The sequence below is a fragment of the Nocardiopsis sp. CNR-923 genome (assembly GCF_001942255.1).
In the GTDB taxonomy this organism is placed as follows: domain Bacteria; phylum Actinomycetota; class Actinomycetes; order Streptosporangiales; family Streptosporangiaceae; genus Nocardiopsis.
In genome coordinates this window covers 1-214,037 of record NZ_MKKC01000087.1, presented here as the reverse complement: position 1 = coordinate 214,037, position 214,037 = coordinate 1, and the positions used below count along the sequence as shown (strand labels likewise).

Annotated in this window: 139 protein-coding genes, 2 tRNA genes, 57 pseudogenes and 1 riboswitch; of the genes and pseudogenes, 117 read left to right on the top strand and 81 right to left on the bottom strand. The window is 71.6% G+C overall.

Annotated elements, in window-relative coordinates; translation table 11 throughout:
- Positions 1–25: 25 nt before the first annotated feature.
- Both BJF83_RS14910 and BJF83_RS14905 read right to left on the bottom strand, forming a co-directional pair.
- On the bottom strand, positions 26–922 hold the full coding sequence (locus tag BJF83_RS14910; protein WP_075926752.1) for an IS982 family transposase: 897 nt from the start codon (positions 920–922) through the stop codon (positions 26–28).
- A 194-nt stretch (positions 923–1,116) separates the two neighbouring features.
- A complete protein-coding gene (locus tag BJF83_RS14905; protein WP_075926751.1) occupies positions 1,117–1,830 on the bottom strand; it encodes a metal-dependent hydrolase in 714 nt (237 codons plus the stop codon).
- 195 nt (positions 1,831–2,025) lie between these two features.
- On the opposite strand from BJF83_RS14905, the pseudogene BJF83_RS14900 reads away from it, so the two are divergent.
- The 10 genes and pseudogenes from BJF83_RS14900 (at position 2,026) to egtD (ending at position 12,998) form a co-directional block, all read left to right on the top strand.
- Positions 2,026–3,895 (top strand): annotated as a pseudogene (locus tag BJF83_RS14900) (ABC transporter substrate-binding protein).
- A pseudogene (locus BJF83_RS14895) lies at positions 3,892–4,961 on the top strand (ABC transporter permease). The pseudogenes BJF83_RS14900 and BJF83_RS14895 overlap by 4 nt, the downstream one beginning before the upstream one ends.
- A pseudogene (locus BJF83_RS14890) lies at positions 4,958–5,964 on the top strand (ABC transporter permease). The pseudogenes BJF83_RS14895 and BJF83_RS14890 overlap by 4 nt, the downstream one beginning before the upstream one ends.
- Positions 5,961–6,974, top strand: coding sequence for an ABC transporter ATP-binding protein (locus BJF83_RS14885; RefSeq protein ID WP_075926750.1), 1,014 nt, complete (start codon positions 5,961–5,963; stop codon positions 6,972–6,974). The pseudogene BJF83_RS14890 and the gene BJF83_RS14885 overlap by 4 nt, the downstream one beginning before the upstream one ends.
- Entirely contained in the window at positions 6,971–8,089 is a 1,119-nt protein-coding gene (locus BJF83_RS14880; protein ID WP_083678541.1) for an ABC transporter ATP-binding protein, read from the top strand. Before BJF83_RS14885 ends, BJF83_RS14880 begins: the two co-directional genes overlap by 4 nt.
- 42 nt (positions 8,090–8,131) lie before the next feature.
- Positions 8,132–8,338 carry a hypothetical protein gene (locus BJF83_RS14875; protein ID WP_075926749.1) on the top strand — a complete coding sequence of 69 codons (207 nt, stop codon included), beginning with the start codon at positions 8,132–8,134 and terminating at the stop codon, positions 8,336–8,338.
- Between the two features lie 208 nt (positions 8,339–8,546).
- Positions 8,547–9,809: pseudogene (gene egtA, locus BJF83_RS14870) on the top strand (ergothioneine biosynthesis glutamate--cysteine ligase EgtA); the annotation flags it as partial.
- A 34-nt stretch (positions 9,810–9,843) separates the two neighbouring features.
- Positions 9,844–11,196, top strand: a complete 1,353-nt coding sequence (egtB, locus tag BJF83_RS14865) for an ergothioneine biosynthesis protein EgtB (RefSeq protein WP_075926748.1) — start codon at positions 9,844–9,846, stop codon at positions 11,194–11,196.
- Positions 11,196–11,951, top strand: a complete 756-nt coding sequence (gene egtC, locus BJF83_RS14860; protein ID WP_075926747.1) for an ergothioneine biosynthesis protein EgtC — start codon at positions 11,196–11,198, stop codon at positions 11,949–11,951. The genes egtB and egtC overlap by 1 nt, the downstream gene beginning before the upstream one ends.
- Before the next feature lie 75 nt (positions 11,952–12,026).
- Positions 12,027–12,998: pseudogene (egtD, locus tag BJF83_RS14855) on the top strand (L-histidine N(alpha)-methyltransferase).
- Between the two features lie 5 nt (positions 12,999–13,003).
- Here egtD and BJF83_RS14850 read toward each other — a convergent pair.
- A complete protein-coding gene (locus BJF83_RS14850; RefSeq protein ID WP_075926746.1) occupies positions 13,004–13,732 on the bottom strand; it encodes a VIT family protein in 729 nt (242 codons plus the stop codon).
- A gap of 96 nt (positions 13,733–13,828) precedes the next feature.
- On the opposite strand from BJF83_RS14850, the pseudogene dapB reads away from it, so the two are divergent.
- Positions 13,829–14,534 (top strand): annotated as a pseudogene (gene dapB, locus BJF83_RS14845) (4-hydroxy-tetrahydrodipicolinate reductase).
- Between the two features lie 48 nt (positions 14,535–14,582).
- Here the strand turns inward: dapB and BJF83_RS14840 are convergent.
- The 3 genes and pseudogenes from BJF83_RS14840 to BJF83_RS14830 form a co-directional block, all read right to left on the bottom strand.
- Positions 14,583–15,068 carry an NUDIX hydrolase gene (locus BJF83_RS14840; RefSeq protein WP_075926745.1) on the bottom strand — a complete coding sequence of 162 codons (486 nt, stop codon included), beginning with the start codon at positions 15,066–15,068 and terminating at the stop codon, positions 14,583–14,585.
- A 57-nt stretch (positions 15,069–15,125) separates the two neighbouring features.
- A complete protein-coding gene (locus BJF83_RS14835; protein WP_075926744.1) occupies positions 15,126–15,998 on the bottom strand; it encodes a 1,4-dihydroxy-2-naphthoate polyprenyltransferase in 873 nt (290 codons plus the stop codon).
- Positions 15,999–16,181: 183 nt separating this feature from the next.
- A pseudogene (locus tag BJF83_RS14830) lies at positions 16,182–16,735 on the bottom strand (GNAT family N-acetyltransferase).
- Between the two features lie 77 nt (positions 16,736–16,812).
- On the opposite strand from BJF83_RS14830, the gene BJF83_RS14825 reads away from it, so the two are divergent.
- The 9 genes and pseudogenes from BJF83_RS14825 to BJF83_RS14785 all read left to right on the top strand — a co-directional run bounded on the left by BJF83_RS14825 (position 16,813) and on the right by BJF83_RS14785 (position 27,472).
- Positions 16,813–17,193, top strand: coding sequence for a phage holin family protein (locus BJF83_RS14825; protein WP_075926743.1), 381 nt, complete (start codon positions 16,813–16,815; stop codon positions 17,191–17,193).
- Positions 17,194–17,538: 345 nt separating this feature from the next.
- Positions 17,539–18,510, top strand: coding sequence for a 4-hydroxy-tetrahydrodipicolinate synthase (gene dapA, locus BJF83_RS14820; protein ID WP_075926742.1), 972 nt, complete (start codon positions 17,539–17,541; stop codon positions 18,508–18,510).
- Positions 18,507–20,192 (top strand): ribonuclease J, encoded by a 1,686-nt coding sequence (locus tag BJF83_RS14815; protein WP_075926741.1) that lies wholly within the window; start codon positions 18,507–18,509, stop codon positions 20,190–20,192. Before dapA ends, BJF83_RS14815 begins: the two co-directional genes overlap by 4 nt.
- 189 nt (positions 20,193–20,381) lie before the next feature.
- Positions 20,382–22,892: pseudogene (locus BJF83_RS14810) on the top strand (DNA translocase FtsK).
- Positions 22,893–23,050: 158 nt separating this feature from the next.
- A complete protein-coding gene (locus tag BJF83_RS14805; RefSeq protein WP_187347154.1) occupies positions 23,051–24,112 on the top strand; it encodes a helix-turn-helix domain-containing protein in 1,062 nt (353 codons plus the stop codon).
- Positions 24,113–24,383: 271 nt separating this feature from the next.
- Positions 24,384–25,824 (top strand): annotated as a pseudogene (gene rimO, locus BJF83_RS14800) (30S ribosomal protein S12 methylthiotransferase RimO).
- Entirely contained in the window at positions 25,821–26,426 is a 606-nt protein-coding gene (gene pgsA / locus BJF83_RS14795; protein ID WP_075926739.1) for a CDP-diacylglycerol--glycerol-3-phosphate 3-phosphatidyltransferase, read from the top strand. Before rimO ends, pgsA (BJF83_RS14795) begins: the two are co-directional and overlap by 4 nt.
- A pseudogene (locus tag BJF83_RS14790) lies at positions 26,423–26,958 on the top strand (CinA family protein). Before pgsA (BJF83_RS14795) ends, BJF83_RS14790 begins: the two are co-directional and overlap by 4 nt.
- A 160-nt stretch (positions 26,959–27,118) precedes the next feature.
- Positions 27,119–27,472, top strand: a complete 354-nt coding sequence (locus tag BJF83_RS14785; RefSeq protein ID WP_394329343.1) for a helix-turn-helix domain-containing protein — start codon at positions 27,119–27,121, stop codon at positions 27,470–27,472.
- Positions 27,473–27,570: 98 nt separating this feature from the next.
- Here BJF83_RS14785 and BJF83_RS14780 read toward each other — a convergent pair whose 3' ends face one another.
- Both BJF83_RS14780 and BJF83_RS31130 read right to left on the bottom strand, forming a co-directional pair.
- Complete coding sequence (locus BJF83_RS14780; RefSeq protein WP_075926737.1) at positions 27,571–28,035, bottom strand: Rrf2 family transcriptional regulator; 465 nt, start codon at positions 28,033–28,035, stop codon at positions 27,571–27,573.
- Positions 27,960–28,736 (bottom strand): extracellular solute-binding protein, encoded by a 777-nt coding sequence (locus BJF83_RS31130; RefSeq protein ID WP_143831897.1) that lies wholly within the window; start codon positions 28,734–28,736, stop codon positions 27,960–27,962. The genes BJF83_RS14780 and BJF83_RS31130 overlap by 76 nt, the downstream gene beginning before the upstream one ends.
- A gap of 239 nt (positions 28,737–28,975) precedes the next feature.
- Between BJF83_RS31130 and BJF83_RS14770 the strand changes: the two are divergent.
- Positions 28,976–30,198 (top strand): annotated as a pseudogene (locus BJF83_RS14770) (ROK family transcriptional regulator).
- 135 nt (positions 30,199–30,333) lie between these two features.
- Here the strand turns inward: BJF83_RS14770 and BJF83_RS14765 are convergent.
- Complete coding sequence (locus BJF83_RS14765; protein WP_187347158.1) at positions 30,334–30,801, bottom strand: GNAT family N-acetyltransferase; 468 nt, start codon at positions 30,799–30,801, stop codon at positions 30,334–30,336.
- A gap of 23 nt (positions 30,802–30,824) precedes the next feature.
- Positions 30,825–35,390 (bottom strand): annotated as a pseudogene (locus BJF83_RS14760) (ATP-dependent helicase).
- A gap of 171 nt (positions 35,391–35,561) precedes the next feature.
- On the opposite strand from BJF83_RS14760, the gene BJF83_RS14755 reads away from it, so the two are divergent.
- The 3 genes from BJF83_RS14755 to recX all read left to right on the top strand — a co-directional run bounded on the left by BJF83_RS14755 (position 35,562) and on the right by recX (position 38,754).
- Positions 35,562–35,756, top strand: coding sequence for a DUF3046 domain-containing protein (locus BJF83_RS14755; protein ID WP_075926735.1), 195 nt, complete (start codon positions 35,562–35,564; stop codon positions 35,754–35,756).
- Positions 35,757–35,927: 171 nt separating this feature from the next.
- Complete coding sequence (gene recA / locus BJF83_RS14750; RefSeq protein WP_075926734.1) at positions 35,928–38,183, top strand: recombinase RecA; 2,256 nt, start codon at positions 35,928–35,930, stop codon at positions 38,181–38,183.
- Entirely contained in the window at positions 38,176–38,754 is a 579-nt protein-coding gene (recX, locus tag BJF83_RS14745) for a recombination regulator RecX (protein WP_075926733.1), read from the top strand. The genes recA and recX overlap by 8 nt, the downstream gene beginning before the upstream one ends.
- Positions 38,755–39,073: 319 nt before the next feature.
- Here recX and BJF83_RS14740 read toward each other — a convergent pair whose 3' ends face one another.
- The gene (locus tag BJF83_RS14740; RefSeq protein WP_075926732.1) at positions 39,074–41,218 is read right to left on the bottom strand and encodes a prolyl oligopeptidase family serine peptidase; all 2,145 of its coding nucleotides are present in this window, start codon (positions 41,216–41,218) and stop codon (positions 39,074–39,076) included.
- Between the two features lie 311 nt (positions 41,219–41,529).
- Between BJF83_RS14740 and BJF83_RS14735 the strand changes: the two genes are divergently transcribed.
- The 4 genes from BJF83_RS14735 to miaB all read left to right on the top strand — a co-directional run bounded on the left by BJF83_RS14735 (position 41,530) and on the right by miaB (position 47,827).
- The gene (locus BJF83_RS14735) at positions 41,530–42,570 is read left to right on the top strand and encodes a TAXI family TRAP transporter solute-binding subunit (protein WP_083678540.1); all 1,041 of its coding nucleotides are present in this window, start codon (positions 41,530–41,532) and stop codon (positions 42,568–42,570) included.
- Positions 42,570–43,106, top strand: a complete 537-nt coding sequence (locus BJF83_RS14730) for a DUF1850 domain-containing protein (RefSeq protein WP_187347153.1) — start codon at positions 42,570–42,572, stop codon at positions 43,104–43,106. The genes BJF83_RS14735 and BJF83_RS14730 overlap by 1 nt, the downstream gene beginning before the upstream one ends.
- A gap of 10 nt (positions 43,107–43,116) precedes the next feature.
- Positions 43,117–46,209 (top strand): TRAP transporter permease, encoded by a 3,093-nt coding sequence (locus tag BJF83_RS14725; protein ID WP_394329342.1) that lies wholly within the window; start codon positions 43,117–43,119, stop codon positions 46,207–46,209.
- Positions 46,210–46,357: 148 nt separating this feature from the next.
- Positions 46,358–47,827 (top strand): tRNA (N6-isopentenyl adenosine(37)-C2)-methylthiotransferase MiaB, encoded by a 1,470-nt coding sequence (gene miaB, locus BJF83_RS14720; RefSeq protein WP_262391558.1) that lies wholly within the window; start codon positions 46,358–46,360, stop codon positions 47,825–47,827.
- A 53-nt stretch (positions 47,828–47,880) separates the two neighbouring features.
- Here the strand turns inward: miaB and BJF83_RS14715 are convergent.
- The 4 genes and pseudogenes from BJF83_RS14715 to miaA all read right to left on the bottom strand — a co-directional run bounded on the left by BJF83_RS14715 (position 47,881) and on the right by miaA (position 51,204).
- Positions 47,881–49,157, bottom strand: a pseudogene (locus tag BJF83_RS14715) (cytochrome P450).
- Positions 49,158–49,170: 13 nt separating this feature from the next.
- Positions 49,171–49,614: a hypothetical protein gene (locus BJF83_RS26100; protein WP_143831896.1), complete on the bottom strand. Its 444-nt coding sequence runs from the start codon at positions 49,612–49,614 to the stop codon at positions 49,171–49,173.
- Positions 49,581–49,940, bottom strand: coding sequence for a TetR/AcrR family transcriptional regulator (locus tag BJF83_RS26095; protein WP_083678538.1), 360 nt, complete (start codon positions 49,938–49,940; stop codon positions 49,581–49,583). Before BJF83_RS26095 ends, BJF83_RS26100 begins: the two co-directional genes overlap by 34 nt.
- Positions 49,941–50,196: 256 nt before the next feature.
- Entirely contained in the window at positions 50,197–51,204 is a 1,008-nt protein-coding gene (gene miaA / locus BJF83_RS14705) for a tRNA (adenosine(37)-N6)-dimethylallyltransferase MiaA (protein WP_075926730.1), read from the bottom strand.
- Between the two features lie 95 nt (positions 51,205–51,299).
- On the opposite strand from miaA, the pseudogene dapF reads away from it, so the two are divergent.
- Positions 51,300–52,114 (top strand): annotated as a pseudogene (dapF, locus tag BJF83_RS14700) (diaminopimelate epimerase).
- A 92-nt stretch (positions 52,115–52,206) separates the two neighbouring features.
- Here the strand turns inward: dapF and BJF83_RS14695 are convergent.
- The 3 genes from BJF83_RS14695 to aceB form a co-directional block, all read right to left on the bottom strand.
- Positions 52,207–53,460 (bottom strand): FAD-binding oxidoreductase, encoded by a 1,254-nt coding sequence (locus BJF83_RS14695; protein ID WP_394329341.1) that lies wholly within the window; start codon positions 53,458–53,460, stop codon positions 52,207–52,209.
- Positions 53,461–53,482: 22 nt separating this feature from the next.
- The gene (locus BJF83_RS14690) at positions 53,483–54,946 is read right to left on the bottom strand and encodes an FAD-binding oxidoreductase (protein WP_075926729.1); all 1,464 of its coding nucleotides are present in this window, start codon (positions 54,944–54,946) and stop codon (positions 53,483–53,485) included.
- 117 nt (positions 54,947–55,063) lie between these two features.
- The gene (gene aceB, locus BJF83_RS14685) at positions 55,064–56,668 is read right to left on the bottom strand and encodes a malate synthase A (protein WP_075926728.1); all 1,605 of its coding nucleotides are present in this window, start codon (positions 56,666–56,668) and stop codon (positions 55,064–55,066) included.
- Positions 56,669–57,009: 341 nt separating this feature from the next.
- Here aceB and hflX point away from each other — a divergent pair, with 341 nt between their 5' ends.
- Together hflX and BJF83_RS14675 are read left to right on the top strand one after the other, a co-directional pair.
- Positions 57,010–58,536: a GTPase HflX gene (hflX, locus tag BJF83_RS14680; RefSeq protein ID WP_075926727.1), complete on the top strand. Its 1,527-nt coding sequence runs from the start codon at positions 57,010–57,012 to the stop codon at positions 58,534–58,536.
- 375 nt (positions 58,537–58,911) lie between these two features.
- Positions 58,912–60,119, top strand: a pseudogene (locus BJF83_RS14675) (amidohydrolase family protein).
- A gap of 128 nt (positions 60,120–60,247) precedes the next feature.
- On the opposite strand, the gene holA reads toward BJF83_RS14675, so the two are convergent.
- From holA to BJF83_RS14650, 5 genes and pseudogenes are all read right to left on the bottom strand, one after another.
- A complete protein-coding gene (gene holA, locus BJF83_RS14670) occupies positions 60,248–61,210 on the bottom strand; it encodes a DNA polymerase III subunit delta (RefSeq protein ID WP_075926726.1) in 963 nt (320 codons plus the stop codon).
- Positions 61,211–61,310: 100 nt separating this feature from the next.
- Entirely contained in the window at positions 61,311–63,653 is a 2,343-nt protein-coding gene (locus BJF83_RS14665) for a ComEC/Rec2 family competence protein (protein ID WP_075926761.1), read from the bottom strand.
- Between the two features lie 5 nt (positions 63,654–63,658).
- Entirely contained in the window at positions 63,659–64,822 is a 1,164-nt protein-coding gene (locus tag BJF83_RS26090) for a ComEA family DNA-binding protein (RefSeq protein ID WP_083678537.1), read from the bottom strand.
- Between the two features lie 138 nt (positions 64,823–64,960).
- Positions 64,961–65,230 (bottom strand): 30S ribosomal protein S20, encoded by a 270-nt coding sequence (gene rpsT, locus BJF83_RS14655; RefSeq protein ID WP_075926725.1) that lies wholly within the window; start codon positions 65,228–65,230, stop codon positions 64,961–64,963.
- Between the two features lie 219 nt (positions 65,231–65,449).
- Positions 65,450–66,423: pseudogene (locus BJF83_RS14650) on the bottom strand (hypothetical protein).
- A gap of 252 nt (positions 66,424–66,675) precedes the next feature.
- On the opposite strand from BJF83_RS14650, the pseudogene lepA reads away from it, so the two are divergent.
- Positions 66,676–68,509 (top strand): annotated as a pseudogene (gene lepA, locus BJF83_RS14645) (translation elongation factor 4).
- 45 nt (positions 68,510–68,554) lie between these two features.
- On the opposite strand, the gene BJF83_RS14640 reads toward lepA, so the two are convergent.
- From BJF83_RS14640 to BJF83_RS14625, 4 genes and pseudogenes are all read right to left on the bottom strand, one after another.
- Entirely contained in the window at positions 68,555–69,460 is a 906-nt protein-coding gene (locus BJF83_RS14640; RefSeq protein ID WP_075926724.1) for a sugar ABC transporter permease, read from the bottom strand.
- Positions 69,457–71,072: pseudogene (locus BJF83_RS14635) on the bottom strand (ABC transporter permease subunit). Before BJF83_RS14635 ends, BJF83_RS14640 begins: the two are co-directional and overlap by 4 nt.
- A gap of 2 nt (positions 71,073–71,074) precedes the next feature.
- Positions 71,075–72,317, bottom strand: a pseudogene (locus BJF83_RS14630) (extracellular solute-binding protein).
- Positions 72,318–72,637: 320 nt separating this feature from the next.
- Positions 72,638–74,235: pseudogene (locus BJF83_RS14625) on the bottom strand (glycoside hydrolase family 13 protein).
- Positions 74,236–74,331: 96 nt separating this feature from the next.
- Here BJF83_RS14625 and BJF83_RS14620 point away from each other — a divergent pair.
- The gene (locus BJF83_RS14620; RefSeq protein ID WP_075926723.1) at positions 74,332–75,411 is read left to right on the top strand and encodes a LacI family DNA-binding transcriptional regulator; all 1,080 of its coding nucleotides are present in this window, start codon (positions 74,332–74,334) and stop codon (positions 75,409–75,411) included.
- A gap of 71 nt (positions 75,412–75,482) precedes the next feature.
- Positions 75,483–76,714: pseudogene (gene hemW / locus BJF83_RS14615) on the top strand (radical SAM family heme chaperone HemW).
- A 41-nt stretch (positions 76,715–76,755) separates the two neighbouring features.
- Here hemW and BJF83_RS29250 read toward each other — a convergent pair.
- Entirely contained in the window at positions 76,756–77,262 is a 507-nt protein-coding gene (locus tag BJF83_RS29250; protein WP_075926722.1) for a DUF4870 domain-containing protein, read from the bottom strand.
- Between the two features lie 45 nt (positions 77,263–77,307).
- On the bottom strand, positions 77,308–77,637 hold the full coding sequence (locus BJF83_RS14605; protein WP_075926760.1) for a DUF4870 domain-containing protein: 330 nt from the start codon (positions 77,635–77,637) through the stop codon (positions 77,308–77,310).
- On the opposite strand from BJF83_RS14605, the gene BJF83_RS26805 reads away from it, so the two are divergent.
- Positions 77,626–78,438, top strand: a complete 813-nt coding sequence (locus BJF83_RS26805) for a hypothetical protein (RefSeq protein ID WP_143831895.1) — start codon at positions 77,626–77,628, stop codon at positions 78,436–78,438. The genes BJF83_RS14605 and BJF83_RS26805 overlap by 12 nt on opposite strands.
- Here BJF83_RS26805 and BJF83_RS14595 read toward each other — a convergent pair.
- Positions 78,435–79,273 (bottom strand): annotated as a pseudogene (locus tag BJF83_RS14595) (DUF3097 domain-containing protein). The gene BJF83_RS26805 and the pseudogene BJF83_RS14595 sit on opposite strands and share 4 nt — an antisense overlap.
- A 216-nt stretch (positions 79,274–79,489) precedes the next feature.
- Here BJF83_RS14595 and hrcA point away from each other — a divergent pair.
- The 3 genes and pseudogenes from hrcA (at position 79,490) to BJF83_RS14580 (ending at position 82,378) form a co-directional block, all read left to right on the top strand.
- Positions 79,490–80,502, top strand: a pseudogene (hrcA, locus tag BJF83_RS14590) (heat-inducible transcriptional repressor HrcA).
- 4 nt (positions 80,503–80,506) lie between these two features.
- Positions 80,507–81,644: pseudogene (gene dnaJ, locus BJF83_RS14585) on the top strand (molecular chaperone DnaJ).
- Entirely contained in the window at positions 81,641–82,378 is a 738-nt protein-coding gene (locus BJF83_RS14580; RefSeq protein ID WP_075926720.1) for a 16S rRNA (uracil(1498)-N(3))-methyltransferase, read from the top strand. The pseudogene dnaJ and the gene BJF83_RS14580 overlap by 4 nt, the downstream one beginning before the upstream one ends.
- 142 nt (positions 82,379–82,520) lie before the next feature.
- On the opposite strand, the gene BJF83_RS14575 is transcribed toward BJF83_RS14580, so the two are convergent.
- Positions 82,521–83,240, bottom strand: coding sequence for a hypothetical protein (locus tag BJF83_RS14575; protein WP_075926719.1), 720 nt, complete (start codon positions 83,238–83,240; stop codon positions 82,521–82,523).
- Positions 83,237–83,766 (bottom strand): annotated as a pseudogene (locus BJF83_RS14570) (SigE family RNA polymerase sigma factor). Before BJF83_RS14570 ends, BJF83_RS14575 begins: the two are co-directional and overlap by 4 nt.
- A 344-nt stretch (positions 83,767–84,110) precedes the next feature.
- Here BJF83_RS14570 and BJF83_RS14565 point away from each other — a divergent pair.
- The 7 genes and pseudogenes from BJF83_RS14565 (at position 84,111) to era (ending at position 90,116) form a co-directional block, all read left to right on the top strand.
- Positions 84,111–84,461 carry a histidine triad nucleotide-binding protein gene (locus BJF83_RS14565; RefSeq protein WP_075926718.1) on the top strand — a complete coding sequence of 117 codons (351 nt, stop codon included), beginning with the start codon at positions 84,111–84,113 and terminating at the stop codon, positions 84,459–84,461.
- 210 nt (positions 84,462–84,671) lie between these two features.
- Complete coding sequence (locus BJF83_RS29245; RefSeq protein ID WP_262391553.1) at positions 84,672–85,835, top strand: PhoH family protein; 1,164 nt, start codon at positions 84,672–84,674, stop codon at positions 85,833–85,835.
- A complete protein-coding gene (locus BJF83_RS29240; protein WP_262391557.1) occupies positions 85,724–86,914 on the top strand; it encodes a PhoH family protein in 1,191 nt (396 codons plus the stop codon). The genes BJF83_RS29245 and BJF83_RS29240 overlap by 112 nt, the downstream gene beginning before the upstream one ends.
- 14 nt (positions 86,915–86,928) lie before the next feature.
- A pseudogene (gene ybeY / locus BJF83_RS14555) lies at positions 86,929–87,416 on the top strand (rRNA maturation RNase YbeY).
- A pseudogene (locus BJF83_RS14550) lies at positions 87,413–88,797 on the top strand (hemolysin family protein). The pseudogenes ybeY and BJF83_RS14550 overlap by 4 nt, the downstream one beginning before the upstream one ends.
- Positions 88,794–89,138 (top strand): cytidine deaminase, encoded by a 345-nt coding sequence (locus tag BJF83_RS14545; protein WP_075926717.1) that lies wholly within the window; start codon positions 88,794–88,796, stop codon positions 89,136–89,138. The pseudogene BJF83_RS14550 and the gene BJF83_RS14545 overlap by 4 nt, the downstream one beginning before the upstream one ends.
- A gap of 9 nt (positions 89,139–89,147) precedes the next feature.
- Positions 89,148–90,116, top strand: coding sequence for a GTPase Era (era, locus tag BJF83_RS14540; protein ID WP_075926716.1), 969 nt, complete (start codon positions 89,148–89,150; stop codon positions 90,114–90,116).
- Positions 90,117–90,259: 143 nt separating this feature from the next.
- On the opposite strand, the gene BJF83_RS14535 is transcribed toward era, so the two are convergent.
- The gene (locus BJF83_RS14535; RefSeq protein WP_075926715.1) at positions 90,260–90,994 is read right to left on the bottom strand and encodes an IclR family transcriptional regulator; all 735 of its coding nucleotides are present in this window, start codon (positions 90,992–90,994) and stop codon (positions 90,260–90,262) included.
- Between the two features lie 338 nt (positions 90,995–91,332).
- On the opposite strand from BJF83_RS14535, the gene BJF83_RS14530 reads away from it, so the two are divergent.
- Both BJF83_RS14530 and allB read left to right on the top strand, forming a co-directional pair.
- Positions 91,333–92,613, top strand: a complete 1,281-nt coding sequence (locus tag BJF83_RS14530; protein ID WP_075926714.1) for a DUF6986 family protein — start codon at positions 91,333–91,335, stop codon at positions 92,611–92,613.
- A complete protein-coding gene (allB, locus tag BJF83_RS14525) occupies positions 92,613–93,956 on the top strand; it encodes an allantoinase AllB (protein WP_075926713.1) in 1,344 nt (447 codons plus the stop codon). Before BJF83_RS14530 ends, allB begins: the two co-directional genes overlap by 1 nt.
- Before the next feature lie 63 nt (positions 93,957–94,019).
- Here the strand turns inward: allB and BJF83_RS14520 are convergent.
- From BJF83_RS14520 to uraD, 5 genes and pseudogenes are all read right to left on the bottom strand, one after another.
- Positions 94,020–95,281, bottom strand: a pseudogene (locus BJF83_RS14520) (M14 family metallopeptidase).
- A 255-nt stretch (positions 95,282–95,536) separates the two neighbouring features.
- Positions 95,537–95,701 (bottom strand): annotated as a pseudogene (locus tag BJF83_RS14515) (solute carrier family 23 protein); the annotation flags it as partial.
- 84 nt (positions 95,702–95,785) lie between these two features.
- Positions 95,786–96,682 carry a factor-independent urate hydroxylase gene (gene pucL / locus BJF83_RS14510; RefSeq protein WP_075926759.1) on the bottom strand — a complete coding sequence of 299 codons (897 nt, stop codon included), beginning with the start codon at positions 96,680–96,682 and terminating at the stop codon, positions 95,786–95,788.
- Between the two features lie 195 nt (positions 96,683–96,877).
- Positions 96,878–97,222, bottom strand: coding sequence for a hydroxyisourate hydrolase (uraH, locus tag BJF83_RS14505; RefSeq protein WP_075926712.1), 345 nt, complete (start codon positions 97,220–97,222; stop codon positions 96,878–96,880).
- The gene (uraD, locus tag BJF83_RS14500) at positions 97,219–97,773 is read right to left on the bottom strand and encodes a 2-oxo-4-hydroxy-4-carboxy-5-ureidoimidazoline decarboxylase (RefSeq protein WP_075926711.1); all 555 of its coding nucleotides are present in this window, start codon (positions 97,771–97,773) and stop codon (positions 97,219–97,221) included. Before uraD ends, uraH begins: the two co-directional genes overlap by 4 nt.
- 416 nt (positions 97,774–98,189) lie before the next feature.
- On the opposite strand from uraD, the gene BJF83_RS14495 reads away from it, so the two are divergent.
- The 4 genes and pseudogenes from BJF83_RS14495 (at position 98,190) to leuA (ending at position 103,940) form a co-directional block, all read left to right on the top strand.
- Positions 98,190–98,990, top strand: a complete 801-nt coding sequence (locus BJF83_RS14495) for a hydroxypyruvate isomerase family protein (RefSeq protein WP_075926710.1) — start codon at positions 98,190–98,192, stop codon at positions 98,988–98,990.
- Between the two features lie 139 nt (positions 98,991–99,129).
- A pseudogene (locus tag BJF83_RS14490) lies at positions 99,130–100,019 on the top strand (2-hydroxy-3-oxopropionate reductase).
- 160 nt (positions 100,020–100,179) lie between these two features.
- A pseudogene (gene gcl, locus BJF83_RS14485) lies at positions 100,180–101,894 on the top strand (glyoxylate carboligase).
- Positions 101,895–102,239: 345 nt separating this feature from the next.
- A complete protein-coding gene (gene leuA, locus BJF83_RS14480) occupies positions 102,240–103,940 on the top strand; it encodes a 2-isopropylmalate synthase (protein ID WP_075926709.1) in 1,701 nt (566 codons plus the stop codon).
- Positions 103,941–104,006: 66 nt separating this feature from the next.
- Here leuA and BJF83_RS14475 read toward each other — a convergent pair whose 3' ends face one another.
- On the bottom strand, positions 104,007–104,756 hold the full coding sequence (locus BJF83_RS14475; RefSeq protein WP_262391556.1) for a CAP domain-containing protein: 750 nt from the start codon (positions 104,754–104,756) through the stop codon (positions 104,007–104,009).
- A 399-nt stretch (positions 104,757–105,155) separates the two neighbouring features.
- Here BJF83_RS14475 and recO point away from each other — a divergent pair, with 399 nt between their 5' ends.
- From recO to BJF83_RS14460, 3 genes and pseudogenes are all read left to right on the top strand, one after another.
- Positions 105,156–105,887, top strand: coding sequence for a DNA repair protein RecO (gene recO / locus BJF83_RS14470; protein ID WP_075926707.1), 732 nt, complete (start codon positions 105,156–105,158; stop codon positions 105,885–105,887).
- Complete coding sequence (locus BJF83_RS14465) at positions 105,884–106,705, top strand: isoprenyl transferase (protein ID WP_075926706.1); 822 nt, start codon at positions 105,884–105,886, stop codon at positions 106,703–106,705. The genes recO and BJF83_RS14465 overlap by 4 nt, the downstream gene beginning before the upstream one ends.
- A gap of 44 nt (positions 106,706–106,749) precedes the next feature.
- Positions 106,750–107,512, top strand: a pseudogene (locus BJF83_RS14460) (SGNH/GDSL hydrolase family protein).
- A gap of 239 nt (positions 107,513–107,751) precedes the next feature.
- Here BJF83_RS14460 and BJF83_RS14455 read toward each other — a convergent pair.
- The 4 genes and pseudogenes from BJF83_RS14455 to BJF83_RS14440 form a co-directional block, all read right to left on the bottom strand.
- Positions 107,752–108,129: a Fur family transcriptional regulator gene (locus tag BJF83_RS14455; protein ID WP_075926705.1), complete on the bottom strand. Its 378-nt coding sequence runs from the start codon at positions 108,127–108,129 to the stop codon at positions 107,752–107,754.
- Positions 108,126–109,028 carry a metal ABC transporter permease gene (locus tag BJF83_RS14450; protein WP_075926704.1) on the bottom strand — a complete coding sequence of 301 codons (903 nt, stop codon included), beginning with the start codon at positions 109,026–109,028 and terminating at the stop codon, positions 108,126–108,128. Before BJF83_RS14450 ends, BJF83_RS14455 begins: the two co-directional genes overlap by 4 nt.
- A pseudogene (locus tag BJF83_RS14445) lies at positions 109,021–109,880 on the bottom strand (metal ABC transporter ATP-binding protein). The gene BJF83_RS14450 and the pseudogene BJF83_RS14445 overlap by 8 nt, the downstream one beginning before the upstream one ends.
- Before the next feature lie 85 nt (positions 109,881–109,965).
- Entirely contained in the window at positions 109,966–110,334 is a 369-nt protein-coding gene (locus tag BJF83_RS14440; protein ID WP_075926702.1) for a DUF6703 family protein, read from the bottom strand.
- A 336-nt stretch (positions 110,335–110,670) separates the two neighbouring features.
- Between BJF83_RS14440 and BJF83_RS14435 the strand changes: the two are divergent.
- The 3 genes and pseudogenes from BJF83_RS14435 (at position 110,671) to BJF83_RS14425 (ending at position 116,306) form a co-directional block, all read left to right on the top strand.
- Positions 110,671–114,359: pseudogene (locus BJF83_RS14435) on the top strand (CDP-glycerol glycerophosphotransferase family protein).
- An 84-nt stretch (positions 114,360–114,443) separates the two neighbouring features.
- Positions 114,444–114,734 carry an antibiotic biosynthesis monooxygenase gene (locus BJF83_RS14430; RefSeq protein ID WP_075926701.1) on the top strand — a complete coding sequence of 97 codons (291 nt, stop codon included), beginning with the start codon at positions 114,444–114,446 and terminating at the stop codon, positions 114,732–114,734.
- Positions 114,735–114,917: 183 nt separating this feature from the next.
- The gene (locus BJF83_RS14425) at positions 114,918–116,306 is read left to right on the top strand and encodes a glycine--tRNA ligase (RefSeq protein ID WP_187347152.1); all 1,389 of its coding nucleotides are present in this window, start codon (positions 114,918–114,920) and stop codon (positions 116,304–116,306) included.
- Between the two features lie 86 nt (positions 116,307–116,392).
- Here the strand turns inward: BJF83_RS14425 and BJF83_RS14420 are convergent, their stop codons facing one another.
- Positions 116,393–116,638 (bottom strand): hypothetical protein, encoded by a 246-nt coding sequence (locus tag BJF83_RS14420; RefSeq protein WP_075926699.1) that lies wholly within the window; start codon positions 116,636–116,638, stop codon positions 116,393–116,395.
- Between the two features lie 11 nt (positions 116,639–116,649).
- Between BJF83_RS14420 and BJF83_RS29235 the strand changes: the two genes are divergently transcribed.
- The 7 genes and pseudogenes from BJF83_RS29235 (at position 116,650) to BJF83_RS14390 (ending at position 121,315) form a co-directional block, all read left to right on the top strand.
- The gene (locus BJF83_RS29235) at positions 116,650–117,033 is read left to right on the top strand and encodes an amidase family protein (RefSeq protein ID WP_262391552.1); all 384 of its coding nucleotides are present in this window, start codon (positions 116,650–116,652) and stop codon (positions 117,031–117,033) included.
- A gap of 117 nt (positions 117,034–117,150) precedes the next feature.
- Positions 117,151–117,710, top strand: a pseudogene (locus BJF83_RS14410) (pyridoxamine 5'-phosphate oxidase family protein).
- Between the two features lie 346 nt (positions 117,711–118,056).
- A pseudogene (locus tag BJF83_RS30565) lies at positions 118,057–118,430 on the top strand (PadR family transcriptional regulator).
- Positions 118,430–119,812, top strand: coding sequence for a permease prefix domain 1-containing protein (locus BJF83_RS14400; RefSeq protein ID WP_075926698.1), 1,383 nt, complete (start codon positions 118,430–118,432; stop codon positions 119,810–119,812). Before BJF83_RS30565 ends, BJF83_RS14400 begins: the two are co-directional and overlap by 1 nt.
- A gap of 477 nt (positions 119,813–120,289) precedes the next feature.
- Positions 120,290–120,511 carry a helix-turn-helix transcriptional regulator gene (locus BJF83_RS29225; RefSeq protein ID WP_262391555.1) on the top strand — a complete coding sequence of 74 codons (222 nt, stop codon included), beginning with the start codon at positions 120,290–120,292 and terminating at the stop codon, positions 120,509–120,511.
- A 100-nt stretch (positions 120,512–120,611) separates the two neighbouring features.
- The gene (locus BJF83_RS29220; protein ID WP_262391550.1) at positions 120,612–121,061 is read left to right on the top strand and encodes a DUF5753 domain-containing protein; all 450 of its coding nucleotides are present in this window, start codon (positions 120,612–120,614) and stop codon (positions 121,059–121,061) included.
- A complete protein-coding gene (locus BJF83_RS14390; RefSeq protein WP_075926697.1) occupies positions 121,058–121,315 on the top strand; it encodes a DUF397 domain-containing protein in 258 nt (85 codons plus the stop codon). The genes BJF83_RS29220 and BJF83_RS14390 overlap by 4 nt, the downstream gene beginning before the upstream one ends.
- A gap of 73 nt (positions 121,316–121,388) precedes the next feature.
- On the opposite strand, the gene BJF83_RS14385 is transcribed toward BJF83_RS14390, so the two are convergent.
- From BJF83_RS14385 to BJF83_RS14355, 6 genes and pseudogenes are all read right to left on the bottom strand, one after another.
- Positions 121,389–122,273: a phosphotransferase gene (locus BJF83_RS14385; protein WP_075926696.1), complete on the bottom strand. Its 885-nt coding sequence runs from the start codon at positions 122,271–122,273 to the stop codon at positions 121,389–121,391.
- 11 nt (positions 122,274–122,284) lie between these two features.
- Positions 122,285–122,764, bottom strand: coding sequence for a hypothetical protein (locus BJF83_RS26795; protein ID WP_075926695.1), 480 nt, complete (start codon positions 122,762–122,764; stop codon positions 122,285–122,287).
- A 174-nt stretch (positions 122,765–122,938) separates the two neighbouring features.
- A pseudogene (locus BJF83_RS14375) lies at positions 122,939–123,783 on the bottom strand (helix-turn-helix domain-containing protein).
- A gap of 11 nt (positions 123,784–123,794) precedes the next feature.
- The gene (locus tag BJF83_RS14370) at positions 123,795–124,316 is read right to left on the bottom strand and encodes a DUF6879 family protein (protein WP_075926694.1); all 522 of its coding nucleotides are present in this window, start codon (positions 124,314–124,316) and stop codon (positions 123,795–123,797) included.
- Positions 124,313–124,792, bottom strand: a complete 480-nt coding sequence (locus BJF83_RS27920) for a hypothetical protein (protein ID WP_187347159.1) — start codon at positions 124,790–124,792, stop codon at positions 124,313–124,315. The genes BJF83_RS14370 and BJF83_RS27920 overlap by 4 nt, the downstream gene beginning before the upstream one ends.
- A 463-nt stretch (positions 124,793–125,255) precedes the next feature.
- A complete protein-coding gene (locus tag BJF83_RS14355) occupies positions 125,256–125,969 on the bottom strand; it encodes a helix-turn-helix domain-containing protein (RefSeq protein ID WP_143831894.1) in 714 nt (237 codons plus the stop codon).
- 114 nt (positions 125,970–126,083) lie between these two features.
- Between BJF83_RS14355 and BJF83_RS14350 the strand changes: the two genes are divergently transcribed.
- Positions 126,084–126,713, top strand: a complete 630-nt coding sequence (locus BJF83_RS14350; RefSeq protein ID WP_158070373.1) for a GDSL-type esterase/lipase family protein — start codon at positions 126,084–126,086, stop codon at positions 126,711–126,713.
- Positions 126,714–126,975: 262 nt separating this feature from the next.
- Here BJF83_RS14350 and BJF83_RS14345 read toward each other — a convergent pair whose 3' ends face one another.
- Positions 126,976–127,551 carry a snapalysin family zinc-dependent metalloprotease gene (locus tag BJF83_RS14345; protein WP_075926692.1) on the bottom strand — a complete coding sequence of 192 codons (576 nt, stop codon included), beginning with the start codon at positions 127,549–127,551 and terminating at the stop codon, positions 126,976–126,978.
- Between the two features lie 144 nt (positions 127,552–127,695).
- Positions 127,696–128,399: pseudogene (locus BJF83_RS14340) on the bottom strand (hemolysin III family protein).
- Between the two features lie 448 nt (positions 128,400–128,847).
- Here BJF83_RS14340 and ppdK point away from each other — a divergent pair.
- The 9 genes and pseudogenes from ppdK (at position 128,848) to BJF83_RS14295 (ending at position 143,665) form a co-directional block, all read left to right on the top strand.
- Positions 128,848–131,541 carry a pyruvate, phosphate dikinase gene (ppdK, locus tag BJF83_RS14335; RefSeq protein ID WP_075926691.1) on the top strand — a complete coding sequence of 898 codons (2,694 nt, stop codon included), beginning with the start codon at positions 128,848–128,850 and terminating at the stop codon, positions 131,539–131,541.
- A 971-nt stretch (positions 131,542–132,512) separates the two neighbouring features.
- A complete protein-coding gene (locus tag BJF83_RS31125; RefSeq protein WP_187347151.1) occupies positions 132,513–133,097 on the top strand; it encodes an ElyC/SanA/YdcF family protein in 585 nt (194 codons plus the stop codon).
- A gap of 51 nt (positions 133,098–133,148) precedes the next feature.
- Positions 133,149–134,401: pseudogene (locus BJF83_RS14325) on the top strand (deoxyguanosinetriphosphate triphosphohydrolase).
- 189 nt (positions 134,402–134,590) lie between these two features.
- Positions 134,591–134,881 (top strand): LacI family DNA-binding transcriptional regulator, encoded by a 291-nt coding sequence (locus BJF83_RS30560; RefSeq protein ID WP_316042281.1) that lies wholly within the window; start codon positions 134,591–134,593, stop codon positions 134,879–134,881.
- 11 nt (positions 134,882–134,892) lie between these two features.
- Positions 134,893–135,597 carry a substrate-binding domain-containing protein gene (locus BJF83_RS14320; protein WP_316042280.1) on the top strand — a complete coding sequence of 235 codons (705 nt, stop codon included), beginning with the start codon at positions 134,893–134,895 and terminating at the stop codon, positions 135,595–135,597.
- Between the two features lie 222 nt (positions 135,598–135,819).
- Positions 135,820–137,699, top strand: a pseudogene (dnaG, locus tag BJF83_RS14310) (DNA primase).
- Between the two features lie 109 nt (positions 137,700–137,808).
- A complete protein-coding gene (gene rpoD, locus BJF83_RS14305) occupies positions 137,809–138,894 on the top strand; it encodes an RNA polymerase sigma factor RpoD (RefSeq protein ID WP_075926689.1) in 1,086 nt (361 codons plus the stop codon).
- A gap of 114 nt (positions 138,895–139,008) precedes the next feature.
- A complete protein-coding gene (locus BJF83_RS14300) occupies positions 139,009–140,334 on the top strand; it encodes a glycoside hydrolase family 18 protein (protein WP_083678534.1) in 1,326 nt (441 codons plus the stop codon).
- A 366-nt stretch (positions 140,335–140,700) separates the two neighbouring features.
- Positions 140,701–143,665, top strand: a pseudogene (locus BJF83_RS14295) (FAD-binding and (Fe-S)-binding domain-containing protein).
- 63 nt (positions 143,666–143,728) lie between these two features.
- On the opposite strand, the gene BJF83_RS14290 reads toward BJF83_RS14295, so the two are convergent.
- Positions 143,729–144,247, bottom strand: a complete 519-nt coding sequence (locus BJF83_RS14290) for a hypothetical protein (RefSeq protein ID WP_075926688.1) — start codon at positions 144,245–144,247, stop codon at positions 143,729–143,731.
- Positions 144,247–144,585 (bottom strand): hypothetical protein, encoded by a 339-nt coding sequence (locus BJF83_RS14285; protein ID WP_075926687.1) that lies wholly within the window; start codon positions 144,583–144,585, stop codon positions 144,247–144,249. Before BJF83_RS14285 ends, BJF83_RS14290 begins: the two co-directional genes overlap by 1 nt.
- Positions 144,586–144,748: 163 nt before the next feature.
- Here BJF83_RS14285 and BJF83_RS14280 point away from each other — a divergent pair.
- Positions 144,749–144,821: transfer RNA gene (locus tag BJF83_RS14280), tRNA-Asn, on the top strand.
- A gap of 120 nt (positions 144,822–144,941) precedes the next feature.
- On the opposite strand, the gene BJF83_RS14275 is transcribed toward BJF83_RS14280, so the two are convergent.
- On the bottom strand, positions 144,942–145,829 hold the full coding sequence (locus BJF83_RS14275; protein ID WP_075926686.1) for an SAM-dependent methyltransferase: 888 nt from the start codon (positions 145,827–145,829) through the stop codon (positions 144,942–144,944).
- A 578-nt stretch (positions 145,830–146,407) separates the two neighbouring features.
- Between BJF83_RS14275 and BJF83_RS14270 the strand changes: the two genes are divergently transcribed.
- Together BJF83_RS14270 and BJF83_RS14265 are read left to right on the top strand one after the other, a co-directional pair.
- The gene (locus tag BJF83_RS14270) at positions 146,408–147,106 is read left to right on the top strand and encodes a dihydrofolate reductase family protein (protein WP_075926685.1); all 699 of its coding nucleotides are present in this window, start codon (positions 146,408–146,410) and stop codon (positions 147,104–147,106) included.
- Positions 147,103–147,585, top strand: coding sequence for a deaminase (locus BJF83_RS14265; RefSeq protein WP_075926684.1), 483 nt, complete (start codon positions 147,103–147,105; stop codon positions 147,583–147,585). The genes BJF83_RS14270 and BJF83_RS14265 overlap by 4 nt, the downstream gene beginning before the upstream one ends.
- Before the next feature lie 36 nt (positions 147,586–147,621).
- On the opposite strand, the gene BJF83_RS14260 is transcribed toward BJF83_RS14265, so the two are convergent.
- Together BJF83_RS14260 and BJF83_RS14255 are read right to left on the bottom strand one after the other, a co-directional pair.
- Complete coding sequence (locus BJF83_RS14260) at positions 147,622–150,114, bottom strand: RNA helicase (RefSeq protein WP_075926756.1); 2,493 nt, start codon at positions 150,112–150,114, stop codon at positions 147,622–147,624.
- Between the two features lie 144 nt (positions 150,115–150,258).
- Positions 150,259–151,247: pseudogene (locus tag BJF83_RS14255) on the bottom strand (malate dehydrogenase).
- A 261-nt stretch (positions 151,248–151,508) separates the two neighbouring features.
- On the opposite strand from BJF83_RS14255, the gene BJF83_RS14250 reads away from it, so the two are divergent.
- Positions 151,509–151,582 (top strand) — tRNA-Ile (locus tag BJF83_RS14250).
- Between the two features lie 683 nt (positions 151,583–152,265).
- Here the strand turns inward: BJF83_RS14250 and BJF83_RS14245 are convergent.
- A complete protein-coding gene (locus tag BJF83_RS14245; protein WP_075926683.1) occupies positions 152,266–152,751 on the bottom strand; it encodes a DUF4870 domain-containing protein in 486 nt (161 codons plus the stop codon).
- Between the two features lie 486 nt (positions 152,752–153,237).
- Between BJF83_RS14245 and BJF83_RS31120 the strand changes: the two are divergent.
- A pseudogene (locus BJF83_RS31120) lies at positions 153,238–155,129 on the top strand (GDSL-type esterase/lipase family protein).
- Between the two features lie 25 nt (positions 155,130–155,154).
- On the opposite strand, the pseudogene BJF83_RS14235 reads toward BJF83_RS31120, so the two are convergent.
- Positions 155,155–155,773 (bottom strand): annotated as a pseudogene (locus tag BJF83_RS14235) (TetR/AcrR family transcriptional regulator).
- Positions 155,774–156,034: 261 nt separating this feature from the next.
- On the bottom strand, positions 156,035–156,757 hold the full coding sequence (locus BJF83_RS14230; protein WP_075926682.1) for a glycerophosphodiester phosphodiesterase: 723 nt from the start codon (positions 156,755–156,757) through the stop codon (positions 156,035–156,037).
- A gap of 251 nt (positions 156,758–157,008) precedes the next feature.
- Between BJF83_RS14230 and BJF83_RS14225 the strand changes: the two genes are divergently transcribed.
- Complete coding sequence (locus BJF83_RS14225; RefSeq protein ID WP_075926681.1) at positions 157,009–157,779, top strand: DeoR/GlpR family DNA-binding transcription regulator; 771 nt, start codon at positions 157,009–157,011, stop codon at positions 157,777–157,779.
- A 48-nt stretch (positions 157,780–157,827) separates the two neighbouring features.
- Here the strand turns inward: BJF83_RS14225 and BJF83_RS14220 are convergent, their stop codons facing one another.
- Positions 157,828–158,304 carry a VOC family protein gene (locus BJF83_RS14220; protein ID WP_075926680.1) on the bottom strand — a complete coding sequence of 159 codons (477 nt, stop codon included), beginning with the start codon at positions 158,302–158,304 and terminating at the stop codon, positions 157,828–157,830.
- A 133-nt stretch (positions 158,305–158,437) separates the two neighbouring features.
- Positions 158,438–159,712 carry an MFS transporter gene (locus tag BJF83_RS14215; protein WP_075926679.1) on the bottom strand — a complete coding sequence of 425 codons (1,275 nt, stop codon included), beginning with the start codon at positions 159,710–159,712 and terminating at the stop codon, positions 158,438–158,440.
- Positions 159,713–159,935: 223 nt separating this feature from the next.
- Here BJF83_RS14215 and BJF83_RS14210 point away from each other — a divergent pair, with 223 nt between their 5' ends.
- The 4 genes from BJF83_RS14210 (at position 159,936) to BJF83_RS14195 (ending at position 163,029) form a co-directional block, all read left to right on the top strand.
- On the top strand, positions 159,936–161,396 hold the full coding sequence (locus BJF83_RS14210; RefSeq protein WP_075926678.1) for a histidine kinase: 1,461 nt from the start codon (positions 159,936–159,938) through the stop codon (positions 161,394–161,396).
- The gene (locus BJF83_RS14205; RefSeq protein ID WP_262391548.1) at positions 161,393–161,551 is read left to right on the top strand and encodes a hypothetical protein; all 159 of its coding nucleotides are present in this window, start codon (positions 161,393–161,395) and stop codon (positions 161,549–161,551) included. Before BJF83_RS14210 ends, BJF83_RS14205 begins: the two co-directional genes overlap by 4 nt.
- A 75-nt stretch (positions 161,552–161,626) precedes the next feature.
- On the top strand, positions 161,627–162,289 hold the full coding sequence (locus BJF83_RS14200; RefSeq protein WP_075926676.1) for a response regulator transcription factor: 663 nt from the start codon (positions 161,627–161,629) through the stop codon (positions 162,287–162,289).
- Positions 162,290–162,378: 89 nt separating this feature from the next.
- Positions 162,379–163,029: a metal-dependent phosphohydrolase gene (locus BJF83_RS14195; RefSeq protein ID WP_075926675.1), complete on the top strand. Its 651-nt coding sequence runs from the start codon at positions 162,379–162,381 to the stop codon at positions 163,027–163,029.
- Here BJF83_RS14195 and BJF83_RS14190 read toward each other — a convergent pair.
- Complete coding sequence (locus BJF83_RS14190) at positions 162,983–163,303, bottom strand: DUF4031 domain-containing protein (RefSeq protein WP_075926674.1); 321 nt, start codon at positions 163,301–163,303, stop codon at positions 162,983–162,985. The genes BJF83_RS14195 and BJF83_RS14190 overlap by 47 nt on opposite strands.
- Complete coding sequence (locus tag BJF83_RS14185) at positions 163,300–163,767, bottom strand: Lrp/AsnC family transcriptional regulator (protein WP_075926673.1); 468 nt, start codon at positions 163,765–163,767, stop codon at positions 163,300–163,302. Before BJF83_RS14185 ends, BJF83_RS14190 begins: the two co-directional genes overlap by 4 nt.
- 189 nt (positions 163,768–163,956) lie before the next feature.
- On the opposite strand from BJF83_RS14185, the pseudogene BJF83_RS14180 reads away from it, so the two are divergent.
- The 3 genes and pseudogenes from BJF83_RS14180 to BJF83_RS14170 all read left to right on the top strand — a co-directional run bounded on the left by BJF83_RS14180 (position 163,957) and on the right by BJF83_RS14170 (position 167,729).
- Positions 163,957–164,836, top strand: a pseudogene (locus BJF83_RS14180) (tryptophan 2,3-dioxygenase).
- 39 nt (positions 164,837–164,875) lie between these two features.
- Positions 164,876–166,114, top strand: coding sequence for a kynureninase (gene kynU / locus BJF83_RS14175; protein ID WP_075926672.1), 1,239 nt, complete (start codon positions 164,876–164,878; stop codon positions 166,112–166,114).
- Positions 166,115–166,833: 719 nt separating this feature from the next.
- A pseudogene (locus BJF83_RS14170) lies at positions 166,834–167,729 on the top strand (hypothetical protein).
- 228 nt (positions 167,730–167,957) lie between these two features.
- Here the strand turns inward: BJF83_RS14170 and BJF83_RS14165 are convergent.
- The 3 genes and pseudogenes from BJF83_RS14165 to BJF83_RS14155 form a co-directional block, all read right to left on the bottom strand.
- Positions 167,958–169,297 (bottom strand): annotated as a pseudogene (locus BJF83_RS14165) (dihydrolipoamide acetyltransferase family protein).
- On the bottom strand, positions 169,258–170,310 hold the full coding sequence (locus tag BJF83_RS14160) for an alpha-ketoacid dehydrogenase subunit beta (protein WP_075926671.1): 1,053 nt from the start codon (positions 170,308–170,310) through the stop codon (positions 169,258–169,260). Before BJF83_RS14160 ends, BJF83_RS14165 begins: the two are co-directional and overlap by 40 nt.
- A complete protein-coding gene (locus BJF83_RS14155; protein WP_075926670.1) occupies positions 170,311–171,423 on the bottom strand; it encodes a thiamine pyrophosphate-dependent enzyme in 1,113 nt (370 codons plus the stop codon).
- A gap of 134 nt (positions 171,424–171,557) precedes the next feature.
- Between BJF83_RS14155 and BJF83_RS14150 the strand changes: the two genes are divergently transcribed.
- From BJF83_RS14150 to BJF83_RS14130, 5 genes and pseudogenes are all read left to right on the top strand, one after another.
- On the top strand, positions 171,558–171,995 hold the full coding sequence (locus BJF83_RS14150) for an Lrp/AsnC family transcriptional regulator (protein ID WP_075926669.1): 438 nt from the start codon (positions 171,558–171,560) through the stop codon (positions 171,993–171,995).
- A 64-nt stretch (positions 171,996–172,059) separates the two neighbouring features.
- Positions 172,060–172,893: a PhzF family phenazine biosynthesis protein gene (locus BJF83_RS14145; protein ID WP_075926668.1), complete on the top strand. Its 834-nt coding sequence runs from the start codon at positions 172,060–172,062 to the stop codon at positions 172,891–172,893.
- A 327-nt stretch (positions 172,894–173,220) separates the two neighbouring features.
- Positions 173,221–174,962 (top strand): annotated as a pseudogene (locus tag BJF83_RS14140) (ABC-ATPase domain-containing protein).
- A 231-nt stretch (positions 174,963–175,193) separates the two neighbouring features.
- Positions 175,194–176,120: a proteasome assembly chaperone family protein gene (locus BJF83_RS14135; RefSeq protein ID WP_075926667.1), complete on the top strand. Its 927-nt coding sequence runs from the start codon at positions 175,194–175,196 to the stop codon at positions 176,118–176,120.
- Positions 176,117–177,264: pseudogene (locus BJF83_RS14130) on the top strand (quinone-dependent dihydroorotate dehydrogenase). The gene BJF83_RS14135 and the pseudogene BJF83_RS14130 overlap by 4 nt, the downstream one beginning before the upstream one ends.
- A 79-nt stretch (positions 177,265–177,343) precedes the next feature.
- Here the strand turns inward: BJF83_RS14130 and BJF83_RS14125 are convergent.
- Together BJF83_RS14125 and BJF83_RS14120 are read right to left on the bottom strand one after the other, a co-directional pair.
- Positions 177,344–178,849: a polysaccharide deacetylase family protein gene (locus BJF83_RS14125; RefSeq protein ID WP_262391547.1), complete on the bottom strand. Its 1,506-nt coding sequence runs from the start codon at positions 178,847–178,849 to the stop codon at positions 177,344–177,346.
- 172 nt (positions 178,850–179,021) lie between these two features.
- Positions 179,022–180,587 carry a polysaccharide deacetylase family protein gene (locus tag BJF83_RS14120; RefSeq protein WP_075926666.1) on the bottom strand — a complete coding sequence of 522 codons (1,566 nt, stop codon included), beginning with the start codon at positions 180,585–180,587 and terminating at the stop codon, positions 179,022–179,024.
- 226 nt (positions 180,588–180,813) lie between these two features.
- Positions 180,814–181,045: riboswitch (cobalamin riboswitch) on the top strand.
- Between the two features lie 144 nt (positions 181,046–181,189).
- Between BJF83_RS14120 and metE the strand changes: the two genes are divergently transcribed.
- Positions 181,190–183,472 carry a 5-methyltetrahydropteroyltriglutamate--homocysteine S-methyltransferase gene (gene metE, locus BJF83_RS14115; protein WP_075926665.1) on the top strand — a complete coding sequence of 761 codons (2,283 nt, stop codon included), beginning with the start codon at positions 181,190–181,192 and terminating at the stop codon, positions 183,470–183,472.
- 56 nt (positions 183,473–183,528) lie between these two features.
- Here metE and BJF83_RS14110 read toward each other — a convergent pair whose 3' ends face one another.
- The 3 genes from BJF83_RS14110 to BJF83_RS14105 all read right to left on the bottom strand — a co-directional run bounded on the left by BJF83_RS14110 (position 183,529) and on the right by BJF83_RS14105 (position 185,870).
- The gene (locus BJF83_RS14110; protein ID WP_262391546.1) at positions 183,529–184,236 is read right to left on the bottom strand and encodes a hypothetical protein; all 708 of its coding nucleotides are present in this window, start codon (positions 184,234–184,236) and stop codon (positions 183,529–183,531) included.
- Positions 184,197–184,400: a hypothetical protein gene (locus BJF83_RS29210; protein ID WP_262391545.1), complete on the bottom strand. Its 204-nt coding sequence runs from the start codon at positions 184,398–184,400 to the stop codon at positions 184,197–184,199. The genes BJF83_RS14110 and BJF83_RS29210 overlap by 40 nt, the downstream gene beginning before the upstream one ends.
- 396 nt (positions 184,401–184,796) lie before the next feature.
- Entirely contained in the window at positions 184,797–185,870 is a 1,074-nt protein-coding gene (locus BJF83_RS14105) for a hypothetical protein (protein ID WP_075926664.1), read from the bottom strand.
- Between the two features lie 448 nt (positions 185,871–186,318).
- Between BJF83_RS14105 and BJF83_RS14100 the strand changes: the two are divergent.
- The 6 genes and pseudogenes from BJF83_RS14100 to BJF83_RS14075 all read left to right on the top strand — a co-directional run bounded on the left by BJF83_RS14100 (position 186,319) and on the right by BJF83_RS14075 (position 190,334).
- A pseudogene (locus BJF83_RS14100) lies at positions 186,319–187,274 on the top strand (methionine ABC transporter ATP-binding protein).
- Positions 187,271–188,002, top strand: coding sequence for a methionine ABC transporter permease (locus BJF83_RS14095; protein WP_075926663.1), 732 nt, complete (start codon positions 187,271–187,273; stop codon positions 188,000–188,002). Before BJF83_RS14100 ends, BJF83_RS14095 begins: the two are co-directional and overlap by 4 nt.
- 55 nt (positions 188,003–188,057) lie before the next feature.
- Positions 188,058–188,915: a MetQ/NlpA family ABC transporter substrate-binding protein gene (locus tag BJF83_RS14090; protein ID WP_075926662.1), complete on the top strand. Its 858-nt coding sequence runs from the start codon at positions 188,058–188,060 to the stop codon at positions 188,913–188,915.
- A 28-nt stretch (positions 188,916–188,943) separates the two neighbouring features.
- A pseudogene (locus tag BJF83_RS14085) lies at positions 188,944–189,274 on the top strand (substrate-binding domain-containing protein); the annotation flags it as partial.
- A gap of 124 nt (positions 189,275–189,398) precedes the next feature.
- Positions 189,399–189,623, top strand: a complete 225-nt coding sequence (locus tag BJF83_RS29205) for a hypothetical protein (RefSeq protein ID WP_075926660.1) — start codon at positions 189,399–189,401, stop codon at positions 189,621–189,623.
- 30 nt (positions 189,624–189,653) lie between these two features.
- On the top strand, positions 189,654–190,334 hold the full coding sequence (locus tag BJF83_RS14075; protein ID WP_075926659.1) for a hypothetical protein: 681 nt from the start codon (positions 189,654–189,656) through the stop codon (positions 190,332–190,334).
- A gap of 42 nt (positions 190,335–190,376) precedes the next feature.
- On the opposite strand, the gene BJF83_RS14070 is transcribed toward BJF83_RS14075, so the two are convergent.
- Complete coding sequence (locus BJF83_RS14070) at positions 190,377–191,219, bottom strand: D-alanyl-D-alanine carboxypeptidase family protein (protein WP_262391544.1); 843 nt, start codon at positions 191,217–191,219, stop codon at positions 190,377–190,379.
- Positions 191,220–192,228: 1,009 nt separating this feature from the next.
- On the opposite strand from BJF83_RS14070, the gene BJF83_RS14065 reads away from it, so the two are divergent.
- The 14 genes and pseudogenes from BJF83_RS14065 (at position 192,229) to BJF83_RS14005 (ending at position 206,226) form a co-directional block, all read left to right on the top strand.
- Complete coding sequence (locus BJF83_RS14065; RefSeq protein ID WP_262391543.1) at positions 192,229–194,454, top strand: nitrate- and nitrite sensing domain-containing protein; 2,226 nt, start codon at positions 192,229–192,231, stop codon at positions 194,452–194,454.
- A gap of 8 nt (positions 194,455–194,462) precedes the next feature.
- Positions 194,463–195,536: a hypothetical protein gene (locus BJF83_RS29200; protein WP_262391542.1), complete on the top strand. Its 1,074-nt coding sequence runs from the start codon at positions 194,463–194,465 to the stop codon at positions 195,534–195,536.
- A 235-nt stretch (positions 195,537–195,771) separates the two neighbouring features.
- Positions 195,772–196,173, top strand: coding sequence for a roadblock/LC7 domain-containing protein (locus BJF83_RS14060; RefSeq protein WP_075926658.1), 402 nt, complete (start codon positions 195,772–195,774; stop codon positions 196,171–196,173).
- 98 nt (positions 196,174–196,271) lie between these two features.
- Positions 196,272–196,688: a DUF742 domain-containing protein gene (locus BJF83_RS14055; protein WP_369974511.1), complete on the top strand. Its 417-nt coding sequence runs from the start codon at positions 196,272–196,274 to the stop codon at positions 196,686–196,688.
- A 34-nt stretch (positions 196,689–196,722) separates the two neighbouring features.
- Positions 196,723–197,315, top strand: a pseudogene (locus BJF83_RS14050) (ATP/GTP-binding protein).
- An 81-nt stretch (positions 197,316–197,396) separates the two neighbouring features.
- Entirely contained in the window at positions 197,397–199,112 is a 1,716-nt protein-coding gene (locus BJF83_RS14045; RefSeq protein ID WP_075926657.1) for a DUF885 domain-containing protein, read from the top strand.
- A gap of 533 nt (positions 199,113–199,645) precedes the next feature.
- Positions 199,646–200,220, top strand: a pseudogene (locus tag BJF83_RS14040) (HIT family protein).
- A 129-nt stretch (positions 200,221–200,349) separates the two neighbouring features.
- Positions 200,350–200,979 (top strand): phosphatidylinositol phosphate synthase, encoded by a 630-nt coding sequence (gene pgsA / locus BJF83_RS14035; RefSeq protein WP_075926656.1) that lies wholly within the window; start codon positions 200,350–200,352, stop codon positions 200,977–200,979.
- A gap of 31 nt (positions 200,980–201,010) precedes the next feature.
- Positions 201,011–201,955 carry a phosphatidylinositol mannoside acyltransferase gene (locus BJF83_RS14030; RefSeq protein WP_075926655.1) on the top strand — a complete coding sequence of 315 codons (945 nt, stop codon included), beginning with the start codon at positions 201,011–201,013 and terminating at the stop codon, positions 201,953–201,955.
- 8 nt (positions 201,956–201,963) lie between these two features.
- Complete coding sequence (locus tag BJF83_RS14025) at positions 201,964–203,151, top strand: glycosyltransferase family 4 protein (RefSeq protein WP_187347150.1); 1,188 nt, start codon at positions 201,964–201,966, stop codon at positions 203,149–203,151.
- A 60-nt stretch (positions 203,152–203,211) separates the two neighbouring features.
- Entirely contained in the window at positions 203,212–203,703 is a 492-nt protein-coding gene (locus BJF83_RS14020; RefSeq protein ID WP_075926754.1) for a hypothetical protein, read from the top strand.
- Between the two features lie 185 nt (positions 203,704–203,888).
- Positions 203,889–204,800, top strand: coding sequence for a pyridoxal 5'-phosphate synthase lyase subunit PdxS (pdxS, locus tag BJF83_RS14015; protein ID WP_075926653.1), 912 nt, complete (start codon positions 203,889–203,891; stop codon positions 204,798–204,800).
- Positions 204,801–204,874: 74 nt separating this feature from the next.
- Positions 204,875–205,483 (top strand): pyridoxal 5'-phosphate synthase glutaminase subunit PdxT, encoded by a 609-nt coding sequence (gene pdxT / locus BJF83_RS14010; protein ID WP_075926652.1) that lies wholly within the window; start codon positions 204,875–204,877, stop codon positions 205,481–205,483.
- A pseudogene (locus tag BJF83_RS14005) lies at positions 205,480–206,226 on the top strand (YebC/PmpR family DNA-binding transcriptional regulator). Before pdxT ends, BJF83_RS14005 begins: the two are co-directional and overlap by 4 nt.
- Before the next feature lie 63 nt (positions 206,227–206,289).
- On the opposite strand, the gene BJF83_RS14000 reads toward BJF83_RS14005, so the two are convergent.
- Positions 206,290–206,499, bottom strand: coding sequence for a DUF397 domain-containing protein (locus BJF83_RS14000; protein ID WP_075926651.1), 210 nt, complete (start codon positions 206,497–206,499; stop codon positions 206,290–206,292).
- Positions 206,496–207,542: a helix-turn-helix transcriptional regulator gene (locus BJF83_RS13995; RefSeq protein ID WP_083678531.1), complete on the bottom strand. Its 1,047-nt coding sequence runs from the start codon at positions 207,540–207,542 to the stop codon at positions 206,496–206,498. The genes BJF83_RS14000 and BJF83_RS13995 overlap by 4 nt, the downstream gene beginning before the upstream one ends.
- 42 nt (positions 207,543–207,584) lie before the next feature.
- Between BJF83_RS13995 and BJF83_RS13990 the strand changes: the two genes are divergently transcribed.
- Together BJF83_RS13990 and BJF83_RS31115 are read left to right on the top strand one after the other, a co-directional pair.
- On the top strand, positions 207,585–207,941 hold the full coding sequence (locus tag BJF83_RS13990) for a hypothetical protein (RefSeq protein WP_075926650.1): 357 nt from the start codon (positions 207,585–207,587) through the stop codon (positions 207,939–207,941).
- A 138-nt stretch (positions 207,942–208,079) separates the two neighbouring features.
- A pseudogene (locus BJF83_RS31115) lies at positions 208,080–208,408 on the top strand (DUF6247 family protein).
- A gap of 721 nt (positions 208,409–209,129) precedes the next feature.
- Here BJF83_RS31115 and BJF83_RS30545 read toward each other — a convergent pair.
- From BJF83_RS30545 to BJF83_RS13970, 5 genes and pseudogenes are all read right to left on the bottom strand, one after another.
- Positions 209,130–209,534, bottom strand: coding sequence for an amidase family protein (locus BJF83_RS30545; protein WP_316042284.1), 405 nt, complete (start codon positions 209,532–209,534; stop codon positions 209,130–209,132).
- 12 nt (positions 209,535–209,546) lie between these two features.
- A pseudogene (locus BJF83_RS30540) lies at positions 209,547–209,963 on the bottom strand (amidase family protein); the annotation flags it as partial.
- A 152-nt stretch (positions 209,964–210,115) separates the two neighbouring features.
- A pseudogene (locus tag BJF83_RS30535) lies at positions 210,116–210,253 on the bottom strand (amidase); the annotation flags it as partial.
- 263 nt (positions 210,254–210,516) lie between these two features.
- Positions 210,517–211,521, bottom strand: a complete 1,005-nt coding sequence (locus BJF83_RS13975; RefSeq protein ID WP_158070372.1) for a tetrahydrofolate dehydrogenase/cyclohydrolase catalytic domain-containing protein — start codon at positions 211,519–211,521, stop codon at positions 210,517–210,519.
- A gap of 183 nt (positions 211,522–211,704) precedes the next feature.
- Positions 211,705–212,133: a hypothetical protein gene (locus BJF83_RS13970; protein ID WP_075926648.1), complete on the bottom strand. Its 429-nt coding sequence runs from the start codon at positions 212,131–212,133 to the stop codon at positions 211,705–211,707.
- On the opposite strand from BJF83_RS13970, the gene BJF83_RS13965 reads away from it, so the two are divergent.
- Together BJF83_RS13965 and BJF83_RS13960 are read left to right on the top strand one after the other, a co-directional pair.
- Positions 212,120–212,434 carry a hypothetical protein gene (locus tag BJF83_RS13965; RefSeq protein WP_075926647.1) on the top strand — a complete coding sequence of 105 codons (315 nt, stop codon included), beginning with the start codon at positions 212,120–212,122 and terminating at the stop codon, positions 212,432–212,434. The genes BJF83_RS13970 and BJF83_RS13965 overlap by 14 nt on opposite strands.
- Before the next feature lie 12 nt (positions 212,435–212,446).
- Positions 212,447–213,640 (top strand): IS701 family transposase, encoded by a 1,194-nt coding sequence (locus BJF83_RS13960; RefSeq protein ID WP_143831891.1) that lies wholly within the window; start codon positions 212,447–212,449, stop codon positions 213,638–213,640.
- A gap of 121 nt (positions 213,641–213,761) precedes the next feature.
- On the opposite strand, the gene BJF83_RS26785 is transcribed toward BJF83_RS13960, so the two are convergent.
- The gene (locus BJF83_RS26785) at positions 213,762–213,908 is read right to left on the bottom strand and encodes a DUF397 domain-containing protein (protein ID WP_143831890.1); all 147 of its coding nucleotides are present in this window, start codon (positions 213,906–213,908) and stop codon (positions 213,762–213,764) included.
- Positions 213,909–214,037: the final 129 nt, after the last annotated feature.

Genomic DNA, 214,037 nt, shown 5'->3' with positions numbered 1-214,037 from the left:
CCTAGACGAGTCTTTCCGAACACGTTCAGTGGTCGTAGGCGGTCAGTGAACGGCTGACCGCCTGGCCGGTCTGGAAGTTGCGCCAGATCGCGGCCGCCAGCGCGAGCACCCGCTGGGCCACCCGCACACTGACGCCCTCGATCGTGCGAGCGCCGTGTTGTTCCAGGTCAAGCTGTCCTTTGAAGGTGTCGTTGACCGACTCGACCAACTGGCGGACCTTCTTGAGCATCGGCTCCCCGGGACGCATGACCTCCCGCTTGCGCGAGGGCCGCAGCAGGGTGATGCCCTGCTCGGACAGTGACCGCTCCAAGGGCTTGGAGGCGAAACCCTTGTCGGTGACCAGCAGCAACCCCTTCCGGTCGGCCACCAGATCGGCGTCGACCTCCAGCATCGCGGCCAGTACCTCGCGCTCGCCGATCTTCGGGTCGGCCAGGGCCCACAGGATCGGCATCCCCGAGGGCGTGCACACCAGGTACAGCCGAAGCCCCCAGAAGAACCGGGAGTGCGACGCGCAGTAGCCGTAGTTGGCCCAGCCCGCCAGAGCCGAGCGTTTGACCGTGGTCCGTGACATCCCGCACGGCACCGGGGTGGAGTCGCAGATCCACACGGTCTCGTTCCAGAAGTCGGTGTCGGCGGCCAGGATCCGGATCCATCGTTTGATCTGGGGCAGCGCGGCTCGGAGCCGTTTGTTGTATCCCGGGTCCAGGGGGATGTGGGGAAAGGCCTCGGACAGGTGCTTGCGGGCGTAGCGCAGCCACCGGGCCTCGTTGTGGTGGCCGAGCAGGGCCTGCATGACGGCCAGGCACAGCAACTCCGAGTGACTGAGTTTCGGGGGACGTCCGGGGAGCCGGGCCAAACCAGCGCGGTCGTCGTCGATCTTGACGTAGAGTGCTGTCACGAGGGTGTCTATGTCTTGGCTCACACCAGATCATGGACACCCTCTCTTCGTGCGCGCAGGCTTTTGGAAAGACTCGTCTAGTCGGCGGTGCCGGGATGGACTACCCGGCGGTGCGGTCGTCCGCTGATCGCGCCGATCCGCTCGTGTGCCTCGGCGCGGTGCGACCCGGTCGGCGGGATCGGTCCGGGCGGGCGCGTCGTCGTCGGGAGCGCCCGGCGTCAGTAGGCGGGGAGCAGTTCGGGCCAGTCGAAGAGGTAGACCGAGTAGACGATCACGCCGACGGTCAGCAGCGGCGTGACGACCTTCTTCTCCACGGGGCCGTCGGTCACGAACCCCTGGCCCTGGCCGATCTTCTTCTTGCTGATCGGCCAGAAGAGCGGAACGCCCATCTTGGTGATCATGTCGCCGACGAAGTGCAGGACGCAGCCGAAGGCCACCGCCAGCCCGAGCCACGTGTAGTTCACGCCCGAGGTGAAGAGGGCGATGGTGATCGCCGCCGTGCCCAGGGCGTTGATGATCCCGGACGCGGCCCGGTTCTTGTCCAGTCCGAAACCCAGGCCCTGGAGCGCGATGCCGATGAGCAGGAAGACGAACACCTGCACGGCCAGTTCCGACCACAGGGCCAGCAGTTGGACCAGGACCCCCATGAGGACCGCGAACAGGAACGAGTGCGTGCCCACGCGGTGCCCGCCGAACGCCCACGAGAGGATCCCGCTCAGGGTCTCGGTGACCTTCCCGTAGGTCTTGGTCACCGTGGCGCTGCGGTGGTCGAGGTCGGGCAGGAGCGCCGCTCCCGCGCACACGAGCGATCCGGCGACGATCTCACCCGCGCCCAGGTCGAAGCTGAGCCCGAGGAACTCCGTCCCCTGCACGAGCGGAACGACCGCCATCCAACCGACCACGCCGCTCATGGCGTGAGAGTGCCCCATCATGGCCGGAACCGTAGCGGAGTACCGCATTCACCGCGAATCAGAGGGGAATTCCGGGCCGCCACATTCGACGCACGACGCCCGTCAGGCTCGTTCACGCCATTCTCGCGCGGTGATCGCGGTCCGATATCCACAGCTCGCCTTGGAGGTCATTGACGCTGATCTCCTCCGGTTGGTAAACAACCAACCAACCCCCCGGTGGCACGCCACCGAGCCCACGATCCCGACAGGGGCCGCCATGCACACCCACCCCCGCACTCCCGGCATCCTCCTCCGCGCGCGGGCGCCACCGTCGTCGCGCTCCTCCTCGTCGGGGGCACGGCGCGCCCGCCGCGGCCGGGGTCCCCGACCGTGACACGCTCACGGTCGCCGTCTCCCAACAGGTCGACACGTTCAACCCCTTCGTCGCCCAGCTGGCGGTTACCACCACGTCCTCGGCCACGTCTACGACACCCTGGTCACCGTCGACCCCGAGACCAACGAGCCCGCCCCCGCCCTCGCCCAGGAGTGGGAGGCCGGCGAGGACGGTCTCACGTGGACCTTCCGCCTGCGCGACGACGCCGTCTTCACCGACGGGGAGCCGCTCACCGCCGACGACGTGGTGTGGACGCTCACCACGATCATGGAGGAGAGCGCCGCCGCCGTCGCCTCGGGCAGCTACGTCGCCGGGTTCGAGTCGGTCACAGCGGACGGCGACCACACCGTCGTCGTCGAACTCGCCGAACCCCAGGCCACCATGGAGTCCCTCGCCGTCCCCATCGTCCCCAGACACGTGTGGGAACCGATCCTGGAGCAGGAGGGCGAGGCCTTCTCCGACTACGCCAACGAGGAGTTCCCCGTCGTCGGCAGCGGGCCGTTCACCCTGGTCGGCCATGAACCGGGCGAGTCCATCACCCTGGCGGCCAACCCGGACCACTGGCGGGGCGCCCCGGGCTTCGACGAGATCGTCCTGCGGTACTACTCCGAGAAGGACGCCGCGGTCGAGGCGTTGCGCGGCGGCGAGGTCTCGTTCGTCTACGAACTGACCGAGGCCCAGGCCACCTCCCTGGAGGGCGTCGACGGCATCACGGTCAACCGGGCCGAGGGCAAGCGCTTCCAGGCCTTCACCGTCAACCCCGGCGCCCGTACCCAGGACGGCGAGGAGTTCGGCGACGGCCACCCCGCCCTCGCCGACCGCACCCTGCGCCGGGCCATCGCCACGGCCGTGGACAACGACGAGATCGTCGAACTCGCGCACGGCGGCCAGGCCGTCGCCGCGGGAGGCTACATCCCCGCCCGCTACGACGATTTCCACTGGTCGCCGGAGGGGGAGGAGGATGTCCTCGCCTTCGACCCCGACGCCGCCAACGCGATGCTCGACGAGGCCGGGTACGAGCGCGGGGAGGACGGCGTACGGGTCTCTCCCGACGGCGACCGGCTCGACCTGCGCCTGCACGTGCACCGCGACCGGCCCGCCAACGTCAACGCCGGACTCATCCTCGTCGAGCGCCTGGCCGACATCGGCATCGAGGTCGAGAACCTGACCGTGGACCCGGGTGTGCTCAGCGACGCCCTGTACGCGGGCGAGTACGACCTCATCTTCACCGGGTGGACGGTCAACCCCGACCCCGACTACGTGCTCGGCATCCACACCTGCGACGCCCTGCCCGAGGAGCCGGGCACCATGCAGGGCGACGCCTACTTCTGCGACGAGCGCTACGACGAGCTCTACGCGGCCCAGCTCGCCGAGTACGACCGCCCCGCGCGCGCCGCGATCATCCACGATCTCCAGGAAGTCCTCTACCGCGAGGCGGTCGTCAACGTCCTCGCCTACCCCGACATCATGGAGGCCTACCGCAGCGACCAGGTCGGCGGCATCCAGATCCAGCCGGACCCGGGCGGCAACATCTGGGGCCAGGACGGCTACTGGGCGTTCTGGTCGGCCCAGCCCGTCGCCTCCGCGGACTCCGGGCTGTCCGGCGCGGGCCTGTCCTTCCTGGTCGTCGCCGGGGCGGTCGTGGCCGTCGCGGTGGCCGCCGGCGCCTTCGTCCTCGTTCGCCGCCGCGCCACCGTGGAGGACCGCGAGTGACCTCGAACCCCACCACGACGGGCGGTCCGCGCGCCCAGGAGGCGCCGGACGCCCCCGCCCCGCACGCCGGCGCGGGCCCCGAGCGCGCCTGGCGCGTCCTCGTCCACGTGGCGGGGAAGCTGGTGACCGCGGCGGTCTCCCTGCTCGCGGTGGTCGTCGCCGGATTCTTCCTCTTCCGGATCCTGCCCGGCGACCCGGTCCGGGCGATGACCGAGGGGCGCGAGGTCACCGCCGAGCAGCGCGAGGAACTGCGCCGCCAGTTCGGGCTGGACCAGCCGCTGTGGCAGCAGTTCCTCGACTACTGCGCGGGGCTGGCCCGCTTCGACCTCGGCACCTCCTTCCAGTACCGGGAGCCGGTGGCCGACCTCATCCTCGAACGGCTGGGTCCCACGGTCCTGCTCGCCGGGACCGGCACGGTCGTGGCGGCGCTGCTCGGCCTGTCCCTCGCGCCCGCGCGGGGTGGCGGCCGGGCGGACGCGCCGACCGCGCGCATACCGCCGTGGCCCTGTTCCTGTGGTCGGTGCCCACGTTCTGGCTGGGGCTGTTGCTCATCGTCGTGCTCGCCTCGGGGCGCGGGTTCGTGCCCGGACTGTTCCCCACCGGGGGCATGGCCGACCCGGGAGTGACCGGAACACTGGACACCGCGCTGAGCGTCGCGTGGCACATGGTGCTGCCCGTCGCCACCATGGTCGCGGTGATCTACGCCCAGTACCTGATGATCATGCGCTCCTCCCTGATGGACGAGCGGGGCGCCGACTACCTCACCACCGCCCGTGCCAAGGGCCTGCGCGACGGTCTCGTCCGCCGCAGGCACGCCGTGCCCAACGCCCTGCTGCCCACCGTGACACTGGTCTTCCTCAACCTCGGCCAGGTGGTCTCCGGCGTCATCCTGGTCGAGACCGTCTTCTCCTGGCCAGGACTCGGCCAGCTCTTCTACTCCGGCCTGCGCGTGCCCGACCTCGGGCTCGTCCAGGGATTGTTCGTCGTCTTCGCGGCCTCGGTGATCCTCATGAACCTCCTCGCCGACCTGGTCTATCCGCTGCTCGACCCCCGGGTACGGCCGTGAGCGCCCCGAACGGGCCGGGCGCCCGGCCCGACCCGCGCCCGGCCGACCCGGGCACCGGGCCCGTGTCGGGCGCCGCGGCGGGCCCGCTCCCGGCTCCACCCGGGCCCGCCGCATTGGCCTGGCGCCGCCGCCGGGCGGCCCTGGCCGCGTTCGCCCGTGACTACGCCCGACACCGCTCGGGCCTGGTCGGGCTGGCGATCCTGCTCGCCATCGGCGCGGCGGCCCTGACCGCCCCCCTCTTCGTGGACGAGAGCGGACTGTCCATCACCCAGCGCCCGGAAGTCCCTACGAGCCGCCCAGCCGCCGTTACCCGCTCGGCACCGACAACTTCGGCCGGTCGGTCCTCGACCTCGTCGTCTGGGGCGCCCGGGTCTCGCTCTCGGTCGGGTTCCTCGCCACGTTCGTCTCGGTCGCGCTGGGCACCCTCGTCGGGGTGAGCGCGGGGCACTTCGGCTCCCACGGCGGCCTGGGCGCAAGGGCGGTGTCCGCGGCCCTGATGCGCGTCACCGACTGGTTCCTCGTGCTGCCCACCCTCGTGCTGGCCGTCGCGCTCGCCGCAGTCCTGCCACGCGGCCTCGGCACCGTCGTCCTGGCCATCGGACTCACCGTGTGGCCGCCCACCGCCCGGTTGGTCCGTGCCCAGACCCTCGCCGTGGAGGCCAGACCCTACGTCGAGCGCGCCCGCGCGCTCGGCGGCGGCCATGCCCACGTCATGCTCTGGCACGTTCTGCCGAACGTGATGCCGGTGGTACTGGCCCAGACCACGCTGTTGGTGGCCACCTCCATCATCGCCGAGTCCACCCTGTCCTTCCTCGGCATGGGCGACCCCGCCACGGTGTCGTGGGGCGGCGTGCTGGAGGCCGCCCGCAACGCGGGGGCGATCAGCGCGGGGATCTGGTGGTACATGCTCCCGCCGGGGTTGGCGATCGCCGTGGTCGCCCTGTCGTTCACCCTGTGCGGGCGCGCGGTCGAGTCCGTCCTCAACCCGCGGGAGGCGCGTTGACCACCCTCCTCGACGTGCGCGACCTGCACGTCGCCTACCGTTCCGTGCGCGGTGACGTCCCGGCCGTGCGCGGCGTGGACCTGACCCTCGACGCGGGGAGCACGCTCGGGGTGGCGGGGGAGTCCGGCAGCGGCAAGTCCACCGTCGCACTGGCGCTGCTGCGGCTGCTCCCGGGGACCGCCCGCACCACTGGGCGGATCCTGCTGGAGGGCGAGGACGTCCTGGGGATGCGGTGGGGCCGGCTGCGCGCGGTGCGGTGGACGGGCGCGGCCATCGTCTTCCAGGGCGCGTCGCACTCGCTGAACCCGGTGCGCAGGGTCGGCGACCAGATCGCCGAGCCCATGCTCATCCACCGCACGGTCCCCTCGGGCCGGGTGCGGGGCAGGGTCGCCGGACTGCTGGAGCGGGTGGGTCTGCCCGCGACGCGGGCGGGCGACTACCCGCACCAGCTCTCCGGAGGCCAACGGCAGCGGGTCATGATCGCCATGGCGCTGGCGTGCGAGCCGCGCCTGGTCATCGCCGACGAGGCCACCACCGCCCTGGACGTGATGATCCAGGCGCAGGTCCTGGCCCTGCTCGGGGGACTCACCGCAGACCAGGGCATCGGCATGATCATGATCAGCCACGACCTGGCCGTGCTCGCGGCGCACTGCGACCGGTTGGCCGTGATGTACGCGGGCCGGATCGTCGAGCAGGGACCCGCGGCCGAGGTCGTGGACAGCCCGGCGCACCCCTACGCGGGCGCGCTGAGCGCCGCGTTCCCGAGGATCGGGGACCCCGCCTCGCGTCTGGCCCCCCGGGGCCTGCCGGGCGAGCCGCCCGACCCCGCCGCCCCGCCCCCGGGGTGCGTGTTCCGGCCGCGTTGCGCCGTGGCGGAGGCCGTCTGCACCACCGTCGACCCGCCGCTGTGGCCGGTCGCCCCCGACCGCGAGGGCCGTTCCTCCCGTCACGCGGCGTGCGTGCACGTCGGTCCGGCCGGACGGGGGTCCGTGCCCGTGGAGCGCCCATGACCCGTGTCCCCGTCGAGGAGGGCCGCCGCCTGAACACCGCGCGCACCGACGCCCGCACACCTTCGCCACCCGAGCACGATCCCGCCGGGGTCCCGGGCACCCGCCCGGTGCTGAGCGCGCGGGGGGTGGAGGTCGCCTTCAGAGCGGGCATCGCCCCCGGCGGCGGCGGGGGGACTTCCCGCGCGGTCGACGGCGTCGACCTCGACGTCGGCGCGGGGGAGATCGTGGCGCTGGTGGGGGAGTCCGGGTGCGGCAAGACCACCCTGGGGCGGGTCCTGCTCGGCCTGGAGCGTCCCACCCGGGGCCACGTGACCTTCGAGGGCGAGCCCTTGCGCTACGGCAGCCGCCACCTGCGCGACTTCCGCCGCAGGGTGCAGTTGGTGCAGCAGGACCCCGCGGGGTCGCTCAACCCGCGCCGCACCGTCTACGAGTCGGTGGCCGAGGGGCTGCGCGTCCACGAGGGGACCACGGCCGACGAGGCTGAGACGGTGGCTCGGGCACTGGCCCGCGCCGGTCTGCGTCCGCCCGGACGGTTCCTGGCACGGTACCCGCACGAACTGTCCGGCGGGCAGCGCCAGCGCGTGGTGATCGCGGGCGCGCTGGTGCTGGATCCGGAGGTGCTCGTGGCCGACGAGCCGGTGGCCTCCCTGGACGCGTCGGTCCGCGGCGAGATCCTGCGCCTGCTGCTGGACCTGCGCGCCGACCTGGGGCTGTCGGCCCTGGTGGCCACGCACGATCTGGGCCTGGCGTGGAACATCGCCGACCGCGTCGCCGTGATGTACCTGGGGCGGGTGGTGGAGGTCGGCCCGGTGGAGGAGGTGCTCGCGGCGCCCGCGCACCCCTACACCCGCGCTCTGCTGTCGGTGCTGCCCGAGACCGGGGAAGAGCCGATGGTGCTGTCGGGGGAGCCACCGGACCCGCGTCACGTCCCCCCGGGATGCCGCTTCCACCCGCGCTGCCCGGTGCTGGCCTCGGGCGAGGCGGAGCGCGCGGGCGTGGCCGACCGCTGCCGGACGGTTGACCCGGGGAGCCTGATGGGTGGCGGAGGGCGCCAGTACGCGTGCCACGTGAGCGCGGACGAAGGTGGTCGGATACGGCCACGGTCCGGTGTGTGAGGCGATGGAACAGCATTCCGCGGGGGCGGGGTTCGGGTGGCCATGACATCAGCGCGCACCGTCCCGGACAGCACCGACACCACCGGATCCGCCGCCGCGACGCCCGCTCCCGGGCCGGTGGTCACCGAACGGGACGTCTGGCACGGCCGGGAGCTCGACCTCGACGCCTACCTGGAGCGCGTCGGACTGGCGGGCGCCCAGGAGCGCGCCGTGGTCGAGGAGCGCCTCAGGGAGTCCAGCCAGGGGTGATGCAGCTCACAGCAGGGGATGTGCGCTGTCCGCATGCGCCACGCCACTCGGAGTCATCAGGAGTGTCGTCGGTGGGCCTGCCGGGCGTGACACGGCGCATGCGGATTGTTCATCCGATTTCTGGTCATTTCCCATGTTCGACCTCACTGACTCATGGGCAGGACCTTTGAGGTGCCACCGAGGCTCGGTGCACCGAGAGGGGCGTCCCATGGCACGCATCACCACGGACGACGTACACGACTACATCAACGGGGTCTGCTTCAAGACCGGACCTCCCGGCAAGGTCGGGGTCGAGACCGAATGGCTCGTCACGGACCCGGCCCGGCCGACCGAACGCGTCCGCCTCGACCGCCTCGCGGAGGCGCTGGACACCACGACGACCCTGCCCGGGGGAAGCAGGGTCACCTTCGAACCCGGCGGACAGCTCGAACTCAGCTCTCCAGCCCTACCCGGCCCCGCCCGGGTCCACGAGGCCCTGGCCGCGGACCTGGACCACGTCGCCAAGAACCTCGCCGAGGCCGGACTCCGACTCTCCGGCGCGGCCCTCGACCCGGTCCATCCGCCCCGCCGGCAACTCCGTTCGCCCCGTTACGCGGCGATGGAGCGCTTCTTCGCCAATCACCGCCAGCCCAGCGGCCGCACCATGATGTGCAGCACCGCCTCCGTCCAGGTCTGCCTGGACACCGGCTCCGACACCGCAGACCTGCGCGCCCGCTGGGAACTCGCGCACCGCCTCGGCCCGCCGCTGGTCGCCGTGTTCGCCAACTCCGCCCACTGGCGGGGCCGCCCGACGGGATGGAAGTCCACCAGGTGGGTCATCTGGGCCGCCACCGACTCCTCCCGTACCCGGCCGGTCCTGGACGGAGCCCACCGGGCCGACCCCGCGACCGCCTGGGGCCAGTACGCGCTGGCCGCCCGGGTGATGGCGATCCCCGAGACCCCCGACGGGGACGGCCGATGGGCCCCCGACCCCGGGATCACCTTCGCCGAGTGGCTCGGGGGCCGAGGGCCCCGAGCGGCCACCCTGGCCGACCTGGAGTTCCACCTCAGCACGCTCTTCCCGCCCGTCCGTCCGCGCGGCTGGTGGGAGCTGCGCATGATCGACGCCCTGCCCCACCGCTGGTGGCCGGTCCCCCTGGCCCTGACCGCCGCCCTGCTCGACGACCCCGTGGCCCGCTCCACCGCGGAGGAGGTCGCGGAACGGCTGTGCGGACCAGGTGTACCCGATCCCCGCCTGTGGCTTCGGTCCGCCCAGCGGGGCATGGCCGACCCCGACGTCGCGAAGTGCGCCATCGCCTGCGTCGACGCGGCCGTTCGCGCCCTGCCCCGGATGGGCGCCGCCCATCTGGCCTCCCTTGTCGACGACTACGCGGACCGGTACACGCGGCGGGGGCTGTCCCCGGCCGACGACGGTCCGCGCGTCCCCGGTCCCCGGGGCGCGCAGACCAGGCGTCCGGGACGGGTCCGGACCCGACACACCACCCCGAGTCCAGTGGAGGAGCGCGGTGAACCACGAACAGGATCGCGCCAAGGAGCGCATCGCCGTCGAACTCGAACGCAGCCGCCGGCGCAGCAACGGTCTGACACTCGACGCCCTCAACGACGAGGGGCTGCTCGCCCAGCACTCCAAGCTCATGTCGCCGCTGGTCTGGGATCTGGCGCACATCGGCAACTACGAGGAGCAGTGGTTGCTGCGGGCCGCTGGCGGACGGGAGTCCCTGCGCCCCGACATCGACCGCCTCTACGACGCCTTCGAGAACCCGCGCGCCGAACGCGTCACCCTGCCGCTGCTCACCCCGGAGGAGGCCGCCGAGTACAACGACCGGGTCCGCGGCCAGGTGCTGGACGTCCTGGACGAGGTCGACATCTCCCCGGCCGTGCCCGGTCAGCGCGAGGGCTGCGACCCCCACCGGGCCCTGCTCGACTCCGGGTTCGTCTTCCACATGGTCATCCAGCACGAACACCAGCACGACGAGACCATGCTCGCCACGCATCAGCTCCGCAAGGGCGAACCGGTGCTCCTGGACACGTCCGGTGACGTCGCCCCGCTGAGCCCGCCCGCCGCGACCGAGGTGCTCGTGCCCGCGGGGCCGTTCACCATGGGCGCCTCCGACGATCCCTGGGCCTACGACAACGAGCACCCCGCGCACACCGTCGACCTGCCCGCGTTCTGGATCGACACCCGACTCGTCACCAACGCCGAGTACCTGCGGTTCATGGACGACGGCGGCTACCGGACCCGGCACTGGTGGAGCCGTGAGGGCTGGGAGTGGCTGAACCGGCGCAACGCTATCGCCCCGGCGTTCTGGAGCCGCGAGGGACAGGAGTGGTCCCGCCGCAGGTTCGGCCGCAACGAGATGGTGCCGTCGGAGGAACCCGTCCAGCACGTCAGCTTCCACGAGGCGCAGGCGTACGCGCGCTGGGCGGGCAAGCGCCTGCCCACCGAGGCCGAGTGGGAGAAGGCCGCCCGCTTCGACCCCGACACCGGGCGGTCGACCCGCTATCCGTGGGGCGACGGCGAGCCCGAACCCCGCCACGCCAACCTGGGCCAGCGCCGCCTGGGCCCCTCGCCGGCCGGGCGCCACCCCGACGGGGCCTCCCCGCTGGGCGTGCAGCAGCTGATCGGCGACGTGTGGGAGTGGACGTCCACGACCTTCGACGGCTACACGGGGTTCCACGCCTTCCCCTACCGGGAGTACTCGGAGGTGTTCTTCGACGAGGGGTACAAGGTGCTGCGCGGGGGTTCGTGGGCGACCCACCCCACCGCGGTCCGCTCGACGTTCCGGAACTGGGACCATCCGATCCGCCGGCAGATCTTCAGCGGTGTGCGCTGCGCGCGCGACGCGGAGCCCGTCTGATGTGCCGCCATCTCGCCTACCTGGGGCCGCCGCGCACGCTGCACGATCTGCTGTACGCGGCGCCCCACTCGTTGCACACGCAGTCCTGGGCGCCGCGCCGCCAACGGTACGGCACGGTCAACGCCGACGGGTTCGGGGTCGGGTGGTACCCACGGGGGGACTCCGCCGAGGGACTTCCTCCCGAACCCCTCCGCTACCGGCGCGCCATGCCGATCTGGGGTGACGCCTCGTTCGCCGACGCCGCCCGGGCGATCACCGCCGGATGCGTGGTGGCGGCCGTCCGGGACGCCACCGCCGGGTTCGGTTCGGAGGAGTCGGGGGCCCAACCGTTCCGCGGCGACCGGCTGCTGTTCAGTCACAACGGCGCGGTCAAGGACGACGAGGCGCTCACCGCGGCCCTCGCCGCGCCCCCGCCCGCCGGAGCCCTGGACGCGCGCTCGCCGGTCGATTCCGCGCCGCTGTTCGCGCACACCGTTCGGCTGTGGCGCTCCTCGGGCGACCTGCCGGGCACGCTCGCGGCCGTGGTCGTCCACGCCCGCGAGCACTCCGAGGGCCGGTACAACCTGTTGGCCAGCGACGGCCGGTCGATCGTCGGCACCGCTGCGGGCGACACCCTGTTCACCCTGCGCGAACCCGACGGAGGGGTCTTCCTGGCCTCCGAACCCTTCGACGACCGGCCGCGATGGCGGCCGATCCCCGACGACGCACTGGTCGTGGCCACCCCTGAGGGCACCGAGATCACACCGCTCCGCTGAGCAGACGCCTACGGCACTACACCCCCACCGTTACCTCGCGCCCTGGGTACATCACTTAGGGACACAGGAGGCATCATGTTCCGGATTGACCGAAACTTGACCGCTGAGGACCTTGACAAGGCACTCCGCAGGGATGTTGCCGAGGGGCTCACCGCGCGTCCCAAGCAGCTCCCGCCCAAGTGGTTCTACGACGAACACGGCAGCGCCCTCTTCGAGGAGATCACCGGGCTGGCCGAGTACTACCCCACGCGCGCCGAACGTTCGATCCTCCAGGAACGCGCCGACGACATCGCCGACGCCGCGGGCGCGAGGCACTCATCGAACTCGGATCCGGATCCGGTGTGAAGACCAGGCTCCTGCTCGACGCGATGCGTCGCCACGGCGGCCTCACGCGGTTCGTGCCGGTGGACGTGAGCGGTGACTTCCTCGCCGCCTCCGCCTCCGGGCTCGCCAGGGACTACCCGAGTCTGGACGTCCACGCCGTGGTCGGAGACTTCGAGGAACACCTCGGTCTGCTGCCCGTCAGCGAGGAACACGGCCGCCAGATCCTCGCCGTCCTCGGCTCCACCATCGGCAACCAGGAACCCCTCGCCCGCGCCACCTTCCTCCGGGACGTCCGGGGCGTCCTGCGCTCCGGCGACTCCCTCCTCCTGGGCGCCGACCTCGTCAAGGACCCTGGACGCCTCGTCACCGCCTACGACGACGCCCGGGGCGTCACCGCCGCCTTCAACCGCAACGTCCTCTCCGTCATCAACCACCAGCTCGGCGCGGACTTCGATCCCGGCTCCTTCGGCCACGTCGCCCTGTGGGACGCCGAACAGGAGTGGGTCGAGATGCGCCTGCGCTCCCTCGTCGACCAGCGGGTCCATGTCGCCGACCTGGACCTGACCGTCGACTTCTCCGCCGGTGAGGAGATGCGCACCGAGATCTCCGCCAAGTTCCGCCGCGAGCGCCTGGGAGGGGAGCTCGTGCGCCGGGTTCACCCCCACGCGCTGGTGGACCGACCCGGCCGACGACTTCGCCCTCGCCCTGGCCACCGTCCACTGAACGGGTCACAGCGCCGTGGCCATCCCCAGGAGGGTCCCCACCAGGTACGTCACCAGCATCGCGAACGCCCCGCCCGCCACGGACCGCGCCGCCGCACGCGAGGCCGCTGCACGGCCCAGCCGGGCGCTCACCGCGCCCAGCGCCCCGGTGGCCGCCAGGACCGCCACCACCGTGACCGCCAACCGCCACGCGTCCGGGCTGAGCAGCATCGCCGACAGCGGCACCAGGGCCCCCAGCACGAAGGCGATCAGACTCGACCCGGCCGCCTGCCACGGGTTGACCCGGTAGCGGGTCAGGCCCAGCTCAACCTCGGCGTGGGCACTGAGCGCGTCGTGCGCGGTCAGCGCCCGCGCCACCTCGTGCGCGAGCCGTGCGTCCAGGCCCCGGGCGCGGTAGAGGTCGGTCAGCTCCCGCAGCTCACCGGCCGGATCGGTCGCCAACTCCCACCGCTCGCGCGCGATCGCCGCCCGTTCGGCGTCCCGCTGCGTGCTGACCGACACGTACTCCCCGGCGGCCATCGACAGGGCCCCCGCCATGGTGCCGGCCACCCCCGCGATCAGCAGTGCCCCGCGGTTGGGCGTCGCTCCGGCCACGCCGACGACCAGGCCCGCCATGGACACGATGCCGTCGTTGGCGCCGAGCACCGCCGCGCGCAGCCGGTTCAGCAGTGACCCCAGCCGCTTCTGCTTCCCGTCCGCCCCGTCGGGCCCCGGTTCGGGTCCTGGCCGTGCCATGGCGTCATCGTCGCACGTGGCCGGGCCGGGGACGGGCAGCGACTCCGGTACCGTTGTGCCGTGTTCAAGGTAGGAGTTTTCGGCGCCGATGGGCGCATGGGGTCAGAGGTCGTCAGGGCGGTTCAGGGCGCCACGACATGGAACTCGTCGCGGGGATCGACCGCGCCGCCGACCGCGACGCGGTCCTGGGGGCGGACTGCGTCGTCGACTTCACCCACCCCGACGCGGTGATGGACAACCTGGAGTGGCTGATCGGCCACGGCGTCCACGCCGTCGTGGGCACCAGCGGATTCGACGAGGCCAAGCTCGCGCGGGTGCGGGCCGCGCTGGCGGCCAAACCGGGCGCGAAGGTCCTGATCGCGCCGAACTTCGGTGTGGCCGCCGTGCTGATGATGCATTTCGCGCGCAGGGCCGCCCCGTACTTCGACTCGACCGAGATCATCGAGCTGCACCACCCCGACAAGGCCGACGCTCCCAGCGGCACCGCCTACCGGACCGCCGAACTGGTCGCGGAGGCCCGGCGCGAGGCGGGCCTCGCCCCGATGCCCGACGCCACCACCTCCGAGATCCCGGGCGCCGGGGCGCCGACGTCGACGGCGTCCGCGTACACGCCCTGCGCGTCCGCGGGCTCATCGCCCACCAGGAGGTCGTGTTCGGCGCAGACGGAGAGACCCTCACGATCCGGCACGACTCGATGAACCGCACGTCCTTCATGCCGGGCGTCCTCCTGGGCATCCGGAGGGTTGCCGACCTACCCGAGCCGCTCACCCTGGGCCTGGAGCCCCTGCTCGGCCTGGAGTAGCGCCCGGCGTCCCGGGCCGCGTCGGACGAGGCGCGGCCCGGACCCCGGTCACCCGGTCGGCGGCAGAACCTGCTCGCCGTCCTCCAGGTAGAGCGGCCCCCCGCCGTCCGCCACGGTGAGCGCCGCGAGCATCCTCCGGGCCACGTTCGGGGACAGGACCCGGCACAGGCCGTCCGGGTCGTGCCACGCCCACCCCGAGAGCTCGTCCTCGGGGAGCCGCAGTTCGGCCCGCTCGGGCAGCTCCGCGGTGAACAGCCAGTGGAGCGCCGCCGTGCGCGGTGGGCGCGCCGGGACCCAGTCCACGACCGCCAGGCGCGCGACGCTGGCCTCGACGCCCAACTCCTCGCGCAGCTCGCGCCGGCACGCGGCCAGCGGGGACTCACCCGCCTCGATGATCCCGCCGGGGATCCCCCAGGGGCGCTCGGGGGCGTACGTGCGCTCGACCAGCAGCACCCCGCCGCTCGCGGAGCGGATCACGGCCCCCGCGGCGCCCCGGGTCGCGGGCAGGCTCGCGTAGAACTCCTCCTCGGTCACGCCCCCGACCCTAGGGCATGCGGGGGCACGCGCCCCGGCGGCCGGGGACCCCGCTCCTCAGCCCAGAGCCAGACCGATCGAGAACAGCACGCCGAAGGCCAACTGGAGCTTGCCGGTCTCGCCCAGCCCCAGCACCAGTTCGCGGCCGACCTGACCGCCCAGGACGCGGCGGATCGGCGGCACGGCCAGCGGCGCGGACAGCACCACCAGCGGGACCCACCAGAACACCGGGGTCAGCACCAGCGCCACGGCGTAGACCGCGGCGATCGCCGCCGCGAACAGACGGCGCGTGCCGGTCTCGCCCAGCCGCACGGCCAGCGTGATCTTGCCCGTCTCCCGGTCGGTCGGGATGTCCCGCAAGTTGTTGATCACCAGCACCGAGCACGACAGCAGGCCCACCGGCACCGCCGCCACCCACGCCTGCCACGGCGCGGCGCCCACCTGGACGAACACGGTGCCCACGACGGCCACGAGCCCGAAGAACACGAACACCGACACCTCGCCCAGGCCCCGGTACCCGTACGGCGATCGTCCGCCCGTGTAGTACCACGCGGCGGCGATCGCGGCGGCGCCCACCAGCAGCAGCCACCACGAGGAGGTCGCCACCAGCACCAGGCCCACCGCGGCCGCGAGACCAAAACACGCCAGCGCCGCCGTCAGCACCTGCCCGGCCGGGGCCAGCCCGCTCGCGGTCAGCCGCACCGGGCCCGTCCGTTCGGCGGTGTCGGTCCCCTTGACGCCGTCGCTGTAGTCGTTGGCGAAGTTCACGCCCACCTGGAGCGCCAGCGACACCGCCATCGCCAGCAGTGCCTTCCACCACACGAACCCGCCCAGGGCGAACGCCAGTGCGGTGCCGACGGCCACCGGCACGATCGAGTTCGCCAGCGTACGGGGGCGCGTCCCCGAGACCCATTCCCTGACCGTGGCCACGCGCGGTCCCTCCACCCTCGACGCGCCCGCCCGCCGGGCGCACCGCCTCCCCACGGTAGTCCCCGCCCGAGGCGGGTCGCGCCGGCCCTCCGGGTTCGGCGATCGCGGCGATCACCGCCCGGGGTCGCGCCCGCACGCCCCGATGGTGGCGGGCCACGGGCCGACCGGAGCGCGGACCTGACATCACACGGCGATCGCGGCGTGCAGGCGCACCAACGCCAACGGCCGTCCCAGGTCGATCTCCCGGCGGGCCCCGTCCGGACGCCACCCGGCGGACTCGAAGAAGGCCCGCAACGCGTTGTCGGACTCGGGCACCCACACGTACACGGTCCCGAAACCCGCCTCGACCAGCTGCTCCACGCACGCGTTCAGCAACCGGCTCCCGTGCCCGCACCGGGTGCGCTCCGGGGCCACGTGCAGGGCGAACACCTCCGCGTCCCCGCCGGGCCACAGATCCGGGTCCCCGGCGGGACCGAACGCGGCGAAGCCACCACCCTGCGAACCCCGGACTCCTCGTCCGTGGCCACGACCAACCGGTGCCGGGAGGTGGGCGGCGACGCCAGCGCCGCCGTCCACCTCTCCCGGAACCGGTCGCGCGCCTCCTCGCCCGCCATCTCCGCGAGCACGTCGTCGGGCAGCATCGTCCCGTACACCGCCCGCCACGAGTCCACCTGGACGGCCACCACGGCGTCCACATCGGCGGCGCGGGCGGGGCGGACGAACTGGGCTCGGGACACGGTCGGGCCTCCTCGATCGGCAAGATGACCAACACCGGAGTTTCCGGACCTTGCCATGGCATGGGAACATCTACGTCGTGAGCCTCATTATCAGAGTTATCGTGAACGCGCTCGCCCTTTGGGCGGCTGTCTTCCTGATCGACGGAATCGAGGTCGCCACCCGGGACACCACCGAGCAGATCCTCGTCTACCTTGGTGTCGGCGCGATCTTCGGCCTCGTCAACGCGGTCATCAAACCGATCGTCACGACGGTGGGATGCCTGTTCTACGTCCTGACCCTGGGACTGATCGGGCTCGTCGTCAACGCGCTGCTGCTCCTGCTCACGAACTGGATCGCCGGACTCTTCGACCTTCCGTTCAGCATCGACGGGTTCTGGCCCGCGTTCTGGGGCGCGATCGTCATCTCGATCGTGAGCTGGCTGGCCAGCCTGTTCCTTCCCGACGGCGCCGACGACTGACCCTTCACCCCCCGTCCCGCCGCGCTGACCTGCGAGCGGACCCCGGACCCGCCCGCGTGGCGCGGGTCCGGGGAGGGTAGGTTCACCATCCGGGCCATCCACCTCGACCCACGAGGACGGCGGCCCGCGCAGGCTCGACCCCGTGCCCCACGCGGGGCACACCAGATCTTTCCCGCGACCGGAACGGTTTCCGCCGGTCGCGGCGGCGGACGCGAAGCGCCGCCCGCCCGCGCCCGGACGCGTCCGGACCGCGGGCACGTCCAGCTGTTGACGCACACCGAGAGGAGGAGGGGCACACCCGGGCCCATCCGCCCCGCAGCGGCGGCCCGAACGCCTTTCACAGCGATGGTGGACACCAAGAACCGCCCATTCGGCAAGATGCTGACCGCGATGGTCACGCCCATGATCGAGGACGGCGAACTCGACTACGAGGGCGCGGCCCGACTCGCCACCTATCTGGTGGACGAGCAGCACAACGACGGTCTCGTGATCAGCGGCACGACCGGTGAGTCGCCCACGACGAGCGACGACGAGAAGGACCGCCTGCTTCGCGCGGTCCTGGAGGCCGTCGGCGACCGCGCCACCATCGTGGCCGGGGTCGGGACCAACGACACCCGCCACAGCATCCGCCTGGCCCAGGCAGCGGAGAAGGCGGGCGCGCACGGGCTGCTGGCCGTCACGCCCTACTACAACAAGCCGCCGCAGGAGGGCCTGATCCGGCACTTCACCTCGATCGCCGACGCGACCGAACTGCCGGTCATGCTCTACGACATCCCGCACCGCACCGGGACGCCGATCGCCTCCGAGACCCTGGTCCGGTTGGCCGAGCACCCGCGCATCGTCGCGAACAAGGACGCCAAGGACAACGTCGGCGCCAGCTCCTGGGTCATGGAGCGCACCGACCTGGCCTACTACTGCGGCACCGACATCCTCAACCTGCCGCTGCTGTCGGTGGGCGCCGCCGGGTTCGTCAGCGTCGTCGGCCACATCGTCGGCGCCGACCTGCGCGAGATGATCGACGTCTACGAGGCGGGTGAGGTCCAGCAGGCGCTGGCCATCCACCGCCGGCTCACGCCCGTGTACACGGGGATGTTCCGCACCCAGGGCGTCATCACCACCAAGGCCGTGCTCAACCTGTTCGGCCTGCCGTCCGGTCCGGTGCGCACGCCGCTGGCCGACGCCTCAGCCGAGCTCCAGGCCCTCCTGCGCGAGGACCTCGCCGCGGCCGGCGTCAAGGGCCCGATCGGCCTCGCGCCCCACCAGGCCGTCCCGGCCAGCGCCGTCAACGTCGAGCGTCTGGCGGAGGGGTCCGTATGAGCCACCCCCACCCCGAACTGGGGCCGCCGCCCCCGCTCGGCGAGGGCGCGCTGCGCGTCGTCGCCCTGGGAGGGCTCGGCGAGATCGGCCGCAACATGACGGTCTTCGAGTACGGCGGCCGACTGCTCGTCGTCGACTGCGGCGTCCTCTTTCCCGAGGAGGAGCAGCCCGGCGTCGACCTGATCCTGCCCGACTTCGACTACATCCGGGACCGGCTCGACGACGTCGAGGCGATCGTGCTCACCCACGGACACGAGGACCACATCGGCGGTGTGCCCTTCCTGCTGCGCGAGCGCGAGGACATCCCGCTCGTCGGCTCCAAGCTCACCCTGGCGCTGATCACCGCCAAGCTGGGCGAGCATCGCATCAAGCCGGAGACGGTCCTGGTCGAGGAGGGGGAGCGGCATGACTTCGGCCCCTTCGACCTGGAGTTCTTCGCCGTCAACCACTCCATCCCCGACGCTCTGGCGATCGGCATCCGCACCCCGGGCGGGACGGTGCTGCACACCGGCGACTTCAAGATGGACCAGCTGCCGCTGGACGGGCGCCTCACCGACCTGGGAGGGTTCGCCCGGTTCGGCGACGAGGGTGTCGATCTGCTGCTGTCGGACTCCACCAATGCCGAGCAGCCGGGTTTCGTGGTCAGCGAGCGCGACCTGAACGAGGCCATCGACAAGGTGTTCCGCACCTCCGACAAGCGCATCGTCGTGGCCTGCTTCGCCTCCCACGTGCACCGCGTCCAACAGGTGATCGACGCCGCCGTCAAACACGGCCGCAAGATCGCGTTCGTGGGCCGCTCCATGGTCCGCAACATGAACATCGCGCGCGACCTCGGCTACCTGAGCGTGCCCGGGGACACCGTCATCGACGCCAAGCAGCTCGACCAGATGCCGCCGCACGAGGTGCTGATGGTGTGCACGGGGTCGCAGGGCGAACCGATGGCCGCGCTGAGCCGCATGGCCAACCGCGACCACCAGATCCGGATCGAGGAGGGCGACACCGTCCTGCTCGCGTCCTCGCTGATCCCGGGCAACGAGAACTCCGTCAACCGGGTGATCAACGGCCTGACCCGCTGGGGCGCCAGGGTCGTGCACAAGGGCAACGCGCTGGTGCACGTGTCGGGACACTCGTCCGCGGGAGAACTGCTGTACGTGCTCAACATGGTGCGACCGCGCAACTTCATGCCGGTGCACGGCGAGTGGCGGCACCTGCGCGCCCACGCCGACCTGGCCAAGGCCACCGGGATCCCGCAGGACCGGATCGCCATCGCCGAGGACGGCGTCGTCGTCGACCTGTACAAGAACCGGGCCAAGATCGTCGGCGCGGTCCAGGCCGGGTACGTGTACGTGGACGGCTCGTCGGTCGGCGACGTCTCCGAGGCCTCACTGAAGGACCGCCGCATCCTCGGCGAGGAGGGGTTCATCTCCGTCGTCGTGGCCGTGGACTCCACCACCGGCAAGATGCTCGGCGAACCCGAGATCCACACCCGCGGCGCCGGGATCGCCCCGGACGCCTACGACGACGTCGTGGACAAGCTCCAGGCCGCCCTGGACAAGGCCGCCGCCGACGGCGTCAACGACCCGCACCAGCTGCGGCAGCTCATCCGCCGCAGCGCGGGCCGGTGGGTGAACGAGACCTACCGCCGCCGTCCCATGATCATCCCCGTCCTGGTCGAGGTCTGACCCACACCCGACGCACGGCCCGAGGCGCGACCCGCGCACTCGGGCCGTGCGTGTTCCCGGCGGGCCACTTTCGCGACACGCCGACTCGGGATCCGCTCCGGGCCTGGACTTCCTAGTAGGCTGCGCGCCGTGGCGTGCGTCCTGCCCGCCGAACCGAACGATCCGCCGCCCCCTGGAGGTGCACCCCCGATGGCCGCGCGTGCCAAGTCCTCCGGAGGCTCCGGGCGTTCCGGCCGGAAGAGACCCCACGCGCGCAGGTCGGCCCCCGCACGCATGCCAGACGGCCCCATCGCGTTCGTCTTCACCCTGTTCGGACAGTTCCTGTTGGTGCTGTGGAAGATCCTCGCGCATACCGTGGGCGGCGCGGCGCGCGCCGTGGGCCGCAGCGCCCGCGACCTCGACCCCGACCTGCGCCGGGACGGCGCCGGACTGATCCTGCTGGCGGCGGGCGTCCTCATCGCCGGGGCGGTGTGGTGGCAGAGCGATGGGCTGCTGCTGCGGGCCACCCGCACGGTCGTCGTCGGCGGCTTCGGGACCTTCTCACCGATCCTGCCCCTGCTGTTCCTGCCCGTCGCCGTCCGACTGATGCGCACCCCCTCCACCGCGCGGGAGGGCGACGCCGGACGCCTGTTCATCGGCTTCAGCGCGATCATGCTCGGCCTGCTCGGACTCGTCCACATCGGTCACGGCGTCCCCCAACCCGCCGAGGGGCTGGAGGCGCTCATGGACTCCGGCGGGCTCATCGGCTACGTCGCTGCCGGGCCGCTCAGCGCCATCGTCACCCCGTGGCTGACCGGCCTGCTCCTGGCGCTCATCCTCGTCTTCGGCGTCCTCGTCGTCACCGCCACCCCCATCCGACGCGTCCCTGAACGGCTCCAGACGCTCCTCGGAGCCCTCATGGAGCGCGACACCGGCCCTGACTCGGGCCTGGGAATCCTGGGCGCCGACCCCGGACCGGACCGGACCCGGCGCCGCCCCGGGCCGAGGAGGAAGCAGAGCGGGCAGACCGTCGCGGGCGACCGCGAACGCCCCTACGACAGCCCCGTCCTGCCCGGCGACCCCGACACCGCACCCCTGGCCCCCGCCCTCACAGACGAGGAGGAGACGGAGACGGCACGGGATCGGCCCCGAACCAAGCGCAGGGGCAAGCCCGCCCCGGCCGACGGGGAACCGGCCCCCGACCACTCGCCGCAGCCCGTCACCAGCGAGCAGCTGTCCATCCCCTCCCGGGTGGTCGACGGCGACTACCACCTGCCGACCCCGGGGATGCTCAGGCCCGGAAGCCCGTCCAAGCCCCGTACCAGGGCCAACGACGAGGTCGTCGACGCCCTGTCGGGCGTGCTCACCCAGTTCGCCGTCGACGCCGAGGTCACCGGCTTCACGCGCGGCCCCACGGTGACCCGCTACGAGATCGAACTGGGCCCGGCGGTCAAGGTGGAGAAGGTCACCGCGTTGGCCAAGAACATCTCCCTGGCGGTCAAGAGCGCGACGTGCGCATCCAGTCGCCGATCCCCGGCAAGTCCGCGATCGGCGTGGAGATCCCCAACACCGACAAGGACGTCGTCAGCCTGGGCGACGTGCTGCGCTCACCGGCGGCGACCTCCGACGACCACCCCATGCTCGTGGGCCTGGGCAAGGACGTCGAGGGATCCAACGTGGTGGCCAACCTCGCCAAGATGCCGCACGTGCTGGTCGCGGGAGCCACCGGCGCCGGCAAGTCCACGTGCATCAACGGGCTGATCACCTCGCTGATGATGCGCGCCACCCCCGAGGAGGTGCGCATGATCCTCGTCGACCCCAAGCGGGTCGAACTGACGATGTACGAGGGCATCCCCCACCTGATCACCCCCATCATCACCAACCCCAAGCGGGCCGCCGAGGCGCTCCAGTGGGTCGTGGGCGAGATGGACCGGCGCTACGACGACCTGGCCGCGTCCGGCTACCGGCACGTCGACGACTTCAACGCCGCCGTCCGCACGGGCGAGTTGAAGGCTCCCCCCGGCAGCGAACGCGAGTACCGGCCCTACCCCTACCTCCTGGTGATCGTGGACGAGCTCGCCGACCTGATGATGGTCGCCCCGCGCGACGTCGAGGACGCGGTCGTGCGCATCACCCAACTGCGCGCGCGGCGGGAATCCACCTGGTGCTGGCCACCCAGCGGCCCAGCGTCGACGTCGTCACCGGGCTGATCAAGGCCAACGTGCCCTCCCGCCTGGCCTTCGCCACCTCCAGCCTGTCCGACAGCCGCGTCATCCTCGACCAGCCCGGCGCGGAGAAGCTGGTCGGCAAGGGCGACGCGCTCTTCCTCCCCATGGGCGCGGGCAAGCCCATCCGGCTCCAGAACGCGTGGGTGTCGGAGAAGGAGATCCGCGCGATCGTCGAGCACTGCAAGAAGCAGTCCGAGCCCGACTACCGGGAGGACGTCGCCGCGGGGGAGACCAAGCGCAAGGAGATCGACGAGGAGATCGGCGACGACCTCGACCTGCTGCTCCAGGCGGTCGAACTGGTGGTCACCACCCAGTTCGGGTCCACCTCCATGCTCCAGCGCAAACTCCGGGTGGCTTCGCCAAGGCCGGCCGCCTCATGGACCTGATGGAGAGCCGCGACGTCGTCGGACCCAGCGAGGGCTCCAAGGCCCGCGACGTCCTCGTCACCCCCGACGACCTGCCCGGCGTCCTGGCTGACATCCGCGGCGGATGAGGGTGGACGGCTGACGGTTCCCGGCGTGGACCAATACTCGGGCATCTGTCCGATTTGGTGTGATCTTTGGGGCGGCCTTGGGCGTGGTGGCCTGCGCGTGCGCGCACGGAAGAGCAGAGTGGTTCCGTGTGAGCGCAGAGAGTAGCGGGGGAGTGCGCATGGCGACGATCGGTCAGACCCTGTCGGCGGCCAGAGTGGCGTCTGGACTCACGATCACGGATCTCAGCACCCGTACACGCATCAGGACGCAGGTGCTGCGCGGTATCGAGCAGGAGGACTTCGTCCCGTGCGGGGGAAACTTCTACGCCCGGGGGCACATCCGGGGCATCTGCCGGGCCCTGGGGCTGGACGCGGTCCCGCTCATCGAGGAGTTCGACCGTGAACACGCCCACCTCGACGACAGCGCCTTCGTCCCCCTGACCCGGCATCCCGCCGCCGGGCCCTCCGCAGCCCGCGCGGCGACCGAGGCCGCGCGCGGTCAGGGCTGGGACGACGGCCTGGCCGAGGCCCACACGGTGCCCCGGCGGATCGGCGGCGACCACGACCCCGCCGACGGATCGCCTGGCCGGGGCCGTTCCGAACGCCGCCAGCGGACGCGTTCCCGCGTCCGCGCCGGTCGGCGGGCGCGCGGACGGGCCGCCGCCGTGCCCGGCCCGCGAGGCGGCTCCGAGGGCGACCGGCGCGGTCTCGACACGGTCCCCCGTCCCCGTTCCGCGGTCGGCGACGCCCGCGCGGGTCGGGACGGCGGGGTTCGCCGCCACTGGCCCTGGGCCGTCGTGGGGATCATCCTGCTCCTGGGCGTCCTGGTGGGGGCGCACGCCTGGCTGGAGTGGGAGGGCGCCAACCCGTTGCGCGCCGCCTTCGACACGCGGTCGGACACCGTCGGCTCCGCCGTCGCCGGGGCCGGCGACGCGCGGGTGCCCGCGGAGCGCCCCTCGCTCGACGAACCCGTGCCGGCGGAACCCGAGGAGTTCACCGTCGCCCTCACCGCCTCCGACCGCAGCTGGGTCAAGGTCACCGGAGGCGATGGGGAGGACCTGTTCACGGGCTTCCTTCTGGACGGAGAGACCGAGGAGTACACGACCGGGGACACCGTGGACCTGTGGCTCGGCAACGCGGGCGTGGTCAACGTCGCCGTCGACGGCGAGGACCTCGGGGCGCTCGGGCTCGCCGGAGAGGTCAAGTCCGTGACCATCGGTGCCGACGGCGTCGAGGGATAGCGCTTCCTCCGCCGACCGCACTCCGGGGGGTCGCGCGTCCTGGCGCCGGCGGGGTTCTCGGGAATGGGGCCGCGCCGCAGGCGTCCGACGAGGATGGCGGAGGGCGACGGGCGGGACGAGGCGAGTAGGGTACGGGCGGGTGGGCCGTCCACGGTAGTGTGGTGGGTCGTGGGCGGCGCCACCAGGCGCCGAGCCGCGCGCCTGGCCGGACCGGATCCGCCGTGGCGCGCCCCGCACACCACGTCGAAGCTCTCCCACACGCTTGGAAGCCATGTCATCGCGCCGTACTGTCTCGCTCGTCACCCTGGGGTGCGCGCGTAACGAGGTCGACTCCGAAGAGCTGGCCGGCCGCCTCTCCCAAGGCGGATGGGAGCTCGTGGACGGTGACGCCGACGTGACCGTCGTCAACACCTGCGGGTTCATCGACGCCGCCAAGCAGGACTCCATCCAGACGATCCTGGACGCCGCGGAGAACGGCGGCAGGGTCGTCGCCGCGGGCTGCATGGCCGAGCGCTACGGCTCCGAACTCGCCGAGTCCCTGCCCGAGGCGCAGGTCATCGGTTTCGACGACTACGCGTCCATCTCCGACCGCCTCGACGACGTCGTCGCCGGACGCACGCTCGTCCCGCACGACCCCCGGGACCGGCGCACCCTGCTGCCGATCAGCCCGGTCGACCGCGACGCCGCCGACGTCCACGTGCCCGGCCACGCCGCGTTCGCCGGGTCCCAGGCGCCGAGGGCACGGCGCTGCCCTACCGCGCGGCGGTCCCCCGGAGACGACTGACCGGCGGACCGGTCGCCAACCTCAAGATCGCCTCCGGCTGCGACCGCCGGTGCACCTTCTGCGCGATCCCCGCCTTCCGCGGAGCCTACATCTCCCGCCACCCCGACGAGATCGTCCGCGAGGCCGCGTGGCTCGCCAGCGAGGGCGTGCGCGAGGTCTTCCTGGTCAGCGAGAACTCCACGTCCTTCGGCAAGGACCTCGGCGACGTGCGCGCGCTGGAGGGGCTCCTGCCGCGCCTGGCCGCCGTCGAGGGGCTCGACCGGGTGCGCGTCAGCTACCTCCAGCCCGCCGAGGTGCGTCCCGGCCTGGTGGACGTGCTCACCTCCACTCCGGGCGTCGTGCCCTACTTCGACCTGTCCTTCCAGCACGCCAGCGGAACGCTGCTGCGGCGCATGCGTCGCTTCGGCGACCGCGAGCGCTTCCTGGAGCTGCTGCGCACGGTGCGCGAGCGCGCCCCCGAGGCCGGGGCCCGGTCCAACTTCATCGTGGGCTTCCCCGGCGAGACCGAGGCGGAGTTCGAGGACCTGGTCGCCTTCCTCGGTGAGGCCCGCCTGGACGCCATCGGCGTCTTCGGGTACTCCGACGAGGACGGCACCGAGGCCGTCGGCCACGGGGGCAAGCTGCCCGCCGAGGTGATCGACGAGCGCGTGGACCGGCTCAACCGGCTCGCCGAGGAACTCATGGCCCAGCGCGCCGAGGAGCGGATCGGCTCCGAGGTCACCGTCCTGGTCGAATCGGTCCTGGAGGACGGCGCCTACGAGGGCCGCGCCGAGCACCAGCGCCCGAGGTCGACGGCAGCACCATCCTGTACGGCGAGGGTCTGGCCGTGGGCGACCTCGTCAGGGCCACCGTGATCCAGGCGGCGGGCGCCGACCTCGTCGCGGAGCAGGACGGCCACGCGCCGGACGGGGAAACCGGAGACAGATGAACACCCACGATTCCGCGGCGTCGCCCGCCCCCCACGTCCCGCTGTGGAACATCGCGAACATCCTCACGATGAGCCGCCTGGTCATGGTGCCGTTGTTCGTGTGGTTCATGCTCCTGGACGGCCCGTGGTGGCGCCTGGCCGCGTTCGCGGTGTTCGTGCTGGCCGCCGTCACCGACCGGATCGACGGCGAGATCGCCCGCCGCCGCAACCTCGTCACCGACTTCGGCAAGATCGCCGACCCGATCGCAGACAAGGCCCTCACCGGGGCGGCGCTGGTCGTGCTCTCGTTCCAGGGCGAGCTGTGGTGGTGGGTGACGATCGCCATCCTCGTGCGCGAGTGGGGCATCACCGCGCTGCGCTTCGCCGTCCTGCGCTACGGCGTCATGCCCGCCAGCAAGGGCGGCAAGCTCAAGACCGTCCTCCAGATCGTGGCGATCAGCCTCTACCTGTTCCCGGCGGCGCTGCTGCCGTTCGGGGCGGTGTTCAACTGGGCCGCCCACGTCGTGATGGGCGCGGCCCTGGCGGTCACCCTCTGGACCGGGATCGCCTACGTGGTCGACGCCGTCCGCCTCATCCGCGCCAAGGGCCAGAGCCCCCGGTGAGCGCGGCGGACCCGACCCCGGTACCCGGCGGGGACGCGCGCGCCGCGGCCGAGGCGGTCCACCGGGCCCTGCTGGACGCGACGCCACCTGCGCCACCGCGGAGTCCCTCACCGGGGGGCTCGTCGGCGCCCACCTGACCTCGGTCCCCGGCGCCTCCACCACCTACCGGGGCGGTGTCGTGACCTACGCCACCGACACCAAGGCCGGCCTGCTGGGCGTCCCCGGGGATCTGCTGGCCGCCCACGGCGCCGTCCACCCCGACGTGGCCGCCCACATGGCCCGCGGCGTCCGGCGCCTGCTGGGCGCCGACTACGGGGTCGCGGTGACCGGCGTCGCCGGACCCGACCCCCAGGAAGGCAGGCCCGTCGGCACCGTCTTCGCGGCCGTCGCCGCACCCGCGGGGACCTGCGAGGTCAGGGAGTTCCGTTTCACCGGGGATCGTTCGGGTATCCGCTACCACACGGTCCGGGGCGCCCTGGCGCTCCTGGACTCGGTCGTCCGCGGAAGGGGAGCGGGAGACTCCCGGAACTGACCCCGCGGTCGGCTCCGGTCCTCCGCTCCGAGGGAACAAAACCATGTGACGAGGCCGTTCCCCCTCCAGCGAACAGCATGGCAAGAGGTGCCCGAATCGGGCGTGGGGCAGGTACGGTGTTGTATATGAAGGTCGCTACCGGTGGGAGGGAGCGCGAATGATGGTCCTGCTTCGTCACCTACTTGGTGACGTGCTCAGGCGGCTGCGACAGCGCCAGGGCCGCACTCTCCGCGAGGTGTCGGCCGATGCTCGTGTGTCCCTAGGTTACCTGTCGGAGGTCGAACGGGGGCAGAAGGAAGCCTCTTCCGAACTGCTCTCCTCGATCTGCGGGGCACTCGGTGTCCCGCTTTCTCAGGTCCTGCGCGAGGTCTCCGACCAGCTCGCCCTCGCGGAGCTCCAGGAGGCCGCGCTCCTGGGGGACGCGGTCCCGACCGACCCCGTCCCCGCCCAGGAACTCGGCATCGAACCGGTGCCGGATCGCGTTTCCCACGTCGCCGACATGGTGGGGGTCTGACCCCCTCGGGTCCATCCGTTCGACACCGTGACCGCGTGAAGGAGCGACCACCCTCGGGTGGTCGGCTCCTTCACGCGGTCACGGGCGGTGCCGGGGGTTCAGGGGTGGGTGTGGTTCACCCAGGCGTCGGGGTCCTCGGCCAGGGCGCGCACGCTCTCGGGCAGCTCGTTGGTCACCAGGTGCCGGAGGTTGACGCCCTCCAGGATGGCGCGCTCGCTGGCGCGCAGGGCGATCCACACCTGCTGCAGGCTGCGTGCGGCGCCGTCGTAGTCGACGTGCTCCGGGCGCTCCCCGCGCACGTTGGCCAGGGGGCCGTCCACGGCGCGGATGATGTCGGCGAGGGAGATCTCCTCGGCCGGGCGGGCGAGCCAGTAGCCTCCGACCGGTCCCCGCTGGCTGCGGACCAGACCCGCGCGGCGCAGCTGGGTGAGGATGTTCTCCAAGAATTTTCCGGGGATGTCCTGGGCGCGTGCGAGCTGCTCGGCCGTCACCGGCCCCTCACTGGCGACAGCGAGTTCTGCGGCCGCGCGTAGCGCGTAGTCGACCCGGGCTGAAAGGCGCATGCTGTGATTATGCCGTGGTTAGAAGGGCGAATGGGGCACCGGGAGCCGACGGGACTGTCCGCGCCCGGGGTGCTACAGGATAAGAATACTTCTCCGACCGGCTTTCGGGGACATGCCCGAGGCCGGTCCCACCGCGCGGGTGAGGGGTGGCGCGCGGCACTGCTGCCCAGTTCCAGGTGCGACGCCGGAGCCGGGCCGGAGGCGGCCCGGTGGCACGGGCGGCCACGGGTGGACCGGCCCCTCACACGCCGTCGGAGGGAGCGGGGTCCATCAGGCCGCTCGCGCCCAGCAGTTCGGCGGCACTCCACCCGTTGAGGATGTCCCCGCGGTCCTCCCAGCTCGGCGAGTTCGGCGACGTCGTAGAGGGCTCCGGCGTCGGTCCAGGTGGACACCTGGTCGTTGCCGATCTCCACGACGTCCGGGCCGCCGCTGACCAGGGCGGTCTGGAACCGCTGGGAGAACTCGCCCCACGGGATCCACTGGACCTCTACCCCGGTGTCGGGGTACTGCTCCTGGTACTGGGCGGTGACCGTGTCCACGAACGCGGTCTGGGCCTCGGTGGCGTCGCCCATCCGCCAGACGGTGAGGGTCCGCGGTGCGTCGCCCGCGCCGCCGTCGCCGTCCGCGCCGTCGGATGCGGCGGAGCACGCGGCCGCGAGCAGCACCGCGGCCGTGGCCGCGGCGATCTTCGGGAACTTCATGTGTACCTGTCTCCCTTCGCACGACGGGCCGGGTACGACGCCTGTGCTTGAGCAGGCCTGGGACCATGGACTGATCCCGCCGCCTCGACGACTGACCGGGGGATGTGCTCGGATAGCACGTCGGACGCCCCGCCGGCGCGGGTACCGGGGAGTCCGATCGCAGGGTCGGACCCGCCGGGACGTGACCTCCTGTGAGGTTGTGAGCTAAATTAACAGGAAACTTTCCTAATAAAAACAGGGTGAGGTGTCACGGTTATGTCTCACGCCCGGGGACTCCCCGGCTGCTGCGCCAGCTCAACGACCGCGCGGCACTGGAACTGCTGCTGTCCGTCGGTCCGCTGACCCGGACACAGCTCGGGACGAGGACCGGCCTGTCCAAGGTCACGGCCTCACAACTCCTCGCACGGCTGGAGGAACGCGACCTCGTACGCGTCGTCGGCAGCCAGGCCGGAGGGCGCGGCCCGAACGCGGCCCTGTACGCCGTCGTGCCCGAGAGCGCCTACGTGGCCGCCCTCGACGTCAGCGCGCACCGCGTCACCGCGACCATCGCCGACATCACGGGCGAGGTCGTGGGGGACGTCACCGTCGACCCCAGCACCTCGGACGACCCCGTCTCCCTCGTCCACACGGCCGTCATGCGCCTGGTCGACACCGCCGGCGTGCCCCTCGACCGCGTCCGCGCGTGCGTCATCGGCACCCCCGGCGTGGTGGACCCGCGCACCGGCGACATCCGCTTCTCCTTCGACCTCATCTCCTGGCACAAGGGCGTCCTGGAGGCCCTGAGCGCGACCTGAAGCGCTCGGTGGTGATAGAGAACGACGTCAACCTGGCCGCGCTCGCCGAGCACGCCTCGGGCGCCGCGTCCGGCGTCGACGAGTTCGTGCTGATCTGGCTCAGCGCCGCGGGCGGGGTCGGCATGTCCACCATGATCGACGGCCGGATCCACCGGGGCCGCTCCGGCGGGGCCGGCGAGATCGGCTACCTCCCGGTACCCGGCGCACCCACCCCGATCGAGGTCGGCGTCTCCGGCGGCTACGAGTCACTGGCCCCGGAGGGGGATCTGCCACACGGCTTCCAGGCCCTCATCAAGGCCAAGCGGGTGGTCGCGCTCGCCCGCGAGCACGGAGTCGCGGGAAGCGACGTCACCGAGGTCGTCGCGGCCGCGTCCCGCTCCGGGACCGCCGACGCCGACGCCTTCCTGGACCTGTTCGCCGAACGCCTGGCGCGCGGCGTCGCTTCGGTCAGCGTGATCCTCGACCCCGGACTCGTCGTGCTGGGCGGGGACGTGGCCCGCGCGGGCGGGCAGGAACTCGCCGAGCGGATCCAGACCGCCACCGCGCGCATCGCCCCCAACGAGACCGAGGTCCGCCTGGGCGCCGTCGAGGGCAGCCCCGTGCTGCGCGGCGCAGTCCTGCACGCCCTGGAGCGCGCCCGCGAGGAGGTCTTCTCCTCCACCGTCTGAGCCCTCGCGCCGAGCCCTGCCCCGCCTCCCACCGAAGGGGCGCGGACGCCGGCCCGGCCGGCGACCGTCGCGAACGGGTCCACGGCGCGGCGACCCACGCCCAACCGGAGAAGCCCGCCGGGGGGCACCGCCCGTTCAGCCCACGCGGCGCACCATCGCGATCCGGGGAAGGACCCCGATCCCCGCGCGCGCCTCGGCCTCCCACACCCGTTCCAGGCCCGGGCCCCACTCCCCGCGCGCCAACGGGACGAACCCGCGCCGCGCGTACCAGGGCCCGTTCCACGGCAGATCGCGGAAGGTCGTCAGGGTCAACTCCCGGTCGCCGCGCCCGGCCGCCTCGACGCACACGGCCTCCAACAGGGCCGAGCCGAGCCCGCGCCGACCGTGGTCCGGGTGCACGGCCAACTGCTCCAGGTGCGTGTGGCCGTCCACGGTGATCGTGGCCGCCAGCCCGCGCACCGGCTCGCCCGTGACCAGGATCCGGTCGGCGTGCTCGATCAACTCACGCGGATCGTCCGGCGGCAGTACCACACCGGCGTAGGCGAACACCGTGTCGGCCGCCAGCGACGCCGCCACCACGCCGGGCACGTCCTCCGACCGCATCGAACGGATCTGCACGTCCACGTCTACCTCCCGTACGTCGCACCGCCCTCCTCCGCCAAGGGCCGCTCGGATGCTACCCCAGGGCGCATCCGCAGCCCCTTGGGCGTGACGTGGAACCCGGAGGCCACCAGCGCCGCGTCCAGCGCGGTCCCGAACACCTCCGCGCCGTCCGCCCGCTCCACCGACACCGTGCCCAGCGCACCCCCGCGCACGACCTCCGCCAGCGCGCGCGCCGCCCGCTCCAACGACGCCGGGGAGGAACCGAAGGTCAGCACGGACCGCCCGCCCCGGGCCACGAACAACGTGAGCCGCCCCCCGTCGACCACCACCACGCGCCGGCGGTCCGCCCCGGACGCAGGGCCACGTGCACGTCTTCCGCGCCCCGGGGCCACGGCAGCTCCGAACCGAACGGGTTGGCCGGATCCGTGGCCGCCAGCACCACCGGCGGAAGGGACCCGCCGGGCCCCTCACCGGTCAGCGTCCGCAACCGGTCCACCGCGCCGGGCAGCGCGAACTGGGCGCCGCCCAGACCCTCGACGAAGTACCCCCGCCGCACCCGGCCCGCCGCCTCCATCGACCGCAGCACCCGGTACTCGTCCTGGACCCCCCGGCGCTGGCCCCGCACCCACACCCCCGACCGCTGGAGCCGCGCCTCCACACGCGCCAACACCGCCCGCGTCGGATCCGCCTCGCGTTCCGGCAGCGCCGACCAGCGCCCCGCGGCCGCGGGCGGACCCGAGCGCGCGGGCATGACGGGCCTGCCCGGCCGCCCCGACCGCCGCCGCGTGCGCGACCGGGGAGCGGGGGCCGAGCCCAGCAGCGCCCGCAGCGGCGCCAGGCTGTCGTTGGTCACCAGACCCGACCACACCAGATCCCACAGCGCCGCCACCACGTCCGTGTCCGCCAGCGCCGCACCGCCGGCCGCTCGGGCGGTCCGGTCGGCCAGGTCGCGGAAGAACAAAGCGCCGCCCTCGCGCAGCACGCCCACAACGGTGTCCGCGAGGGTGCCCGGCTCGGGTGGCACCGGGTCGGGCAGGAGCAGCGCGGCCTCGTCCGCGGGCATCACGGCGACCCACCCCTCCCCTCCCGGCAGAACCGGCCCCCGCCCACACGACCTCCCCGGCCTGGGTCAACTCGTCCAAACCCGTCGGCGCGTACCCCTCCACCCGGGCGGGCAGCACCAACGACTCCAGCGCCGACGCCGCCACGGGCACCCCCCGCAGGGCCTCCACCGCCGCGAACACCGCGTCCGGCCCCCGCAACCGCTCACCAGGCGCCGCGTTCTGCCACAACGGAAGGAACCGCGCCAGGGCCGACGGATCCACCGGCTCGACCTCCCGGCGCAACCGGGCCACCGACCCGCGCCGCAGACGGCGCAGCACGTCCGCGTCGCACCACTCGGTCCCCGACCCGCCCGGACGGAAGCCGCCGCGCACCACCCGCCCCGTTGAGGACAGCGCGCGCAACTCGGCCACGACCACGTCCTGGGACAGCCCCAGACGCGCCGCGGCCTCCACCGCGACGAACGGGCCGTGCGTGCGCGCGTACCGCGACACCAGGTCCCGCCTGGGCGCGGCCACCGGCTCCAGGAACGCCTCGGGCACCCCCGCGGGCGGCTCCACCCCGGCCCCGTCCCGCAGCCGCGCCACGTCCTCCACCGCGCACCAGCGTTCCGCGCCCGCCACCCGGGCCCGCACCACGCGCCCGGCGGACTCCAGCCAGCCCAGCCAGCCCGCGTCCACACCGCGCTCCGCGGCCTCGTCCGTGGTCAGCGGCCCCACCTCCCGTAGCAGATCGGCCGCCCCCTCCGCGTCCCCGACCGGGGAGGACAGCCGTTGCAGCCGGGCGTCGACCTCCTCCACCACACGCGGGTCCAACAGCTCCCGCAGGTCCGCCTGACCGAGCAGATCCGCCAACAGGGACGAGTCCAGGGTGAGCGCCCGCGCCCGCGACTCCGCCGCGGGCGCGTCGCCCTCGTGCAGGAACGCCGCCGTGTACTCCATCAGCAGCGACCGCGCGAACGGCGACGGCGACTCCGTGCGCACCTCCACCACCCGCACCCGCCGCGCGCGCACGTCGGCCAACAAGGCCACGAGCGCGGGCACGTCGAACACGTCCCGCAGGCACTCGCGCACCGCCTCCAGCACGATCGGGAACGACCCGTACCGTCCCGCCACCGACAGCAGGTGCGCCGACCGCAGCCGCTGCTGCCACAGCGGCATCCGCCGGTCCGGACGCTGCCGAGGAAGCAGGAGGGCACGCGCCGCACACTCACGGAACCGCGCCGCGAACAGGGCCGACCCCGTCAGCGCCTCCGTCACCTGGGCCTCCACGCCCTCGGGGTCGAGCGACACCAGCTCGGCGAGCCCACGCGCGAACACCGGCGAGTCGTGCTCCACGTCCGGCAGGCGCACCACGATCCCGTCGTCCCCGTGCACCACCTGCGCGTCCAGCCCCAACTCCTCCCGCAACCGCTGGCCGATCGCCAGCGCCCACGGCGCGTGCACCCGCGCGCCCAGCGGAGAGTGCAGCACCACCCGCCAATCGCCCACCTGGTCGCGGAAGTGCTCCAGGACCACCGTCCGGTCGTCGGGCACCCGCCCCGTGGCCTCCCTCTGCTCGGCCACGTACGCCACCAGGTTGTCCGCCGCCCACGCGTCCAGCCCCGCCGCGACGGCGCGTTCGAGGGCCCGCCCGGGGTCGGCCGCGGCCAGCTCCCGGGTCAACGCTCCCACCGCCCGGCCCAACTCCGCGGGGCGGCCGATCGCGTCCGCCTTCCAGAACGGCATCCGGCCCGGCCGCCCCGGCGCCGGACTGACCAGCACCCGGTCGGCCGTGATCGCGTCGATCCGCCAGGACGACGACCCCAGCACGAACACGTCGCCCACCCGCGACTCGTACACCATCTCCTCGTCCAGCTCGCCCACCCGGGTGGGGGCGCGCGACCCCTCCGGCGCGTCGGACAGGTGCACGGTGTACAGGCCCCGGTCGGGGATGGTGCCGCCGCTGACCACCGCCAGCCGCTGGGCGCCCGGCCGGGCCCGGAGCACGTCGGACTCCCGGTCCCACACCACGCGCGGCCGCAGCTCCGCGAACTCGTCCGAGGGGTAGCGGCCGGACAGCATGTCCAGCACCGACTCCAGCACCGGGTCCGCCAGGTCCGCGAACGGGGCCGCCCGGCGGACCAGGGCCGCCAGGTCGGCGACCGGCCACTCGTCCATCGCGACCATGGCCACGATCTGCTGGGCGAGCACGTCCAGCGGGTCGCGCGGCATCTCCAGCGGCTCGATGCCGCCCGCGCGCATCCGTTCGGCCACGACCGCCGAAGCGAGCAGGTCGCCGCGGTGCTGGGGCAGGAACACGCCGCGCGAGACCTCGCCGACCCGGTGCCCCGCCCGGCCCACCCGTTGCAGGCCGCTGGCCACCGACGGGGGAGCGGCCACCTGCACCACCAGGTCGACCGCGCCCATGTCCACCCCCAGCTCCAGGCTGGAGGTGGCCACCACGCACGGCAGGCGCCCCGACTTCAGATCGTCCTCGACCAGCGCCCGCTCCGCCTTGGACATCGACCCGTGGTGGGCGCGCGCGACCACCGGCTCGGCGCCCCGTGACCTCCCGGACTGGGCGATGACCAGGGCGGGGATCTCCTCGGGCGGCAGCCGTGCCCCGACACGCTCCGCGTGCAGGTCGTTGAGGCGGGCGCACAGCCTCTCCGCGGTGCGGCGGCCGTTGGTGAACACGATCGTGGAGGTGTGTCGCTCGACCAGGTCGAGCACCCGGCGCTCCACGTGCGGCCACATCGACCCGCGAGTGAGCCCGCGGGTCTCCGCGCCGGGGGCGGGGCCCGGTTCGTCCATATCGCGGACGGGGACGACCACCCCCAGGTCCATGTGCGGGGTGTCCGGTGGGGCGACGATCGCGGCGCCGCCGAGGAACTCGGCGACCAGTTCGGCGGGGCGCACCGTGGCGGACAGGCCGATGCGCTGCGCCGGCCGGTCCAGCAGCCGTGCCAGCCGTTCCAGGCTCAGCGCCAGGTGGGCGCCGCGCTTGGTGCCCGCCAGTGCGTGCACCTCGTCGACGATGACGGTCTCCACCCCTGCCAGACTCTCGCGGGCGCGCGAGGTGAGGATGAGGAAGAGGGACTCGGGCGTGGTGATGAGCACGTCCGGCGGATGGGTGGCCAGGCGGCGGCGCTCGCTCGCGGGGGTGTCGCCGGTGCGCACGCCCACGGTGACGGGGGTGATCGGCGTGCCCGCCGCCGCGGCCCGCTCCGAGATCCCGGCGAGCGGGACGCGCAGGTTGCGTTCCACGTCCACGGCCAACGCCTTGAGCGGTGACACGTACAGGACCCGGCAGCGCCGGGACCGGTCCTCGGGCGGGGGAGTGGAGGAGAGCCGGTCGAGGGACCACAGGAAGGCGGAGAGGGTCTTGCCGGACCCGGTGGGGGCGACCACGAGCACGTTCCGGCCCTCGGCGACGGCGGACCAGGCCTGGGCCTGGGCGGCGGTCGGCCCCGCGGGGAAGGCCTCTTCGAACCAGGTGCGGGTGGCGGGCGCGAAGCGGTCCAGGGCGCGTGCGGCGTGGCTCATGGAGTCAGTGTGCCCTCCCGTCACCCTCCACCCCTCAGCCCACCCCCCAGCGGCCGCCGCGCGGAGGGGTGGGACACCCTCAATCGGCGCCTTCGGCGCGGTAGTCCCCGTGGCCGAGACGTTCTCCCGGCGGTGGAGCGAAGGAGGCGGCGATCGCCGATACTGGGACCGATGAGACTCACGGTTTTCTGGCGGAACATGCACGAGCAGTTCGGCGAGGCCTACGCGGAGAGCCTGGCCAAGGACTACGTCATCGAGGGGCTCGGTTCGCGCACGGTCCAACAGGCGCTCGCCGACGGGGTGGGCGCCAAGGACGTGTGGCGCGCCGTGTGCGAGGCGTTCGGCCTTCCCCCGTCCGTCCGCTGAGGCCGCCCGGGAGCGGCCGTCGGCGGGTGCGGGACTCGTTCGAACAATCGAACAGAGGTTCGGGTAGTGTGGGTTGTCCACAGACGGAGGTCGGGCGTCGCGTTTGTCGTACCGACCGCGTAGCGTCGTGCGCATCATGAAGAAGAAGGCATCGACCAACAGGGGTACCCCGTGGCATCTGGAGACCGAGACAAGGCTCTCGAAACAGCGCTCGCGCAGATCGAGCGGCAGTTCGGCAAGGGCTCCGTCATGCGCCTGGGTGACGACGACCGCCCGCCGATCGAGTCGATCCCCACCGGGGCGATCGCGCTCGACGTGGCGCTCGGCATCGGGGGCATCCCCAAGGGTCGGATCGTGGAGGTGTACGGACCCGAGTCGAGCGGGAAGACGACCGTCGCGCTGCACGCCGTGGCCAACGCGCAGAAGGCGGGCGGGATCGCCGCCTTCGTCGACGCGGAACACGCGCTCGACCCCGCCTACGCCAAGAAGATCGGCGTGGACACCGACAATCTCCTGCTGTCGCAGCCGGACACCGGTGAACAGGCGCTGGAGATCGTCGACATGCTGATCCGCTCCGGCGCGGTCTCCATCATCGTCATCGACTCCGTGGCCGCGCTGGTGCCCCGCGCGGAGATCGAGGGCGAGATGGGCGACAGCCACGTCGGGCTTCAGGCGCGGCTGATGTCCCAGGCGCTGCGCAAGATCGCCGGCGCGCTGCACCAGACCGGCACCACCGCCATCTTCATCAACCAGCTTCGCGAAAAAGTCGGCGTGATGTTCGGCTGTGCGTCCTGGGACACCCAGGTAACCCTGGGCGATGGTTCTCGTGAGCGAATCGGTGAGATCGTCGATCAGAAGATGGACGTTGAGGTTCTCTCGTACGACCCCGAACTCGGGAAGATCGTCCCTCGCCGTGTGACTCGCTGGTTCGACAATGGTCCTGCCGACGAGTTCCTGCACTTCAGGATTGAGCGTCCCGGAGGGGACGCGGACCGGGGATGCAGTTCGATGGATCTCACGCACAATCACCTGGTTCGAACTCCTGGTGGATGGCGAGAAGCGGGCGATCTCATGGTGGGCGATCGAGTGATGACTGCTCAGCCTTACCTTCTCGGCGAGACCCAGCGTCAGGTCATTCTGGGTGCTTTGCTCGGGGAAGGGAGTCTGTCCGAGCCAGTCGGTGGATCGACTGAAAGCGCGCGATTTCGGATGGAGCATGGGCAGAAGCAAGCCGACTACATGGCTTGGAAGGTGTCCATGCTGGAAAACGTGCAGCACTCGGTCTACCAGAACGAGGAGGGATCGGTTTTCGCTGATTTCACGCCGTTGGCTGAACTTGGCGAGCTGCGCCAAGCGGTCCACCCCGGTGGAGGGAAGAAGCACATCGGGTGGGACTACCTCAAGGAACTCACACCCCTGGCGCTCGCAGTCTGGTACATGGACGACGGCTGCTTCACTGTGCGTTCCCAGGGCGCCCGGGTCCGGACCGAGGGCGGCAGCGGTCGGATCGAGATCTGTGTCGAGGCCATGAGTTCTGGATCTCGCGAACGGATCTTGGGCTACCTGCGGGATCACTGGGGGTTCGACGTGAAGCTCTGGAAGAAGGGGGCGCGTGAGGTCAGCATGATCTCCTTCACCACGGCCGCTTCTGATGAGTTCCAGAAGCTGATCGCTCCGTATGTGCATCTCTCGATGGAGCACAAGTTGCTTCCCAAGCATCGAGGGAAGTTCGAAGTCGCTCCAGAGTTTGTGGAACCGTCCATGCATCCCAGCCCGGCCGTCATCAAGGAGATCTCGACCAAGAGGGATCACCAGAGGATGAACCGGTTCGACATTGAGGTCGAAGGAAGTCATAACTACTTCGCTGACGGCGTGATGGTGCACAACAGCCCCGAGACGACCACCGGTGGTAAGGCGCTGAAGTTCTACGCCTCGGTCCGGCTGGACGTGCGCCGCATCGAGACCCTCAAGGACGGCACGGACGCGGTCGGCAACCGCACCCGCGTCAAGGTGGTCAAGAACAAGGTCGCGCCGCCGTTCAAGCAGGCGGAGTTCGACATCCTGTACGGCGTGGGCGTCTCCCGCGAGGGCAGCCTCATCGACCTGGGCGTGGAGCACGGCATCGTGCGCAAGTCCGGCGCCTGGTACACCTACGAGGGCACCCAGCTGGGGCAGGGCAAGGAGAACGCCCGCCGGTTCATGCGCGAGAACGTCGACGTGGCCAACGAGATCGAGAAGAAGATCAAGGAGAAGCTGGGCGTGCCCGGCGCGGGTGACGACAGCTCCTCCGCCGCCGACCCCGCCGACCCCGCTGACCCCGCCAAGGCCACCGAGGTGAAGGAGACTCCGGCCAAGGAGGTCCCCGCCAAGGCTCCGACCAAGCGCGCCCCGGCCAAGACCACCAAGGCGCCCGCCCCTGATGCGTGACCGGCGCCGGTCCGCGGACCGCTCCGTGTCACCCGAGGACGAGATCTCCCCGGGCGGGTCCCGCCCGCTCGGGGAGGACCCCGAGGCCAGGGCGCGGGCTCTGTGCCTGCGCATGCTCACGCATTCCCCGCGCACCCGGGCCCAACTGGAACGGGCCCTGCTGCGCCGGGAGTTCTCCGAGGAGACCGTCGCGTCGGTGCTCGGCGCCTTCGGCGACGCCGGACTCATCGACGACGCGGCCTTCGCGAACGCGTGGGTGACCTCCCGCCACCACGGGCGGGGCCTGTCCCGGCGGGCCCTGGCCAGGGAACTGCGCACCCGCGGGGTGGAGGAGGACACCGTCCGCGACGCCGTCGCCCACCTGTCGGACGAGGACGAGGTGGAAGCCGCCCGCGATCTCGCCCGCCGACGGCTGGACATGTCCCGGGGCAAGGACCCCGACACCCGGATCCGCCGGGCCCTGGGCGTGCTCGCCCGCAAGGGCTACTCGTCCGGGCTGGCCTACCGGGTGGTGCGGGAGGAGCTCGAACGCGAGGGCGCCGAGGTCGAATGGGACGATCCGGAACTCTGACCGCTGCCAGGCCGGGACGGGCTCGCCACCGACTCTCACGCACGTCTCCGGAGGCCACCACGGGGACCACGGCGAGACCGGGCCACGCGCGGTGCGGGGTCCGGCCCTCCCCGGCCCGGTTGAGGAATCCCGGCACGACGGGACGGCCGCCAGCCCCAGCAGCCGACAGGGCGGGACTCGTTCGGCGGATCGGCGCGCTCCAGGGGGATACTGGATTCGGGGGCGCCCCACGCGCCCACGGGCGACGCGCGTACCCCGATTCGAGCGTGGGCGTGGTCCGCTCGTCCCGCCAGACCGCGTCGCCGCCTGTGGCCGACCGTCAGTCGCCGGTCCCGCCGCCCTCGGCCGGCGACGGCGCGACCGCGTCCCCGACCGGTGCGTCGGCGGTGTCCGGAGCCGCCTCGCCCTCCGAGGTCTGCGCGCCCCCCGCCCCTTCGGCCTCCCCGGTTCCGTTCGCCGCCTCGGCTCCTTCCGCCGCCTCCGGCTCCGGGCGCGGCGCGGGCGGTTCGGTCGCCAGGGTCAGCGGCGCCACGTCCGCGTCGAAGCCGAACACCCGCGCGTAGAAGGCCAGCTCCGCCTCCAGTGCGCGCACGCGCGAGGCCGCCGACCGGAACCCGTGCGCCTCGCCTTCGAACTCCAGCAGCGCGTAGGGCACCCCGCGCTTTCCCAGGGCGGTGGCCATGGTGAACGCCTGGTCGGGCGTGACCACCCGGTCGTCGGTCCCCTGGAGCAGGAGGGCCGGCACGTCGATCTCGTCGATCCGGTTGATCGGCGACCGCTCGCGGTACCGCTCCGTGAACCCCGGCAACGTTCCCACCAGCGAGTCCAGGAACCGCGACTCGAAGTCGTGGGTGGTCTCCGCCAGCCCGAGCAGGTCCGCCACCCCGTAGTAGGACACTCCGCAGGCGAACATGTTCCCGGTCAGCGAGAGCAGGGCGGTGAAGCCGCCGGCGCTCGGTCCCCGGATCGCCAGCCGCTCCGGGTCGGCCACTCCCTGCTCGACGAGGGCGCGCGCCGCGGCCGCCGCGTCCTCCACGTCGACCACGCCCCACTCCTTGTGCACGCGCGTGCGGTAGGAACGGCCGTAGCCCGTGGATCCCCCGTAGTTGACGTCCACGACACCGATGCCGCGGCTCGTGAAGTAGGCCTTGGCCAGGTCGAGCTCCTGTGAGGCGTGCGCGACGGGGCCGCCGTGCACCCACACGACGAACGGTGCGGGACCCTCGGCGGTGATCTCGGGGTGGCTCGGCCGGTACACGTTGGCGTGCACCGGCGAGCCGTACCGTCCGGGCAGCGTCACGTGCTCGGGAAAGGGCAGGTAGGCGGTGTCGGGCAGGGCGTCCAGCGACTCGCGCAGCACCTCGACCCGTCCCGTTTCCGGATGCAGACGTACCAGGCACTGCGGGCGCGTGGGGGAGGCGGCGATCGCGACGACGACGGCCCCGTCCGAGTCCACCTGCGACCAGGCGGTGAGGTCGGTGGCCACGGGGGTCAGTTCCAGGGTGTCGGGGTCGTACACGCTGGGCGACAGGTCGGCGTTTCCGTGCAGCACCACGACCTTCCCGGAGTCCAGCACCGCGTAGGACCGGTGGCCCAGGCGGCCCGGCGGGGCGTGGAACTCCTCCTCCGCCGGGTAGAGCGCCAGCGCCTGCCCGGTCACGCCCGCCTGGTAGAGGTTCCAGAACCCCGGCCAGTCCGAGGCCAGGTACAGGGTGTCGGCGTCCACCCACGTCGGCGAGAGGACGGACTCGTCGACCCCGCCCTTGAGCGTGACCTCCGCGGTGAGTGCCGCGCCCTCCAGTCGACCGAGCCGCAGCTCGGTGCCGTCCCAGGGCATCCTCGGGTGGTTCCACCGCACGTACGCCAGGCGTTGGCCGTCGGGGGAGGGGACGGGCGAGGCGTAGAAGTCGGCGCCGGAGGCCAGGACGCGGATCGCAGCCGGGTCCTCGGCGCCCCGGCCGGACAGGGGAACCGTCACCACGGCCCGGCGCACGCCGTCCGCGACGTGTTCCTCGCGTACGCACAGGATCTGCTTGCCGTCGGCGCTCAGCGTCGGGTCGGCGTAGCGCAGCGCGGCGGGGCGGTCGGGCTCCGGGGTCAGCGGGGTCGGTGTCGAGGAGTCGCGTTCGAGCAGGTAGAGGCGCTGGTCATCGGCGTTGGCGAAGACGATGCCGATGCGGGTGAGGGCTTTGTCGTCACGCCGGGGCACCGGGAGGTAGGACCGTCCCCCGTACTCGTGCACGCGCGTGCACGCGCTCCAGGGCGCGGACAGCAGTTCGACGATCGCGCCGTCGGCGTTCCGGCGCAGGATGGTGGAGCGTCCGCCCTCCGTCGGGCGCTCCTCCTCCCACCAGATCTCGTCTCCGACGACGGAGGGGAACGACATCCGGTGCACACCTCGGGCGACGTCACCGGCGCTGATGGGCGAGGGCCATGAGCCGTGGGGGCTTGACTGTTCAGACATGTCCCGCTCAGGAAGGGTCGTGGATGGAAAACTGATGACATGTCGACCTTAGTCGTCCACGCCCCCGCTTCGGGAGATCAGTTCGTCAGGGCGTGCGTTGTCGCAGGCCATAGCCTGTGACGCGGCGGAGGCGGGGTCGACCGCTGAGTATCGTTCTCCATTCGTGACTGCTCCGACACGGCGAGGATCGATGCGCCGTTCTATGCTTTCGCGGATATCACCAGGTGATGGCTGGCCGGGGACTCCGCGGCGGACCGCCGCGCGCGGCCCGGGCCCTGTCGTCACCCGTACTGCTAGAGAGGAAGCCAGCGATGAGCAAGGGACGCGGGACCATCCGGGCCTCCGTGGCGATCGCCGCGGCCGGTGTGGTCGCCCTGTCGGCCTGCGCGGCCCCCGAGGACGTCGAAGGTCCCGGCGGCGACGATTCGGAGACCACATTCCTCCAGCTCGCCACGGGGTCCACCGGCGGTACCTACTACCCCCTCGGCGGCGAGATCGCGCAGCTGTGGAGCAACAACATCGAGAACGTCCAGGTGGACACGTTCGCCACCGGCGCCTCGGTGCAGAACCTGCGTGCCCTGGAGGGTGAGACCGAGGACGCGGACGCCGGAGAGATCGACCAGAGCGAACTCATCATGGCGGTCAACGGTGTGGCCATGCAGGCCCAGAGCAGCACCGGTCCCTTCGAGGAGGAGCCGCTCGCCAGCCCCGACGGGATCCGCGCGCTCGGCAACATCTACCCCGAGGTCATGCAGATCGTCGTCCGCGCCGACTCCGACATCGAGTCGGTCGCGGACCTGGAGGGCATGAACGTCGAGATCGGTCCGCCCGGCAGCGGCACCGAGGTCGCCGCCCGCCAGATCCTGGAGGCCTACGGTCTGGACCCGGACGCGGACATCAACGCCTATGACAGCACGTTCGGCGACGCGGCCACGGCGCTGGGCGACGGCCAGGTCGACGCCGCCTTCGGCATCCTGTCCGTGCCAGCGGCGGGCATCGTCGAGGTGTCGGCGAGCAACGACGTCCGGCTGCTGCCGCTGGAGGGTGAGGAGGCCGAGACCCTGATGGCCGAAGACCCGAGCTACAGCCCGCTGACCATCGAGGGCGGCACCTACAACGGCCAGGACGAGGACGTCGTCACCCTGACCCAGTGGGCGACCCTGTACACGACCTCGGCCCTGGACGAGCAGCTCGCCTACGACCTGGTCCGCGTGATGTACGAGGACGCTGGCGACATCGGCCACGACGTCGGCGGCCAGGTCCTGCTGGAGACCGCACTGGACGGTCTGGGCTCGATGGAACTGCACCCCGGCGCCCAGCGCTTCTACGAGGAGCAGGGGCTCCTCGACTGATGACCGGTTCGCCCAGGGCCGTCCGGTGGATTCCGGGCGGCCCTGCGCTTGCGGCGGTCCTGCTGGGGTGCGTGTTGCTCCTGACCGGCTCCGCGGACACGGGCTCCTCCTGGTTCGCCGTCCGCGTGTACGGTCGGGAGTCGCCCGTCCTCAGCGTTCCGGTCCAGATCGGGGACCGGATCGAGCTCAGCCACACGCACTCCGTGCACCGGCGTCCGGTGCACGAGGTCTACTCGGTCTCGCCTTCCTCGGGGCTGGCGCTGGAGGAGATCCGCGCCGACGCCCACGGGGCCAACCTCCCCTCGGGGCCGGAGACGGTCGACGGGGTGACCTCGACCTTCGTCCAGGGGGGCGAGGGCTATCGCGTCGACCACCACGGGCGTCCGCTCGGCACGGTGCTGATGGTCGTGGGGACGTCTGACGTCGACCACCGGCTGACGCTGCGGGGCCGGGAGTTTCGGCTCCTGGACGTGGTGGACCCCGGTGCGAGCGTGGAGCTGTACGTGCAGACCCATCCGGGCGCGCACCTGATGTGAAGGCCGTGGGGTGTCCCCCACTGATGATGAGGACGAGGGTGATGACGACCGAACCGAAGGCGCCGGCGAGTCCGGTGCCGCAGTGACCGCGGGCGGAGCCTCCGCCGGCGGTGAGCCCGCCCCCCGGGCGCTGGAGGAGATCGAGCGCGATCTGGAGGCTCTGGAGGAGCACGACTTCACCGAGGACACGGGGGTCGAGGACGTACGCACGGACCTGCGGGCGGTGTGGCGCTGGGGCGTGTTCGCCGTGGCCCTGGCCCTGGCCGTCTTCCACCTGTGGACCGCGTTCACCCAGACGCTGCCACCCCTTCAGCAGCGCTCGTTCCACCTCGCGCTCGGCCTCGGCCTGGTGTTCCTGCTGTACCCGACCAAACCGCGTGCCGAGGGCCCTCACGGCCCCTTCTACGGTGGCGCGATGGCCTTCAGCGCCCTGCTGGTGGGCTACATCGGCGTCGGCGTGTTCTCCGGGTCGGACACGAGCATGTACCTGTACCTGCCTCAGTGGGTGTTCGGCCTGGTCGCGGTCCTGCTGATCGGCGGGGCCGGGGTTCTACTGTGGCGTACCCGAGGGACGGCGGACTCCTCCCGGGCGCAGAGCTCCGCGGGGTGGACGCTGTTGGTCGGCTCGGTGCTGATCGCGCTGGACCTGGTCACGAGTGAGGCGGGCGGCGGTTTCTTCTTCCTGCCGATCCTGGGCCTGGTGCTGGTCGCGGTCGCCGTAGCGGCGGCCGTGGCGCTGACGCGGTTCCCGTCGGTGTTCCCGGTCTGGCTGTGGCCGGTCGTGACCCGGTGGGGGCTGACCGCGGTCGGCGCGGTGACCCTGGCCTACATGTGGCTGGCCGGGATCGCGCAGTGGAACGTGCTCGGTCCGGCGCTCGTCGTGCTGGTCGTGGTCCAGGGCGCGCGGCACGTCCCCTGGAACGTGTGGGGGATGCCCCTGTTCGACATCGCGCTGGCCGGTCTCGGCCTGTTCGCCGGTCTGTACATGTTCGTCAACTACGAGGAGATCACCCGGTCGGTCGGCATCTACAACGCGACCTACGTGACGGTCGGGACGATCGGTCTGCTGTTGATCCTCGTGGCGGCGTCCCGGGTGCTGGGTCCGGCGCTGGTGGTGCTGGCGGGCTCGCTGATCGCGTTCGCCTACTTCGGCCAGTCGATGCCCGGGTTCCTGCGCCACCGCGGGTCCAGCGTCGACCAGATCGTCACCAACCTGTACGTGGGCACGGAGGGCGTGTTCGGGACTCCGCTCGGCATCTCGGCGACGTTCATCTTCCTGTTCATGATCTTCGCGGCGATGCTCCAGCGCACGGGCATGGAGCGGTTCTTCACGGATCTGGCTCTGGGCGCGACGGGGTCGTCCGTCGGCGGTACCGCCAAGGTCGGCATCGTCACCAGTGCCTTCTCCGGGACGATCACGGGGAGTTCGGTGGCCAACACCGTCTCCAACGGCGCGTTCACCATCCCGATGATGAAGAAGTCCGGGTACAAGCCCGAGTACGCGGGCGCGGTGGAGGCGGCCTCCTCCACGGGCGGGCAGATCATGCCGCCGATCATGGGCGCGGGCGCGTTCATCATGATCGAGTTCACGGGCGCCACCTACCAGCAGATCCTGACCGCCGCCGCGATCCCGGCGGTGATGTTCTTCGTCTCGCAGTACGTGGTGGTCCACTACGACGCCAAGCGGATGGGGATCGGCGGCCTGCCCAAGGAGCTGCTGCCCAACCTGCGGCGGCTCATGGTCACCCGCGGCTACCTCATCGCGCCCGTCGTGGCGATCTTCGCGCTGTTGTCGATGGGTTTCTCGCCGATGTTCTCGGCGATGGGCGCGGTCGTGGCCACGGTCGTGGTCAACATCCTCACGCAGTTCCTCGTCATGCCGTTCCGGCGTGTGGAGGGGACGGCCAGGTTCGGGGTCCGGCCGATGGGCGAGGTCCTGGGCGCGGCGATGCGGCTGTCCCTGCCGATCGTCGTCGCGGCGGGCGCCGCGGCGCTCCTGGTGACCGCCGCCCAGGCGCTCATGTCCGGTATGGACCGGGGGATGATGGCTCTGGGCGCCACCGTTCTGCTCACCCTGGCGGGCATCACGGTGTCGGTGGCGTTCCACCGGTGGAGCGCCTCGGGCGAGGACCAGCTGAACCTGCACTCGTTCCTGGACGGGCTGGTGGGCGCGGCGCGCCTGGCGATCCCGATCATCGTGGCGTGCGCGTCGGCGGGCATCATCGCGGGTGTCATCACCACGACCGACCTGGGCCTCAAGCTCAGCAGCGGTCTGCTGGGGATCGCCGAGTCGATCAGCGCGGGTCTGGCCGCCCTGTTGACGTCGGTGGCCACCTCTCCCCTCCTGGCGTGGACCGGCGCGGGCGCGGACTTCGGGGTCGCGGCGGTCGGCACGATGCGGGTGGACCTGTTCCTGGTCCTGTTCATGTCGATGGTCGCGTGCCTGATTCTGGGCATCGGTCTGCCCACGACCGCGAACTACGTCATCACGGCGACGTTGGCGGCTCCGGCGATCGTGGCGATCCTGGAGGGCGAGGTCGACGAGCGGCTCGCGATGCTGTTGATGGCGCACCTGTTCGTCTACTACTTCGGTGTGCTCGCCGACATCACTCCGCCGGTGTGCCTGGCGGCCTACGCGGCGTCGGGCATCTCCGGCGGCGACCCGATCCGGACCGGGTTCTACTCGGTGCGCATCGCCATCGCGGCCTTCGTGATGCCGTACATGTTCGTGTTCTCCCCCGAACTGCTGTTGCAGGAGGTGGACTGGTTCACGGGCGCGGTGGCCGCGGTGACCGGCGTGGCCGGCGCGGTCCTGGTGGCGCTCGGACTGGTCGGGTACCTGGATCGGCCGCTGCCCTGGTACAAGCGGATCGGACTGGTCGTGGGAGGCCTGTGCCTGGTCTCGGGCAGCCTCGCGACCAACGTCATCGGTCTGGTCCTGCTGGTGGCGGTGATCGGGCACGAGAAGCTGGTCACCCGTCGGGAGGGCGGCGCGAAGGTCATCCCGACGGTGGGTTCGGCCCCCGTCGGGGCGGAGGCGAACAGCGGCGCCGCGGCCTCCGGCCCCGGAGCGGCCGGCGAGGCGGCCGAGGGCCAGGACTGAGCCGCGTCCCGTCCGGCATGCGCGGCCCGTGCCGTCGACCCATGGCGGTCGGCGGCACGGGCCGCCCCGGGATCCGGGTCCCGAGGGTGGTTCGCGTGTTCGCGTCACCGGTTAGCCTGGGACCGTGAGCCAGAGTCGTACCTACCAAGTGCGGACCTACGGCTGCCAGATGAACGTCCACGACTCCGAGCGCCTCTCCGGCCTGCTGGAGGACGCTGGGTACGCGCGCGCAGCCGAGGAGACCACCGCAGACATCGTCGTCTTCAACACCTGTGCGGTCCGCGAGAACGCCGACAACCGCCTGTACGGCAACCTCGGGCACCTGCGTCCGGTCAAGGACGCCAACCCGGGCATGCAGATCGCGGTCGGCGGCTGCCTGGCGCAGAAGGACCGCGGTGAGATCGTGCGCCGCGCCCCGTGGGTGGACGTGGTGTTCGGCACGCACAACATCGGGTCCTTGCCCGCCCTGTTGGAGCGCGCCCGCGTCCAGCGCGAGGCGCAGGTGGAGATCGCCGAGTCCCTGGAGCACTTCCCCTCCACCCTGCCCAGCCGCCGCGAGTCCGCGTACGCCGCGTGGGTGTCGATCTCCGTCGGCTGCAACAACACGTGCACCTTCTGCATCGTGCCCGCGCTGCGCGGCAAGGAGCAGGACCGGCGTCCCGGCGACATCCTGGCCGAGGTGCGCGCCCTGGTGGACGAGGGCGTCAGCGAGATCACCCTGCTCGGACAGAACGTCAACGCCTACGGCAGCGGGTTCGGCGACCGCCAGGCCTTCTCGAAGCTGCTGCGCGCCTGCGGTGAGGTCGAGGGGCTGGAGCGGGTCCGCTTCACCTCCCCGCACCCGCGCGACTTCACCGACGACGTCATCGAGGCGATGGCCGAGACGCCCAGCGTCATGCCGCAGCTGCACATGCCGTTGCAGTCCGGGTCGAGCAGGGTGCTCAAGGACATGCGTCGCTCCTACCGCCAGGAGCGGTTCCTATCCATCGTGGAGAAGGTGCGCGCCGCCATGCCGCACGCGGCGATCACCACCGACATCATCGTGGGCTTCCCCGGGGAGACCGAGGAGGACTTCGCCGAGACGCTGCACGTGGTGCGCCAGGCCCGGTTCTCGATGGCGTTCACCTTCCAGTACTCCAAGCGGCCGGGGACTCCGGCGGCGACGATGGACGGACAGGTCCCGCCCGAGGTGGTCAAGGACCGCTACCAGCGCCTGGTGGAACTCCAGGACGCCGTCTCGTGGGAGGAGAACCAGAAGCTGGTGGGGCGGGAGGTCGAGCTGCTGGTCGCCGAGGGCGAGGGCCGCAAGGACGGCGAGCACCGCCGCCTGTCGGGACGGGCGCCCGACAACCGACTCGTACACTTCGCCGTGGGCGAGGGCGAGGAGCCGCGCCCCGGCGACGTGGCGACCGTGGAGGTCACCTACGCCGCGCCGCACCACCTGGTGGCCGACTCCGGTGTCCGGAACCTGCGCCGCACGCGCGCCGGGGACGCCTGGGCCGCACGGAACGGCCGATCGGCCGAGGCAGCCGGCCCCGGCGTCCTGTTGGGCATGCCGAAGGTCGGCGCTCCGGCGGCCGAGCCCGTCACCCCCGTCGGCGGGTGTTGCGACGCCTGACCCGACCCGTGTTCTCCGCGGCCCCCGGCACGACGCCGGGGGCCGCGGCCGCGTCAGTCGCGGCCGAGGCGCACGTACAGATCCCTGAACCGCATCGCTCCGGGCGAGTGCGTCCGTGCGGGCTCGCGGCCGGGCGCGAGGTCCAGGTCCGGGTAGGCCCTGACCAGCGAAGTGAAGGCGACCTGTCCCTCCTGCCTGGCCAGGCGGCGCCCAGGCAGTAGTGGATGCCGTGGCCGAAGCCCACGTGCGACTCGCCGGGCTTGCCGTGGTGGCGGGTGATGTCGAACCGGTGCGGGTCCGGGTACACGTCGGGGTCGCGGTTGGCGCCCGCGATGAGGGCGACCGCACGGTCCCCGGCGGCCAGCCGACCGCCCTTGAGCCGGATGTCCTCCGCCGCGTACCGGACCTGGGTGAGGAGCGCGACACCGCACCAGCGCAGCATCTCGTGCACGGCGGCGGGCACGAGCTCGGGGTCGGATCGCAGCAGGTCCCACTGGTCGCGGTGCGTGAGCAGGGCGTGGGTGCCGTTGGTGAGCAGGTGGGCGGTGGTCTCGTGCCCCGCGATGACCAGTGTGAAGACCAGGGTGATCAGTTCGGCCTCGCTGAGTCTGCCGCCGTCCTCGTCCTGTTCGGCGATCAGCGCGTCGAGCAGGGTGTCCTGGGGTTCGGCGCGGCGCCGCGCGATCGTCGACTTGATGTGGTCGATCATCGCTCCCAGCACGGCGTTCATCCGTTCCGGCCTGGTGGGGTCGAACTCCTGGAGGGTGCGGCTCCACTCCCGCCACGCGGGCCGGTCCTCCTCGGCGACGCCGACCAGGTCGCAGATCACCGTGATAGGCAGCGGATAGGCGAAGTGTTCGAGGAGGTCCACGGACCCGTCCTCCTGTGCGTGGTCCGGCAGCCGGGCCAGGAGGTCGTCGGTGATCCGCTGGACCTTGGGACGGAGCTCGTTGACGCGGCGCACCGTGAAGGCGCGCGAGACGAGCTTGCGCAGCCGCGTGTGGTCGGCGCCGTCCATCTGGAGCACGCTCTCGCTCACGTAGGCGGCCAGGTCCGGGGTGATGCCCATGGTTTCGAGGAGTTGGGACTTCCTTTGGGTGGTGGCTCCCTCGCGCACGTTGGCGGGGTCGACGACGAATCGGCGGTCGCTCAGGATCGTGCGCACGTCCTCGTCGTCGGCGAAGAGGACGACCTCGAAGCCGTCGGCGAACAGGGCCGGAGCGGACCCGCCCGCGCTGGCGACCCGGTCGACCAGGGAGCGGGGGTCGCTGGTCCAGGCCGGGTCCATGAGGTTGATCAGGTCGTGGGTCGCGGAGGGTGTGGCCGTCATGGGCACTCCAGTGTCAGGTGTCGCGAGTGGCGTGCGTGTAGCGGTCGACCTCGGCTCGGAAGTCGCGCGCGAGGTTCTCGAACAGGGCGGCGACCTTCGGCCAGGCGGCGTGCAGCGTGCCGTCGTCGTCGGACTCGCCCAGGGTGGACCGGATGGCGTCGGCCAGAACGTCGGCGTGGTGGTCGACGGTCGGCGGTGTGAAGCCGGGGTGCTCGGCAAGGAGCGGCTCGGCGACGAGGAAGCCGGTCAGGATCGAGGAGTAGGCGTACACCTGGTCGGCGCGGGACCGGTCGGTGCGGATCAGGCGGTGGTCGCGCAGGACGTCGAAGTAGCTTCCCGTGGTGGTGTGCTGCCGCTCGACGAGCTTTGCGCTGTACTCGGCGGCGGCCCGTGCGAGGCTGCCCAGGATCTCGGTCCGGCCCGTCACCACCGTGGCGATGATCGGTGACTCGTGCATCGCCAGGGCGTAGGTGCGGGCGAGGGCGCTGGGCCAGATCCCCTCGGGGCCTCGCGGAGCACCTCCAGCGTCCGCTCGGTCATGGCGGTCTGGGCGCGGAGCAGGACTGCCAGGAACAGCACCTCCTTGGTGGGGAAGTGCAGGTAGACGGTGCCCTTGCCGACACCGGCCCGGCGGGCGACGTCCTCGATGGTGATCCTGGGGTAGCCCCAGGAGACGAGGAGGTCGCCCGCCGCGTCGAGGATGCGCTCGGCGCGGGCGGCGCGGTTGGCGGTCTTGTTCGTCGACCGGGTGGGGAGGGCACGGCGTTCTCCTGACCGGGACACGGCTGCGCTCCGTTCGGAGCGGTGTCGACGCGAGGATCATGGCCGTGCCCCCTTGCGGGTTCTGACTCCATGACCAGATTTCGAATCTGGTCATGGAGTCAACGCTAGGCGACGACGGGACGCCTGGCAAGCGCCCAGGTGACGGGTCGGATCAGCTGGATCGCCTGGGGTGTGCCCCGCAACTCCCTACCCTGCTGCGCGACGGGCGGCATCCACGGCACACTCCGGCGGGGGACGGGGAACCGGCCGTGGAGGGTCAGTCGCCGACGGTGGGCGGCTGACCGTGCGGAACGAGGGTGGCCACGTCCACGAGCGTCTCGCCCGGCTCCTCCCTCGGGCGGGTCATCGCGGTCTCGACATGGGCGAGCGCGCGCTCGACGAGATCGGTGGAGTCGTAGGGCAGCCACCGCACGCGGGGGTCGCGGCGAAACCACGACTCCTGGCGGCGGGCGAAGCGGCGGGTGGCGCGGGCGGTGCTCTCGCGGGCCTCCTCCTCGGTCAGGTCGCCGTCGAGCTGACCGATCGCCTGCGCGTAGCCGAGCGCGCGCGAGGCCGTGCGGCCCTCCCGCAGGCCCATGGCGTCCAGTCGGCGGACCTCGTCCAACAGCCCGCGCTCCCACATGCGGTCCACGCGGGCGTCGATCCGCGCGTCCAGTTCCTCGCGCGGGGCGGTCAGCCCGACCTGTGCGCACGGGTAGTAGGGGGTGTGGTCGGGCAGGGTGGCGGTGAAGGGCTGGCCGGTGAGCTCGACGACCTCCAGGGCGCGTACGATGCGCCGTCCGTTGCCGGGCAGGATGGTGCGCGCCGCCTCCGGGTCGACCTCGGCCAGTCGGGCGTGCAGGACGCCCGGGCCGACCTCGGACAGTTCGGCCTCCAGGCGGGCGCGCACCTCGGGGTCGGTTCCCGGGAACTCCAGGTGGTCCAGGACCGCGCGCACGTACAGCCCCGAGCCGCCGACCAGGACCGGCAGGACGCCGCGTTCGGCGCACTCCTCGATCCTGTCGCGGGCCATCTCCTGGTAGCTGGCCACATCGGCGGGCTCGCTGACCTCCCACACGTCCAGAAGGTGGTGGGGGACGCCGCGCATCTCCTCGCGGGTGACCTTCGCGGTGCCGATGTCCATGCCCCGGTACAGCTGCATGGAGTCCGCGTTCACCACCTCGCCGCGCAGCCCCGTGCGTTCCTCCAACCGGAGGGCCAGTTCGACGGCGAGGTCCGACTTGCCCGCAGCGGTCGGGCCGACGACCGCGATCAGCTTGATCATGTCCCCAGCGTAACCACGGCTCAGGCTGCTCCGGCCGCTGCTACGGGTGCTCGCGTCCGGAGCCCGTGTCGGCGGTACCGCCTAGGATGGTGCGCATGCGATTCGCCAAGGGCCACGGAACAGAGAACGACTTCGTGATCCTCCCCGACCCGGACGGGGAGTTCGACCTCACGGAGGGGACCGTCCGTCTGCTGTGCGACCGCCGGGCCGGGATCGGCGGTGACGGGGTCCTGCGCGTGGTGCGCACCCGTGCCCTCGGTGAGGCCCTGGCCCCGGCGGCCCGAACCGCCGAGCGGGCCGAGTGGTTCATGGACTACCGCAACGCGGACGGAACCGTCGCGGAGATGTGCGGCAACGGGGTCCGGGTCTTCGCGCGCTACCTGCTGCACGCCGGACTGGTCGAGCGGGACCGCTTCGAGGTGGGCACCCGCGACGGGGCCAAGGAGGTGCGGATCGAGGCCAGCGGTGACGTGACCGTCGACATGGGCCGGGTGGAGATGCAGGGCGCCTCATCGGCCAAGCTCGCGCGCCAGGTCGTGCACGGCGCGCAGATCTCCGTCGGCAACCCCCACCTGGCCTGCGAGGTCGAGGGACCGGTGGCCGAGGTCGACCTCACCCGGGCGCCGAGCTGGACACGGAGGCCTTCCCGCAGGGCGCCAACGTGGAGGTCTACGCCGAGGTCGCGCCGGGGGTCCTGGAGATGCGCGTGTACGAGCGCGGCTCGGGGGAGACCCGTTCGTGCGGGACCGGCATCGTCGCCGCGGCGGCCGCCGCGACCCCGACCGGGGGGAGCGCCACGTGGACCGTGCGTGTTCCCGGCGGAGAGTGCGTCGTGTTCCTGGACGCCGACGGGGCGCGTCTGAGCGGCGCGGCCGTCATCGTGGCCGAGGGGGAGACCTCGCTGGTCTGACCGGGGGCTCGGGAGCGGTCCGGGGCGCGCCGATGGCACAGCGCCGTTCCTGCCGCGGCCCGGGCACGACGGGCGTGTGCGTCCGCTCCGGCTCAGATCCCGCCGACGAACCGCCCGGGGGCCAACCGGTGCCGGGGGTCCAGGGCGTCCTTGACCGACCGCATCAGCGGCAGGCCCGGAACCTCGCCCCAGAGGTCCACACCGGCCTCGTGCACGTGCTGCTCGGCGCGCATCAGCGTCAGCGACCAGCCCGGACGGGAGCGCACGCCCTCGGCGGCCGTCGCGATCACGTCCGCGCCGGTCCCAGGTGGGAACACGGCGTGGAGCGCTCCGCTGGGGACCGAGCCCCGCACGAGCACGTCCGCGTCGGCGGCCCGGACGAGTTCGCCGATCCGCTCCGCCGCCGCGAGCGACTCGGCGGGGGGACACGCCACGAAGCCGAGCGTTCCCCGCGCGGGGACCAGCCCCCATCCCTCGGGGAGCCGCTCCGAGACGACCGTGTCGCCGCCCAGTGCGGCGCGGACCCCGTCGACCCGAGCGGTCATGCCCTCGGCCATCCCCTCCAGGACCACGTGCAGGTGGGCGCCGCCCTCCGACGGCCAGTCCAGGGCCACCGCGGAGGGCGCCACCGCACGGGCGCGCAGCGCCGCCGCCATGCGCTCACCGTGGGCCCGGGAGGAGACGGCGGCGGTCACCACCCGCAGGGCGGGCGGCGTCGGGTGCAGCCGGAACGTCACCGACGTGATCATCCCCAGCGTCCCCTGGCCGCCGGTGTGCAGTTTGGCCAGGTCGTATCCGGCCACGTTCTTCACCACCCGGCCGCCGGTACGGGTCAGCACGCCGTCCGCGCGTACGACCGTCATGCCGATCACCAGGTCCCGCAGGGCGCCGAACAGCAGGCGGCGCGGCCCGCACACCCCGGTGGCGACCATGCCGCCGACCGTGCCGCCCACGCGCACGGGGTCGGCGGACAGCCGCTGACCCGCCGCCCCCAGCACGTCCGTCAGCTCCGCCACGGGTGTTCCTGCGCCCACCGTGACCACCAGGTCGTCGGCTGTGTGCTCGATCCCGGTCAGGGCGGCCGTCTCCACCAGCAGGTCCACCGAGCGCGGCGGGGCGCCCCAGTCCAGAGCGGTGCCGCCGCCCCGGGACACCACGCTCAGGCCGTGGCGGGCCGCCGCCGCCATGACCCGGGCCGCGTCGGCCTCGCCGCGCGGGCGCGCCACCACGGTGGGAACCACACCGCCGACGACGTCGCCGGGCGTGCCGGGGCGTGGACCGGAACCGGCCAGGTCGTCGAGCACGGACGGGTCGACGGGGCCGGTGGTCGATCGGACAGGCCGCACGTGGCTCCTTCGGATCAGCGGATCAGAACTGTGTCGCCCGGCCCGACTCCACCAGTGGGTGCACGCCCTTGCGCACCCCGGGCCGCTCCCCGCACAGGCGCGGGGTGGGCAGGAGTTTGTCCGGGTTGGCGATCCCGCTCGGGTCGAAGGCCCGGCGGAACCGCTCGAAGGTGTCGAGGTCGTCGGGGGAGTACATGCGGGGCATCGAGCACGCCTTGTCGGCGCCCACGCCGTGCTCGCCGGTGATCGACCCGCCGTACTCCACGCACAGGTCCAGGATGGCGCCGGAGACCTCCTCGGCGCGGCGGTAGCCGTCGGGGTCGGAGTCGTCGAACATCACCAGCGGGTGCAGGTTGCCGTCCCCGGCGTGGAAGACGTTGGCCACGCGGATGCCGGACTCCTCAGACAGCGCGGCGATGCGGCGCAGCACCTCGGGCAGGGCGGTCCGTGGGACGACGCCGTCCTGAACGATGTAGGCGGGGCTCATCCGGCCCACCGCGTCGAAGGCCGCCTTGCGGCCGGCCCAGATCCGCGCCCGTTCGTCGTCGTCGCTGGCCGTGTGGGTCCGGCGGGCGCCGTGGGCGGTGCACAGGCCCACCACCTCGGTCAGGTGGGCGTCCACGTCCGCGGCGGGCCCGTCGAGTTCGACGATGAGCACGGCGGCCGCGTCGGCGGGGTAGTCGCAGTCGACGAAGGCCTTGACCGCCTCGATGGACAGGGCGTCCATCATCTCGACGGCCGAAGGCAGCACACCGGAGGAGACGATCGCGCTGACCGCCGCGCCGCCCGCGTCCAGGGAGTCGAAGGCCGCGAGCAGGGTCACCGTACGCTCGGGCAGCCGTGTCAGTCCGACGGTCACCTCGGTGACGACGCCGAGGGTGCCCTCGGAGCCGATGACCGCGCGGACCAGGTCGTAGCCGGTGCCGTCGGGAGCCTTGCCGCCCAGACGCACCACCTCGCCCTCGGGCGTGACGAGTTCGAGTCCGCGCACGTGGGTGGCGGTGAACCCGTACTTGAGGCAGTGCGCGCCGCCGGAGTTCTCGGCGACGTTGCCGCCGACCGAGCACACCGCCTGGCTGGAGGGGTCGGGGGCGTAGTAGTAGCCGTGCGGCGCGGCCAGAGTGGTGATGTCGAGGTTGGGCACTCCCGGTTCGACGACCGCGCACTCGTTGGGGATGTCGACCTCCACGACGCGGCGCATCCGCGCGGTGGTGAGCAGGACGCCCTCGTGGTGCGGGAGGGCGCCGCCGCTCAGGCCGGTCCCGGCGCCGCGGGGGACGAACGGGACGCCGGTCCCGGAGCACAGGCGCAGGACCGCGGCGACCTGCGCGGTGGTGGTCGGCAGGACGACCACGCCGGGCAGCGACCGGCGGTGGGTGAGGCCGTCGTGGTCGTAGGCCCGGCGTTCCCGGGCCTCGGTGAGGACCCCGTCGGGCCCGCAGATGTCGCGGAGCCGTGGGATGAGGGTGGTCAGGGCCTCGGACATGGGTGCCCCCGGTGCCGTCGTCGCAGCGTGTCGATCGCAACGTATGACGCACCCCTGGCCGGGGCAAGGGGTGCCGTGGAGTGTCGACCCCGCCGGGGGAGACGGCCGCTCGTGTGGCTACGGCATGCGCTCGTAGGCGGGCAGGGTGAGGAAGTCGACGTAGTCGTCGGCGAGGGCGACCTCGGCGAACAGCTCACTGGCCTGCTCGTAGAGGGCTTCGTCGAAGGCGTCGCCGAGGGCGCCGCGGATCGCGCCGAGTTCCTCGTCGATGATCCGTTTGACGAGCTCGGCGGTGACCTTGGGGCCGTCGTCGAGGGTGACGTCGTTGTGCAGCCACTGCCAGATCTGGGAGCGGGAGATCTCGGCGGTCGCGGCGTCCTCCATGAGGTTGTGGATCGCCACCGCGCCGTTGCCGCCCATCCAGGTCGCCAGGTACTGGAGGGCGACGTTGATGTTGTTGCGCAGACCGGTGAGCGTGACGCCGCCCTCGGTCCGGTCGACGGCGAGCAGGTCGGCGGCCGAGACCTCGACCTCGGGGCGCAGCTTGTCGATCTGGTTGGGGCGCTCGCCCAGGACGCCGTCGAAGATCTCCTTGGCGACCGGCACCAGGTCCGGGTGGGCGACCCAGGATCCGTCGAAGCCGTCGCCGGACTCGCGGGACTTGTCGTCGCGGACCTTGGCGAAGGCGACCGTGTTCACCTCGGCGTCCTTGCGGGACGGGATGAAGGCCGCCATGCCCCCGATGGCGTGCGCGCCGCGCTTGTGGCAGGTCTTGACCAGCAGTTCGGTGTAGGCGCGCATGAACGGCGCGGTCATGGTGACGGCGTTGCGCTCGGGCAGCAGGAAGCTCCGGCCGCGGGTGCGGTGCGTCTTGATGATGCTGAAGAGGTAGTCCCAGCGGCCCGCGTTGAGACCGGCGGAGTGCTCGCGCAGCTCGTAGAGGATCTCCTCCATCTCGAACGCGGCGGGGATGGTCTCGATGAGGCAGGTGGCGCGGATGGTGCCGCGGGGGATGCCGAGGCGCTCCTGGGCGAGGACGAAGATGTCGTTCCAGAGGCGGGCCTCCAGGTGGCTCTGCATCTTGGGCAGGTAGAAGTACGGGCCCCGGCCCTTGTCCAGCTGGCGCTGGGCGCAGTGGAGGAAGTAGAGCGCGAAGTCGACGATGCCGCCGCTGGTGCGCTGGCCGTCGACGAGGATGTGCTTTTCGTCCAGGTGCCAGCCGCGCGGGCGCACGACGATCGTGGCGAGCTCGGAGTCCTCCTTGAGGGCGTAGCTCTTGCCCTGGGGGGAGGTGAAGTCGATCCGGCGGTCGAGGGCGTCGCGCAGGTTGAGCTGCCCGCCGATCATGTTCTCCCACAGCGGGGTGTTGGCGTCCTCGAAGTCGGCCAGCCACACCTTCGCGCCGGAGTTGAGCGCGTTGATGGTCATCTTGCGGTCGGTGGGGCCGGTGATCTCGACTCGGCGGTCGGTGATGCCGGGGGCGGGGTCGGCGACCCTCCAGCCGTCGTCCTCGCGGATGTGCTTGGTCTCCGGGAGGAAGTCGAGGTCCGTTCCGGCCGAGATCTGCTCCTGGCGCGTCCTGCGCGCGGCGAGCAGCTCCTGGCGGCGGCCCTCGAAGGTGCGGTGTAGTTCGGCGACGAGGTCGAGGGCCTCGTCGGTGAGGATCTCGTCAAAACGGTCGTGGAGGGGGCCCGTGATCTCGACCCCGTGCGTGGCGCCCATGGATAACCTTCCGCAATACGGAACAAGCTTCTGGTATGTGGAAAAGAAGCTACTCTCTTGATGTCGAGCGGTCAACGCGCTGTGTGTGCTGCACGTCGGGAAGAATTTCTACTATGCGAAGGTTTGCGAAATTTCTCGCATGAAGTTGCGTGTTTCTTCAGTATCTCATCCGATGCGTCGGCCCCATCTCACCCTCTCGATCTCAAGAGTTTCGGGGGGCGCCCGGGATAATGACGTGCCTGGATGCGGCCGAGGTGGGACCATCGACCCCACGACCCCGCCGGCGCACGCCCGACCGGGAAGATCCGCGGCGGCCGAGACGTTGACCCACCTGGAGGGATATGAATACTTCTGACATCCGCGGAACCGACCCGGCCGGAACCCCGGGCGAGGACGAGTTCCGCGAGGCGATCGCCACCGGGGACGCGGACGACCTCCTCGACCGCGCAGAGGAGACGGACGGCGGTCGTGACACCGCCTCGCGCGACGCTCCCGAGCGGGGCGAGATGGAACTCGCCGAGCGGCACGCGCTGCGCCGTGTCCAGGGGCTGTCCACCGAACTCACCGACGTCACCGAGGTCGAGTACCGAACGCTGCGTCTGGAGCGTGTCGTGCTCATCGGCGTGTGGACCAAAGGCACGCAGACCGACGCGGACAACTCGCTCACCGAACTCGCGGCCCTGGCCGAGACCGCCGGGGCGCTCGTGCTGGAGGGGTTGACCCAGCGCCGCCCCAAGCCGGACCCCGCCACCTACATCGGCAAGGGCAAGGCCGCCGAACTGCGCGACATCGTCGAGGCCACCGGGGCCGACACGGTCATCTGCGACGGAGAGCTCACCCCCGGCCAGCTCCGCCAGCTGGAGGACGTCGTCAAGGTCAAGGTGGTCGACCGCACCGCGCTCATCCTGGACATCTTCGCCCAGCACGCGCGCAGCAGCGAGGGCAAGGCCCAGGTCGAACTCGCCCAGCTCAACTACCTGCTCCCGCGGCTGCGCGGTTGGGGTGACTCCCTGTCCCGGCAGGCCGGCGGCTCCGGCGGCGGTTCGGGCGGCGGTGTGGGACTGCGCGGCCCCGGTGAGACCAAGATCGAGACCGACCGGCGGCGCATCAACGACCGGATGGCCAAGCTGCGCAGGCAGCTTGCCCACATGCGCACCGCTCGCGAGGTCAAGCGCGACGTGCGCCGGACCCGCGAGGTCCCGTCGGTGGCGATCGCCGGCTACACCAACGCGGGCAAGTCGAGCCTGCTCAACCGGCTGACCGGCGCCGGGGTGCTGGTGGAGAACGCCCTGTTCGCCACCCTGGACCCGACCGTGCGCCAGGCGCGCACGCCCGACGGCCGCGGCTTCACCCTGAGCGACACGGTCGGATTCGTCCGGCACCTGCCGCACCAGCTGGTGGAGGCGTTCCGCTCCACCCTGGAGGAGGTCGGCGACTCCGACCTGATCCTGCACGTGGTCGACGGCGCGCACCCGGACCCCGAGCAGCAGATCAGGGCGGTCCACGAGGTCTTCGCCGAGATCGACGCGACCGACGTTCCCGAGCTGATCGTGGTCAACAAGGTCGACGCGGCCGACCCCGACACGCTCAAGGTGCTGCGCAGCCGCTACCCCGACGTCGTCGAGGTCTCGGCGCGCACCGGCGAGGGCGTGTCCGGTCTCGTCGCCGCGGTCGCCGACGCGCTGCCCGAACTGGCGCACGAGGTGCGCGCGGTGGTCCCGTACTCGCGCGGCGACCTGGTCGCCAAGGCCTACGAGGAGGGGCGGGTCCTCAGCGAGGAGCACACCGGAGAGGGCACGCGGTTGCACGCGTTCGTCCCCGAACTGCTCGCCGCCAAGCTGGGGGAGTACGCGCCCAGCACCGCCTGAGGGCGGGGCGACGTCTCCCCGCGACCACACCGGACGGCCGGGGCGCTCCACCGGGGCGCCCCGGCCGTTTCGTGCGAGCGTGGCGATCGTCACCCAAGGCGACTCGCGAGTATTGGCGACAATCACTCGCATTCGTCCCTCAGGGGAGGTGTACAGGGGGTCGGAGAATGGACTACGGTTTTGGAGCACCGGCCCTCAGCGGCCGCCGTCCCCTCTGACAGGCGACGCCCCCAACCGCTGACACGGCCCTCGGCGGCCCCGCCGCCGCCCCGGCTCAGTCGGATCGCTCCAGATACGAGGTCGCTATGTCCGCCCGTGTACCCCACGACCGTGTCGCCAGCCGTCATCGGCGGATCTGACCGGCGAACACGAACCATGACGCTGGTACTCCTCACCAACATCGGTCGGCTGTGGACCGGGAACGAGCTGCTGACCAAGGCGGCGCTCCTGCTCAACGGTGACCGCGTGGCCTGGGTCGGCCCCGCCGCCGACCTGCCACAACGCATCCCCGGGGTGTTCGACGACCTCACCGACGTGGACGAGGTCGTCAACATCGGCGGCGGCCTCGTCACTCCGGGACTGGTCGACGCCCACTGCCACCCCGTGTACGCGGGCGACCGGTACGCCGAGGTCAACATGTGGGCCAAGGCGCGTCCAAGGGGGACATCTTCGCGGCCGGCGGGGGAGTGTCGACCACGGTGACCATCACCCGTGGGACCGACCCCTGGACGCTGTGCAACGCGGTGCGGGAGCGCCTGCGCCACTGGGTGCTCACGGGCACCACCACGGTGGAGGCCAAGACCGGGTACCACCTGACCCGGGACGGGGAACTCGCCGACGTGCGCCTGCTGCGGTCCCTGGAGGAGGAACCGGGGATGCCGCGCCTGCACGTGACGTTCTTCCCCGCGCACGGGGTGCCGCCGGAGTTCTTCGGACGCCCCAAGGAGTACGTGAGCACGGCCGCCTCGTGGCTGAACGACGCCGCGATGGCCGGTGCCGACGGGGTGGACGTGTACTGCGACAACCAGCAGTTCACCACCGACGACGCGCACATGCTGCTGAGCGTGGGCCAGTCGGTGGGGTTGCGCACGACCCTGCACGCCTGCTCGCGCCCCCGCCACGGGGCCGTGCGGATGGCCGCCGAGTTGGGGTGTTCCTCGGTGGACCTGCTGCACGAGACCGACGACGAGGACGTCCTGGCGCTGGCCGCCACCCGGACGCCGGTGGTGGCCTGCCCCACCACGTCGCTGCACGAGCGCCGGACCCCGCCGGTGCGCACGCTGCTCGACCACGGGGTGCCGGTCGGGCTGGGGACGGACCACAATCCGGGCCAGTCCGGGGCCACGTCGATGCCGCTGATCATCTCGCTGGCGATCTCGATGTTCGAGATGACGGTCCACGAGGCGCTCAACGCGGCCACCAGGGGTGGGGCGCGGGCGCTCGGTCTCCCCGACCGGGGAACGCTCACGCCGGGCAGTGTGGCGGACCTCGTGCAGTGGGACGCCGACCACGAGGGCGCGTTCGCCTGGTCAATGGGCCTGAACGCCCTGCGTGTGTGGCACGGAGGGCGGGCGATCAACTAGCCCGCCCGCCACGCTCGATGGTCGTCCTCGGCGCGGCGCCGTCTTGCCGGTGGCTTCCAGGACCGCCGCCAGCCGGTGCGCCCGACCACCCTCGGCGTGGTTCCGCTGGCCCGTGGCCGGGCCGGGGGTCAGCGGGTGCCGCGGGCGCGGGCGATCTCGATCACGGCGCGCTCCAGGGCGTACTCGGGATCGCGTCCGGCGCCCTTGATCAGCGCGTCGGTTTCGGCGACCACGCTCATGGCGCGGGTGATTCCGGCCGGGGACCAACCGCGTGCCTGCTGGCGGAGCGTGCGCATCTTCCACGGCGGCACCTTGGCCCGCTTGGCCAGCTCCGCCTCACTCGTGCCCCGTTGCGGCTGGGCGGCTACGGCGATACCGCGCACCGCACCCGCCAGGGCGCTGTTGATCAGTACCGGGGCGGTGCCCACGGCCAGCGACCAGCGCAGCTGCTCCAGCGCCTCCGGCAGGCGGCCCTCGACGGCGCGGTCCGCGACCGAGAACCCGGACGCCTCGGCCCTTCCGGAGTGGTAGCGGGCCACTGCGGCGGCGTCCACCCGGCCCTGGGCGTCGGCGACGAGCTGCGTGCACGCGGCGGCGATCTCCCGGAGTTCGGTTCCCACCGCGTCGACCAGAGCCTGCGCCGCGTCCGGCGTGATCTGTCGCCCGGCGGCGGAGAACTCGCCCTTGACGAACGCCACCCGCTCCGAGCCCTTGGTCGGCCCCTTGCAGTCGACCCGTTGGGCGCCCGCCTTCACCGCGGCCTGGAGCAAGGCCTTGCCCTTGGCGCCCCCGGCGTGGGTGAGGACCAGGTGGACGTCGTCGGCCGGCGCCGTGAGGTAGTCGGAGACGGTCGCCGCCAGGTCCTTGGTCAGGTCGTGGGCGGAGCGCAGCACCACGACGCTGCGGTCGCCGAACAGGGAGGGCGAGGTGACCTCGACCAGCGTGGACGGGCCCACCTGGGCGGGCAGGAGGTCGTGGACGTCGACGTCGGGGTCGGTCGCGCGGACCGCGGCGACCGCTGCGGCCACGGCGCGGTCGACGAGGAGTTCCTCGGTGCCGACGATGACGGTGACAGGGGCGGGTGCAGGCATACTCCGAGGATGCCACGGTCCACCGACCGACCGGGCTCGGTCCACCGCCAGCGGCCCCCTTCGGTGCCCGCGCCGTGGACGGGCGGGGCACGCCGCACGGTCACCGGCCGGGGGCCGGGCCCCGCGCCACGACCCGGACGGGACCGGTCCCACCACCGTCGAGGACGGCGACGTCCCCGTCCCGGTCGGTGCGCAGGTTGATCCGCCCCAGCCGCTCCAGCAGGGCCCACGTGTACGGGGAGGGATGCCCGTAGGCGTTGTCCTCGCCCACCGACGTCACCGTGACCACAGGTTCGGTGGCCGCAAGGAAGTCCGGGTCCTGGGTGTTCGCGCCGTGGTGCGGCGCGGTGAGGACGGTCACCGGCAGCAGCCCGGCATCCGGCCCCGCGAGCATCCTTCTCTGGGCCTGCTCCTCGATGTCACCCGTCAGCAGCACCGACAGGGAGGCGCCGTCCGCACGCACCACCACGGATCCGTCGTTGACCGACCCGGCGTAGCCCGGCGGCGGCCACAGCACACGCAGGAGCCAGGGGCCGACCCGGAAGGACTGCCCGCGTCGGCCCGCCCACAGCTCCACCTCGTCCTCGGCGAGCGCGCGGCCCATCGCGGTGTCGCCGAAGCCGTGCGGGACCAGCGCCGCCCCGACCCGGCGGTGCCGCAGGACGCCCGGTGTCCCGTCCACGTGGTCGGCGTGGTCGTGGCTGAGCACCAGGAGCGGGACCTCCCGCACACCCAGTCGGGTCAGGCACGCGTCGATCACGGCCGGGTCCTCGCCGGTGTCGGCCACGATCGCCGACCCGGCGCCCGCCGACAGCACGAACCCGTCCCCCTGCCCCACGTCGCAGGCGACCAGGTCCCACCCCTGCGGCGGCCAGTCGCCGGGGACGCACCGCACCGCCAGGAACAGGAGCAGCACCGCGACGACGATCGCCGCCGCCACGCGCAGCAGCCACCCCCGCGCCGACACCAGGATGAGCAGGATCCCCGCCAGGACGAGTGCGCCCACCGCGTCCGAACGCCAGGGGAGCGCTCCGTGCGGCACCCCCGCCCCCGTCTCCGCCACCCACGCGATCCACGCCACACCCCACCCGGGCGGATGCGCGGCGACCGCAGCGGCAGTCGGCCAGAGCACGGACAGGGCCGCGAGCACGAACCCGGCGACCGTCACCGTGGCCACGACCGGGGCCGCCAGCACGTTGGCGGGAACGGCCACCCACGACACCTCCGCCGAGAGCAGCACCAGCACCGGAGCGACCGCGACCTGCGCCGCCACGGCGACCGCGACCGCGTCGGCCACCGGCTGGGGAAGCCACCGCGACCACATCCGGGTCCAGGACGGAACGAACGCCAGGATGCCCGCCGTGGCCAGCACGGACAGCGTGAATCCGTAGGAGACCGCGAGCCCGGGTGCCACGAACAGTACCCCGAGGACGGTGAGGCTCAGCGCCCCGAGGGCGGCGTGCGCACGGCCGGTGGCCAGCGCGAGGAGGGCGAGCGATCCCATGAACGCGGCCCGGACCACGCTGGGCTCCGGTCGGCACACCAGGACGAACAGCCAGATCATCACCGCGCCGCCCGCCACCGAGCACCACACGGGTGCCCGCAGCCACCGGGCCAGCCCCAGCACGAAACCGGTGAGCACCGCCAAATTGGATCCGGAGACGGTCAGCAGGTGAGCCATGCCGGTCGAACGGAAGTCCTCAGCGGTGTCCTCGCGCAGGAGCCGCACGTCCCCGACGACCAGTGCGGGAAGCAGCCCGCGCTCCGGCTGGGGGAGTGCGGAGGCAGCCTCGCGCAGCCCCGCTCGGACCCGGCCGGCCAGCGCCTGGAGGCCGCTCGGCCGCGTCACCGCCTCGGGGGGACCCCGCACCAGGACCAGCGCCGACGTGAGCGGATCGCCCTCGGAGGGGAGGAAGACGCCGCGGGCGCGGAACTCCTGGCCCGGCAGCAGGCCGTTCCACCGCGGACCCGAGGCAAGGACCACCACCTGCGCGCTCGACACGGTCCGCCGACCGTCGACGCGTACCCACGCAGTTCGGGCGACCATCACCCACTCCGCGCGCCCAGGCCGGGGAGCACCCGCCCGGGACCGCGGGTCCGTCCGCACGGTCGCCGCGAACTCCGCCTCCCTCTCCAGGGCTGCCACCCGTGAGGCCGCGCTGCCCGTCGCGCGGGCGACGTGGGCGCCGGTGACCGCCGCCACCGTCGCCGAGCAGGCCAGCGCGGCCACCAGAGTGAGGGCCACCGGCTCCGACCGCGGTCGCGCCCGCAGGTACACCCCGATCGCGGCGCCACCCGCGACCACCGAGCAGGCCCACGACAGCCGGGGCGGCGCCGCCAGCGCGCCCAGCGCCGTCAGCCACGCCATGACCGCCGGAAGGAGGAGTCGCACGTCGGGCGGTCGTCGCAGACCGAACGCGTCCGTTCCCAGCCATGTCGTCACCGCGCTCACCCCGCTGTCACGTGTGGCCGGAGGGTCTCCAGGGTCCGCTCGCCGATGCCGTTCACCTCGACCAGTTCGTCGACGCTGGCGAAGGGTCCGTTGGCCTCCCGGTGCGCGACGATCTCGGCGGCGATGACCTCGCCGATCCGGGGCAGACCGGTGAGCGTGGCGGCGTCGGCCCGGTTGACGTCCACCGGTGTCCCCTGGGCGGGTCCCATGCCCGCCGCCTGCGGCACGCCCACGAGCACCTGTTCGCCGTCGACCAGGGGACGGGCGAGGTTGAGGGTGTCGAGATCGGCCTCGGGCAGCGCACCGCCCGCCTCCTCCACGGCGTCCGCCACCCGGGAGCCCGGCGGCACGGTGTACAGCCCGGGTTCGGCGACCTCCCCGCCCACGTGGACTGTCAGGTCCTCCCCTGGTCGCGCGGCCTCGGGCGCTGCGCCACCCGGGTCGCCCGACTCGGCGGGTTCCCCCGGGCCGACGCTCCCGGCGGGCGACGCGGCGGCGACCGCCTCGGCGGTCACCGCCTCGGGCCGGTCACGCAGGAGCACCAGAGCCGATCCCACCGCGATCAGGCCCAGGACGAGGAGGGCGAGGACCGCGCGCCGCGACAGAGCGGCGTCGATCCGCCACCGCCGGGCGACCCGTTCCAGAACCGAGGCCGGCGGCTCGGGGAGGAACTCCTCGTACCCCGACGGTGGTCGTTCGATCCGCTCGCCGTGGACGTCGTCCGCGTGGGGCCGGGTCCTCCGGGGGTGCGCCGCCGGGGGCTCCTGCGGGTCCGCCGGGCGGCCGTGCCCGGTGTCCGTCGCACCGTCCGGCGGACGTCGGTCGCCGTGGACGTCGCCCGACTGGGGACGGTTCCTCCGGTCGGCCGTCACGGACCTGGTGCCCCGTGCCGTCTCCGGTGTTGCCGTGGCCCTCGCTCGCGGGAGCCGGACGTCGGGCGTGGTCGCGGGGCCCCGCTGAGGGGACCGCCCCTCCGCCGCCGGTTCCGGGGCCCGGGGAGCGGCCACGGCGTAGGGCGCGCTCGGGACCCCGGTCGGCGGCGCGGCCGTCGGTGGGCAGGGCCCGCCGCCGGGGTCGGCGGGGCCGAGGGAGAGCGCACGGAGTCGCTCGCGGGGATCGGGGGCGCGGGAGTCACGTCGGATGCGGCGCTGAAGGCTCATGCCCTCCACCGTAGGAAGGCGCCCACACGGTGTCAGCAGCCGATTCCAGGCTGTGGACAACGCGCGATCCCGCAGCGGCACGACGCAGGGCCCGGTCCGGCGAACTCGCCGGACCGGGCCCTGCGTCGTAATTCAGTCCTAGACGGACTGAAGCTGGTGCAGGCGCTTGGCGATCGCGCTCTTGCGGTTCGCGGCCTGGTTCTTGTGGATGACGCCCTTGCTGTGCGCCTTGTCCAGCGCACGCGCGGCGGCGCGCTGGGCGACGACGGCACGCTCGACGTTGCCGGCCTCGGCGGCCTCACGGAACCTGCGGATGGCCGTCTTCAGCGAAGAGCGCACCGCCTGGTTGCGGACACGAGCCTTCTCGTTCTGCCGAATGCGCTTCTTCTGCGACTTGATGTTCGCCATGCGAAAACGTGCTCCAGTTGATCTGATCATCGTGCCGGGCGAACCGGCGGCTCAGCTCGCGGGCAGCCGTACCGCGAGCGGCCAGCGCGGGCGCCGACACAGGGTGTGTGAGTCCTCAGGGCTCGAATTCGAACGCGGAGGTCCGAGACACGGACTTCCAGTATGCCGCACGCCCGAACCACTTCGCGCACCGCCCGACCGGTGCCCACGGCGAACGCCCTAGGTCAGCAGCCACCCCGAGGTGTAGACCGCCAGATCCTCCGCGTCGGCCTCGTCCGCCACGTACAGACCCACGCCCAGCGTCATCCCCTCCGGCGGCTCCACGCGCGTCATCCCCAGACGCACGCCGGTGAGCGCGGTCGCCACCGACTCGGTGTCCTCGACCGGCCCCCACTCCCCGCTGGTGTGGGTCGGCAGACCGAACCGCAGCGTCACCTCGTCCCGGCCGGTGAGCGCGGTCACCCCCTCGGTCACCTGCCGCACCATGAACCCCCCGTACAGGGACTCCATGGGCATGTCCGCGCCCACGCCCGGGAGGACCACCTCGTCCGCGTACTCGGTCACGCGGTCCACGTACCCCGCGGACCAGTACTTCTCCTCGCCGCCCGCCACGAACGACGGCACCCGGCCACCGGGCGCCAACTCGATGTGCTGAGCCTGCACCGAGAACACGGCGTCCTCGCCCAGTTCCTCGCGCACCATGCCCATCAGTTCCGGTACCGAGGGGTCGTTCACGGTGACCGGCCGGATCTCCAGGTGCAGCCCCGCGAACCCGTCGTCGGCGACCTCGGCGGCCCCGTTCGCCAACGCCGCCCGGGCCTGCTCGTCGAACCGGTCCCGAATCAGTGAGGATCCCTCGGTCACGTGTCTCAGCCACGCCAGCGCCCGCACGTCCGGGTACCGGTTCGCCAGCCACGAGAGCAGCTCACCGGTGTCCGGAACCCGTTCGACGGCCCCGTCGGCGTCGATCTCGCCCGCATGCACGTACACCGTGTCCACCCCGCCGGACGCCAGAACGCGTCGAGCGCCGCGGTGTCCTCCCAGGAGCCCACCCAGGCCGCGTCGGCGCCCTGTGACGCCGCCCACGGCGCCGGTTCACCCGTGAACTGGTACCCCAGAAGCCCCGCGGCCCCCACCAGCACCACCACGACGGCCGCCAGCCCGGCCAGCACGCGTGTCAGAAACCACCTCAACGGACCGTTCCTCCCCGCCGCTCGAACCGGCGCGCCCGCCGCGCCTCCCGACGGCCCGTTCCCAGTCCCAGGTCGCATAATCTGGACACCGGTCCCGAACCCGCGCCCCATACTGCCGTATGCGGCGCGACCGTCTCCGGAGAGGACGACCCCGTCCCCGTGGGATGATGGACGACGCCGTCGGCCCCAGCCGCGGCGGGGCGGAGCCCAGGGCCCGCCCGGGACCCGGACCCAACCTGTGAACGGAGCACGGTGGCACAGTCGAACTGGACCGATCCCGCGCTGATCCGCAACTTCTGCATCATCGCGCACATCGACCATGGCAAGTCGACGCTGGCCGACCGGATGCTCCAGATCACCGGCGTCGTCGAGGACCGCCAGATGCGCGCCCAGTACCTGGACCGCATGGACATCGAGCGCGAGCGCGGCATCACCATCAAGTCCCAGGCGGTGCGCATCCCGTTCACCGCGCTCGACGACAGGACCTACACGCTCGACCTCATCGACACCCCCGGCCACGTCGACTTCACCTACGAGGTGTCCCGCTCGCTGGCCGCGTGCGAGGGCGCCGTCCTGCTGGTGGACGCCGCCCAGGGCATCGAGGCGCAGACCCTCGCCAACCTGTACATGGCGCTGGAGAACGACATCACCATCATTCCGGTGCTCAACAAGATCGACCTTCCCGCCGCCCAGCCGGAGAAGTACGCCGAGGAGCTCGCCGGGATCATCGGCTGTGAGCCCTCCGACGTGCTCAAGGTCAGCGCCAAGACCGGTGAGGGCGTCGAGGAGCTGCTCAACGAGATCGTCAACCAGGTGCCGCCGCCCGTCGGCGAGGCCGACGCGCCCGCCCGCGCGATGATCTTCGACTCCGTCTACGACACCTACCGCGGTGTCGTCACCTACGTCCGCGTGATCGACGCAGGCTCAGCCCGCGCGAGCGCATCCAGATGATGTCGACCAAGGCCTCGCACGAGATCCTGGAGATCGGTGTCAGCTCGCCCGAGCCAAGGAAGTGCGACGGCCTGGGCGTGGGCGAGGTCGGCTACGTCATCACCGGCGTCAAGGACGTGCGCCAGTCCAAGGTCGGCGACACCATCACCTCCCTGACGCGCCCGCGACCGACATGCTCGCCGGGTACCAGGAACCCAAGCCGATGGTGTTCTCGGGCCTGTACCCGATCGACGGCACCGACTACCCGGTGCTGCGCGACGCCCTGGACAAGCTCCAGCTCAACGACGCTTCGCTGGTGTTCGAGCCGGAGACCTCCGCGGCGCTCGGCTTCGGTTTCCGCTGCGGCTTCCTCGGCCTGCTGCACCTGGAGATCACCCGCGCCCGCCTGGAGCGCGAGTTCAAACTCGACCTCATCTCCACCGCGCCCAACGTGGTCTACCGGGTGGAGATGGAGGACGGCACCGAGCACGTGGTGACCAACCCCAGCGAGTTCCCCAGCGGCAAGATCGCCAGGATCTTCGAACCCGTCGTCAAGGGGACCGTGCTGAGCCCCTCCGACTACATCGGCCAGATCATGGAGCTGTGCCAGGAGCGGCGCGGCGTCCTGCACGGCATGGACTACCTGTCCGAGGACCGTGTGGAGATGCGCTACACCCTCCCCATGGCGGAGATCTCTTCGACTTCTTCGACCACCTCAAGTCGCGCACCAAGGGCTACGCCTCGCTCGACTACGAGCCCACCGGCGAGCAGGAGGCCGACCTGGTCAAGGTGGACATCCTGCTCCAGGGCGAGGCCGTGGACGCCTTCTCGGCCATCGTGCACAAGGACAAGGCCTACACGTACGGCGTGGAGATGACCAAGAAGCTGCGCGAGCTCATCCCCCGGCAGCAGTTCGAGGTTCCCGTGCAGGCGGCCATCGGCCCGGGTCATCGCCCGGGAGAACATCCGCGCCATCCGCAAGGACGTGCTCGCCAAGTGCTACGGCGGTGACATCAGCCGCAAGCGCAAGCTGCTGGAGAGGCAGAAGGAGGGCAAGAAGCGCATGAAGATGGTCGGCCGCGTGGAGGTCCCCCAGGAGGCGTTCATCTCCGCGCTGTCCACCGACACCGGTGGCGAGGACAAGAAGAAGAAGTAGGTTCCCCGGACCGCGCGCCCGTCGGGGCGCGCGGGTCCGGTTCGCTCAGCCCTTGACCGCGCCGGAGGTCAGGCCCTCGGCGATGAACCGCTGGAGGAACCAGAACACCGCCAGCGTCGGCAGGGACAGCAGCACCGCGCCCACAGCGAACATCCCGAAGTTGGCGTTGCGCTGCGAGGCGACCAGTTGGTACAGCCCCAGCCCGAGCGTCTTGGCGTCGGTGTCGCGCAGGAACACGCTCGCCAGCAGGAACTCGTTGATGGTGGAGATGAACACCAGGAGCGCCACGATCGCCAGGACCGGCGTGACCAGCGGCAGCATGATCCGGAAGAACACCTGTGCGTGGGTGGCCCCGTCGATCTGCGCGGACTCGTCCAACTCCTTGGGAACGGTGTCGAAGAAGCCCTTCATCAGCCACGTGTTGATGCTCAGCGCGCCGCCGAGGTAGACCAGCAGCAGCCCCCAGCGGGTGTCGAACCCGATCTCCGGGTAGTACTCGCCGATCCCGGAGAACATCAGATAGAGCGCCACGATCGCCAGGAACTGCGGGAACATCTGGATCACCAGGAGCCCGACCAGCCCGACCCTGCGCCCCCGGAACCGCATCCGGCTGAACGCGTACGCGGCCAGCGCCGAGAGCAGCACCGTGACGGCCGCGTTGACGAGCGCGAAGAACAGCGAGTTGGCGTACCAGGTGGTGAACGGTGTGTTCCGGAACAGGTCGTGCGCGTTGGCCAGGCTCGCGCCAGTCGGCCACAACTCCGCGCTGCTCAGCGTGCCCAGCGGGTTGAGCGCGGCCGAGAGGACGAACAGCACGGGGAAGAGGGCGAAGGCCGCGACCAGCCACATGACCGCGTGCCGCCAGCCCAGGCGTGCCGCCCACGGTCCGAACCTGGCCGCCGCGCCGCGTTCGCGGCGCAGCCGTGCGGCCCCTGCGGTCCGCGCCGTCATCGATCCACCTCCTTGAGCGCCCTGCTCCGCCACAGGCTCACCACGGAGATCACCGAGACGATGACGAAGATCATCACCGACAGCGCGGCGGCGTACCCGTACTGGGCGGTGGCCTCGTTGAAGGCGAGCCGGTACGTGTAGGTGATGAGCAGGTCCGTCGCCCCGGCCGTGGAGTTGTCCGAGAAGAGCGGGCCGCCGCGGGTGAGCAGCCACACGGCGTTGAAGTTGTTGAAGTTGAAGGCGAACACGGCGACCAGGATCGGTGTCATCGCCACCATGAGCAGGGGCAGCGTCACGTGCCGGAAGGCCTGCCAGGCGTTGGCGCCGTCGATCCGCGCCGCCTGCTCCAGTCGCGCGGGATGGCCTGGAGCGCACCCGTGCTCACGAGGAACATGTACGGGTACCCGAGCCACACGTTGGCGAGGATGACCGCCGCGCGGGCGCTCCACGCGTTGCCGAACCAGTCCACCTGGAGCCCGAGCATCCGGTTGAACAGCCCGAAGTCGGTGTTGAACATGTCCCGCCACAGCAGGTACATGGCCAGCGAACTCATGGCGTAGGGCAGGACGACCAGGATGCGGTACGCCGTCCTGCCGCGCATGCGGGGCACGTGCAGGGTCAGCGCCACGGCCAGACCGACCACGAACACCAGGCCGGTCACGGCCACGGCGAAGGCGATGTTCCACACCAGGATGCCGAAGAAGGACGAGGCGAAGGTCGGGTCGAGCAGGAACCGGGCGAAGTTGCCCAGGCCCACGTTCACCCGCCAGCCCTGCGGCAGGCGGTCGCCGTCCTCGGAGACGAAGGCGCCGTGCTCGTCGTCGGCGACGTAGACGGTTCCCGACTCGCCGTCCGTGACGCAGTCGCATCCGGCGTCGTAGGAGCGGACCGCCGTCCCCGCGTAGGCGGTGGACAGACCGCTGGAGCGGATGCCGGCGCCGTTCCCCGTGGGAACGGCGAACTCCTCCAGTTCGGCGCTGCGGGCGTTGACCCGTGCGGGGGACAGGATCGTGTATCCGAAGGCCTCGGTGACCTTGCCCGCGGCGTCGACGGTGGCGGCGCCGAGGTCGCGGAGCCCGTCTGTGTCGCCGACGAAGGCCTCGCCCTCACCGTCGGTGAGGAGGAAGACCAGCTCACCCGTGTCCGGCTCACCGGCGGTCGCGACGGTGAGCACGTACTCCTCGGAGTGGGGAGCCCGTGTCACGGACAGGGACTCGATGGCGTTGATCGCCTGCTGTTTGTCCCCGCGGTGCCCGTCGCTCATGTTGGTGACCGACGTGCTCATCGTGTACAGGACCGGCAGGATCTGGAAGGCCAGCAGGAACAGGACGCCGGGCACCAGGTACTTGGCCGGGACGGTGCGCCGGGACAGGTAGACGTGGTAGACGAGCGCCACCACGGCGACGACCAGCCCGAGGCCGAGCCAGTTGTCCGCGAGGTAGAGGGGCAGGACGGCCCACACGCCGAGCGCGGTGAACAGGCCCAGGAGACCGATCTTGACGATCCGACCCGCCAGCGACCCCTCGTGGGCCCAGCGCCCGCCCGGCAGCGGTGGACGGGCGGGCGCCCCGTTCGCGGGGGCGCTCGCCGTGGCGGATGCGGGAACCGGCACGCCTACTCGCCGATCTGCTCGGAGATGGTCCGCGCCGCGGCCTCCATGGCCGCGCGCACGTCGCCACCGCCGATGATCTCGGCCTGGGCGACGCCGAGGGGCTGCCAGGTCTCGCCCATCTCCGGGATGGACGGCATCGGCACGCCCTCGGCGCCCGCCTCGGCGATCGCGGCGACGTTGGGGTCGTCGGCCGAGACGCTGCGCAGGGCGTCGGCCTGGACGGGGACGCGCGGGTCGGCGTCGTACAGACCCAGGACGAACGCGGTGTCGGTGACGAGGATGGTCGCGAACTCCTCGGCGAGCGCGGAGTTGGCGCTGCCCTCGGTCACGAAGAAGGACTGGTAGCCGATGTAGGGGCGAGCCGGGCCGGCGCCTCGAACCCGGGAACGGGGCTGATCGCGTAGTCGACACCCGACTCGTCGCGTCGGCGAGGTTCCAGGGGCCGGCGACGAAGAAGGCGGTCTCCTCGTCGAAGAACAGCGCCGCGTCGTTCTGGGTGGTGATGGAGCGGCGGAGCACGCCCGCGCCGTCCTCGCCGTACTCGGCGATCCGCTCCATCGCCTCGATCGACGCGTCGGCGCCCACCCCGAGGTCCGAGGGGTCCCAGGCGCCGGTGCCGTCCTGGCCGAACAGGTAGCCCCCGGCCGAGGTGAACAGGGTGTTCATCCGGTAGGGGTCGCCCTCCTGGCCGACCGCCATGGACAGCACCTCGCCGACCTCGCCGTCGTCCTGGAGCCGGGTCCCGGCCTCCACCAGCTCCTCGAAGGTCGCGGGGGCCTCGGGGGCCAGCGCGGTGTTGCGCAGGAGGAAGAGGTTCTCCTGCGCGTAGGGGACTCCGAAGAGTCGGCCGTCGAAGGTCATGGCCTCCAGCGCGGTTCCGTCGAGCAGCGCCGCCCGGTCCTCGGGTAGCTCGACCGGCTGGACGGCTCCGTTGCGCACCAGGTTTCCGGTCCAGTCGTGGGCGCCGATGAAGACGTCCGGGGCGTTGCCCGCCTGGTGGGCGTTGAGCACGTCTCCCTGCATGTCCTCGAAAGCCACGCTGTCCACGCTGACGTTGATTCCGTTGGCCTCGGAGAACTGCCCGGCGGCGGCCTGGACGGCGTCGGCGCGCTCGGGGTCGGTCCAGACGACGAGCTCGCCGCCCCCGGACGCCTCGCCCGCGTCGCCCTCGTCGCCGCCGCAGGCGGTCGCCATCAGGGCGATCGCTGCGATACCGGCGAACGCTGGTGCGCTGCGCAATCTCATGGTGTCTTCCCTCCGGGAGGCGGTGCTGATGGGGGTGCGCACGCGAGGGGCCGGTGGTCGGGCCGTCACGGACCTGCGCTGTGGTGTGACATTAGCAATGCCTTGCAAGATTTGAAAGGTTTTGCAGGAGTTGGGGATAAAGATGCGGAAACGTCCGGGAAACGGTCCGGTGATGGCGGGCCGAGAGCCACCGGTCCGTTCCCTTGCGCCGCCGTCGCGGGCGGTTGCGGCGGGCGACGGGCGGGCCGCCGCCCACCCGTCACCCGCGGAGCCCGGGGACGAGGGCGGGTGACGGATGGGCGGAACGGGGTCGGCGCGGTTCAGCGCCGCAGCCACACCGCCGTGTCACCGGGCAGGATCAGACGGCCCTCCGAGGGCGGCTCCACCGGGCCGCTGGCGACGAGCACCTCGCCCGCCGCGGCGACCTCGGCCGGCGCGTCGCCGAAGTTGACCGCGCAGCGCACGCCCGGCTCGCGCTCGAAGCACAACACCCCCTCCGGGGCGTCCGCCCAGGTCATGGTCCCGTCACCGAGTGCGTCCAGCTCGCGCCGCAGCCGCAGCGCACGCCGGTACAGCTCCAGCGTCGACCCCTCGACCCCGCGCTGGGCGGAACGCGCCAGCGCGCCCCACCCCTCCGGCATCGGCAGCCAGGGCACACTGCCCTCGGGGCCGAAGCCGTACGGGGCGGGGCCCTCCTCCCAGGGCAACGGCACACGGCAGCCGTCGCGCCCGCGCTCGGTGCGGCCCGACCGCTCCCACGTCGGATCCTGGAGCGCCTCCTCGGGCAGGTCGGTGACCTCGGGCAGGCCCAACTCCTCGCCCTGGTACAGGTAGACGGACCCGGGCAGCGCCAGCATGAGCAGCGTCGCCGCGCGCGCCCGGCGCAGGCCCTGCTCGCCGCCTCCGAACCGCGTGACGTGGCGCGTCACGTCGTGGTTGGACAGCACCCACGTGGTGGTGGCGCCCACGGAGCCGTTGGCGGCCAGGGAGCGCTCGATGACCTGGCGCAGACGTCCGGCGTCCCACGGCGCGGTCAGGTACTCGAAGTTGAACGCCTGGTGCAGCTCGTCGGGACGCAGGTAGCGCGCCACCCGGTCGGCGTCCTCCACCCACGCCTCGGCCACCAGGCGCGGTCGCCCGGGTACTCGGCCGCGATGGCGGCCCAGCGCCGGTAGATCCCGTGCACGCCGTCCTGGTCGAAGTAGGGCAGGGTCGTGCTGCCGTCGAGCAGGTCGGCCCTGGCGTCGTCGGCGATGTCGGGCAGGTCCGGGTCCTTGACCATCCCGTGCGCGACGTCGATCCGGAACCCGTCCACCCCGCGGTCCAGCCAGAACCGGAGCACGTCGTCGAACTCCGCGTGGACCTGCGGGTTGGTCCAGTCGAAGTCGGGCTGCTCGGGGTCGAACAGGTGCAGGTACCACTGCTCTGGTGTGCCGTCGGGCCGCTTGAGGCGGGTCCAGGCCGGGCCGCCGAAGATCGACTTCCAGTTGTTGGGCGGCTGCTCCCCGTCCGGTCCCCTGCCGTCGCGGAACAGGTAGCGGGCCCGCTCGGGGCCGCCGGGCTCGGCGGCCACGGCCTCGCGGAACCAGCGGTGCGCCGACGAGGAGTGGTTGGGCACGACATCGATGATCACGCGCACGCCGAGGTCGTGGGCGGCGAGGAGAAGGGCGTCGAAGTCCTTCAGGGTGCCGAACCTGGGGTCGACGTCGCGGTAGTCGGCGACGTCGTACCCGCCGTCGGCGAGCGGGGACACGTAGAAGGGCGTCAGCCAGAGGGCGTCGACACCGAGCTCGACGAGGTGGGGGAGGCGTTCACGGATCCCGGCCAGGTCGCCTTCCCCGTCGCCGTTGGAGTCGGCGAAGCTGCGCACGTAGATCTGGTAGATGGCGGCGTCGCGCCACCAGTGTGCCTGGAGCAAAACGGGGATCCTTCCCTGTGGACTTCTGCAACTTCTTGCGCAAGATTACCGCCTACTTGCGGTCATGTGACGGTGATCTCGACTAGAGTTGTCCGCATGGGTCCACGACTTGCCGACATCGCGCGGCACGCAGGTGTCAGCGAAGCGACCGTCTCGCGAGTGCTCAACGACAAGCCCGGTGTCGGAAGTGACACGCGCAAGGCCGTCCTGACGGCGCTGGACGTCCTCGGCTACGAGCGGCCCGCCCGGTTGCGCCAGCGCTCGGCGGGACTCGTCGGGATGGTCATCCCCGAACTGGAGAACCCGGTCTTCCCGATGTTCGCCCAGGCCGCGGAGGGCGCCCTCGCCCAGCGCGGCTACACCCCGGTCCTGTGCACCCAGACCCCCGGCGGGATAACGGAGGACGAGTACGTCGAACTCCTGCTGGAGCGCAACGTCTCCGGCATCCTCTTCGTCTCCGGGCGCCACGCCGACACCTCCGCCTCCCACGAGCGCTACCAGGCGCTCGTGTCGCGCCGCCTGCCCATCGTGCTCGTCAACGGGTTCGCCGACGCCATCCCCGCGGCCTTCATCTCCTGCGACGACCGGGAGGCCGGACGCCTGGCCGTCAACCACCTGGTCGCCCTGGGCCACACACGGATCGGCTTCACCAGCGGCCCCGAGCGCTACGTCCCCGTCCGCCGCAAACTCGACGGCTACCACCAGACGCTGGCCCAGCACGGGTTGGACGGCGAGGACCTCGTGGAACTGTCCCTGTTCGGGGTCGAGGGCGGCCACGCCGCCGCCGCCCGCCTCATCGAGCGCGGCGTCACGGCCATGGTCTGCGGCTCCGACATGATGGCCCTGGGCGCCATCCGCGCCGCCCGCCAGCGGGGACTGCGCGTCCCCGAGGACTTCTCGGTGGTCGGCTTCGACGACTCCCAGCTCATCGCGTTCACCGACCCGCCGCTGACCACGGTCCGCCAGCCGGTCAACGCGATGGCGCTCGCCGCCGTCCGCGCCCTGTGCGACGAGATCGCCGGACACCACGTCTCCCACACCGAGTACCTGTTCGACCCCGAGCTGATCGTGCGCGGTTCCACCGCCGTGGCCCCGCTCCGCGCCGCCGCTCCGGTCCAGCCGCGGATCGCCGAGTCCGCCAACGCCGGCGGCGCCGTGGAGTCCGCCAGCGCGTAGGTGGGGACCGCGAGGTCGGCCCCTCCGCCACGCCGACCCGGGCACGCCGCCGGGTCGGCGACACTGGGGACATGCCTTCCGTTGCCCTCGACGGCGAACCCGTCCCGAGGAGCGGGGAACTTCCCGCGTCCTCCCTCGCCGAACTCGGCGACCGCCCGCTCGGGTTCTACGTCCATGTGCCGTTCTGCGTCACGCGCTGCGGCTACTGCGACTTCAACACCTACACCGCGGACGAGCTGGTCTCGCGGGACGGGACGGCCACCGCCTCCCGCGAGACCTACGCCGACCAGGCGATCGCCGAGGTCGAGCTGGCCGACCGGGTCCTGCGCGGCGACCGTCCCGCGGTGAGCACGGTGTTCTTCGGCGGTGGAACCCCCACGGTCCTGGCCGCCGAGGATCTGGGCCGGATCGTCGCCGCGATCCGCGACCGCTTCGGGTTGGCCGCCGGCGCCGAGCTGACCGCGGAGGCCAACCCGGAGACCGTGGACCCCGACTACCTGGCGCGGCTGCGCGGGGCCGGGTTCACGCGTGTCTCCTTCGGCATGCAGAGCGCCCGACCGCACGTGCTGCGCGTCCTGGAGCGCGGGCACACCCCGGGACGTCCGGAGCGGTGCGTCAAGTGGGCACGCGAGGCCGGGTTCGAGCACGTCAACCTGGACCTGATCTACGGCGCCCCCGGCGAGGACGACGACGACTGGGCAGCTCCCTGGAGGCCGCGCTGTCCGCCGAACCCGACCACGTCTCCGCCTACTCGCTCATCGTGGAGGAGGGCACCCGCATGGCCGCGCGCGTTCGCAGGGGAGAACTCGCCGCTCCCGACGACGACGCCCTGGCCGACCGCTACCTCATGGCCGACGAAGCCCTCGCCAAGGCCGGGTTCACGCCCTATGAGGTGTCCAACTGGGCGCGCAGCCCGGAAAGCCGCAGCGAGCACAACCTCCTCTACTGGACCGGCGGCCACTGGTGGGGTGTCGGCCCGGGGGCGCACAGCCACGTGGGCGGCACCCGGTGGTGGAACGTCAAGCACCCCGCCGCCCACGCGGCGCGGCTGGCGGCGCGGTCGAGCCCGGGCCAGGCGCGCGAGGTGCTCACCGCGCGGGAGCGCCGGTTCGAGCGCGTCCTGCTGGAACTGCGGGTGGAACGGGGGTGCCCGCTCGACCTGTTGGAGCCGCGGGGCAGGCAGGCCGCGCGGCGCGCCGTGGCCGAGGGGCTGCTCGACCCCGCGGCCCACGACGCGGGTCGCGCCGTCCTGACCCGCAGGGGACGCCTGCTCGCCGACGCCGTGGTCCGCGACCTGACCTGATCCGCGCACCCGCGCGGAGGCGGCCCCGCACGGGACCGGGGCTACTTCACCCAGGTGACGTTGAACGGGTAGCGGTACCACTCGCCCCGGTTGGCGGCCAGGCCGCCGAGGATGCCGAAGACCAGGCAGACCACGGCCACGACGATCCACGTCAGCACGCCGATGATCACCAGCGTCAACACCCAGGACACCACGATCCCGATCGTGATGAGCAGCTGGAAGTTGAGCGCGTGCGCCGCCTGGTCGCGGACGAACGGCGACTCGTCCTTCTTGATCAGGTACACGATCAGAGGGACGAGCCAGCCGAACCCTGAGAAGAAGAATCCGACCAAACCGCCGCCCAGGTGGGCGATCAGGCCCATCTGCCGTTCGGCCTGGTTGGGCTGGCCGCTGGTGGCCGACGAGGGCTCGGCGCTGCCGGGCGTGGGTCCGCCCGGCTGGTAGCCGCCGTAGCCGCCCTGAGCCTGGCCGCCCGTCTCCTCCTGGCCCTGCTGTCGCCGCTCCCGGTCGTCGGGTTCCTCGGGAGGTGGTGTGTTCGGGTGCGACATGGCGGTGTCCCTTCGTGCTGACTCACTCAGGCACTCATGGGGGGACTACTTCAGGAGTCGGATGCTCACCGGGTAGCGGTACCAGATTCCCTTGTTCGCGTTGGAGGCGCCCAGGACGCCGAGGACGATCGCGAGGATCCAGATCAGCGCGATCACGGCGATGCCGATCCAGGACAGCCCTGGGAAGAAGATACCCAGTCCGATGAAGACCACGCAGGCGAAGACATAGGGGATGAGCAGCGTCAACTGGAAGTTGGCGGCCTCCGACGCGTGGTGCCGCACGACGGGCGACTGGCCGCGTTTGGCGAGGTAGATCGCCAGGGGCGGGATCCAGCCGAGGAAGGCGACCACGAACCCGGACAGGTGCGCGATCATCGACACGAGGGCCCCGTCGTCATCCTGCGCGGGCGGCTGGCCGTAGGGCCCGGGCTGGCCGTGCGGCGCCTGGGCGCCGGGGAACAGCGGGGGCTGGGGCTGGCCGAATCCGGGCTGGCCGGGCTGGGGCGCGTAGGGAGCGTAACCGGACTGGGCGGCGGCGAGCTGCTGCCCATAGGAGTGCGGGGGCGCGGCGTACGGCGGCTGCCCACCGGGCGGCTGGGCCTGCCCGGGCTGGGCGGACGGCTGCGGAGCGTACGCCTGCCCCGGGGGGCCTGGCGGCGGCGGCGAAGCCCGGCTGGCCCTGGAACTGCTGCCCCGCCTGGCCCGGAGCGGGCTGCTGGGGGTGGGCTTGGGGCTGCGCCTGGTCGGGCTGGGGGGCGTAGGGGACTGGCCGCCGTAGGGCTGCGCGTCACCGGGGTGTCCGCCGTAGGGCTGCGCGGCGCCAGGCTGCGCGTACCCCGGGAGCTGCGGCTGCGCGACCTCCGGCCGCGGAGCGTACGGCGGCTGCCCACCGGATGGTTGGGCCTGGCCGGGCTGGGCGGGCGGCTGCTGTGCGTACCCGGGGTCCTGGCCCTGGTCCGGCTGTTCCGCGGCCACTGGGGCTGCTCCGGCGGCTGGCCCTGCGGGTCCTCCGGGGACGGGGGGTTCGTCGGGGTCTGGCTCATGCTGTTCCTTGGCTCCGCTGCTCAGGGGCGGTTGTTGTCTGGGGGCCGCGCCGACGGCCGCGGAGGGCCCGAGGCGGGCGACCGGCACGACCTGACGCGGGGCGTCCTCGCCGTCGCCCGGTGTGAATTTTAGTGTTCGCCGGGATGCGGTCCCGTAACGAAGTCGATGAGCTCCTCCACGCGGCCGAGAAGAGACGGTTCCAGGTCGGCGTACGAACGGACCGCCCCCAGGATCCGGCGCCAGGCCTCACCGGTCTCCAGCCGCCAACCCAGGGCCCGCACCACCCCCTCCTTCCAGGGGATTCCCCGGGGCACCTCCGGCCAGGCGGCGATGCCCACGCTCCGGGGCCGCACCGCCTGCCAGACGTCGACGTAGGGGTGCCCGGTCACCAGCACGTGTTCGCCGCGGATCCGATCGGTGATCCTGCTCTCCTTGGACCCGGGCACGAGATGGTCCACCAGGACGCCCAACCGGCGGCCGGGGCCGGGCGCGAACTCCGCCACGATCGCCGGCAGGTCGTCGACGCCCCCGAGGAACTCCACGGCCACGCCCTCCACCCGGAGGTCGTGGCCCCAGACCTTCTCGACCAACTCGGCGTCATGCGCGCCCTCGACGTAGATGCGGCTCCCACGTGCCGTGCGCGCCCGGGCGTCCGTCACCGCGGTCGAGCCCGAGGCGCTGCGCAGCGGTCCCCTCGGCGCGCCCCCGGGGCGGACGAGGGTGACCGGCTCGCCGTCCACCAGGAACGCCGCCGGCTCCAGGTCGAACACACGGCGGCGGCCGTGCCGGTCCTCCAGGGTCACGGTCGCCTTGTCCCAGGCCACCACGCGCCGCAGAAGGTCTCCTCGACGTCCTCGACGACCAGGTCCCGGCTCAGCGGCGTCTGGCGGACCGCGCGCCTCCCGGGTCGCCGCCAGTCCTCGGCCAGCACGTCGCGGCCGTAGCGGCCGGTTCCCTTGGTAGCCACGGTCGTGCAGTCTACTGGTGCGGGGGCCGTTCCCCGTGCGGCGCTCGGGTGTGGCCGCCGACACGGCCGACGACCGCGTGGCCGACGGGCGCACGGCCGGTCCGGGAGGGAAGATCGGGGATCGTGGGCCGCGTTACTACCCATGGGTAGCCGACCGCGTTTGCGGCCGGGCATAGAATTAGCACTGAAGACCACGGAGTGCCAGGAGGTGGCGAGTTGCTGGATGAGCGCAAGCTCGCTGTGCTGCGTGCGGTCGTCGAGGACTTCGTCAACACCAACGAGCCCGTGGGGTCCAAGGCTCTCGCCGACCGGCACCGCCTCGGGGTCTCACCCGCGACCATCCGCAACGACATGGTCGCCCTTGAGGAGGACGGCTACATCACCCAGCCGCACACCAGCGCTGGGCGTGTGCGACCGACAAGGGCTACCGCCTCTTCGTCGACCGCCTGTCCTCGGTCAAGCCGCTCTCGGCGGCCGAACGGCGGGCGATCGAGTCCTTCCTCATCGGGGCCGTGGACCTCGACGAGATCATCGCGCGCACGGTGCGCCTGCTCGCCCAGCTCACCCGACAGGTCGCGATCGTCCAGTACCCCTCCCTGACCCGCTCGTCGGTGCAGCACGTGGAACTGGTTCCCCTGGGAGCGACGCGGCTGATGATGGTCGTCATCACCAACACGGGCCGGGTCGAGCAGCGGGTCATCGACGGCGCGGGCGAGATCAGCGAGAGCGCGGTCGGCGATCTGCGCTCCATGCTGAACCGGGCCATCGCGGGACTTCCCCTCGGAGACGTCCCGGACGCGGTGGACGACCTCCCCGCCCAGATCGACCCAGAACACCGTCCCATGGCCGTCTCGGTCCTCTCGGTCCTGTTGGAGAGCCTGGTCGAGCGGCACGAGGAGAAGATCGTCCTGGCCGGGACCGCCAACCTCGCGGCGGTGGACTTCGCGGCCAGTCTGCGGGACGTTCTGGAAGCACTGGAAGAGAGCATGGTCCTCATCCGTTTGCTGGGTGAGGCGAAAGACCCTTCGATGCTGACCGTGCGCATCGGTGAGGAGAACTTCCACGAGGGTCTGCGGTCCACCTCCATCGTGTCGGCCGACTATGGCGTGGGAAACCAGTCGCTGGCCAAGATCGGAGTCGTGGGTCCCACCCGGATGGACTACCCGGGAACGATGGGCGCCGTACGCGCGGTGGCCCGGTATGTCGGACAGATTTTGGCAGGACAGTAACTCAGTGGCCAGAGACTATTACCAGGTTCTCGGGGTGCGTCGTGACGCGTCCAAGGACGAGATCAAGAAGGCGTACCGTCGGCTCGCACGCGAGCTGCATCCGGACATCAACCCGGATCCCGCCACCCAGGAGCGCTTCAAGGAGGTGACCCAGCCTACGAGGTCCTCTCCGACGAGAACAAGCGCCGGATGTTCGACATGGGCCAGGACCCTACGCCCCGGCGGGCGGCGGCCCCGGCGGCTTCGGCGGCGCGGGCGGGTTCGCGTTCGACGACATCATGAACGCGTTCTTCGGCGGCGGTCAGCCTGGCGGGCGGGGCCCGCGTGAACGGGTGCGTCGCGGACGCAGCATCAAGATCCGCGTGGAGCTGGACCTGAAGGAGACCGCCTTCGGCGTCAGCAAGGACATCACCTTCCCCACGGCGATCCTGTGCGAGACCTGCCAGGGGGAGGGCACGGCCTCCGGATCGCACCGCACCACCTGTGACATGTGCCACGGCCAGGGCGAGGTCTCCCAGGTGACCCGTTCCTTCCTCGGCCAGGTCATGACCTCGCGCCCCTGCCCGCAGTGCTCGGGCCAGGGCACGGTCATCACCGACCCCTGCGCCGACTGCGCGGGCGAGGGCCGGGTACGGGAGAAGGTGACCCGCACGGTCAAGATCCCCGCCGGCGTCGACGACGGCACCCGCATCCAGCTCGCGGGCGAGGGCGAGGTCGGCCCCAACGGCGGACCGCGCGGCGACATCATCCTGGAGATCCTCCAGCGCCCCCACCCCACGTTCGAGCGCCGGGGCGACGACCTCCACTGCACGGTGACCGTTCCGATGACGGCGGCCGCGCTGGGCGCCTCCTTCGCCTTCGACACCCTCGACGGCACGGAGAACATCGACCTGCGCCCCGGCACCAACTCCGGCCACGTCATCACCCTTCCGAACAAGGGCGTCACCCACCTGGACGGAGGCGGTCGGGGCGACCTGCGCATCCGCGTCGACGTGGAGACCCCCTCCAAACTCGACGAGGAGCAGGAGGCCCTGCTGCGCAAGTTCGCCGAGCTTCGCGGAGAGGATCAGTCGCCGGGCCGGTTCAGCCCCGGTCACGGCGGCCTGTTCGCCAAGCTCCGCGACGCCTTCGGAGCCAAGTGACCCCGCCGGTCTTCCTGGTCGAGACCGCTGACATGGCGGCCGACCGGATCGAGGTGTCGGGTCCGGAGGGACGACACGCGGCCGTCGTGCGCAGGATCCGCGAGGGCGAGACGGTGGACCTGTCCGACGGCCTCGGTCGGCGTGCGCGCTGCACGGTGACCGAGGCCGCCAAGGACGGCATCGTCTGCCGGGTGCTCGACCGCTGGGACGAGCCCGAGCCCAGCCCGCGCCTGACCGTCGTCCAGGCCCTGCCCAAGGGCGACCGCGGCGAACTGGCCGTGGAGATGATGACCGAGGCCGGGGTGGACTCCGTCGTGCCCTGGGCGGCTGAGCGGTGCGTCACCCGTTGGAAGGGCGACCGGGCGGCCAAGTCCCTGGGCAAGTGGCGCGCCACCGCCCGGGAGGCCGCCAAGCAGGCGCGGCGGGGGCGCCTGCCACGGGTGGCCGACCTCGCCGACCGCACGGCCGTGACGACGCTGCTGGCCGAGGCCGACCTCGCGGTCGTCCTGCACGAGGACGGCCCCCGGCGTCTGGCCGAGCTGGACCTGCCCCGGGGCGACGGGACGGGAATCGTCCTGGTGGTCGGACCCGAGGGCGGCTTCTCCGACGCCGAATTGGACGACTTCACCGCGGCCGGAGCCGTCCCCGCCCTGCTGGGCCCGACGGTCCTGCGCACCTCCACCGCCGGTGTGGCCGCGCTGTCGGTGCTCCAGGCGCGCGCCGGCCGCTGGTGAGGGGAAGCCGCGTCCACGGAGGCGCCGACGTGTCCGCGGCACGCGTGGGTGCGGCCCCGGGGCGCGAACGGACGTTATGACGAGACGAGGGGCGTCCCAGGGATTCCGTCCCTGGGACGCCCCTCGCTCACCGAAAGCCCGGTCAGCGCAGCGCGGACTCGACCGGGGCGGTGGTGGAGTCCGAACCGCCCGCGCTGTCACCGGGGGACTGGCCTGAGTTCCCCGAGCCGTCCGGGCCGTCGTCCTCGCCCGGGTCCTCATCCCTGCCGCCGGTGCCGCCCGTGCCGCTCCCGGAGTCCTCGTCGGTGGGCTCGTCGTCGGGGGCGGGGCACTCGTCATCGGAGGGAGTCGACGCCCCCTCACCGGTGTCGGGGCTCTCCCGTTCGGTGGGAGAGGCTGGCACCGGGCCGCAGGTCGCGCTCGCCTCGACGTCGTCGGGCGACGAGGACGGCGCCGTCGAGGGCACCGTGGCGGGCGTCGGATCGTCCGTGGGCTCCGGCACGGGGGCCGCCACGTCGCCGCCCGCGTCGGGGGTGGGCGCGATGGTGGCGACGTCGTCCCCGGAGGGCTCGGACGACTGGGGCGTGCCCGCGCGGTCGGCTCCCGCCGGGACGATCTCCAGGACGTGGTCGCGGAACTCGGGGCTGGAGACGACCACGGAAGCGGCGATCAGCACTGCTCCCGCCACCGCGAGCACCGGTCGTAGCCAGGGAAGCCCGAACCACGCCCAGCCGCGTCCGCGTTCGGTCCGCTCACGGATCAGGTTCAGGGCCTCCGCGGAGGGCTCGACCGTGTCCGCCTCGGATCTCAGGATCGAGCGGAGCTGGTTCTCGAACGGGTCGTTCTCGGTGGGACTGGTCATGTCGTCTGCTCCAGGACAGAGCGGAGTGCGGAGATGCCACGGGACGTGTGACTCTTCACCGCGCCCTTGCTGATCCCCATGGCGTCCGCGATCTGCGCCTCGGACAGGTCGCCGTAGTACCGGAGCACGATGGCCTCTCGCTGACGGGTGGGTAGTTTACGCAGGGCCCTGATGACGGCCTCGCGTTCCAACTGACTCATGGCGCCGTGCTCCGCGCTGGGAGCGTCGGGCAACGCCTTGGGTGCGTGCTTCTCCACCACGGCCCGGTGGCGCAGGACCGATCGCGCCTTGTTCACGACCGCCTGCCGGAGGTAGGACAGGGCCTTGTTGGGATCGCGCAGCCGTCGCCAGGCGGAGTGCATGGCGACGAAGGAGTCCTGCACGACCTCCTCCGCGGTCGCGTGGTCCCGGACGAGCAGCGAGGCGAGACGGACCAACGGGCGGTAGTGCTCCCGATAGAGTTCGGTCACCGCGTGGTCGCGTCCCAGGCCACGGCGAGGGAAGCCGTGGTGGCTCCCGCCACCATGGTTTCTGTCGTCACATCAGTTCGACGCACACCCTTGTCGCGGGGTTTACGAAAGGGCATACCTCTTCTTTTCCAAGTAGGGGTGCGTTTCAGGCCGAACACGCCGGAGGGTGGACGTCGGTGGAGGAGGCCGACGACCCGCCGCGCACGGGTGCAAAGCCTATCGTGTCTTCTCCCGAGGGAGACGCGGTACCAGGGTCTGCCGTTCCGAACTTGATGGCATCCGGTGCGCGGGACCTGCGGCATCATGGTGACCGGACATTCCGAGACGGCCGCCACGGAGCCCGCCGCGCGGCCCGCGCGGCGGGAGCAACCGGGCGACAGTCCCCCGACGGAGGTACGCGATGGCCCAGGCCGACTGCCTTTTCTGCAAGATCGTTCGGGGGGAGGTGCCCGCCGAGATCGTTCGCGAGGGGAAGCGCACCGTCGCCTTCCGCGACATCAACCCCCAGGCGCCCACCCACGTGCTGATCGTTCCGCGCGACCACCACCCGGACGCCGCGACCGCGGCCGCCACCGGGACGGGACTGCTGGACGAGATCGCGCTGGAGGCCCGTGAGGTGGCCGAGGCGGAGGGCGTGGCCGATTCGGGGTACCGGCTGGTGTTCAACACCGGCAGCGGCGCCGGGCAGACGGTGTTCCACCTGCACGGGCATCTGCTGGGCGGGCGCGGCCTGAACTGGCCCCCCGGTTAGGAGTTCTGTGTCCGGTGCGGTCGGAAAGGCGATCGAGCCGGGCGGGGACGCGTTGGTAGACTCAAGGAGTGGTCCCAGGGGCCGGTGAGCCGCCGGAGGCGCCGGTCCAGGGGCGGGTCCGGTACCGGCTTCGGTCGCCGGACGCGGCGTACCCCGCCGGAGCGGGCGGGGTCGGAACGAAGGGTAGGACAGCGGCCGCAAGGCCACGTCATGGCCGAGACAACGCACACGCAACCGCGACGGGACACACAGGTCAAGGTCGTGGTCCCGGACGAGCACACCATGGTCGGCCTGCTGGGCTCGGGGGACGAACTCCTCCGGGCGCTGGAGCGGGCGTTCGAGAGCGACATCCACGTCCGCGGCAACGAGTTCACGATCAGCGGCAGCCCCGAGGAGACCGCGGTCGTGGTCCGCCTCATCGAGGAGCTCATCGAACTCGCCAAGAGCGGAACCCACGTCACCCCCGACACCATCGACCGCATGGTGCACATGCTGCGCACGCCCGGCACGGAACGCCCCGCCGACGTGCTCACGACCAACATCCTGTCCAACCGCGGCAGGACGATCCGCCCCAAGACCGTCAACCAGAAGCGGTACGTCGACATCATCGACCGGCACACGGTCGTGTTCGGCATCGGACCGGCGGGAACCGGCAAGACCTACCTGGCGATGGCCAAGGCCGTCAAGGCCCTCCAGGACAAGGAGGTCAACCGGATCATCCTCACGCGTCCGGCGGTCGAGGCGGGCGAGCGGCTGGGGTTCCTGCCGGGCACCCTCTACGAGAAGATCGACCCGTACCTGCGGCCGCTGTACGACGCGCTGCACGACATGCTCGACCCCGACTCCATCCCCAAGCTGATGTCGGCCGGGACGATCGAGGTCGCGCCCCTGGCCTACATGCGGGGCCGTGCCCAACCGGTCGGGACGAAGGTCCTCACCCCTGAGGGCTTCCGCCCGATCGGCGATCTGCGCGTCGGTGACCTCGTCGTCGGCTCGAACGGTGAGCCCACACCGGTGATCGGGGTCTACCCGCAGGGCAGGAAGGCGATCTACCGCTTCTCCTCGCAGGACGGCGCTTCGACCTGTGCTCCGAGGACCACCTGTGGTCCGTGCGCACGCGTGAGGACACCCGACGGGGCAGGCCGTACCGGGTGCTCACGGCGAGGGAAATGGTCGAGAGCGGCCTGCGGACAGCCCACCACCGCAAGTACGAACTCCCGTTGCTCAGCGCTCCGGTCGCCTTCCCCGCACGGGACGTGCCCATGGATCCGTACGCGCTGGGCCTGCTCCTGGGGGACGGGAGCCCGACCGGGTCGACGACGCCGAGCCCGGCCGGGGTCCGGGCGTGGGAATCCGGACCGGACCGCGTCCTGAACCGGGCGACGCTGCCCGGGGACGTCATCACCATCGCCGACCCGGTGACGGCCGTCGCGCGCGAGCTCGGGGCGTCCGAGACGAACCCGGGCGCCAGGTTCGTCCCGGACGACTACCTGTACAACACCGCCGACGTCCGGCTGGCCCTGCTTCAGGGGCTGCTGGATTCAGGCGGAGGGCCGGTCGCCCAGAACGGCCGCACCTGCCGGATCCGCTACGGCACCGCCTCTGGGCACCTGGCCTCGGCGGTGCGGTTCCTCGTGCGGTCGCTCGGCGGGGTGGTGGACGAGCGCACACATCGCGCGCGGGGGCGGCCACCCGGCCGGGCCCGGGAGGCGTTCCACCGCCAGGACGCCCATGTTCTGGACCTGCGGCTCCCCGAGGGGATCGCACCGTTCCGGCTCGGGCGCAAGAGGGACGGGTACCGTGCCGCCGGCGGCGGCCGTCCGAGGCGCTTCGTGGACTCCGTCGAGCCGGCGGGGAGCGAGGAGTGCGTCTGCATCCAGGTGGCGGCCCAGGACTCCCTCTACGTCACCGAGGACTTCCTGCTGACGCACAACACCCTCAACGACTCCTTCATCATCCTGGACGAGGCGCAGAACACCTCGCCCGAGCAGATGAAGATGTTTCTCACGCGGCTCGGCTTCGGATCGAAGATCGTCGTGACCGGCGACGTCACCCAGGTCGACCTCCCCGGCGGGCAGACCAGCGGACTGCGCACCATCGAGAACATCCTGAGTGACATCGACGACATCGCCTTCGTCCGCCTGTCGAGCGAGGACGTGGTCCGCCACAGGCTCGTCGGGCGGATCGTGGACGCCTACGGCCGCTACGACGCCGCCCAGGCGGGGCGGCCCGGCAACGGCGGGCGCCCCGCCGGCCGGGCCCCCGGCGGAGCCCCACCGAGGCCCCGAGCGACGCCGGAACGGGGAGCGGCCACACCGAATAGCGGGCAGACTGGAGTGGTACGACGTCCGAGCCGATGGGCCCGCCGCGGTGCGGGCCCATCGGCTCGGACGTCCCGGCGCCGACGCGCCGCCGGGTGGTCATCCCGCTCGGCCCTGACGATTCCCAAGTGAGGCAGCCGCAACCGATGAGTATCGACGTCGCCAACGAGTCGGGCGTCACCACCGTGGACGAGGAGCGACTCTCCCGCCTGGCTCGGCACGTGCTCGACGCCATGCGCGTCCACCCGCTGGCCGAGCTGTCCGTCGTGCTGGTGGACGAGGAGCCGATGACGGACCTGCACGTCCGGTGGATGGACGAACCCGGCCCCACCGACGTCCTCTCCTTCCCGATGGACGAACTGCGTCCCGGGGGGCCCGGCCGCACCAGCGAGCCGGCGTCCTCGGCGACGTGATCATCTGCCCCCAGGTCGCCGAACGCCAGGCGCGCAAGGCCGGGCACTCGACCGAGGCCGAGATCGACCTGCTGTGCACGCACGGCATTTTGCACCTGCTCGGCTACGACCACGCCGAGCCCGACGAGCACAAGGAGATGTTCGGTCTCCAGGCCGAGATCCTCTCCGCCTGGTGCGAGCGGGAGTCGGCCGGGTCCGGGGGAGACGAGAGCGACCGATGAGCGCCGTGTCGACCACGGATCCGTGGGCGGTCGGCGACCCCGTCCTGTGGGCGGTCGCGTTCGCCGTCGCCCTGCTGCTGACGGCCGTGGCCGGATTCCTCGCCGCCGCCGAGGTCGCGGTCACCCGGGTGGCCTCCGTGGGGCTGCCCGAGACGTCCGGTGAGCGGAGCGCCGCCCCCGGTTGGGCACGCGTGGCCGCAGACCCCACCGGCCACCTGAACGTCCTGCTGTTCCTGCGCGTGGTCACCGAGGTGTGCGCGGCGCTGGCCACCGCGTCGGGCATGGTGCTCCTGCTGGGTCCGGGCTGGCCCGCGCTGGTCCTGGCCCTGGTCGTGCTGGTCGTGGCCGAGTCGGTGTTCGTCGCGATCGCCCCGCGCATCCTGGGCCGCCAGTTCGCCGGGCCCATCGCGTTGGCGAGCGCGGCCGTGGTGCAGCCCCTGCAGTTCGCGGTGGGTCCGGTCGCCCGGCTCCTGGTGGGGATGGGCCGTGCTCTCACCCCTCGGGAGAAGGGGGACCGCGAGGGCCCGTTCAGCACCGAGGTGGAATTGCGCCAGCTCGTCGACCTGGCCGAGCGGGGCGAGGTGATCCACCCCGAGGAGCGCCAGATGATCCACTCGGTGTTCAAACTCGACGACACCTCCGTGCGCGAGGTCATGGTGCCACGCCCCGACATCGTGTTCACCAACCGGGACGCGGACGCGACGCGGTCCTGTCGCTGGCACTGGCCAGCGGCTACTCGCGGATCCCGGTGACGGGTGAGGACGAGGACGACGTGGTCGGCATCGTCTACCTCAAGGACCTCGTGGAGCGGTTGCGCGACCGCTGGTCGGCGACCGCTGGCGGGGGAACCGAGCCCGCGATGACCGCGGCGGACGTGATGCGTTCGGCCACCTACGTCCCCGACACCAAGCCGATCGACGAACTTCTGCGCGAGATGCAGCAGCAGCGCAACCACGTCGCCGTGGCCATCGACGAGTACGGCGGCACGGCGGGCCTGGTGACGCTGGAGGACATCGTGGAGGAGATCGTCGGGGAGATCACCGACGAGTACGACCACGAGATCCCGCCGGTGCAGTGGCTGGACGAGACGCGGGTGCGGGTGACCGCTCGGCTGCCGCTGGGCGAGCTCGCCGAGCTCTTCCCCGACCTGGACCTGGAGGCTCCGGAGGTGGAGACGGTCGGCGGTCTGGTGGCGTACGTGCTGGGCCGGGTCCCCGCCGGCGGCGCGCAGGCGCAATACGCTGGTCTCAGACTCACCCTGGAGGGTCGGGGCGGTCGTCGGAACCGCCTGACCACGGCCCTGGTGGAACGCCTGACCGACGGGGAGGGCGTGCTCGGGGGCCAGGGGAAGAACGAGGACGTAAGGAGCACGGAGCAGTGACGGACACGACGGGGCTGGGCCCCGAGGACGGCAAGCTCATCACCCTCGCCCGGGCATCCCGGGCCCGCAACGCGGCGGCCGAGGGCGCGGCGGTGCGCGACGAGACCGGGCGCACCTACGTCGCGACGACGGTGTCGCTGCCCTCGCTCAGGCTCACCGCCTTGCAGGCGGCCGTCGCCGCGGCCGTGTCCAGCGAGGCCTCCGCACTGGAGGCCGCGGTGGTGGTGACCGAGTCCAAGGAACTGAACGAGGCCGACCGCGCTGTCGCGGACGACCTGAAGACCCAGGTGGTGGTGATCGCGGCCCCCGACGGGGTGCCCGCGAGCATCACCCGGCGCTGAGTAGGACAGATGAACGACCTCGACCTGGAGAAGCTGCGGCTTCCGCTGCCCGCGCCCTCTTATCCGGAGGGCCACCGCAGCGGGTTCGCCTGCTTCGTGGGCCGTCCCAACGTGGGCAAGTCCACGCTGATGAACGCGCTGGTCGGCCAGAAGGTGGCGATCACCAGCAACCGGCCGCAGACGACCCGGCGGACGGTGCGCGGGATCGTCCACCGGCCCGACGCGCAGCTGATCATCGTGGACACGCCCGGCCTGCACAAGCCGCGCACGCTGTTGGGGGAGCGGCTGGACTCGTTGGTGCGGTCCACCCTGGTCGAGGTGGACGTGATCGCGTTCTGCCTGCCCGCCAACGAGCCGATCGGCCGGGGCGACACCTACATCGCCAAGGAGTTGGCCGAGCAGACCAACACGCCGGTGGTCGCTTTGGTCACCAAGACCGACCTGGCCGACCGGGCGGCCGTCGGCGAGCAGTTGCTGGCGGCGCAGGAGCTGGGCGAGTGGGCGGACATCGTGCCGGTCTCGGCCGAGGGCGGGTTCCAGCTCGACACGGTGACGGACGTGCTGTGCTCGCATCTGCCGGAGGGGCCGCCGCTGTACCCGGACGGCGACCTGACCGACGAGCCCGACGAGATGCTCGTGGCGGAGCTGGTGCGCGAGGCCGCGTTGGAGGGTGTGCGCGACGAGCTGCCGCACTCGATCGCCGTGGTCGTGGACGAGATGACCGAGCGCGAGAACACCAGGCCGGGCAAGGAACTGGTGGACATCTACGCCTCGCTGTACGTGGAGCGTTCCAGTCAGAAGGCGATCGTCATCGGGTCGAAGGGGTCGCGGCTGCGCGACGTCGGCTCGCGGGCGCGCAAGCAGATCGAGGGGCTGCTGGGGCGGCGGGTCTTCCTGGACCTGCGCGTGCGGGTGGCCAAGGACTGGCAGCGCGATCCCAAGCAGCTGCGGAAGCTGGGCTTCGACCAGCCGACGTAGTCTCCTCGGGCCCGTGCTCCGCTTCGTCCCGCCCGTCGCCCACCACCACGCTCGTCGGACCTGGGGCGCCGCCAGGGGTGACCGGGCCGAAGAATGCGGGCCGTGACCAGCGCGGTCACGGCTCGCTCGGCGTTCGGGGACGGTCAGGTCTGGTGGTTGAGGTCGCAGGCCAGGGTGCGGGCGGCCTCCTGGACCAGCGGGGCGGCCCGGTCGACGAAGTCCCAGGTCACGCGGCGGTCGGGACCCGAGACGGACACGGCCATCCGGGAGGGCGCGCCCTCCACGGGAACCGCCACGCAGCGCACGCCGATCTCCTGTTCGCCGTCGTCGATGGCGAAGCCGCGTTCGCGAACGCGCCGCAGTTCGGCGACGAACTCCTCGGGGCCGGTGATGGTGCGGTCGGTCGCTGCGGGCATGCCGGTGCGGCGCACGGTCGCCAGTGCCTCCTCGTCGCTCAGCTGGGACAGAAGGGCCTTGCCGACCCCGGCCGAGTGCGGGAGGACGCGTCGGCCGACCTCGGTGAACATGCGCATGGCGTGCGGCGACGGCACCTGGGCCACGTAGATGACCTTGTCGCCGTCGAGCATCGCCAGGTTGGCGGTCTCGCCGAGGACCTCGACCAGGTGGGCGAGGTGGGGGCGGGCCCAGGTGCCGAGCATCTGGGAGGCCTTGTCGCCCAGACCGATGAGCCGGGGGCCGAGGGCGTAGCGGCGCGAGGGCAGTTGCCGTACGTATCCGTTGCCGACCAGCGTCCGGATGATCCGGTGGATGGTGGGCAGCGGCAGCTGGGACGACTCGGCGAGCTGGCTGAGGGAGGTCTCGCCCCCCGCCTCCGCCATGATCTCCAGCAGGGCGAAGGCCCGTTCGAGGGACTGCACCCCACCGGAACGACCGCGCCTGGTGGTCTCCTCAGGTAGGGACGGGGTGTCGGTCTGGGTGGTCTGCGAGGCTGACAACGGTCATGCTCCCCTGTGAAGGCCGTGCGGTCACGGTCTTAATTCTGCGATACGAAAAGTACTTCCCATCTCTGCGTCCTCTATAGCACGGCACGGTCACGTGACGCTGCCCCAAGCGCAACGGGTCGGGGCGATCGGGGCGCCTCTGGTACCGCTGAGCTCTTGTTATTCCGAATCGCAGAAGTTAGCATCCGCATATAGGAATTATGGCAGGCCTTTCTTCGGGAGGCCGGGCCACCCCTACGGAGAGGAACCGCAACGTGACAGCGGAGGATCCCCTGTCCCTCGACGAGCTCACGGCGGCGTTGGACGCTCGCCTGGCCGACGCTGACGCGCGCCTGGCCCGTGAGTACCCCGGCGCCAACACCGCGCGCCAACCGGTGCACACCGTCTACGTCCCCGCCGACCGGATCCGTCCCGGCCTGGCGGCCGACTGGGGGCGCGAGGCCCTGGAAGCCCTCGACGAGTTCGCCCCGAAGGCCGTCGACCTGGTCGAGATCACTGGGCTGAGCGAGTCCGCCGTCGCCGAGGCGCTGCCGCGCGTGCGCGCCAAGCTCACCCGGGAGCCGATCGAGGACCTGCGCGCCGACCTGGAGGACGGCTACGGCAACCGCGGCGACGAGGCTGAGGACGCCGACGTCGCCGCCGCCGCGGAAGCCTTCTGCGCCGACCTCGCCGCGGGCGCCGCCACCCCCTACTTCGGCATCCGGATGAAGGGCATGGAGGCCGTTGGACGGCACCGCGGGGTCCGTAGCCTCACCCTGTTCCTCCAGACCCTCCTGGAGCGCCACGGTTCCCTGCCGGACAACCTCGTCCTCACGCTCCCCAAGATCACCTCCGTCGAACAGGTCGAGGCCATGGCCTGGGTCTGCGACCGGCTGGAGCGGCGGTTCGATCTGCCCCAGGGCCGTCTGCGGTTCGAGCTCCAGATCGAAACCCCCCAGTCGATCCTGCTCCAGGACGGCACGGCCGCCGTGGCCCGGATGATCGGCGCGGGTCAGGGCCGGGCGAGCGCCCTGCACTACGGCACCTACGACTACAGCGCGGCCTGCGGGATCACCGCCGCCTACCAGAGCCTGGCCCACCCGGTCGCCGACCACGCCAAGGCGGTCATGCAACTGGCCGCCGCGGGTACCGGCGTGTGGCTCTCCGACGGGGGCAGCAACGTTCTGCCCGTGGGCGGGCGCGCCGACGTCCACCGGGCCTGGCGGCTGCACGCCGGGCTGGTCCGCCGGTCCCTGGAACGCGGGTACTACCAGGGTTGGGACCTGCACCCGGGCCAGCTGCCCATGCGGTTCCTGGCTGTCTACGCCTTCTACCGGGAGGCCTTCGCCCCCGCCGCGGCCCGTCTGAGGGCCTACTTCGGCGCCGTGGCCGGCGGCGTCATGGACGAGCCCGCCACCGCGCAGGCGCTGGCGTCGGCCCTGGTCAACGGGGTGCGCTGCGGTGCTCTCGACGAGGCCGAGGTCGAGGAGCGCACGGGGACGGACGCGGCCACCCTGCTGGGCCTGGCCACCCGCCGAGTCGGACAGGAGCAGTGATGACCACCCTCGTTCTGCGCGCCCGGCGCGCCGTCACCCCCGAGGGCGTGCGGCCGGTGACCGTCGCCGTCACCGACGGGCGGATCACCGCCGTCCTACCAGGCGCGGACGCGGTCGCCAGTGCCGCCAGGGAGATCGTCCTGGCCGAGGACGAGGTGCTGCTGCCGGGCCTGGTCGACTCCCACGTGCACGTCAACGAGCCCGGCCGCACCGAGTGGGAGGGCTTCGCCAGCGCCACGCGCGCCGCCGCGCTGGGCGGTGTGACCACGATCGTCGACATGCCGCTCAACAGTGTGCCCCCGACCACCACCGTGCACGGCCTGGACGTCAAGCGCTCCGTGGCGCGCGACCAGGTCGCGGTGGACGTCGGGTTCTGGGGCGGGGCCGTGCCCGAGAACTGCGCCCCCGGCGCCACCGAGGAGCTGCGGGCGCTGCACGAGCGGGGCGTGTACGGGTTCAAGGCGTTCCTGTCGCCGTCCGGCGTGGACGAGTTCGGGCACCTGTCGCCCGACCAGCTGCGCACGGCGGCGGCGGCGATCGGCGGGTTCGGCGGCCAGATCATCGTGCACGCCGAGGACCCCTCGGTCCTAGTCGGGGCGCCCGCCGCGTCGGGGCGCGAGTACGCGGCCTTCCTGGCCTCGCGCCCCGACGCGGCCGAGCACGAGGCGATCGCGCTGGTCATCGAGACCGCGCGCCGGACCGGTACCCGCGCGCACATCCTGCACCTGTCCAGCGCCTCGGCGCTGCCGCTGATCGCCCGAGCCCGTGCGGACGGCGTGCCGCTGACCGTGGAGACGTGTCCGCACTACCTGACCCTGGAGGCCGAGGCGATCCCCGCCGGGGCCACCCAGTTCAAGTGCTGTCCGCCGATCCGCGGCCACGCCAACCGCGACCTGCTGTGGCGGGCGCTGTCGGACGGTCTGATCGACTGCGTGGTCAGCGACCACTCGCCGAGCACACCGGACCTGAAGAACCTGGACACGGGGGACTTCGGCACGGCTTGGGGCGGGGTGTCCGGGCTCCAGGTGGGCTTCAGCGCGGTGTGGACCGAGGCGCGTCGGCGCGGGGTGCCGCTGGAGGACGTCGTGCGGTGGATGTCCTCCGGCCCGGCGCGGGTCGCCGGGGTCGAGGGCAAGGGCTCGATCGTCGGGGGAGGCGACGCGGACTTCGCGATCGTGGCCCCGGAGGAGACGCTGCACGTGGTCGCGCGGGACCTTCAGCACAGGAACCCGGTGAGCGCCTACGACGGAGCCGATCTGGTGGGCCGGGTGCGCCGCACGATCCTGCGCGGCGCCGACGTCGACCTGGAGGCCCCCGCCGGTCGGCTGTTGACCCGGGGCTGAGCTCCGGAGCCGGTACGGTCCCGGGGCGCGATCGCGCCCCGGGACCGTACCGTGCCGAGCGGCTCAGCCGCAGTAGGAGTCCTCCTCGCCGATGATGCGGTACGGGCAGTCGGCGTAGTCGAGCAGACGCAGGACCGCCTCACGGTTGCGCGCGGTCTCCCGGTCGATCACCGAGGACGGCGGGTAGAAGCCCCCGCCCCAGAAGCTGCTCGGATACATCTCGTAGGTGAAGTTGACGATCCGCTGGTCGCCCCACAGCCAGTCGTTGATCGTCCCGTCCGTCAGGTACAGGTCGCTGGACTGCTGCGGCGTGTACCCGTTGGCTTGGGCCATGTACGTGCCGAGTTCCTCGTGGGTGTCGTATCGTCACGGTTCATCCCGTTCGTGACTTCGCTGTAGGTGTAGCCGAACGGCCACAGGATCAGTTCGCTGTAGGTGTGGAAGTCGATCGCCGACGTGATCTGCTGCTCGCCGCCGACCACCCGGCTCCGGACGAAGTCGGCGACCTCCGACACCTCGGGGGCGGACTCGGGGGCGGTGCCGCGGTAGGTCTGGCTCGACGTGCTGCCCGACGAACCGCCGCAGCAGCCCCAGTTGTAGTCCCAGTTGCGGTTGAGGTCGGTGCCGACGTACGACGAACCCGAGTTGGGCTGCCGGTTCTTGCGCCAGTTGCGCCACGACGAGCCCGCCATGTCGTACTCGGCGCCGTCGGGGTTGACCATGGGCAGGATCCAGATCTCCCGGTCGTCGACCAGGTCGGTGATCCTCGTGTCGGAGCCGTACTCGCTGGTGAGCAGCTCCATCAGGTAGACGGCCATCTCGACCGTCAGATGCTCGCGGGCGTGCTGCGAGTGCGTGAACAGGACTTCGGGCTCATCCTCGTCGGAGCCGACGTTGTCGCTGATCTTGATCGCGATCAGTTCGCGGCCCTGGTAGGAGTGCCCGTAGACGGACTGGGAGGCGATGTCCGGGTTCTGGGAGACCACCTGGTCCACGGCGTCGCGCAACTCGGAGTACGTGGTGTACCCGGGGTCGGGGGAGCGCAGCGTGGTGGGCGGGTCGAACTCGGTGACCTCGTACCCGAGGGCGTCGATGGTCCGGGCGGTCTCGATCGTCGCGGTGACGAGCACCGTGTCGGAGCCGATGTCGTCGATCGCCGCGCCGGCCGAGGCGATCTCGGTCCGTTCCTGAGCCGTCGACACTCCGCTGACCTCGTACAGGGCGGGGGCGTCGGCGGTCTGGGCGCTGGCGGGGCTGAGCAGCCCGAGGACGAGCGCTCCGGCGGCGAGGGGGGCGAGGATTCTTCGGGGGGTGGGGGAACGCATGACACGGCCTCCGGGGAGCGGGGGGTGAGGCGTCTGACTTTTGGCGTCATTGCTAAGGAATGCCGCAAAGCCTGTCAATCCGTCTAACGCAGCGTGTCGGTCGCGACGAAATGCCTGGTTTGGCCCCTTGGGCAGGTGGGGCCCGCTTCCCCGTGCCGCGGACGCGCACACGCCGTGGCCGGATGTGGCCACGGCGTGCACGGTGCGCACACAACGTACCTGACCGCACACGGCGCGCACGCGGGGGCCGCCCGAGCCCGCGCCGCCCAGCACGGGGGCGGGCAGGGCGGCCATCACCCCGTTCAGGATCGGGAACAGGCCGAGCGCCAGCAGGATGACACCGCCCGTCGCGACGACGAACCGGCTGCGGATTCCGGTGAGCGCCAGCAACCCGATGTTCTGGGCGAAGGAACTGGTCGGCGCGGTGTGGCGCGGCGTGGGGCGGGGACCCGGGACCCGGGGCCCGGCCGGACCGGTGAACGGGCCCCGGGAATCGTGGGATTCCTACACGAAGCCGGGGACGGCCTTCCAGGCGTCACCGGCGTCGGGAGCGTCGTCTCGCTCGACCGCGGCCTCGATCTTGCCGTAGGGGCGGTCGGCGGCGAAGAAGACCTCGTTCGGGTTGTCCAGGCCGAACGGCGACAGGTCCACCAGGAAGTGGTGGTTGTTCGGCATGGAGAACCTGATCTCGGCGACCTCGGGGTGCGTCTCCAGGACGGCCTTGCCCATCTCGTACAGCGTCTGCTGGAGGGCGAGGCTGTGCGTCTCGGCGAACGCCTCAAGGCAGGCGGCGCGGATCGAGGAGTAGAGCTTGTCGAACTCCAGGTCCGTGCCAACGTAGCGCCAGCGGGCGGTGACGTCCGTGGCGAGGATCCGGTCGTCCGTCTCCTGGAGGGTGGTGTACTTCGTCCTCGGGTAGCCGTGGAACTCGGACCCGGTGGACTTGAGGACGGTCAGGCCCTCGAAGCCGGATACCACCCACTCCCTGTCGCCGTCCTTGTTGACCACGGTGGTGCGGGTCTCCGCACCGCTGCGGGAGAAGGCGTGGTCGTGCGGGCCGTGCGAGGTGGCGATGCGCTCCCAGGAGTACTCCTGGATCTCCTGACGCGCGCCGTGCACGTACTCGTGCTCGTCGACGAAGTGACGCGCGAGCCCGAGCGCGAAGTCCTCGATGGCGCCGACGCCGCCCCACTCCTTGGCCTTGGCGTAGACGGTGTTCTTCTGGGTGTCGGTCGGCAGGCACGTGCTGTTGTCGCCGACGGTGTGGACGGTCTCCAGGTCGCCGCGCAGCTGCGAGGTGACGTTGACGTCCTTGATCCGGTGGACCGCGCTGTCGCGGTTGACGTGGACGAGGCGCACCTCGGCCTTGCCGTACTGGTTGTCTCCGAGTCGGATACCCATCAGGGCGTACTCCATCCCATGTGTGTACATGACGTCGTTTCGCGCCGGGCGTCGCGCGCCCGTGCGGTGCGCACGAGGGAGGACCGCTGTGGACATGCGGAAGGACCTGTCACGCACTCGAAGAGGTTCGTGGTCTGCGCTGGGGGATTCGGGTCGTGTCGTGCTCCTTCCTTGGCGGGCCCGGCCGGGGCCGGTCTAGGAACCCCGGTAGGTCGAGTAGGCGAACGGGCTCAGCAGGAGCGGCACGTGGTAGTGCGCGTCCTCGTCCGCGAGGTGGAAGACGATGGCGACCTCAGGGTAGAACCCCGTCTGGTCGGTGGCGGCGAAGTAGGCCGCCGTGTCGAAGACGACCCGGTAGTAGCCGGCGGCGAGTTGGTCGGGCCCCAGGTCGGGGACGCGCCCGTCGTCGTTGGTGCGGCCCTCGGCGACGGTCTTCCACGAGGTGCGCTCCGCGTCGGCGGCGGCCTCCAGGCGGACCGGGACGTCGCGGGCGGGGCGGCCCAGCGACGCGTCGAGGATGTGCGTGGTCACGTGGCTCATGCGGCGTCCAGGAGTTTGTCGAGTCGGAGTCCGGCGATCTTGCGCAGTTCCTCGGCGACCACCCGCAGTTCACCGGAGAGGTCGTTGTCGAGCCGTGCGACGAGGTCGGCCAGCAGTGCGCGGCTGGACCGGCCGCTGGCGCAGACCAGGTAGATCTGCCCGAACCGCTCCTCATACTCACCCTGGGCGAACTCGAAGATCCGCTGCACGCGCAGCGACGCGTCGTCGGTGTCGGCGGCGAACGCGGACTGCTCGCCGCGCGACCACCGCGCCTCGGTCCCCTTCCCCTCGGCCTTCTCCCCGATGCGGGGGTGGCGGGCCAGCGCGGAGGCGACCTCGTCCCCGGTGATCCCGCGGGCGTGTTCGTCGGCGAGTTCGGTGAGGGCGTCCCGGTCGGCGTAGGGCGCCTGCCCGGCCACGGCCTCGACCCAGCGGTCGATGTCGAGGACCTGGGCGAGTTCGGTGCGCAGGTCCTCCCGTGACAGGGCGTTCAGGCGCGCCAGACCCGGGTCGGCGACCCCGTCCGGCTCTCGCGCGTTGGTCTCGGGCATGTGTTCTCTCCCCGTGTCCGGTGTGCGGTCAGTCCCGTGAGGGGCCCTACCCCGCTCACGACACTCGGATGTTCCCACAGAGTCACCGGGCATTTTTCGTAGTGCAGAGGGTTGTTTCCGTATGACGGATGGAGGGACTCTAACTCCAGACCGTGTGATCTTGTCAACACTGGCAAGGGGGGATTGTGGAAAAAGTCCGGGTTTCGTACTCCCGCACGAAGATCTGGCGATCTTCCCGGCGGAAGGCGCGGGTCGGATGGGGTGGGCGGGGCCCGTGGGCGGGTTCGCGGCGGGCGTCGGCGGTCTGGAGTGGCTCGGGTGGTTGACAAGGTCACGCTGGGAGCGCACACTCTGATTATTCCTTCAAGTGAAAACTACTTTCCGCATCGCGGAATACAGGGTGACGGAGGTCAGGCATGAGCCACGCGCTGGGCTACACGGTGAACTGCTCGCTGCTGTTCACCGAGCTCCCCATCAACGAACGTCCCAGGGCCGCCCGTGACGCGGGCTTCCATGCGGTGGAGTTCTGGTGGCCGTTCGAGAGCGCGACGCCCGTGCAGGACGAGATCGACGCCTTCGTCCGCGCGATCGACGACGCCGGTGTCCGGCTGAGCGGCCTCAACTTCTTCGCCGGGGCCCTTCCCGGCCCCGACCGCGGCGTCCTGTCCCAGCCCTCCCGCAGCGGCGAGTTCCAAGCCAACATCGAGGTCGTCGCGCGCATCGCCGAACGCACCGGCACCACCGGCTTCAACGCCCTCTACGGCCTGCGCCAGCAGGGCGTCGACCCGGCCGAGCAGGACCGTATCGCCCTGGAGAACACGGTCGCCGCCGCGAACGCGGTGGCCAAGGTCGGCGGAACCGTGCTCGTCGAGCCGATCAGCGGCTCCGAGGACTACCCGCTCAAGACCGCCGCCGACGCCCTCGCGTTCGTGGCCGAGGCCAGGCAGGCCGGGGCCGCCAACGTGGCGCTCCTCGCCGACTTCTTCCACCTGGCGGTCAACGGCGACGACGTGGCCGCGGTCGTGCGGGACCACGCGGCCGACTTCGGCCACATCCAGATCGCCGACGCCCCCGGCCGGGGCGAGCCCGGAACCGGGTCGCTGCCCCTCGACGAACTCCTCACCGAGGCCGAGACCCGCGGCTACCGCGGCCTGGTCGGTCTGGAGTACAAGCCGACCGTGCCCTCCGCCGAGAGCTTCGGCTGGCTGAACCGCTGACCACCGCGCCCCGGACGGGCGGCCGCCGCACGCGGTGACCGCCGCCGGCCGTCCGCCCCGCACGCCCTCGGGGCGGGCGGCCGCACCACCCGGACGCGATCGACACACCCGCAGACGACAGACCACGAAAGGGGCGGACATGCCCGCCAACAGCGACATCGCCTTCATCGGACTCGGGATCATGGGCCTGCCCATGGCCACCAACCTGGTCAGGGCCGGGTACGGCGTCACCGGCTACAACCTGGACCAGGCCGCGATCGACAAGCTCGTCGCGGCCGGCGGCAGGGGCGCGGGCAGCATCGCCGAGGCCGTGGCCGACGCCGACGTCGTCATCACGATGGTCCCGGACTCCCCGCACGTGGAGGAGGTCCTCACCGGCGAGGGCGGCGTCTACGACAACGCCAAGGCCGGCGCCCTGGTCATCGACATGAGCAGCATCCGCCCGGACGTCACCCGGGCCCTCGCCGAGACCGGCGCCGAGCGCGGCTTCCGCGTCCTGGACGCCCCGGTCTCCGGCGGTGAGGCGGGCGCGTGGAGGCCAAGCTGTCCATCATGGTCGGCGGTCAGCAGGAGGACTTCGACACGGCCAAGCCGATCTTCGACGTCCTCGGCACCACCCCGGTCCTGGTCGGCCCCAACGGCGCCGGTCAGACCGTCAAGGCCGCCAACCAGCTCATCGTCGCGGGCAACATCCAGCTCGTGGCCGAGGCCCTCGTCTTCCTGGAGGCGCACGGCGTCGACACCGAGGCGGGCCTGGAGGTCCTCGGCGGCGGACTCGCGGGCAGCACCGTGATGGCGCGCAAGGGAGAGGCCATGCGCAAGCGCGAGTTCCAGCCGGGCTTCCGGATCGCGCTGCACGACAAGGACATGAAGATCGTGACCACCGCCGCCCGTGAGGCCGGCGTGGCGATTCCGCTGGGAGCCCAGGTGGCCCAGTTCGTCGGCGCCCTCAAGCACCAGGGCCACGGCGGGCTCGACCACTCCGCGCTGCTGAAGATCGTCGAGCAGCTCTCCGGCCGCACCGAGTAATCGGCCACCTGGCAGTGGCCTTCCGCCGGCGGTACCGGCCTGCCGTACCCACGTCTTACGTGTGATCCGCGTGGCTGACGGCGGCCTCGGGTGTTGGCCGCACCCTGGGTCCCGCCGGCGGAATCCGTCAACCCCCCTAGCACTGAAGGGTTCGCTCCACATGGTACAGATGCCCGCGATGAACGCCGTCGTCGAGGTCCTCAAGGACGAAGGCGTGGACACCGCCTTCGGCTGCCCCGGCGCCGCCATCCTGCCGCTCTACAAGGCGATGGAGGAGGTGGGCGGTATCGAGCACCTGACCGTCCGCCACGAGGAGGGCGCCACCCACATGGCGGACGGGTGGTCGCGCACCACCGGCAGAGTGGGTGTCGCCATCGGCACCTCCGGTCCCGCCGGCACCAACATGATCACCGGTCTGTACACGGCGATGGCGGACTCCGTTCCGATCGTCTGCATCACCGGTCAGGCCATGACGTCCCTGCTGGACAAGGAGGGCTTCCAGGCGGTCGACATCGTCGAGATAGCCAAGCCCGTCACCAAGTGGGCCGTGCAGATCAGGGAGGCGGCCACCGCCCCCTGGATCTTCCGCGAGGCCTTCCGCGTCGCCCAGGAGGGTCGTCCCGGCCCCGTCCTGATCGACATCCCGCTGGACGTCGCCAAGCAGGTCATCGAGTACGACCCGTCCATCGACGCCCCGCTGAGGATCAACGTCGTCGAGCCGCACCAGCCGCGCGTCGAGCGCGCCCTGGACATGCTGTTGGCCGCCGAGCGCCCGCTGCTGCTCGCCGGCGGCGGTGTGATCCTGTCCGAGGCCTCCGAGGAGCTCAGGGAACTCGCCGAGTACCTCAACGTCCCCGTCCAGGTCACACTCATGGGCAAGGGCTCCTTCGACGAGGACAGCCCGCTGTACTCCGGTATGACCGGTGTCCAGACCTCCCAGCGCTACGGCAACGCCTCCTTCCTGGAGTCGGACCTGGTCCTGGCGGTCGGCGCGCGTTTCGGCGACCGCCACACCGGACAGATCGACGTCTACCGGGGTGACCGCGCGTTCATCCACGTCGACATCGAGCCCACCCAGATCGGCAGGGTCTTCGAGCCGGACCTGGGTGTGGTCTCCGACGCCAGGCTGTTCCTGTCCGCGCTCCTGGAGACCGCCAAGCTCGGGGCAGGAAGGCCGAGGTCCAGCCGTGGGTGGACCGCGTGAACGAACTCAGGCGGACGTTGACCCGCCGCGAGGACTTCGACACCGTGCCGATCAAGGCGCCGCGCGTCTACAAGGAGATCAACGAGGTCTTCGACGCCGACACCTACTTCGTCACCGCGATCGGCCTCTACCAGATCTGGGGCGGCCAGCACCAGAAGGCCTACAAGCCGCGCCACTACCAGATCTGCGGTCAGGCGGGCCCGCTGGGCTGGGAGATCCCGGCCGCCATCGGCGTCAAGAAGGCGCTCAAGAACACCGAGCCGGACGCCGAGGTCGTCGGCATCGTCGGCGACTACGGCTTCCAGTACATGGTGGAGGAGCTGGCCGTCGCCGCGCAGTACGACGTCCCCTACGTGATCATCATGATCAACAACGAGTACCTGGGCCTCATCCGCCAGGCCTCGCTCCCGTACGAGATGAACTACCAGGTCGACATCCACTACGACGAGTTCGGCACCGACAACGTCAAGATCATGGAGGCCTACGGCTGCTCCGGCCGCCGGGTCGCCGACCCGAACGAGATCCGGGACGCCCTGGAATGGGCGCGCAAGGAGGCCAAGGCCACCTCGCGTCCGGTTCTGGTCGAGATCATGATCGAGCGCGAGGCCAACACGCCGCACGGCCCCGCCATCGACGCGGTCAAGGAGTTCGAGCCTCTCCCCGGGGCGTAGCCGGTCAGGGGATCGGCTTCCCTCGGGGACGCCCCAGGGGAACAAATCGACAGGCGTCGCGGTCGTAGTGAACGGTTACGGCCGCGACGCCGCCCTTCTCACGCGGTGCCACCGTTTCCCTGTCGGAGGAGAAGCAGGTCACGCGCATCGTGTCCCAGAATGTGGACGTCGAGTACCAGAATTCCGGAGCACTCTGCTAGCGTGTCGGTCACTATGCTGCGCGAGCTGCTTCTCCTTAGCGGCCGCGGCGGGGGTCGTTAGACGGTCGGCTCCCTCGCCGCGGGACTTCGGCTTGCCATGGTCGGCCACTGACCACACGCCAGCAGATCCTTCAGGAGACACCCGATGGTGCCGCAGCAGCAGCCCAGCTCCATGCCCTTTCAGCGTTACCAGCCCTTCACCCCGGTCGACCTGCCCGACCGGACCTGGCCGTCCAAGACGATCACCGAGGCGCCCCGGTGGCTGTCCACCGACCTGCGCGACGGCAACCAGTCGCTGATCGAGCCGATGGACAACGTGCGCAAGCGCGAAATGTTCGAACTGCTGGTCACGATGGGCTACAAGGAGATCGAGGTCGGCTTCCCCGCCGCCAGCCAGACCGACTTCGACTTCGTACGGTCGCTGATCGAGGGCGACATGATCCCCGACGACGTCCAGATCTCCGTGCTGACCCAGGCCCGCGAGGACCTGATCGAGCGCACCGTGCAGAGCCTGGTCGGGGCCAGGCGCTGCACCGTCCACCTGTACAACGCCACCGCCCCGACCTTCCGTCGCGTGGTCTTCCGTGTCGACCGCGAGCAGTGCACGAACATCGCCGTCGAGGGCACCCGGCACGTCATGCGCTTCGCCGAGCAGTACCTGGGCGAGACCGAGTACTTCGGTTACGAGTACTCGCCCGAGATCTTCGTCGACACCGAGATGGACTTCGCCCTGGAGGTCTGCGAGGCCGTCATGGACGTCTGGCGGCCGGGGCCGGGCCGCGAGATCATCCTGAACCTGCCCGCCACGGTCGAGCGCGCCACCCCCAACGTCTACGCCGACCAGATCGAGTGGATGAGCCGCAACCTGAGCCGTCGCGAGCACGTGGTGGTGTCGGTCCACCCGCACAACGACCGCGGCACCGGCGTGGCCTCCGCCGAGCTGGCCGTCATGGCCGGGGCGGACCGCGTGGAGGGCTGCCTGTTCGGGCACGGCGAGCGCACCGGCAACGTCTGCCTGGTGACCCTGGGCCTGAACCTGTTCAGCCAGGGCGTGGACCCCAGGATCGACTTCTCCCAGATCGACGAGATCCGCCGCACGGTCGAGCACTGCACGCAGCTGCCCGTCGCCCCGCGCCACCCCTACGGCGGCGACCTGGTCTACACCGCCTTCTCCGGCTCCCACCAGGACGCCATCAAGAAGGGCTTCACCGCCCTGGAGGCCGAGGCCGCCGCGGCCGGGACCCCGGTCGACGAGTACGCGTGGGACGTGCCCTACCTGCCCATCGACCCCAAGGACGTGGGCCGCAACTACGAGGCGGTCATCCGCGTCAACAGCCAGTCCGGCAAGGGCGGCGTCTCCTACATCATGCAGCGCGACCACTCGCTGGACATGCCGCGCCGCCTGCAGATCGAGTTCTCCCGGGTGGTCCAGGAGCACACCGACGCCGAGGGCGGCGAGTTCTCCGCCGAGCGCATCTGGGAGATCTTCTCCCACACCTACCTGGCCGAGTCCGGGCCCGTCGCGGTCCTGGCGCACCGGTCCACCACGGCCGAGGACGGCACCTACCGGATCGAGGCCGACGCCCGCGTCAACGGCGAGATCCGGGAGCTGACCGGCACCGGCAACGGCCCGATCTCGGCGTTCTGCGACGCCCTGACCGACGTCGACGTCAAGGTGCGCGTGATGGACTACGTCGAGCACTCCCTGGGCGGTGACGGCGACGCCCGGGCCGCCGCCTACGTGGAGGCCGAGATCGACGGGACCGTGGTGTGGGGCGTGGGCATCCACAACAGCATCACCACGGCGTCCCTGAAGGCCGTGTGCGGCGCGATCGCCCGCGCCTGACCCGCCGCCGCGCGCACGCGAACGGGACGCACCCCCAGGGGCGTGTCCCGTTCGCCGCGGACGCGGCTACACGAAGCCGAAGACCTGGGTCCAGGCGTTGCCCGACTCGCCGACTCCGATGGCGACGAGGTCGCAGTTGAGGATGTTGGCGCGGTGCCCCGGGCTGTTCATCCAGGCGTTCATCACCTGCTCGGCGCTGGTCTGGCCCTTGGCGACGTTCTCCGCGCCCACCGAGTCGTACCCGTGGCGCGAGGCCCGGTCGCCCGGCCCATCGCCCTCGGGGCTGTCGTGCGACATGTAGTCGCGGGCGTCCATGTCCTCGCTGTGGTCCTGGGCGGCTGCCGTCAGCCGGTCGTCGACGCGCAGGGAGCCGCATCCGGCCTCGGCCCGCTCGGCGTTGACCAACTGCACGACCTGGTCGACCTTGGGGCCGCCCACCGGGGTGTCCGGGGAGCCGCTCCCACCGCCGCTTCCGCCACCGCTTCCGCCACCGGAACCGCCCGATCCGCCCCCGGACCCGCGGCCGTCCGCCTCGGTGTCCTCGGCGCGGGCGTCGGAGGCCGTGGCGCGCGCGGTCGCGGGCTCGTCGGAGCCGGCCCGCCCCTCCTCCCCCGACCCCCTTCTCGGGGTCTCGAAGAAGTCGTCGTCGGCCACGGTGGAGGGAACCGCGGAGTCGTCGGCCACGGCGTCGCCGATCTGGCCGGCGGTGGAGGCGTCGCTGGTCGAGCTCAGCGGGTTGATCTGGTCGCCCAGGTCGGTGACCAGCAGGGTTCCGGCGAGGGTCAGGCCGACGGGGATTGCAGCCAGACCCGCCACCAGCGGCAACGGGCGGCGTCGCCCGCCGCGCCCCGAGCTCCCTTCGTGAGCGTTCGCCCTACGTTTGCCTCGGCGGCCTCGTGCCATGTCGCTGTACCTTCCGTGCGGGTGCGGATGGGGGGTGACCACGTCACGTCGGGACGGTCACCGGGGGATCCCCTCGGCCGCTCCTGTGCGTGTGTGCGGCCGGGTGGCTCCGCGTCTCGGGGCGGCCCGGTCCTTCGTCTGGACACCGGGCGCCGCTCTCGGGCGTGGGGAGCCCGGCGCGGAGCACTTAGCGCGTGAGAGTAGAGCAAATGTCTCAAAAAGGGAATCCAAATCATAATAAAGCTGGTCATGGCGGTCCTCCCAGCGCGGCCGGATGTGCGGAGTGACGGTCGGATCCGTGACAATGGAGGGGTGAGTCTCTATCGCGACGAGGGTGTCGTCCTGCGCAACCAGAAACTGGGCGAGGCCGACCGCATCGTCACCCTGCTGACCCGGCGCACCGGTCTGGTCCGCGCCGTCGGCAAGGGGGTGCGCCGCACCAAGTCGCGTTTCGGCGCCCGGCTCGAACCGTGCACCCACGTCGACGTGCAGCTCTACACGGGCCGCACGCTGGACGTGATCACCCAGGCCGAGACCGTGCGCTCCTACGGTGAGGCGGTCGTGCACGACTACGCCCGCTACACCGCGGCCACCGCGATGCTGGAGACCGCCGAGAAGATCGTCGCCGTGGAGAAGGACCCGGCCCTGCGCCAGTTCCTCCTGCTCGTCGGAGCCCTGCGCGTCCTGGGCGAGGGATCGCACGACGCCCGGTTGGTCCTGGACGCCTACCTGCTCCGGTCGTTGGCCGTGGCCGGGTACGCCCCGGCCCTGGGTGAGTGCGCCCGCTGCGGCAGTCGGGGGGAGCACCGCGCGTTCGCGGTCCACGCCGGAGGTATGGTCTGCTCGGTGTGCCGTCCCCACGGCGCCGTGCACCCGTCCGCCGAGACGCTGCGCCTGATGACGGCACTGATCGAGGGCGACTGGGACAGCGCGGACGCCAGCGGGGGAGGGCATCGGTCCGAGTGCAGCGGGTTGGTCGCGGCCTACCTGCAGTGGCACCTGGAGAACGGAATCCGATCACTGCGGCACGTGGAGCGTTCTTGAGTCTGTTCAGCTTCGACACCGGAAACCGGCGGGAGTACACCGAGCCCGTCCCGCACCCGAGCGGGGCGCGCCCGCCGGAGTTGCCCGCGGACCTGGTGCCCCGGCACGTGGCCGTGGTCATGGACGGCAACGGGCGCTGGGCCAAGGAGCGCGGCCTGCCCCGGACCGAGGGGCACAAGGCGGGGGAGTCCTCCCTGTTCGACGTCATCGAGGGCGCTCTGGAGCTGGGCATCCCCCACCTGTCCGCCTACGCGTTCTCCACGGAGAACTGGAAGCGCTCGCCCGACGAGGTGCGCTTCCTGATGGGCTTCAGCCGCGACACCATCCGCCGCCGCCGTGACGAACTGCACGCCCGCGGCGTCCGCGTGAGGTGGGCAGGGCGTTCCGGGCGGCTGTGGAAGAGCGTCGTCAAGGAACTCCAGGAGGCTGAGGAGATGACGCGGGACAACACCCGGCTCACCCTCCAGTTCTGTGTGAACTACGGCGGCCGCGCCGAGATCACCGACGCCGCGCGCGCGCTCGCCCGCAAGGCGGCCGACGGCCGGATCTCCCCGGACAAGATCAGCGAGGACGCCATCGCGCGGGAGCTGTACGCGCCGGAGGTCCCCGACGTCGACCTGTTCGTGCGCTCGTCCGGTGAGCAGCGGACCTCCAACTTCCTGTTGTGGCAGTCCGCGTACGCCGAGTTCGTCTTTCTGGACACGCTCTGGCCCGACTTCGACCGCCGCGACCTGTGGCGCGCCTGCGAGATGTTCGCCGGCCGCGACCGCCGCTACGGCGGCGCAGTGCCCAACCCGGTTCCGGGGAAGTCCCAGTGACCGCCGCGACGGGGGCGGACGGCGCCCGGCTCGTGCGTCCCGACATGTCCTACGTCGCGGTGGGCGACAGCTTCACCGAGGGCGTGGGCGATCCCTACCCGGGCGGGGGCTACCGGGGCTGGGCCGACCGCCTGGCCGACCACCTCGCCGACCACGTCGGGCAGGTGCGCTACGCCAACCTGGCCGTGCGCGGAAAGCTCATGCGCCAGATCATCACCGACCAGTTGCCCGTGGCGCTGGACATGGCGCCGGACCTGGTCAGTCTGTGCGCGGGCGGCAACGACCTGCTGCGTCCCGGCGGCGACCCCGAACGCCTGGCCCGGATCCTCGACCACGCCGTGGGGCGGTTGCGCGCGGCGGGGAGCCAGGTGGTGCTGTTCACCGGGGTCAACATCAGCACCGGCTTCATGCGCGGCGCCATCGGGCTGTTCGCCCGTTACCACATGACGTCCGGGCGATCGCCGACGCCCATGGCTGCCTGCTCGTCGACCAGTGGCCGATGCGGGCCCTCACCCACCCGGCGCCTGGGACGCCGACCGCCTGCACATGTCCTCGGAGGGACACCGCAGGCTGGCGCTGCGCGTCGCCGAGGTGGTCGGGGTGCCCACAGAGCGGCGTTGGGACGAGCCGTGGCCGGACCGGGAGCCGGTCAGCTGGCCCCAGGCGCGCAGGGAGGACCTGGCCTGGGTCCGGGAGTCGCTGGTGCCCTGGGTCGGCCGCCGTCTGACCGGGCGCTCCTCCGGCGACGCCGTCACCGCCAAGCGGCCCACCCTGGAGCCGTGCCGCCGCTCCGACCGCGCGGAGTAGCCCGCCACGCGGTCGGGACCGCGCGATGGGCGGCACGCGTCGCGGTCCCGGTGATACTCGACTCGGGTGTGTTCCGTGGACGCCGCCCGCCGCGCCGCAGGGCGGGTGTCCGGGGAACACGCCCTACGCCCGCGAGGATGCGCGCACCGGGTGTCTCCAGGTGTCTCCAGTTCTGGACGCGTGGGGACTCCGGCCGGCGCCAGGTTCGGGAGGCGTTCACCCGACCCCGGACGCGGGCGTCACGAACGCGCGCATTCCGCGCAGGTCCCGAAGACCTCGACGGTGTGCGTCACTCCGGTGAACCCGTGCCGGGCACCCACCTCGGCCGCCCACTCCTCCACCGCCGGCCCCTCGATCTCCACCGCCGTCGAGCACTTCCTGCACACGAGGTGGTGGTGGTGCGCCTCGCTGTCGCACGCCCGGTAGACGGCCTCGCCGTCGTCGGTGCGCAGCACGTCCACCTCACCGGAGTCGCTCAGCGCCTGGAGGGCACGGTAGACGGTGGTCAGGCCGATCTTGGAACCCCCGGCGCGCAGGTCCGCGTACAGGTCCTGGGCACTGCGGAAACCGGTGCACCCGGTCAGCGCCTGTCGGACCGTCTCACGACGTGTGCTCATTGCTTCACCCTCCCCCGGTCGGTCTGGGGCATCGTACCGGCCGAGTCGGCCCCCTCGGGTCCCCGGGCGGCCGAGGCGCGCCTGCGCGCCCGGCGGCCGAGGAGCCCCCCGACGGCCACCGCCGCGCAGAACGCCGCCAACGCCAGGACCACGATCGTGGCGCCGGGCGCCAGGTCGGCGTAGAAGGCCGTGGTCAGCCCGCCCAGCGAGGAGACCAGGCCGATCGCCACGGCCAGGGCCATGGTCACCCGGAAGCTCCGGGTCAGTTGCTGCGCGGCGGCCACCGGCACGATCAGCAGCGCGCTGACCATGAGCACGCCCACCACGCGCATGGCGATGACCACGGTCAGCGCGGCCGTCACCGCGAGCAGGATGCTCAGGAACCGCACCGGCAGGCCGTGCGCGCGGGCCACCTCCTCGTCCTGGCACAGCACGAACAGCTCACGGCCGAAGAGCGCGACGACCGCGACCACACCCACGGCCAGCGCGCCGACGAACCACAGGTCCCGCGGTTCGACGGTGCTCACGGAACCGAAGAGGTAGGAGGTCAGTGTGGCGTTGTTCGCGCCCGGGGTGAGGTTGATCAGCAGCACACCGCCCGCGATCCCGCCGTAGAAGAGCAGCGCCAGCGCCACCTCGCCGCTGGCCCGGGTCCGCACGCGCACCAGTTCCATGACGATGGCCCCCAGCGTCGCCACGACGGCCGCGGTGAGCACGGGGGAGGTGCTGGTGAGCAGCCCCAGGGCGACGCCGGTGAGGGCGACGTGGCCGATGCCGTCGCCCAGCAGCGCCAGGCGGCGCTGGACGAGGAACGTGCCGACGATCGGTGTGACCAGACCCACGAGCACGGCGGCGATCAGCGCGCGCCGCATGAACTCGTACTGGAGCAGTTCAGTCACGTCCTGGCACCTCCAGTCGGATCAGGTCCGCGGGAGCGACGTCCGTGGCGGCCGCCGTGCGGGGGTCGGGGTCGTTGGGGTCGGGGTGGGGGTGCTGGTGCTCGTGGCCCGGGCGCGCGCACGCGCCGGTGGCGGCGGGGGCCCGGCCGTCGTGGACGACGCGTCCGTGCCCGAGGACGACGGCGCGTTCGATGACCTCCTCCAACGGGCCCAGTTCGTGCAGGACCAGCACCACGGTGGATCCCCGGTCGCGCAGGTGCGCGATGGTCCGGGCGAGCGCGTGCTGGTTGTCCGTGTCCACACCCGCCATCGGCTCGTCCATGACGAAGGTGTCCGGGCGACCGGCCAGGGCACGGGCGATGAGCACGCGCTGCTGCTGCCCGCCGGAGAGTTCGCGCACGGAGTCGCGGGCGCGTCCGGCCAGGCCCACGGCCTCCAGGGCCTCGTGCACGGCGGCGCGGTCGGAGCGGCTCGGGAACGGGGACAGACGGCCGCGCGAGGCGACCTGCCCGGAGGCGACGATCTCTCCCACGGTCGCGGGGACGGCGCCGCCGGCGGTGAGCCGCTGCGGGACGTAGCCGATCCGGTTCCAGGCGCGGAAGCGGCGCAGCGGGCGCCCGTGCACCCGGATCTCGCCGGCGGAGAGCGGCACGATGCCGAGCAGCGCGCGCATGAGCGTCGACTTGCCCGAGCCGTTGGGCCCCAGGACGGCCGTGGTCTGGCCCGCGTGCAGGTCGAGGCTGAGCCCGTCGAGGACCGGGGCCGCGTCGTAGGCGACGCGGGCGCGAGGACCTGGAAAGCGGGAGGGACGTCCGGGGAGCGTTGCCCGTCCCGGGTGCACTGGTTTGACACGGTGCCAGTATGGAGAAAATGAAAATGATTGTCAAAAAGGGGGCGAGATGCCGCCCCGGCGAAGTCACCGCGAGCGGCGTGCTTCTCAGAACCCGAGCAGCCGGGCGGCGGCCAGCACCGCCACCACCACGGCCATGAGCACGCGTGGGGCCCGCTGCCGGGAGTGCAGGGACGGCCACGCCAGATAGGCCAGCCACAGCAGGAACACGAGTACCAGGAGCAGGCACGGGGCGCCGATCCACCACGGGGCCGTCAGGCCCGCGATGAACAGCACGCCCAGCACCAGCGGCGGCAGCCAACGGGGGCACTGGTACAGCCACACCAGCGGTACCGCGCTGCGCGCCTCGACCGCCTGGCGCAACCGGCCCGCGCCCGGGGTCTGGAGGGAGTCGCCGTCGGGCAGGGGGCGTCCGGTGTCGCGCCGCCGTTCCTCGCCGTGTTCGGGGGAGACCATCGCCGTGCTTTCCTCGTTCCCGTGGAGGCCCGCGGGCCGGTACGGCGGCCCGGTGCTCCGACCCGCCGTCACACCGTGGGACACGGTGCCCCGGCGCCTGTGATACCCGCTTCCGTCCGACCCTAGTGCAGGCCCCCGGCGCGGTGGCGGGATACCGCCGCTCCCCGGTCGTCGCGCGCCCTTCCCGCGGCACCGCCGCTCCCACGAGCGGCAAGCCCCGACACGGGGGCGGTGATGGTCTGGATACGGCTGGTAGTCGTCTGACAGAGTGGCCCGTGTCAGCCGGTGCCCGCCCGTCGCCCGCCGCAGCGAACCCTCCGGAGCGTGTCTACTTCCGTGCCCGAACCCACCGTCATCGTGACGTTCGACGTCACCGAGCCGCACCTGCGGCACTGCCTCGACTCCCTGTCGCGCCAACGCGACGGGGACCGCACCGGTGCGGCGGCCGAGCCCCGCCCGGACGTCGACCTCCAGATCGTCCTCGTCGCGGTGCGCGGAGGGCACGGCGACCGCCCCGGCCACGCGCACGCCCGGAGCGAGAACGACCCGTTCGAAGACGACGGAGCCGAGGGCACCGACACCGACGCCGTCACACGGCGGGAGGACGGCGGCGACGGCAACGACGAGTTCGTCGAGTCCGCCCGCGAGGACGCTCTCGCCACCGCCGCCGCCTTCGCGGCCTCCCCGCCGCCCGGGGTCACGGCCACCCTCCTCGCCGACCCCCCAGCCGGCGACCCGGCCGCCGCCCGCGCGCGCGGCGCCGCCGCGGCCACCGGCACGCACCTGCTCTTCCTCGACGGCGCTGACGCGCTGACCGGATACGCGCTGGCCTACCTGGCACGCGCCGCCGCCGACACCGGGTCCGACCTCGTCGTCGGCAACGCCTACCGGTTCAACGAGCTCGGCGCCGCCCCGTCCAAAGCCCACCGCAGGTACGGGACGCGTCCCCGCCGGGCCGAGGACCCCCGCTCGCTCCCCGCGCTGGTCTCGGACCGCACCGTGGGCGACAAGCTCTGGCGCAGGGAGTTCTGGGAGTCCCTGCCCGACCGGGGACTGGCCCCCGAGGACGCCGACCTCGGCCTGTGCCGCGCCGTCCTGTCCGCCCGCGCGGTCGACGTCCTGCCCGCACCGGTCCTGCTCGTCCGCGAACGCGAGCGCGCCCCGATCCCGCTGGACGCCGACGTCCTGACCCGCCGCCTCACCGCGATGCGCCAACTGGCCGAGACCCTGCCCGCCGCCGACCGCGACCTGTGGGACCGTGCCCTCCTCCAGGGCGAGCTGCACCAGTTGGTGATGCGCGTGGACGATGCCGAGCCCCCGGCGCGCACGGCGATCGTCGCGCTGCTCGCCTCTCTCCTCGACCACGTCTCGCCCGACGTCGTCAAGGGGCTGTGCGCCCTGCACCGGCTCCTGTACCACCTGGTGCGCCGTGGGCGCGTGGACGATCTGGTCGAGGTGGTCACCTTCGCGCGCAGCGTCGAGCTCAGGAAGGCCGACGTCGTCCGGCGCGGCCTGGGCTACTACGCCCGCTACCCGTTCTTCGAGTCCGAGGATCCGGCCAGGGCCGTGCCCCGCGAGGTGTACCGCCTCGACGACGAGCTCAAGGTGCGGCAGAAGACCGAGGCCATCTCCTGGAAGGACGGCCGCCTGCACGTCAGCGGCCGGGTCGGCATCCGTCACCTGCGCGCCGGCAGGCGGTGGCAGCAGCACGTCGTCGCCTTCGCGGTCGACACGGGCACCCGCCGCCGCGTCCGCCTGCCCGTGCGCACGCGTCTGGCCGCGGAGTACCGCCTGCCCGACGTCGCCGACGCCGCCCGCCACGACTACGGCGGCTTCACCGTCGTCCTGGACCCCCGCAGGCTCCGCGCCGGGGGCCGCTGGGAACCCGGCGAGTGGAAGGTGGAGCTGGTCGTCCTCAACCGGTGGCTGGCGCGCCGCCGCATCGTCGCCGGACCGGTCCCCGGGCCGCCCGAGCGCCCCGGCTACCACCAGGTGGACGCGGACGTGTGGATCCGGCCGCACTGGAACCACGACCGCCAACTCGTGGTCGGCGTGAACCCGGTGCGCGCCCGGATCAGCGGCCACCGGTTCGACGCCCACCGCGGTGAGCTGGAGCTGAACGGCGACCTGGTCTGCGCGCTCGCCGCCGGGGCAGACCGCCTGCGCCTGGTCCGCCGACCGGGCACGGCCGTGCTCACCTACCCCGTCACCGTCCACGGCGGTCGCTTCACCGTCCGGGTCGGCGCCGACGAGCTGTTCGACCGCGCCGTCAGCGAGTGCGGCGGCGCGATCCGCCAGGAGGAGTGGGAGGCGCACCTGCTCACCCCGGCCGGGGAGACGGTGCCCGTCGTCCTGCCCGACCAGGTGGCCACCGCCGTCTACGCCTCCGAGGGCACCCACCGGGAACTCGTCGTCCAGCGCACCGCGACCGGCTTCGTCGCGCTGCGCGCCGGACACGCCCGGCCCATGGTCGCCGCCGCCCGTTGGGAGGGGCGCGTCCTGGTTCTGGAGGGCGAGTTCACGGCCGGCTCTCCCCTGCGGATCGTGGCCAGGGCGCGCGGTCGCGACGAGGAGCACGAGTTCCGGTTGGAACGGACCGGGTCCCGCTTCAAGGCGCGCCTCTCCCCGGCCGACGTCGCCACACTCTCCGGCGACCTGTCCCTGCCCGCCGGGTCCTACCAGCTGTGGGGCAGGGTCGCCGACGCAGGCGCCGACCAGGGCGCAGCCACGGACGTGCGGGTGGAGTTCACCGACACCCTCACCGCCGAGATGCCGATACGGATGGAGACCGACGAGCGCGGCTACACCCTCGCCTGCCAGGGCCATGGAACCCCCGTGCTGCGGGTGGGCAGCGACCTGCGCCCGGCCGAGCGCGGCGCCTTCGCCCAGCGACGGCTGCGCGAGACGTTCTACCCCGCCCAGCGGAACGAGCCGGTCTCCGAGGGCGTCCTCTTCGACACCTACACCGGCCGCCAGTTCTCCGACAGCCCCCGGAGCGTCTACGCCGAACTGCGCCGTCGCGAGCGGTGGGCGCACTACCCGATGTCCTGGCTGGTCGCCGACGGCCAGGTGAACCTGCCCGAGGACCTGTCACCGGTGCGGCTCCGGGGCCGCGAGTACTACGAGGCGCTCGCGCGCAGCCGCTACCTGGTGACCAACTCCCGCGAGCCCGCCTGGTTCCACCGCCGCCCCGACCAGGTGGTCGTGCAGACCTGGCACGGGTCAATGCTCAAGCGCATCGGCTTCGACGTGGAGACGTCCGGGGCAAGTCGCGCGACTACTTCGACAAGCTCGCGTGGGAGACCCGGCAGTGGGACTACCTCGTCTCGCCCAGCCCGTGGGCGACGCCGATCCTGCGCAGCGCGTTCCGGTTCGAGGGCGAGATCCTGGAGACCGGCTACCCGCGCAACGACGTCTTCCACTCCCCCGACAGGGAGCGGATCGCCGAGCGCACGCGCCGCCGCCTCGGCCTGCCCGAGGGCAGGCGGGTCGTGCTGTACGCGCCCACCTGGCGCGACGACAAGTACTACACCCGCGGCAAGCACAAACTGGACCTGCACCTGGACCTGCGTCGGATGCACGGCAAGCTCGGCGACGACCACGTGCTGCTGGTGCGGCGGCACCCGCGCGTGGTCGACAGCGTGCCGGTCGTGGGCGAGGACTTCGTCCACGACGTGTCGCTGTACCCGGAGATCATGGAGCTGTTCCTCATCACCGACGTGCTCGTCACGGACTACTCGTCGATGATGTTCGACTTCGCCAACACCGGCCGCCCGATGCTCTTCTTCACCTACGACCTGGAGAGCTACCGCGACAACCTGCGCGGGTTCTACCTCGACTTCGAGGAGACCGCCCCCGGGCCGCTGCTGACCGGTTCCGACGACGTCATCGGCGCGCTGCTGGACATCGACGAGGTCGCCGAGCGGCACGCCGGGGCCTACCGGGCCTTCGTCGACCAGTTCTGTCCGCTGGACGACGGCCAGGCGGCCGCGCGCGTGGTGGACCGGGTCTTCGGCGGGTCCTGACCCGTGTGTCCCGACCGGCCGGCGCCCCGGGGCCCGTTCCGGGGCGCGGCGCGTGCACGGTCTCCCGTGCGGTTGAATGGCGGCGTGATCGTCATCACCCGCTACTCCGTGCCCGAGGCCGACTCCGTGGCCTTCCAGACCGACGCGGCCACCGCCGTGGACGTGCTCTCGCGCCGTCCCGGGTTCCGGGGCCACCGGATCGGCCGCGCCGCCGACGACCCGACCCTGTGGACCGTGGTCACCGAATGGGACGGAGCGGGCTACTACCGGCGGGCGTTGTCGGACTTCGACGTCAAGGTGCAGGCCGTGCCGCTGCTCTCGCGCGCCATCGACGAACCGACCGCCTTCGAGATCCTGGCAGGCGGCGACCTCTGAGCAGTCCGGCACCCCGTGTGCCGTCGCCGGATTCGTGTGCGAGCGCTTGTCGGGTGCTCTAGCCTGGAAAGGCGGGCCCGCGGCGTGCCTCTCCCTGGTCGTGCCGGTCGGCCCGCTTCCCAACCAACTCCGATGTATCGCGCACCGCGATCCACCGACCGCCAGCCGGATGGAGAGTCACCCATGGCCGCCAAGTCAGAGGCAATGGACGCACTGGTCAACCTCGCCAAGCGCCGAGGTCTGGTCTACCCCTCCAGCGAGATCTACGGAGGTCTGCGAGCCGCCTGGGACTACGGTCCGCTGGGTGTGGAGCTGAAGGCCAACGTCAAGCGCCAGTGGTGGCGCTCGATGGTGCAGGAGCGCGAGGACATCGTCGGCCTCGACTCCAGTGTCATCCTGGCCCGCGAGGTCTGGGAGGCCTCCGGCCACGTCCAGGCCTTCGTGGACCCGCTCACCGAGTGCCAGTCCTGCCACAAGCGGTTCCGCGCCGACCACCTCGTCGAGGCCTACGAGGAGAAGCACGGCCGCGAGCCGGAGGAGGGCCTGGCGTCGCTGGCCTGCCCCAACTGCGGGGCGAAGGCCTCCTTCACCGAGCCGCGCATGTTCAACGGCCTCCTGCGCACCCACCTGGGCCCGGTCCAGGACGACAAGGGCTTGGCCTACCTGCGCCCGGAGACCGCCCAGGGCATCTTCGTCAACTACAAGAACGTCGAGCAGAGCGCGCGGCGCAAGATCCCGTTCGGCATCGGCCAGATCGGCAAGTCGTTCCGCAACGAGATCACCCCGGGCAACTTCATCTTCCGGACCCGCGAGTTCGAGCAGATGGAGATGGAGTTCTTCTGCAAGCCGGGCAGTGACGAGGAGTGGCACCAGTACTGGATCGACACCCGCCTCCAGTGGTACGTCGACCTCGGTATCGCCAAGGACAACCTGCGGCTGTACGAGCACCCGCAGGAGAAGCTGTCCCACTACTCCAAGCGCACCGTGGACGTGGAGTACCGCTTCAACTTCCAGGGCAGCGAGTGGGGCGAGCTGGAGGGTATCGCCAACCGCACCGACTACGACCTGAGGACGCACACCGAGGCGTCGGGCGTGGACCTGTCGTACTTCGACCAGGAGAACAACGAGCGGTACATCCCGTTCGTCGTCGAGCCCGCGGCCGGTGTCGACCGCGCGGTGCTGACGTTCATGCTGGACGCCTACAACGTCGACGAGGCGCCCAACGCCAAGGGCAAGATGGAGAAGCGCGCCGTGATGCGGCTCGACCCGCGCCTGGCGCCGGTCAAGGCCGCGGTGCTGCCGCTGTCGCGCAACGCGGACCTGTCGCCCAAGGCGCGTGACCTGGCCGCCCGGCTGCGCAAGCGCTGGAACGTGGAGTTCGACGACGCCGGCGCGATCGGCCGCCGCTACCGCCGCCAGGACGAGATCGGCACGCCGTTCTGCGTGACGGTGGACTTCGACACCCTGGAGGACGACGCGGTGACCGTGCGCGAGCGCGACACCATGTCGCAGGAGCGCGTGTCGCTGGACCGGGTGGAGACCTACCTGTTCGAGCGCCTGCCCGGCTGCTAGTTCCGGCGGGCCGAACGAACGACGCCGCCCGTCCCGTGTGGGGATGGGCGGCCGTGTGTCGTGGGGGAGGGGCCTCCGGGCGGGACTCACGTGCTCCGGGAGAGGCGCGACAGTTCCTCACGGGCACGGTCCACAGCGTCGATCTCCTTGCTCAGCGGCGCGACGGACTTCTTCGCCCGTTCCAGCTTCTTCTCGGGGTCCTCCACACCGGGGTAGGGGTCTTCGACGCCCTTGCGGATTTCCTTGGCGACGTAGAGAAGAATGCCGCCAGACACGAAGTAGGCGAAGATGGCGGCGGCGATTCTATCCTGCTTCCGTTTCTCTGTGCCCATTCCATGTACAAGTGGCGGGTGTTCTCGAAGGCGCCCATCGCACGGCGAACGTCGTTGACGAGCATCCGAAACTCGGCACAGCCGCTCCTCGGAGCGCAGTCGTGCTCGGGGTCCCGGCACTCGTATGCGGCCAGACCCTCCATGAACTCGATCAGATCGTCGCCCCGATGGCGATGTACCTGGCCGACCTGTGCACGATCCCGTCCAACCTGGCCGGGAACACGTCGCTGTCGGTGCCGTGCGGCCTCGCGCCCGAGGACGGCCTGCCCGCCGGCTTCCAGATCATGGCTCCGGCCCTGGCGGACGACCGCACCTACCGGGTGGCGGCGGCCGTCGAACGCGCCCTGTCCGAGCGCGATGGCGACCTGCTCGCCCGCAACCCCTACGCGGTCTAGCCGCAATGTCGTTCAGTTAGGGGTTGGGGCGGCCCGTCAACCCCTAACTGAACGACATTGCGGCTAGGAGGTCCCCGGGGAGGGGGCGGGTGCGACCTGGGTGGAAGACTCACCGTCATGGGAAAGATCCACGACTCCATCGGCGACCGGCTCGCGCGGTTCCTCCTCGCCCAGCCGGTGTTCTTCGTCGGCACCGCACCGCTCGCCGGGGACGGCCACGTCAACGTCTCTCCCAAAGGGATGGACGGGACGTTCGCCGTGCTCGGCGAGCACCGGGTGGCCTACCTCGACTACACCGGATCCGGCGTCGAGACCATCGCCCACCTGCGGGAGAACGGTCGGATCGTCCTGATGTTCTGTGCCTTCGACGGCCCGCCGAACATCGTCCGCCTCCACGGCCGCGGCCGCGCGGTCCTGCCGTCCGATCCGGAGTTCGAGGCCTGCGCGCCCACTTCCCCAAGGAGCGCACCCACGGACAACGCTCGATCATCGTGGTCGACGTCCAGCGCGTCTCCGACTCCTGCGGATTCTCCGTGCCCCTGATGGACGTGCGCGGTGACCGCGATCTGCTGGACCGGTACCACGAACGCCATGACCCGGCCTACTTCGACGACATGTGGCATCACCGCAACGCCGCCAGCATCGACGGTCTGCCGGGATATCCGCCGTCCTCGTGAGCGCCGGAACCGGGCTCCGGACACGGCGAGACGGCCGGACCCGGGGGGATTGGTTTCCGGCCGTCTCTTCGGTTCCCCCGGCCGCACACGACCGAGGGATCCTGCTCTCAACCTAGCGGTAGCGGGTGCGCGGTACGCGGTCCTTTGGTGTGCATTGTCCTACCGCGTAAGCGAATCGTGACTGCGGGATCCGAGAGCGCCGCCGAAGCGTTCCTGATGCGGGTCGTCGGGTTCCGCGCGGTCACGCGGCCGGGCCAGGGCGCAGACCCGACTCCATACCTCGTTCTCCTATGCCTAGGTCTGCTAGGGTAGCAACCCCTGGCGGAACGAGGCATAGGACGTACACGTGCACATCGACAAGGACCTGGTCGCGGCGTCGGCCACACCGCTCGTCCTCGGCATCCTGGCCGAGGGCGAGTCCTACGCTACGCCATCGTCAAACGCGTCAACGAACTCTCCGGCGGGCAGATGCAGTGGACGGACGGGATGCTCTACCCCCTCCTGCACCGCCTGGAACGCAACGGCTACGTCCAGGCGACCTGGGGCACGTCCGACGCCGGCCGTCGCCGCAAGCACTACGCGATCACCCAGGCCGGGCGGGAGGCGCTGACCGAGCGGCAGAAACAGTGGAGTGTCGTCGCCGACGCGCTCAGGCAGGTGTGGCAGGCCGCGTCGCATCCCCCCGTCCCGGGGGTCGCCACGACAGGGGGGATCGCCTGATGAGCGAGGCCGCACGCGGTGACGTCCTGGAGGCCCAGATCGACCAGTGGCGCGGCTTCGTGCGCCGCCGTCGGGCCATCGCCCCGTCGGACGTCGAGGAGATGGAGGACCACCTGCGCGAGCAGATCGCCGACCTGGGGGCCAACGGCCTCGACCACGAGGAGGCCTTCCTCGTCGCGGTCAAGCGCATGGGCGACCTGGACGAGGTGTCGCGGGAGTTCGCGCGCGAGCACTCCCACCGGCTCTGGAAACAGCTGGTCCTCGTCCCCGAGGCCGACGACGGTGCGGGCGGCCCGTCACGGTGGCGCGAACTCGGCGTGCTGCTCGCCTTCGCGGTCGGCGCGGGGTTGGCGGTCAAACTCCTCTTCACGACCGTGGACGACGAGTTCGCGCAGGTCCGCAACCTCGCCTTCACGGTGCTCCCGTTCCTGGCGGGATGGTTCGCCTGGAAGCGGGGCGTCACGTGGTGGGTGTGCGCGGCGGTGGCCGCCGTCGCGGCCGTACCGGCCCTGGCGGTGAACCTCTACCCCTTCGAGGCCACCCCCGGACCGTTCCCGGCCCCCGGGATGACCGACGTCCTCGCGATCACGCACGCTCCGGTCATCCTGGGGTTGCTCGTGGGCGTCCTGCACGCGGGCGGGAACTGGCGGTCCCACGACCGGCGGATGGACTTCGTGCGGTTCGTGGGCGAGCTGACGATGTACCTGGCGCTGCTCGCGCTGGGGTCGATGGTCCTCGTCGGTCTCACCTTCGGCGTGCTGGCCCTGGTGGACGTCGACCTGGAGCCGTTCTTCGAGGGCTGGCTGCTGCCGTTCGGCGTGCCCGGCGCGCTCCTGGTGGCCGCGTGGCTGGTGGAGGCCAAGAAGAGCGTGGTGGAGAACATCGCGCCCGTGCTGACCCGGGTGTTCACACCGCTCGCGCTTCTGATGCTGGTCGCGGACCTGGTGGCGCTCCTGGTGAACGGTCCGCTGACCACGGTGGACCGCGGCCTGCTCATCCTCATGGACGCCGTCCTGGTGCTGGTCCTGTTCCTGCTGCTGTACTCGATCTCCGCCCGCGACCCGTTGGCCCCGCCGAACGTGTTCGACTGGCTGCAACTCGCGCTGGTCGCAGCGGCGCTCGCGGTGGACGCCGTCGCGCTGACTGCGATGCTGACCAGGATCGCGGAGTTCGGGTTCACCGCCAACAAGACCGCCGCGCTGGGGCTCAACCTCGTGCTGCTGGTGCACCTGGTGTGGTCGGCGTGGCTGATGCTGGGCTTCGTTCGGGGCCACCGTCCGTTCGCCGCGGTCGAACGGTGGCAGACGACCTACCTGCCGGTCTACGCAGCATGGGCGGGGCTGGTCGTGCTGGTGTTCCCGCCGGTGTTCGGCTTCGTCTGACACGGGCGATGACCGCGCCCCCGTGCGTCGGGTCTCTTCTGGGGACCTTGGCCGCGCGGGGGCGCGATGTCGTGTCCTGGGGCGGTCAGCCCTCTTCGGGGCGAGCACCTCCGGGGGCTCGTCGTCCACAGAGGTGTCGACCTCGGCCCACGCCTGCGGGAGAATGGGGGGTGGGAGTTCGGGGATGCCGCTCATCGGCGTTCCTCTCCTCAGGCCGCCCGAGGTGGGACGTAGAGGGTCCAAGCTCATGACCCCACTCCGGGCGGCTGTCTAGTTTCCTGACAGGCCCAGCGATCACGCTCAGCGATCTAGGCTTGACCTGTTGTCAATAGTGGCACGCCCTACATAGGATGCGCAAGAAGTTGAACCAATAATGCGTGAGTATCTGCGAGGTAACCCGTGCCAGCGAAGAGACAGGTCACCCTGCGGGCCCAGTGGATAGGGAAGACCTTCAAGGAGTTGCGCCAGCGCAACGGCATGACCTTGCAGGAGGTCGGCGAGTATCTGCGGCGCGATCAGTCGTCTGTGAGCAGGTTCGAAGCGGGGATTCACCCACCACGCAAGGACGACGTCATCGCACTGATGGACTCTACGGGGTGGAGGAGGAGTCTCAGCGTCAGGCCACGCTGCACATGGTGGATGAGGTATCCAAGACAGGCTGGTGGGAGAAACACTCCAAAGATGTCAGCGGCTGGATGATTGATGCGCTCTGGCTGGAGGAGCGGGCGCATGAGCTCAAGGAATTCAACGTTGGCGCAGTCTCAGGCTGCTTCAGACCTCCGAGTACGCCGAGGCTCTCATGCGCGCCGATGACCCAGGGGCACCCAAGCAGCAGATCAAGCGCTGGGTCAATTTGAGGATGACGCGACAGAAGATCCTGAACCAAGACGGGGTTAGGTTCTCGGCTGTACTTGACGAAGCCGTCCTCCGGCGTCCTATCGGGGGAAACTTGGTCATGGCTGAACAAGTTGCGCACGTCGCTTCTGTCGCGACGCGAGAGAACGTTGACATTCGTGTCCTGCCCTTCTGGTCTGGCGCGCACTGCGGGAGCGCAGGAGCCTTCACCCTGATCGTCATGCCGAACCCGTTTCCGCTCGTTGCGCACATCGAGAGCCCCGCGGGGGCGCTCTTCGCCGAATCAGTCGGAGCGGACGACCTGGCAGACCGATACGATCGGTTGTACGAGGGCAGCCTTGGACTGGATGAGTCCATCGACTTCCTACGCAGGGTTGAACAGGAGTTGCGATGAACCGGGACACGTCGGCCGTGGTCGGTTGGCGGACCAGTAGTTACAGCAGGAACAGCGGCGGCAACTGCGTCGAGGTCGGCTGGCACATCAGCAGCTACAGCGTCAACGGTGGCGGCGAGTGCGTCGAAGCGGGTCCCTTCCGGAACGAACCCGGCCGGTTCGCGGTCCGCGACTCCACCCAGCGTGACCTCGGCTTCCTGTCCTTTCCCCGGGACGCGTGGGCCACCTTCCTGCGCGCGACCGCGCAGGGCTGACCTCTCCTCATCCCTCCACCGAAGACGACGAAGCCGTGGGCGATCCGCTCACGGCTTCATTGCGGTGTGCCTCTTACGTGCACAGCCGCAACCGGTGACGCGCCCATGCCTCATGGGACCGCAACGCTTCCCGGCGGCCGTCAGCCAGCCAGGACGGCCCCGTGCGGATCTTCTCCACCAGGAAAAGGGGCCGGAGAACCGCCAACAGATCGAGCGCGTGCGCCGGAGCCGTCCGCCAGTCGGGGTGCTCCGAGGCCCATCTCTCGGCTTCCGGCGGAGAGAACCCGGCCTCGGTCAGGCGCGGCACCATGAGCGCCACGTCCACCCAGGGCGCACCGAGCGAGGACAGCGCCCAATCGAGCACCCACACTCGGTCGCCGTCGTGGATCAGGTTGCCCGAGGTAAGGTCGGCGTGCAGCAGGGCCGTCCCGGTGAAGGCCGCCAGGTCGGCGCGCTCGACCACGTCGGCGTAGGCGTCGACGTCGGCGATCTCCTCAGCGGGACCGTCGAGCGCGGCGCGGGCCGCCGCGAGGAACGCGCTCAGCTTCTCGTCGATGGAACGCATGCCCGGCACCGGGGAGGGATCCAACCGGTCGCGCATGTCCGTCAGGGTCCGCATGACCGCCAGCGCGTCCGAGGCCAGATCCACGTGCCGCCCCTCGACGTACTCGAAGACCAGCGTCAGCCACCCGCCTTCGCAGACCCAGAGGATCCGGGGTGCGGGAACTCCGGCCGGGAGCGCCTCCGCCACGGCGCGCTCCCGCCGATATCCGGGGAGGGCAGGGGATCGGATCGGGACCGCCTTGACGAACACCGTGTGGCGTTCGGTCTCCACACGTGACGCGATGCCGATCGTCAGGCCGGGCGGGGTGGTCGTGGTGTGGCGCACCCGCCCGAACTCCGCCTCGAACGCGGTCTTGGCGGGGTCGGGCAGGTGCGCCCAGGTGAATCGTCGCATCGTGGGCTCGGCTACTTCACCTTGCTGTCGTGGCATCCCTGGTGGCAGCCGTCGCCGTCACCACCAGTCTTGGTGTCGGTACAACTGGAGCACCCGGCGTCTTCGGTCCACAGGTCGTGCTCCACGTGCAGACCGGTGTCGAGGACGGCCCGCAGGGTGCGCTCTGCGGTGGCCTCACGCTCCGCGTCGTTGGGGCGTGCGTCGTTGGGGTGGTGGTCGATGAAGCCGCCGAGCACGTCTCGGCAGAATTCCCGGTACTCGGAGGTGCGCAGGATGAAGGCGTGCCATCCCAGATCGACGAGGGGCGTGGGGCTGATGGGGGACGGGGTGTGTGAGCAGGCGACCAGGTAGACGAGAGACTGGTCCACGATCCGGGCAGAGGTCGCGCGGTCACGGGCGTGATCCCGCTGGACGTCGCTCACGAGGCGGTCGAACAGGTGGGGGTCGATGAGATCCGCGCCGTGCGTGGCCTTGGTGAGGAGAGCAACCACTTTCGTGGCCCCTTTCTCTTGACGGTTCGGAACCCGGCAACTGCCGATCCTCCTTAGAACCTAGGTTCGGTGCCGCGTCGCGGGAAGAAAGTTGCTCCACATTGCGAATGACGTGTTCGCGGATGCTTCCTGGAGCAACGATCGGCACGAACGGTGGGGTACGTCGTCGCCGGGTCAGCCCGTTGTCGCGGTGAGGTCGGTCAGGACCCGTGTGATGACGGTGCGCGCCTCGCTGCCGTAGCGGGCGTTCTCGGCCAGACGACCGAAGATCCGCAGGTAGCGCTGCACCTCGGTCGGTTGGGTGAGGTTGAGTTCGGCGGTGAGGTTCTCGACCATGACCGCGCGTCGTCGAAGATCCAGAACCCGTGGAGAGGCGCCTTGGCCAGCGGCTCGGTGAAGGGGATGACGCCGAACCGCAGGCCTGGCGCGGTGGAGAGGGCCACGAGGCGATCGAGTTGGCCCGCCATCACCTCTGGAGAGCACAGGCCGTACCGGAGGACCGCCTCGGTGATCACGAAGTGAAACCTCCTGCCACTGCGGTACAGCACTTGCTGGCGCTGCATCCGAGCGGCGACGGCGTCGTCCAGGTCGTCGGGCGACCCGTCGTAGGTGATGCCCTCCATGAGCCGGGAACGGGCGTAGCCAGGGGTTTGGAGCAGCCCGGGGATGACGGCCGCCTCGAAGTTGCGGACGAACCGTGTCCCTTCCTCCAGGTCGGCCCACGCTCGCTGTTTGGCCGTCAACCCGCTGCGAAACATCCGGCGGTAGGTGACGTAGTGAGTCTCCAGGGTGCGCAGGGAGGCGATGAACTCGTCCGCAAGGTCTGGACGTTCGCAGGCCGCCGCCCAACTCCGGAGATCGGTTTCCGTCGGGTTCTGTTTGCCGTTCTCGACCTTGGAGACCTTGGAGGGGTGCCAACCGTTGAGCTCCGCGAGTCGCCGACCGGTCAGGTGCGCGTCACGGCGCAGCTCGCGGAGTCGGAGCCCGAGCGCCTCACGCGCCCGCTGGAAGGTCGACATGGGATGTGATCTTATGAACGGGTGTAGGACTTCCACGCCATCGCGTGCTTCCAGGCCAGGTCGCGCCGCTGGCAGCGTTCGAGGATCTCGCCGGGGTCCTCGATGAGCTCGATTCCGAGGAGTCGGTCGGTGTCGTCGAAGCGTAGGACGGCGGCTTGCCTGGAGTCGAAGAGCCAGTAGTCCTCGTCGGGGATTCCGAGTTTTTCGGTGTCGGTGCGTGGAAGGTAGCGGATGTCCTCGCCCGCCTCGATGTTCCTACGCGCCACGGTCATGCTCCACCGGACGTAGCCGGAGTGGGGGACCGTGACGACACGGACGCGCCGCAGTCGCTTGCCCTCGGCTGTCCACTGCGCGACTTTGGCGCAGAAACCGGCGATCCAGGAGTCGTCGGCGGGCTCACCGGCCAGGAAGCGGCGGAAGGGTTCGTGTTCGGAGTCCACATCGTAGAAGTCGCGGGCCTCGATGCGGAACGCCGTGTGGGAGAAGGAGGCGAAGAGGTCGGCGAGGGCGGTGGGGGGCAACAGGTCCGTCACGTGTTCCCCAGTGTCATGTCGGTGTCAGCGCCCTCGGGGAGGCGGAGAACGGATTTCGGCACTTCGACGCAGGTTTCATTGTCCCGTACGTCGATCAGGTCCGCGAGCGCCTGGGCGTCGGTCACCTCCCATCCACGTACCAGGTAGGTGTTCCGGTTCGTGGTGTACATCGCGGGCCGACCGCCTGTGTACGGCCACGCGTGCTCCCCGGGGTCTGCGTCGTCGCACCGCAGCAGGCCCTCGGGTATCTCGACGTAGAACTCGCCATCACGGGTGTCCGCGCGCTCCGAGAGCACCTGGGGATCGGCCACCTTCCACCCTTGGACGACGAAAGTGCTCCTGTCCGTCGCGTACAGGGCGGGACACCCCGTCTCGTTGGATTCCGTCCCCAGGTGACGCAACCTCATGCTCTGGGTCCTCTCTGGGTTGCCGGAAACGTCGCTGCCCATGCTGAGGATTGCCTGGAGTTCCGTCAAGGGTTCATGTGGCGCATGCCCGGTTTTCGGTGATAAGGGTGATTAATTCTCCAGTGGATTTCTATCCGATATCCGCGAATCGATGAGGGAGGACGTCGATGCGAGTCCACATCGTCTGGTGGGACCTGTCCCGGTCGGACCAGACCATCGAGTCCCTGCGCGTGTACCTGCGTGACGAGTCCGTCGACGCCTTCGCCGAAGTCCCTGGGCTACGGTTCAAGTCCTGGATCTCCGACGCCGTGACCGACCGCTGGGGTGCCGTCCTGCTGTGGGAGTCCGATGAGGCGGCGGCGGGGCCGTTGCCCAGCCGAGCCGTCGAGCTGATCGGCTACCCGCCGACCCAGGCACACGCCTTCGACGTCGAGGCCACGGTCGAGGGGCGCTACGAGATCGAACAGCTCGCGCGCTTGGTCCCGTCTTCGCAACTGAGTCTCAGCCCGAGGCGTAGGCGACTGGCGCGCCCCTACCGGACGTCGACCTCCACGCCCGAGGCGAGCAGGCCGGTCAGGGACAGGCCGAACGTGCGGCGGAAGGTCTCGCTCAGATGCGACGGCGAGGAGAATCCGGCGTCGGCGGCACAGCGGGTGAGGTCATGCCCGGCGTCCAACCCCGCGCCGACCACGCGCAGCCTGGCCCACTGGCGGTAGCGGCGGAAGGTGGTCCCGGTGGCGGAGACGAAGGCCCGCAGGAAATGGGCGACCGACATGCCGACGGCGTCCGCGGCGTCCCGGGCGCGCGGGAACGCCGAGGGATCCGACCGGATCGCGCGCACGACCCGCATGACCCGGGGGTCGGGCGGACGTGGCGGGGGAGCCAGGCTCGACACCAGGTGATCGAGTGCGTCCACGCCGGTGCGGGCGGCGTCCAGTAGGGCGGCCTCGTGCCGGGAGTGGAAGCCGTAGGGCCCCTCGGTCCGGGTCATGCCGTCGAGCAGCGCCTTCGACGCGGCGCCGCCGGGCTCGGCGTACAGCAGCAGGATCCACCCGTCGGTGACGATCCGGTGCCGCGTGCGGGCCGCCGCGAACACGCTGCGCGCCGTGTGCTCGCCGCTCTCGGCGGTCTCCAGACGGAACGGCTCGTCCAGGCCCAGCCCCAGGCAGGCCACCGGGGCGGAGTGCACGCCGACGTCGAGCTCGGGGCCCAGATACCCGGCGTGTCCGGGCCGGACCCACAGCACCGGGGCGCGGGAGCACGTTCGTGAAAGCGCCGACGACGGCATGGCCGCGATTCTAGGCGCGGTACGGACGGGGCCGTACGGGGCCTTGCCATGGGATGGGAAGTTGGATCGGACATGACGACGCGGATGGTGTGCGCGGGAGACAGCAACACACGGGGCGAGTACGGCGTGGGGTACGTGGGGATGCTGCGGGAGAGGTGGAGCGGTCGCGGCATCGACGTCGTGGCGGAGGGCGTCAACGGGGACACGTCCGAGAACCTGGCGCGGCGCCTGGCCCAGATCGTCTGGCTGAGACCGGACGCGGTCACCGTGCTCATCGGCACCAACGACCTGTGGGGCTCCCTCAGCCAGGCGAACGGGCGGCTGCTGATGCGGCGCAAGGGGCTGGCGGAACCGCCGACCCTGGACGGGTACCGCGACCGCCTCGGCGCGATCGTCGCCAGGCTGGTCGCGGAGACCGACGCGCGGATCGCGGTGTTGTCCCCACCGGTGCTGGGCCAGGACCCCGACGGGCCCGCCGGGCGCGCGGGCGAGCGGTTCGCCGAGGCGGCGCGGGAGGTCGCCGGGGTGCGCGGCGTGGACTACCTCCCGCTGTTCGAGCGGCAGAGCCGGTACCTGCGCGAGAGTGGCGCGCCGCCGGCGCGCTCCCGGACGGGCTCCGTGAGCGGTACACCTCCGTGCTGGGGCACCGTCTGCTACGCCGGTCCTACGATGCGATCTCGGCCCGCCGGGGCCTGGCGCTGACCACGGACTTCGTTCACCAGAACAGCCGCGGCGCGGCGATGATCGCCGATCTCGTCGACGGTTTCGTGCGGCGGGAGGCGGCGCCGCCCCGGTAGGTCCCCGATCCGGTCGCGGCCACCGCAGGAGCGGGTGTTGGTGAACGCGACGGCCACGGGTTCAGCCCGCACAGCCGTTCCCAGGCACCTCAAGGGCGGGATCCCCGAGGGGCCTGGGAACGGGCCGCGGCCGAAGGGCCGTCGGGTCCGGAGTCAGTGCTCCTGTGTCAGAGGCTGTCGACCAGGAGTCGTCCGTCGCTGACGGGCTGGCCGGTCAGGCCGCTGCCGTAGTTGGCCTCGACCCACGCGCGCTCGAAGGCGTTGGGGTAGGGGTTGGTGCAGCTCACGCCGCCGGTCGAGCCCGACATCAGCGACGAGCACGGGCCGGGCTTGATGTCGGGCAGGCCCAGGCTGTGCCCGAGTTCGTGTGCGGCGATGCGTACGGCGTCATGCCCCGCGTCGGTGCCCTGGCGTCCCATCCAGACGGTGACCTGCCCGCCCGGGCGCACCGGACCCAGTTGGGCGCGGGGCCAGCCGTCGTCGGCGACGACGCGGATCTCGGCGCGCAGTCCGGCGGGGACCGGCTCCAGGCGAACACTGGTGACGCTGTGGTTCCACACGAGCGCGGCCGAGGAGACGGCGGAGGTGTACTCCGCGGCCTGGCTGGCGTCGTAGTAGAGAACGGTCTGGCGTAGCTGCTGGGGCGGATCGGCGGGTGCCGCGGTGGCCGGTGCGGCGGTTGCCAGCGTCAGCGCGAGGGCGCTCAGCGCGATCAGGAGGGGTGAGAGGACACGTCTCAGCATGGGGGGCTCCCTGCGGGGTGGGGGTGCTGATCCTTCGGTGACCCGGTGGGGTCGACCTGATGCTAGGGGTAGTGACGTATCACCACAAGATGTGCAGAATGACTCTTCTGATCGTCTGTTGACGGGGTGCCCGCGGCACCCGCCCTAGTTCGAGGCGTAGGCGACGAACGACACCGCGATGTACTGGCAGACGAACGCCGCGATGGTCAGCGAGTGGAAGATCTCGTGGAAACCGAACCAGCGCGGCGCCGGGTCGGGCCACTTGAGGCCGTAGACCACCGCACCGACGCTGTAGAGCACACCGCCCACCAGGATGAGAATCCATGTCGCCGGGTGCGTCCCGCCGATCAGCTGCGGGAAGAACAGCACCGCGACCCATCCGATGGCCAGGTACAGCGCCGTGGACAGCCAGCGGGGCGCGCCGAGCCACAGCAGCTTGAACCCGACCCCCGAGACGGCCCCGCCCCAGATCAGCACCAGCATCGCGGTGCGCAGCCCGCCGTCCAGGACCAGCACCACGAACGGTGTGTAGGTGCCCGCGATGATCAGGTAGATGTTGGAGTGTCCATGCGCCGCAGGACCTTCTGCGCCCGCGGCGACCAGCGGCCGACGTGGTACACGGCCGAAGTGCTGAACAGCATCACCGAACTGAGCGCGTACACCGCGCTGGCGGCGCGGGCGGGCCACGTCGGCGCGAGGCAGACCAGCACGATCCCGGCGGCCAGGGCGAGGGGCGCCGTGCCCAGGTGGAGCCATCCGCGCAGCCGGGGCTTGACCGCCTCCAGCAGCTCCCCGGCCGCAGCCGCGGCCCGTCCGGGCGCGCCGTCGTGCCCGTGATCGGCCACCACGTTCCGCGCCTGCTCGTCCGACACCGCCGTGCACCTTCCCTCGTGCTCCGCCCTGATGGCGGCCCAGGACCGAAGCCTAACCTACGGCCTCGTAGGTTACTTGCTGGTTAATATGTGTCGCGCCGCACAGCGCGCGCCGCCGCCGGGGGATTGGTCGGGTGTCCGTTCCAGTGGCGCTTGCGCCGTTCCCGGGCCGCCTGTGTGCGTGTGTTCCCCCTGTGACCAGCGGTGTCGCGAGACTCCGGCCCCCTTGGCCCGTATTCTGGACGGAGGGATCCGTAGACTCGGACTGAACCATTGGTATAGACCTTTTCAATGCTCTTGAGCTGCGAGAATACAGAAAAACTGTGGTTCATGAAAGAGGAAAGTTGCGGGTGTGGAAGAGTCGCGGCCACGCAGCAGGGGCCGGTTCGCGACGCGGCCGCCGACATGACGAGGGAGCACCCCCGTGGCCAAGTACGTCTACAAGTTCACCGAGGGCAACAAGGACCTCAAGGACCTCCTCGGCGGCAAGGGAGCCAACCTCGCCGAGATGACCAACCTCGGTCTGCCGGTGCCCCCGGGCTTCACGATCACCACCGAGGCGTGCCGCCACTACCTGGACAACGGCGAGGTGCCCTCCGGCCTGGACGCGGAGATCGAGGCCAACCTGGAGGAACTGGAGAAGGCCATGGGCCGCGGGCTCGGCCAACCCGACGACCCGCTCCTGGTGAGCGTGCGTTCGGGCGCCAGATTCTCCATGCCCGGCATGATGGAGACGGTCCTCAACATCGGTCTCAACGACGAGTCGGTCCTCGGCCTGGCCCGTCAGGGCGGCGACGAACGCTTCGCCTGGGACTCCTACCGCCGCCTCGTCCAGATGTTCGGCAAGACCGTCCAGGGCATCGACGGCGAACTGTTCGAGGACGCCATCGACGAGGCCAAGGCCGCCAAGGGCGTCACCGACGACCTCCACCTGGACGCCGCCGACTTCCGCGCCCTGGTCGACCGGTTCAAGGCCATCGTCCGGGAGCAGACCGGCAGCCCGTTCCCCGCGGACCCGCGCGAGCAGATGGTCCAGGCCGTCAAGGCGGTCTTCGACTCCTGGAACGCGCCGCGGGCCGTCCTGTACCGCCGTCAGGAGCGCATCCCCGCCGATCTGGGCACGGCTGTCAACATCTGCTCCATGGTCTTCGGCAACCTCGGCATGGACTCCGGCACGGGCGTCGCCTTCACCCGCGACCCCGCCACCGGCCAGCCCGGCGTCTACGGCGACTACCTCCAGAACGCCCAGGGCGAGGACGTGGTCGCGGGCATCCGCAACACCGTGCCCCTCACCGACCTGGAGGAGGTCGACGCCCGCAGCTACCAGGAGCTCATGGGAATCATGGACACCCTGGAGAACCACTACAGGGACCTGTGCGACATCGAGTTCACCATCGAGCGCGGCAAGCTGTGGATGCTCCAGACCCGTGTCGGCAAGCGCACCGCGGCGGCCGCCTTCCGCATCGCCGACCAGCTCGTCGACCAGGGCGTGATCAGCCTCGACGAGGCCGTGCAGCGCGTCACCGGCGACCAGCTCGCCCAGCTGATGTTCCCGCGCTTCGACGACGACGCGGCCGCCAACGGCGCCCACCGCGTCGGCCGCGGCATGAACGCCTCGCCCGGCGCGGCCGTGGGCAAGGCCGTGTTCGACTCCTACACGGCCGTCAAGTGGTCGCGCAGCGGCGAGAAGGTCATCCTGTGCCGCCGCGAGACCAACCCCGACGACCTTGAGGGCATGATCGCCGCCGAGGGCATCCTCACCAGCCGGGGCGGCAAGACCTCGCACGCCGCCGTCGTCGCCAGGGGCATGGGCAAGACGTGCGTGTGCGGCGCCGAGGAACTCGACATCGACACCAAGAACCGGCGGCTGACCGCGCCCGGCGGCGAGGTGGTCGAGGAGGGCGACGTCATCTCCATCGACGGCACCAGCGGCGAGGTGTTCCTCGGCGAGGTGCCGGTCGTGGACTCGCCGGTCGTGCGCTACTTCGAGGGCGAGATCGACCCCGCCTCCGACCAGGCCGACGACCTCGTCCGCGCCGTCGACCGCCTCATGCACTACGTCGACGCCGCCCGCCGCATGTACGTGCGCGCCAACGCCGACACCCCCGAGGACGCCGCGCGCGCCCGCCGCATGGGCGCGCAGGGCATCGGACTGTGCCGTACCGAGCACATGTTCCTCGGCGACCGCCGCCAGCTGGTGGAGCGGCTCATCCTCGCCGACACGGCCCAGGAGCAGCAGGAGGCCCTGGATACCCTGCTGCCCCTCCAACGCGAAGACTTCGGCGGCATCCTCGGCGCGATGGACGGCCTGCCGGTCACGGTGCGACTCCTCGACCCACCGCTGCACGAGTTCCTGCCCGACATCACGGAGCTTTCGGTGCGGGTGGCCGTGGCCGAGGCGCGCGGCGAGAGCCACGAGAACGACCTGCGGCTGCTCCAGGCCGTGCACAAGCTGCACGAGCAGAACCCGATGCTGGGCCTGCGCGGCGTGCGGCTCGGGCTGGTCGTGCCGGGTCTGTTCACGATGCAGGTGCGTGCCATCGCCCAGGCCGCCGTGGACCGGATCCGCGAGGGCGGTCGCCCCCGCCCCGAGGTCATGATCCCGCTGGTCGGCACGGTGCAGGAGCTGGAGATCATCCGCGACGACGCCCTGCGCGTGCTGCGCGAGGTGGGCGAGGAGAACGGCGTGGAGCTGGACTTCCCGGTCGGCACCATGATCGAGCTGCCGCGCGCGGCGCTCACCGCGGGTCAGATCGCGCAGAACGCCGAGTTCTTCTCCTTCGGCACCAACGACCTCACTCAGACGGTGTGGGGCTTCTCGCGCGACGACGTGGAGGCGTCCTTCTTCTCCGCCTACCTGGAGAAGGGTGTGTTCGGGGTGTCGCCGTTCGAGTCGCTCGACGTGGACGGCGTCGGCCGCCTGATCCGCATCGCGGTGGAGGAGGGACGCGCCGCGCGTCCGGGCATCAAGCTGGGCGTGTGCGGAGAGCACGGCGGCGACCCGGCTTCGGTGCACTTCTTCCACGACGCGGGGTTGGACTACGTGTCCTGCTCGCCGTTCCGCGTGCCCGTCGCCCGTCTTGAGGCCGGGCGGGCCGCCGGGCGTCCCACGGGCTGACGCGGAGGCGCTGGGGTGGGCGGTCGGACCCGCCCGCCCCGCCGCCGCGCCCGATGTCGCGCGTGCGCCGCCGCGGACGCTCTAGACTCGTGCCGGACCCCTCGGCGGTCACGATATAAGTTGTGACCCTATCGTGATATATTCTTGATCATTGATGCGTCCGCCGTTCCCCGCAGTCCTCTCGCGCACACGGTGCCCCCGGGTGCGTCGACTACCGTTTCGGTCGCCCGATCCGCCCCCACCGGGTCGAGGAGGTATGAACCAGCGGCGGTCGGTGGCCATCCCAAGGGGTGTAGTTCTCCCAGGCAGTGATGGTGCGGAGGTGAGCCGGTGCGAACGGCGAGCGACGGGCGCGGTGACGATGCGGGGGAGAATCCGGTCTCCGTTGCCCCATCCGACGACGAGAGCACACACGTGTTCACGCGTGAGCGGACCCGCGACGCCCCGACCGGGACCACTCACGCCTTCGCCCGCGAGACTGAGAACACCCGCGCGTTCGTCCGCGGGACCGGGGCCACGGAGAACGCCGCCGCAGACGCCGCCACCACCCGGGCCTTCACCCGGGACCAGCCGGGAGCCGACACCTCCGGCTCGGCGACCACCCGCGCCTTCGTCCGGCCCGGCGCCGCCACGGGCGAGGCCCCCCTCGACCCGGTGGATCCGCCCGACACGACCGACCGCGGTTCCGGGAGCGGCTTGACCCGACGCTTCGTGCGCGAACGACCCGCGCGCGCGGCACACCCGCCGCGCAGCGCCCCGCTCCGGCCACCGAACCGTACGATCCCCACACACCGGCCGAACCCCAGAACCCCTGGCCCCCGGTGGGCCCGGACCCCGACCACGGGCGTGCGCCCGCGGGCCACCGCGACGGCCGGTCGAAGGACGACCGCGGTCCGCGTCGCGACCGTCCGCGACCGTCCGCGGTCCGCCCGCGCCGCCGCCGCGTCCGCGCGCGCTGGGTGATCACGCTCATGCTGATCGCGCTTCTCGCGCTGCCGCCCGGAACCTGGGCCTGGGTCTGGTACACGGCCAGACAGGACGACCGCGATCCCACCGACGCCATCGTCGTCCTGGGCGCCAGCCAGTACAACGGGGTCCCCTCACCGATCTTCGAGGCCCGCCTCCAGCACGCCCGGAGCCTCTACGAGAGCGGGGTCGCCCCCGTGATCGTCACCGTCGGCGGCAAACAGCCCGCCGACAACTTCACCGAGGCCGCGTCGGGGCGGAACTGGCTCGTCCAGGTCGGCGTCCCCGCAGATCAGGTCATCGCGGTCGAGGAGGGCCGGGACACCCTCCAGAGCATCCAGGCCGTCGCCGAGGTCTTCGAGGCCAACGAGTGGGAGACGGCCACCCTGGTCTCCGACCCCTGGCACAGCCTGCGGTCCGAGCGCATGGCCGAGGACAACGGCATCGACGCGGGCACCTCCCCGTCGCGCTCCGGACCCGCCGTCATCGAGCGCCGTACCCAACTCTGGTACATCACGAGGGAGACCGTCTCGCTCTGGTACTACTGGATCTTCAACGACAGCAGTGACATCAGCGTCGACGCGGCCTGACCAGGGGCGATGTCATGGTTCGTCCGAACCGGTGAGTAGAGTCGGTACACGATGACGAACCGAGCGGGAACCGAGGGCGGTGTCCCCGGCTACGCGCCGGAGGACACCGCGCGCATGGCGGGCGAGTCCCGCAAGAACCGGGCCAGGGGCCCCTTCGAACGCGACCGCGCGCGGGTGCTGCACAGCTCCGCGCTGCGCCGCCTGGCCGCCAAGACCCAGGTGGTCCAGCCGGGGGTGAGCGACTTCCCGCGCACCCGGCTGACCCACTCCCTGGAGTGCGCGCAGATCGGTCGGGAGCTCGGCCAGGCCCTGGGCTGCGATCCCGACCTGGTCGAGGCCGCGTGCCTGTCCCACGACCTGGGCCATCCTCCCTTCGGGCACAACGGCGAACGCGCCCTGGACGAGGCCGCCGCCGAGTGCGGCGGGTTCGAGGGCAACGCCCAGAGCCTGCGCCTGCTCGTACGGCTCGAAGGCAAGGTGATCGCCCCGGACGGGCGGAGCAACGGGCTCAACCTCACCCGCGCCACCCTCGACGCCACCGTCAAGTACCCGTGGCGCAGGGGTGAGGGCGGCGACACCCGCAAGTTCAACTGCTACCCGGACGACACCGAGGTCTTCACCTGGCTGCGCGAGGGCGCGCCCAGCGGCCGCACGTGCTTCGAGGCGCAGGTCATGGACTGGTCGGACGACGTCGCCTATTCCGTGCACGACGTCGAGGACGCCCTGCACGCCGGTCTGGTGAGCATGGCCGCCCTGCGCAGCCCGGTCGAGCGCGCCGAGGTGTGCCGGACCGCCGCCGACCGCTACTGCGACGCCGACCCCGCCGAACTCGACCAGGTCCTTACCGATCTGCTCGCCGAACCGATGTGGCCCGGCGAACTCACCGGCGACCTCGCCTCCCTCGCGGCGCTCAAGAACCTCACCAGCGAACTCATCGGCCGCTTCTGCCTGGCCGCCGAGCGGGCCACCCGCGAGGCCCACGGTCCCGGGCGCCTCACCCGCTACCACGCCGACCTCGTGCTCCCCCGGCGGCGCTGCTGGAGTGCGCCCTGCTCAAGGCGGTCGCCGCGCACTTCGTCATGTCCCGGGAGGAGGCGCTGGCCTACCAGGCCGAGGAGCGGCGGACGATCTCGGAGCTGGTCGCCGCCCTGCGCGCCGGCGCGCCCGGAGCACTCGACCCGCAGTTCCGCGCCCTCCACGAGACCGCCACCGACGAGGCCGCCGCGTTGCGGGCGGTCGTCGACCAGGTCGCCTCGCTCACCGACACCTCCGCCACCGCCCTGCACGCCCGGCTGGTCCGCTGAGCCCGGGCCGGGGCCCGGGCCCGGACCACCAGGAGAGCCCGGACCCGCCCGGGTCCCCGCCCGGTTCCGGGGCACGCCCCGGTTCGTGCCCGCACCGGGCAGATCCGCGCGACCTTCTTGACACCGCGGACGCCCGCGTCCAACGATGGTGCCCGCGCCACCACCGGCGAACGCGGCGAGGAGGCCCCGATGTCCGCACGCGACGGGCGCGCACCGGTCATGGCCGACGTCGCGCGCCTGGCCGGGGTCTCCCACCAGACCGTCTCACGGGTGGTCAACGGGCACCGCGGCGTGCGGCCGGAGACCGTCGTCCGTGTCCGAGCCGCCATCGACGCCCTCGGCTACCGGCGCAACGCCACCGCACGCGCCTGGTCACCCGACGCACCCAGCTCCTCGGCGCCCTCACCCCGGACACCCCCGTCGATCCCCGAACCCTGGCCGCCGTCGAGCGCGCGGCCCGCGCAGCCGGGTACTTCCTGAGCGTCGTGGGGATGGACGGGCACTCGCGGGAAGACGTCGCGGCGGCCGTCGCCACCCTGACCGACCAGGCCGTGGAGGGGTGCGTGGCCCTGACCCCCCGGCGGTCGGTGGTCGAGGCCCTGGGCGACCTGCGCGCCCCACGGCCGCTCGTCGTGGTCGGCGGCGCGGCGGGATCGGGGCTGCCGGCGGTCGACGCGGACCAGGAGGGCGGGGCCCGAGCCGCCACCCGCCATCTGCTGGACCTGGGCCACCGCACCGTGCACCACCTCTCCGGTCCGCCCGGCTGGCTGGAGGGCGAGGCCCGCGCGCGAGGGTGGCGCCGGGCTCTGTCCGAGGCCGGGGCGCCCGACCCCGAACCCCTGGGTGGCGACGGCACACCCCGGTCGGGCTACGAACGGGGGTTGCGCCTGGCCGAGGCGCCGGAGACGGTCACGGCGGTGTTCGCGGCCAACGACGCCATGGCGCTCGGGCTCCTGCGCGCCCTCCGGGAACGGGGGATCGCGGTCCCCGGGCGGGTCAGCGTCGTCGGGTTCGGCGACGCACCCGAGGCCGCCTACCTCACGCCGCCGCTGACCACCGTCGGATACGACACCGGCCGCCTCGGCCGGGACGGCGCCGCCCTCCTGCTTGCCGCGCTCACGGGGGACGGGGCCCCGCCGCGCGTCCCCGTCCCCACCCGGCTCCGTGTCAGGGGCAGCACGGCCGCCGCTCCATGACGCCCCCGGTCACCGGCGGCGCGGACCTCCCGGAAGACCTGATCCGGGTCCTGCTCCCGGGCGTCGGCCACCCGGCCGCCCGCCAGTGCGGCCTAATCCGCCTCGTCGACGCTCCGGCGCCGACCGGGTGGCCGCCGGGGAAGGGGAGGGCCGGCGTGTCCGACGCCGGTTCCCACCGCGACGGCGGACACGTGGTCCCCGGGGCGAACTAGGCTGGCACGCGTGGCAGGCCGGATCAAAGACGAAGACATCGCCCTGGTGCGCGAGCGCACCCCCATCGCGGACGTGGTGGGCGAGTACCTCCAACTGCGCAGCGCCGGAGGGGGCTCGCTCAAGGGGCTGTGCCCTTTCCACGACGAGAAGTCCCCCTCCTTCAACGTCACGCCGGCCAAGAACCTGTGGTACTGCTTCGGCTGCAACGAGGGCGGCGACGTCATCTCGTTCGTGCAGCGGATCGACAGCCTCAGCTTCACCGAGGCCGTCGAGTCCCTCGCCCGGCAGTCCGGCGTCACCCTGCGCTACGAGGAGGGCGGCCGCAGCACCCGGCGCGACGAGGGCAAGCGCCAGCGCCTGCTCGACGCCCACCGGGCCGCCGCCGAGTTCTACGCCGAGCACCTGCTGTCCCCCGAGGCGGCCACGGCGCGCCGTTTCCTCACCGAGCGCGGCTTCAACCGGACCCACGCCGAGCGTTTCGGACTCGGCTTCGCACCCGCCGGGTGGGAGAACCTCACCGCTCACCTGCGCCGCAGGGGCTTCACCGACCAGGAGCTCATCAGCGGGGGGTTGGCCAGCCAGGGTCGGCGCGGCGCCTACGACCGCTTCCGCAACCGCCTGTTGTGGCCGGTGCGCGAGGTCACCGGCGAGGTGGTCGGGTTCGCGCCCGCAAGCTCGACCCCGAGGAGGACGGGCCCAAGTACCTCAACTCGCCCGAGAGCCCCATCTTCCACAAGGGGCGGCTGCTCTACGGACTCGACCTGGCCAAGCGGGACATCTCCCACAAGGGCGAGGCGGTCATCGTCGAGGGCTACACCGACGTGATGGCCTGCCACGACGCGGGAGTGACCACCGCGGTGGCCACGTGCGGCACGTCCTTCGGCGAGGACCACGTCAAGATCCTGCGCCGGATGCTGCTGGGCCGCACCAACCAGGGCGGCCGGGTGGTCTTCACCTTCGACGGTGACAAGGCGGGCCACAAGGCCGCCGTACGCGCCTTCGCCGAGGAGCACGGCTTCACGTCCGAGACCTACGTCGCCGTCCAGTCCGACGGTCTCGACCCCTGCGACCTGCGGTTCCAGCACGGTCCGCAGGCGGTGGCCGACCTGGTCGACGGCGCCGTGCGGCTGTACGAGTTCATGATCCGCAACGTCATGGAGGGCTACGACCTGTCCTCGCCCGAGGGCCGGATGGCAGCCCTGGACGCGGCCGCGCCGATCGTGGCCAGCATCCGCGACGAGGGTGTGCGGCGCAACTACGGAGCGAGCCTGGACCGCTGGACCGGCATCATGGACGAGGCCCTCGTCCAACGCCGGGTCGCCCAGCACATGCGCGCGGGCGCCGCGCGCGGAGGCGACCGGCGTCCCCGCGCCGAGTCCCGACCGGTTCCCACCCCGGACGCGGGGGAGGCCCCCTACGACCTGCGCGACCCCTCGGTCCAGCGCGAGCGGCAGGCGCTGAAGATCGCCGTCCAGTTCCCCGGGCTGGCCCGGGGGTTCGACGAGTTCACCGACGAGGACTTCACCGTCCCGCAGCACCGGGCGGTGCGCGCCCTCATCGCCCAGCACGGCGGGGTGGCCGCCGCACACGATCCCCAGGTGTGGGTGAACGACCTGCGCGAGGCCGCGCCGAATGACGCCCAGCGCGATTTCCTCACCCGTTTGGCGGTCGAACCAGTGGAGTTCTATGGAGAACTCGACGGGCATTACGCCACTCAAATGCTGGGCACAATCAGGACTCATTCCATCAATCGACGGGTGGCAAACCTCAAATCCGAGCTCGCCCGCCTCGAAGGAACTTCGCAGGTCGAGGAGGAGCAGCGGGTATTCACCGAACTCATGCGTCTCCAACAGGTAAAACGAGCCCTCAAGGAGAGCGAGCAGGGGTGAATGTAGCACCGGGGTGACAATAATGAGTCTCCCTTCGAGGCACCTTGAGCTGCACAATGTATGGGTGGCTTCCACGGTTGTGACGAACGAAATGCCGCCGGTTCAACGAGTGGCCCGGCTGCTCCCTGACGCGGGTCGGGGAACGGTCAGTCGCGGTGAGGTCGCCTCCGCACTGGAACGGTTGGACGCTCCCCCCGACGCCCTGGATCAGGCCGTCGCCCAACTGGCCCGGATCGGGGTCGAGGTCGCCGACCCGGAGGAGACCGGACCCCCGATCGAAGGGGGCAGAAGGTCGGGCTCGGACCTGGTCCGTCTCTACCTCGGCGAGATCGGCCGGGTCCCGCTGCTCTCCGCCGAAGAGGAGGTCGACCTCGCCAAGGCGATCGAGGCGGGTCTGTACGCCCAGCGTCGGAACCCGCAGGGACGGGCGTGCACGTCCGAGGAGCTGACCGCCCTGGTCGAGGAGGGACGCCGCGCCAAACGGCGGCTGATCGAGGCCAACCTGCGCCTGGTCGTGTCGATCGCCAAGCGCTACCTGGGGCGGGGGCTGCTCTTCCTCGACCTCATCCAGGAGGGCAACCTCGGCCTGATCCGCGCGGTGGAGAAGTTCGACTACGCCAAGGGGTTCAAGTTCTCCACCTACGCCACGTGGTGGATCCGCCAGGCCATCACCCGGGCCATCGCCGATCAGGCGCGGACCATCCGGATCCCCGTGCACATGGTGGAGACGATCAACAAGCTCCTGCGGATCCAGCACCGACTCCACCAGCAGTTGGGCCGCGAGCCGAGCACCGCCGAGATCTCCTCGGCGGCCGGGTGCGGCGGCGAACGGGTGCTGGAGATCCAGCGGATAGCACGGGAACCGGTCTCGCTCCAGGCGCCGATCGGGGAGGAGGAGTCCGACTTCGGCGACTTCATCGAGGACTCCGACGCCGTGGTCCCCGTGGAGGCGGCCTCCTTCACCCTCCTCCAGGAGCAGCTGCGCACCCTGCTCGGCGACCTGTCCGAACGCGAACGCCGGATCATCCGGCTCCGCTTCGGCATGGCCGACGGCCACCCCCGCACACTGGAGGAGGTCGGCCGCGAGTTCGGCGTGACCCGCGAGCGCATCCGCCAGATCGAGGCCAAGACGCTCGCCAAGCTGCGCCACCCCTCTCGGGCGGGTTCCCTGCGCGACTACCTCACCGCTGACTGAGCGCCGCGAGCGAGTCCGCGGCCCCGCGGGTTCCGCGGCGCGAAAAATGGCCCGATGTGGCCGTCCTTCCCCGAACCCGCTGTGCTCGCGGCGCGGCGTGCCTAGGCTCGAAGGGTGCAGGTCAACCGATCCTCCCCGGCCCGCCCCCTCCGCCGCCGCGCTCTGCCCCCGCTGGCCGCCGCCGTGGCTGCCGGCGCGCTCGTCGCGACCGGCGTCGTCCTGCTGGGCGGCCGTGAGCCCGAGCGCGTCGCCTACGTCGCGGGCTGGAACGTGGCCGACCGCGGCTTCACCGTCGCGGACGTGGCGGCCAGCGGCGCACCCGAGCACCTGACCCGCCTGATGTGGGCGTTCGGGGACGTCAGCGAGGACGGCCTGTGCCACATCCCCTCCGGACGCGACGACCAGCCGTGGGAGCTGTACCAGCGGCCCTACGCCGCCGAGGAGAGCGTCAACGGCCGGGCCGACCGCCCCGACCAGGACCTGGCCGGGAGCCTGCACCAGTTGCGGCTGCTCCGCGAAGACCACCCGCACCTGGGCGCGAGCCTGTCGCTGGGCGGTTGGAGTTGGTCGACGTACCTGTCCGTGGCCGCTCGCACCCCCGAGTCCCGGGAGGCATTCGTCGCCTCCTGCCTGGACCTGTGGATCCGCGGCGACCTGCCCGTCCTCGACGGCGGCGCCCAGGGCGGCGGGGGCGCGGCGTACGGGGTCTTCGACGGCGTTGATCTGGACTGGGAGTGGCCGGGCGGGCAGGGCGACCCGGGCAACGTGGTCCATCCCGACGACCCCGCCAACCTCACGGCGCTGGTCGCCGAGTTCCGCCGCCAACTGGACGCGTTGGGCGAGGAGACCGGCGTCGGGTACACGCTGTCGGTCTCCCTGCCCGGAGGGGCCGAGGCCGGCTCCGCCTACGAGGCCGAACTGTTCGACCTCGTCGACTTCGCCACCGTCCAGGGCTACGACTTCGCCGGTCCCTGGAACGAGCGGACCGCCCACCACTCCAACCTGTACGCGCCCGCCCACGACCCCCGGGCCGCCAGCGTCGACGGGGCCGTCCGGCGCTACCTCGACCTGGGCGCGGACCCGTCGCGGCTCGTCGTGGGCGTTCCGGCCTTCGGGCGAGGCTGGCAGGGGGTGGGCGCCGAGGACGCGGGCCGCGGCCAGGCGGCCGAGGCCCCCGCCGACGACGCCTACGACGGCCCCACCATGGCCTTCGCCGACCTGGAGGAGCGCGACGGGCGCCGGTTCCTCGACGAGGAGGCGGGCGCGTACTGGATCTACGACGGCGACACCTGGTGGACCTACGACAACGCCGACGTGATCGCGATCAAGGGCGAGTACGTCCTCGACCGCGGCCTGGGCGGGCTCATGATGTGGAACCTGGACATGGACCCCCAGGGGGAGCTGGTCCGGGCCATGGACGAGTCCCTGGACCGACGGTGAGCACGTGGTGACTTCCCCGGCGGGCCGTCGGAGAAGGACATCACGCGCTGCCTGGAACGGCATGCGGCGTGTGGGGTCCGTCGCGTGCCGACACGGCAGGTGCGTGCCGCGGCCACCCGCCCCCGACCCCCACTGGAGCATCCGTGCGGGGCGGCCACGAGCGCTGGTTCCGGCGCCGCCCGTCACGGGTGGGGCTGATCCGGGCCCATCAGATGCGGCTGTCCCCGCGCCGTCGAAGGACCGCACCCGACGGAGTCCGCGCCGCGCTCCGCGGGCAGCGCGCACCGGCCGTGCCGCCCAGACCGGCGACGATCCGGGGGCGCGCCGCGGTTGCCACGCCCCGGCCCGGACGGCCACGCTGGGGACATGGCCGACGCGCAGAACTCCACCTCCCGCACCGCCCCCGCAGACCTTCGCCGCGACCTGGAGCGCCGGATCCGGGGGACGGTCGCCTTCGATCCCGGAACGCTCGCCCTGTACACCTCCGACGCCTCCAACTACCGACGCGTTCCCCTCGGCGTCGTCATCCCCGAGACCGTCGACGACTGTGCGGCCGCCGTCCGCACCTGTGCCGAGCACGGCGTCCCGGTCGTGCCCCGGGGCGGCGGCACGTCGATCGCGGGCAACGCCATCGGCACGGGGGTCGTCATCGACACCTCGCGCCACCTGCGCGCCATCGAGCACATCGACCCCGTCGCCCGCACCGCCACAGTGCAGCCCGGCGTCATCCTCGACGACCTCCGAGAGGCGGCGTCCGCCCACGGGCTCACCTTCGCCCCCGACCCCTCCACGCACAGCCGCTGCACCGTCGGCGGCATGGTCGGCAACAACGCCTGCGGCTCCCACTCCGTGGCCTGGGGCACCACCGCCGACAACATCGTCGCCCTCGACGTCCTCCTCGCCGACGCACCCGCATGACGGTCGGCTCCCGCCACACCCCCGATGAGTGGGCGGAGCTGACCCGGCGGCCCGGACGCGAGGGCCGGATCTACACCGAACTCGACCGGCTCGTCGAGGAGCATCGCGCCGACCTGCGCACCGCCATGCCCGAGTTCCGGCGCCGCGTCTCCGGCTACGCCCTGGACCGGCTGCTCCCCGAGAAGGCCGCGACGTCGCCGCGGCCCTGGTCGGCACCGAGGGAACCTGCGCCTTCGTCCTGGGCGCCACCGTCCGCCTGGTCGAGTCGCCGCCCGCCCGCGCCCTGGCGGTCCTGGGCTACCCCGACGCCGCCACGGCCGCCGACGCCGTGCCCGACCTGCTCGGCCACGCGCCGCTGACCGCGGAGGGCATCAACGACCGCATGGTCGCGGCCCTGGACCGCCACGGTTCCCGGAGCCGCGTCTCCCTGCCCGAGGGCGGCGCCTGGCTCCTGGTGGAGATCGCGGGAGCGGAGCCAGCCGAGGCCGCCGGGGCGGCGGAACGGATGCTCTCCGAACTCAAGGGCGCGTCCCGGCCGCAGGACGCCGTCGTGGTCACCGACGCCGCACAGCAACGGGCGCTCTGGCGGATCCGCGAGGAGGGGGCCGGGCTCACCCAGCGCACGCCGAGCGGGGACGACGCCTGGTCGGGCTGGGAGGACGCCGCCGTCCCACCGGAGAATCTGGGCGGCTACCTGCGTGACTTCGACACGCTCATGGAGCGGCACGGGCGCTTCGGCGTCGTCTACGGCCACTTCGGCGACGGGTGCCTGCACGTGCGTATCGACTTCGCCCTGACGCACGAACGGGGCCGGAGGGAGTACCGGGCGTTCATGGAGGAGGCCGCCGACCTGGTCGTCGCGCACGGCGGCTCCCTGTCCGGCGAACACGGCGACGGTCAGGCCCGCTCGGAACTGCTCCACCGCATGTACCCGGAGGGGATCATCCGGGCGTTCGGTGCGTTCAAGCGCGTGTGGGACCCGGACGGGGTGATGAACCCCGGCATCATCGTCGACCCGCTGCCCCTGGACGCCGACATCCGGGTGGCCGCCGACGACCGCCCCGAACTGCCCCTGGTGTCGGAGGTCGCCCTCGCCTACGCCGACGACGACGGCGACTTCGCGCGGACCCTGCGCCGCTGCTCGGGCGTGGGCAAGTGCCGGCGCCAGAGCGGGCCCGGCGTCATGTGCCCGAGCTACCAGGTCACCCAAGAGGAGCGGCACTCCACGCGCGGGCGGGCCCACCTGCTGTTCGAGATGGCCAAGGGGGAGGTCATCACCGACGGCTGGCGGTCGGAGGAGGTGCGCGAGAGCCTCGACCTGTGCCTGTCGTGCAAGGGCTGCCTGAGCGACTGCCCGGTCAACGTGGACATGGCCGCCTACAAGTCCGAGTTCCTGCACCAGCACTACCGGGGGCGTCCGCGCCCCGCCGCGCACTACTCGATGGGCTGGCTGCCGTTCTGGGCCCGGCTGGCCACGCTGGCCCCGGCCGAGGCCAACCGGGTCGCCCGGCTTCCCGGCGTTTCGGGCCTGGCCAAGCGGCTCGCCGGGGTGGCCGTTCAGCGCGACCTTCCCGCCTTCGCCACCACGACCTTCACCCGGGCCTTCCGCCGCCGCCAGCGGCGCGGCCGGGGCCGGGCGGCCGGCCGACGGGTCGTCCTGTGGCCCGACACCTTCGGCAACCACCTCAACCCGGGAGTGCTCGCGGCCGCCACCCGCGTGTTGGAGGACGCGGGCTTCACGGTCGTGCTCCCCGAGGGCCGGGTGTGCTGCGGGCTGACGTGGGTGTCGACCGGCCAACTCGGCGTCGCCCGCGCGGTGATGCGCCGTGCCGTGCGCGCCCTGGAGCCGCTCGTGGCCCAGGGGCTGCCCGTGGTCGGACTGGAGCCCAGCTGCACGGCGGCTCTGCGCCACGACCTGGTGGAGCTGCTGCCCGGCCCCGCGAGCGAGCGGGTCGCGGGAGCCGTGCACACCCTGGCGGGGTTTCTCGACGTCCACGCTCCCGAGTGGCGGCCGCCCCGGCTCTCGGCCAGGGCGCTGGCCCAGGTGCACTGCCACCAGCACGCCGTGATGGGGTTCGACGCCGAGCGCGCACTCATCGCCAGGGCGGGGATCGACGGCGAGGTCCTGGACTCGGGCTGCTGCGGACTCGCCGGCGACTTCGGGTTCACCGAGGGGCACTACGAGATCTCCGCCGCTATCGGGGAGCGCGAACTCCTGCCCCGGGTGCGCGCGGCGGACGCGGACACCCTGGTCCTCGCCGACGGCTACAGCTGCCGGACCCAGATCGACCAGGGCACCGGCCGTCGCGCCCTGCACCTGGCGGAGGTCCTCGCCCGGGGGATCGCCGCGAGGGACGCACCGGGTTCTGCGGGAGGAGCCGAGCCGGGAGCGGGGGACGAGCGGCGGGCGTAGGCGAGGACGAAGGGCCCGGTGCTCGGTGCTCCGAGCCTCGTGCCGAGTTCGCGAGAGCGGGTGTCAGACGCCCATCTGTTCCCGGAGGACGGCCAGGACGCGTGAGACGGCGTCGGAGAGGGCCTGGTCCTTCGGGTCCAGGCCCTCACTCAGGTGCACGCGCCAGCGTGCCTCACTGCTTCCGGGCGGTCGGCGCGCCACCAGGCGGAAGCCGGTGGCCGAGTCGCCGCGGGGGTAGGGTACGAACCGGTTGACCAGGATGGTGGCGGTGACGCGCTCGGCGACCGTCTCGGCCATGCGGCGGTAGTCGACGGCGTCCTCGGCCGGTTCCGCGCGCAGCCGGACGGTCCGCCGCCCCTCGCCCTCCTCGTCGAAGGTCAGCGTGTCCGGGGTCCACCTGGCCTGGTCGATGTCCTGCCAGGGCACCGCACGGCCGTCGGGCAGGTACAGCGCACGCGTGGTCGCGACCAGGAGGGGCTGCTCGCCCCCGGCCGCGCGCACCGGCGCGTGGGCGAGCACGCGCTCGCCGCGCTCCAGCCGAGCGCGGACCGACTCGGGCACCCCGCGGCCGAACAGGCCCACTAGCTGCCCTGAGGGCTCTCGGGCGAGCCGTTGGCGCTCGACGGGCGGCCCTCGGCCATGTGCCGCTCCCACTCGACGAGATCCCGTTCATCCTCCGTGGGGCGGGCGAGGAAGTCGCGTAGCGAGGTGATCGGAAGGGTGTCGACGGCCTTGTCGTAGACCGTGCGCCCCGCGTTGCTGACCTGTGCGCCGACGAGCCCGGCCACCTCCTGCACGACGGGGCTGTCGGCCACCTTGCGTGCGGTGCGGACGAGCTGCTCGTAGCGGGCTCTGCCCGCCTTGGCGCCCAGGACGTAACCGACGGCGAGTCCGGCGGCGAAGGTGATCCGGTAGCGCATGGGCTCCCTCTCCAGGCCTTGGTGGCGGTGGGACGGTTCGTGCCCTGACGTTACCGCGTCGTGGCCGCGGCCACACGGCCCGACACCGGTCGCGAGCACTCCGCGAGCGCGCTAGGCTGTTTCCTGTCGCAGCGGACCCCCGTCGCAACGCTGCCGAACGCGGTCCCGCGTAGCTCAATTGGCAGAGCAGCCGGCTGTTAACCGGCAGGTTACTGGTTCGAGTCCAGTCGCGGGAGCGAGTGAGGGCCTTCCCCGTGGGAGGGCCCTTCGTGGTGCGCGGGGGCGGGAGGCACGACGCCCCTCACCCGCTGCCGGGCCGGAGGGGCTCCAACGCGGGGGACGAGGGGGCGACGGGTTCAGATCCGGCCCACACCGCCGAGGATCAGCCGACGGTTGCGGCGGGGCATCTGGTAGGTGCCCGGGACGGGCGGCGCGACGGGCAGGGTGCGCCACCGCTGTACTTCGAGCATTCCGGGGGGGAGGATCTCCCAGCCGTCCAGGAAGGACTCCACCGCGCGGCGTCCGCGCCACCACCCGGAGCCGAGGTGCTCGACGAAGACCCGTTCCAGCCGGGTGGCCCGGATCGCGTCCTTGGAGTACTGGCCCGGGTCGGGGCGGCAGTAGTGGCTGAGGACGACGTGGCTTCCGGGGGCGAACGCCGCGCGCAGGGTCGCGATGTGCCCGGCCGGGTCCTCGTCGTCGGACACGTGCGGCACGACGCCGGTGAGCAGGAGTCCGACCGGCTGGTCGAGGTCGATGAAGCGGCGGGTCTCGTCGTCGCGCAGGACCTGGCCGGGTTCGGTCAGCCCGCCGCGCACGGCCGTGACGGTGCGGCCGTCACAGATCAGGGCTCGGAGGTGGGTCAGCACCATGGGGTCGTCGGTGGCGTAGACGACGCGGGCGTGCCGATCGCTGGCGAGTGCGATCTCGTGCGGGTCCCCCGGAGCCGGCAGACCGGAGCCGAACTGGAGGAACTGTCTGACCCCCGCCTCCTCGACGAGGAAGCGGACCGCGCGCTGGAGGAAGGCTCGCTCACCGAGCACGATCTCCTGGAAGCCGGCCGCGGCGTCGTCGGCGCGTGAGGCGAACTCGCGGTCGCTCTCGAAGTGGTCCTTGCCCTTGAGGTGGAAGGAGCGCAGCCGAGCGATGCTGGGCTGGGCCAGGTCGACGGTGGGCGGCGGATTGGCCCGGACGTGTTTGCCCCCCGCCTGCCTCAGGAAATCGGGGGAGGTGAATCGCGACATCGCCGTCCTCTGGTCGTGAGGTGGGGAAGTGTGGTCGACTCCTGGGATTGTATTCCTCACGGGCGGTGTTTGTTAACCGAGTAGAGGATACGGGTTGGAGAAAAGCGGGGTGGGGACGCCCTTGTCCGCTCGCCTGTCGGGCGTTACTCCAATCTCGGGCCAGGCGTGACGTACACCCCTAATGTCCATTTTGTGAGGAATCGGTGAGGGGGTGTGAGCCGCGCGCGGCCCGCTCCGGCGGGCCCGCGCGGGCCGCGGGGAGAGCGGTTCGCCGCCTCCGGGGGATGGCGACGGCCAGCTCGGGGCCGGTTCCTCGAACAGGTGTCGGAAGGTGCGTTGTCCGCGTATGTCGGCAAAGTGCCACCGGGTGCATACAGAGCGGAGTAGAATAAGGTCGCCGTGAATACGGGTGAGTAATTCACGATGCGTTCTCGCTGCCTGCGCGAATAGCGTTCCGCGGGCGACAATGCGCAGGAGGAGCCGGGGTCGGGTCCCGGCCGAAAACCCCCGGTGAGCGTGCTCCCCGCACCCGCGCCGCGCCCGGGCCCGATCCCGCCGCGCGCGGCTAGCCTGGGGGGATGGACCGTCCCCACACCATCCTGAGCTGCGCCATGTCGGTCGACGGACGCATCGACGACACCGGCCCCGAACGACTGCGGCTGTCCAACGAGGCCGACTTCGCCGAGATCGACGAACTGCGTGCCGAGTGCGACGCCATCCTCGTCGGCGTCGGCACGCTGCGCGCCGACGATCCCAGGCTCCTTGTGCGCTCCCCGGCGCTGCGCGAGCGCCGCCGCGCGCAGGGACGCACCGAGCACCTGCTCAAGGCCGTGGTCACCCGGGGCGGTGACGTCGATCCCTCCGCGCGCCTGTTCGCGACCGGTGACGCCGGTGCGGTCGTCTACTCCGGCGGCGACGGGGTGGACCTGGCCCGCGCGCGCCTGGCCGCTCGGCCGACCGCCGAGCCCCCCGCCGAGGTCGTGGACGCCGGGGACCCGCCCACCGTCGAGGCGATCCTGGCCGACCTGGCCGCGCGCGGGGTCCGGCGCCTGCTCGTGGAGGGCGGCGGCCACATCCACACGCTCTTCCTCGCCTCGGGCCTGGTGGACGAACTCCGCTTGGCGGTCGCCCCGTTCTTCGTGGGCGAGGCGGACGCCCCGCGCTTCGTCCTGCCCGCAGCGTTCCCGCACGGCCCCGCGTCGCCCATGCGCCTGGTCGAGAGCCGCGCGATCGGCGACGTCGCCGTCCTGCGCTACCGGCTGGGGGCGGGGGAGTGAGCACCGGACCGCGGCCGGCCGAGGGCGACGCCGACGCGCACTGGCTGCGCCGGACCGTCGAGCTGTCGCGCAACTGTCCGCCCTCGACCACGGCCTTCTCCGTCGGCGCGGTCGTGGTCGCCGCCGACGGGACGGTCCTGGGCGAGGGCTACTCGCGCCGGGACTCCCCGCACGACCATGCCGAGGAGGTCGCGCTCCGGGAGGTGGACGCGGCCGACCCCCGCCTGTCCGGGGCCACTCTCTACACGTCGCTGGAACCGTGCAGCGCCCGCGCCTCCCGCCCCGTGTCCTGCGCGGAGTTGGTGCGGGGCACCCCGATCCCGCGCGTGGTCTTCGCCTGGCGCGAGCCGGAGCTGTTCGTCGACTGCGACGGCGCCGAACGGCTGCGCCGCTCGGGGCGGGAGGTCGTGGAGCGTCCCGACCTGGCCGCGGGTGTGCGCGAGGCCAACGCCCACCTGCTGGCGGGCGGCGGCCGGTAGCGCGCGGCGAAGCGGAGGCCCAGAGCGAGCACTGCCTCAGAGCCGGTCGACGTCGGTGACCCGCACGACCGCGTGGCCCTCGGCGTCGGAGGCGGCCAGGTCGACCTCGGCGCTGATCCCCCAGTCGCGGTCGCCCGCAGGGTCGGCCAGGACCTGCCTGACCCGCCAGAGCCCGTCCTCCTCCTCGATGAGCAGCAGCGCGGGACCGCGCGCGTCGGGACCGGTCCCGATCTCGTCGTGCTCGTCGAAGTAGTCCTCCAGGGCCTCCTCCCAGGCCTCGGCGTCCCATCCGTCGTCGGAGTCCAGCGCGCCCAGTTCGTCATAGCGGCGGCGGGCGGCCAACTCGACCCGGCGGAAGAGCTCGTTGCGCACCAGGACTCGGAACGCCCGGGTGTTGGCGGTGACCGGGCGGACCCGCTCCTCCGGCTCGGACTCCCCGCCGGGGGACTCCTCCTCGGGGTTGGTGAGCCGCTCCCACTCGTCCAGGAGGCTGGAGTCGACCTGGCGGACCAGTTCGCCGAGCCACTCGACGAGATCGCGCAACTCCTCGGTCTTGGCGTCGTCGGGCACGGTCTGGTTGAGGGCCTTGTAGGCGCTCGCCAGATAGCGCAGCACCAGCCCCTCGGAGCGGGCCAGCTCGTAGAAGCCCACGTACTCGGTGAAGGTCATCGCCCGCTCGAACATGTCGCGCGCCACCGACTTGGGCCGCAGCGGATGGTCGCCCACCCACGGGTGGCCGCGCCGGTAGACCTCGTAGGCGTGGTCGAGCAGTTCCACCAGCGGCTTGGGGTAGTCGACCTCCTCCAGCCGCTCCATGCGCTCCTCGTACTCGATCCCGTCCATCTTCATTCGCTGGACGGCCTCACCGCGGGCCTTGTTGAGCTGGGCGCCGAGGATCTGTCGGGGGTCGTCCAGGGTGGACTCCACGACGCTGAGCACGTCGAGCGCGTAGCTGGGTGAGGCGGCGTCGAGCAGTTCCAGGGACGCCAGAGCGAACGTGGACAGCGGCTGGTTGAGCGCGAAGTCGGCCTGGAGGTCCACCGTGAGGCGGGCGGTCCGGCCCTGTTCGTCCGGTTCGGGCAGGGTCTCGACGATGCCGCCATCGAGCAGCGACCGGTAGATGGCGATCGCCTCGCGGATGTGGCGGCGTTGCGTCCTGCGGTCGTCGTGGTTCTCGGTGAGCAGGTGCCGCATGGCTGTGAAGCAGTTGCCGGGGCGGCCGATCACGCTGAGCAGCATGGCGTTGCTGACGCGGAATCGGGAGGTCAGCGGCTCGGGCTCGGCGTCGATGAGCTTGTCGAACGTCGCCTTGTCCCAGGAGACGAAGCCCTCGGGAGCCTTCTTGCGCACGACCTTGCGCCGCTTCTTGGCGTCGTCGCCCGCCTTGGCCAGCGCCTTCTCGTTCTCGATCACGTGCTCGGGGGCCTGGGCGACCACGTTGCCCACGGTGTCGAACCCGGCGCGTCCGGCCCGCCCGGCGATCTGGTGGAACTCGCGGGCGCGCAGACGGCGGACCCGCACGCCGTCGTACTTGCTCAGCGCGGTGAAGAGCACGGTGCGGATGGGCACGTTGACGCCCACGCCCAGGGTGTCGGTGCCGCAGATGACCTTGAGCAGCCCGGCCTGGGCCAGCCGTTCGACCAGGCGCCGGTACTTGGGCAGCATGCCCGCGTGGTGCACGCCGATGCCGTGCCGCACGTACCGCGACAGGTTGCGCCCGAACCGGGTGGTGAAGCGGAAGTTGCCGATCTCCTCGGCGATCGCTGCTTTCTCCGCCTTCGTGCACATGTTGATGCTGGTCAGCGACTGCGCCCGCTCGACCGCCTGCGCCTGGGTGAAGTGCACGATGTACACCGGAGCCTGGCCGGTGGACAGGAGTTCCTCCAGGGTCTCGTGCAAAGGAGTGACCCGGTAGTCGTAGTAGAGGGGGACCGGGCGCTCGGCCGAGGCGACCACGGAGGTGGACCGCCCGGTGCGCCGGTCGAGGTCCTCCTCGAAGCGCGTGACGTCGCCCAGGGTGGCCGACATGAGGAGGAACTGGCACTGGGGCAGCTCCAGCAGCGGCACCTGCCAGGCCCAGCCGCGATCGGCCTCGGCGTAGAAGTGGAACTCGTCCATGACCACCGTGCCGATGTCGGCGCGGCCGCCCTCGGCGAGCGCGATCTGGGCCAGGACCTCGGCCGTGCAGCAGATGATGGGGGCGTCGGCGTTCACGCTGGCGTCGCCGGTCATCATGCCGACGTTGTCGGTCCCGAAGATCTTGCACAGGTCGAAGAACTTCTCCGAGACCAGGGCCTTGATGGGAGCCGTGTAGAACGCGCACTCGTTCCGGGACAGGGCGGCGAACAGCGCCCCCGTGGCGACCATGCTCTTGCCAGAGCCGGTCGGGGTGCTGAGGATGACGTTGGACCCGGAGACGACCTCGATGAGGGCCTCCTCCTGGTGCGGGTAGAGCGTGAGACCCCGCTCCTCGGCCCACAAAGCGAACGCCTCGAAGAGGGAGTCGGGGTCGGGTTCGGCCGGAAGCACATCGATGAGACTCACGCTTCCTATACTGCCCGCTCCCGTGCACCCTTCGGGACGGCCGTCCCCGAGGCCGCACCGGATACGGCGACGGGCGCGTCCCCCGGGAAGGGGGACGCGCCCGTGGACGCCCGGCGGGACGGACCGGTCCTAGACCAGGCCGAGCTTGCGGACGGTGTCGCGCTCCTCGACGAGTTCCTGGACGGAGGCGTCGATGCGGGAGCGGGAGAAGTCGTCGATCTCCAGGCCCTGGACGATCTCCCAGCGGCCGTTCCTGGAGACGACCGGGAAGGAGGAGATGAGTCCCTCGGGAACGCCGTAGGAGCGTCGGACGGGATGGCGGCGGAGGTCCAGTCGCCCTCGGGGGTTCCGTTGACCCAGTCGTGGACGTGGTCGATGGCGGCGTTGGCGGCCGAGGCGGCCGAGGACGCGCCCCGGGCCTCGATGATCGCGGCGCCGCGCTTGGCGACGGTCGGGATGAAGTCGTTCTCCAGCCAGGCCTGGTCGTCGACGGCCTTGGCGGCGTTGGCGCCGTCGACCTCGGCGTGGAACAGGTCCGGGTACTGGGTCGCGGAGTGGTTGCCCCAGATCGTGAGCTTCCTGATGTCGTTGATCGACACGTCGAGCTTCTTGGCGAGCTGGGTGAGCGCGCGGTTGTGGTCGAGGCGGGTCATCGCGGTGAAGCGCTCGGCCGGGACGTCCGGCGCGTGGCTCTGGGCGATGAGGGCGTTGGTGTTGGCCGGGTTGCCGACCACCAGGACGCGGATGTCGTCGGCCGCGCCGGCGTTGATCGCCTCGCCCTGGGGCTTGAAGATGCCGCCGTTGGCTTCAAGCAGGTCACCGCGCTCCATGCCCTTGCCGCGCGGACGGGCGCCGACAAGCAGGCCGACGTTGGCGCCCTCGAAGGCCCGGCGGGCGTCGTCGAAGATGTCGATGTCCTGGAGCAGCGGGAACGCGCAGTCGTCCAGCTCCATGGCCGTGCCCTCGGCGGCCTTGACCGCCTGCGGGATCTCCAGCAGACGCAGCTTCACCGGGGTGTCGGCCCCCAGCAGCTGACCGGAGGCGATCCGGAACAGCAGGGCATAGCCGATCTGGCCAGCGGCGCCGGTGACGGTGACGTTGACGGGTACTTGGGCCATGACGTGAACTCTCCTGACGACGAAGTGCGACCCGCGATGTTACCAACGGGTACGAAGCGGCGTCGGTGCCGGGGCGCTGGGGTCCGACCAGGCGCGCGCCGCACCTCACCACCCTAGACCGACCGTCCCCGGGAGGGGCGACCCAGGTGCGCGCAAGGAGACCGTGCCCTGATGGCGCCGTGCGCCAATCCCCTTCGGCGTCGGATTTCCGGCGCGGAAACGCCTGACGCACCCTGTTAGGATGACGATTGCGACGACGGCGGGCCGGTAGCTCAGCTGGTTAGAGCAGGGGACTCATAATCCCTGGGTCGCGGGTTCGAGTCCTGCCCGGCCTACCCTCTATGACCCGAAAGAAGCGCCACCGACCTGCGCGGACAGGTCAGTGGCGCTCTCGTGTTCCCTGTGATCTCGTGCGGACTCCCGAGGTCCGGGCCGTACGGCCACGTGAATGCGCGTCGACGTTCCAGAACCCCCTCGAACCCGAACGGGGTTCGGGGCCGCCGGACTTCGACTTCGCGCTTCACGAGACCTGATAAGACGATAGATCCGACATCGCTACTGCGAACCGCTCATTTCGTCATCTGTGAAGGGCGGATTCCTTCATGCAGGCCGACCATCGCGTGGTTCGGGGAGCGACGGGCCGAGAGGAGGTCGGACCAATGCCCGGTGAACACCGCCCGACGGGCCTGGTTCGGTCAAGGCCCGGACGGATGCCGGCGGGAGCGTGGGGGATGCGCCCATCGGGCCGTCGCGGGCTCCTCAGGCGCCGTGGAGGAATGTCCCGGTTCCCGCGCTGGAGCGGAGGCCATGCTGGGCTGACTGTGCACCGGTCAGCGCCTCGTGGACGGGGTGCGCGCGGGGGGCGTGAGCGCTCTGTGCAGCCCGCGCTGAGCGGAGGGGCCGGGCTGGGTGGCAGCAGGGACCGCGCCCGGCACCGGCTCCGGTGAGGGCACGGGGCTGGACGGTGTCCTGGCCCGCCGGCGCTCCACCCGGACCGGGTGGAGCGCGACCGCGACCACTACTGGACCCAGTTCACATTGAACGGATAGGTGAACTGCTGTCCCTGGTTGACGGCCTGTCCGGCCCGCACCCCCGTGACGATCGAGAAGATGAACGCGGCGAGCCAGGTCAGGTAGCCGATGAGCACGATCATGAGCAGCCCGGAGACCACGTACGCGATCAACATGACGAGCTGGAAGTTCAGGGCCGCAGCCGCCTGCTGCCGCACGAACGGAGACTCGTCCTTCTTGATCACGTAGATGATCAGGGGGACGATCCATCCGAGGAGGCCGCCGCCCAGGTGCGCGAAGAAGGCCATCTGCCTGTCGTCGGGCGTGGGCTGGCCGCCGTGCCACTGCTGGCCGTGCGGAGGGTGGCCGCCGGGCTGGGCCTCGGGTCCGGGTTGGCCGGGCGGCGGGGGGTAGCCGCCCGACCCCTCCTGGTGGGCGGGCCGCTGGCCCTGGCCGTAGGGATCCTCCGGCGGGGGAGGGGGCGGGTAGGACATGGTCTACTCCTTCGGTGGGATTCGGGGGAACGGCCGTGATGGTCCCACCTCAGCAGACGGCCGCCGATGGGTGCCGGTTCCGGTGGCCGGGAGCGGTGGGATCTCGTGGCTCCGGCACTCGATCTTTAGCATGCCAGGGCACGGCGATCGAATTGCAATGTCACGGCGCCCGTCCCGCGCGGCCCCGCCGGGGCGCCCGAGGGTGGCGTTCCGGGGGCGCCGGAGAAATGTGAGAACAATTCATAATCGAAATCGCGCGGCTCGGCGCCCGTGTTCTCCGTCCGCTTCGTGATGATCGGAGTTGATTCCTGGTGAGTTCTCCAGATCCTTCCGTGTCGCCCGCGCAGCGCATGATGCCGGTTTTCTCCACACAGTTCCGAGTGCTCCTCTAGACTGGTGGCCCGCCCAGGGTGATGGTGTCGCACGTCTCATCAACCGCCGTCCGCCCTACGTCGTCCGACATGTCGTGAAACAGCGGAGAGGCGAGTGGTGAGCCGGGGTCAGCGAGGGCGGCGGAGAGCACCCGCCCGCCGGAGAGGTCACCGGGCGTGGTGGACGGGCGCGGGCGCGGCCGTCGTCGCGGTCGCCGTCGTCGGCGTGGCTGTCCACGTCCTGCCGCGTGCGGCCGAACCCTTTGCGCGCGGGGTCGCTCCCCTGGCTCCGGCCCCCTTCGCCGACCTCGTCGACCGCGTCGGCGTCACCTCCGACGGCGCCGCCGTCACCGGCGACCTCGACGGAGCGGGCAACAGCCTGTCCGCCCAGGCCCTCTCGGCCGCCGGATGGCTCCCCGGAGGCCGCATCACCGTCCTCGGCACCCCCGTCGACCTGCCTTCCTACGGTCCCGGGCGGCCCGACCACCTGGTCAGCGAGGGGCAGCGTGTGCGCCTGGAGGAGAATCGCGTCCGCGGGGTCACCTTCCTCGCCACCGCCATCCGCGCCGACGACCTGGACGCGCCCGTCCTGGGCGCCGGCCGCGTGGTCTACGCCGACGACACCGCGGAGGAGTTCACTCTCTCCGTCCCCGACTGGACCAGGGGCCCCGCCGCCGACGCCGTCCTGACCCTCCCCTACGCCAACGCAGTCACCGGGTTCGGCCGGGGCGGCTCGGTGCGCCTGTACGCGCGCACCGTCCCGGTCGACCCGCTGCGCGAGGTCTCCCACGTCGTTCTGCCCCGGGCCCCCGTCGGCGGTGACCTGCACGTGTTCGCCGTGGAGGGGACCCCCGTCGTCGACGACTGGGTCGGCACCTGGTCCCGGTCCACCTCCGTTCTGCTGGAGGTCGGCCCCTGGCAGGACCAGACTCTGCGCCTGGTCGTGCGCACCAGCACCAGTGGCACCACAGCGCGCATCCGACTCGACAACACCTTCGCGACCCGAGCAGTGACCGTCGGCGCCGCCTCCTTGGCGTTGCGCGGCGGCGGCGCCGGGACCACGGGGGCGGCGGTCCCGCTCACCTTCGACGGGGCCTCCGGGACCGTCCTGCCGGCCGGTGCCCAGGTGTTCAGCGACCCGGTCGCCGTCCGGCTGCCCGCCAACACCGAGGCGCTGGTCAGCCTCCACCTGCCGGAGCGGGTGACCAGCGCACCCGTCCACTACGCCGCCGCGGACACGGGATTCACCAGTCCGGCCGGGAGCGGCGACCTGACCCTGGACACCACCGGGGAGCCGTTCACCGGGTCAGTCGCGCAGTGGCCCTTCCTCACCGGCCTGGAGGTCCTCGGCGCGCCGGGCGCGGTCGCCGCGGTCGGCGACTCGCTCACCGACGGCGTCGGCGCCACGCGCGACGCCCACACCCGCTGGCCCGACGTGCTCAGCGAACGTCTGGCGGCCCAACCGGGGGTCCCCCACCTCGGGGTGCTCACGCGGGCGTCGCCGGGAACCACGTCGTCTCCGACCCGTACACGGGTGAGGGCACGGCCACCACCGCGGCCGGGGTCAGTCTGCGCCACCGCTTCGAGCGCGACGTGCTGGCCCAGCACGGGGTGGACACCGTCGTCGTCTTCGCCGGAATCAACGATCTGCGGTGGGGGACTACCGCGCGCGAGGTGGTCGCCGGGCTCGACGAGGTCGCCGCGCTGGCCCGGGAACGGGGGCTGCGGGTCTTCGTCGCCACGCTCGCGCCGTGCGGCGGCGAGCCGCTGTGCACGGCGGCGGTGGAACGGGAGCGCCGGGAGGTCAACACCCATCTGCGGGCCCAGGCGACCGCGCCTGGCTCGGTGTACGACGGGGTGTGGGACTTCGACCGGGTGCTGCGCGATCCCGCCGACCCGACACGGCTGCTGCCCGCCTACGACTCCGGGGACCACCTGCACCCGGGCGACGCGGGGTTCCGGGCGATCGCCGAATCCGTCGATCTTTACGCGCTGGTCGGGGGCTGAACGCCGGATCCGGGCGTGGCTCCGTTCAGCGCGGGCACCCCAGGTGGTGGTGGACCACCAGGTCGACGTAGACGGCGCCGAGGTCCTCCAGGCTCAGGCCGCCGTCGGGGTCGTACCAGTGCAGGAGGGAGTCGAGGGTCTCCAGTACCTCGTCGGCCGCCCGGCCCGGGTCGCGGATCTCGAAGGTCCGGGTCACGACGCCGTCCCTGATCATCTCCCGAAGATGTTCGCGGTAGGCACGGGTGAGACGGACGATCTCTCTGTGCCGGGCCGGATGGACGGCGCGAAGGACCGGCAGGAGTTCATGGCCCAGCGCGGTGGCCGCTCGATGCTTCCACCCGAGGGCCACGTGCCGTCTGACCAGGTTCGCCATGCGGTCGGGCGCGGGCGCGCGGCGTCGTCGGCGGTCAGCTGCCCGTCGACGCGCTCGCGGGTGGAGCGCAGCACGACCGCGTAGGCGAGGTCGAACCGGGTGGGGAAGGCACGTCGGAGGGAGGCGGCGTCGGTCCCGGTCTCTGAGGCGATGCGCTCGGTCAGAGCGGACATGGCGATGCCGCGCGAGCGTGTCTGGCGAACAGGCGCGCCGCGCAGTCCAGGACGGGGGCCGTGGTGCGCAGCGCCTGAGGGGAGGTGTCGGCCGTCATCTGTCAGGTATCTCGTCGTTGGGAAGACGCCGCGGGGGTGGGGCGCGGCGTGGGGACTGCTTCGGTGGGAATGCTTTCCGAGGATAGCTCCAGGGGGGCGTCCCATCGCGTGAAACGCGGGAAATCGGCGCGGATTGCCGTGGCTATGTGGCACATGATGCGGATGTGCCCGTTGTTATGCGAATAGGGGAGTAAAGCCCGGTTCCAGGGTCGCCCTACGCCCTCGCCCGTCCCCTCCTGGCCTGCTGTTTCCCTGGGCGCTCAGGGTGAACCCGCGGTCTGGCGTCCTCCCCTCTCGGCGTCCTTCGTCAGCGGTGCGAGATCCTCGATCCGTTCCGTCGCGATCACGTCGACGCCCATTCCCATGTGCCGCGCCATTTCTGGAAAATCATTCACGTTCCACGCGGCCACGCGATATCCGAAACGGTGGATCTCTCCGATCCGCTCCCGGTTCAGCAGTGTGTGCCGCACCGCCAGACAGCTGGGGCGCAGGGTCCGAACCACCTCCTCGGGGGGCAGCCCCGGTTGGTCCCACGTCAGCAGCAACGGCGTCTCGGCGCTGCGCGACCGCAACGCTCCCAGCGCCTCGGGCGAGCCGGTGAACGGGACCCGGTCGGCCAGGCCGCGCTCGCGCAGCAGGGTGTGCGCCGCCAGCGCCGCGTCCGGGGCGACGGCGTCGATGAGCAGGGGCGGAACGGTCCCGGGGCGGAACTCGCCGAGCACTTCCATCAGGGTGGGGACGCGCCGATCCACGTCGTCGCGGACGGTCGCGAGTTCGGCCAGGGTGAGCTCGGCGACCGGACGCGGCGCGGCGCCCGGCGTGGACGTGACGCCTTCGTCGACCAGGACGGGGTACCCGTCCGAACTCAGGTGGACGTCGACCTTGACCAGGTCGGCTCCGGCGCGCCACGCTGATCGCAGGGCGGGGAGGGTGTTCCCCGGTGAACGCGCGGTGTCTCCGCTCAGTGCGATGGACAACGTCATGGTGCCAGGGTGGCAAAGTCGGCGGCCCCTCGTGGTGCAAACAGGAAAAACGCCGACCAAGGCGGACCGGCACGATGGGTCGCCACCCCCGGGGCGGGACGGCGTGACCGCTCGGGTCCCCGCGCGCGGCCACTGCGAGCCGTGTCACGTCGCCAGGCCACCGACCCGGTCCCCCGAACTGGGAAACTCTGTTACGTGAGATCGTGTCAGCACGGTGTCCCCAAGGTCGGCCCTGGAGTGTGAGGCGAACGATGATCCCGGACCAGCGACGAGAGCACATCCTGAAGCTCCTGCAAGAGCGTCACGTGCTGAGCATCAACGAGCTCACGTCCATGCTGTCCGTGTCCCACATGACGGTCCGGCGTGACATCCAGGCCCTGGAGAACGACGGCAAGGTCCTGTCGGTGACCGGCGGTGTGCGGCTGGCGGCCCGGCTCAAGAGCGAACCCTCCTACCTGGCCAAGGCGCAGCTGGAGGTGCCCGCCAAGCGGGCGATAGCGCGCGCGGCCGCCGATCTGGTACGGGAGAACTTCACCATCTACCTGGACGCGGGGACGACCACCCTCCAGATGGTCCCGATGCTCACGGACAAGGTCGGCCTGACCGTCATCACCAGCGACTTCAACGTCGTGGGCCACCTGATGGAGTACCCGGGGATCGAGCTGATCCACACCGGAGGCGTGGTGTCCCACTCCGACCACTCGTCCGTGGGTCAGTTCACCGCCGACTTCCTCCGCAAGGTCAACGTCGACCTGGCCTTCATCGCCAGCAGTTCCTGGGACGCCGAGCGCGGGTCGACGACCCCCTCGGAGGCGAAGGTGATCGCCAAGCAGGAGCTGCTGCGGATCGCGTCCAAGAGCGTCCTGACGGTCGACAGCACCAAGTACGGCAAGTTCGGCACGTTCCGGGTGGCGAGCCTGGAGGAGTTCGACCTCATCGTCACCGACGACCGGCTGCCGCGCTCGGCCGTGGACGAGCTGGCCGAGCGGGACGTGCGACTGAGGTTGGTGGGGTGTGACTGACGCGCCCCGGCCCGGGTGCCGTCGACGGGGGGACGGCGGCGGGGAGGCTCAGTCCTCGTCGTCGTCGATCTCGGCCGGGGCGAACAGCGCCAGTTCGGTGCCGTCGGGATCGTAGAAGACGAGCGTGGAGCCGTCGGCGTCGTGGCTGGTCGGCGTGTGCTCGACGTCCAGCTTCGTGAACCGGTCCTCCCACGCCTCCAGCTCGCCGAGGTTGTCCACCCGCAGCACCAGCCGGTCGAGGCCGCAGCGGCGGTGGTCGAACTTCCCCTTGAAGTTGTCCTTGTGCTGCACCAGGTCCAGCAGGAACCCGCAGGAGTGGCGGCACGCCGTGCGCAGCGTGCCGTTCTCGTCCTCGCTGCGCAGCTCCTTGAAACCCAGGACCGATCGGTAGAAGCGCACGCTCTCGTCACGGTCGCGAACGGAGAGGGTGACGCGGGCGAGACCGCAGATCTGGGGCACCTTGACCTCTCTTCGTCGTCGGCTGGACCCGGGCTTCATGGTGGTCAGTAGATCGAGCACGGTCATCGAGCCTAGGGCCGATTCCACCGTGCTCGGGTATGCCTTAACGCGCGCTTAACACGTGATCAGGGTCGTCGTCGGCGTCGGCCCCGTACTCGACCCCCTCGTTCACGAGGAGGAGGGAGTCACGTTCCGAGAGTCACGCGGCGTGGTCCCCGAGCGGCGCGCGGGCCTGCTGCGCTTCCGCGGCGCTGCCGGCGGGCGCGTCCGCCCGAATGTACCAGCGGCTCCTCATCACCAGGACGGCCACCAGGGCCGCGACGAGCGCGCCCGCCGTGGCCAGGGCGAACGCGCCCTGGTGCCCGTGCGCCTGGGCGAGCGGTCCGGCCACGACCGACCCCACCGACTGGCCCAGGATGAGGAAGCTCAGGACGAGCGCCATGGACTGCGACATGCGGCTCGCCGGGGCCGCCCGCTCGACCAGACCGAACAGGCTCACCAGGTGCGGGCCGATCGCCACGCCGAGCACGAGGATGGCCACCGCCAGCGCGACGGCCCCGTCCGCCGCGTAGAGCGGGAGCGTGAGCGCGAACAGCGCGCCCGCGGCGACCCGGACGCGTGCGGGCAGTGTGAACGCGACGGGCAGGGAAGCCATCATGAGGCCGGCGACCGCGCTGCTGGAGCCCTGGAGGGCGTACATCAGCCCGGACAGGTCGCCGTGGCCGGAGCCGGTGGCGAAGGCGGTCACCCCCGTGGACATGCCGCCGAAGAACAGCCCTTGGCAGAACATCGGGACGGCGATCACCATCAGGGCGGGGGTGACGATCCGACCGCCCGCGCCCCGCACCGGCGGCGTCCCCGGCGGAGCGGTCGGGTGCAGGGCGAACACGGCACCGAACAGCCCGACGAGGACGGCGGCGCCCAGGACGCTCGCCGAGGGGGAGAGCGTGACGGTGAGCACGCCGACCAGCACCGGGCCCAGGACGAAGGCGGCCTCGTCCAGGACGCCCTCGACCGACATCACCGCGGACAGTGAGCGTTCGCGCTCGGCCTCGCCCCGGTCGTCGGCACGGAGCAGCCCCACCCAGCGGGTGCGAGCCATCGGGCCGATCTGGGGCATGCACAGCCCGGCCAGGGCGGCCAGGACGGTCAGGACGGCCGCCGACCGGTCGGCGGCGACCGCGCTCACCAGCAGAACGATCAGCGCGGCGTCCACCAGTGCCGTGACCAGCACGGGGCGACGCTGCCCGTGGCGGTCGGCGAACCGTGCGATGACGGGGCCCCCGACGGTCTCGCCCAGGGCGAAGGCGCCGCTGACGATCCCGGCCTCGGCCACGCTGCCGGTGGCCGAGGTGACCAGCGTCAACAGCCCGATGAGCGCCATGGAGACGGGGAGTCGGGCCAGGAAGGTGGCCGTCAGGAGGGGCCACCCCGCGATCGCGTCCATGCGCCGCAGCGTCTCCAGTGGTGACATCCGCTCCTCGTCCCGATCGTGCCGTCCCTCACGGATTGCAGCACGGAGGTCGACAATGGGCAATCGTCGGGAAGACCAAGATTCATCCCATGATATGGCCGTTTCTGAGGTGTTGTCATAGTCCGCTCCGGTCCGTGCGGGCGCGCCGGGTGACGAAGGTGGTGTGAACCTCCGACTTTCGCTGGTTCCGTGGCCCCGGTGTGAGATGTGTAGGTTCGTCCCCATGGATCTCTCCGAGCCGCTCCGGGCCGCGCGCCGTGCCCTGCGGCCACTGCCCGGCTGGCCGACCCGTCGCGCTCTGGTGCGCGACGCGGCCCTGGCCGCGGCGGTCGGTGCGGGCGTGGTCCTGGAGGGCGTGGTGGCCTGGATCTCGGGCACGGGGGGTCCGGTCGAGACCGCGGCACTGCACGCGGCGCTCGTCGTGGTCGGGCTGCTGGTGATCGTGCTCACCCGCCTGTACCCGGTGTTGGCGGTGGCGGTGTCCCTGGCGGCGAGCCTGACGTCGCTGAGCCTGGGGCTGCTCGTGGTCGTGGCGTCCTACCTGCTGGGCCGTCGCGCACCCAGCGTGTGGCCTGCCGCCGTCCTCTTCACCGTCGGCGCCGGCGCCTGGTTGGCGCTGCTGTCCACGGTGGCGTCCGTCGGGGTCGACGCGTGGTCGTTCAGCCTCGTCGTCGTGGTCTTCTACCTCGTTCTGCCCTGGTTGGTCGGGGTGCACCGCAGACAACAGGCACAGCTGAGCGCGGCCGGTTGGGAGCACGCCAGGCAACTCCAGCGCGAACACCGGTTGACGGCGGAACAGGCGCGGTCGCGGGAACGCTCGCGCATCGCCCAGGACATGCACGACTCCCTCGGACACGAGCTGAGCCTCATCGCGCTGCGCGCCGGGGCGTTGGAGGTCACACGGGACCTGTCGGACGAGCACCGCCGCGCCGTCGCCGAGTTGCGCGCGGACGCGGTGACCGCGACCACGCACCTGCGCGAGATCATCGGCGTCCTTCGGGCCGACGCCGAACCGGCCCCGACGATCCCCGTCGACGAGGGCGTCCCAGCACTGGTCGAGCGGGTCCGCGCCTCCGGCATGCGCGTCACGCTGGTCCGGGAGGGCGACCTGTCGGAACTGCCGCCGATGGTCGGGCGCGCCGCGCACCGCGTGGTGCAGGAAGCCCTGACCAACGCCGCGAAGTACGCGCCGGACGCTTCCGTCACGGTGTGGGCGATCACCGACGGCAGGGCCCTGGAGGTGCGCGTGGCCAACGCGGCGCCGGTCGGCGTCCTGCCGGAGACCGCGCAGGGCGGTGGCCGCGGCCTGATCGGTCTGCGTGAGCGCGTCCGGGTGGCGGGAGGCTCGTTCGCCGCCGGTTCGTGCGACGGCGGGTGGGAGGTGGCCGCGACGCTGCCGGTCAGCGGAGTGGTCGCGCCCGCCCCGGGCGCGGACCCGAGGGCGAGGACGGCGATGACATCGACCGGCTGCAACTGGCGGCCCGCCGCAGGTTTCGCGGGTGGACGCTGGCGCTCCTGGTGCTCCCGGTCGTGTGCCTGGTGGTGCTCGTGGCCATGGCGGTGGGTCCGGTGTCGCTGGTGCTGGAGGGACAGTCGCTGCCCCCCGAGGACCTGGCTCGCATCGGGGTGGGCGACACACGGGAGGAGACCGAGCGGTACCTGCCGGAGCACGCCCTGCCGGTGAGCGAGGGCGAGCGCGCGCTGTACCGGGAGCCCGAGGACGCCGAGTGCTCCTACTACCTCGACGGATCCCACGTCCTGGACCCCGGCGCCGTCCTGCACCGGGTGTGCTTCCGCGACGGCCTGGTGGCCGAGGCGGGGGTCGCCGCGCGTTACTGAGCCGCCGCTCGGCGGCCCCCGGCGCCGCGCCGGGCACACCGACCGCGTCACCGTGAACGCAGAGCGAGGAGACCGATGATCCGGGTGCTGATCGCCGACGACGAGGCCATGATCCGTGCGGGTGTGCGCGCCATCGTACAGAGCGACCCCGGCATCGAGGTGGTCGCCGAGGCCGCGGACGGGCGCGAGGCCGTCGAACTGGTGCTGGCCCGCCGCCCCGACGTCGTGCTGCTGGACATCCGGATGCCCCGCATGGACGGTCTGGCGGCCACAGCCGAGATCCGCCGGCTCGCGCCCGGCACCGCGGTGGCGGTTCTCACCACCTTCGGCGAGGACGCCTACATCTCCCAGGCCCTGGGCGACGGTGCCGCCGGGTTCCTGCTCAAGGCGGGCGATCCGCGTGAACTCATCGCCGGCGTGCACGCGGTCGCCGAGGGCGGCGCCTACCTGTCGCCCCAGGTGGCCAGGCAGGTGATCACGCACTACGGGGGCGGTCGGGCCGCCCGCGAGGCCGCCGCCCTGGCCAAGGTCGAGCGACTGACCGAGCGGGAGCGCGACGTGCTCGCCCTCGTGGGCGTCGGGTTGTCCAACGCCGACATCGCGCGTCGCCTGTTCCTGGTGGAGGGCACGGTGAAGAGCTACGTGAGCGCGATTCTCAGCCGTCTGGGACTGCGCAACCGCGTACAGGCCGCGATTCTCGCCCACGAGGCGGGGCTCCCCGACACGTTCGACACCTGAGACCGCGTGCGGTCGAGGGCCCGGTGAGGGAACATGGGGGCATGGTGAGTACGAGGCTCTCCGGGGACCGGCCCGGTCCGGGCCAGTGGATGGGGCTGAGGTGGTTCAGGTCGGCCTGGCGCGACCTCGCGGGCTCGAGCCCCGACGCGCTGGCGGTGGGCGACGAGCTGCTCGGTCGCTGGGGCGAGGAGCATCGCCGGTACCACACGCTGCCGCACCTGCTGAACACGCTCCGGGCCGTCGACAAACTCGCTGGCCACGCGCGGGATCCGGACGCGGTGCGCTACGCGGCCTGGTTTCACGACGCCGTCTACGAGGGGCGCCCCGGGGATGACGAACGCGCGAGCGCGCTGCTCGCCGAGCGCCTGTTGACGGCGCTGGACGTCGACCCCGGCCGGGTGCGGGAAGTGGCGCGCCTGGTGCGGATGACCGCCGACCACCGGACCGAGCCCGGCGACGCCAACGGCGCGGTCCTGTGCGACGCCGACCTGTCGGTGCTGGCCTCGTCTCCGGACGAGTACCTCGCCTACACGGCCGCGGTCCGCGCGGAATACCGGAGGGTGCCCGACGCGCTCTTCCGGGCCGGGCGGCTGCGGATCCTGCGGAAGCTGGTGCTCGCGCCCCACCTGTACGAGACCGAGTACGGCCGCGCGCACTGGGAGCTGCGGGCCAGGGAGAACGTCGAGGCCGAGATCAGGCGTCTGGAGGCCTTCGGCAGGGTCGAGCCGCCTCGGCTGTGACCGGGCGCGCCCCGCGGACCCTCGGCCGCCGCAGTCCGCAGGCGCGCAGCCGAGTGACCAGCTCGCGTCCGCTGACGTGCTCCGCGCCCAGCTCCACCGCCCGGGCGTGCAGGTGCTCGGGGACGTCGTAGTGGTCCCGGTCGAATGCGCGGGGGCGCAGGCCGAGCGCGCGGGCGAAGGCGTGCAGTTCCTCGTAGGAGCGGTCGCTGACCAGGTGGGCGAAGAGCCAGCCGTGCGGACCGGGCCAGAGGGGCGTGTCGATGAGGACGCTCATGAGGCGCGCGGAGCGGTCACGGCCCGCCAGGGCACGGGGCTGGACATCACCATGGTGCTGGAGGGACGGCCGTGCTCGGCGAGCCGGTCGATGACCTCCTCGAAGTGCTCCATCGAGCGCACCGTGATGAGCAGGACGCAGCAGGCGTCACCGGTCACCCGGTGCACCTGGAGGATCTCGGGCAGGTCGAGGGCCGCGGGTTCGCGCAGCAGGCAGTGCGCGCCGAAGCACTCCATCCGCACCAGGGCGGTCACGGGGAGTCCGGCGGCGGCCGGATCCACGTGCGCGTGGTAGCCGGTGATCACGCCGCGGTCGGTGAGTCGGCGGACGCGGTCGGCCACCGCCGGGGCCGAGAGGTTGACGCGGCGGGACAGTTCGTTGAAGGACAGGCGCCCGTCCCGCTGGAGCTCGGAGAGGATCCGCTGGTCGACGCCGTCCAGCGGGTACGGTGGTCGCAAGGCCATTCTTTGTGTTCCCCAAGTCGAAGTCGTGTTCCCGTTACGAATGGTAGGTCAATGTCAGGCCTGTGTCGGCATTGACCCTTCCTTCATCGAGCACTCGTGTTCGATCATGTGTACCCGCGCTGAACCGGGCTCGGACGACCCCGCGCCGGTGGCGCCACGACACGGATCGCAGTAGCACGAGGGGTTCCCATGGTCACCACGCCCGTCCAACAGTGTCCGTACGCCCCGGGCGGGGACGACGAGGCGGTCGCGACGCACGGCGGCGGTCCGACGCTCTCCTTCGAGCACACCACCCCCTACGTCACTACGTCGGCGTGGACACCCTCCTCAGCCTCCAGAACACGCGTACCGACGAACCCGCCGAAACGGCGTTCATCGTCAGCACGCAGGTCATGGAGCTGCTCTTCACGCTCGTCCAGCAGCGCTGGGAGGCGGCCCGGGACGCGATGGAGGCCGACGACGTTCCCGGGGCGCTCGCCTGGTTGCGCCGGGCGTGCAACGCCCAGGACGTGCTCAACGCCTCCTGGGGCCTGCTCACCGACATGACGCCCACCGAGTTCAACCGGTTCCGCCCCGCCTTCGGCGAGCGTCCGGCTTCCAGTCCTACGGTTACCGCAAACTGGAGTTCCTGCTGGGAAACAAGTCCTCCGCGATGATCCGCCCGCACAGGGCCATGGGCGGTGTCGTGGCCGAGTTGACCCGTCTCCTGGAGGGACCGAGCCTGTACGACGCGGCGCTTCGGCTGCTCCGACGCCGGGATCTGCCGGTCCCCGACGACCACGCCGAGCGCGACTGGACCGCCGACTACGAGCCCAGCGCGGGGGTCGAGCACGCCTGGGCGCTCGTCTACGGCGACGACCGACCCGGCAACGAGCTGTTCCTCCTGGCCGAGGCGATGCTCGACGTCGCCGAGCGGGTGACCCGGTGGCGCCACAGCCACTTCGTCGCCGTCAAGCGCGCCATGGGGGCCAAACCCGGAAGCGGCGGCTCCAACGGCCTGAACTGGCTCGCACGCAACGCCGGACAGGACGTCTTCCCGGAGCTGTGGTCGCTCCGGAACACCATGTGAAACTCCAGCATCACCCGCATCAGCAGGAGGCAGGAACCGATGACGCCCACCACCCGTGAGGAGTGCGCCGCCCTCGACGCGGCGGATCCCCTCGCCCCGCTCCGCGAGGAGTTCGTACTCCCCGAGGGGGTGATCTACCTGGACGGCAACTCGCTCGGAGCGCTCCCGAGGACCACGCCCGGACGGGTCGCCGACATGATCGAACGCGAGTGGGGCCAGGACCTCATCCGGAGCTGGAACACCGCCGGGTGGTGGGACAAGCCGCGGACCCTCGGCGCCAAGGTCGCCCCGTTGGTCGGGGCCGACGGCGACGAGGTGATCGTCGGCGACGGCGTCTCGGCCAACCTGTTCAAGGTCCTCGTCGCGGCCCTGCGCATGTCCGACCGCTCGGTCGTGCTCGGCGAGGCCGGCAACTTCCCCACCGACCTGTACGTCACCGAGGGCGCGGTCGCGCTCGCCGGGGCCGCCCAGCGCAGGGTCGACCCCGATGGTCCCGGACTGGCCGAGGCACTGGCCACGGGTGAGGTGGCGGTCCTGCTGCTCAGCCACGTCGACTACCGCACGGGCACCCTGCGCGACATGCCGGGCATCACGCGCCTGGCCCACGAGCACGGCGCACTCGTGGTCTGGGATCTGTGCCACAGCGTGGGCGCGGTGCCGGTCGACCTGTCCGGCTGCGGAGCGGACTTCGCCGTCGGCTGCACGTACAAGTACCTCAACGCGGGGCCGGGCGCACCCGCCTTCCTGTACGCCGCCCGGCGCCACCACGCGGTGGCCGACCAGCCGCTCAGCGGGTGGCACGGGCACGCGCGCCCCTTCGACTTCACCGCCGACTACGAGCCCGCGCCCGGGGCGTCCCGCTTCCTCAGCGGCTCGCAGCCGCTCGTGGCCGACGCCGCCCTGGAGGCGAGCCTCGACGTGTGGGCCAAGGCCGACATGGGACTGGTGCGGGCCAAGAGCCTGGCGATGACCGACCTGTTCCTGCGCGTGACCGGTGAGGCGGGGATCGCGTCGGCCACCCCGCTCGACCACGCCCGGCGCGGCAGCCAGGTGGCGCTGTACCAGCCTGAGGAGGGCGCGGGCTACCCCATCGTGCAGGCGCTGATCGAGCGCGGCGTGATCGGTGACTTCCGGGCCCCCGACGTCATGCGCTTCGGGTTCACCCCGCTCTACCTGCGTTACGCGGACGTCTTCGACGCCGCCACCGCGCTGGTGGAGGTCGTACGGACGGGGGAGTGGCGTGCGGAGCGCTTCCGCCGCGGCGCCCAGGTGACCTGACCCGCCGCCGTCGTGGCCGGTTCCCGGCGCCCCGGAGGGCCGTGTTCCCCCGGGGCGCCGGTTTTTCCAAAATCGGCGAACAGGGTGACCCGGGGCACGTGACGGGGTTACGTGTCCTTTGCCACACGGGGCCGTGGCCGGCCCGTCCCGACACGAACCACGTCGACGTCGTCCGGTGCCCCCTACCCTTGCGTAAACACTGTTGCATAGGCGTTTCAGCAGGTGAGAGCTGGTGTCATTTGACTGTGGCGCCAAGCACGGACGCTGTCGCGATTTCTCGTAGAAAAACCGCTATAACCCCGTCGTGATAGGCGTTCCAGTGCTGCTGAGGCGCTTTTTACTTAGTTTCTCGGTGTTTGTCTTCCGCTACGACGCGTCATTTTACCCACGATCCTTCGGTACTTTACCGAAGCGTGGGTTAGTGTCGCTCGTGATCGGTTCGAGATGACACATCGAAGAGCCGGTGCCGAGCCCCTGAACGGCCGCGCGCCGCAGGGGAGTCGAGACCCTCTCCCGGGAACCGGGCCGCACGAACACGTGTCCGCCCTCCGGATCGCCGAGTCCATCGGCGCCCCCGTTCCCGCCCCGCCTTCGCCGTCGGAGACGCGGGAGTCCCCAGTCATGACGCCCTGACGTGGGTGTGCCCGAGCGCGCCCGCGTGCCCTGAAGCGCCATGCCCACGGTCTTCTCGGCCCTGTCGCCTACCTGGCTAATTCTCCATGAGCAACGAGACTCCGATTCAGCACGGCCACGTCACCGCCACCTACTTCTGGGACGACGGTTCCGGTATCAACGGGGACACGGGCGCCCCGGCCTATGGCTTGCCCATGCAGAAGGGCCTGTTCTCCAGCCCGAGCTGGCCGCTGGGCACCGAGGGCTACATCGTCTACGAGGGCAAGGAATACGAGTTCTTCATCGGCGACCGCGGGCCCGGTGTTCCCTCCTACGACTGCGACGTCCTGCTCGACATCGACGGCAAGACCTTCGCCGACATGATGGGTACGAGCTGGAACGAGACCACCCTGACCGTCGGCGGCGGCAACGGCCACGCCGAGGTCGAGTACTTCATCACCGAGTGGGGCGACGGCTACGGGACCCCCGGCGCGCCCCACCCCTTCCAGCAGCCCGGAAACCCCTGTGAGGACGCGGTCTCCCCGCTCCCCGAGCCCGAGCCGGTCGAGGAGCCCGAGCCCGAGCCCGAGCCGACCGAGGAGGAGACGGCGGCGGAGCCCGCCGAGGAGGACAAGTCCGAGGACGCCGACAAGGCCGAGAACGCCGAGGAGCGGGACGACCAGTCCCAACAGGCCGCCGCGGACGAGGACCGGGAGGGCGACGACTCCGGCGTGACCGCGCAGACCGCCGCCAGCGACCTGTCCGCCATCGAGCTGACCGGTGCGGAGGGCGCTCTGGGCGCCACGGGTCTGCTGACCATGGCCCTCATCCCCGCCGTCCTCGTCGCGCTGTTCTTCGCCTGGACCCGCCGCCCGGCCGCGCCCACGCGGGCGCCGCCGAGGACCGGGGCAGGGGCCTGCTGGCCCAGAGCAACGGCCGCCACGGGCTGTCCTCCCTGGTGGACCGGCTCCCGTCCCTGTTCGACCGGTTCCGCCGCAAGTAGTCGGCACACCCCGCGCAGGGGCCGCGGTCGTCGGCGACCGCGGCCCCTCGTCGTGCCTGCGTTGGGCCTGCGCTTCGCTTCGGCCCGTGTTCGAGCGCCCCAAGGCCAGGGATGCTTCATCCTCGTCCTCGCCTGACGATCGTTCCTCGCCAGCGGCTCGACCCGTCTCGCAGCACCCCGGCGGCGCCCGAACGGCGACCCCCTGGGGTGGGTGCTCCGGGAGAGAGCCTAGACGTCCCCGATGAGCAGCCCCGGACGTTCCACGCAGTCGGCGACCAAGCGCAGGAAGCCGCCCGCGACACCGCCGTCGCACACCCGGTGGTCGAAGGTCAGGGTGAGTTCGGTGGCCGCGCGGGGCGCCACGGCGTCCCCGACCACCCAGGGGCGGCGCACGATCCGGCCCACCCCGAGGATCGCCGCCTCGGGGTGGTTGATGATCGCGGCCGACCCGTCCACGCCGAACACGCCGTAGTTGTTGACGGTGAACGTCCCGCCGCGCAGCGCCTCGGGACCAGCGTGCCCGCCCGTGCGGCCTCGGCTGTCTCAGCCAGCCGGGCCGACAGGTTCCGCGTGGTCAGGCGGTCGGCGTCCCGCAGCACCGGCACCACCAGGCCGCGCGGGGTCTGCGTCGCGAAGCCCAGGTGGACGGGGTCGAAACGGACGACCTCGTCGCGCTCGGCGTCGAAGTGCGCGTTCAACTCCGGAAAACGCGCCAGCCCCAGCAGGGCGAACCGCGCCACCAGCGCCAGCACGCTCACCGGCCGGTCCGGCGCCGCCCCGTTGAGCTCCCGCCGCAGCTCCACCAGTCCGGTCGCGTCCGCGTCCACCCACACCGTGGCCTCGGGGATCTCGCGCCGCGAGCGCTCCAGGCTCCGGGCCATGGAGCGGTGCGCGGCGCGCAGCGGCGTCCGGTGGGTGCCCGGACGGTCGGCCTCGGGATCGTGGCCGGCGGCGCCGGCGACCAGGGCCTCCACGTCCCGGCGCAGGACCAGGCCGCCCTCACCCGTTCCCCGGATCGTCGCCACGTCGATCCCGTGCTCCCGGGCCAACCGCCGCACCAGCGGCGACACCACTCGTGTGCGCTCGCCGCCGCGCGCGCCGGAGGTGGTGGGCGGGCCGCCGGTCGCCGTTGACCCGGGCGGCCCACCCGCCCCGCGGGCGCGCCGACGCGAGGTCGGTGCGCCCCGTCCCGTGCCGTATCCCACCAGGACGGCTCCCGACCCCGCGGATTCCGCGGCGGCCCCGTTGCCGCCGACGGGGTCGGAGCCCTCCCGCGCGATCGGCACGGTGGTCTCCCGCACGGTGATGAGGGGCGCGCCGACCGCGACCACCTCGCCCACCGCGCCGTGCAGTTCGGCGACCGTGCCCGCGTACGGACACGGCACCTCGACCGCGGCCTTGGCGGTCTCCACCTCGGCCACGGGCTGGTCGACGGCGACCACGTCGCCCACCGCCACGAGCCAGGTCAGGATCTCCGCCTCGGTCAGGCCCTCACCGAGGTCCGGCAGGGAGAACGCCCGCGTCCCGCTCACGCCCCCACCTCCGGAGCGTCGGAGGCCGAGGTCCATCCGGCCTCCCACTGGAGCCGGTCCACGGCCGCCAGGATCCGGTCGACGCCGGGCAGGTGGAGGTGTTCCAGCTTCGGCGGGGGATAGGGGACGTCCAGGCCGCCGACCCGCAGCACCGGCGCCTCCAGATGATGGAAACAGCGTTCGCTGACCCGCGCGGCCACCTCGGCCCCGTAGCCGCCGAACACCGAGGCCTCGTGCACCACGACCGCGCGACCCGTGCGGCGCACCGACGCCGTCACGACCGAGTCGTCCCACGGGGCGAGCTGGCGCAGGTCCACCACCTCGACGGAGCGTCCTTCCTCCGCCGCGGCCGCGGCGGCCTCCAGCGCGGTCTCGACCATGGGGCCGTAGGCGACCAGAGTCACGTCGTCCCCCGGGCGGCGCACCACGGAGCGCGCCATCGGCTCGGTGCGCACCGGCAGTTCGACGGCCTCCCTGGACCAGTAGCGGCGCTTGGGCTCCAGGAAGACCACCGGGTCGTCGCACGCGATCGCCTCGCGCAGCATCGAGTAGGCGTCGGCCGGAGTTCCGGGTGTCACCACCCGCAGCCCGGGGGTGTGCGTGTAGTACGCCTCCGAGGAGTCGCTGTGGTGTTCGACGCCGCCGATCCCGCCGCCGTAGGGCACGCGGACGACCACCGGCACGGCCACGGTGCCCCGGGTGCGGTTGCGCATCTTGGCCAGGTGGGAGACGAGCTGTTCGAAGGCCGGGTAGGCGAAGGCGTCGAACTGCATCTCCACCACCGGGCGCAGGCCGTACATGGCCATCCCGATCGCGGTGCCGATGATCCCGGACTCGGCCAGGGGGGAGTCGAAGACGCGGTCGGCTCCGAACTCGCGGCTGAGGCCGTCGGTGACCCGGAAGACGCCGCCCAGCGGGCCGACGTCCTCGCCGTAGACGACGACGTCGGGGTCCTCGGCCACGGCGTCGCGCAGCGCCTGGTTGAGGGCGGCGCCCATGGTGATCTCGGTGGTGGAGGAGGCGGGGGGAGTGGGGGGCGTACGCGTCATTCAGGCCTCCCGCAAGCCGTCCACCAGCGTCTGTCTCTCCTCGCGGAGTAGGGGTGGGACATCGGCGTAGACGTCGCTGAACAGGGACGCCGGGTCCAGTTCGTCCTCGCCCGCCATCCGCTCGCGCACGGCGGTGGCCACCTTCTCCGCCTCGGCGTCGTACCCGGCGAGGATCCGGTCGGTCTCCTCCTCGTCGCCGAGCACGCCCTCCCTCCGCAACAGCGCCTCCATCCGGGTGAGGGGGTCGCGGTCGACCCAGTAGGCCACCTCGGCATCCTCGCGGTAGCGCTGGGGCGCGTCGGAGTTGGTGTGCGGGTCGACCCGGTAGGTCAGCGCCTCGACGATGGCGGGTCCGGCTCCGGATCGCGCCTCGGCCAGGGCGTGCGCGACCACCGCGTACACGGCGGCGGCGTCGTTGCCGTCCACGTGGTAGCCGCGCATTCCGTAGCCGACGGCCTTGTGGGCGAGCGTGGGGGCGGCGGTCTGCGTGCGCAGGGGCACGCTGATCGCCCAGTGGTTGTTCTGCACGAGGAAGACGACGGGGGCGTTCCACACGGCGGCGAAGTTGTAGGCCTCGTGGGCGTCGCCCTCGCTGGTCGCGCCGTCGCCCATGATCGCCAGCGCGGCCACGTCGCGGCCCTTGCGCCGCGCGGCGTAGGTCAGGCCCACGGCGTGCGAGGCGTTGGTCGCCAGCGGTGTGCACTGGGGTGCGCAGCGGTGGCGGTGCGGGTCGTATCCCGCGTGCCAGTCGCCGCGGAAGAGGGTGAGCGTCTCCACCGGGTCGACGCCGTGCGCGACGAGGGCGACGCTGTCGCGGTAGGTGGGAAAGAGCCAGTCCTGGTCGGACAGGGCCAGCACGCCGCCGACCTGTGCCGCCTCCTGACCCGTCGACGACGGGTAGACGGCGAGGCGGCCCTGGCGGGCGAGCGTGCTGGCCTGTCGGTTGAAGCGGCGGCCGATGACCATCGCGCGGTGGAGTTCGGCGAGCCGTTTGTGGTCGGGAGCGGTGAAGAAGGAGTGACTCACGCGCAGGCCGTGCCGGTCCACGAGGCGCACCGGCTCCGTCGAGGGGAGTGGAGGAACCGGACGGTTACGCTCATCGGTGTGCTTCATGTCTTGAATATGAGGTGAATCACCCCATACTGTCGATATCCCCGTACCGATGCTGGACGAATTGTCTCGCATCACCCCATTGCGGGACGGATCATCTCAGACGGTGCACGCCCGAGCGGTATGAGGTAAGACACATGGCAGTGCGGTTGGACGACACCGACCGGCGGATCATCGCCCTGCTGCGCGCCGACGGACGCATGTCCATCCGCGCGGTCGCCGAGCAGGCGCACATCTCGCGCGCCAACGCCTACTCCCGCCTTGAGCGCCTGCGCGCGGAGGGGGTGATCCGCGGGTTCACGGCCGTCATCGACCCCGAGAAGTACGGTACCGCCCTGTCCGCGTACGTGTCGGTGCGCATCGAGCAGCATTCGTGGGACCGTTTCCGCGGCTACCTCCACGACATCCCCGAGGTCGAGCACGCCGCGCTCGTCTCCGGGGACGTCGACCTCCTCCTCCTGGTCCGGGTCGCCGACGCTGCCGCCCTGCGCACCTTCGTCCTGGAGCGGCTCCAGCGGCTCCCGGAGGTGAAGAGCACCCAGACGATGTTCATCCTCGACGAGCCGCACCTTTGACGGGGGTCCACATGGAGGTCACGTGGATCTTTCTGGGTGCGAGTGGACCCCCAAGAATGGACCCATGACTGAGTACCGCATCATCGACGCCTTCACCGACCGGCCCCTCGCGGGGAACCCCGCAGCCGTCCTGCTCCTGGACGAGCCCTACACCGACGCGTGGGCGCAGGGGGTGGCCGCCGAGTTCAACCTCGCCGAGACCGCCTTCGCCCGCCCGGTCGGGGACTCCCGGGCCGACTACGAGCTGCGCTGGTTCACACCCGCGGTCGAGATCGACCTGTGCGGGCACGCCACCCTCGCCACGTCCCACGCCCTGACCGAGCTGGGCGTCTCCGGCCCCCACCGCTTCACCACCCGCAGCGGGATCCTCACCGTCGCCGACGACGGGGAGCGGATGTGGATGGACTTCCCGGTCAACCGGGCCGCCGAGGCCGAGTCCCCCGACGGTCTCGTCGAGGCGCTCGGCGCCACGGCCGTCTGGACGGGTCGGGTGGGGGAGTTCCTCCTCGTCGAACTGGAGGACGAGGCAGCCGTGCGGGGGCTGGCGCCCGACATCGCCGCGCTCGCCCGGCTGCCCCACAACATCGTCATCGTGACCGCCGCGGGATCGGAGACCGACATGGTCTCCCGCGTGTTCGCCCCCCGGATCGGCATCCCGGAGGACCCGGTGACGGGGGCGGCCCACACCGTTCTCACACCGTTCTGGGCCGAGCGGCTGGGCCGTACCGAGCTGACCGCCCACCAGGCCTCCACGCGCGGCGGCGACCTGCTGCTCCGCCTGCCCGAGGACACGCCCGGGCGCGTCCTCATCGGCGGCACGGCGGTCACCGTGGCCCACGGGACGCTGCGGCTCCAGGCGCGCGGAGCAGATCGCGGTGGCCGTCGATCAGGAACGTGAATCCGCCGGAATCAAGGTTTCCCCCGCACGGGACACCGGCATCCGGTAGAAATGAACCACGGCACCTCCCCACCCCTCCCGGGAGGTGCGGCGCCCCGGCCTCACCCCGGAACACCCCCTTGGTACCGGGAGGCTGGGGCCACCCCACAGGGACCGGCCCCAGAACCGCCACCGGGGCCGGTCCCGCCTCCCGAGGCCGTGACCGGACCGCTTCGGACGCACGTGCCCCCGCGGCCGGCTCCGCCCCAGGTCGTCCACAGGCCTCCTCCGGCGGGTCGCGATTCCACCTACCTGGCTTGAGCAGTGCCACGAACACGGGGGGACACCATGGCGGGACGGTACGGGAGCGGCGGCCAGGGGCGCCGACACGGCGGCGGGGGCGGCCGCAGGCCTGAGCCCGAGCCGATCCGCGGCGTGCGCGACGACGCCCGGCTCTCCTCGGAGTTGCTGCGCATGGACGGTGACTCCTACGGCCGCTATAAGACGCTCAAGGGCGACTGGGACTTCGGCGACTTCACGCTCACCGTGCAGCACGCCCAGGCCGACCCGTTCGCGCCGCCCTCGCGCGTGCGCGTCCTCATCCACGACGCGGGCGTCCCCAAGAGCGCCTGGGCCGACCCCGTCCGGCGCCGCGCCACGGCCGACCACCTCGGCCGCCGCGCGCGCCGCCTGCTCAGGGGGTCGCTGCTCAGGATCGACACCGGCGGCCAGCAGGTCATCGAACGCTCCTCCTGCCAGCTCACCGACGGCGGTATCGACCTGCGCATCGGCATCGACCTGCCCGGCCGAGGCCGCCGCATCGACGGCCGGGCCGCCGCGCGCGAGTTCTGCGCCACCCTCCCCGACCTGGTCGACGACCTGTACTGGGAGGAGATCGACGTCGCCGAGGCCGAGGCCTACGCCGACAGCGTCGCGGACACCGTGGCCCTGCGCGCCCGGCTGGCGGAGCGGGGCCTGGTGGCCTTCGTCGCCGACGGCGCGATCCTGCCCCGCCGCAGCGGTGTCAGCGACGAGCCCATGACCCGTGGCGCCGTTCCCTTCGCGTCGCCCGACTCGTTGCGCGTGAGCGTCGACCTGCCCCACCGGGGCACCGTCACGGGCATGGGCGTGCCCGAGGGAATCACCCTCATCGTCGGCGGCGGGTTCCACGGCAAGTCCACCCTCCTGCACGCCCTGGAGCGCGGTGTGTACGACCACATCCCCGGCGACGGCCGTGAACTGGTCGTCACCAGGGACGACGCCGTCAAGATCCGTGCGGAGGAGGGCCGCCGCGTGGAGCGCACGGACGTCAGCCCCTTCGTGCGCGGACTGCCCACCGGCGCGGACACCCGCGACTTTCGCACCGAGAACGCGTCCGGCTCCACCTCCCAGGCCGCCAACATCTGCGAGGCCGTCGAGGCCGGATCGCGCACCCTGCTCGTGGACGAGGACTCCACCGCCACCAACCTGATGATCCGTGACGAGCGCATGCAGGCCCTCGTTCACGCGACCGCGAACCGCTGGTCCCGTTCATCGACCTGGTACGCCCCCTGCGCCGCGAGCACGGCGTCTCCACCGTCCTCGTCATGGGCGGCAGCGGCGACTACTTCGACGTCGCCGACCAGGTGGTCATGCTCGACGCCTACCACCCGCACGACGTCACCGAGCGTGCCCGGGCCCTGGCCCGGGAGCGGACCGACGCCGACTTCACCGCACCCCGCCACCGCGTGGTGGACCCCGCCTCGGTCGACCCCGCCACGGACCGGGGCCGGAGCAGGATCAAACGGCGCGACATGGACGTGCTGGTCTTCGGTGACCACGACGTCGACGTGCGCTCGGTCGAGCAGTTCGTCGACCCCGGCCAGATCACCGGCGCCGGGCTGGCCCTGCGCGAACTCGTGCGCGGCCGCCACCTGAACGGGGCGCGCACCCTGGCCGAGGCCCTGGACTCCCTCGAACGGGCCCTGGACGAGGACGGCGTCACCCTGCTCGGCGGGGACTACGGCGGCGACTACGCGCTGCCGCGCAGACACGAGATCGCCGCCGTGCTCAACCGCCTGCGCGCCCTGCGCGTCGCCGAACAGCGCTGACCCGGCCGCTGCCCGGCGCCGGTGTGGTCACCGTCACCCCGAGGTGAGAGGCCCTCCCACGGCCCTCTCCCACGGGTTGTGGGTCGGTATTGTGGACAAGCAGGGCATTCCCGACCACGTGGCACGCGGTCGGGTCCTCACGGGCTTCGCGGCGCCGTGCGCGGCCGTCGCCCCGGCCGCTGCCCCGGCGTCGCCCCCTGCGCTCCCGACCACATTGGAGACGAGAACCCGGTGCGTGAACCCGCAGAACTGTACGAACTCCAACCCGGTTTCGACGACGTCGCCGGACTGGCGATGCTCGTCTGTCTGGACGGCTTCGTCGACGCCGGTCACGCCGGGCGCCAGCTGGCCTCGACGCTGTTCGACCGGTTCACCGCGGAGGAGATCGCGACCTTCGACGCGGATCGGCTCGTGGACTACCGGGCCCGCCGCCCGACGATGACCTTCGTCGAGAACGCCTGGACCGACTACTCCGAGCCCAAGATCGCCCTCTACCGGATGCACGACGAGGAGGGCGCGCCCTTCCTGGTCCTGCACGGGCCCGAGCCCGACCGCGAGTGGGAGCTGTTCGCGTCGGCCGTCGGCGCCCTCATCGACCACTTCCAGGTCACGCTGTCGGTCAGCGCCCACGGCATCCCCATGGCCGTGCCGCACACCCGGCCGGTCACCGTCACCCCGCACTCCACCCGCCCCGAACTGGTCGCGGACCACACCCCCTGGATCGGTCGGGTCGAGGTGCCCGGCAGCGCGGTCGCACTGCTGGAGTACCGCCTGGGCCAGGCCGGCCACGACTTCGTCGGCTACGCCGTCCACGTGCCCAGCTACCTGGCCCAGTCCGAGTACCCCCGCGCGGCCCTGGCCGCCGTCGAGTACGTCTCCGGGGCGACCGGACTGGACCTTCCCACGAGCGCGCTGGAGGACGTGGCGAGAACTACCGACGTCGACATCGCCCAACAGGTGGCGGCCTCCGAGGAGGTCCAGCGTGTCGTGGCCAACCTGGAACGCCAGTACGACGACATCATGTCCTCACGCGTCGGCGACGGGGAGCGGCCCACGCTCCCGCTCGCCGACGACGAGGGCGGACTGCCCACCGCCGACGAGCTCGGCGCGGAACTCGAACGCTTCCTCGCAGAGCGCGAGGGCGACGGAAACGGATGACCGTGTTCTACCAAGTGCTCTTCCGCTCGGTCCTGCGGCACGTGGACGCCGAGGCGGCCCACAGGCTGAGCTTCGCCGCCCTGCGCGGCGCGGCGGCCGTCCCGGGCGTCGCGACCGCCATGGGCCGGCTGCTGGGCCCGCGTGAATCCGAACTGACCGTGCGCGCCCTGGGCCGGGAGTTCCCCGGCCCGCTGGGCATGGCCGCGGGGTTCGACAAGAACGCCGAGAGCCCGCGCGGCCTGGCCGCGCTCGGCTTCGGGTTCGTCGAAATCGGCACGGTCACCGCCCAGCCCCAGCCCGGCAACCCGAGACCGCGCCTGTTCCGGCTGGTCGAGATCGCGCCGTCGTCAACCGGATGGGCTTCAACAACGAGGGTTCCGCCCTGGTCGCCGAACGCCTGCACCACCAGCGCGCGGCCGGTCGTCCGCTGCTGGGCGTCAACATCGGCAAGACCAAGGTGACCCCGGAGGAGGACGCCCCGGCCGACTACGCGACCAGCGCCCGCCGACTGGCCCCGTACGCCGACTACATGGTGGTCAACGTCAGCTCGCCGAACACGCCCGGGCTGCGCGACCTCCAGGGCGTCGAGCGCCTGCGCCCGCTGCTGACCGCAGTGCGGGCGGCCCTGGCCGACGCCGGGCGCCCGGCGCTGCCGCTGCTGGTGAAGATCGCCCCGGACCTGGCCGACGAGGACGTCGACGCGGTCGCCGACCTCGCACTGGCCGAGGGCTTGGACGGCATCGTCGCCACCAACACCACCATCTCCCGTGAGGGCCTGTCCGCCACCGCCGAGGAGGTCGAGGCGGCCGGGGCCGGCGGTCTGTCCGGCGCCCCGCTCAAGGACCGCTCCCTGGAGGTGCTGCGCCGCCTGCGGGCCCGCGTGGGGGACCGCGTGACCCTGGTCGCCGTCGGCGGCGTCGAGACCGCTGAGGACGCCTGGGCGCGCATCCGTGCCGGAGCCACCCTGGTCCAGGGCTACACCGGGCTGATCTACGGCGGTCCGCTGTGGCCGCGCCGCGTCCACCGCGGTCTCGCGCGGCTCGTGCGCGAGGCCGGGTACTCCTCCGTCGGCGAGGCGGTGGGCGCCGACGCGCCGCCTCCGGGCCTGAGCCTGGTGGGCGACGACGTCGAAGCCGCCTCCTGACCGGTACCGCGCCGACGCCCGGTCGACCGGCCCGACCGGGCGTCGCGCGCCGGGTGGCGGCCGGTCGTTCCCGTACCGCTCAGGACTCCGGGGTCTCACCCCCGGTTCCGGGCACCCGTGCGCCGACCGGATAGGACTCTCCGGGCTCCGGCTCACCGATCACCTGGGACACGGTCGCGAACGCGTAGCCGTGCTCGCGCAGCCGCTCGATGATTTCCGGGACCGCGGCCACGGTCGGGGGCAGGGTGTCGTGCAGCAGTACCACCGCGTCCCGCTCCGCCGTGTGCACGACGCGGTCCACGATCCCGTCACGGTCGAGTCCCGTCCAGTCCTGGCTGTCGACGTTCCACAGGACCTGGGCCATCCCCTGGTCGCCGATCTCGTCGAGCACTTCCGGCGAGCTGTCGCCGAAGGGCGGTCGGAACAGGCGCACCGTGTGCCCCGTGTGCCTGCTGACGATCGCGCTGACCGCCGACACCTGACGCGGCAGGTCGGCGACGGGCATGTCCGGCATGTGCTCGTGCTGGTCGTTGTGGCTGGCGATCTCGTGCCCCTCGGCGAAGGCCCGCCGGTAGACCCACGGGTGGGTCAGCGCCGGGTCGGCGTTGAGGAAGAACGTCGCCGTCACCTCCTCCTCCGCCAGGAGGTCCAGCAGGTGCACGGAGGTGTCGGCCGGGCCGTCGTCGAAGGTCAGCGCCACGCATCGGACCTCCTCGTCGCGGCAGTCGAGGTCCTCGTCCCCGGCGACGACCTCCCCGGGCACGGCGGGGCGCGGATCGGGGACCGCTCCCGCCGCGGGCACGGCGTAGTCCGGTTCCTCGCGCAGCGACGCCGACCGCGCCCGCTCGCCCAGCTCCGACAGCAGCGGTTCGGCCGCGGCGGCCTCGACCGCCACCGCGACCCTTCCGGGGGAGGAGTCCGGCGGGTGCCCCTCGCGTACGGGTGACAGGTGGCCGTCGTCGAACTCCACGACCAGGCCGCCCTCGGCGTTGAACCCGATCGAGTCGTAGCTGGCCCGGATCGGCAGGAGGCTCTCCACGTCGACGTCGGGGTGGTCCGCCAGTTCGGCTCGGAGCATCCCGTTGAGCTCCGCCAGCTCCTGCTGCCCGGCGATCAGTTCCGAGGAGTAACGGGTCAGGCCGGTCGCGGCGTCGTACCAGTAGGTCTCGTAGCCGCGCCGCAGCCCGTGCAGGTCCTCCTCCGTGCGAATCAGGCGCACGCCGAGTACCCCGTCGCCGGCCGCGACGACCTCCCAGTCGACGGTCAGGTCGACCGGGTCGCGGCTGGCGCCCCGGAAGTCGAGCACCTCCCGGTCGACGAGTCGCGCGAGCTCGTCGGCGAAGGCGGGCGCGCCCTCGAACTCGGGGTAGGCGACGCTGATCGGTAGGCCCTCGGGGACGTGGGGGTGGTCGGCGAAGTCAGCGGCGTCGCCGGTCCACTCGCTGACGGGTCCCTCGGCGGAGTCCAGGACGACCGTGATCCGGTCGGCGGCGCTCGCGTCGCTCTCAGGGGTGGCGCACGCCGCGGCGGTCAACGACACCGCCGCGATGACGGCGCCGAGCCAGCGGCGGCCGGCCCGTTCCACGCCAGGACTGCGGACACTCGGAATCTGACGTGGTCGGGTCGACTGCTGCACCGGACTTGCTCACCCCTGCCGGACGGTTGGCGGCTGATGGCAGCAACATAGGTGACCTGGGCCACCCGGCTGGGGCGGTGTCCACATGTGGACATCCCCTGGCGCGGGCGGCGCGGTCGTGTCAGTCTCCGCCGCGCTCCTCGTCGGACTCGTGACGGTAGCTCCCGCGGCCGTCCTCGGCGCCTTCGGTGTCCTCCTCCGGGCCGCCGTGGTGGTAGGCGGCGCCGGGCGAGGTCGTGCCCAGCAGCTGGGAGACGGTGACCATCGTGTATCCGCGGGCGTCCAGCTGACGGATGATCCGGTGGGACGCGCGGACGGTGCTGCCGTGGATGTCGTGCATGAGTATGACGGCGCCGGGGGACGCGCCGTCCAGGGCGCGTTCGGTGACCACCGAGGCGTCGCGGTCCCTCCAGTCCATGGTGTCCACGCTCCACAGGATCTGTGCGAGCCCCATCTCCTCGGTCACGGAGGCGATCCCGTCGTCGGTGGCGCCGTAGGGCGGACGCATCAGGTCCATGGTGTAGCCGGTCTCCCGGTACACCTGGGCCTGGACGGTCTCCAGTTCGGAGCGGGCCGCGCTCCGGCTCATGGCGGACAGGTCGGGGTGGCTCAGCGTGTGGTTGGCGATCTCGTGGCCCTCCGCGTAGGCGCGACGCACGATCCGGGGGTGCTCCATGACCGGGACGCCGGTCACGAAGAAGGTGGCGCGGGCGTCGTACTCGGCGAGGGCGTCCAGCAGCTCGGGTGTGCGTCGACCGGGGCCGTCGTCGTAGGTCAGCGCCACGCACCGGGTCTCCGGGTCGGAGCAGTCCACGTCGTCGTCGACGGGCGGGATCACGCCTGGCTGCTCGTCGCTGACACCGTCCTTGTCCGCCTCGGGGCGCCCGGCCAGGGCGAACGCCTCCACACCGACCGTCGCGGCGTCGCGGGCGCGCACGCCCAGCTCCGACAGCAGCGGTTCGGCCTCGTCGCGTTCGACGACCACGTGCACCGGTCCCGCGGCGGGCGCCGCGACCTGTCCGGCGTCGAACTCCACGACCAGGTCGCCGCTGGGGTTGAAGCCCACCGAGTCGAACAGCGCCGCTACCGGGTGGAGGGCCGGCGCGCGCACGTCGTCGGCTGCCTGTCGCCGGATCAGTCCGGCGAGTTCTGCCAGTTCGTCCTGTCCCGCGATGAGCTGGTTGGAGCCGTGCACCAGTCCGGTGTCGGCCTCGTACCAATAGGTGGTGTGGCACTCGCGTGCCCCCTCGGAGTCGGTCTCCGTGCTGGCCATGCGCACGCCGACCAGGTCGTCGTCGGCCGCGGTCAGGCTCCATGCGCCGGTGTAGGACTCCGCCCCGGGGTTGGCCGCCTCGAAGGCCGCCACGTCGCCGTGCAGGGCGCGCGCGAGGAAGTCGGTCAGCGGTTCGGCGTTGCTCAGGACCGGATACGTCACGTTCGCGGTGACATCGCCGTCGTAGGACAGTTCGGTCTCCTCCACGCCGACCACGTCCGCCGGGTCGACCACGGTCAGCCGGTCGGGCTCGCCCGTGGCAGCCGGCGCGGCGCTCTCCTGCGTCGATCCGCGCGCCGTTCCGTCGGCGGCGACGTGCCCCGGGGCCGCCGTGGACCGGGTCGCGAGTATCAACAGCCCCGCCAGTACCGCCATCGCGACCACGACCGTGAGGACGGGACGATCGGCTGCCATGCTCTGAGGGGACTCTTTGTTCACCAGGGGTTCTCCACGTTGATCGTCAGACGAACGTCCGCGGGGACGGCGGGGGAGGGCCGCCTCCGGATAACGCCTATGTCGGGTGCGACGCGCGCCAGGCGGTCGGAGTTCACGGCGGGGTGGCGCGCGGGAATGCGGCGTCCACACCAGGTGCAGGGGCGTGAGGGGGCCTCCCTATACTTGCAGGCGTGGAAGGTACGTGCTCCACTTCCGAGCCGGATGTCGCCGGTGGGGAATGTGGTGTGCGTCGCGAGAGGGAACCCGGTGGGAGTCCGGGACTGCCCCGCAGCGGTATGTGGGAACGACAGTCGCCATAAGCACTGGTAATCCGGTCGGTTTGGTCGGAAACTGGGAAGCGGTGACCGGTAGGTCGCCGGTGCGCGCACCGGCGGTGCCCACGAGTCCGAAGACCTGCCTCCACCCGGCGGCGCACCCGTGCCGCCGGTGGTCCCGTGCCCCGAGGGAGGGCCGAGGTCGGTGGCGAACAGGTGCGCGTCCGCGGAGCGCCCCTCGGCGTGGCCTGCCCTCGGAGTCCCCTGGCGGCCGGAACCCGGCTTTCGACGAGGGAGAGAAGCTTCATGACCACGCCACCGGACGCGAAGGCGACCGTGCGCTCCACGGTGCACGGTTTCCCGAGGATCGGCCCGCGGCGCGAACTCAAGCGCGCCAGCGAGTCCTACTGGAAGGGCCGCGCGAGCGTCCAGGAGCTGGACGCGGTCGCCGCCGACCTGCGCAGGGGCGTCTACGCCCAGTTGCGCGAGGCGGGCGTCGACGACCTGCCGTCCAACACGTTCTCCTACTACGACCACGTCCTGGACACCGCGGTCCTCTTCGACCTGGTGCCCTCCCGCTTCGCCTCCCCGGCGACCGCGAAGGACCGGGACGAGCAGCTGCGCCGCTACTTCGCCCTCGCCCGGGGCGTGCAGGGCGCGCCGCCCCTGGAGATGACCAAGTGGTTCGACACCAACTACCACTACCTGGTCCCCGAGCTCTCGCCGAGCACCCGTCCCCGCCTGGTCGGCGACAAGCCGGTCGCTGAGTTCCGCGAGGCGGCCGAGGCGGGCTACCACACCCGGCCGGTCCTCGTCGGCCCGCTGACCTTCCTCCTCCTGGCCAAGGCCGCGGACGAGGCCCCCGAGGGATGGGCGCCGATCGAGCTGCTCGACCAGCTCCTGGACGCCTACGCCCGTCTGCTGGCCGACCTCAAGGCGGCCGGGGCCACCGAGGTGCAGCTGGACGAGCCGATCCTGGCCACCGACGAGGGCCGCGCCGCCGTCGACCGACTGGAGCACGTCTACGAGCGTCTGGGCGGGCTCACCGACCGTCCCTCACTGCTGGTCTCGACCTACTTCGGCTCCATCGGCGCCGCCGCGCTGCGCGTGCTCAAGGACGCGCCGGTCGAGGCGGTCGGCCTGGACCTGGTGACCGACGCCGAGGGCGTCGACGACCTGGTCAAGGTGTCCGGCTTGGGCGGGACCCGCCTGGTCGCCGGTGTCGTCGAGGGCCGCAACGTCTGGAGGACTGACGTCCCCGCCGCCGTGGCCACCCTCGGCACCCTCCTCGCCCTCACCGACGAGCTGACCGTGAGCACCTCCTGCTCGCTGCTGCACGTGCCGATCGACCTGGACGCCGAGACCTCCCTCGACCCCGAGCTGCGGGCGGCCCTGGCCTTCGCCAAGCAGAAGGCCGAGGAGGTCGCGCTGCTGGGCCGCGTCCTGTCCGAGGGCGCCGGGGTCGAGCGCGCGGGCCGGGAGACCGGAGGAGCCAACCCCGCGTTCACCGACGCACGGGTGCGCGCCCGTCTCGACGCGCTGGGCCCGGAGGCCTCCGAGCGCACGCAGGACCGCGACGTTCCCACGGACACGCCGCTGACCACGACCACGATCGGGTCCTTCCCGCAGACCGCCGAACTGCGGCGGGCGCGCGCCGCCCACCGCAAGGGCGAGCTGGGCGAGCAGGAGTACCGCCGGATCCTGCGCGGTGAGGTCGACCGTGTGATCGCGCTCCAGGAGGAGATCGGCCTGGACGTGCTCGTCCACGGCGAACCCGAGCGCAACGACATGGTGCAGTACTTCGCCGAGCAGCTGCGGGGTTACGCCACCACGGAGAACGGGTGGGTGCAGTCCTACGGTTCGCGCTGCGTGCGACCCCCGATCCTGTACGGGGACGTCTCGCGCCCCGAGCCGATGACGGTCGAGTGGATCACCTACGCCCAGTCGCGCACCCAGAAGCCGGTCAAGGGCATGCTGACCGGTCCGGTGACGATGCTCGCCTGGTCGTTCGTCCGTACCGACCAGCCGCTGGGCGAGACCGCCCGCCAGGTGGCGCTCGCACTGCGGGACGAGATCGCCGACCTGGAGCGAGCCGGGATCCGCCACGTCCAGGTGGACGAGGCGGCGCTGCGGGAGCTGCTGCCGCTGCGCGAGGAGCGCAGGGCGGCCTACCTGGACTGGGCCGTGGGCTCGTTCCGCCTGGCCACCTCCGGGGTCGCGCAGAGCACGGTCATCCACACGCACATGTGCTACTCCGAGTTCGGCCTCATCGTCGGCGGGATCGAGGCGCTCGACGCCGACGTCACCAGCGTCGAGGCGGCCCGCTCGCGGATGGAGCTGGTGCAGGACCTGGGCCGTCGCGGCTACAAGCGCGGGATCGGCCCCGGCGTGTACGACATCCACTCGCCGCGCGTGCCGTCGGTGGAGGAGATCGAGGCGTCGCTGCGCCTGGCGGTCGCGCACATCGACGCGGGCAACCTGTGGGTCAACCCGGACTGCGGTCTCAAGACGCGCGGATACGCCGAGACCGAACAGGCCCTGCGCAACATGGTCGAGGCGGCCAGGCGCGTACGCGCCGACCTGTCCTAGTCGGGGCGTACGGGGCCGCGGCGGTGCGCCGCGGCCCCGTCGAGTCCCGGGTGCGGTCAGGCGCCGACCAGGGCGAGCGCCTCCGCCCCGGCGTTGAGCATCATCTCCTGGGTGTGGTCGGGCAGGACCAGGTCCTCCGTGCCGCCGTCGGACAGGAGCGAGGGCATGACCTGGTACTCGATCCGGATGTTGAGGTTGGCGCTGCGGACGAGCAGGACCGCCTGGGGGACCTGGTCACCCACGTAGTCGTAGCGCGTGACGACGAAGCGTGCCTGGTCGCCCAGGTCGGCCTCGCGGTCGTCCTCGACGCCCTCGGCGACGTACAACGAGTACTCCGTCGCGCCCGTGACGTCGTCCCCGGCGGCCTCGAAGTCGGCCGTCGCCCCGTCGGCGGTGTCGGCGGCCGAGTAGGTCAGGCGAAGGGACGCGTAGTCTTCGGGGCCGTTGCCCTCGGGTGCCTCGGCCAGTGTGCTGGAGCACCGGGCGGTGGTGTCCTGCACGGACTTCTCGGGGGCCTCGGTGAGCAGGAAGTCGGAGGTCACCCGCGTGGTGAAGGCGTCGCAGGGCTCGGCGGGCACCGGGTAGGGCGGCTCGGCGGCCGGGGCGACGGGCACGGACCCGTGGGGGGCGTCGGTGGCGCCGGTGTCCTCGGCGCTCGCGGTCGTGTCGTCGGCGGCCGGAGGGGTCGAGGAGCCGTCGGTCACGAGCGTGACCAGCACCGCGATCACCAGGCCGACGATGACCACGCCGCCGACGCCGACCACCCAGGGGCCCGCCTTGCCCGCGCCGCTCCCCGGGGGTTGGGCAGGTGGGTACCCCTGGCCGCCGTGGTGGCCTCCGCCCCCGTGCGTCCGCCCGCCTCCCCCGGCGGGGCCCCGTGGCCGTGGGGGCTGCGGGGCGGTTGGTTGTAGGGTCCGTTCTCGCTCATGGCTCCCCTCGCCCGGTGGTGTGATGTGTCGGTGGCGCCCGAGAGCGCCGATGGGTTCGCGCGTCCACCGCGGAGCGGGGCCGCCGAGGGGGCGAGTCGGCGGTCCGGGAACCGCGGGGAGGCCCGCCGGCGCGCCGGCCCGTGGGCGAGGACGGGTGGCGCGGGCGGGCGATCCCCGGTGTAGTGAGCAGGTCCCTGGCTCCGGGGCGGCTCCGTGAGCTGGTCGGACACGAACGTTACCGCAGGCCAGGGCTGGGACGTGGGGCAATCCTAGCCGCGGGACGCGCGCGGTGGGCAGGTAGGATATCGGACCGGTGGGCGAATCGTCACCGTTTCGTGTCGCCTGCGGTGCGACGTCGCGCCCCTGGGGACGCCGTGGCCGGTCGCGGCCGCGGTTCAGAACATCGAGACGTGCACGTGGTCGAAGTGGTTCTCCGTGACGCTGCCCCGGTCGGACATGTCGCGCCAGCCCTCGCCGCCGCGCCGGATGTCCCAGATCTGCTGCCGGTAGATGATGTACATGATCCCGAAGTCCTCGGCGTTCTCCTTCGCCCACTCGGCGATCTCGTATCCGCGCTGAACCTGGGCCTCGGACGGCATCTGGCCGTTGCCGTTGACCATGAAGTCGCACGCCCGGCCCTTGGGGTGCTCGCCGACCACATAGCCGCCGACCGCCCGGAAACAGCCGTACCCGCCGACGTCGCGCCCCTCGCCGAAGCGGGCGAGGACCTCGTCGCGCATCTGACGCGTGCGCGGGGTGATGCTGTCAGGCGGCTCCATCGGCTGGTTGGGGTGGTCGGCGATCATCCGCTGCACCTCGCGTCGCCGGTCCTCCAACTGGTCCAGGTCCTCCTCCACCTGGGCCAGCCGCTCCTGCGCCTCGGCCCGCGCCGCCTCGTCGCGTTCCAGGGCCTGGTCGAGCTGTGTGATGAGGTCGTCGTGGGTGGAGGCCAGGTAGTCGATGAGCACCGCGCGGTCGATGACCTCGTCCGGGTCGGAGTCGACGAAGAGCGACATCGACGGGTCGATCCCCTGACCGGTGTAGGCGGCCACCGCCAGGGAGCGCACCTCGGAGCGGGCGGCATCCACCTCCCCCCGGGAGGCCTCGGCGCTGGCCTCGGCGGTCTCGGCGTCCGCCATGACCGCTTCCATGTCGCGCAGTTCGCCCTGGAACTCCTCGGTGAGTGACTCGGCGCGGGAGCGCAGGGTGTCCATGTCCTCCGGCTCGCGCGGTGCGACCGTCGCTCCCGCCGCGTGCGGGGCGGCCGTCAGGAGGGCGGTCAGGACGATGGCCAGGGCGCTCGCGGCCACGCGTCCGGGGCGCGCGGGGCGGGAGCGGCGGGGCAGGAGCTCGGCCAGGACGTCGCCGCACGTCCATGCGCGGGGTTGAGGCGCCCAGAAGTCGGCGTACGGGTCGCTCTCGGACGCACGGGCGGCGCCGTCCTCGCGGATCGGGTCGTCGGGCTGCACGATGTGATCGCTCCTCGGGCCCGATACGTCCCAGGGCGGGTTGTCGGGCGTTCACGCTGGTGTGTGCCGGGGCGGGTGTGGGGACCGCCCGGGCCGGATCCCTCGCACACGCGGTCGTTCGGGGCGAGAGTCACGGGATCGTCATGAGTGTAGGCGGGACCGTGTGGATTCGGGAAAGGCGTGGTCAATTGCACAGTACTCTAAATCGTGCAATGTGGTAAAAATAACCCTATTGCGGACACTGTATGGGCCGACCGGACCCGCCCGCACGTGGTTGGCTGGAGGTGCGGCGGCACGCGCGCTCCGGCGCGTCGCCTCCCTCCGGCCCCCGAGCCCTCCGTACGCTCGGACGCGGGCGTCGAACCCGCGCGGAGTCCCGCCCCGGACGATCCCCACGGGCGCCGGACACCACCGCTGAGACGTCGATGGGAAGACCGTGATTGACGCAGTGGGCCTGCACAAGGCCTACCGGTTGAACAAGCACCGGGTGACCGCCCTGAAGGGGGTCGACCTGCGGGTCGAGCCCGGCGAGATCTACGGTGTCGTGGGGCAGAGCGGCGCGGGCAAGAGCACGCTGCTGCGCTCGGTCAACCTCCTGGACGCCCCGACTCCGGCGCGGTCTCGGTCGACGGCCAGGAGCTGACCGCGCTGCGCGGGTCCCGCCTGCGTGCCGCGCGCCGCACGATGGGCATGGTCCACCAGCACTTCGCCCTGCTGTCGTCGCGCACGGTCACGGGCAACGTCGGTTTCCCGCTGGAGGTCGCGGGCGCGGACCGCGCCCGCCGCCGGGCCCGGGTCGGCGAGCTCCTGGAGCTGGTCGGGCTCGGCGACAAGGCGCGCGCCTACCCGTCCCAGCTCTCCGGCGGTCAGAAGCAGCGTGTGGGCATCGCCCGCGCCCTGGCCTCGGCTCCCAAGGTCCTGCTCAGCGACGAGGCGACCTCCGCACTGGACCCGGCCACCACCGACTCCATCCTCGCCCTGCTCGGCCGCCTGCGCGACGAACTGGGGCTGACCATCGTGCTGATCACCCACGAGATGGACGTGATCAAGCGGATCTGCGACTCGGCGGCCATCATGGAGAACGGGGAGTTCCGGGAGGCCGGCCGCGTCCTCGACCTCATCGGCACGCCGGGCTCGCTCCTGGCGCGGTCCCTGTTCCCGATCCCGGAGGACGGAGGATCCGACACCGTGACCGTCACCTACCCGCGCTCCGTCGACGAGCCGCTCATCTCGGAGCTGACCCGCCGCTTCGACGTGGACGTCAACATCCGCGGCGGCGGCGTGGAGCGCGTCGCCGGACAGTCCGTGGGACGCCTGAACGTCGACGTGCGCGGCGCCCGCCGCGCCGAGGCGCTCGCCTTCCTCTCCGAGCGCGGCCTGCTGGTCGAGGAGGCCGGACAGTGACCATCCCCGCCCTGACCCTCGCCTCGTCCGCCGATTCCTCGGGCCCGGCGGGCGCGGTCGCCGACTTCGTCCTCGCCTGGCCCGCGATGTGGCCGGACCTGTGGCTGGCCACCATGGACACCGTCTACATGGTGTGGTGGGCGACCGTCTTCAGCGTCCTGTTCGGCCTGCCTCTGGGCGTGCTGCTGGTGGCCACGGACCGGGGCGGTCTGACCCCGGCCCCGGCCGTGCGCGCCGTGCTCGGCGCCGTCGTCAACGTCGGTCGCTCCCTGCCGTTCATCGTGCTCATGGTCGCGGTGCTCTCCCTGACCCGCTTCCTGGTCGGCACGACCCTGGGCCCCACGGCCGCGATCGTCCCGCTGAGCATCGGCGCCACCCCCTTCTTCGCGCGCTTGGTGGAGACCGCCGTGCGCGAGGTGGACCGCGAGGTCGTCGAGGCCGCCCACGCGATGGGCACACGCAGGCTCACCATCGTGGGCAAGGTTCTGCTGCCCGAGTCCCTGCCCGGCCTGGTCGCCGGGCTGGTGATGACCGTGGTCACCCTGATCACCTACTCGGCCATGGCCGGGGCGATCGGTGGAGGGGGCCTGGGCGACCTGGCCATCCGCGAGGGCTACCAGCGCTTCAACGACCACTACCTGTGGGCCACGGTCATCCTGCTCATCGTGATCGTGCAGGCTTGCCAGAGCCTGGGCGACCTGGTGGTGCGCCGCCTGGCCCGCCGCTGACGCGCTACTCCCCCCGCCGAAGTGTCCGCTGTCCAGTGCAGAAGGGGAGACGGAGATGTCGACATGGAACGCGAAGGCGCGTGCGAGCGTTGCGGCGGGGTTGGCCGCGGTGCTGCTCGCGTCCTGCGGGAGCCCGAGCGAGCGCGCGCATGAGGAGGGCGGCGGCGGAGTCGAGGGGCTGGCCACGCTGAGGGTCGGCGCGACGCCCGTGCCGCAGGCCGAGATCCTGGAGTTCGTCGACGACGAGCTCGCGGCCGAGGCCGGGTTGAAACTGGAGGTGGTGGTGTTCACCGACTACAACCAGCCGAACACGGCACTGGCCGAGGGCGAACTGGACGCGAACTACTTCCAGACGCTGCCGTTCCTGGAGGAGTACCTCGCGGGCAACCCCGAAGCGGACCTGAGCTACCTGTCCGACGTGCACCTGGAGGCGTTCGGGATCTACTCCGAGGAGGTCTCTGACCTGGAGGCGCTGCCGGAGGGGGCGCGGATCGGCCTGCCCAACGACATGTCCAACATGGGGCGGGCGCTGCACCTGCTGGCCGCCCACGGGGTCATCGTCCTCGCCGACGACGCCGGGACCACGCCCGCGCTCGACGACGTGGAGATCTCGGGGGCCGAACTGGTCCCGGTCGAGGCGGCGCAGCTTCCCCGGTCGCTCCAGGACCTGGACGCCGCGGTGGTCAACGGCAACTACGCCCTGGAGGCCGACCTGCCGGCGACGGCCAACGTGCTGGCCTGGGAGTCCACCGAGGACAACCCCTACGCCAACGGTCTGGTCGTGCGCGCCCAGAGCCGCGCCGACCGGCACCTGCTCCGGTTGGACGAGCTGCTGCACAGCGAGGAGGTGCGCGCCTTCATGGAGCGTCGCTGGGCGGGCATCATCATCCCGATGGGGGCGCAGGAGCGGTAACGGGTGGGTCTCGCCGTCGCCCGGCCGCGTCGACGACGGCGCCCGCGCGACGTGGTGGCTGCTGGAGGCCGGCGGGGACCCGGACCCGTGTTCGCCGCATCCGACCTCACTGCCCTGGGCGCCCTGCGCCTGCTGCGCGAGCGCGGCCCGCGCGTGCCCCCGGGGACGTCGCCGTGGTCGGGTTCCAGGACACTTTCATGACCCAGCACTGCGAACCGCCGCTGACCACGGTGCGTCAACCCACCGAGCGCATGGGTCGGGAGATGGCGCGCCTGCTCGTCGACGTGGCGATCCCAGGGGCGGGGGAGAGCGCGTCGACCGTCCTGGACACCCGTCTGGTGGTGCGCGACTCGGCCTGAACCGGCCCCGCCGACCGGTCACTTACCCGCTCTGACCCGCCATTTCGCCCGCGTTCACGGGTGGACGCGCGCCCCGCCGCTGTGTCAGGCTGGTCGCGATTTCGCGGGGAGACGGTGGGAGCGCATGGACCCGACGCGGGAACCGACACACACGCGGTGCGCGATACGCTCATGCGGTTGGTGCGAACGGAGCGGCGTCGACTGCCGGTTCTGTTCCGGAACGGGATGGTGGCGGCCCGAACGGCCGCACCGGGACGGCAACGGCGTCATCGTCTGGCTACGGGTGGACGAGCCCTGCCGGGGCTGCGCCGGGACGGGCAAGGAGCACAGCCCCGTCGCCGCGGTGTGAGCACGCTCGCCCGGACGGTGAGGAGCGACGTTGGACTGGGTGACCTACCTGTCGCCGAGCGGTGGCGGCGCGCGCCTGGGCGCCCTGGAGGACGGTGACGTCCACGGTTGTCCGGTGACCGACGACCTGGCCGCGCTCCTGGACGCGGGGCACGAGGCGATGGCCGAGGCCCACGCCCGCGCGGTCGACGAGCCGGTGGAGATCATCTTCGAGCCCGAGGCGCGCCTGTGCGCGCCGCTGGTCCCCGCCGACCCCGTGGCGGCCCGGTTCGGCGACACCGTGAGCGCCCTCGCCCCCGACCTGGTTCGGGGCGTGGACGACGGAGTGGTGACCGGTGCGCGCAGGGCACGGATCGGTCTGGCCGCCGTCGCGGGCGCGGCGGGGCCCACCGCCGCCTACACCATGGCCTGTCTGTGGCTCGGCGTGCAAGGCGAGCCCCTCCAACTGACCCTGGGCCCGGACCTGGTCACCAGGGACGGAATCGTCGGCGGGGACGGGGCACGGGTACGGGAGTTCTCCGCCTTCGTGGACGAGCGCCGGGTGGGGCACGGCGACGTGGATCCGGAGGACGTCTGGTTCACGGCCGCCGGGTCCGGCCGTGTCCGCGCCCTGCTGTGTCTGGAGACCGAGCTCCTGGAGCCCGACGACGAGGTCGAGGTGCGCGCCGGGACGCTGGGCGGGTTCGAACTGCGGCTGGGCTCGTTGGTCTGACCGTCGCGCCCAAGGCCCGGTCCCGGGCACCCGACCGGGCGCTCACCCGGTGAACTCCCAGTGCCAGGGTTCGAAGCCGCCACGCGCCCAGTCGGGGTTGATCCAGCCGTGGCCGGGCGCGTTGGCGAGCATCCAGGCGTGCTGCGGACTGCTCGGCTGGTGCACACCGCCGCACAGGTCCACGGCCAAGCCCAGGCCGTGCTGGCTCGTGCCCGGGCGGGCGGCCATGCCGGGCAGCATCTCCTGGAACAGGCGCACCTGTTCGTGGTAGGGGCGGTAGGAGTCGGCCACGCACATCGGCACGCCGAACCGCGCGCGGTAGGCGGCGTCGAGTGCGACGAAGGCCGCCGCCGCGTCCGGCCGCAGCCACTCGCCCGCCTGGGGGAGCGGGCACAGCGCCGAGACGGGGAAGCGGCCGTTGACGTGCGAGCCGCCGTCGCCGCCCGAGCAGACCGGGGTGTCCGGGGCGATCCGCGCGCGGTCGTCCCCGCCCCCGGCGCCGGCCGCGGGCACGGCCCGCTCCCCCGCCCCCGCCACCTCGGCGGGCCCGCGAGCCGCTCGGACCTCCCACGCCGCACGGCGCTCGGCGAGCAGTCGCTCCAACCGGGTCTGCTCGTCCAGCAGCTCACCGAACCGGTCCTCCTGAGCGTCGAGGGCGGCCTGCGCCTCCGCACGGGCGGAGGCGGCCTCCTCGGCCGCCTCCGCCCGTTCGCGTTCCGCCCCCTCGGCGAGGTCGGCGAGGGTGCCCGCCGCGACGCGAGCGGCCTCGGCGCGGTCGAGATCGGCGGTGCGGTGTCCGGCGAGCAGTGTGAGGTAGGCGCCGCGTTCGAGCAGGTCCTCGGGGCCGCCCAACCACGCCTGGGCGGGGTGCGCGGATCCGTCCATGTAGGCCGCGGCGGCCTGGCGCGCGGCGGCCAGCCGGGAGCCTCGCGTCGGGCGCGGGCGGTCTCGGCCCGTTCCTGGGCGGCCTCCCGGCGGGTGGTGGCCTCGGCCAGGCGCACGCTTGCGCGCTGGTAGTCGGCGATCCGGTCCACGGCGGCGCCGCGCAGGGTCTGCAGGTCGGCGCGCAGGGCCGCCAGCTCCACGCGCACGTCACCGAGTCCGGGCTCCTCGGCGGCGTCGGACGGCCCCGTGTCGGCGGAGCCCGGGGTCGCGGCGGTGAGGACGAACAGGACCGCGGTTCCCCATGCGAGTGCATACCTGACCGAAAACACGCGCGGGTCGCGTGCGGGACACTCGGTCCGAAACCTGGCACCGACCGTGTCCGACGGTGGGCGCGATGGGGTGCACGGCATCGGTTCCTCCCCAGGACCTGCATATACGTCATGTCACGATGTCATGTCGGGAAGGTGGTGATGGGGAGGCAAAGCGCGTGTCCAAATAGTTACCAGCACCAGTGGTGGGGTTTCGGACGGCATCGATGACCTGGGTTATTGGTCAGAATCTCGACAGTCGGGGGGCGGTGGCGGCGGACGGGTGCGGATGATCCCGCCGAAGGCCGCCAATCGGGCGAAGCGAGTCCTTCGCGCCCATTGGTACGCTATCCACCGCACGCGCACCTAAGGAACATAAGGAACCTGTTGGGTGGGCGGCGCCTCTCCTCCCAGGCGAGTCCGGCGGACAGTCTTCTACATCTTCCCCAAACTCCCACCGCTTCCTGATCCGGCGGGCCGCAGGGTCCGAACCGATCACCTCCGAAGACTGCTTCGGTCAGGAGTGGTCAACCCCTGGGTTCAACAGCCGTTCGAGGCGGTGACACGAAAGGTTGCGAGGGTCCGTGTCGACACGAGCGACAGCAAGCGGGGCCAATGCGCACAGCGAGGCAGCGCAGCCCGAACACGCAGATGCCGCGCCCAGGCGCAGAGCCGACTGGTGGCGGCCACGTAACTGGCGGGTGCGCTCCCGACTGGTGGCCCTCATCGTCATCCCCACAGCCGTCGCGCTCGCGCTCGGTGGTCTGAGGGTCTACGAGTCCACGGACACCACCGTCACCCACGCGCACATCCAGGACCGCGCCGAGATCGGTGTCCTCGTCGTGGAGATGGCCAACCAGCTCGGCCGGGAGCGTTCGGCCAGCGCGATCTACATCTCCGACGACCCCGACCCCTCACGCCGGTCCGACGACCTGCGCCAGGGGTTGGAGGAGCAGCGCGACGCCTCACGCGAGCTGTACACCAGCCTCATGGCCCAGCTCGACGACCTGGGGAAGCTCGACGGCGAACTCGCCACGACCCGCCTGGAGAACCTGCGCAGCCAGCTGGCGAACCTGGACACGATGCGCGAGGAGGTCGACACCACCCGCGTGACGGTGCTGCCCGTGGTCACGAACTACCGCACGATCTCCCGGTCGCTGCGCGAGTTCAACCAGACCATGGCCGACGAGAGCGGCGACACCGACCTGCGTGAGGCCGTGCGCGCCCTCACCGCGCTGTCCAGCGCGCGCGACCAGCTCTCCTACGAGACCGCGCTGATGAGCCACGCGCTCTCGCGCAACACGATGACCGGCGGTATCGCCGAGGCCATCGAGTCCAGCCGGGCCCGCTACGAGAACGAGATCTCCAACTTCGTCCAGGCGGCCTCGCCCGAGCAGCGCGCGATCTTCGACGAGAACTTCACCGGTCTGGAGGTCAGCCAGGTCTCCACGATGCGCATGCGCGTCATGTACCGCGCCGACCGCGGTGACAACCTCACCGGCGTGACCGACAACGACGGCCCTGAGGACTACCAGGAGATCGCCACCACCGCTCTGAACCTCCTCCAGACGGTGGAGGAGGAGATCGCCCGAGCGATCGCCGCCGACGCGGACGAGCTGCGCACCGCCGCCATGACGCGCACGGTCACCGACCTCGTCGTCGTCGTCGCGGTCCTGCTCGCGGTGTTCGTCCTGACCTCTCTGGTGGTCCGCTCCCTGGTGCGCCCCCTGCGCACCCTGGAGGACGGCGCCCGCCGCATCGCCGACCGCGACCTGCCCGAGGCGATCAACCGGATGCAGGAGGCGGGAAGCGCCCCCGACGCCCGCGTCGCACCGATCGAGGTCGACACCAGGGACGAGATCGGCGAGGTGGCCCGCGCCTTCGACGACGTCCACCGCGTCGCCCTCACCCTGGCCTCCGACGAGGCCGCGCTGCGCAGCAACGTCAACGCGATGTTCGTCAACCTGTCCCGCCGAAGCCAGACCCTGGTGGAACGGCAGCTGCGCCTGATCGACGGCCTGGAGCAGTCCGAGCAGGACGCCGACCGCCTCTCCGACCTGTTCCAGCTGGACCACCTCGCGACGCGCATGCGCCGCAACAACGAGAACCTGCTGGTCCTGTCCGGTCAGGACAACACCCGCAAGTGGGCGCAGCCGGTCCCGCTGGTCGACGTCCTCCGCGGCGCCGTCTCGGAGGTCGAGCAGTACGAGCGCGTCAACGTGCGCGCCCCCTCGCACATCTCCGTGCTCGGCCGCCCGGTCAACGACGTCATCCACCTGGTCGCCGAGCTGGTCGAGAACGCCACCTCGTTCTCGCCGCACGACACCGAGGTCCTGGTCAGCGCCAAGACCCTCGCGCACGGCGGCGTCCAGGTCGACGTCACCGACAGCGGTATCGGCATGGCGGCCGAGGACCTGGCGGCGATCAACGCCCGCCTGGCGGCCCCGCCCGTCATCGACGTCGCGGTCTCGCGCCGCATGGGCCTGTTCGTGGTCTCGCGGCTGGCCCACCGCCACGGCATCGAGCTCGAACTGGCGGAGGCGCACGGCGGCGGCACCACCGCGCGCGTCATCTTCCCGCCGGACCTGCTGATCACCCCGGTCGAGGGCCAGCACGCCGTCGGCGGCGCCGAGCCGCGCGCGCAGCTGCCCACGGGCGCGCCCGACACCTACGCCGAGGCCGAGGCCGCCTTCGCCTCCAGCCCCGCGCCCGCCGAGCCGGGCGACCCGTGGCAGACCGGGGACGCCCCCTCCGACATCGGCACGCTCGGCGGGTTGCCCAAGCGCCAGCCGGGGACCACCCGCGGCGACGAGCACCCGCCCAGCGGCCAGGACCTGTGGGACACCGGCCAGGGCGCCAGCCGCTCCGGTTCGCTGTTCGAACGACCCGCGGCGCGGGGACCACGGGGTCGGGCGGCGCCGACCTGAACCAGCCGGTGGTCGACCCCTACGACGTCTCCGACGAGGGCGAGAACCGCTCGGACGGTCCGGGGCGCAGCCTCTTCGACCCCGCTCCGCGCTCCGACGACGGCGGGTCGGTCTTCGGCGACAGCGGGTTCCCGAGCCGCTCGACGGACACCGGCGCGTTCAGCCGCCCCAGCGACACCTCCGCGTTCTCGCGTCCCACCGACACCGGGACCCAAGGTCGTACCGACAGCGGTGGCACGGACTTCTTCGGTTCGGGCTCCTCGTCCGCCTCGGGCGGGCGCGGGAACTCCGACCCGCTGCCCGGCCGCGACACCGGCGGCGCGCACGAGCGTCCGTCCACGCGCGACGAGGACACCGGCTCCTTCCCGTCGGTCTCCTCCGACTGGGGGGCTCGACCCTCCCCCCGTCCGGAGCCGACGCAGCCTTCGACGCCGGAGCGTCCCCACACGGGCAACGACACCGGGAACTGGCGCACGGGCGGTTCCGACTCCCGCGAGGGCTACGGGTCGACCGCCTACCTGTCCCGCCGCTACGGGGGCGCTCACGGCCCGAGCAACACCGTCGTTCCGCCGACCCCGGCGGGTGAGGGATCGGACTCGCTGCCGATCTTCGACGCCATCGAGTCGAACTGGTTCAAGCGCCGCAGCGGCGGTCCGACCGTCGACTCCACCGAGACCGGCCCGATCCGGCAGGTCGACCCCGAGCAGCCCGCACAGGGACCGGTCGGCGGGCCGAGCGCCCAGGGGCCGACCGGCGTGCGGTCCGCCCACGCGCGGGCCGGCGGCCAGCCAGCCCCCTCCGGCCAGGGCGCCGGTACGGAGCGCGACTGGGAGTCCGCCGCCGACCGCGGTTGGCAGGCCGCGCGCACCGCGTCCGAGCCGCTCGCCGGTGGGCTGACCACTTCGGGCTTGCCAAAACGTGTTCCCAAGGCAAACCTTGTGCCGGGGACCGCTCCTCGACCGGAGAACTTCAAGCAGATGCCCACGCGCAGCGCGGACCGCGTCCGCAACCGCTTCTCGGGCTTCCAGAAGGGTGTTCGCGAGGGGCGTAACCAGCTGGGTGACGGCTCGACGGAGGGATGACGCCGGTGGAACGTGGTGGGACGGGGTCCCCCTTATTCGAGGAAGCCGGATGCAATAGCATCAACCGAGCTTCTCGGACGGGCTACACCCAGCGCTTGACGAGAGTCGAACACCAGACCCCCGGTGGCCGTCCCCTCAGACGGCTCCGGAGCGGACGCAGTAACAGTGCTGTCACATGCCGTGCCGGCGGTAGCAGTGCGGTGAGACCAGCCGGCGAACTTGGACAGGAGATCAGATGAGTCGACAGGTCAATGAGCTCAACTGGTTGATCACTGACTTTGCCGACCGGGTTCCGGATGTCGCCCACGCGATCGTCGTCTCCTCGGACGGCCTTCCGTTGGCGTCGTCGGCGGGCTTCCCGGCTGACAGGGCGGACCAGCTGGCTGCCATCGCCTCCGGCCTCTCCAGCCTGACACAGGGGGCGTCCCGGGTGTTCGAGGGTGGAGCGGTCGCCCAGACCGTCGTGGAGATGGAACGGGGGCTGATGCTCATCATGGCCATCAGCGACGGTTCCTGCCTGGCGGTCCTGGCAGCGGCCGAGAGTGATCTGGGTCTGGTCGCGTACGAGATGACCCTGCTCGTCGAGCGGGCGGGGCGGGCGCTGACACCAACGGCGCGCACCTCGGGAATCCACTGATCCACCACCGACAGGAGGAAGTGGTGGCACCTCACAGTAGAGATGCCGGGAGCGCCTCGTGGTTCGGACAACAGCCGAGCGGTCCCTCCACCGGAGGGATCCCGTCTGTGCCGGGCGGCGGAGATGTTCCCCGACCAATCCAACAACCGTACGAACAACGACCCGCGGCGGGGAGCGCGCCCAGTTCACTGGTCCGCCCCTACGCCGTGACCAAGGGTCGCACCAAGCCGAAGTCGCAGCTTCCCCTGGAGGCGCTGATCTCGGCGACGGCGGCGGCCCGCAACGAGTCTGGGACGCTGACGCCCGAGTGGCAGGCGATCAGCGACCTGTGCCGGGAGTGGCGGTCCGTGGCGGAGATCTCCGCGCTGTTGCGGATGCCGCTCGGTGTTGCACGGGTGCTTGTGGCGGACATGTCCGAGCAGGGACTGGTCCAGATCAGGTCTTCGCTGAACAACGACGCCCGTCCCAACACCAACCTGCTTGAAAGGGTGCTCAGTGGACTTCGCAAGCTCTAGCCCAGCCGAGGAAGGCGGTGCTGGGGGGAACGCGATGACGTCGGTCAAGATCGTCGTCGCCGGGGGCTTCGGTGTCGGGAAGACGACATTCGTTGGCTCCGTCTCCGAGATCGTGCCGCTGACCACCGAGGCGGTCATGACCAGCGCCAGCGTCGGGGTGGACGACCTCGCCAAGACGCCGGACAAGCAGACCACCACCGTGGCGATGGACTTCGGCCGCATCTTCATCGACTCCGACCTGATCCTGCACCTGTTCGGCACCCCCGGACAGCACCGGTTCTGGTTCATGTGGGACGATCTCGTCGATGGCGCCATCGGCGCGTCGTGCTGGTGGACACCCGCCGCCTAGCGGACTGCTTCCCCGCGATCGACTACTTCGAGGAGGCGCGCCTGCCCTTCATCGTGGCGATCAACGGGTTCGACGGCTACTACCCCCATGCCGCGGACGAGGTCCGGGACGCGCTCACGCTCAGCCCGGACATCCCCATCGTCCAGGTGGACGCCCGCGACCGAGCCTCCACCAAGTCGACGCTCATCACCCTCGTCGAGCACGCCATCACGGTGGGGGACCCCGAGGGCGCGGCAGGACAGCCCACCTCGACTGGCGGCCAGAACTCCTGGCGCTAGTCCCGGGCCGGGGTCCCGCACAGAGCACGGCCCGGTTCCCGCACGGCGGGGACCGGGCGTCCGTGCTGGCATCATGGGGGAATGAGCTCTCCCTCCCAGCCCGACGCCGAGGCGATGACACAGCGGTTCCGACAGGTGGCCGAACGGGTGCTCGACGCCCTTTTGGAGGAAGCCCCCGAGTGGGCTCTGGAGCTGGGTGACACGCGTGGCGCCTCCCGGCTGTCGGACCGCAGCGCCGAGGCCGACACGCGGCGCGTCGCCGTGCTCACGGACGCCCTGGGCTCGCTGGACGAGATCGACGGCGACCTCATCCCCGAGGGCGACCTGGTCGATCTGGAGATCCTGCGCGCCAAGCTGAGCGCGGACCTGTGGCACACCGCGGAGCTGCGCCCGCTCACCTGGAATCCCCTGCTGTACTCTCCGGGCGAGGCCGTCTACACGCTGCTGGACCGCGACTCCCTCCCGGTGCCCGAACGCCTGGAGGCGCTGGCCGCGCGCTGCGCCGCGCTGCCCGACTACCTCGACACCGCGCGTGCCCGGCTCTGCGAGGGGGCGGGCATGCCGCGCGTCCACGTCGAGACCGCGCTGGCCCAGCTCGCCGGCGCCCGCGCCATGCTCACCGACGGGATCCCCGACCTGCTCCGCCGGGAGCCCTCCCTGTCCGGGCGGGTCGACCCCGCGCGCGAGGCGGCCCTGGCCGCGGTCGAGCGGTACGGGCAGTGGCTGCGCGACGAAGTCGAGACGGCCACCGCAGACCCCCGACTGGGCGAACGGGACTTCGCGGCCCAACTCTGGTACACCCTGGACTCCGAACTCTCCCCCGAAGCGCTGCTGGTGCGGGCGGAGAGCGACCTGCTCGCCACCGAGGAGGCCATCGCCGAGGCCGCCGCGGAGTACGAGGGCCGCCCCCGCCGCGCCGGCCAGGTCGCCGAGGTCCTCGCCGGGCTGGCCCGCACCACCGCCACCGACGCCGACGGCGTCCGACCGACCTGCGACGACGCTCTGACCCACCTGTGGGACCGGGTCCGAGGACTCGACCTGGTCACCGTGTACGACGACCCCGTCCGTATCATCCCCATGCCCGAGGCGCGGCGCGGCGTGGCCGTGGCCTACTGCGACCCGCCCGGGCCGCTGGATCCCGCCGCGCACGAGATGCCGACGCTCGTCGCGGTGGCCCCGCCGCCCGCGGACTGGCCCCAGGAACGGCAGGACTCCTTCTTCCGCGAGTACAACGGCACGATGCTGCGCAACCTCATGGTGCACGAGGCCGTGCCCGGCCACGCCCTGCAACTGGCCCACGCCAGCCGCCACGACGGCGGGACCCGGGTGCGCAGGACCCTGTGGAGCGGCACGTTCGTCGAGGGCTGGGCGGTCTACGGCGAGGAGGTTCTCGCGGGCCGCGGCTGGCGCGACGGCGTCGGGGAGGCCGCGCGCCGCGACAACCTGGCGCTGCGTCTGATCCAGCTGAAGACGCGGCTGCGCGCCCTGCTCAACGCCGTCCTGGACGTACGCGTGCACACCCGGGACATCACCGAGGCCGAGGCGATCGCCCTGCTCACCGAGCGCGGACACCAGGAGGAGGGCGAGGCGGTCGGCAAGTGGCGCCGCGCCCAGCTGACCAGCGCGCAGCTGTCGACGTACTACGTCGGCTACACGGAGGTCGCCGAGATCGCCCGGGACCTGGCCGCCCGGCGGCCGGAGCTCACCGAGCGCGAGCGCCACGACGCCATGCTCGCCCACGGGTCCCCGCCGCCGCGCCACCTGCGCACGCTCCTGGGCTTGGCGGAGCAGTGCTAGGACGTGCGCGGCGGACACTCGCCCCGCCGCGCGACGCCCCAGCACGGCTCTCGCCGCGTTCTCGTCAGTCGACACGACCCCGCCCGAGCCCCCGCTGTCCGACACCGCTCAGCCCGCGAAGCGGGGCACGGTAGGGGCACGCCTTCTCCGGCCGTGCGACGGCCGCACCGGCCGCGACCGACCCTCGCCCTCGGCGGACGGCCGCTCCGTTCGGGAGCCCGAACGCCGAGGACGCCGCGAACGGGCCTCCCGGCCGTCCACAGGCGGACGGTCGGCGCTGACCGCACGTGCGCCGTGCTCCTATGCTGGGGTGCGGACGATCCCGGAAGGCCGGCACCGGACCCTTCGCCGGGCCGCGCCCGACCGGGGCGCGTGCGGTGGACGCGGCCCGTCCCGCGGTCCGGTGGGCGTCCGCCGCGCACGGACGCCCCCACGCCCGCGCGCCCGTCCACGCACGATCCCACGAGAGAACCCGAAGGAGGCAGGGGCTTCCTCCCCGGCGCGAGAGCCGGAGCGGCCGCCCCGGAGAGCCGATGAGCGGTGTCGAGCACGGGCCCGAGCACGGGCCGTCCAACCCCCCGGGTGCGGGTACCGGCGTCCCCGACGGATGGGAGCGGCTGTGGACGCCGCACCGCATGGCCTACATCAAGGGCGAGGGCAAGCCGACCGGGTCCGGCCCCGAGGACGGCTGCCCGTTCTGTGACGCCCCCGAGCTCGACGACGCCACCGGGCTCGTGGTCGCCCGCGGCAAGACCGCCTACGTCGTGCTCAACCTCTACCCCTACAACAGCGGCCACCTGCTCGTGTGCCCCTACCGGCACGTGTCCGAGTACTCCGCGCTCGACGAGGACGAGACCGCCGAGGTCGCCGCGCTCACCCAGGCGGGCCTTCGCGCGCTCACCGGCGCTACCGGCCCCAGGGGTTCAACATCGGCATGAACCTGGGTACGGTGGCCGGTGCCGGGATCGCCGCCCACCTGCACCAGCACATCGTCCCCCGCTGGGGCGGCGACACCAACTTCATGCCGGTCATCGGCCACACCAAGGTACTGCCCGAGATGCTGGAGCAGACCCGCGCCAAACTGGCCGAGCACTGGCCCGGCGCCTGACCGCCCCGCCCTCCCGTGCCGCCCGCGCCGACGAACGGGCGCGCGCCACCCCCGCCGTGCGCGGTTCCCACCCCCGGAGCCGTTCCCGCCCTACCATCACAAGAAGACATGCTGAGAATCCTTCGCCCCATGATCTCCCGGGTCACCACTCCGCTCGGCCGGAGCCTGGCCCGGATCGGCCTCACGCCGAACGTCATCACCATCGTCGGCACCGTGGGCGTCGTCGCCAGCGCCCTGTACTTCTATCCGCGCGGAGAGCTGTACGCCGGTTCGGTCGTCATCACCGTCTTCGCGCTCTTCGACATGCTCGACGGAGCCGTGGCCCGCGCCAACGACAGCGCCAGCGGGTTCGGCGCCTTCCTCGACTCCAGCCTCGACCGGGTGGCCGACGCCGCCATCCTCGCCGGGCTCCTGTGGTGGTTCATCGGCGAGGGCGACGACACGCTGCTCGCCGGGGTCACCCTCTTCTGCCTCATCACGGGCTTCATGGTCTCCTACATCAAGGCGCGCGCCGAGGGACTGGGCGTCAACTGCGACGTCGGCATGGCCGAGCGCACCGAGCGCCTGATCATCGTCCTGGTGGCCGCCGGCGTCGGCGGGTTCGGCGTCCCCTACGTCCTGGCCGGCGGACTGTGGCTGCTCGCGGGCATGACCATGCTGACGGTCCTCCAGCGGCTCGTGGAGACGCGCGCGCGGCTCAACGAGATCGACGAGGGCCGCCGGGACGTGGACACCAACGGCGCCAACAGCGAGGCCTGACCCCGCCCGGAGGAGGACGAGGAAGCACGACGTGGACGAACGCATGGCCGACCTGGCCTACGCGGCCGGGTGGACGATGGTGCGGCGCTCGCCCGAACGGCTCGGTCGAGCGGTCTTCGAGCGGATGGCGGACCACGCCTGGCGCACCCGCGACGAGGGGACCCGCGGCCTGGAGCGCAACCTGCGCCGCCTGCTCGGCCCCGACACCACCGACGCGCGGCTGCGGGCGCTCTCCCGCGCGGGGATGCGCTCCTACATGCGCTACTACTACGAGATGTTCCGACTGCCCGCGATGGATCGGGACCGCGTGCTCGGCGCCACCCGGCAGAGCGGGATCGAGGCGCTGGAGCAGAACCTGAACTCCGGACGCGGCGTCGTCGCGGCCCTGCCGCACATGGGCAACTGGGACCACGCGGGCGCCTGGATCGCCATGCGCGGCTTCGCGCCGACCACGGTGGCCCAGCGGCTGCGTCCGGAGAGCCTCTTCCAGCGGTTCACCGCCTACCGGGAGTCCCTGGGCCTGGAGGTCCTGCCGCTGACCGGGGGCACGGACACCGTGGGCGCCCTGGCCCGGCGGCTGCGCTCCGGGGGGCTGGTGTGCCTGCTGGCCGACCGCGACATCGGCGGCGGCGGCCCCGAGGTCGAGTTCTTCGGCGAACCGGCGCGCATGCCGCCCGGACCGGCGGCCCTGGCCCTGAACACCGGCGCCGCCCTGATGCCGGTCTCGCTCTGGTACGACGGCCCGTACTGGAACATCCGCGTCCACGACGAGATCCCCGTCGCGCCCGGCCAGACCCGGGCCGACCGCGTCCGAGCCACCACCCAGGCGCTGGCGCGCGTCTTCCAGGGTGAGATCGCCGCGCATCCGGAGGACTGGCACATGCTCCAGACCGTGTTCAGCGCCGACCACGAGGCCGACTCGCGCCGTCCGCGGGAGCGCGCCGAGAGGGCCGGCCGCTCCGAACGGGACACGTGACCGTGGGCATGCGCGTCGGACTGGTCTGCCCCTACGCCTGGGACGTGCCGGGCGGGGTCCAGCAGCACGTCGGGGACCTGGCCGAGGCGCTGATGGGCATGGGCCACCACGTGTCGGTGCTGGCGCCCGTCGGCGGGACCGGCGCCGACCTGCCCGACCACCTGGTTCCGGCTGGCCGCCCGGTGCCGGTGCCCTACAACGGCTCGGTGGCCCGCGTCAGTTTCGGACCGCGCACCGCCGCGCGGGTGCGGCGGTGGATCGGCGAGGGCGCCTTCGACGTCCTGCACATCCACGAGCCCTCCGCGCCCAGCGTCTCGCTGTTGTCGTGCTGGGCGGCGGACGGTCCCATGGTCGCCACCTTCCACACGAGCAACACCCGCTCGCGCGCGATGGCGGCCGGGTCCGCGGCGCTGCGCTCGGCCATGGAGAAGATCAACGCGCGCGTGGCCGTCTCCGAGTCCGCGCGGCGCACCCTCGTCGAGCACCTGGGCGGGGACGCCGTCCTCATCCCCAACGGGGTGGCCGTGCACCGCTTCGCCGACGCCGATCCGCTGCCGGGCTGGCCCGGTGACGGAGGTTCGATCGCCTTCCTCGGCCGCCTGGACGAGCCGCGCAAGGGACTGGCCACCCTGGTGGAGGCCTTCGCCCTGCTCGCCCCCTCCCGCCCCGGTCTGCGGCTGCTCGTCGCCGGGCCCGGCGACCCCGGCCCGACCCTGGCGTCGGTCCCCGAGGACCTGCGCCGCCGGGTCGTCCTCTCCGGGCGGCTCGGCGACGCGGACAAGGCGCGCGCCTACCACTCCGCCGACATCTTCTGCGCCCCCAACCTGGGGGGCGAGAGCTTCGGCATCGTCCTCACCGAGGCCATGTCGGCCGGCGCGGCGATCGTCGCCAGCGACATTCCGGCCTTCTCCGCCGTCCTGGAGGGGGGTGCGGCGGGCGAGCTCTTCCGGGCGGGCGACGCCGCCCACCTTGCCGAACGTGCCGCAGGCCTCCTCGACGATCCCGAGCGCCGCGCCCGCCTGGGCGGGGCGGCCCGCCGCGCCGTGCGGGCCTACGACTGGCGGACGGTCGCCGCCGAGGTCGTCCACGTCTACGAGACCGTCCTGGCATGGGACGGACCGGACCGGGCCACCCGCGGGGTTCGCCTGGACACCGGTCCCCGCGCCACCGCGCTGCTGCGTCGCGGGGTGGGGTGAACGGCGCTGATCCAGGACGTCCTCTTCGTCGTCGTGGTCGCCGCGGCCGTCCTGGCCCTCATGGCGGCCGGCTTCTACCTGTCGTGGCGCGCCACCCGCCTGGACCGGCTCCACCACCGGGTGGAGACCGCCCGCGCGGCCCTGGACGCCGCGCTGTTGCGACGCGGCTCGGCCGTGCTCGACCTCGTCTCGGCCGACGGCCTGCCGGCGGACCGCGCCCGCGCGCTCGCCGACGCCGCCACCGCGGCGCGCCGGGCTCCCGAGGGGGAGCGCGAACTGGCCGAGAGCGCTCTGTCACGAGAGCTGCGGTCGGTGCTTGGGCCCCTGCGCGCCACCGCGCACCTGCGCGACCACCTGACCGAGGTGGCCGGTGCCGCCCGCGGCGTCCAGTTGGCCCGCACCTTCCACAACGACGCCGTCGTCGACACCCGCCGCGCCCGCCGGTCCCGGCTCGTCCGCGTCCTGCGCCTGGCCGGAACAGCTCCCCTTCCCGACTTCTTCGAGATCGACGACGAGCCGCCCGCGCCGCCCACCGGGTCCGACACCCTGTAAGGGGACGACCCGCGAAAACACCGATCTGGCCAAAGTGGTCGGTAGGGGGAGGAACTACCATGGTGGCGTGGTAGACCCAGGGTGCCCGGCACCGGTGGCGTCCGCGCCCCTCGTGTGACCGCCATAGCCGCCGGGGCCCACCGCTACCCATGCTGTCAACACCTACGGGACGGGAGTCCACCACCGTGGCCACCAACGCATCGAACACCGCCGACAACGCCGTCGGCACACAGCGCGTCAAGCGAGGCATGGCCGAGCAGCTCAAGAACGGCGTCATCATGGACGTCGTCACCCCCGAGCAGGCCAAGATCGCCGAGGACGCCGGTGCCGTCGCGGTCATGGCCCTGGAGCGCGTCCCCGCCGACATCCGCAAGGACGGCGGTGTGGCCCGCATGTCCGACCCGGACATGATCGACGGGATCGTCGAAGCCGTCTCCATCCCGGTCATGGCCAAGGTCCGCATCGGCCACCTCGTCGAGGCCCAGGTGCTGGAGCACCTCGGCGTCGACTTCATCGACGAGTCCGAGGTCCTCACCCCGGCCGACGAGGCCCACCACATCGACAAGTGGGCGTTCACCGTCCCGTTCGTGTGCGGGGCGACCAACCTGGGTGAGGCGCTGCGCCGCATCGCCGAGGGCGCGGCCATGATCCGCTCCAAGGGCGAGGCCGGGACCGGCAACGTCGTCGAGGCCACCCGCCACATGCGGTCGATCCGGGCCGAGATCCGCCGCCTGGGCACGCTCGACGAGGCGGAGCTGTTCGGCGCCGCCAAGGAGCTGCGCGCCCCCTACGAGATCGTCAAGGAGGTCGCGACGCTGGGCAAGCTGCCGGTTCCGCTGTTCTCCGCGGGCGGTGTCGCCACCCCCGCCGACGCGGCCCTGATGCGCCAGTTGGGCGCGGAGAGCGTGTTCGTCGGCTCGGGCATTTTCAAGTCCGGCGACCCCGCCAAGCGCGCCGACGCCATCGTGCAGGCCACCCTGCACTACGAGGACCCGGGCGTCATCGCGCGTGTGTCCCGCGGACTGGGCGAGGCGATGGTCGGCATCAACCTGGATGACCTGAAGGACTCCGAGCGTTACGCGGGTCGGGGCTGGTAGGTCGGTTCCGGGTGGCGGGCGCCCGCCACCCGCGCCAGTGTTGGACTTCGATGAATCGACGAGTGAGGCCGTTCTTGACCGCCAGACCCACCATCGGCGTCCTCGCCCTTCAGGGCGACGTCGCCGAGCACCTGCACGTTCTGGAACAGATGGACGTGCGGACCGCCAAGGTGCTCGGGCCCGACCAGCTCGACACCGTCGACGCCCTGGTCATCCCCGGAGGCGAGTCCACCACCATGTCCAAGCTGGCCGTCCGGTACGGTCTGCTGGAGCCGCTGCGCAAGCGGGTCGGAGCGGGGATGCCCGCCTACGGCACGTGCGCGGGGATGATCATGCTGGCCGACCGCCTGCTCGGCGGGATCGACGGCCAGGAGACGATCGGCGGCATCGACATGACGGTGCGGCGCAACGCCTTCGGTCGGCAGACGGAGTCGTTCGAGGCGGCGGTCCCCGTGGAGGGCGTCGGCGAGGAGCCGTTCGACGCGGTGTTCATCCGGGCGCCGTGGGTGGAGTCCGTGGGACCCGAGGTGACCGTGCTCGGTCGCGTCCCGGGTCCCGACGAGGCCGGTAGGATCGTCGCCGTACGACAGGGCGGCCTGATGGCCACGTCCTTCCATCCCGAACTGACCGGCGACGCGCGCATCCACCGCCTCTTCGTCGACATCGTGAAAGGACACGCATGAGCGGCCACTCGAAGTGGGCCACCACCAAGCACAAGAAAGCCGTCATCGACGCCAAGCGCGGCAAGCTCTTCGCGAAGCTGATCAAGAACATCGAGGTGGCCGCGCGGACCGGCGGTGGAGACCCCGAAGGCAACCCGACGCTCTACGACGCCATCCAGAAGGCGCGCAAGAGCTCGGTGCCGCTCGACAACATCGAGCGCGCCCGCAAGCGCGGCTCCGGCGAGGAGGCCGGCGGCGCCGAGTGGCAGACGATCATGTACGAGGCTACGCGCCCGGCGGCGTGGCGATGCTCGTGGAGTGCCTGACCGACAACCGCAACCGTGCCGCCTCCGAGGTGCGCGTGGCCGTGACCCGCAACGGTGGCAACATGGCCGACGCCGGGTCGGTGTCCTACCTGTTCAACCGCAAGGGCGTCGTCATCGTGCCGAAGGAGGGCACGACCGAGGACGACGTGACCATGGCGGTGCTGGAGGCGGGCGCGAGGAGGTCGAGGACCTCGGCGAGGCGTTCGAGATCGTCTCCGAGGCCACCGACATGGTCGCGTGCGCACGGCGCTCCAGGAGGCAGGGATCGACTACGAGTCCGCCGACACGAACTGGCTGCCCACCATGGAGGTCCCGGTCGACGCCGAGACCGCCAAGAAGGTGCTGCGGGTCGTGGACGCGCTGGAGGACTCCGACGACGTGCAGAACGTCTTCACCAACGCCGACATCCCCGACGAGGTCGTGGCCGAGATCGGCTGACCGTGACCACTACGCCGGTGGCCGCGCCCGTTGGGGGCGCGGCCACCGGCGTTCGCGCTGTTCCTAGGTGGTGGCACCGGCCAGGAAGGCCGCCCACTCCGCACGGCTGAACGCGAGGTGTCCGTGGCTTCGGTGCTGCGAGTCGCGCACGGCGAAGGCCGTCGACCCATCGGTGAACGGCCCGGCTTCTACGCACCGTCCGCTGCCTTCGGAGCTGTAGGTACTGATGTGCCAGGCGACTTGGGAGGCCGAAGCCGCCCTAGTTTCACTCATCGAAGATCCTCTTCCAAAGCCACGAGGAACTCTGCCGTCTCCTCGTTGTTGAGGCTGTTCTCGTGCAGCCAATCGTAGGTGTCCACCAGCCGATCCACCGACTCGGTTTCCAGGTAGATGGATCCAGCGGGGCTCTCCACGTGGGCGACCTCTGGAAAGGGATCCGACATCTTGAGGAGGGTGAAGGGCCCATCAGGACTGGCGTGGGCTCCGGCGGTGAACGGGAGTACGCGCACATCGATGTTGGGTTCCGCGACCTTGGTGGACAAGTGCCGTAGCTGCTGGGCCATGACTTCACGGCCGCCTACCTGACGTCGCAGTACAGCTTCGTCAATGACCGCTGACAGGTAGAGGGGTTCTGCCCGTTCCAGGACTCGCTGGCGATCCATACGCAGCTTGACCCATCGTTCGATCTCTCGCTTCGTGGAGTGCCGGTCAGCGATGAGCATCAGCCCACGCGCGTACTCCTCGGTTTGAAGCAGACCTGGGATGGTGACCGTGGCGAAGGTACGCAGCGCGTGGGATCGGTTCTCCAACCAGGCGCGGTCGATCGTGGAGCTCCAGACATCATCCTTGGAGTACTGCTCCCACCAGCCGGTCTTCCAGACCTCGCCTGCCAGTTCGAGGACGGCGTCTCGCTGCTTCTTGTCGTTGACGCCGTACAGGTCCATCATCGCGGCTGCGTCCACCCGACGGATCGGGTAGATCCCCTGCTCGCAGCGACCGATGGTGGCAAGGTTGCGCTGTAGATACTCAGCGACCTCCCTGAGGGGGAGCCCTTTCCTCTCGCGCATCTCCCTCAAGATCTGTCCGAGCCATTGCGCGCGCAAGGTGACACGTTGATCGGTCGCCACGGTGTCCTCCAGTCCCTGGTAGAAGTTGTTTGGCGCGAATTCGTGTTCGCTCTTGTCTGCGTCCTCGTTTTCTGTGATGATAGCAGAGGGTGAGACGCAGCTCACTCGATACCGGGAAACCGGGGCGCGATCGTTGCCGCCCCGGACATGAGACCACCGCCTGGGCCGCTCGTTGGAGTTGGCGCTCATGCAGCGACCCAGGCGGTGCCTTCGAGGAGAGGGGAACTCCGCATGACCGAAGCCCACGCACTCCCTGCCCCGATTGTCCCCTACGACTGGGGCGGCGTCGACACCTCTGTGGACGACGAGACCCCCGAACTGCTCAGCGAGGACCAGCTCGACCGGTACGTCGAGACCGTCGCCGAACTCCTGCGCTCCGCCGGTCTGGACGTGGACACCGGCCGCGACGACCCCACCCACCTGTCGGTTCGCCGAAGCGGCGGCCGGTTCACCCTCGACCTGTACATCCGCGACGACCGCAGCACCGAGTGGGCCATCGAGGGCGGCGACGAGGTGTCGGAGGGCACCACGGCCGTTCGGCTCGCGTCCTTCCTCGTCCCGCTGATGACGGTCGACGCCGACCGATGACCTCAGATCGACACAGGGCGGGGGTCCTCCGATCGCGTCGTGGCCCCCGCCCTGGACGGCGGTGTGGGAGGCCTGTGGAAAACGTCCGTGGAGGACGATGACGTCGTACTCTGGAGCGGAGTTCACGAGGAGGTTCGGATGTCGGCAGACGGGCGGCGCGCACACGAGGGTTCGGGCGAGGGGCAGCGGGGGCGGATCGGGAGAAGCCCGAAGGAGATCCGAGCAGCTCTGCTTCCGGAGGAGGTCGGTGACTTCGACCGGGAGTACCGCCGGGTGATGAACGACGCAGGGAAAGCCTGGACCTCTCTGAACTCAACAAATGCCTGGAACGTTGGTGGCGGGTGGCCATGTCGTCACGGGATCCTGAGGCCCATCGGCACATGCTGGACGCTGCCGATCGGCTCCAACGTGGTGAGAAGGTGCGCACGGTCCCTTGGTCGGAGACGAAAGCCAGGTTGGGTCTCTAGATGTACCGGATCGAATCCGAAGAGATAGCGGAAGAACAGCTCAGCAAGCTGCCAGCGCACTTGCTTCCCCTGATGCTTGAGTTGTTCGGGCTCTTGGAACTGCGACCTTGGAGTGGCGACCCCTACAACAGGGAGAAGCCAGAAGGCAACGTCCGGTGCCACACCGTCGGGGAAGACGGTGAGTGTACGGTCATCTACCTGGTCCTCGACGATCAGGAGCTTGTTGTGGTCCTCCGGCTCTTCTGGGTCCGACGTATCGCTTGCGCGGCCGGTCTCAGACGCCGGGGACGTACACGAACGGCCGGGGCCAGGGCACTGATCGGGCTGGGGACCACGGTACGCCCTGTGGTAGAACGCCAGGTGACTCCGGCGGTCCGACTACCGCACAACCTTGACCCCGAACCGGCCGCCCAGGGCCAGGCCGATCGCGGTGTGCATGTGGGCGCACATCTCCGTGCCCCGCGAGCAGGCCAGGAGCACCAGCGGCTCGGTGCCCGGGCAGCGGCCAACAACGTCGAGATCGCCTGAACCCCTTCGAATTCCTCACGTATCCAGGCCCGGCTCACCACCCTGCGCCACGTCGCCCTCGACGGCACCGACCAAGCCGGCCGCAATGAGCAGGACAGCATGATCCGCCGCTACATCATCTGCCGCCACCTTCACACCGACGACCGGCGTCTACGCGCCGACGTCGACAGGGCGAACACCGCCTCATGCGGCACTAGCGAGAACATGCTGAGGGCAGGAAGGGCCAGGGGACATTGCGCTCGTAGTCGGCCGCAGCGGCCATCAGTACATCGTCACGGTGGTGACCGGCGACCAGTTGCACACCGACAGGCAGTCCACCGGCGGACAGTCCACCGGGCAGGCTGATCGCCGGGTGCCCGGTGATGTTGAACAACCAGGTGAACCCGACGCTCATCACCTTCCCGGGACCTCCGTGCCCGTGTGGCAGGTTCGGGGTGGTCGGGGTGACCAACAAGTCCACGGAACCGAACAGGTCGTCGAGCGCGGCGCGATTGGCCGCGTCGTCGTCCCGAACCTTGGTGTCCGGCGTTTTCCTCCGCTTGGCGAGCCAACTCGCGGCGGGATCGATCAGTATCAGGTCCACCTCTTGCAGCGACACTCGGCCACCTTCCGACCACATCCGCACGACGCGGTCCACGACCCGGGCGACCTCCGGGTCCACCTGATTGAAGCCCAGCGTCAGAGAACAAGCCACACGTAGTGTCCGGGACAGAGGTGGTACGGGCTCCGACCCCAGCACGACCGACCGGTAGAGCTCCACGTCGGCGATGGACCGGGCCACGGGCCCGCCGGTCCCGAGCCCGGCTCTATCCCGGGCGGGCAGCAGACCGGTGGTGGGTTTGTAACCGACGACACCGCACCAGGCCGCCGGTATCCGGGTGGATCCGGCCCCGTCACTCGCTGTCGCCAACGGCACCATTCCCGCCGCGACGGCGGCCGCCGAGCCCGCAGACGAACCACCGGGGGTGGCGTCCGCCCGCCAGGGTTGACAGTCCTTCCCCGGTCCGTCGTACCCCAGGTCTTCCACTCCGTCCCGGGGTCGGGAACCGAGGTCGGGCCGATGGGTACCGCCCCGGCTTCGAGCAACTTCCGGGCCTGGAGCGACTCAATCCCCTCAGTCGCCTTTACGGCCAACGGGACCCCGGCGAGGGGAAGGTGCTTCCCCTTGGCCACTGCCTCGTCAACGCCTGACGCGCGTTCCCTAGCGGTGTCCGACCACACCTCACGAAACGCCTTGATCTCGGAGTCGGCCCGTTCGACGGCCTCCAGGGTCGCCTCGACCACCGTCACGGCGCTGACCTTGCCGCTCCGCACCATTGCCGCGATCTCTCCAGCGCCGACCCGCCCATCATCGTCCACGCCCATCACCCTTCAGGCCTCCACGTCCACCGCGACCCGAGCATTCCAAGATTCCGGGACGGTTTCTGCCGTGAACTGCCGGGAGGGTCAGGGGCAGGGAGCCCCCCGGTAGATCCCCATGTTCACATGCGCCGACATGGGTCGGACGTGCTCAAAACCGCCTCGGAACCGTCATGCAGTGGCCGCCCACCTGATCCGCCGGGTAGCCACCCAAGGGTTGCTCAGCGTTCCATACCGCAGTCACCCCTTGGTGAGTCACTGCTCGGTCCCGGTGTACTTCCAGTGTTCTGCGACCCCCTGCCGGATGGGAGCTGTCCACGTTGAGCGATACGGGCGGCCCGGGACATGCCGGACGGGAGCTGTCCACGTTGAGCGATACGGGCGGCCCGGGACATGCCGGACGGCGACTTTCCCTGGGTGTTCCGGCTCTCGGACGGCTCCTTGAGCTCGCCGCCAAGCCTGGAACCCACTGTGATGCGCTCCCTGGACTGCTCTCCCGAACCGGGTCCGACCCGCTGCCCGACGGTCACCGCGTTCCCGTCGTAGCTCCAGCTTTTCAGTTGGGGGTCCACCTCCGCCTGGACGCCGCGTTCGATCAGCACGGCCATCTCGACAGGACCGATACCGCCCGGTACGGGGGTGATGCGCTGAGGAATGTTGTAGGCGTCGTGCCGCACGTCGCCCTGCACGGTACCGTCCTCCCTCGGAACGAAGCCGGAGTCGATGACCGCCCGGTGGTGGCCAGCGATGATATCGCCTCCGATGATGCCCGGAGAGCCCGTGACGCTGATGATCACGTCCGACTGCCGCGCTCGCGAGAGGTCGTCCCCGTAGTCCAGGCAGATCGGCTCGATTCCCTGGTCGTTCAACAGACGGACCACACCGCTGCCCACGAAGCCATTCGATCCGATCACGGACACCTCCGCACCGTCGCGCGCGTACGGGAGGGCGACCCGGGTGATCCCGTCGGCCGTCGCGCACGCCCGCTGCTGCGATCGTGCTCCCAATAGCCCGTCAATGTCCTTGCGAGGGTCGATCTCCTGCACGTACGGGAGAAGGGTCCGAGGAGGCGGGAACTGCACGATGATCCCGAGGGAGTTCGGATCCTCGTTCGCTTTCAGGAGCTCCTCGTGAAAGCGCTCGGGGTCGACGTTGTGAGGCAGGTGGACATCCTTGGCCTCGAAGCCCATGGAGGAGAAGTTCTTCAACTTCTGGTTCGCGGACACACGTGAAGCCTCCAGCTTCACCCGGGTCTGCTCATCGAGTCCCTGGACAGGCTCGAACCGGATGACGGAGATCGACCGTCCGGTTCGGCGAACCGGCTGCTGGTAATGGGACAAACCCTGTTTGACCTGGCGCAACAGGTCACGCCCCGAGATCCGGTTGGTCCTTTGTTGTTCCACTGCGGATCAGGCCCTCTCGCCCAGGGCTTCCAGGACTTCTTCGACCGGCGGCAAGGACAGCCGCTCGCGCAACGCATCGGCCTCGGCGTCGGGGACTACCTTGCGATCCGAGATCGGGTCGGTGAACCGGCCCCCCTCCCAGCCGAGGGGGATGGTGGTGAAGCTGGCGGGGCCGATGTCGTCGAAGTAGGAGAAGGGGCCGTAGTGGGCGTACCACTCACCGGCGATCAGGGGCTCCGGGCCGGGAAGAGCGAGATCCTCCTGGAGGATCTCGGCCAACTCCGGCACACGAGTGACCAGGCCTGTTTCCATCGGGTTCGACTTGATCTCGGTGAGGACGTACACGTCACGCACCAGACTGCTGCCCGTGAAGATCTGGACGAGACCCCGTCCTTCACCCAAGAACGTGGGGAATCCCAGGATGAAGGCCTTCATCCTGACTCCGTCGCGGGTTTTCTCATCGATGATCCTGCTGACGATCAAGGCTTCCTCCGATATCAGGGGGACATGTCGCGTCCAGCGGTTCCCTGGCGACATCCTTGACCTGGTTCCTTTCGGTGCGCTGGACGAATCGCTGCCGTGGTCTGCGGACGCCAGGGTCCTTTCCAACCAACGGTCAGAGGGCTCGTACTTCGCGGAAGCACTCATCCACACCGCAGTGATGCTGTCGGACAGGGAAATCCGCCACAACTCATCTGGTTTCACCCTAGCACGACAGTCGTATTTCGTTGTGTAATAGGCTTTGACTGTGACGGATGATGTCTCGACACAAGACGTTGTGGCATGGCGAGCCGGGTTGGACGAGCTGTTCGACCACCTGGCCGGGTGCTTCGGTCGAGTGGAATCACGAAGGTGGGCCAGGGCGTACCTGACCGGGCTGCTGGCACCGGTGGAACGCAAGAACGGCTGGCAACTGGCCGAGGCGGCCGGTGCGACCAGGCCGACAGGGATCCAGCACTTCGTGGACCGCTCCCGCTGGGACGCCGACGCCGTGCGCGACCAGGTGCGCTCCTACGTCGCCCGGGCTCTGGCCGGCCCCCAGGGCGTGCTCGTGGTCGATGAGACTGGCTTCTGCAAGAAGGGACACCTGTCCGCGGGGGTCCAGCGCCAGTACTCGGGCACGGCCGGGCGGGTGGAGAACTGCCAGCTCGGCGTGTTCCTGGCCTACGCCGCTCCCCAGGGGCGGGCGCTGATCGACCGTGAACTGTACCTGCCCCGGTCCTGGGCCGATGACCCGGACCGGTGCGCGCAGGCGGGGATCCCCGATGAGCGCTGCGCCCAGGGGGTGCTGACCAAGCCGCGCCTGGCCGAGGCGATGATCGGCCGTGCGCTGGACGCAGGAGTCCAGGCCGGGTGGGTGGCCGCCGATTGCGCCGACGGCCGTGACGGGAAGTTCCGCGCCTTTCTCGAAGCACGTCGGATGCCTTATGTCGTCGAGGTCTCCCTCAAGCAGACCGTTGCCGACACCGACGGCCGCCGCCGCGTGGACACTCTCATCGATCGTGCTCCCGCCGATGCTTGGCACCGTGTCTCGTCCGGGACGGGGGTCCGTGGTGAGCGCGTCTATGACTGGGCCTGGGCCACTCTGCCCGCCTTTGATGAGGTTCCGTCCGGGTTCGTGCGCACCCTGCTGGCCCGGCGCTCGGTTGACGATACGGACGACATTGCCTATTACCTGTGCTTTCACCCCGACTCCGTGGTCCGGGAGGAGATCGTGCGGGTGGCCGGGGCCCGGTGGGCGATCGAGGAGTGCTTCCAGGCCGCCAAGAACGAGACCGGACTGGACCACTACCAGGTCCGCAAGTGGGACCCTTGGTACCGGCACATCACCATGGCCATGGCCGCTCACGCCTTCCTGGCCGTGACCGCGGCCACCGACCCAAAAGCCCACGCGGGCTGGGTCGCCTCACAGTCGCCGAGATCCGCCGTCTCCTGGCGCTGATCCTGCACCCCGCCCGCACTCTCAGCCATGCTCTGACCGCGTCTGCCTGGCGCCGCCACCATCAAACCCGTGCCCGGCACTTCCATCACCAGCGAAGACACAACGAACTACGACTGCCGTGCTAGGTGGTGGCACCGGCCAGGAAGGCCGCCCACTCCGCACGGCTGAACGCGAGGTGTCCGAGCGCGGCGCGTTCATCACTGACGGCGACGTCTTCTGTGTTGTCCGGGTGGGTTCGGGGTGGACCGCCCATGCGCGCACCGGCCATGGGTTCCCAGGGATCCCCTGGCTGAGCTTGCGATGGTGTCCCGTTGAGTGGTGTAACTTCACGAACGCACTAACCCCCGGCCCCTGACTTGGGGCCGATCTCGTTGGGGCCCTGTCGTCGGCCCGGACC

Bases quoted from the DNA above. Each gene is read 5' to 3' on its own strand.
- BJF83_RS14905 (WP_075926751.1), bottom strand. From the start codon at position 1,830: ATGATGGGGCACTCTCACGCCATGAGCGGCGTGGTCGGTTGGATGGCG.
- BJF83_RS14880 (WP_083678541.1), top strand. From the start codon at position 6,971: ATGACCCGTGTCCCCGTCGAGGAGGGCCGCCGCCTGAACACCGCGCGC.
- BJF83_RS14875 (WP_075926749.1), top strand. From the start codon at position 8,132: ATGACATCAGCGCGCACCGTCCCGGACAGCACCGACACCACCGGATCC.
- egtC (WP_075926747.1), top strand. From the start codon at position 11,196: ATGTGCCGCCATCTCGCCTACCTGGGGCCGCCGCGCACGCTGCACGAT.
- BJF83_RS14850 (WP_075926746.1), bottom strand. From the start codon at position 13,732: ATGGCACGGCCAGGACCCGAACCGGGGCCCGACGGGGCGGACGGGAAG.
- dapA (WP_075926742.1), top strand. From the start codon at position 17,539: ATGGTGGACACCAAGAACCGCCCATTCGGCAAGATGCTGACCGCGATG.
- BJF83_RS14815 (WP_075926741.1), top strand. From the start codon at position 18,507: ATGAGCCACCCCCACCCCGAACTGGGGCCGCCGCCCCCGCTCGGCGAG.
- BJF83_RS14805 (WP_187347154.1), top strand. From the start codon at position 23,051: ATGGCGACGATCGGTCAGACCCTGTCGGCGGCCAGAGTGGCGTCTGGA.
- pgsA (WP_075926739.1), top strand. From the start codon at position 25,821: ATGAACACCCACGATTCCGCGGCGTCGCCCGCCCCCCACGTCCCGCTG.
- BJF83_RS14785 (WP_394329343.1), top strand. From the start codon at position 27,119: ATGGTCCTGCTTCGTCACCTACTTGGTGACGTGCTCAGGCGGCTGCGA.
- BJF83_RS14780 (WP_075926737.1), bottom strand. From the start codon at position 28,035: ATGCGCCTTTCAGCCCGGGTCGACTACGCGCTACGCGCGGCCGCAGAA.
- BJF83_RS31130 (WP_143831897.1), bottom strand. From the start codon at position 28,736: ATGAAGTTCCCGAAGATCGCCGCGGCCACGGCCGCGGTGCTGCTCGCG.
- BJF83_RS14765 (WP_187347158.1), bottom strand. From the start codon at position 30,801: ATGCGGTCGGAGGACGTGCCCGGCGTGGTGGCGGCGTCGCTGGCGGCC.
- BJF83_RS14755 (WP_075926735.1), top strand. From the start codon at position 35,562: ATGAGACTCACGGTTTTCTGGCGGAACATGCACGAGCAGTTCGGCGAG.
- recX (WP_075926733.1), top strand. From the start codon at position 38,176: ATGCGTGACCGGCGCCGGTCCGCGGACCGCTCCGTGTCACCCGAGGAC.
- BJF83_RS14740 (WP_075926732.1), bottom strand. From the start codon at position 41,218: ATGTCTGAACAGTCAAGCCCCCACGGCTCATGGCCCTCGCCCATCAGC.
- BJF83_RS14735 (WP_083678540.1), top strand. From the start codon at position 41,530: ATGAGCAAGGGACGCGGGACCATCCGGGCCTCCGTGGCGATCGCCGCG.
- BJF83_RS14730 (WP_187347153.1), top strand. From the start codon at position 42,570: ATGACCGGTTCGCCCAGGGCCGTCCGGTGGATTCCGGGCGGCCCTGCG.
- BJF83_RS26100 (WP_143831896.1), bottom strand. From the start codon at position 49,614: ATGCACGAGTCACCGATCATCGCCACGGTGGTGACGGGCCGGACCGAG.
- miaA (WP_075926730.1), bottom strand. From the start codon at position 51,204: ATGATCAAGCTGATCGCGGTCGTCGGCCCGACCGCTGCGGGCAAGTCG.
- BJF83_RS14690 (WP_075926729.1), bottom strand. From the start codon at position 54,946: ATGTCCGAGGCCCTGACCACCCTCATCCCACGGCTCCGCGACATCTGC.
- aceB (WP_075926728.1), bottom strand. From the start codon at position 56,668: ATGGGCGCCACGCACGGGGTCGAGATCACGGGCCCCCTCCACGACCGT.
- hflX (WP_075926727.1), top strand. From the start codon at position 57,010: ATGAATACTTCTGACATCCGCGGAACCGACCCGGCCGGAACCCCGGGC.
- holA (WP_075926726.1), bottom strand. From the start codon at position 61,210: ATGCCTGCACCCGCCCCTGTCACCGTCATCGTCGGCACCGAGGAACTC.
- BJF83_RS26090 (WP_083678537.1), bottom strand. From the start codon at position 64,822: ATGAGCCTTCAGCGCCGCATCCGACGTGACTCCCGCGCCCCCGATCCC.
- rpsT (WP_075926725.1), bottom strand. From the start codon at position 65,230: ATGGCGAACATCAAGTCGCAGAAGAAGCGCATTCGGCAGAACGAGAAG.
- BJF83_RS14640 (WP_075926724.1), bottom strand. From the start codon at position 69,460: ATGACGGCGCGGACCGCAGGGGCCGCACGGCTGCGCCGCGAACGCGGC.
- BJF83_RS14620 (WP_075926723.1), top strand. From the start codon at position 74,332: ATGGGTCCACGACTTGCCGACATCGCGCGGCACGCAGGTGTCAGCGAA.
- BJF83_RS29250 (WP_075926722.1), bottom strand. From the start codon at position 77,262: ATGTCGCACCCGAACACACCACCTCCCGAGGAACCCGACGACCGGGAG.
- BJF83_RS14605 (WP_075926760.1), bottom strand. From the start codon at position 77,637: ATGATCGCGCACCTGTCCGGGTTCGTGGTCGCCTTCCTCGGCTGGATC.
- BJF83_RS14575 (WP_075926719.1), bottom strand. From the start codon at position 83,240: ATGACCAGTCCCACCGAGAACGACCCGTTCGAGAACCAGCTCCGCTCG.
- BJF83_RS14565 (WP_075926718.1), top strand. From the start codon at position 84,111: ATGGCCCAGGCCGACTGCCTTTTCTGCAAGATCGTTCGGGGGGAGGTG.
- BJF83_RS29245 (WP_262391553.1), top strand. From the start codon at position 84,672: ATGGCCGAGACAACGCACACGCAACCGCGACGGGACACACAGGTCAAG.
- BJF83_RS29240 (WP_262391557.1), top strand. From the start codon at position 85,724: ATGGATCCGTACGCGCTGGGCCTGCTCCTGGGGGACGGGAGCCCGACC.
- era (WP_075926716.1), top strand. From the start codon at position 89,148: ATGAACGACCTCGACCTGGAGAAGCTGCGGCTTCCGCTGCCCGCGCCC.
- allB (WP_075926713.1), top strand. From the start codon at position 92,613: ATGACCACCCTCGTTCTGCGCGCCCGGCGCGCCGTCACCCCCGAGGGC.
- pucL (WP_075926759.1), bottom strand. From the start codon at position 96,682: ATGGGTATCCGACTCGGAGACAACCAGTACGGCAAGGCCGAGGTGCGC.
- uraH (WP_075926712.1), bottom strand. From the start codon at position 97,222: ATGAGCCACGTGACCACGCACATCCTCGACGCGTCGCTGGGCCGCCCC.
- uraD (WP_075926711.1), bottom strand. From the start codon at position 97,773: ATGCCCGAGACCAACGCGCGAGAGCCGGACGGGGTCGCCGACCCGGGT.
- BJF83_RS14495 (WP_075926710.1), top strand. From the start codon at position 98,190: ATGAGCCACGCGCTGGGCTACACGGTGAACTGCTCGCTGCTGTTCACC.
- leuA (WP_075926709.1), top strand. From the start codon at position 102,240: ATGGTGCCGCAGCAGCAGCCCAGCTCCATGCCCTTTCAGCGTTACCAG.
- BJF83_RS14455 (WP_075926705.1), bottom strand. From the start codon at position 108,129: ATGAGCACACGTCGTGAGACGGTCCGACAGGCGCTGACCGGGTGCACC.
- BJF83_RS14440 (WP_075926702.1), bottom strand. From the start codon at position 110,334: ATGGTCTCCCCCGAACACGGCGAGGAACGGCGGCGCGACACCGGACGC.
- BJF83_RS14425 (WP_187347152.1), top strand. From the start codon at position 114,918: ATGGCCGCCAAGTCAGAGGCAATGGACGCACTGGTCAACCTCGCCAAG.
- BJF83_RS14420 (WP_075926699.1), bottom strand. From the start codon at position 116,638: ATGGGCACAGAGAAACGGAAGCAGGATAGAATCGCCGCCGCCATCTTC.
- BJF83_RS14400 (WP_075926698.1), top strand. From the start codon at position 118,430: ATGAGCGAGGCCGCACGCGGTGACGTCCTGGAGGCCCAGATCGACCAG.
- BJF83_RS29225 (WP_262391555.1), top strand. From the start codon at position 120,290: ATGACCTTGCAGGAGGTCGGCGAGTATCTGCGGCGCGATCAGTCGTCT.
- BJF83_RS29220 (WP_262391550.1), top strand. From the start codon at position 120,612: ATGCGCGCCGATGACCCAGGGGCACCCAAGCAGCAGATCAAGCGCTGG.
- BJF83_RS14390 (WP_075926697.1), top strand. From the start codon at position 121,058: ATGAACCGGGACACGTCGGCCGTGGTCGGTTGGCGGACCAGTAGTTAC.
- BJF83_RS14385 (WP_075926696.1), bottom strand. From the start codon at position 122,273: ATGCGACGATTCACCTGGGCGCACCTGCCCGACCCCGCCAAGACCGCG.
- BJF83_RS14350 (WP_158070373.1), top strand. From the start codon at position 126,084: ATGACGACGCGGATGGTGTGCGCGGGAGACAGCAACACACGGGGCGAG.
- BJF83_RS14345 (WP_075926692.1), bottom strand. From the start codon at position 127,551: ATGCTGAGACGTGTCCTCTCACCCCTCCTGATCGCGCTGAGCGCCCTC.
- BJF83_RS31125 (WP_187347151.1), top strand. From the start codon at position 132,513: ATGCTGATCGCGCTTCTCGCGCTGCCGCCCGGAACCTGGGCCTGGGTC.
- BJF83_RS30560 (WP_316042281.1), top strand. From the start codon at position 134,591: ATGTCCGCACGCGACGGGCGCGCACCGGTCATGGCCGACGTCGCGCGC.
- BJF83_RS14320 (WP_316042280.1), top strand. From the start codon at position 134,893: ATGGACGGGCACTCGCGGGAAGACGTCGCGGCGGCCGTCGCCACCCTG.
- BJF83_RS14285 (WP_075926687.1), bottom strand. From the start codon at position 144,585: ATGCGCTACCGGATCACCTTCGCCGCCGGACTCGCCGTCGGTTACGTC.
- BJF83_RS14275 (WP_075926686.1), bottom strand. From the start codon at position 145,829: ATGTCGCGATTCACCTCCCCCGATTTCCTGAGGCAGGCGGGGGGCAAA.
- BJF83_RS14270 (WP_075926685.1), top strand. From the start codon at position 146,408: ATGGACCGTCCCCACACCATCCTGAGCTGCGCCATGTCGGTCGACGGA.
- BJF83_RS14245 (WP_075926683.1), bottom strand. From the start codon at position 152,751: ATGTCCTACCCGCCCCCTCCCCCGCCGGAGGATCCCTACGGCCAGGGC.
- BJF83_RS14230 (WP_075926682.1), bottom strand. From the start codon at position 156,757: ATGACGTTGTCCATCGCACTGAGCGGAGACACCGCGCGTTCACCGGGG.
- BJF83_RS14225 (WP_075926681.1), top strand. From the start codon at position 157,009: ATGATCCCGGACCAGCGACGAGAGCACATCCTGAAGCTCCTGCAAGAG.
- BJF83_RS14220 (WP_075926680.1), bottom strand. From the start codon at position 158,304: ATGACCGTGCTCGATCTACTGACCACCATGAAGCCCGGGTCCAGCCGA.
- BJF83_RS14215 (WP_075926679.1), bottom strand. From the start codon at position 159,712: ATGTCACCACTGGAGACGCTGCGGCGCATGGACGCGATCGCGGGGTGG.
- BJF83_RS14210 (WP_075926678.1), top strand. From the start codon at position 159,936: ATGGATCTCTCCGAGCCGCTCCGGGCCGCGCGCCGTGCCCTGCGGCCA.
- BJF83_RS14200 (WP_075926676.1), top strand. From the start codon at position 161,627: ATGATCCGGGTGCTGATCGCCGACGACGAGGCCATGATCCGTGCGGGT.
- BJF83_RS14195 (WP_075926675.1), top strand. From the start codon at position 162,379: ATGGGGCTGAGGTGGTTCAGGTCGGCCTGGCGCGACCTCGCGGGCTCG.
- BJF83_RS14190 (WP_075926674.1), bottom strand. From the start codon at position 163,303: ATGAGCGTCCTCATCGACACGCCCCTCTGGCCCGGTCCGCACGGCTGG.
- BJF83_RS14185 (WP_075926673.1), bottom strand. From the start codon at position 163,767: ATGGCCTTGCGACCACCGTACCCGCTGGACGGCGTCGACCAGCGGATC.
- kynU (WP_075926672.1), top strand. From the start codon at position 164,876: ATGACGCCCACCACCCGTGAGGAGTGCGCCGCCCTCGACGCGGCGGAT.
- BJF83_RS14160 (WP_075926671.1), bottom strand. From the start codon at position 170,310: ATGACGCGTACGCCCCCCACTCCCCCCGCCTCCTCCACCACCGAGATC.
- BJF83_RS14155 (WP_075926670.1), bottom strand. From the start codon at position 171,423: ATGAAGCACACCGATGAGCGTAACCGTCCGGTTCCTCCACTCCCCTCG.
- BJF83_RS14150 (WP_075926669.1), top strand. From the start codon at position 171,558: ATGGCAGTGCGGTTGGACGACACCGACCGGCGGATCATCGCCCTGCTG.
- BJF83_RS14145 (WP_075926668.1), top strand. From the start codon at position 172,060: ATGACTGAGTACCGCATCATCGACGCCTTCACCGACCGGCCCCTCGCG.
- BJF83_RS14120 (WP_075926666.1), bottom strand. From the start codon at position 180,587: ATGGCAGCCGATCGTCCCGTCCTCACGGTCGTGGTCGCGATGGCGGTA.
- metE (WP_075926665.1), top strand. From the start codon at position 181,190: ATGACCACGCCACCGGACGCGAAGGCGACCGTGCGCTCCACGGTGCAC.
- BJF83_RS29210 (WP_262391545.1), bottom strand. From the start codon at position 184,400: ATGAGCGAGAACGGACCCTACAACCAACCGCCCCGCAGCCCCCACGGC.
- BJF83_RS14090 (WP_075926662.1), top strand. From the start codon at position 188,058: ATGTCGACATGGAACGCGAAGGCGCGTGCGAGCGTTGCGGCGGGGTTG.
- BJF83_RS29205 (WP_075926660.1), top strand. From the start codon at position 189,399: ATGGACCCGACGCGGGAACCGACACACACGCGGTGCGCGATACGCTCA.
- BJF83_RS14070 (WP_262391544.1), bottom strand. From the start codon at position 191,219: ATGGACGGATCCGCGCACCCCGCCCAGGCGTGGTTGGGCGGCCCCGAG.
- BJF83_RS14060 (WP_075926658.1), top strand. From the start codon at position 195,772: ATGAGTCGACAGGTCAATGAGCTCAACTGGTTGATCACTGACTTTGCC.
- BJF83_RS14045 (WP_075926657.1), top strand. From the start codon at position 197,397: ATGAGCTCTCCCTCCCAGCCCGACGCCGAGGCGATGACACAGCGGTTC.
- pgsA (WP_075926656.1), top strand. From the start codon at position 200,350: ATGATCTCCCGGGTCACCACTCCGCTCGGCCGGAGCCTGGCCCGGATC.
- BJF83_RS14025 (WP_187347150.1), top strand. From the start codon at position 201,964: ATGCGCGTCGGACTGGTCTGCCCCTACGCCTGGGACGTGCCGGGCGGG.
- BJF83_RS14020 (WP_075926754.1), top strand. From the start codon at position 203,212: ATGGCGGCCGGCTTCTACCTGTCGTGGCGCGCCACCCGCCTGGACCGG.
- BJF83_RS14000 (WP_075926651.1), bottom strand. From the start codon at position 206,499: ATGAGTGAAACTAGGGCGGCTTCGGCCTCCCAAGTCGCCTGGCACATC.
- BJF83_RS13995 (WP_083678531.1), bottom strand. From the start codon at position 207,542: ATGAGCGCCAACTCCAACGAGCGGCCCAGGCGGTGGTCTCATGTCCGG.
- BJF83_RS13990 (WP_075926650.1), top strand. From the start codon at position 207,585: ATGACCGAAGCCCACGCACTCCCTGCCCCGATTGTCCCCTACGACTGG.
- BJF83_RS13965 (WP_075926647.1), top strand. From the start codon at position 212,120: ATGAAGGCCTTCATCCTGACTCCGTCGCGGGTTTTCTCATCGATGATC.
- BJF83_RS13970 (WP_075926648.1), bottom strand. From the start codon at position 212,133: ATGAAGGCCTTCATCCTGGGATTCCCCACGTTCTTGGGTGAAGGACGG.
- BJF83_RS26785 (WP_143831890.1), bottom strand. From the start codon at position 213,908: ATGGCCGGTGCGCGCATGGGCGGTCCACCCCGAACCCACCCGGACAAC.